Consider the following 230686-nt stretch of genomic DNA (forward strand, 5'->3'; position numbering starts at 1 on the left):
TTTTTATATTTTAGGTGCAAGTTACTTTATTATCATGCTCCTAGCTTCACAATTCATTAAGCGTCCAAATGAGCAAGAGCTTGCAATTTTATCTGCTTCAGGGAAAGAAAAAACAGCCTCTTTGACGCAAGGAATGGCTGCAAATCAGGCTCTGAAAAGCAATCGGTTTTATATACTTTGGATTATTTTCTTTATCAACATAGCTTGTGGTTTAGGCTTAATTTCAGCGGCATCGCCAATGGCACAGGAGATGGCTGGCTTGTCTACAAGTCATGCAGCAGTAATGGTGGGCGTTTTAGGGATTTTCAATGGATTTGGTCGCTTGCTCTGGGCGAGCTTATCTGACTATATCGGTCGCCCCCTAACCTTTAGTATATTACTGCTTGTCAATCTTTTCTTTTCTCTCTCACTTTGGCTCTTTACAGATTCCGTTTTATTTGTAGTCGCTATGTCTATTTTGATGACTTGCTATGGAGCTGGTTTTTCATTGATTCCAGCTTATCTCAGTGATATTTTTGGAACCAAGGAATTGGCCGCTCTGCATGGTTATATTTTAACAGCTTGGGCAATGGCTGGTTTAGCAGGACCTATTTTATTAGCAGAGACTTATAAAATGGCTCATTCTTACACACAAACCTTGTTCGTTTTTATCATTTTATATAGTATCGCCTTGGCTTTGTCTTATTATCTAGGTCGTTCCATCAAAAAGGAAAGCCAAAAACCGCTTACATGATTTTCTAGAGAAATTAGGCTATCTTTTGCTCTGGTCTTGTGTTATACTAGATGGGTTGCAAAGAAAACAGTACTTTTCTTTTGTGGAAAAGAAGCAACACGATTTTGTATCCAGTATATGAAAATACGTCATAAAAAGAAAAGTATACACTAAGCCCTATAGGGTGGCTTCGCACCACCTTTAGAAAGAAGAATAACGTGAAATTTAATGAATTAAACTTGTCTGCTGATTTGCTAGCAGAGATTGAAAAAGCTGGTTTTGTAGAAGCCAGTCCGATCCAAGAACAAACCATTCCTTTGGCCCTTGAAGGCAAGGACGTTATCGGTCAAGCTCAGACTGGTACAGGAAAAACTGCAGCTTTTGGCTTGCCTACTCTTGAAAAAATCCGTACAGAAGAAGCGACCATCCAAGCCTTGGTCATCGCTCCAACTCGTGAACTCGCTGTCCAAAGTCAAGAAGAACTATTCCGCTTTGGTCGTAGTAAGGGAGTCAAAGTTCGCTCAGTATATGGCGGATCAAGCATTGAAAAACAAATTAAGGCTCTTAAATCTGGTGCCCATATCGTGGTGGGAACACCTGGTCGTCTCTTGGACTTGATTAAACGCAAGGCCTTGAAATTACAAGATATTGAAACTCTCATCCTTGACGAAGCAGATGAAATGCTCAACATGGGCTTCCTTGAAGATATCGAAGCCATCATTTCTCGTGTTCCTGAAAACCGTCAAACCTTACTTTTCTCAGCAACTATGCCAGATGCTATCAAACGTATCGGTGTTCAGTTTATGAAAGAACCTGAGCATGTGAAGATTGCGGCTAAGGAATTGACAACAGAATTGGTTGACCAGTACTATATCCGAGTTAAGGAACAAGAAAAATTTGATACCATGACTCGTCTTATGGATGTGGAACAACCAGAACTTGCTATCGTATTTGGTCGTACTAAACGCCGTGTAGATGAATTGACTCGTGGTCTTAAAATCCGTGGTTTCCGTGCCGAAGGAATTCATGGTGACCTGGACCAAAACAAACGTCTTCGTGTCCTTCGTGACTTTAAAAATGGCAATCTTGATGTTTTGGTTGCGACAGACGTTGCAGCGCGTGGCTTGGATATTTCAGGTGTGACCCATGTCTATAACTACGATATTCCACAAGATCCTGAAAGTTATGTTCACCGTATCGGTCGTACAGGTCGTGCTGGTAAGTCAGGTCAGTCGATTACTTTTGTTGCTCCAAACGAAATGGGCTACCTTCAAATTATTGAAAACTTGACTAAGAAACGCATGAAAGGTCTCAAACCTGCAAGTGCAGAAGAAGCCTTCCAAGCTAAAAAACAAGTAGCTCTCAAGAAAATCGAACGTGATTTTGCAGATGAAACCATTCGTGCCAACTTTGAGAAATTTGGTAAGGACGCTCGTAAGCTAGCTGCCGAATTTACTCCAGAAGAATTGGCAATGTATATCTTGAGTCTGACAGTCCAAGATCCAGATAGCCTTCCAGAAGTGGAGATTGCGCGTGAAAAACCACTACCGTTTAAACCATCAGGTAATGGCTTCGGTGGTAAAGCTAAGGGAGGTCGTCGTGGAGATGACCGTCGTGATAATCGCCGTGGAGACAACCGTCGTGGTGGTCGCCGTGATGATTTCAAAAAAGGAAGTCGTGGCAACGATCGTTTTGATAAGGAAAAACGTTACCGTAAGGATAATAAAAAACCACGCAATACCTCAAGCGAAAAGAAAACAGGCTTTGTTATTCGTAACAAGGGAGATAAATAAGAAAAAGCGGTTCAAAATGAATCGCTTTTTTATATAAGGAGACCGAATGTGAAAAGATAATACTCTTCGAAAATCTCGTCAACGTCGCCTTGCCGTAGGTATATGTTACTGACTTCGTCAGTTCTATCTGCAACCTCAAAACAGTGTTTTGAGCTGACTTCGTCAGTTTTATCTGCAACCTCAAAGCTGTACTTTGAGCAGCTTACGGCTAGTTTCCTAGTTTGCTCTTTGATTTTCATTGAGTATAAATAAAATTGTTGTATTATCTTTTTATAATGTTATGATACACAAAAATAGACAGCTTGTCAATAGAAAAGGGAAAATTTAATTAAAAATATTCTGGTTTTTAAAAATTGCAAGTCAATAAGGAATTTTCAGATAATTATTGAAAAAGAGACGTTTTTATGTTATAATGATAGCGATTAAATTCGAGGTGAAAAATGGCACATTTATTAGAAAAAACAAGAAAAATTACATCAATTTTGAAGCGCTCAGAGGAGCAGTTGCAGGATGAGCTGCCTTACAACGCTATTACGCGTCAGTTAGCGGATATTATTCATTGCAATGCCTGCATTATCAATAGTAAGGGACGTCTGCTTGGCTATTTTATGCGTTATAAAACAAATACAGATCGCGTAGAGCAATTCTTCCAAACTAAGATCTTCCCAGATGACTACGTTCAAGGGGCTAATATGATTTACGAAACAGAAGCAAATTTGCCTGTTGAGCATGATATGAGTATTTTCCCTGTTGAGAGTAGAGATGATTTTCCAGATGGCTTGACAACCATTGCACCGATTCATGTATCAGGGATTCGACTTGGTTCTTTGATTATTTGGCGCAATGATAAAAAATTCGAAGATGAGGACTTGATCCTTGTTGAGATTGCCAGTACCGTCGTTGGGATTCAACTCCTTAATTTCCAACGTGAAGAAGATGAGAAAAATATTCGCCGCCGTACTGCTGTTACCATGGCGGTTAATACCCTTTCTTACTCCGAACTCCGTGCTGTTTCAGCAATTTTAGGGGAGTTAAATGGAAATGAAGGGCAGTTGACTGCGTCAGTGATTGCAGATCGTATCGGAATCACTCGTTCTGTGATTGTCAATGCTCTGCGTAAACTTGAATCTGCGGGGATTATTGAAAGTCGCTCTCTTGGAATGAAGGGAACCTATCTTAAGGTCTTGATTTCAGATATTTTTGAAGAAGTGAAGAAAAGAGATTACTAATGACTAAGGCTTTGATTTCGATTGATTATACAGAAGATTTTGTTGCTGATAGTGGTAAATTGACAGCAGGGGCTCCAGCTCAAGCTATTTCAGAAGCCATTAGCAAGGTGACTCGATTAGCTTTTGAACGTGGAGACTACGTCTTCTTTACCATTGATGCTCACGAAGAAAACGATTGTTTTCATCCAGAAAGTAAACTATTTCCTCCTCATAATCTGATTGGGACTAGTGGACGCAATTTATACGGAGACTTGGGGATCTTTTATCAAGAGCATGCTTCAGACAGTCGTGTCTTTTGGATGGATAAACGCCATTACTCAGCTTTTTCAGGGACTGACCTAGATATTCGTTTGAGAGAGCGTCGAATTTCTACCGTTATCTTAACAGGTGTCTTGACGGATATCTGTGTCCTACATACAGCTATAGATGCCTATAATCTAGGATATGACATCGAGATTGTTAAACCAGCTGTTGCTTCCATCTGGCCTGAAAATCATCAATTTGCCCTAGGTCATTTCAAAAACACACTCGGAGCTAAGTTAGTAGATGAAAATCTAAATGAAATTTCAGAGTAATTTGGTTGATGAAATGAAAAAATTTGAAAAAAAGTGTTGACAAGGATCCCAAAAGTTGATATACTAGTAAAGTAATCGACGCGGGGATGGCGGAATTGGCAGACGCGCAGGACTAAGGATCCTGTGACCGCTTTAGGTCGTGAGGGTTCAAGTCCCTCTCTCCGCATAGGATAAGAGTTAGCTTAGGCTAGCTCTTTTGTATTTCTCTAAAAAATTAGAATCCAGTCAAATGTAGTGGAGAATCAGTGAAAATATGGGAAAACTAATCCTTGTTTCTGCTTTTGTATAGAAGAATAATAAAGATTATCTTCTTCAAATTCTTCGATATTCTCTAAAGTTTTGTGCAAGTTGCACAGAACTTTTTTGTTTTTTTGGTCACCTTGCCATAGAAATGTAAAGCGTTTTCATATATAATGTAATTATCAAAAGACAAAAGGAGTTCACCTCATGGTAGAATTGAATCTTAAAAATATTTACAAAAAATATCCAAACAGCGAACACTATTCAGTTGAAGATTTCAACTTGAACATCAAAGATAAAGAATTTATCGTTTTCGTAGGTCCTTCAGGATGTGGTAAATCAACTACACTCCGTATGATTGCTGGTCTTGAAGACATCACAGAAGGAACTGCATCTATCGATGGCGTGGTTGTCAACGACGTAGCTCCAAAAGACCGCGACATCGCTATGGTATTCCAAAACTACGCTCTTTACCCACACATGACTGTTTATGACAACATGGCTTTCGGTTTGAAATTGCGTAAATACAGCAAGGAAGACATCGACAAACGTGTGCAAGAAGCAGCTGAAATCCTTGGATTGAAAGAATTCTTGGAACGTAAACCAGCTGACCTTTCAGGTGGTCAACGTCAACGTGTTGCCATGGGTCGTGCCATCGTCCGTGACGCAAAAGTATTCTTGATGGACGAACCTTTGTCAAACTTGGATGCAAAACTTCGTGTATCAATGCGTGCTGAAATCGCTAAAATCCACCGTCGTATTGGAGCTACAACTATCTACGTAACTCACGACCAAACAGAAGCGATGACACTTGCAGACCGTATCGTTATCATGTCAGCAACTAAGAACCCTGCTGGTACAGGTACTATCGGACGTGTAGAACAAATCGGTACTCCTCAAGAAGTTTACAAAAACCCAGTTAACAAATTCGTTGCAGGATTCATCGGAAGTCCAGCAATGAACTTCATCAATGTGAAATTGGTTGGTAGCGAAATTATTTCAGACGGTTTCCGTTTGAAAGTTCCAGAAGGCGCTTTGAAAGTACTTCGTGAAAAGGGCTATGAAGGTAAAGAATTGATCTTCGGTATCCGTCCAGAAGACGTGAATGCAGAACCTGCTTTCCTTGAAACATTCCCAGACTGTGTTGTAAAAGCGACTATCTCTGTATCAGAACTGCTTGGTTCAGAATCTCACCTATACTGCCAAGTTGGTAAAGACGAATTTGTTGCTAAAGTTGATGCTCGTGATTACTTGCAAACAGGCGCAACAGTTGAACTTGGATTTGACTTGAACAAAGCACACTTCTTTGATGTAGAAACTGAAAAAACAGTCTATTAAAATAAATAAAATTTAAAGCACTACAAGAAAAGATATCTCTTTATCAATTGTAGTGGAGAGATATCAGTTAATCTAGGGAGAGAAACGAAATGCTTCTCTCCTTTTTGCTAGGGAAGTCATATTATGCATCTATCTTGTGATACCCTTTGAATAAAAATGGTCATCTTATTTGACTTATAGGGTGACTAGCAGATGAAATATTGTTTTCTCTTTCTTCTTTACTAGAAAGTATGGTATAATAGAGAGTAAAAACTTTGAAAGAAAGAAAAAGATGAATTTAAAAGATTATATTGCAACAATTGAAAATTATCCAAAGGAAGGCATCATCTTCCGTGATATTAGTCCTTTGATGGCTGATGGGAATGCTTATAGCTACGCTGTTCGTGAAATTGTTCAGTATGCTACTGACAAGAAAATTGATATGATTGTAGGGCCTGAGGCTCGTGGATTTATCGTGGGCTGTCCAGTTGCCTTTGAGTTGGGAATTGGCTTTGCACCTGTTCGTAAGCCAGGAAAATTGCCACGCGAAGTCATTTCTGCTGACTATGAAAAAGAGTACGGTGTTGATACCTTGACTATGCACGCGGATGCCATCAAGCCAGGTCAACGTGTTCTAATCGTAGATGACCTCTTGGCAACAGGTGGAACTGTTAAGGCAACTATCGAAATGATTGAAAAACTTGGCGGTGTTGTAGCAGGTTGTGCCTTTCTTGTTGAATTGGATGAATTGAACGGCCGTGAAAAAATCGGTGACTACGATTACAAAGTTTTGATGCATTATTAATGAAAAACAGTCCCTAGGGCTGTTTTCTCTACATTGGGATATAAAAATAGACTATAGCTAGTTAGAGAAAAACTATAATTGAAAACTATATCTTCTTGCAGTATAATAAAAGGACTAGATGTTTGAGATTTAGTTTCATACTCAATGAAAATCAAAGAGCAAACTAGGAAACTAGCCGTAAGCTGCTCAAAGTACAGCTTTGAGGTTGCAGATAAAACTGACGAAGTCAGCTCAAAACACTGTTTTGAGGTTGCAGATAGAACTGACGAAGTCAGTAACATATACGTACGGCAAGGCACGTTGACGCGGTTTGAAGAGATTTTCGAAGAGTTCAAACACAAGCAATTATTCCTGAAAGAGTACAGTTAGGAGAGGGTTATGCCGATTCGAATTGATAAAAAATTACCAGCTGTTGAGATTTTACGGACAGAGAATATCTTTGTCATGGATGATCAACGTGCTGCCCACCAAGATATTCGCCCGTTGAAGATTTTAATTTTAAATCTCATGCCACAGAAAATGGTCACAGAGACCCAGTTGTTACGCCATTTGGCCAATACACCTCTACAACTGGATATTGATTTTCTCTATATGGAGAGCCATCGTTCTAAGACAACTCGTTCAGAGCACATGGAGACCTTTTATAAAACTTTTCCTGAAGTTAAGGACGAGTATTTTGATGGGATGATTATCACGGGTGCTCCAGTTGAGCATTTACCATTTGAGGAAGTGGACTATTGGGAGGAATTTAGCCAGGTGCTTGAGTGGTCTAAGACCCATGTCTATTCGACCCTTCATATCTGTTGGGGTGCTCAGGCTGGTCTTTATCTGCGCTATGGAGTGGAAAAATACCAGATGGACAGTAAGTTATCAGGTATTTATCCTCAGGATGCTTTAAAAGAAGGGCACCTTCTTTTTAGAGGCTTTGACGATAGCTATGTATCCCCTCATTCACGGCACACGGAGATTTCTAAGGAAGAAGTCTTAAACAAAACCAATCTCGAGATTTTATCAGAAGGACCTCAGGTTGGGGTTTCGATTTTGGCTAGTCGGGATTTGCGTGAAATTTATAGTTTTGGACATTTGGAATATGACCGTGATACCTTGGCAAAAGAGTATTTCAGAGATTGTGATGCAGGTTTAGATCCTCATATTCCAGAAAATTACTTTAAGGATGATGATGTCAATCAGACGCCTTGTCTTTGTTGGTCTTCATCGGCAGCCCTCTTTTTCAGTAACTGGGTGAACTATGCGGTCTATCAGGAAACTCCTTTTGACTGGAGAAAAATAGAAGATGATGCATCCGCATTTGGGTATTTATAAGAGGAATTATGACATATTTAGACGCTTTTAAATCAGGGAACTTGGTTTTACCGAGTGCCCTGCTCTTGCATTTTAAGGAACTCTTTCCTTCTAGCGACGATTTTCTGGTCTGGCAATTTTTCTATTTGCAAAATACGACAGGTTTGGAAGAAATGTCGCCAAGCCAGATTGCTGAAAGGATTGGCAAGGAAATTTCAGATGTCAACCAGTCCATTTCTAATCTTACGGAGAGGGGACTTCTCCAGTATCGAACGATTGAATTGAATGGTGAAATCGAATTGCTTTTTGATGCTAGTTTGGCTTTGGAACGTTTGGATGACTTGCTTGGAGCTCCTGCTTCGAGTTCAGACCAGTTGACACCTCAGAATCAGCTTAAGGATTTGGTGGAAACCTTCCAGCAGGAATTGGGACGCTTGTTGACACCTTTTGAGATTGAGGATTTGACCAAGACACTAAAGGAAGATGGAACCAGTGCTGACTTGATTAAGGAGGCTCTTCGTGAAGCTGTTTTAAATGGAAAAGCAAACTGGAAGTACATTCAGGCGATTTTGAGAAACTGGCGCCATGAAGGTATCAAAAGTGTGGCTCAAATTGAGGCTAAGCGGGCAGAGAGAGAAGCAAGCAATCCTCAGTTGACACAGGTATCTGCAGATTTTAGAAATGCTATGGATCTCTGGAAGGATTAATCCTTGTAAGCAGGCTTGAAATCCGAGTAAGATTTGCAAGCTGTGTCTAATTGTGATAAAATAAGTAGAAAATAAATTGAAAAAAGAGGTATGTGAAATGTCACGTAAACCATTTATCGCTGGTAACTGGAAAATGAACAAAAATCCAGAAGAGGCTAAAGCATTCGTTGAAGCAGTTGCATCAAAACTTCCTTCATCAGATCTTGTTGAAGCAGGTATCGCTGCTCCAGCTCTTGATTTGACAACTGTTCTTGCTGCTGCAAAAGGTTCAAACCTTAAAGTTGCTGCTCAAAACTGCTACTTTGAAAATGCAGGTGCTTTCACTGGTGAAACTAGCCCACAAGTTTTGAAAGAAATCGGTACTGACTACGTTGTTATCGGTCACTCAGAACGCCGTGACTACTTCCATGAAATTGACGAAGATATCAACAAAAAAGCAAAAGCAATCTTTGCAAACGGTATGCTTCCAATTATCTGTTGTGGTGAGTCACTTGAAACTTACGAAGCTGGTAAAGCTGCTGAATTCGTAGGTGCTCAAGTATCTGCTGCATTGGCTGGATTGACTGCTGAACAAGTTGCTGCATCAGTTATCGCTTATGAGCCAATCTGGGCTATCGGTACTGGTAAATCAGCTTCACAAGACGATGCACAAAAAATGTGTAAAGTTGTTCGTGACGTTGTAGCTGCTGACTTTGGTCAAGAAGTGGCAGACAAAGTTCGTGTTCAATACGGTGGTTCTGTTAAACCTGAGAACGTTGCTTCATACATGGCTTGTCCAGACGTTGACGGTGCCCTTGTAGGTGGTGCGTCACTTGAAGCTGAAAGCTTCTTGGCTTTGCTTGACTTTGTAAAATAATCAGTAAGTAGCAAAAGCTAGGTGGAACAGCATTCAGGTGCCTGTTCCATTTTTTATAGGAGAGGAAAGATTGAAAACAAAATTTGTATGTATAGGGCTAGCAAGTCTTTGCTTACTTGGCGCAAGAGTTTCAGGAATTGCGGCAGATGAAACAAGTGGAAGCACAGTTTCAGAAAAATCTAGTCTATCAACAGGAACTTCATCAACTAGTAGCAATGAACAGAGAAACAGTGTCTCTGCCCACTGGGATGGGGATTATTATGTAAAGGCTGATGGTTCTAAAGCTCAAAGTGAATGGATTTTTGACAACTACTATAAGGCTTGGTTTTATATTAATTCAGATGGTCGTTACGCGCAGAATGAATGGCATGGAAATTACTACCTGAAATCAGGTGGATATATGGCCCAAAACGAGTGGATCTATGACAGTAATTACAAGAGTTGGTTTTATCTCAAGTCAGATGGGGCTTATGCTCATCAAGAATGGCAATTGCTTGGAAATAAGTGGTATTACTTCAAGGAGTGGGGTTACATGGCTAAAAGCCAATGGCAAGGAAGTTATTTCTTGAATGGTCAAGGTGCCATGATGCAAAATGAATGGCTTTATGATCCGGCTTATTCTGCTTATTTTTATCTAAAATCCGATGGAACTTATGCCAACCAAGAGTGGCAAAAAGTGGGCGGTAAATGGTACTATTTTAAGAAGTGGGGTTATATGGCTCGGAATGAGTGGCAAGGAAACTACTATTTGACTGGAAGTGGTGCCATGGCGACTGACGAAGTGATTATGGATGGTGCTCGCTATATCTTTGCGGCCTCTGGTGAGCTCAAAGAAAAGAAAGATTTGAATGTCGGCTGGGTTCACAGAGATGGTAAACGCTATTTCTTTAATAATAGAGAAGAGCAAGTTGGAACCGAACATGCTAAGAAAGTTATTGATATTAGTGAGCACAATGGCCGTATCAATGATTGGAAAAAGGTTATTGATGAAAATGAAGTAGATGGTGTCATTGTTCGTCTAGGTTATAGCGGTAAAGAAGACAAGGAATTGGCGCATAACATTAAGGAGTTAAATCGTCTGGGAATTCCTTATGGTGTCTATCTCTATACCTATGCTGAAAATGAGACCGATGCTGAGAATGACGCTGAACAGACCATTGAACTTCTGAAGAAATACAATATGAACCTGTCTTACCCTATCTACTATGATGTTGAGAACTGGGAGTATGTGAATAAAAGTAAGCGTGCTCCGAGTGATACAGGTACTTGGGTTAAGATTATCAACAAGTACATGGAGACGATGAAGCAGGCGGGTTATCAAAATGTGTATGTCTATAGCTATCGTAGTTTATTACAGACGCGTTTAAAACACCCAGATATTTTAAAACATGTAAACTGGGTAGCGGCCTATACCAATGCTTTAGAATGGGAAAATCCTCATTATTCAGGAGAAAAGGGTTGGCAGTATATCTCTTCTGAATACATGAAAGGAATCCAAGGGCGCGTAGATGTCAGCGTTTGGTATTAAGCGATGATTTGAAAGAGGGATGTGATAGTAGCACCCTCTTTTTCTTTGTTTTATGATAATTTATCCTCGAGTAAATTCAAGATCTTGCTAGGAAATAAATATTATATGGTAGATTGAATATAGACCGGGACATTGCGGTTGCTAAAACATTTTTAGAAATTCATTTGTCTTTCCTAATCGACTTGGTTCCATCTTATTTCAATCTATTATAGTCTTGGGGAATTTCTTCAAGCCACATCAGCTTGGTCAGTTCTACCTGCGACCTCAAAACTTGTGCTTTGGTCAAGCTGGGTTTGGCTTCCTAGTTTGCTGATGGATTTCCATGGACTATAAGCATCCAGACCTCTTTTTCGTCTTCTAAAGATTCTTAAATTATCAGTCTATTGCAACTTTTCTCATGTGAGTCATTTGGCTTGCTATTGTCTTTCCTTAGTAGTATACTAAGGTAGTAATCATTAAGAAGTGGTTACATAAAAATAATGAATGAGGTAAAATAAAATGGTAGAATTGAAAAAAGAAGCAGCAAAAGATGTCGCAACATTAACAAAAGCAGCGCCAGTAGCATTGGCAAAAACAAAGGAAGTTTTGAATCAAGCTGTTGCTGATTTGTACGTAGCCCACGTTGCTTTGCACCAAGTACACTGGTATATGCGTGGACGCGGTTTTATGGTATGGCATCCAAAAATGGATGAGTACATGGATGCTCTTGATGGTCATTTAGATGAAATCAGCGAACGATTGATTACACTCGGTGGAAGCCCATTCTCTACATTGACAGAATTCCTTCAAAATAGTGAAATCGAAGAAGAAGTTGGAGAGTTTCGCAATGTAGAAGAAAGTTTGGAGCGTGTCCTTGATATTTATCGCTACCTCATCACTCTTTTCCAAAAAGCGTTGGATGTGACTGACGAAGAAGGCGATGATGTTACAAACGATATTTTTGTTGGTGCTAAGGCTGAACTTGAGAAAACAGTTTGGATGCTTGCCGCAGAACTTGGACAAGCACCTGGTTTGTAAGAAACAAGGCAACATAGATAAATCTGTAGGAAATTTCTTACAGATTTTTTCTATTTTGTAAGCTATTCCAAACCAGTCTTTTTTTTAGTTTTTTGATAAAATAGTACTATCAGTGAAAAGGATGGAAGCATGACTAAGAAAATCGTAGCTATTTGGGCTCAGGATGAAGAGGGTGTGATTGGGAAGGACAATCGTCTGCCTTGGCATTTGCCAGCAGAATTGCAGCACTTTAAAGAAACAACTCTGAATCATGCTATCTTGATGGGGCGGGTAACCTTTGATGGAATGGGGCGTCGCCTGCTTCCACAACGGGAAACCCTGATTTTGACGCGTAATCCGGAAGAAAAGATAGATGGGGTTGCTACTTTTCAGGACGTCCAGTCTGTTCTCGACTGGTATCAGGCTCAAGACAAGAATCTCTATATTATCGGTGGGAAGCAGATTTTTCAAGCTTTTGAACCCTACCTTGATGAAGTGATTGTGACTCAAATTCATGCTCGGGTGGAGGGAGATACCTATTTTCCTGAGGAGTTTGACCTGTCCCTTTTTGAGACAGTTTCAAGCAAATCCTATACCAAAGATGAGAAAAATTCTTATGATTTTACCATCCAATACCGCAAGAGAAAGGAAGTCTAATGGAACGGAGTTTATTTGGTTTATTCACGGCTTTTCTGTGTTTCATCTGCCTTTTGGCAGGAGCACAGGCTTTTCGTAAAAAGCGTTACGGGCTTTCTATCCTCCTTTGGTTAAATGCCTTTACCAATCTGGTCAATAGTATTCATGCTTTTTACATGACCTTATTTTAGATAGAATGATAGTATAGAATGGAAGGAAATCATGTCTACAAATAGAAAAAATGATATGATGGTTTATTGCTCATTTTGTGGCAAAAACCAAGAAGAAGTACAAAAAATAATCGCTGGCAACAATGCTTTTATTTGTAATGAATGCGTGGAGTTAGCTCAAGAAATCATTCGAGAAGAATTGGTTGAGGAAGTCTTGGCAGACTTGTCTGAGGTGCCAAAACCAATTGAACTCCTCCATATCTTGAACCACTATGTAATCGGTCAAGATCGTGCCAAGCGTGCCTTGGCAGTGGCAGTTTACAACCACTACAAACGCATCAATTTCCACGATACGCGTGAAGAGTCAGAAGATGTGGATTTGCAGAAGTCAAACATCTTGATGATTGGCCCGACTGGTTCAGGGAAAACTTTCCTTGCCCAGACCTTGGCTAAGAGCTTGAACGTGCCTTTTGCGATTGCGGATGCGACAGCTCTTACTGAGGCTGGTTATGTAGGTGAGGATGTGGAAAATATCCTCCTCAAACTCTTGCAGGCTGCTGACTTTAACATCGAACGTGCAGAGCGTGGCATTATCTACGTGGATGAAATTGACAAGATTGCTAAGAAGAGCGAGAACGTGTCTATCACACGTGATGTTTCTGGTGAAGGGGTGCAACAAGCCCTTCTTAAGATTATCGAGGGAACTGTTGCCAGCGTACCGCCTCAAGGTGGACGCAAACATCCGCAACAAGAAATGATTCAAGTGGATACCAAAAATATCCTCTTCATAGTGGGTGGTGCCTTTGATGGTATCGAAGAAATCGTCAAACAACGTCTGGGTGAAAAAGTTATCGGATTTGGTCAAAACAATAAGGCGATTGACGAAAATAGCTCTTACATGCAAGAAATCATCGCAGAAGATATTCAAAAATTCGGGATTATTCCTGAGTTGATTGGACGCTTGCCAGTCTTTGCAGCTCTTGAGCAATTGACGGTTGATGACTTGGTTCGTATCTTGAAAGAGCCAAGAAATGCCTTGGTCAAACAGTACCAAACCTTGCTTTCTTATGATGATGTCGAGTTGGAATTTGACGACGAAGCCCTTCAAGAGATTGCTAATAAAGCTATCGAACGCAAGACAGGGGCGCGTGGTCTTCGCTCAATTATCGAAGAGACCATGTTGGATGTCATGTTTGAAGTACCGAGTCAGGAAAATGTGAAATTGGTTCGCATTACAAAAGAAGCTGTCGATGGAACGGATAAACCAATCCTAGAAACAGCTTAGAGGTGACTATGGAACTTAATACACACAATGCTGAAATCTTGCTCAGTGCGGCGAATAAGTCCCACTATCCGCAGGATGAACTGCCAGAGATTGCCCTAGCAGGGCGTTCAAATGTTGGCAAGTCTAGTTTTATCAACACCATGCTGAACCGTAAGAATCTGGCTCGTACGTCAGGGAAACCTGGGAAAACTCAGTTGCTCAATTTCTTTAATATCGACGACAAGATGCGCTTTGTGGATGTGCCTGGCTATGGATATGCCCGTGTTTCTAAAAAGGAACGTGAAAAGTGGGGGCGCATGATTGAGGAGTATCTGACAACTCGAGAAAATCTCCGTGCGGTAGTCAGTTTAGTTGACCTTCGTCATGACCCGTCAGCAGATGATGTACAGATGTACGAATTTCTCAAGTATTATGAGATTCCGGTTATCATCGTTGCGACCAAGGCAGATAAGATTCCTCGTGGTAAATGGAACAAGCACGAATCAGCAATCAAAAAGAAATTAAACTTTGACCCAAGTGACGACTTTATCCTCTTTTCATCTGTCAGTAAGGCAGGGATGGATGAGGCTTGGGATGCAATCTTAGAAAAATTGTGAGGAAAAGAAAATGGCAAAAACAATTCATACAGACAAAGCTCCAAAGGCTATCGGACCCTATGTTCAAGGAAAAATCGTTGGCAACCTTTTGTTTGCTAGTGGTCAAGTTCCTCTCTCTCCTGAAACTGGGGAAATCATTGGAGAAACGATTCAAGAACAGACAGAGCAAGTCCTAAAAAACATCGGTGCTATTTTGGCAGAAGCAGGAACAGACTTTGACCATGTTGTCAAAACAACTTGCTTCTTGAGCGATATGAACGACTTCGTTCCTTTTAACGAGGTTTACCAAACGGCCTTTAAGGAGGAATTTCCAGCTCGTTCAGCTGTGGAGGTAGCTCGTCTTCCTCGTGATGTAAAAGTCGAAATTGAAGTCATCGCAGAGATTGGATAAGCTAGCTGAAGTTTGGTGTTGCCAAACTTCTTTTGATATAAGGAGAAAAAGATGACAAAGAAACAACTTCACTTGGTGATTGTGACAGGGATGAGTGGTGCAGGGAAAACAGTTGCCATTCAGTCCTTCGAAGATTTGGGTTATTTTACTATTGATAATATGCCTCCAGCTCTCTTGCCTAAGTTTTTGCAGTTGGTGGAAACAAAGGAAGACGACCATAAGTTGGCCTTGGTAGTGGATATGCGTAGCCGTTCTTTCTTCTCAGAGATTCAAGCTGTTTTGGATGAGTTGGAAAATCAAGATGATTTGGATTTTAAAATCCTCTTTTTGGACGCAGCAGATAAGGAATTGGTAGCCCGTTACAAGGAAACCAGACGGAGTCACCCACTAGCTGCAGATGGACGGATTTTGGATGGAATCAAGTTGGAACGTGAACTTTTGGCACCTTTAAAAAATATGAGCCAAAATGTGGTGGATACAACTGAACTTACTCCTCGTGAGCTGCGTAAAACCCTTGCAGAGCAGTTTTCAGATCAAGAGCAAGCCCAGTCTTTCCGTATTGAAGTCATGTCTTTCGGCTTTAAATATGGAATCCCAATTGATGCGGACTTGGTCTTTGATGTGCGCTTTTTGCCAAATCCATACTACCTACCAGAACTGCGAAACCAAACGGGTGTGGATGAACCTGTTTATGACTATGTCATGAATCATCCTGAGTCAGAAGACTTTTATCAACATTTGTTGGCCTTGATTGAGCCAATTTTGCCAAGTTACCAAAAGGAAGGAAAGTCTGTTTTGACTATTGCCATGGGATGTACGGGTGGACAACACCGTAGTGTGGCCTTTGCCAAACGCTTGGCGCAGGACTTATCCAAGACTTGGCCTGTCAATGAAGGACATCGTGACAAAGACCGAAGAAAGGAAACGGTAAACCGTTCATGAGAAAACCAAAGATAACGGTGATTGGTGGAGGGACTGGGATCCCCGTCATTCTTAAAAGTCTGCGGGAAAAAGATGTGGAAATCGCGGCTATCGTAACGGTGGCAGATGATGGTGGTTCTTCAGGTGAACTCCGAAAAAATATGCAGCAATTGACACCGCCAGGTGATCTTCGTAATGTCCTTGTGGCCATGTCGGATATGCCTAAGTTTTATGAAAAGGTCTTTCAGTATCGCTTTTCTGAAGATGCTGGAGCCTTTGCTGGCCATCCATTGGGAAATCTCATTATTGCAGGTCTGTCAGAAATGCAGGGTTCGACCTATAATGCCATGCAGTTGCTGAGCAAATTTTTCCATACCACTGGGAAGATTTATCCTTCCAGTGACCATCCTTTGACCCTGCATGCAGTCTTTCAGGATGGGACAGAAGTGGCTGGAGAGAGTCATATTGCAGACCATCCAGGCATGATTGACCATGTCTATGTGACCAATACCCTCAACGATGATACACCTCTGGCCAGTCGTCGAGTAGTGCAGACCATTCTTGAAAGTGACATGATTGTCCTCGGACCTGGTTCCCTCTTTACCTCGATTTTGCCCAATATCGTGATTAAGGAAATCGGGCAGGCGCTTTTGGAAACCAAGGCAGAAATCGCCTATGTCTGTAATATCATGACCCAACGTGGGGAGACAGAACACTTTACAGATAGTGACCACGTGGAGGTCCTGCATCGTCACCTTGGTCGCCCTTTTATCGATACTGTTTTGGTGAATATCGAAAAAGTGCCTCAGGAATACATGAATTCCAACCGTTTTGATGAATACTTGGTCCAGGTGGAACATGATTTTGCTGGTCTTTGTAAGCAGGTTCCGCGTGTGATTTCATCCAACTTCCTTCGTCTGGAAAATGGGGGTGCCTTCCACGATGGAGATTTGATTGTGGATGAGTTGATGCGGATTATACAGGTGAGAAAATGAGTTTCACAGTAGCAGTAAAAGAAGAAATCCTGGGTCAGCACCATCTGAGCCGGCATGAATTATCTGCCATTATCAAGATGTCTGGCAGTATCGGTCTCTCGACTTCGGGTTTGACCTTGTCAGTTGTGACAGAAAATGCCAAACTGGCTCGTCACCTCTATGAGTCCTTTCTCCATTTCTACGAAATCAAATCGGAAATCCGACACCACCAACGGAGCAATCTTCGTAAGAATCGGGTCTATACCGTTTTTACAGATGAAAAGGTGCAGGACCTTCTGAGTGATTTGCACTTAGCAGACTCCTTTTTTGGCCTAGAAACGGGTATTGATGAGGAGATTTTATCAGACGAGGAAGCAGGTCGTGCCTATCTTTGTGGCGCTTTCTTGGCGAATGGGAGCATTCGTGACCCTGAGTCAGGCAAGTATCAGTTGGAAATCAGTTCTGTTTATCTGGACCACGCGCAAGGGATTGCCTCTCTTCTCCAGCAATTTTTACTGGATGCCAAGGTTCTTGAACGCAAGAAGGGAGCTGTTACCTATCTCCAGCGAGCTGAAGACATTATGGACTTTTTGATAGTCATCGGAGCCATGCAGGCGCGTGATGATTTTGAGCGGGTTAAGATTTTGCGAGAAACTCGTAACGACCTCAATCGGGCCAATAATGCCGAGACAGCCAATATTGCTCGGACAGTTTCTGCCAGCATGAAGACTATCAACAATATCAGTAAAATCAAAGATATCATGGGCTTAGAAAATCTGCCAGTGGATTTGCAGGAGGTAGCGCAACTGCGTATTCAGCACCCAGACTACTCTATCCAGCAGTTAGCAGATAGCCTCAGCACCCCTCTGACCAAAAGTGGTGTCAACCACAGACTCAGAAAGATAAATAAATTAGCCGATGAACTATAAAACCAGGCTCTTGTTTTGCGAGGTTCTTTTTTGAAATAAAAAGAGGTTGGGCAAAAAGCAATGTCATTAAGTTAAGAAATTTGGCTCTTTAAAATCAAAAACGCATAATATCCGGTGTTGACTTGAACCGTAATACTATGCGTTTTATTGTGAGAAAATTTATTTCATTTTCTCCTGAAATTGAGTTTTTACCCAGTCTCTAATGAGTTATTTCCAAGTGACCAGTTCGCTCCAAACGCTAACATTCGATATAGTAGAGGTTTCACCAGCTGGAACCCATTTGTTGGTGCCTAAGTATCTAACTTCTAGTTTACGAACGTTTACTGTGTAAGATGCTTTTAGTCTAATATAACCATAAGTGTAGGGTGGTACGTTATGGGAGACTGAGTGATTTAAACTAAGTCCAGCTCCAGACTCCGGAGCAGAAAAGCTAACACCTGCACCTACAGTCAGAGTAGCTCCAGCTTTTCCACCATAGGCAGTTGAACTTACAGGACCTGATGTGGTGCTTTTCTTGTAAGAGTGAGAGTATTTAGTTCTATAGTCTGCAACACCAGTTGCATTAGAACGAGTCTGATACGTAGATTTAGACTCTAAATAGGCGTCTCTAAGTTCAGTCGTATAAAATGACAATAACTCTCCTGTGTTGATATCTTTTACAATACGATTAGATACAATTTCATAATTTGTACCAGGATAGACATCAGCAAAAACCGTAGATGTTGTGACTAAGAATAATAGACTTGATAGTAGAGAGAAAAACAATAGTTTCAGTTTAATCATAACAAATTTCCTTTCTTCATGAGTAAAAGATTATTTTTTCAATCCTTTGAAAGTTATAATGCAACCCGAAATAATACTGAGAGTTCCTACAGGTCTCCAATATAGTTGCCAAAAGAATAAATTTATTCTTTCTTTCAGTGTCGCATAGGGTTCGGCATAATAGGGGTTGATGTGAAATAATAAAAAACCAAAACATAAAACTATGATTCCAGTTAAGAATAAAATGTCCTTATTTACTTTCCTCATAAAACCTCCTTTTATTTTATTTAAAGCGCTTTCTATTATTAGTATACGTCAAAAAAAGAAAAAAACAAGTCTATTTATTTATTTTTTTATATGGTATAATAGAATAGTTGGAGAGTTTTTATATAGCTTTAAAAGGCTGATATGAATACTTTGTATAATCTAATGATTCTTCAAAAAATTTCTTATTCAAACAAGAGCAAAGAGAAGGTGGGCTGCATATCAGAAGTTAGATGTATTTCTGTCTAACTTTTGAGGTGTAGTTCATTTTAAAACCACGAATCCTATGTGACTCGTGGTTCTTTTTTATAAACTAGTAGAGTGTTTTGGTTGTACTTTTTGCTCAGGGTCGATGTAGTTGATAGCATTATTGACAGCAGTTGGAGCTTCTCCGAGACCTGTCGCAATCAAGTCAATTTTTCCGTCATAGTAGCAGCAGTCACCGATAGCATAGATACCTGCTTGGCTAGATTCTTGTTTGCTGTTGACGATAATCTTGTGGCGGTTGAGGTCGAGTCCCCAGTTTTTAAGATTACCGACCGAAGATTTGAAACCATAGTTGACAAAGAGGTGGTCTAGGTCAATCGTTTCGGTTTCATCAGATTTGACTTTTGTGATTTCAAGTTTATCGAGTGCTTTTCCATCTCCAAGGAGTTGGCTAGGAACGAATGGTGTCTTGATGGATACAGATGATTCTTGCAGGGCTTGAACACTGTGTTCCAAGGCACGGAAATTATCTCTGCGGTGAACAAGGGTGGTTGGTGCAATTTTTTCAAAAGCCAAAGCCCAATCCACTGCTGAGTCTCCCCCACCAAGAATCGTCACTTTCTTACCAGCGTATTGCTGGATGTTGGAAACGTGGTAATGGATATTTTCATAGCCCTCAACGCCTTCTAGTTCCAAAGGACGTGGTTTGAAGGCACCGCCACCCATAGCGATGATAACTGTTTTAGTCAGGTGACTTCCTTTAGAAGTCATGATGGTAAATCCTTCTTCTTGTTTTTCAATCTCAAGAACCGTTTCATTGAGATGAATAGGGGTATCAAATCCATTTAGCTGTTCAATCAAGCGATTAGTCAACTCTTCTCCAGTCAGGTTTGGGAAGCCTGGGACGTCTAGGATTTCTTTTTCAGGGTAGAGAATAGCAGGTTGTCCACCTAGCTGGGGAAGAGAGTCAATGATTTGAACCTTGGCTTGACGTAGGTGGGCATAAAAGGCTGCAAAAAGCCCAACAGGACCACCACCTACAATGGTAATATCATAGAGTTGAGACATGGTTTCTCCTTTGTTTTTTCTAGTCAGTTTATTGTATCATATTTTTGCTCAATGTAAAATGGACTAGGATAGGGAAAAAAATGCCAGAAAATGGTATAATAGGACGAAAGTGTTTTGATAGGGAGGATATCAGGGATGAATTTTCAACAATTATCCAATCTGCAATATTGGACCAGTTTGTTTGCAAGTCCATGGACGATAGCTATCAATCTGATTGATATTTTGATTGTTGCCTATATTTTATATCATTTTACAAAAGCTATTGCAGGAACCAAGATTATGATTTTGGTACGTGGAGTTTTGGTGTTTATTTTAGCTCAAATCCTTGCAAATATGATTGGCTTGACTACGATTTCTTGGTTAATCAATCAAATTATTACTTATGGGGTTATTGCGGCGGTTGTTATCTTCTCTCCAGAGATTCGGACTGGTTTGGAACGTTTGGGAAGAGCGACAGATTTCTTTTCCAATGCCCCTATTAGTGCTGAGGAACAGATGATTCGTGCCTTTGTTAAATCAGTTGAATACATGAGTCCTCGTAAAATCGGGGCCTTGGTTGCTATTCAGCGTGTACGTACCTTGCAGGAGTATATTTCGACAGGAATTCCCTTGGATGCTAAGATTTCTGCAGAACTTCTCATTAACATTTTTATTCCCAACACTCCCCTACATGATGGTGCAGTGATTATCCGAGAAGAACGTATCGCTGTGACGTCTGCCTATCTGCCCTTGACAGAAAGTACAGGGATTTCCAAGGAATTTGGGACCAGACACCGGGCGGCTATCGGTTTATCAGAAGTCTCAGATGCCTTGACTTTTGTCGTATCAGAGGAAACGGGAGGAATTTCGATAACCTATAATGGAAGCTTTAAGCACAACCTAACACTTGATGAATTTGAAACAGAATTACGTGAAATCTTACTTCCAAAAGAGGAAGCAGGTCTTAGTTTTAAAGAACGATTGCTAGGAGGATGGAAACATGAGAAAAAATAGTTTATACATCATATCCTCACTCTTTTTTGCTTGTGTCTTATTTGTCTATGCTACGGCGACGAATTTTCAAAACAGTACCAGTGCTAGGCAGGTAAAAACGGAAACCTATACGAATACAGTAACAAATGTCCCTATTGACATACGCTATAATAGTGATGAGTATTTTATTAGCGGTTTTGCTTCAGAAGTATCAGTGGTCTTGACTGGTGCAAATCGCCTATCGCTAGCTAGTGAAATGCAAGAAAGCACACGTAAATTCAAGGTTACTGCTGACCTAACAGATGCCAGTGTTGGAACGATTGAAGTTCCTTTGAGTATTGAAGATTTACCCAATGGGCTGACCGCTGTGGCGACTCCGCAAAAAATTACAGTCAAGATTGGTAAGAAGGCTCAGAAGGATAAGGTAAAGGTTGTACCAGAGATTGACCCTAGTCAAATTGATAGTCGGGTACAAATTGAAAATGTCACGGTGTCAGATGAAGAAGTGTCGATTACGAGTGACCAAGAGACATTGGATAGAATTGATAAGATTATCGCTGTCTTGCCAACTAGTGAACGCATAACAGGTAATTACAGTGGCTCAGTACCTTTGCAGGCAATCGATCGCAATGGGGTTGTCTTACCAGTAGTGATTACTCCGTTTGATACAACAATGAAGGTCACTACAAAACCAGTAGCACCAAGTTCAAGCACAAGCAGTTCGTCGGAGACATCTTCGTCAACGAAAGCAACTAGTTCAAAAACGAATTAAAAATAGAAAAAGGATTTTATAAAAATGGGTAAATATTTTGGGACTGATGGAGTCCGTGGAGAAGCTAACGTAGAACTAACGCCAGAATTGGCCTTTAAACTAGGACGTTTTGGAGGCTATGTTCTCAGTCAACATGAAACGGAAGCGCCGAAAGTTTTTGTGGGACGTGACACACGTATTTCCGGGGAAATGCTAGAATCTGCCTTGGTGGCAGGTCTGCTGTCTGTGGGGATTCACGTATACAAATTAGGCGTTCTGGCAACACCAGCAGTAGCTTACTTGGTTAAAACTGAAGGAGCAAGTGCCGGTGTCATGATTTCTGCTAGCCACAACCCAGCCCTTGATAACGGAATCAAGTTTTTTGGCGGTGATGGCTTCAAACTAGATGATGAAAAAGAAGCAGAAATTGAAGCCTTGCTAGATGCTGAGGAAGACACTCTTCCTCGTCCAAGTGCAGAAGGCTTAGGAACCTTGGTAGATTATCCAGAAGGCTTGCGTAAGTATGAAGGCTACCTTGTTTCAACTGGAACTCCTCTTGAAGGAATGAAGGTTGCCTTGGACACAGCAAACGGTGCAGCTTCTACAAGTGCCCGTCAAATCTTTGCAGACCTTGGTGCCCAATTGACGGTTATCGGGGAAACACCAGACGGTCTTAACATCAATCTTAATGTTGGTTCAACTCACCCAGAAGCTCTTCAAGAAGTGGTCAAAGAAAGCGGCTCAGCTATTGGTTTGGCCTTTGATGGAGACAGTGACCGTTTGATTGCTGTTGATGAGAATGGTGACATCGTTGATGGTGACAAGATCATGTACATCATCGGAAAATACCTTTCTGAAAAAGGACAATTGGCTCAAAATACAATTGTGACAACCGTGATGTCTAACCTTGGTTTCCACAAGGCCTTGGACCGTGAAGGTATTAACAAGGTAGTCACTGCAGTTGGCGACCGCTACGTTGTTGAAGAAATGAGAAAATCAGGCTACAACCTTGGTGGTGAACAGTCTGGTCACGTCATCTTGATGGACTACAATACAACAGGTGATGGCCAATTATCTGCTGTTCAATTAACAAAAATCATGAAGGAAACTGGTAAGAGCCTGTCAGAGTTGGCAGCAGAAGTAACCATTTATCCACAAAAATTAGTCAATATCCGAGTGGAAAATGCCATGAAGGAAAAGGCTATGGAAGTGCCAGCTATCAAGGATATCATCGAGAAGATGGAAGAAGAAATGGCGGGGAACGGACGTATCCTTGTTCGCCCAAGTGGAACAGAGCCCCTCTTGCGTGTTATGGCAGAAGCGCCTACAACAGAAGAAGTAGACTACTATGTTGATACCATCGCAGATGTAGTTCGAGCTGAAATCGGGATTGACTAAATCCTAGAAAACTAGATGAAAATAAAAAATTATGGTACAATAGCTTATAATATTGTAGCCGAGGGAGAAAGACATGAATCTTAAACGTGAACAAGAATTTGTTAGTCAGTATCATTTTGATGCGCGTAATTTTGAATGGGAAAATGAAAATGGAGCTCCTGAAACTAAGGTGGATGTGAATTTCCAATTGCTCCAACATGATCAAGAAAATCAAGTGACTTCCTTGATTGTCATCTTGACATTTATGATTGTATTTGATAAGTTTGTCATCAGTGGAACCATTTCACAGGTAAACCACATCGATGGCCGTATTGTCAATGAACCAAGTGAATTGAGCCAAGAAGAAGTGGAAACTTTGGCTCGCCCAAGTTTGAACATGCTCAACCGTTTGACTTACGAAGTAACTGAAATTGCATTAGACTTACCAGGAATCAATTTGGAGTTCTAATATGAAACTAGCTGTTATCACAGATTCTTCTGCCTATCTCAGTGCAGAGACCTTGCAAAGAGAAGATTTGTATGTCTTGGATATTCCTGTCAATATTGATGGTGAGGAGTATGTCGAAGGTATCAATCTGACTGCTGAGGAATTTTACCAAAAAATGGCTCAGGCTTCTGAATTGCCTAAGACTAGTCAACCAAGTATTGCCAAGTTAGATGAAATCTTAACTTCGCTCAAAGAACAAGGTTATACACATGCCTTGGGGCTTTTCCTATCTTCTGGAATTTCAGGTTTTTACCAAAATATCCAGTATATGATAGATGAATATGAGGGCTTAACTATTGCCTTTCCAGACACTTTGATTACAAGTGCTCCTCTGGGTATCATGGTTGAAAGCGTCTTTAATTGGCGTGACCAGGGCGATGATTTTGCCAGCATTCAGGATAAGCTAGCCATTCAAATCAGCCGTACGTCAGCTTTTATCATGGTAGATGATTTGGATCATTTGGTAAAAGGTGGGCGCCTTTCAAATGGGGCTGCCATTTTGGGCAATCTGCTAAGCATTAAGCCAATCCTTTATTTCAACGACCAAGGTGTGATTGAAGTTTACGAAAAAGTTCGTACTGAAAAGAAAGCAACCAAGCGCTTAATTGAAATTATCAAGGAAACAACGGCTTCAGGCCAATATCGGGTCATTGTCATTCATGGGAATGCTCCTGAAAAGGCTGAGGAATTGCGTCAACACTTGCTTGATTCTGGCTTGGGTTCGGATGTTTCACTTGCTACATTTGGTAGTGTCATTGGAACTCACCTAGGAGCAGGAAGTATTGCTCTAGGTTATATTCCAGTGATTTAGTTGGCGCTTCTAGGCTAGTTAAGATGCCTTGTATCTTAGAAATTGAACACGGACTATCTGCCTCATGAAAAAAGATGCCTGTCTGGCCTTTCGTGGAAAGTCAGCGCCATTCCCTATTTTTCATGGGTAGCTAATGTCCTTTGTATCTTGATAATTGAACACGCCTGGAACCCTGTGTGAAAAAGATAGTTTTTCCAAGGAGTAAACACTTCTTGATCAAAACTCCTATTTTCACTTTGTGTTCCTACAGGCTTTGTATCTTAGCAATTGAACACGGACTACCTGCCTCATGAAAAAAGATGCCTGTCTGGCCTTTCGTGGAAAGTCAGCGCCATTCCCTATTTTTCATGGGCAGCCAACGTCCTTTGTATCTTAGACAGGAGTAGAGATGAGTATTCGAGTAATTATTGCTGGTTTTAAGGGAAAGATGGGCCAAGCTGCTTGTCAGATGGTCTTGGCTGATCCAGACTTAGACTTGGTAGCAGTTTTGGATCCCTTTGAGTCTGAGTCAGAATGGCAGGGAATTCCTGTTTTCAAGGATAAGATTGATTTAGCAGGCTTTGAAGCGGATGTCTGGGTAGATTTTACTACTCCAACTGTTGCCTACGAAAATACACGCTTTGCTCTTGAAAATGGCTTTGCTCCAGTAGTTGGAACGACTGGTTTTACAAGTGAAGAAATTGCAGAGCTAAAAGCATTTTCTCGTACCCAAGATTTGGGGGGCTTGATCGCTCCTAACTTTGCCTTGGGTGCTGTCTTGCTTATGCAATTTGCAAGGCAGGCTGCTAAATATTTCCCAAATGTGGAGATTATCGAGCTCCATCATGACAAGAAAAAGGATGCTCCGAGTGGAACAGCTATTAAAACAGCTGAGTTGATGGCGGAAGTTCGAGAGTCTACCCAGCAAGGTGCAGTAGACGAGGAAGAGCTGATTGCAGGTGCCCGTGGTGCTGACTTTGATGGCATGCGCATCCACTCAGTTCGTTTACCAGGTTTGGTAGCCCATCAGGAAGTCATCTTTGGCAATCAGGGAGAAGGATTGACCCTCCGTCATGACTCCTATGATCGCAGCTCCTTCATGACAGGGGTCAATTTGGGAATTAAAGAAGTTGTCAAGCGTCATGAGCTTGTCTATGGATTAGAACACTTATTATGAGATTAACGCAAATGCCTTCTGAATTTCAGAAGGCTTTACCAGTATTAGAAAAAATTAAAGAAGCAGGTTTTGAAGCTTATTTTGTTGGGGGATCTGTTCGAGATGCCCTCCTCAATCGTCCTATCCATGATGTGGATATTGCGACGTCTTCCTATCCAGAGGAGACCAAGCAGATTTTTCCGCGAACAGCCGATATCGGAATCGAGCATGGAACCGTCTTGGTTTTAGATGGGGATGAGGAGTATGAGGTAACTACCTTTCGGACAGAAGATGTCTATGTGGACTATCGAAGACCCAGTGCGGTTTCCTTTGTGCGTTCGCTAGAAGAAGACCTCAAACGCCGTGATTTTACAGTCAACGCCTTTGCCTTGGATGAGACAGGAGAAATCATTGACTTGTTTCATGGTTTAGAAGATTTGGAAAAGCAAGTCTTACGAGCGGTTGGTGTAGCTAGTGAGCGTTTCAACGAAGATGCTCTACGGATTATGCGTGGTTTCCGTTTTCAGGCCAGTCTTGGCTTTGAACTTGAGCCAGAAACCTTTAAAGCTATGAAGACTTTGACGCCACTTTTGGAGAAAATTTCTGTGGAGCGTACCTTCGTCGAGTTTGATAAACTCTTGCTGGCTCCATTTTGGAGAAGAGGTTTGGCTTCCATGATTGAGAGTCAAGCTTATGACTATCTCCCTGATATGTCAGCTAGCCAAGACAAGCTTAACAGACTGTTTGATTTGGAGACTGATTTCATCTTTGCATCTTCAGAGCAAGCTTGGGCGGCTCTACTGTGGACTTTGGAGATTGAAAATGCGCAGCCATTTTTGAAGGCTTGGAAGACCTCACGCCAGTTTGCCAAGCAAGTTCAGGATTTACTGACTATTTTGGCCTTGCGTGAAAAGGGAGAATTGAGCAAGCGCGATTGTTATCGCTTTGACTTGGATTTACTTTTACAGGCTGAAAATCTTCGTCAGGCTCAAGGGAAACCAGTCAATCCGCAAGCTATTACAGAAACCTACCAGAGTTTGACTATTCATGACAAGAAAGAGATCCAAATCAACGGTGGTATTTTGATCAAGGAATATGGTTATCAGTCGGGCCCAGACTTGGGAGAGATCTTAACAGAGATTGAATATGCCATTGTCGATGGAGAATTGGAAAATGACCGTCAAGCCATCCATGCTTATCTGAGGGAGAAAAAATGAGTGATTTTATCGTTGAAAAACTAAGTAAATCCGTCGGTGACAAGACCGTTTTTAAGGATATTTCCTTTATCATCCATGACCTAGACAGAATCGGTCTGATTGGTGTCAATGGAACAGGGAAGACCACCCTTTTAGATGTCCTTTCTGGTGTTTCTGGCTTTGATGGGGATGTCAGTCCCTTTTCAGCTAAGAATGATTATCAGATTGGTTACTTGACCCAGGACCCTGATTTTGATGATAGCAAGACGGTCTTGGATACGGTCCTATCCAGCGACCTCAAGGAAATCCAGCTCATTCGTGAGTATGAACTCCTCATGCTCAACTATAGTGAGGACAAGCAGGCGCGTTTGGAACGGGTCATGGCTGAAATGGACTCTCTCCAAGCTTGGGAAATTGAGAGTCAGGTCAAGACGGTTCTTAGTAAGCTGGGTATTCAGGACTTATCCACTCCAGTTGGGGAATTGTCAGGTGGTCTGAGAAGACGAGTTCAGTTGGCGCAAGTCTTACTTGGCAACCACGACCTCTTGCTTCTGGATGAGCCGACCAACCATCTGGACATTGCGACTATTGAGTGGCTAACCCTCTTTTTGAAAAATTCCAAGAAGACCGTCCTTTTTATTACCCACGATCGTTATTTCCTAGACGCTTTGTCAACACGGATTTTCGAGTTGGACCGAGCAGGCTTGACCGAATATCAGGGAAATTATCAGGATTATGTTCGCCTTAAGGCGGAACAGGACGAGCGCGATGCGGCTCTTCTCCACAAAAAGGAACAACTTTATAAGCAAGAATTGGCCTGGATGCGCAGACAACCGCAGGCGCGTGCGACCAAGCAGCAGGCTCGTATCAATCGCTTCCATGACTTGAAAAAGGAAGTTTCAGGCAGTAGTGCTGAGACAGACTTGACCATGAACTTTGAAACCAGTCGGATTGGGAAGAAAGTCATCGAGTTTCAGGATGTTTCCTTTGCCTATGAAAACAAGCCCATTCTGCAAGATTTTAATCTCTTGGTGCAGGCCAAAGATCGTATTGGAATCGTTGGGGACAACGGTGTTGGAAAATCAACTCTCCTCAACTTGATTGCAGGAAGTCTTGAGCCGACAGCAGGAAAAGTTGTAATTGGGGAAACAGTTCACATTGCCTATTTCTCTCAGCAAATTGAGGGATTGGATGAAAGCAAGCGAGTGATCAATTACCTGCAAGAAGTGGCTGAAGAAGTCAAGACCAGCGGTGGTTCTACGACTTCCATCGCTGAGTTGTTGGAGCAGTTCCTCTTCCCACGTTCAACGCATGGAACCTTGATTGAGAAATTGTCTGGGGGAGAGAAAAAGCGTCTTTATCTCCTCAAATTGCTCTTGGAAAAACCAAATGTTCTTCTCTTGGACGAGCCTACAAATGATTTGGACATTGCGACCTTGACAGTCTTGGAGAATTTCTTGCAAGGCTTTGCAGGGCCTGTCTTGACAGTTAGCCACGATCGCTATTTCTTGGATAAGGTAGTGACCAAGATTCTCGCATTTGAAGATGGCAAGATTCGTCCTTTCTTTGGTCATTACACTGATTACCTAGATGAAAAAGCTTTTGAAACAGATATGTCCAATCAGGTGCAAAAGGCTGAAAAGGAAAAAGTGGTCAAGGTTCGAGAAGACAAGAAACGCATGACCTACCAAGAAAAGCAGGAGTGGGCAAGTATTGAAAGCGATATTGAAGCCTTGGAAAATCGTATCGCTGCTATTGAAGAGGAGATGCAGGCCAACGGCTCTGACTTTGGTAAGCTGGCTACTCTCCAAAAAGAACTGGATGAGAAAAACGAAGCACTTCTTGAAAAATACGAACGCTATGAATACCTAAGTGATTTTGATAGCTAGAAGAATAGAAAAATCCCGTCTCATGACAGGATTTCTCTATTCTTTTTTGGTTTCTTGATGAAAAATATTTTGCCAGGTTTCGTGGCGGCGCCAGATACTGGTATGGACGATACCATCTAACTTATAGCAGATGAGTTTGGTCTTTTGACTGATGGAAGTGATTTGAATATCCTTGATAGCAGAATTCAAGTCTTTTTCGGCTTTATAGGCCTCTTTATTCATCTGTTCTCCGTCTTGACGAATATAGACAAAATCATCAGCCAAGAGTTCTTCCAGTTGATTTCCTTGGTCAATCAATTGCTCGCGTATGAGTAATTTTTTATAGACATTGTCTAAAATTTCATCCTCAGGTATAGGCGCTGGTTCAATATGGACATCGATATCAAAAACCCCAAAACGTTCTTCCAGCATAGACTCGACCTGATCCGCGATTTCATGACTCTCATAAACAGACAAGTCAGGATTCATCTCCAGCGTAATATCCAGGTAGATGTTGCTACCGTAGGTACGACCTCTTTGCGATTTGACTTTGCTGATCTTGGGAATTTCCATGATAGCCTTTTGGTAGTCTTCAAGCAGACGGTCATCGAAGCCATCTGAAAGACTAAAGGAAGACTCGATGAAGATATCATAGGCAGTCTTCAAGATAAAGAAAGTGATGATAATGGCAACCAGTTTATCCACAATGGGATAATTGAAACTGCTAGCTAGGATAGCAATAGTAGTACCAAGTGAGGTGACAGCGTCAGAAAGATTGTCCTTGGCGGCAGCCTTTAGTGCCTTGGAATTGGATTTCTTACTGAGGCGAGTATTGTAGAGATAGACCACAAACATAATCGCTGCAGAAATGATTCCTAGAGTTGCACCAAGAGGATCAATGACCGTTTCTTCACGACTGAGAATCTTTTGAATGGTGTCCCTCAGCACATCAAAGCCAACATAAAACATAATGATGGAAGTGATTAAACTAGCCAAATCTTCAATTTTCCAGTGACCAAAACGATGGTCCCGGTCTGCAGGCTGGCGCGCCATCCGAATCCCAATTAAGAGGGCCACATTTCCAATGATATCCGATACGTTGTTAAAACCATCTGCCACCAAACTGGATGAATGAAGAAGATGACCAGTTGCTAATTTGGCTGCAGACAAGATTAAATAGGTTGAAATGCTGATAATGGCCCCACGCTCAGCTAACTTGAGATTTGAGATAGATTGCTTCATTCAACTTCCTTTCTAGTCACATAGCATTCTACCATTATACTGGTTTTCAAGGGAAAATTCAAATAGGACAGATAAAACTAAGAAAATACAAAGCAGAAAATGCTTTTTTTTTTTAGGAAATGTGATAGACTGATAAAGTGAAAAGTTGAGGTGAATAAAATTGAAAAAAATGAGTATTTTAGTGATGAGTATTTCTTTGCTCTTTACTGTTTTAGTCTGGTTCTCTATGGTAACAAATGTCAAACAAGGGATACCGTTTTCAGATGCTAGTATTTTTGAATATTTTGGGTATGCAATGAATCGAGGAGAATTGATGTATGCAAACCTATTTGATCATAAGGGGCCAGTCGTTTTTTTACTGAATTACCTAGGATATCTTATTGGTGGTGCGTTAGGAATTAAATTTTTATACCTATTTTGCACATTTCTATTCTTTATAGCTAGTTATAAGATTTCAAGGTTATTTACTGGAAATAAGCAAACAATTTTAACGTTAGCAATTATCTTTATAATTTATGAGTATTTTTTTGATGGCGGTTGGAGTTTAGAAGGTTTTATTTTACCTTTTTTGGCTTATTCATTATACATTTTTTTAAAACTGTTTATACAAAATGATTTCAGTAAAAATGACATCATAGCATCAGGTGCATTTTTCTCTATTGTATTTTTTACGAAAGCAAATATGATAGGGATTTGGCTTGTATTTTGTATTTATGTATTGATTGATTTCATACTTAAGAAAGCATATAGGGAATTGTTTTCTTTGATAGGATTATTTTTCCTTGGAGTATTAATACCAACTATCCCTTTGTGCCTATATCTGTTATCAAAGGGCATCTTTTTTGAAATGGTATACCAGTCGATTGGAATTAATTTTATTTATACTACAGAGTCTAATAACGTTTCGATGTATGAGATTATCAGATGGTACATTTCTCAAACAAATCTCTTAAGTCTTAATTTATTGATGTTATTTTCCTTGATACCACTATGGAAGAAATTTGGAATAAAATCAATCTTCTATCATTTTGTTTTTATTGTTTGTTTACTTCTGGCTCTTATCTCAAAAAGAAGCTATGGTCATTACATTTTAGTAATGCTCCCGATTTTGATTCCATATATTTCCTATTTATTTCATAGCATATCCAAGAAAATGTCTTTTCAAGTATTTTTTGTCTTATTATTAGGATTTATTATTGTATACCAGAATGATGTAAAATCCATCATGAAAAGTATGAATACAAGATATCTGAATAGATCTGAGAAACAGCAACGCGTTGCTAGCTATATAGAGAAAAATACGTCGATGGATGACCGAATTTATACACACCGTCAAAATGGAACAATTTATTTGTATAGTGAACGGCTAGCTAGTACAAAATTTTTCTTCATCCCAGCTGTGACAGATGATCGAGTTATTATTGATGAGTTTAGAAAATCTATACAAGAAAATCCTCCGATCTATATTGTATTTGATACTGAATGGGATTATGGTAAGAGAACTGACTCTTTTATAAAGGATTATATTAAAGTAAATTATCACTTAGAAAAACAGATTGATACGGCTATGATTTATAGAAAAGGAGGAGAATAGCATGAGCAGGAAAAAGCCAATTTTATATATTGTTGTTCCATGTTATAACGAAGAGCAAGTCCTACCACATACTAATCCAATGTTCGTTGAAAAAATTGAACAATTAGTGAAGAAAGAAGTAATCCATCCTCTTAGTAAAATCATGTATGTAAATGATGGTAGTAAGGATCAGACTTGGGAACTGATAGAAAGTTATGCTAAAACCATCCCTTCTGTAGTTGGCGTGTCACAAAGTCGTAACAGAGGTCATCAAAGTAGTGTCCTTGCAGGTATGTATGAGGCCATTCAGTTTGCTGATATTGTTATTACCATCGATGCTGATGGGCAAGATGATATCAATTGTATGGACAAAATGGTTGAAGAATATAAAAGTGGTTCTGAAATTGTCTATGGTGTCCGTGATAATCGTGATACGGACTCTGCTTTTAAACGAATTACAGCCGAAGGTTTTTATAAAGTGCTGCGCCTATTTGGGGCAGAAGTTGTTTTTAATCATGCAGACTATAGATTGGTATCAAAAAGATTTTTGCAGGAGTTAGAGAGGTTCCAAGAAGTTAATCTTTTTCTTCGTGGTTTAATGCCCTTAGTGGGCTTTAAATATTCTTATGTTTCATATAAACGCCATGAACGAATTGCTGGTGAGAGCCATTATCCACTGTCAAAAATGCTTGGTTTGGCTATGGATGGTATTACCAGTTTATCAATCAAACCGATTCGTTTGATTACAAGTCTTGGTGTTTTGACGTCACTCTTTAGTTTTCTATTGATTATTTGGGTTATATTGAGTAAGTTTGCTGGTACGGTTGTGGCTGGTTGGGCAAGCACCTATGCAATAGTTAGCCTACTTGGTGGAGTACAATTGATTAGTTTGGGAGTAATTGGTGAGTATATTGGAAAGATTTACCTAGAAACGAAACGTCGTCCTAGATATATTATCAGTGAACGTACTTTTGATAAGGATAGAATTTTATAGAATCTTTACTATTTGAAAACTTTTCAAAATTTGGTATAATAGTACTACTCAAGGGAGTAGCTGGCAGAAACCTGTGATAGTGTCGTCATTCCGAATTTTATACTGAAAAGTATGCTTTCCGGCACTATCTTAAACAGCGAGACTTGTTATGATTAACAGGTCTCTTTTTGTTTGTCGTGAAAAGATGCGATGAGGGAAAAGAGAGTCTGTTTTGCACACAATGTCAAGGAGGAGACACATGTCAAAAGAACAAAAACGCCAAGCGTTTTACACTCAGAGTCCTGAAGAGGTCTTGAAGGCTGTGGATGCGACCGAGCAAGGTTTGTCATCAAGTGAGGCGGAAAAGCGCCTTGCAGAATTTGGCCACAATGAACTCGAAGAAGGCGAGAAACGATCAATCCTGGTCAAATTCATCGAGCAATTTAAGGATTTGATGATTATCATCCTAGTTGCGGCAGCAATCTTGTCAGTCGTGACTTCTGGTGGGGAAGATATCGCAGATGCCATTATCATTTTAGCCGTAGTTATCATTAACGCTGCCTTTGGTGTTTACCAAGAAGGGAAAGCAGAAGAAGCGATCGAAGCCCTCAAATCCATGTCTAGTCCAGCTGCTCGCGTTCTTCGTGATGGTCATATGGCTGAGATTGATTCTAAAGAATTAGTACCAGGTGATATCGTCGCTCTCGAAGCTGGTGATGTTGTACCAGCAGACTTACGTTTGCTAGAAGCTAACTCTCTTAAAATCGAAGAAGCTGCCCTGACAGGTGAGTCTGTGCCAGTCGAAAAAGATTTGACAGTTGAACTTGCTGCAGATGCTGGTATTGGTGACCGTGTCAACATGGCCTTCCAAAACTCAAATGTGACTTATGGTCGTGGTCTTGGTGTTGTTGTCAATACAGGTATGTACACTGAAGTTGGTCATATCGCGGGTATGCTCCAAGATGCAGATGAGACGGATACACCACTCAAACAAAACTTGAACAACCTTTCTAAGGTCTTGACCTATGCTATCTTGGTCATTGCCCTTGTTACTTTTGTAGTGGGTGTCTTCATCCAAGGGAAAAGTCCACTTGGTGAGTTGTTGACTTCTGTTGCCCTTGCCGTTGCAGCCATTCCAGAAGGACTTCCTGCTATCGTTACCATCGTTCTTTCCCTTGGTACTCAAGTTTTAGCAAAACGAAACTCTATCGTTCGTAAGTTGCCAGCAGTAGAAACACTTGGTTCAACTGAAATCATCGCTTCTGATAAGACTGGTACGTTGACTATGAACAAGATGACCGTCGAAAAAGTCTTCTACGATGCGGTTCTACATGATTCAGCTGATGACATTGAACTAGGTCTTGAAATGCCCCTTCTTCGTTCAGTTGTCTTGGCTAATGATACGAAAATCGATGTGGAAGGCAACCTGATTGGTGACCCAACCGAAACAGCCTTTATCCAATATGCCTTGGACAAGGGCTACGATGTTAAAGGTTTCTTAGAGAAATATCCACGTGTGGCTGAGTTGCCATTTGATTCTGACCGTAAGCTCATGTCAACGGTTCACCCATTGTCAGACGGTCGTTTCCTTGTAGCAGTCAAGGGTGCGCCAGACCAACTTTTGAAACGTTGTGTTCTTCGTGATAAGGCTGGGGATATTGCTCCGATTGACGAGAAGGTTACAAACCTCATTCATACAAACAATTCTGAAATGGCCCACCAAGCCTTACGTGTCCTTGCAGGTGCGTATAAGATTATCGATAGCATTCCAGAAAACCTCACTTTTGAAGAGCTTGAAAATGATTTAATCTTTACTGGTTTGATTGGGATGATTGACCCTGAACGTCCTGAGGCAGCTGAGGCTGTTCGTGTGGCTAAGGAAGCTGGAATCCGTCCAATCATGATTACTGGTGACCATCAAGACACAGCAGAAGCTATTGCTAAACGTTTGGGAATCATTGACGCAAACGATACCGAAAGCCACGTTTTAACTGGTGCTGAGCTCAACGAACTATCTGATGAAGACTTTGAAAAAGTAGTTGGTCAATACTCTGTTTATGCCCGTGTGTCTCCAGAACACAAGGTTCGTATCGTCAAGGCTTGGCAAAAACAAGGTAAAGTCGTTGCCATGACAGGTGACGGTGTCAATGATGCTCCGGCTTTGAAAACAGCAGACATCGGTATCGGTATGGGAATCACTGGTACAGAGGTTTCTAAGGGTGCATCTGACATGATTCTTGCAGATGATAACTTTGCGACTATCATCGTTGCAGTGGAAGAAGGACGTAAGGTCTTCTCAAACATTCAAAAGACTATTCAGTACTTACTTTCTGCCAATACTGCTGAAGTATTGACCATCTTCCTATCAACCTTGTTTGGTTGGGATGTTTTGCAGCCAGTTCATCTTTTGTGGATCAACTTGGTAACGGATACCTTCCCAGCTATTGCTCTTGGTGTTGAACCTGCTGAGCCTGGTGTCATGAACCATAAACCACGTGGACGCAAGGCAAGCTTCTTCTCAGGTGGTGTTTTCAGTTCTATCATCTATCAAGGTGTACTCCAAGCAGCTATTGTTATGAGTGTTTATGGACTTGCCCTTCTTTACCCAGTTCATGTGGGTGACAATCATGCCATTCATGCAGATGCTCTAACGATGGCCTTTGCAACCCTTGGTTTGATTCAGCTCTTCCATGCATACAATGTGAAATCTGTTTATCAATCCATCTTGACAGTTGGCCCATTCAAGTCTAAGACCTTCAACTGGTCTATCTTGGTATCCTTCATCCTTCTCATGGCAACAATCGTCGTAGAACCGCTTGAAGGAATCTTCCACGTAACAAAACTAGACTTGTCACAATGGGGAATCGTTATGGGCGGAAGCTTCTCAATGATTATTATCGTCGAAATCGTTAAGTTCATCCAACGTAAACTCGGCTTTGATAAGAATGCGATTTAAGGGAGGTTTCTGATGTCAGCTTATCAATTACCGACCGTATGGCAAGATGAAGCTAGTAATCAAGGAGCCTTTACGGGCTTAAATAGACCAACAGCAGGTGCCCGTTTCGAACAAAACTTGCCAAAAGGAGAACAACCTTTTCAGCTTTATTCACTGGGAACACCAAATGGTGTGAAGGTCACTATCTTATTTGAAGAATTACTAGAAGCTGGTTTTGAGCAAGCAGCTTACGACTTGTATAAGATTGCTATCATGGATGGGGAACAATTCGGTTCAGACTTTGTAAAGCTCAATCCAAATTCCAAGATTCCAGCCTTGTTGGACCAGTCAGGGACTGAAAATGTAAGAGTTTTTGAGTCTGCTCATATTCTTTTATACCTTGCTGAGAAATTTGGAACCTTTTTACCAAGTAATCCTGTGGAAAAGGTAGAAGTTTTGAATTGGCTATTCTGGCAAGCAGGTGCAGCACCTTTTCTAGGTGGGGGATTTGGACATTTCTTCAATTATGCCCCTGAAAAATTGGAATATCCTATTAACCGTTTTACGATGGAAGTGAAACGCCAGTTGGATTTATTGGATAAGGAATTGGCTCAGAAACCTTATATTGCAGGCAATGACTATACGATTGCAGATATTGCTATCTGGTCTTGGTATGGACAGTTAGTCCAAGGAAACCTTTATCAAGGTTCTGCAAAATTCTTGGATGCCTCAAGTTACCAGAATTTAGTAAAATGGGCAGAAAAAATTGCCAATCGTCCAGCTGTTAATCGTGGCATGGAAGTAACTTATAAAGAAATTAAGTAGCAAAAAAGTCATCTTCGGATGGCTTTTTGCTACAGTTGAAGGAAAGGGCTTGCAGTTATTGGCTTTTGTGCTATAATTGCTATAATATAGTAAAAAGTAAGAGGAGTGTGAGGAAGTGGAAAAGAAAATTGTGAAGGATATTTTGTTTTTATCTCAGGTATCTCAGCCGGCAAGTCAGGATGATCTGTATCTTGCCAGAGATTTGCAGGATACACTCTTAGCAAATCGTGAGACCTGCGTTGGTCTGGCTGCCAATATGATTGGGGTGCAGAAGCGCGTGATTATCTTTAATCTTGGCTTGGTTCCTGTGGTTATGTTTAACCCAGTGCTCCTGTCCTTTGAAGGACCTTATGAGACAGAGGAAGGCTGTTTGTCCTTGACAGGTGTGAGACCTACTAAGCGTTATGAAACCATAAGGGTTGCTTATCGTGACAGCAAGTGGCAGGAACAGACCATTACCTTGACAGGCTTCCCAGCCCAGATTTGCCAGCATGAACTGGATCACTTGGAAGGACGAATCATTTAGGAGGAAAGCAAATGAAACGGATAATCTTTGAACTTATTTTTATCGCAACGACCTGGTATATCTTTTTACCGCCCCTTAACCTGACCAGCTGGGAATTTCTCTTCTTCCTCTGTGGGCATATGTTGCTTGTAGCAATCTTATTTGGCTTTGGCAAGGGGATAAACCTTGTCAAAACGGTTCATGTGCGCCACGGCAAGGCGGAAGCTGCCTTAAATCTTGAGGGTTTCAAAATCAATCGGTTAGGGAAAATTCTGTTAGCTTCGATTGGAGGAATTCTTCTCTTAGCAGCCTTGGTTTCCTTGGTGACTTCCAGCATTTTTCAGGCTAAAAATTATGCCAATGTAGTCACGGTGACGGAAAAAGACTTTACTGAATTTCCTAAGACTGACACCAGTAAGGTTCCAATCTTAGATAGAAGTACTGCTGAAAAAATTGGTGACCGTTATTTGGGGTCCCTAACAGATAAGGTGTCGCAGTACGTAGCGGCAGACACCTATACCCAATTGACAATTGATGGGAAGCCTTATCGAGTTACGCCACTAGAATACGCAGATCCTATCAAGTGGTTTAATAATCAAGCCAAGGGAATCGGCGAGTATATCAAGGTGGACATGGTAACCGGGAATGCGGACTTGGTGGACTTGAAGACACCAATCAAGTATTCGGACTCGGAGTATTTTAACCGCGATGTCAAGCGTCACCTGCGCTTGAAGTACCCAACCAAGATCTTCAAAACTCCATCTTTCGAGGTGGACGATGAGGGTAATCCTTTCTATGTAGCAACGGTTTACCAAAAGCAATTTGGACTGGCGGTTCCTCGTCCTGTTTCAGTTATTATCTTGGATGCCACAAATGGAGAAACCAAGGAATACAGCTTGGCAGATGTTCCAGAATGGGTGGACAGGGTCTATCCAGCTGAGGAAACCATCGAGCAAATCAACTACAACGGCAAGTACAAGGACGGTTTTTGGAATGCCATGATTTCCAAGAAAAACGTGACTCAGACTACCAAGGGCTATAACTACTTGTCTATCGGCAATGACATCTATCTCTACACAGGTGTGACGTCGGCTAATGCAGATGAAAGTAATCTTGGTTTCATCCTTGAAAATATGCGAACAGGAGAAATCACGAAGTATAGCTTGGCTTCTGCGACCGAAGAATCAGCCCGTGAATCAGCCGAAGGTGCTGTTCAGGAGAAATCCTACAAGGCGACCTTCCCAATCCTCATCAACCTCAATGATAAGCCTCTGTATATCATGGGCTTGAAGGACAATGCGGGCTTGGTCAAAGAGTACGCTTTGGTAGACGCAGTCGAGTACCAGAATGTCATCGTAGCTACTACAGTGGAAGAGATGCTCAGCAAGTATGCCAATAAAAACGACCTTGAAATTGACAATGCAACGACAGAGAGTATCAAGGGTGTGGTAGCAGACCTCAAATCAGCTGTTATCAAGGGAGACACCGTCTACTTCTTTAAAGTTGATGGCAAGATTTACAAGGTCAAGGCCTCTGTATCTGATGACCTTCCTTACCTTGAAAATGGTAAAATCTTCGAAGGTCAAGTAGGAAAAGACAACTATCTCAAGACCTTTAAAGTGCAGTAAAAAAGGTTTATTTAAGAAATATATGTTATAATAAAGTAAATTAAGCCTAATGGAGGACAAAGAAATGGGTTTTTATTTGATGGTTGCTTCAATGCTACTCGGACTGCTCGCTTTGAAGATAGGTTTTTCTCAGTTCAAGGAGAAAAAAGATAAATTCTTATCTATCTTAACAAGTTTAGCTGGGCTAGCCCTTGTTCTCGTGGCTGTCTGGTTAGGATGGCCCAAATAAATAGAAAAACCTCGGTTAAACCGAGGTTTTTCATACTCTTCGAAAATCTCTTCAAACCACGTCAGCTTTATCTGCAACCTCAAAGCTGTGCTTTGAGCAACCTGCGGCTAGTTTCCTAGTTTGTTCTTTGATTTTCATTGAGTATCAGATGAATTTCTTGGTTGTGGCTAAAAAATATGCTACACTATCAATATGAAAATTTTAATCCCAACAGCAAAAGAAATGAACACAGACTTGCCAAATATCCAAGCTGCCCCTTTAAAACCAGAAAGTCAGGCCGTGCTGGATGCCTTGGCCCTCTATTCTGCTAGTCAATTAGAGAGTTTTTACAAGGTATCAGCTGAGAAGGCGGCGGAAGAATTTCAACATATCCAAACTTTGAAAAGGCAAACTGCTCAACACTACCCAGCCTTGAAACTTTTTGATGGGCTCATGTATCGCCATATCAAGCGAGACAAATTGACCGAGGCGGAACAAGCCTATCTTGAAAATCATGTCTTTATTACTTCGGCTTTGTACGGTGTTGTTCCAGCCTTGTCACCTATGGCACCTCACCGTTTGGATTTTTTGATGAAGTTGAAAGTCGCTGGTAAGACTTTGAAGAGCCATTGGAAGGCAGCCTATGATGAGGCTATGAATGGTGAAGACCTAATTTTCTCCCTCTTGTCGTCCGAGTTTGAGACTGTGTTTTCTAAGGAAATCAGAGAAAAAATGGTGACCTTCAAATTTATGGAGGACAAGGGTGGTCAGCTGAAAATTCATTCAACTATTTCCAAGAAAGCGCGTGGTGCCTTCCTGACAGCCCTGATAGAAAATCAAGTACAGACAGTAGAGGAAGCTCGTCGCTTAAGCTTTGCGGGATTTAACTACCGAGAAGATTTGTCACAGCCACAGGAATTGGTTTTTGTTAAGGAAGTATAGAAATCAGATATTTTGTATTTGACAATATGTATCATCAGTTATTTTAGTTTATAAATGAGAAAAAAAGCGAACAAGCTAGTCTTCTGAGTGTCAGAAAAGTAGTCTTGCTCGCTTTTATTATGTTAGTTAGTTTAGTTATACTCAATGAAAATCAAAGAACAAACTAGGAAACTAGCCGCAGGTTGCTCAAAGCACAGCTTTGAGGTTGCAGATAAAGTTGACGTGGTTTGAATTTGATTTTCGAAGAGTATTACTTGATCGCATTGATCAAGTCTTCCGCTTGTTTTTCAAGTGAGTTTAGGACTGTTTCTTCGAGAACCAATTTTCCGTCTGCCCAGGCAGAGTCATTGACACGTGCAGCGGTGAAATCACCAAAGACTTGTGTACGGATAAATGGCAAGAGGTCTTTGTAGATAGCGAAGAGTTGATCGTGACCTGCATTGGCTACAGATGATACGGTGACAAACTTGTCTTGAAGGGCAGAAGCACCGCGTGTATCAGACAAGTCAAGGGCACGAGATAGCCAGTCAAGCAAGTTTTTCACTGTTCCAGGGATAGAGAAGTTGTAGACTGGAGAGAAGATCCAGATGGCATCTGCAGCGAGAACCGCTTCACGAGCAGCCGCTACAGCTGGGTGAGTTGGAACTTCCAAATCTTGGCTGAAGAGAGGAACAGCTGAATAATCAAGGTAGCTAACTTCTGCTTTACCAGCAAGTGCTTTCTCAGCTTCAAGAGCCATTTGGTGGTTGAAAGAACCTTGGCGTAGGGATCCGACGATAAATAATACTTTTTTAGACATGATGTGTCTCCTTTTTCTTAAATTTTCGAGAAGTCTCTCGTTGTTATAAAATATATTACAACAAAACAAAAGGACTTGCAAGAAATTTGCTCAGAGTTTATTTGAAAATTATAAAATTGCTGAAACTCTAGTCACTTGCGACTGGAATGCATTTGATTTTCGAAGAGTATTCTAACATTCTCTTGTAATATGATGACATAAGTGCTAAAATAAACAAGAAAACTCGCAATAGAAACCGCAGAACAGCTATTTTCCGGTATCATTTCATAAATCATTAAAGGAACAATAATGGCATTGAAGAATGCTTATAAAAGGGGTGGAGATCATGTAAGGCATAGATTAACAAGTGACGGACAAAAGAAATAATAATACACTTGTTAAGGAGAAAAGATGTTAATAAGAAATTATCGGAAAAATATTGGCCTGATGGCCGGAGTTGAGTTTTTTGCATTTCTAGGGATTACCAGTTTTTGGATTCTCTTTCTCAGTCAAAATGGTATGTCTCTTTGGCAGATTGGACTTCTGGAGAGTATCTTTCATGCGACCAGTCTTCTCTGTGAAATTCCATCTGGAATGTTGGCTGACCGCTATTCCTATAAGACCAACCTTTATTTAAGTCGAATAGCAGGGATTTTGTCTTCTATTCTCATGTTGGCTGGGCAGGGAAATTTTTGGATTTATGCCGTAGCGATGGCGGTAAGTGCCTTGTCTTATAATTTTGATTCAGGAACGAGTGCAGCAATGGTCTATGACTCAGCTGTAGAGGCTGGACTAAAGGAGCGTTACCTATCCATTTCAAGCTTCCTATCAGGAGTGGCAGAAGGGACTCGGTCTTTGGGGACAGTGTTGGCGGGATTTTTTGTCCATGGTCAATTGCACCTGACCTACTGTATCATGATTGCCACTTCTATCATAGTTCTTTTCCTGATTTGGATGCTGAAAGAACCTAGTGTCAAGCTAGAAAAAGCTGATAGTGTGAGCATGAAACAGATTATTTGGACTGTTAAGGAAGAGTTGGAGCGAAATCCCATGCTGTTCAACTGGATGATTTTGTCTCAGATTATCGGAACACTCATGTGCATGTTTTACTTTTACTATCAAAATCAGTTACCAGATTTAAGTGGTTGGCAAATTTCAGCAGTTATGCTACTTGGTAGTCTCTTGAATATCGTCGCAGTCTATCTAGCGAGTAGGATTGGAAAGAACTTTGCTGCCTTGAAGCTTTTCCCTATCCTCGTCCTGCTGACTGGCGTCACCTATATGTTGTCCTACTTTGGAACACCTCTAATCTATATTTTGATTTATTTGATTAGTAATGCTCTATATGCTCTTTTTCAGCCGATTTTTGACAATGATTTGCAAGAGCGCCTTCCAAGTGAAGTAAGGGCAACCATGCTGAGTGTCTACTCTATGATGTTTAGCTTGAGTATGATTGTGTTTTTCCCACTGACAGGCTGGTTGATTGACCATTTAGGCTTTGTGGTAACATTTCTTTATCTAGGATTCTTTTTAGTCTTGATTAGCCTTCTACTCCCTGTATTTTTAGGAAAAATGGCTAAAAGAATGGATGATAAAGTGATTCCATAAATTAAAAGAACTTTTAAAAACTTGAGTGCCAAGCTCAGGTTTTTTAATAGGTTGATTTTGGAGCTGTCTTTACTTTTCTTGCTCGGTTTTAAATAAGAAAAATCTGTTTTGTTTGAAGGAAGAAATAATATAGGTTTGTTCTTGCATTCACTTGTAATAAAGCCCAATAGATGGTAAAATAGACGAGTGAAAAAAAGACAAAATAAAGCAAAAAATAATCTACTGTGGCAGTATGGTCTAGGGATGACGATTTTGTTTGTGGTTATCAGTGCTTCCTTTCTGTATCTAGTGTTTCTGAGTATGAAACCTTATCAAACAGCTAAAAGTGAAGGAGAAAAATTAGCTCAGCAGTATGCAGGATTAGAGCAGGCTGATCAGGTTGACTTATACAATGGCTTGGAATCTTATTATAGCGTTCTTGGTCGTAATAAAAAACAAGAAGCACTTGCTGTCCTGATTGGAAAAGATGACCATAAGATTTACGTTTATCAGCTAAATCAGGGTGTTTCACAAGAAAAAGCAGAAGCGGTTTCTAAGGAAAAAGGAGCTGGCGAGATTGACAAGATTACCTTTGGCCGTTATCAAGAAAAGCCAATCTGGGAAGTCAAGTCAGGATCTGATTTTTATCTAGTAGATTTTGAAACAGGAGCATTGGTCAATAAGGAGGGCCTATGAAACTATCCAACCGTGTTTTAGAAATGGAAGAAAGTGTGACTCTGGCTAGTGATGCAAGAGCAAAGAAGTTAAAGGCTGAAGGAAAAGATGTACTTTTCTTAACTTTAGGTCAGCCCGATTTCCATACTCCCAAAAATATTCAAGATGCAGCTGTTGCAGCCATTCGAGATGGACGTGCTTCTTTCTATACAGTAGCTTCAGGTCTACCAGAATTAAAAGCTGCGGTGAACACCTACTTCGAGCGCTACTATGGCTATTCTGTCGCAAGTAATGAGGTTACCTTTGCTACCGGTGCTAAGTTCTCACTCTATACTTTCTTTATGGCTGTGGTCAATCCAGGTGATGAAGTCATCATCCCAACTCCATATTGGGTCAGCTATGGAGATCAGGTCAAGATGGCAGAAGGGATTCCAGTTTTTGTTCAAGCTAAAGAAGACAATGATTTTAAAGTTACGGTGGATCAACTAGAACTAGTTAGGACAGATAAGACAAAGGTTTTGGTTCTTAATTCACCATCTAATCCGACTGGTATGATTTATACTCGTGAAGAATTACTAGCTATCGGAAATTGGGCAGTTGAGCATGACATTCTGATTTTAGCTGATGATATATACGGTCGTTTGGTCTATAACGGGAATGAGTTCGTACCAATCTCTAGTCTATCAGAAGCCATTCGCAAGCAAACCATTGTCATTAACGGTGTATCAAAAGCTTATGCCATGACAGGTTGGCGGGTAGGTTATGCAGTGGGTGATCCAGAAATCATTGCTGCTATGAGCAAATTGACAGGTCAAACAACTTCTAACCTAACTGCTGTTTCTCAATATGCGGCTATTGAAGCCTTAACAGGACCACAGGATTCTGTTGACATCATGCGTCTGGCTTTTGAGGAGCGTCTCAATACCATTTATCCGCTATTATGTGAGGTGCCTGGATTTGAAGTAGTCAAACCGCAAGGAGCCTTCTATCTCTTTCCAAATGTTAAAAAAGCTATGGAGATGAAAGGTTATAGCGATGTAACAGCATTTACAACGGCTATTCTTGAAGAAGTTGGTCTGGCCTTGATTACAGGAGCAGGATTTGGAGCACCAGAAAATGTCCGCCTCAGCTATGCGACAGACCTAGACACGCTTAAAGAAGCAGTTAAACGCTTGAAAGCATTTATGGGTAGTGAGAATGATTGATCATTTTGAAATTAAGGTAAAGGATTTACAAATTTCAGAAGGATTTTATAGGAGTTTTCTTGCTCCTTTGGGCTATAAATTAGCTTTTAAGACTACTTCTCTAATCAGTTTTCTTGCCCCAAACAGCCCTCATCCTGGTGGTGATTTTTGGCTGGCTCAGGGGAAGCAAAATCCTATTCACTTTGCTTTTTTAGCAGAAAATAAGGAAGAGGTTCAAGCTTGTTATGAGGCTGGTTTAGAGGCAGGTGGGCGAGACAATGGAGCTCCTGGTTATCGCAGTGAGCAACCGATTTACTACGCTGCTTTTGTGATTGACCCAGATGGGAACAATATAGAAGTGGTTTGCCATAAAGAATAAAAAAGAAAAAGGAAAAATAATGACAAAACGTGTAACGATTATTGATGTAAAAGACTATGTTGGTCAAGAAGTGACGATTGGCGCTTGGGTTGCCAACAAATCAGGAAAAGGGAAAATCGCCTTCTTGCAATTGCGTGATGGAACAGCCTTCTTTCAAGGTGTAGCCTTTAAACCAAACTTTGTCGAAAAATTTGGTGAAGAAGTAGGACTTGAGAAGTTTGATGTTATCAAACGCTTGAGCCAAGAAACGTCTGTCTATGTGACAGGAATTGTCAAAGAAGATGAACGTTCTAAATTTGGTTATGAGTTGGACATTACAGACATCGAAGTGATCGGTGAATCTCAAGACTACCCAATCACACCAAAAGAACACGGAACAGACTTCTTGATGGACAACCGTCACTTGTGGCTTCGTTCTCGTAAGCAAGTGGCTGTGATGCAAATCCGTAACGCTATTATCTATGCAACTTATGAGTTCTTTGACAAGAACGGCTTCATGAAATTTGATAGCCCAATTCTTTCAGGAAATGCAGCAGAAGATTCAACTGAACTTTTTGAAACAGACTACTTCGGTACTCCAGCCTACTTGAGCCAGTCAGGTCAGCTTTACCTAGAAGCAGGAGCTATGGCTCTTGGTCGTGTCTTTGACTTTGGTCCAGTATTCCGTGCCGAAAAATCAAAAACGCGCCGTCACTTGACTGAGTTCTGGATGATGGACGCAGAGTACTCATACTTGACACACGATGAGTCACTCGACTTGCAAGAAGCTTATGTGAAAGCTCTTCTTCAAGGTGTTCTTGACCGTGCGCCTCAAGCCTTGGAAACCTTGGAACGTGATACAGAGCTCTTGAAACGCTACATTGCAGAGCCCTTCAAACGTATCACTTATGATCAAGCCATTGACCTTTTACAAGAGCATGAAAATGATGAAGATGCTGACTACGAGCATTTGGAACATGGTGATGACTTTGGTTCACCACATGAAACATGGATTTCAAACCACTTTGGTGTGCCAACATTTGTCATGAACTATCCAGCAGCCATCAAGGCCTTCTACATGAAACCAGTTCCTGGAAATCCAGAGCGCGTGCTTTGTGCAGACTTGCTTGCCCCAGAAGGCTATGGAGAAATTATCGGTGGGTCTATGCGTGAGGAAGACTACGATGCTCTTGTAGCTAAGATGGATGAACTTGGTATGGATCGTACAGAGTACGAATTCTACCTTGACCTTCGTAAATACGGTACAGTTCCACACGGTGGATTTGGTATCGGTATCGAGCGTATGGTAACCTTCGCGGCAGGAACAAAACACATCCGTGAAGCTATTCCATTCCCACGTATGTTGCACCGTATTAAACCGTAAGAACAGGAAAACGCCCATGTGGCGTTTTTTCGAATTTCAGAGTTTTTACTTGCGTAAAAAAATTTTTTCTAGTATAATAGTTTATTGTGAGCGAACCTCACTTACCCCTTGCAAAGTCTTGGGGTCATTAGACCAAAAGGAGGAACATATCAATGGCTAAATACGAAATTCTTTATATCATTCGTCCAAACATTGAAGAAGAAGCTAAAAACGCTTTGGTAGCACGTTTTGACTCTATTTTGACTGACAACGGTGCAACTGTTGTTGAATCAAAAACTTGGGAAAAACGTCGTCTTGCATACGAAATCCAAGATTTCCGTGAAGGACTTTACCACATCGTTAACGTTGAAGCAAACGACGATGCAGCTCTTAAAGAGTTTGACCGTCTTTCAAAAATCAACGCTGACATTCTTCGTCACATGATCGTCAAAATTGACGCGTAAGAAGGTAAACTATGATTAACAATGTTGTACTTGTAGGGCGTATGACACGTGACGCTGAGTTACGTTATACCCCATCAAATGTAGCAGTTGCGACTTTTACTCTTGCAGTAAACCGTACATTTAAGAGTCAAAATGGCGAACGTGAGGCTGATTTTATCAATGTCGTTATGTGGCGCCAACAGGCTGAGAACCTTGCTAATTGGGCTAAAAAAGGCTCACTTATCGGGGTGACAGGCCGTATCCAGACTCGTAGTTACGATAACCAGCAAGGACAACGTGTCTACGTGACAGAGGTCGTGGCTGAGAATTTCCAAATGTTGGAAAGCCGTAGTGTGCGTGAAGGTCATACAGGTGGAGCTTACTCTGCCCCAACTGCAAACTATTCAGCACCTACAAATTCAGTACCAGACTTTTCACGTGATGAAAATCCATTTGGAGCAACAAATCCTTTGGATATTTCAGATGATGATTTACCATTCTAATGGACAACTAAAATTATAAAGGAGAAAAAACATGGCTCAACAACGTCGTGGCGGATTCAAACGCCGTAAAAAAGTTGATTACATCGCAGCAAACAAAATTGAATATGTTGATTACAAAGATACTGAGCTTCTTAGCCGTTTCGTTTCAGAACGTGGGAAAATCCTTCCTCGTCGTGTAACAGGAACTTCAGCTAAAAACCAACGTAAAGTAACAACAGCTATCAAACGCGCTCGCGTAATGGCTTTGATGCCTTTCGTAAACGAAGATTAAAGAAAAGACCCGGTTGGGTCTTTTTTTCACGAGCTTTGAAATAAGAGAGCGAGTTTAGGTCCAGTTGGACCTCTTTTTCACGAAATAGTTTTTTTCTGACCTTGGCGTGCTATAATGGTAATAAAAAGAGTAAAGGTGGGTAAGTCAAAGATGAATTGTACGATTAGAAATATGATTAAGTCTGATATTGAATCCTTATCTCATGGATTTATCAATCAAGGTTGGCCTGGTAGAGAGGAAATTTTGGCTAGATATTTTCTGGAACAGGAAAGTGGGGAGAGAGAAGTCTTAGTTGCAGAGATTGATGGTGCTGTAGCGGGCTACGTTACCATTTTGCCCTCTGCTAAACATGGTCCTTTTGCAGAAGTCTATCCAGAATTATCAGATTTTAATGTGTTTGAACCTTTTCGAAATCAAGGGATTGGGAGTCAACTGCTAGAAGAAGCAGAAAATCGAGTTAAGTTTTTTTCAGACAGAGTGACGTTGGGTGTAGGTTTGCACTCAGGCTATGGACCTGCCCAGAGATTGTACATCAAACGAGGCTATATTCCAGATGGTTCAGGCGTTTGGTATCGAAATCAGCCGTTGGAAATGAATGCTACTATTCAAAATAATGATGATTTAGTTCTGTACTTATCCAAGAAGTTCGAATAAGAGATAGCGAATTTCTTTGAAAATAGGGGATTTAGCTACTTTATGGTATAATGGAAAGAGTTAGATTGAAAGAGGTAGTGAGATGGATGCGAAATTAAGATACAAGGCAAAGAAAATCAAGATTGTCTTTTTTGATATTGATGATACATTGCGAAATTCCAAGACGGGTTTTATTCCAACTTCAATCCCAGTTGTTTTTAAGCAATTACGTGAGAAAGGAATCTTGACAGGTATTGCTTCTGGACGAGGGATTTTTGGTGTCGTTCCGGAGATTCGTGAACTCAAGCCTGACTTTTTTGTGACCCTGAATGGGGCTTATATCGAAGATAAAAAAGGTCAGGTCATTTATCAGTATCAGATCGAGAAGTCAGATGTTGAGGAGTATATTTCTTGGGCCAAGCAAGAGGGAATTGAGTATGGTTTGGTTGGGAGTCATGATGCCAAGTTGTCGACTCGCACCGATATGATTAGTGAAGCTATCAATCCAATTTACCCTGATTTGGATGTAGATCCTGATTTCCATGAAAAAGTAGAGATTTATCAGATGTGGACTTTTGAAGATAAAGGAGATGACTTGCACTTGCCTGACAGTCTCTCAGACAAACTTCGCATGGTTCGTTGGCATGAGCATTCGTCTGATATTGTGCCGATTTCAGGCTCCAAAGCGACGGGTGTGGAAAAGGTTGTGGAACACCTTGGCTTGAAACCAGAGGACGTCATGGTTTTTGGAGATGGACTCAACGACTTGGAACTCTTTGATTATGCTGGAATCAGCGTTGCCATGGGAATTTCTCATGATAAAATCAAAGAAAAAGCAGATTATATTACAAAAACACTAGAAGAAGATGGCATTTTTGATGCCTTAGAAGGATTTGGTATGGTAGAAAAAGACTTGCATTTCCCACAAGTAGACATTGAAACAGCAGAAGGTCCTATCGCGACTATTAAGACCAATCACGGAGACTTGCGTATCAAGCTCTTCCCTGAACATGCTCCTAAAACTGTGGCTAACTTTGTTGCACTTTCAAAAGATGGCTACTATGATGGAGTCATTTTCCATCGTATTATCAAGGACTTTATGATTCAAGGTGGAGATCCAACTGGAACTGGTATGGGAGGCGAGTCAATCTACGGCGAATCATTTGAGGATGAATTCTCAGAAGAGCTTTACAATATCCGTGGAGCCCTTTCTATGGCCAATGCTGGTCCAAATACCAACGGTAGCCAGTTCTTTATCGTGCAAAATCAACATTTGCCTTATTCTAAGAAAGAAATTGCTCGTGGTGGTTGGCCAGAACCGATTGCGGAAATCTATGCCAACCAAGGAGGGACACCTCACCTAGACCGCCGTCACACGGTTTTTGGACAGTTAGCTGATGAAGCATCTTACGCTGTCTTGGATGCCATTGCTGCTGTTGAGACGGGGGCGATGGACAAGCCAGTTGAAGATGTTGTGATTGAAACAATTGAAATCGAGGACTAAGATGAAAATCGGTGATAAGCTAAAGGGTCGTATTACAGGGATTCAGCCCTACGGTGCCTTTGTTGAGCTAGAGACGGGTGATACGGGGCTGATTCACATTTCAGAGATTCGGACAGGCTTTATTGAAAATATTCATGAAGCCTTGAAAGTCGATGAAGAGGTTCAGGTTCAGGTAGTGGATTTAGATGAATTTACAGGGAAAGCTAGTCTTTCTATTCGCACTTTGGAGGAAGAAAAGCACCAGTTTCCGAGACGGAGACGCTTTTCAAGCGACCGCTTTAACTACGGCTTTGCGCCCTTTCGACGAATGCTACCAATCTGGACTAGAGAAGCCCTGCACCATTTAAAAAAGAAGAAGTAGTTTAGAGTTTTATATTTTTTGTAATGTTAATATAAATCTGCTATAATAGAACCATGGAAGAAGAACAATTATTAAAATCAGGGGAGCGCATTAACCAGCTCTTTTCGACAGATATTAAAATCATTCAAAATAGAGAGGTTTTTAGCTATTCGGTGGATAGTGTTCTCTTGTCACGTTTTCCACGTTTTCCTAAAAAGGGCTTGATAGTGGATTTCTGCGCTGGAAATGGAGCAGTTGGGCTATTTGCTAGCACTCGGACTCAGGCACAGATTTTGGCTGTTGAGATTCAGGAGCGTTTGGCAGATATGGCTGAACGCTCTGTCCGTTTGAATGGTTTGGAAGAGCAGATGCAGGTCATCTGTGATGATTTGAAAAATATGCCTGCTTACATCCAGGGAAGTAAGGTGGATATGATTTTGTGTAATCCGCCCTATTTCAAGGTGGATCCTCATTCCAACTTAAATGAGAGTGAACATTATCTCTTGGCGCGCCATGAAATCACGACCAATTTGCAGGAAATCTGTCGTAGTGCCCAGAGTATTCTCAAGTCTAATGGACGGTTGGCCATGGTTCATCGTCCTGACCGACTCTTGGACATTCTGGATATGTTGCAACGACATAATCTAGCACCTAAGCGCCTGCAGTTTGTTTATCCAAAGAGGGAAAAGGAAGCCAATATGCTTTTGATTGAGGCTATCAAGGATGGCTCGACAAGTGGCTTTAAGGTCTTGCCACCTCTCATTGTGCACAATGATGATGGTTCTTATACGCCTGAACTCGAAGAGATTTATTATGGATCATAAGGCTTATATGTATGTGCTGGAGTGCTGTGATGGCTCCTACTATACGGGTTATACTACTGACGTGAGAAAACGCCTCGCGGTCCACAATAGTGGGAAGGGAGCCAAATACACACGAGCCCGCTTGCCAGTCAAACTTATCTATGCTCAAGGTTTTGCCAGTAAGGAAGAAGCCATGTCAGCTGAAGCCCTTCTCAAGCGTAAGAAACGACCACAGAAGGAGCAATTTTTATCTGAAAATCAAGATAGAAATTTGCTCATACTCAATGAAAATCAAAGAGCAAACTAGGAAGCTAGCCGTAGGTTGCTCAAAGCACTGCTTTGAGGTTGTAGATAAGACTGACGAAGTCAGCTCAAAACACTGTTTTGAGGTTGTAGATAAGACTGACGAAGTCAGTCACATATATAATCCAAGGCGAAGCTGACGTGGTTTGAAGAGATTTTCGAAGAGTATCAGTTATTTTGAAGAATCGTGAGGAGCCCTTTGACTCCTCTTACTTTTGTCAAAAAGCGAAAAAAATGCTACAATAAAGAGAATAAACAAAATGAGGTATTATCATGTCTAAGATTCTAGTATTTGGTCACCAAAATCCAGACTCAGATGCCATCGGGTCATCTGTAGCCTTTGCCTACCTTGCCAAAGAAGCTTACGGTTTGGATACGGAAGCTGTTGCTCTTGGAACTCCAAATGAAGAAACAGCCTTTGTCTTGAACTATTTTGGTGTGGAAGCACCGCGTGTCATCACTTCTGCCAAAGCAGAAGGTGCAGAGCAAGTTATCTTGACTGACCACAATGAATTCCAACAATCTGTATCAGATATCGCTGAAGTAGAAGTTTATGGTGTTGTAGACCACCACCGTGTGGCTAACTTTGAAACTGCAAGCCCACTTTACATGCGTTTGGAGCCAGTTGGTTCAGCGTCTTCAATCGTTTACCGTATGTTCAAAGAACATGGTGTGGCTGTGCCTAAAGAGATTGCTGGTTTGATGCTTTCAGGTTTGATTTCAGATACCCTTCTTTTGAAATCACCAACAACACACTCAACAGATACAGTCATTGCTCCTGAATTGGCTGAATTAGCTGGTGTCAACTTGGAAGAATATGGTTTGGCTATGTTGAAAGCTGGTACAAACTTGGCTAGCAAATCTGCTGAAGAATTGATTGACATCGATGCTAAAACTTTTGAATTGAACGGAAATAATGTCCGTGTTGCCCAAGTGAACACAGTTGACATCGCTGAAGTCTTGGAACGTCAAGCAGAAATTGAAGCTGCAATGCAAGCTGCTAACGAAGCAAACGGCTACTCTGACTTTGTCTTGATGATTACAGATATCGTCAACTCAAACTCAGAAATCTTAGCTCTTGGTACCAATATGGGCAAAGTCGAAGCAGCTTTCAACTTCAAACTTGAAAACAATCATGCTTTTCTTGCTGGTGCTGTTTCACGTAAGAAACAAGTGGTACCTCAATTGACTGAAAGCTTTAATGCTTAAGATTTTGAGTGTTAATTCAAATTAGGAAAGGCTAGTTTGCCTTATATCGAAAGGAGTTTCGGCTCCTTTTTTTCTAGGAGTGAAGCATGTTAGAAAATGGCGATTTGATTTTTGTGAGAGATGAGTCAGATATGGGACAGGCCATCCAGACTTCCACAGGCAACTATAACCATGTTGCCATTTATTTGGATGGGATGATTTACCATTCTAGTGGACAGGCTGGTGTTGTCTGTCAAGAACCGGCAGACTTCTTTGAATCTGATAACTTGTACGACCTCTATGTCTACCCAGAAATGGATATTCAGTCGGTGAAGGAAAGAGCTTGCAAACATCTGGGAGCTTCTTATAATGCTTCTTTCTATCGAGATGGAGCTGGTTTTTACTGTTCCCAGTACATGGCAGAAATTCTCCCCATTTTTGAAAACATACCTATGAAATTTGGGGATGGGGAGCAGGAGATTAGTGATTTTTGGAGAGAATATTACAGAGAACTAGGTCTGCCTGTTCCTCTGAACCAAGCTGGGACCAATCCCAGTCAGTTGGCAGCATCGCCTCTGTTAAAATGTAAAGAAAGGAATCTTCATGATTCAGATTTTTAATCCATCTCGTTTGACGAGACAGCCATTTTTTGGAGAATTGATCCGCTATCTGGACCAGCATGAGGATGTGATTTTACGAGAAATTAAGGCTCAATTTCCAGATGTGGCAGTTGATAAACTCATGGAAGAGTATATAAAGGCTGGCTTGATTCGTCGGGAAAATAAGCGTTATTACCTCAATCTTCCTATGCTTGAATCACTCGATAGTCTCGAACTGGATCAAGAGATTTTTGTCAGCGAAGATAGTCCGTCCTATCAAGCCTTGTTAGAGCAAAGTTTTGAGACGGAATTGCGCAATCAAACCAATGAAGCTATTTTAGTTGAAAAAACAGATTTTGCGCGCACTAAAATGACCCTGTCTAATTATTTCTACAAGGTCAAACATCAGTATCCTTTGACAGAAAAACAGCAGGAACTCTATGCCATTTTAGGAGATGTTAATCCTGAGTATGCTCTTAAATATATGACGACTTTTTTGTTGAAATTTCTCAAAAAAGATCAACTTATGCAGAAACGCCGTGACATCTTTGTGGACAGTTTAGTTGTCCTAGGTTATATTGTCCAAAATGCAGATGGAAAGTATGAGTTGACTGTCGATTTTGACAAGGAGAGATTAACTTTCTATTTAGTGTGATTGCTTTTTCTGAGCACATTGTTTGACTTTATCTATCGATAAGTTTATACTAATGTAACCGATAACACATATCGGAATAAAACTAAAGGAGACAATCATATGTCACTTGAAAACAAATTAGAACAAGCAACAGGCGCTGTCAAAGAAGGTTTTGGTAAAGTTACTGGAGACAGCAAGACAGAACTTGAAGGAGCTGTTGAAAAAACAGTTGCTAAGGCAAAAGACGTTGTAGAAGATGCTAAAGGTGCTGTAGAAGGTGCCGTTGAAGGTTTGAAAAACGCTTTTAAATAAAGATAGAAAAAATCAAGGGTTTCGTTTCCCTTGATTTTTTACGATCCTTATAAATAATTTTCTGCTACGGCTGCATCTCCAGGATAGGCTTCTTTTTTTCCTTGGACGATTTGGTAGCAATCTGCTCCCTTACCAGCAATAATAACTGCATCTAATTCGTGATTTGTGATAGCCATAGCTGCCTTGATGGCTTCTTGGCGATCCGCAATTTTTTCAACAGGATGATTGATGTAGCTACTGATTTCATCTGCAATGGTCATTGGGTCTTCATAGTTGGGGTCATCAGCAGTCAGAAAGACTTGAATCTCAGGATGTTGATTGAGGAGGAGGCCAAAGTCTTTGCGACGGCTTTCACCTTTATTTCCTGTCGAACCTAGAACCAGAGCAATCTTTCCAGTTTGATGACTTTCTACAACCTTGATGAGTTTTTTCAGACTATCCCCATTGTGGGCATAGTCGATGAAGACCTTGGCTCTATTTTTCTGGGTGAGGACTTCCATACGACCAGGAACTCGGGTTGTAGCGATGCCTTTTTTGATGTCCTCAAGACTAGCTCCGAGACGGAGGCAAGCAAGTCCAGCAGCAACGGCATTTTCTTGGTTGAAGTGTCCAATGAGTTGAATATCATAATCACCAGCCAGTTTGCCCGTAGCTGAAAAGCTAAAGGCTTTGGAATTCTCGATTTGGTTGCTCGACTGACTACCGTAGAAATCATGGTCTTGATCTGCCACTTGTTCTTTCAAGACAGAAAAGTGGTCCATGTCACTGTTAATGACGACTGCTCGGCTATTTTCCATCAAGAGACGTTTGTGGTAGAAATAGTCTTCAAAGCTAGGGTGTTCAATCGGGCCGATATGGTCTGGGCTAATATTGAGGAAAACTCCCACATCAAAGGTTAGACCATAGACTCGATGGACTAGATAGGCTTGGCTAGAGACTTCCATGATGAGGTGGGTACGGTCATTTTGCACAGCTTGATGCATCATATCAAAGAGGTCAATGCTCTCAGGGGTTGTCAATGCAGACTTAAAGAAAGTCTTGCCATCTAAAGTTGTATTCATAGTCGAGAGCATAGCAGGTCGATGTCCTTGAGATAAAATGTTATAGGCGAAATAGGCTGCTGTTGTCTTACCCTTAGTTCCAGTAAAGGCAAGGAGTTTAAGTTTTTTCTGTGGATTGCCATAAAACTCCATGGCAATCAAACTCATGGCTTTCTTAATGTCGCTGACGATAATGGCAGGAATACCAACTTCATAGTCTTTTTCAGCCACATACCAACCGAGGCCTTGAGAGATGGCAGAGATCAGAAATTCCTTCTTAAAGGCAACACCCTTGACGAAAAAGAGGCTCTTTTCTTTGGCCTTGCGGCTGTCATAGCAGATGGTGTCAAATACGACGTGGCTGTAGTTGTAGTGGTAATGACCTTGGTCAATAATTTCGCGAAAAAGGCCATCTTTCTTTAAAATATCTAATACGGTTTCAATCTTTATCATACTTTCTATTGTAAACCGAAAGTCGCAAATTTACAAGTAACAAGGAAAAGTTTATAATGGAAGACAAGGAGTTTTTCCTAGTTATCAAAATTGAATGAGGAATCTATGTCGCACGAAAACAATCACCAGCAGGCCCAGATGTTACGGGGGACTGCTTGGTTAACGGCTAGTAACTTTATCAGTCGCCTACTTGGGGCTATTTACATTATTCCTTGGTATATCTGGATGGGGTCTTATGCAGCTACGGCCAATGGTCTTTTTACCATGGGTTACAATATCTATGCTTGGTTCTTGCTGGTTTCAACAGCAGGGATTCCAGTTGCGGTGGCCAAGCAAGTTGCCAAGTATAATACCATGCGAGAAGAGGAGCATAGCTTTGCCCTGATTCGGAGCTTTTTAGGATTTATGACAGGACTTGGCCTGGTTTTTGCTTTAGTTTTGTATGTCTTTGCTCCTTGGCTAGCAGACTTGTCTGGCGTGGGCAAAGACTTGATCCCAATCATGCAAAGCTTGGCTTGGGGAGTCTTGATTTTCCCGTCTATGAGTGTTATCCGAGGATTTTTCCAAGGGATGAATAACCTCAAACCCTATGCCATGAGTCAAATCGCTGAGCAGGTCATTCGTGTTATCTGGATGCTCTTAGCAACCTTTATCATTATGAAGCTCGGTTCAGGAGATTACCTAGTAGCGGTTACCCAATCAACCTTTGCGGCCTTTGTCGGCATGGTCGCCAGTTTTGCAGTTTTGATTTATTTCCTTGCTCAAGAAGGCTTACTCAAAAGAGTCCTTGAAACAGGAGATAAGATTAACAGCAAGCGTCTTTTGGTCGATACTATTAAGGAAGCCATTCCTTTTATCTTAACAGGGTCTGCCATCCAGCTTTTCCAGATTTTGGATCAGCTGACCTTTATCAATAGTATGAGCTGGTTTACCAACTACAGCAATGAGGACTTGGTTGTCATGTTTTCTTATTTCTCAGCCAATCCTAATAAAATCACTATGATTTTGATTTCTGTAGGGGTTTCTATTGGGAGTGTAGGCTTGCCACTTTTGACTGAAAACTATATCAAGGGAGACTTGAAGGCAGCTTCTCGTCTTGTTCAGGACAGTCTCACCCTACTCTTTATGTTTCTGCTACCAGCAACGGTTGGAGTGGTCATGGTCGGAGAACCTCTTTATACGGTCTTCTATGGTAAGCCAGATAGTTTGGCCATGGGCTTATTTGTCTTTGCAGTTTTGCAGTCTATTATTTTAGGCTTGTACATGGTCTTGTCTCCCATGCTTCAAGCCATGTTCCGCAACCGCAAGGCCGTTCTCTATTTTATCTATGGTTCTATTGCCAAGCTGGTCTTGCAACTACCTACCATCGCCCTCTTCCACAGTTATGGTCCGTTGATTTCCACAACAATCGCTCTCATTATTCCTAATGTCTTGATGTATCGGGATATTTGTAAGGTAACAGGTGTCAAGCGCAAGGTGATTGTGAAGCGAACCATTTTAATCAGTTTGCTGACCCTAGTCATGTTTCTGTTAATAGGAACCATCCAGTGGCTGTTAGGATTTGTTTTCCAACCAAGTGGACGTTTATGGAGTTTCCTATATATAGCCCTTGTCGGTGCCATGGGTGGGGGTGTTTATGGAGTCATGAGTCTTCGTACCCGTCTATTGGATAAGGTGATTGGAAAAGCCCAAGCAGACCGCCTGAGAGCAAAATTTAAGCTTTCGTAAGGTAGCATTTATAAATAAAAGGAATAAGTTGAACAATCTTTTAGGAGAAGTTGAAACTTATTCCTTTTTTAGCGTCAAAATAGCTAAAATTATCTTTTGAAAGTAGAAGATGAGGTCTTTTTCGATTTTTTTAGAAAAAACATTGACTAAACAAACTAAACGTTGTATAATAAAACAAATATTTAAATCAGGAGGTTCTGGAAATGAAAAAGTCTAAGGCCAAGTATGCAACACTTGCAGGTGTCATGTTAAGTGCAGGTATTTTGTTAAGCGCCTGTGGAAATTCTAGCACAGGGTCAAAAACCTATAACTATGTTTATTCAAGTGATCCATCTAGTTTGAACTATCTAGCAGAAAACCGTGCAACAACCAATGATATTGTGACCAATCTGGTAGATGGTCTCATGGAAAATGACCAGTATGGGAACTATGTGCCATCCTTGGCAGAGGATTGGAGTGTTTCTAAGGACGGTTTAACCTATACCTACAAACTTCGTAAGGATGCTAAGTGGTTTACTTCTGAGGGAGAAGAATATGCTCCTGTAACTGCTCAGGATTTTGTGACAGGTTTGAAATATGCAGCTGATAAAAAATCAGAAGCCTTGTATCTAGTGCAGGACTCTGTTGCAGGCTTGGATGACTATATTAACGGGAAAACAAGCGACTTTTCAACTGTCGGAGTCAAGGCTCTTGATGACCAAACCGTTCAATACACCTTGGCTCGACCAGAACCTTACTGGAACTCAAAAACGACATCAACCATTCTTTTCCCAGTCAATGCAGATTTCTTGAAATCAAAAGGGGATGATTTTGGCAAGGTAGACCCTGCTAATATTTTGTACAGTGGACCTTTCTTGATGAAAGCCTTTGTTTCAAAATCTGTCATCGAATACAAGAAAAACCCTAACTACTGGGATGCTAAGAATGTCTTTGTGGACGATGTGAAATTGACCTACTATGATGGTAGTGACCAAGATGCTCTTGTTCGTAACTTTACAGACGGAGCCTATAGCTATGCCCGTCTCTATCCAAATAGTTCAAGTTTTGAAGGGATTAAAGAAAAATACAAAGATGATATCATCTACAGTATGCAGGATGCCACTTCTTACTTCTTAAACTTTAATCTGGATAGAAAATCTTATAAATTCACTTCAAAAACAAGTGATGCTGAAAAGAAATCGACTCAAGAAGCAGTTCTTAATAAAAACTTCCGTCAAGCTATTAATTTTGCCTATGATCGGACAGCTTACGGGGCTCAATCTCAAGGAGAAGATGGTGCAACTAAGATTTTGCGTAACTTGGTTGTTCCTCCAACCTTTGTAAGTATCAAGGGAAAAGACTTTGGTGAAGTAGTAGCCTCTAAGATGGTCAATTATGGTAAGGAATGGCAAGGAATCAACTTCGCGGATGCCCAAGATCCATACTACAATCCAGAGAAAGCCAAGGCCAAATTTGCAGAAGCTAAGAAAGAATTAGAAGCTAAGGGTGTAACATTCCCTATCCACTTAGATAAAAATATAGAGTTGACCAATAAGGCTGAAATTCAAGGAATCAATTCCATGAAGCAATCAATTGAGTCTGTCTTAGGTGCAGAAAATGTTGTGATTGATGTCCACCTACTTTCTACAGAGGACTATGATAGTTCAGGTTATCTAGCTCAAACTGCAGCTCAGAAAGATTATGACCTCTACAATGGTGGCTGGAGCGCAGACTATCAAGATCCATCAAGCTACCTTGATATTTTTAATATTAATTCCGGTGGAGTGTTGCAAAATCTAGGTTTAGAGCCAGGTGAAGCCAATGACAAGGCCAAGGCTGTTGGACTAGATGTCTACACTCAAATGTTGGAAGAAGCTAACAAGGAACAAGATCTTGCGAAACGCTATGAAAAATATGCTGAGATCCAAGCTTGGTTGGTAGATAGTGCTTTAGCAATTCCAAATGTTTCTAAGGGTGGAACACCAACATTGAGAAAAACAGTTCCTTTCTCTTCACCGTATTCATTAGCTGGTAATAAAGGTATCGAATCATATAAATACCTCAAAGTACAAGATAAGACAGTCACAAAAGACGAATTTGAAAAAGCTAAAGAAAAATGGTTGAAAGAAAAAGAAGAATCCAATAAAAAAGCTCAAGAAGAATTGGCAAAACATGTCAAATAAGGATTTTTCAAGAAAAACGATGGTTTCTAAGGAAACTGTCGTTTTTATATAGAATGATGGAAAATTTGGAAGAAAAGCGCTTACATTTTTTCTTAGTTAATTGAATTTATGATATAATAAATATAAGAAACTACGTTCGAAAATTTACCTAATGTTGATTGAAGTATGCACACGCTAGGGTAATGTTATAGGAGGGGTGCCATCTACTGGAAAAGTAAGATAAAATGCAACAAATGATAAGTTCTTCTTTATGTGAAGAGTTCTTATTTGCCTATTTACTAATCGTTATGGAGGTAACATCATGGGCGCTATTATGGAGTTTGCAACAGAAAAACAGATTGCATCATTTCTCTCAACTTGTCATATTGAAGGGCAAAAGAATTTTCTGATGACTTTTAAGAAAAAGACATGGTTGAAATCCTTTATTGATTTCTTCATTGTAGGAGGAGCCTACTATGTTCAGTCGAGTGTGAAGCCTAAGATTCTGGCATTCACACCTAAGGGAATCTACTTGATGGACATCAGTGATGTAACTGAAAAGCGTTCTAATCACGTCGTAGGGATGCCTTGGAATCAAGTTAAAGATTTTACTTATAAGACAGTCTTGAATACAGTTAGGCTGAACTGGAACTATCAAAATGAAGACTATATTTTTTCCGTGGATGTCGGTCAGATTAGTCAGCATGTGGGCCAATATCAATTTAACAAAGACCATTATGACTATTTAGCCCAACAGGATTTCTTTCAGTCTAAGTAAGCCCTAGCAATCATTTTAACAAAAGAATCTGGAGTGTTTTCTGGATTCTTTTTAGCTTTACTCGATAAGTCTATAGTCTGAAACTATAACTAGCTCTTGAAAAGAAGAAAATGAGTTGATGAAAATAAGTGGTACAATAGTTACTATAGATTTGGAGGTATTGTATGAGCAAGGAATTACACATTAACACAATTTTGGCCCAGGCGGGTATTAAGTCAGATGAAGCGACAGGAGCTTTGGTGACACCGCTTCATTTTTCAACGACCTATCAGCATCCAGAGTTTGGTCAATCTACTGGATTTGACTATACGCGTACCAAAAACCCAACTCGCAGTAAGGCAGAAGAAGTCTTGGCGGCTATTGAGTCAGCAGACTATGCCCTAGCTACTAGCTCAGGGATGTCAGCTATTGTACTGGCCTTTAGCGTCTTTCCAGTAGGAAGTAAGGTCTTGGCTGTCCGTGACCTTTACGGTGGTTCTTTCCGCTGGTTCAACCAAGTGGAGCAAGAAGGCCGTTTCCATTTTACCTATGCCAATACAGAAGAAGAGTTGATTGCCGAGTTGGAGAAGGATGTGGATGTTCTCTATATTGAAACACCAACCAATCCCTTGATGTTGGAATTTGATATCGAAAAACTAGCAAAATTGGCTCATGCTAAGGGTGCTAAAGTGGTGGTGGACAATACCTTCTACAGCCCTATCTACCAACGTCCGATTGAAGATGGAGCAGATATCGTTCTCCACTCAGCAACCAAGTATCTAGCAGGCCACAATGATGTCTTGGCTGGAGTGGTTGTGACCAATAGTTTAGAACTATACGAGAAGCTCTTTTACAATCTCAATACGACAGGGGCAGTCTTGTCTCCATTTGACAGTTATCAATTGATTCGTGGTCTCAAGACCTTGTCTCTTCGTATGGAGCGCTCAACAGCTAACGCCCAAGAAGTGGTTGCCTTTTTGAAGGATTCTCCAGCAGTTAAGGAAGTTCTCTACACTGGTCGTGGGGGCATGATTTCCTTTAAAGTAGCAGATGAAACACGCATTCCTCATATTTTGAACAGTCTCAAGGTCTTCTCTTTTGCCGAAAGTTTGGGTGGAGTGGAAAGTCTTATTACTTATCCAACGACACAAACTCATGCTGATATTCCAGCAGAAGTGCGTCATTCTTATGGTTTGACAGATGACCTCTTGCGCTTGTCAATTGGGATTGAGGATGCTAGAGATTTGATTGCAGATTTGCGCCAAGCCTTGGAAGGATAAGACAAAGATGGGAAAATATGATTTTACAAGCCTGCCCAATCGTATAGGGCACCATACCTATAAATGGAAAGAGGCGGAAACGGATAGTGAAGTTCTACCAGCTTGGATAGCGGATATGGACTTTGTGGTCTTGCCTGAAATTCGCCAAGCCGTGCAAACTTACGCTGATCAACTGGTTTATGGCTATACCTATGCCAGTGATGATTTAATTAAGGAAGTTCAAAAGTGGGAAGCCACACAACACGGTTACCACTTTGACAAAGAGGATCTTGTCTTTATCGAGGGTGTGGTACCAGCCATCTCAACAGCTATTCAAGCTTTTACAAAAGAAGGCGAAGCGGTTCTGATTAACACACCTGTCTATCCCCCTTTTGCACGCAGTGTCAAATTGAACAATCGCAGATTGATTACCAATTCTTTGGTGGAAAAGGATGGTCTGTTTGAGATTGACTTTGACCGACTTGAAAAGGATTTGGTGGAAGAAGAAGTCAAACTCTATATTCTTTGCAACCCTCACAATCCTGGTGGACGTGTTTGGGAAAAAGAAGTGTTGGAGAAGATTGGCCAACTCTGCCAAAAACACGGTGTTTTCTTGGTTTCAGATGAGATTCACCAAGATTTGGCCCTCTTTGGTCACAAGCATCATTCCTTCAATACCATCAACCCTGACTTTAAAGAATTTGCGATCGTCTTGAGCAGTGCTACTAAAACCTTTAATATTGCTGGGACAAAAAATTCCTATGCAGTTATTGAAAATCCTAAGTTGAGACTGGCTTACCAGAAACGCCAATTGGCCAATAATCAGCATGAAATTTCAGGCTTGGGCTATTTGGCGACAGAAGCTGCTTATCGCTATGGGAAGGGTTGGCTAGAGGAACTCAAGCAAGTCTTTGAAGACCACATCAATTACGTGGTGGATTTATTTGGAAAAGAGACTAAAATCAAGGTTATGAAACCGCAAGGAACCTACTTGATTTGGCTTGATTTTTCAGCCTATGACCTGACTGATGAAACATTGCAAGAGCTGTTGAGAAATGAAGCCAAGGTCATCCTCAACCGTGGTTTGGATTTTGGAGAGGAAGGAAGTCTCCATGCCCGCCTCAATGTAGCCATGCCTAAGTCTCTGCTGCAAGAAGTTTGTCAGCGGATTGTGACGACTTTTGCCAAACGTTAAAAATCCAGCCTTCTAGGAGAAAAGTCTTCCTAGAAGGCTATTTTCATAGGGGAAAATATGGTATAATAAAAAGATAAGGTAAAGGTAAAAATATGGCTAAATTGATTCCGGGGAAAGTCCGTATCGAAGGCGTTGCCCTTTATGAAACTGGTAAGGTTGACATCATCAAGGAAAAGAACAATCGGCTCTATGCTCGCGTTGCAGAAGAAGAACTGCGCTATAGTTTAGAGGATGATTTGGTTTTTTGTGCCTGCGATTTTTTCCAAAAGAGGGGCTACTGTGTCCACTTGGCAGCGCTGGAGCATTTTCTGAAAAATGATGATTGTGGTCAGGAAATCTTGCAGAGTCTGGAAGAAGGTCATGAAGAAAAAGAGGCCGTTGAAACCAAGGTGACCTTGGGTGGCAAATTTTTGGATCGAATCTTGTCTCCAAAATCAGACCGAGCCTATGAATTATCGGCTGTGGGGCAGGTGGAAGCAGGAACCAATCATATCTTGTGGACTCTGAGAATCGGCCAAATCAATAGCCAAAAATACTATGTCATTCGAGATATTCCACTCTTTTTAAGGATTGTCGAGCAGAGAAAGTCTTATATGATTGGCAAAACTTATGAGGAATCCTTGTCTTGGGAAGCCTTTGATGAGGCTAGTCAAGAACTTCTGACTTTCTTGCGCGGACTAATGGAGGAAGGACAGGCTCCAGACCTCTTTTTCCAAAACCAAGGTCGGCACCTCTTTTTCCCCCTGACCTTTTTTGAGCAGGGTGTGAATTTACTGATGACCTTGCCGCATTTTCAATTTGACCATCAAGTGGATAGCTATCAGACTCTGCTTTTTCAGGATATGCATGCTGATGCCAATCTATTTGCCTTTACAGTAACAGAATACTCGGATTATTTTGAAATGGAAATCAGTGAGAGTCCAAGGGTCAATGTCTTTTATCAGGGAGCTGTGCTGTTCCATAAAGGACAGGTTTATTTTCTAACAGACCAGCAGATGCGTCTTCTCAAGGAAATTAAAGCGCTACCTGTGGATCAATATGGGAAAAAACACCTGCAATTTGATAGCAGTGACCGCGATAAGTTGGCCTCCTGTCTGACTCTTTTTAGCCAGATGGGGACCGTTTCAGCTCCAGAACGGTTACAAATCAAAACGTTTGCGCCATCGTTTTACTTTGACAGGGAAGAAGATAATCGGATTCGTTTAGAAATTCAGTTTGATTATGGAGACAGACAGGTATCTAGCCGACAAGAGCTAGAAGAATTACCATTTTCGAGTGATGCTGACTTAGAAAAAAGAATTTTCCAAGTCTGTTTGGTTACAGGTTTTGAAGCCGATTTTCAATCTTGGCGTCAGACCTTAAAAGCAGAGTCTGTCTATCATTTTTTCCATGATATCATTCCAGTCTTTGAAAAACTTGGTAATGTTGACCTATCAGATAAGCTAGCAGAGCTTTATAGCTTAGCGAGTCCTCAAGTGCAGATTGCCTCCAAGGGAGGTCTCTTGGAAATCCAGTTTGATTTTCAAGATATTGCCCAAGAGGAAATTGACCAAGCCATGCAGGCCTTGGTTGCCAATCAGGATTTTTACATTGATTCGTCTAACCAAGTCTACTTTTTTGATGAAGAAACCAAGAAAATTCGTCAAAATCTACAGGAGCTGGGGCAGTTTGAACTAAAAGATGGCTCCTTACAGGCTCGGAAATCCTTGGCCTACAGTTTAGCCCATCTCTTTGAAGGGCGAGATCGTGTTTCTTTTTCACAAGAATTCCAGAATCTGGCTCATGATTTGACGCATCCAGAGAACTTCCCTCGACAAGCAACTCAGGTTCAGGCTGATTTGCGAGATTATCAGGAAAAGGGAATCGGCTGGTTGCAGATGCTCCATCATTATGGTTTTGGTGGGATTTTGGCTGATGATATGGGCTTGGGGAAAACCCTTCAGACCATTGCTTTTTTGACCAGTCAAGTGACAAAAGAAAGTCGGGTCTTGATTTTAGCTCCGTCAGGTTTGATTTACAACTGGGCAGATGAGTTTCAGAAATTTGCCCCACAGTTGGATGTGGCTGTTGTTCATGGTTTGAAAGCTAGTCGTGAAGAGATTCTTGCTGAGAGCCATCAAATCTATGTGACGAGCTATGCTACCTTCCGTCAGGATAGTGAACTTTATCAGGGGATGGCCTTTGACTTCCTTTTCTTAGATGAAGCTCAGGTCATGAAAAACGCCCAGACCAAGATTGCTCAGACCTTGAGACAGTTTGTGGTGCCGTCAGTTTTTGCTCTATCAGGGACACCGATTGAAAATCATCTGGGTGAGTTGTGGTCTATTTTCCAAATCGTCATGCCAGGACTTTTGCCAAGCAAGAAAGAATTTATGAAATTGTCAGCTGAACGCGTAGCTCAGTTTATCAAACCTTTCGTGATGCGACGCAAGAAAGAAGAAGTTCTGACTGAATTGCCAGACTTGATTGAAGTGGTTTATAAGAATGAACTGGAAGACCAGCAAAAGGCTATTTACCTAGCCCAGTTGCAACAGATGCGGGACCGTCTGGCTCAAGTGTCAGACCAGGAATTTCAGCGAAGTCGTGTGGAAATCTTGTCTGGTCTGATGCGCTTGCGTCAAATCTGTGATACCCCTGCCCTCTTTATGGAAGATTATCGGGGAGCCAGTGGCAAGCTGGACAGTCTCCGAGACCTGCTGGTACAGGTGGCAGACGGCGGACACCGTGTCTTGATTTTTTCGCAGTTTAAGGGAATGTTGGAGAAAATTGAACAAGAACTGCCAGACTTGGGCATGACATCTTTTAAAATTACAGGTTCAACCCCAGCCAAGGAAAGACAAGACATGACCAAAGCCTTTAACCAAGGGGAAAGAGATGCCTTTCTGATTTCCCTCAAGGCGGGTGGGGTTGGTCTGAACCTGACAGGTGCTGATACGGTTATTTTGGTTGACCTTTGGTGGAATCCTGCGGTGGAGGCGCAAGCCATTGGCCGTGCCCATCGGATGGGTCAGGAAGAAACGGTTGAGGTCTATCGCTTGGTAACCCAGGGAACTATTGAAGAAAAAATTCAGGAACTCCAAGAACAGAAGAAACATCTGGTGTCACAAGTATTGGATGGCACAGAGTCACGTGGCAGTCTGACCCTAGCAGAAATTAGAGAAATTTTGGGAATTTCTGAAGCCAGTACTTGAAAAATCAAGACAATACGCTATAATGAAGTGTTGAAAGGAAATAGAAAATGAAACAAGAACGATTTCCATTGGTGTCAGATGACGAGGTCATGTTGACTGAAATGCCAGTCATGAACTTGTATGATGAGTCTGATCTGATCAGTAATATCAAGGGTGAGTATCGAGATAAAAATTATTTAGAATGGGCTCCTATTACTGAAGAGGCGCCAGTAAAACCGATTGAAAAGCAAGTAGAGAAACCTAAAAAGGCTCCTTTAGGGGTTAAAAAAGAAGGAAAGAGTTATGCTGAGGTGGCGCGTGAAGAAGCGCGTGCAGACTTGAAAAAGAAACGCTCTGCTAACTACCTAACTCAGGATTTCAGCCGTGCGAGACGTCATTCTAAATCAGGCCTTCTTAGACAGGGTAACCAACCGACAGCTCCTTTCCAAAAGGAAAATCCTGGTGAATTTGTCAAATATAGCCAAAAATTGACCCAGTCTCATTACATCTTGGCGGAAGAAGTCAAATCTATCTCTACCAAGAATGAAGAAGTGTCAGCACCTGCTCCAAAGAAAAACAACTATGATTTTCTAAAAAAGAGCCAAATCTACAATAAAAAAAGCAAACAAACAGAACAAGAACGTCGGGTTGCCCAAGAGTTGAATCTGACCAGAATTACAGAATAGGGGAGGAAACATGTCAAAGACATATCATTTTATCGGAATTAAGGGATCAGGGATGAGTGCCTTGGCCTTGATGTTGCACCAAATGGGGCACAAGGTTCAAGGATCAGATGTTGAAAAATACTACTTTACTCAACGTGGTCTTGAGCAGGCAGGAATTACTATTCTTCCTTTTGATGAAAAGAACTTAGACGGTGATATGGAAATTATCGCTGGAAATGCCTTCCGTCCAGATAACAACGTCGAAATTGCCTATGCGGACCAAAATGGTATCAGCTACAAACGTTACCATGAATTTCTAGGTAGCTTTATGCGTGACTTTGTTAGCATGGGAGTAGCTGGAGCGCATGGAAAAACTTCAACGACAGGTATGTTGTCTCATGTCTTGTCTCACATCACAGACACTAGCTTCTTGATTGGGGATGGGACAGGTCGTGGTTCGGCCAATGCCAAATATTTTGTCTTTGAATCTGACGAATATGAACGCCACTTTATGCCTTACCATCCAGAATACTCTATTATCACCAACATTGACTTTGACCATCCAGACTATTTCACAAGTCTCGAGGATGTTTTCAATGCCTTTAATGACTATGCCAAACAAATTACCAAGGGTCTTTTTGTCTATGGTGAAGATGCAGAATTGCGTAAAATTACGTCTGATGCACCAATTTATTATTATGGTTTTGAAGCAGAAGGTAATGACTTTGTAGCTAGTGAACTTCTTCGTTCAACAACTGGTTCAACCTTCACAGTTCATTTCCGTGGACAAGACTTGGGGCAATTCCACATTCCAACCTTTGGTCGTCACAATATCATGAATGCGACAGCCGTTATTGGTCTTCTTTACACAGCAGGATTTGATTTGAACTTGGTGCGTGAGCACTTGAAAACATTTGCCGGTGTTAAGCGTCGTTTCACTGAGAAAATTGTCAATGATACAGTTATTATCGATGACTTTGCCCACCATCCAACAGAAATTATTGCGACCTTGGATGCGGCTCGTCAGAAATACCCAAGCAAGGAAATTGTAGCAGTCTTCCAACCGCATACCTTTACAAGAACCATTGCCTTGTTGGACGAATTTGCTCACGCTTTGAACCAAGCAGATGCTGTTTACCTAGCGCAGATTTATGGATCAGCTCGTGAAGTAGATCATGGTGATGTTAAGGTGGAAGACCTAGCCAAAAAAATCAACAAGAAACACCAAGTGATCACTGTTGAAAATGTTTCTCCACTCCTAGACCATGACAATGCTGTTTATGTCTTTATGGGAGCAGGAGACATCCAAACCTATGAGTATTCATTCGAGCGTCTCTTGTCTAATTTGACAAGCAATGTTCAATAGGTTATTCTCATGGAGATTCCAATTAAGATCATTCAGGCAAGTAAGTCTGATTTGGCTGAGATAGAGGCGATTCAAACTTCGTCTTTTCCAGCTGAAAAGCAGCAACCTTCCCATATCTTAGAAGAAAGTATCCGTAAGTGTGCGGATACCTTTCTTCTAGCTAGGGATGAAAATCAACTTTTAGGCTATATTCTATCAAGTCCCCAGTCAGACAATCCGCAATGTCTAGAAATACATTCTTTAGTCATTGATACTGACCATCAGAGACAGGGCTTGGGAACACTTCTTCTTGCAGCCTTGAAAGAGGTGGCAGTTGAGCTGGATTACAAAGGGATTCGTTTGAAGAGTCCTGATGAGCTGCTTTCCTATTTTGAAATGAATGGTTTTATTGATGAAGAAACTTCTCTTTATGAAACTAGCCAGGGTTATAGTATGATTTGGTTTAATCCCTTTTATCTGGAGGCAAAATGAAAATCAGACAAGCAAAATTAGAAGATTTGGATCGTATCGTCGAGATTGAACTAGAGAATTTCTCGGTTGAAGAAGCCATTCCTCGATCTGTCTTTGAGGCACATTTGCGAGAAATTCAGACCTCTTTTCTGGTTGCGGAAAAAGAAGGAAGAATCATGGGTTATATTGAAGGGCCAGTTGGACCACACCGCCATCTGCAAGACCAGTCCTTTACAGAAGAAATAAAAGACTATAGTCATGAGCCTGGTGGTTATATCTCTGTGACCTGTCTTTCTATTGCCAAGGAGGCCCAGGGGATAGGACTGGGTCAGCAATTGCTGACAGCCTTGAAAGAAGTTGCTCTTGAAGATGAGAGGGATGGCATTAACCTAACCTGTCATGACTATCTCATCGCCTACTATGAAAAGCATGGATTTGTCAATGAAGGCTTGTCTCAGTCAACCTTTGCAGGGGAAACATGGTATGATATGGTCTGGGAAACGAAAAAATAAGCTAGGAAAAGTATCATAGGTTGCTTTTCTTGGACTTTTAAGATATAATATTATGGATTGTCAACAAGGAGGAAAAACTTTTGAGTGAAAAGTCAAGAGAAGAAGAGAAATTAAGCTTTAAAGAGCAGATTCTGAGAGATTTAGAAAAAGTAAAAGGCTATGATGAAGTTCTGAAAGAAGATAATGCAGTAGTTCGCACTCCTGCAAATGAAGCTTCAGCTGAAGAACTCATGGCTGATTCCTTGTCAACGGTAGAGGAGATTATGAGAAAAGCTCCTGCTACGCCTACTCACCCAAGTCAAGATGTACCAGCTTCTCCAGCAGATGAGATTCAAAGAGAAATTCCTGGTGTTCCAAGTCATCCAAGTCAAGATGTACCTTCTTCTTCAGCGGAAGAAAGTGGATCAAGACCAAGTCCAGGTCCTGTTAGACCTAAGAAATTTGAAAGAGAATACAATGAAACCCCAACAAGGGTAGCTGTTTCCTATAAGACGGCAGAGAAAAAAGCAGAACAAGCAGGTCCAGAAACACCTACGCCTGCTACAGAAACAGTGGATATCATTAGCGATACACCACGTCGTAGCCGTAGAGAAGGAGCAAAACCCGTTAAGCCTAAGAAAGAGAAGAAGTCACATGTGAAAGCTTTTGTGATTTCATTCCTTGTATTCCTTGCCTTGCTCTCAGCAGGTGGTTACTTTGGTTATCAGTACGTGCTAGATTCTTTGTTACCTATTGATGCTAATTCTAAGAAATATGTGACGGTTGGAATTCCAGAAGGTTCAAACGTTCAAGAAATCGGTACGACGCTTGAAAAAGCTGGTTTGGTAAAGCATGGTCTGATTTTTAGCTTTTATGCCAAGTATAAAAATTATACCGATTTGAAAGCAGGTTACTACAATTTGCAAAAGAGTATGAGTACAGAAGACTTACTCAAAGAGTTGCAAAAAGGTGGAACAGATGAACCACAAGAACCTGTCCTTGCGACTTTGACAATTCCAGAAGGTTATACTTTGGATCAGATTGCTCAAGCTGTGGGTCAATTGCAAGGTGACTTCAAAGAGCCTTTGACAGCGGATGCTTTCCTAGCAAAAGTTCAAGATGAGACGTTTATCAGTCAAGAAGTTGCCAAATATCCGAGTATACTTGAAAGCTTGCCTACAAAGGAAAGTGGCGTTCGTTATCGTTTGGAAGGATATCTTTTCCCAGCTACTTACTCTATCAAGGAAAGCACAACTGTTGAGAGCTTGATTGATGAGATGTTAGCTGCTATGGATAAGAACCTATCTCCTTACTATAGTACTATCAAATCTAAAAACTTGACTGTCAATGAGTTGTTGACCATTGCTTCCTTGGTCGAAAAAGAAGGTGCCAAGACAGAAGATCGTAAGCTCATTGCCGGTGTATTCTACAATCGTTTGAATCGTGATATGCCACTTCAAAGTAACATTGCAATTTTGTATGCCCAAGGAAAACTGGGGCAAAATATCAGCCTAGCTGAGGATGTTGCGATTGATACCAACATTGATTCACCTTATAATGTTTATAAAAATGTAGGTCTCATGCCTGGTCCAGTCGATAGTCCAAGTCTGGATGCGATTGAGTCAAGCATCAATCAAACTAAGAGCGATAACCTCTACTTTGTAGCAGATGTCACAGATGGCAAGGTCTACTATGCTAACAATCAAGAAGACCACGACCGCAATGTCGCTGAACATGTCAACAGCAAATTAAACCAAACAAACTAAAATTATGTGATACTTCACATAATTTTCTTTCGAAAATATCATCAGAAGAAAGTTGAGAAAAATGGCAGAAAAAACATATCCTATGACCCTTGAGGAAAAGGAAAAACTTGAAAAAGAATTAGAAGAATTGAAATTAGTTCGTCGACCAGAAGTGGTAGAACGCATTAAGATTGCCCGTTCATACGGTGACCTTTCAGAAAACAGTGAGTACGAAGCAGCGAAGGATGAACAAGCCTTTGTTGAAGGACAAATCTCTAGCTTGGAAACAAAAATCCGCTATGCTGAAATCGTCAATAGCGACGCAGTTGCCCAGGACGAAGTAGCGATTGGTAAAACAGTCACCATCCAAGAAATTGGTGAGGACGAAGAAGAAGTTTATATTATCGTAGGTTCAGCTGGTGCGGATGCCTTTGCAGGTAAAGTTTCAAATGAAAGCCCAATTGGACAAGCCTTGATTGGCAAGAAAACAGGTGACACAGCAACGATTGAAACACCTGTTGGTAGCTATGATGTAAAAATCTTGAAGGTTGAAAAAACAGCCTAAAAACAGAAAAAAGGAGTGGGGAGGCTATGCGCTTCACTCACTCCTTTTTCCATTTTAAATTGAATTGGAGACGATATGAGTTCAAAGAAGAAAAAAAATAAGATGGAGCGTGGTCTAACCAATCGTCACGTGCAGGTTATGGCCATTGCGGGAACAATCGGAACAGGACTCTTTCTGGGAGCAGGTCGCTCTATCAGCCTAACAGGTCCTTCCATTGTACTGATTTATATGATTACTGGGGCCTTCATGTTCCTCATGATGCGTGCGGTTGGGGAAATGCTCTACCAAGATCCTGAGCAACATACCTTTATCAACTTTATCACGCGTCATTTGGGTAAGGGCTGGGGCTATTTCTCGGTTTGGTCTTATTGGCTATCTGTTGTCTTTATCGGTATGGCGGAAATCACTGCTATCGCACATTATGTGCAATTTTGGTTTCCAACTTGGCCGAGTTGGATGATTGAGATTGGATTTTTGACTATTCTAGCCTTGGTCAATCTGATTGCGGTGAAGCTCTTTGGAGAAGTTGAGTTTTGGTTTGCGATGGTCAAGATTGTGGCTATTTTAGCCATGATTGCAACAGGGGTCTTTATGGTCTTGACAGGCTTTAAGACACCTCATGGAGTAGCAAGTTTGGCTAATATTGCCGACAATTTCTCCCTCTTCCCAAATGGTGGAGTGAACTTTGTCATGGCCTTCCAGATGGTTTTCTTTGCCTACCTCATGATTGAGTTTATTGGGGTAACGACTTCAGAAACAAAAAATCCACGCCAGGTCTTGCCAAAAGCCGTTAAGGAAATTCCTTTGCGTATCGCCTTTTTCTACGGTGGTGCCCTCTTAGCCATCATGGCTATCATTCCGTGGCGTGAACTTGCATCGGCTGATTCTCCCTTTGTTACAGTATTTGAGTTAGCAGGTATCAAGTGGGCGGCAGCCTTGATTAACTTCGTCGTTTTGACGTCAGCAGCATCTGCTCTTAACTCAACCCTTTATTCAACAGGACGTCATTTGTATCAGATTGCCCATGATTCACCAAATCCATTCTTAAAGGCTATTAAGGCAGATACTCTTTCCCGTCACAACGTACCACAAAATGCCATCATCGCCTCAGCAATTTTGATTGCCCTAGCAGCCTTTATCAACGTATTGCCAGGTGTTTCTGATGCCTTTGCCTTGATTACGGCATCGTCGTCTGGTGTCTATATTGCCATTTATATCTTAATCATGGTGGCTCACCTTAAATACCGCAAGTCACCAGACTTTATGGCGGATGGCTATCTCATGCCCCATTATCGTTTCCTAAATCCTTTAACCATGCTCTTCTTTGCCTTTGTCTTTGTAACCCTCTTTTTACAAGAGTCTACATTTGTAGGAGCAATCGGCTCAGCTATCTGGATTATCGGTTTCGGTATTTATAGCCAGTGGAAATTTAGAAAATAGATTAAAGACTCACCAACTCAGGTTGGTGGGTTTTTGCTAGTTTGACAGTCTATTGAAATAAGACTATAATCAAGTTGTAATAGTGTTTGAGGAGGTTTAGATGTACTTTAGATTGGAAAACAAGGAGTCTCAGAAAGCACAAGAAATTGGGAATTTGATTCGTGTTTATAACCGTTCAAAACGAGAAGATGCCGAAAGTGAGCCACTTAATCTTTATGTCGAAGATGAAAAGGGCAATCTCCTGGCAGGTTTGATAGCAGAGACTTTTGGAAATTGGCTAGAAATCGAGTATTTATTTGTAAAAGAGGAATTGAGAGGACAAGGAATCGGTTCAAAACTATTGCAGCAAGCAGAAACTGAAGCTAAGAATCGAGACTGTCGTTTTGCTTTTGTCAATACTTACCAGTTTCAAGCTCCAGATTTTTATAAAAGGCATGGCTACAAGGAAGTCTTTACCTTACAAGACTATCCCTACATTGGGCAAAGATATTATTACCAAAAGGATTTGTAAGGAGAATATGAAATCATAAAGTAAAGAGGGGGCTTGACATAAGTATGAAGGAGATTCTTGATAAATACCAGTTAAATCCTACAAATTGTGTCTTTCTGGGCAATATTGGGTACAATGCAATGACAGCTGAGAAATTGGTAATCAAGTCCTATCAGGTTAAGAAAAGAAGCGATGCCGTCGATATTTTGAAATCCTATATTTAAACTTAACACTCTCTATTTTTTTAAATTGACCTTAATCCGAGATTCCCCTCTCGGATTTTGTGTTGCTTTCATTAAATTTACAGGTAAGACTTGCTAGCTTCAGTAAATATACACAAGCTTTTCAGAATAGAGTGAAATACGAAAGAAAATGGAAGTAATTTTCATTAAACGCTTCCAATGTGCAAAAAAAGTTGACAAATTTAAATTTTAGGACTACACTAAGTAAGTAAATTTTATTTTAAAGGAGAATTCGTTATGAATTTAACATTTTTAGGCTTATGTATTGCCTGTATGGGCGTATCTGTCGGTGAAGGTTTATTGATGAATGGACTGTTTAAATCAGTAGCACGCCAACCAGATATGCTTTCTGAGTTTCGTAGTTTGATGTTTTTAGGTGTTGCCTTTATTGAAGGAACTTTCTTTGTAACTCTTGTCTTCTCATTTATTATCAAATAAATACATGGAACGAGAAGAAAAGGGAGGATTTTAGATGGAAGAAAGTATTAATCCAATCATCTCTATTGGTCCTGTTATCTTCAATCTGACTATGTTAGCCATGACCTTGTTGATTGTGGGAGTTATTTTTGTCTTTATTTATTGGGCAAGCCGCAATATGACCTTGAAACCCAAAGGAAAGCAAAATGTACTTGAGTATGTCTATGACTTTGTTATTGGATTTACAGAACCTAACATTGGTTCGCGCTACATGAAAGATTACTCACTCTTTTTCCTTTGTTTATTTCTTTTCATGGTGATTGCCAATAACCTTGGCTTAATGACAAAGCTTCAAACGATCGATGGGACTAACTGGTGGAGTTCGCCAACCGCTAATTTACAGTATGACTTAACCTTATCTTTTCTTGTCATTTTGTTGACACATATAGAAAGCGTTCGTCGTCGTGGATTTAAAAAAAGTATAAAATCTTTTATGAGTCCTGTTTTTGTCATACCGATGAATATCTTGGAAGAATTTACAAACTTCTTATCTTTGGCTTTGCGGATTTTTGGGAATATCTTTGCAGGAGAGGTCATGACGAGTTTGTTACTTCTTCTTTCCCACCAAGCTATTTATTGGTATCCAGTAGCCTTTGGAGCTAATTTGGCTTGGACTGCATTTTCTGTCTTTATTTCCTGCATCCAAGCTTATGTCTTTACTCTTTTGACATCTGTGTATTTAGGGAATAAGATTAATATTGAAGAGGAATAGAAAGGAGTAACTGATGCACGTAACAGTAGGTGAATTGATTGGTAATTTTATTTTAATCACTGGCTCTTTTATTCTTTTGCTAGTCTTGATTAAAAAATTTGCATGGTCTAATATTACAGGCATTTTCGAAGAAAGAGCTGAAAAAATTGCTACTGATATTGACAGTGCTGAAGAAGCCCGTCAAAAAGCAGAAGTATTGGCTCAAAAACGCGAAGATGAATTGGCTGGTAGCCGTAAAGAAGCCAAGGCAATCATTGAGAATGCGAAAGCAACAGCTGAGAAAAGTAAGGCTAGTATTTTAGTAGATGCTAAACTAGAAGCAGGACGCTTAAAAGAAAAAGCAAACCAAGAAATTGCTCAAAACAAAGCTGAAGCTTTACAAAGCGTTAAGGGTGAGGTAGCAGATTTGACCATCAGCCTAGCTGGTAAAATCATCTCACAAAACCTTGACGGTCATGCCCATAAAGAACTCATTGATCAGTATATCGATCAGCTAGGAGAAGCTTAATGGACAAGAAAACAGTAAAGGTAATTGAAAAATACAGCATGCCTTTTGTCCAATTGGTACTTGAAAAAGGAGAAGAAGCCCGTATCTTTTCAGACTTGACTCAAATCAAGCAAGTTGCTGAAGAAACAGGTTTACCTTCTTTTTTAAAAAAAGTGACAGTAGATGAGTCTGACAAGAAAAAAACGATTGCTTTTTTCCAAGACTCTGTGTCACCTTTATTACAAAACTTTATCCAGGTTCTGGCCTACAATCACAGAGTAAATCTTTTTTATGATGTGCTTGTAGATTGCTTGAACCGACTTGAAAAAGAAACAAATCGATTTGAAGTGACGATTACTTCAGCTCATCCTTTAACAGATGAACAAAAGAGTCGCTTGCTCCCTTTGATTGAGAAAAAAATGTCTCTGAAAGTAAGGAGTGTAAAAGAAGAAATCGATGAAAGTCTCATTGGTGGTTTTGTCATTTTTGCCAATCACAAGACAATTGATGTGAGTATTAAACAACAACTTAAAGTTGTTAAAGAAAATTTGAAATAGAAAGTGGTGTTCTTTTGGCAATTAACGCACAAGAAATCAGCGCTTTAATTAAGCAACAAATTGAAAATTTCAAACCCAATTTTGATGTGACTGAAACAGGTGTTGTAACCTATATCGGGGATGGTATCGCGCGTGCTCATGGCCTTGAAAATGCCATGAGTGGAGAGTTGTTGATTTTTGAAAACGGCTCTTATGGTATGGCTCAAAACTTGGAGTCAACAGACGTTGGTATTATCATCCTAGGTGACTTTACAGATATCCGTGAAGGCGATACAATCCGCCGTACAGGTAAAATCATGGAAGTCCCAGTAGGTGAAAGTCTGATTGGTCGTGTTGTGGATCCGCTTGGTCGTCCGGTTGACGGTCTTGGAGAAATCCACACTGATAAAACTCGTCCAGTAGAAGCGCCAGCTCCTGGTGTTATGCAACGTAAGTCTGTATCAGAACCATTGCAAACTGGTTTGAAAGCTATTGACGCCCTTGTACCGATTGGTCGTGGTCAACGTGAGTTGATTATCGGTGACCGTCAGACAGGGAAAACAACCATTGCGATTGATACAATCTTGAACCAAAAAGGTCAAGATATGATCTGTATCTACGTAGCGATTGGACAAAAAGAATCAACAGTTCGTACGCAAGTAGAAACACTACGTCAGTACGGTGCCTTGGATTACACAATCGTTGTGACAGCCTCTGCTTCACAACCATCTCCATTGCTTTTCCTAGCTCCTTATGCTGGGGTTGCCATGGCGGAAGAATTTATGTATCAAGGTAAGCATGTTTTGATCGTTTATGATGATCTTTCAAAACAAGCGGTAGCTTATCGTGAACTGTCACTCTTGCTTCGTCGTCCTCCAGGTCGTGAAGCCTTCCCAGGGGATGTTTTCTACCTTCACAGCCGTTTGCTTGAGCGCTCAGCTAAAGTTTCTGATGAACTTGGTGGTGGATCAATTACAGCCCTACCGTTTATCGAGACACAAGCAGGAGATATCTCTGCCTATATCGCAACCAACGTGATTTCTATCACTGACGGACAAATCTTCCTTGGTGATGGTCTCTTCAATGCAGGTATTCGTCCAGCCATCGATGCGGGTTCATCTGTATCACGTGTAGGTGGTTCTGCACAAATCAAAGCTATGAAGAAGGTTGCTGGTACACTTCGTATCGACCTTGCTTCATACCGTGAGTTGGAAGCCTTCACTAAGTTTGGTTCTGACTTGGATGCGGCAACACAGGCTAAGTTGAACCGTGGACGTCGCACAGTTGAGGTCTTGAAACAACCTGTTCACAAACCATTGCCTGTTGAGAAACAAGTAACCATTCTCTATGCTTTGACACATGGTTTCTTGGACACTGTTCCAGTAGATGATATTGTTCGTTTCGAGGAAGAGTTCCATGCCTTCTTTGATGCTCAACATCCAGAGATTTTGGAAACCATTCGTGATACAAAAGACTTGCCAGAAGAAGCAGTCTTGGATGCTGCGATTACAGAGTTTCTCAATCAATCTAGCTTCCAATAAGAATAGAGGTGTCAGATGGCAGTATCTCTAAATGATATTAAAACAAAAATCGCCTCAACAAAAAATACGAGTCAAATCACTAATGCCATGCAAATGGTTTCGGCTGCTAAGCTAGGTCGCTCTGAAGAAGCTGCTCGTAACTTCCAAGTTTACGCTCAGAAAGTTCGCAAGCTCTTGACAGATATCCTTCATGGTAATGGAGCTGGTGCTTCAACCAATCCCATGTTGATTAGCCGTCCTGTGAAGAAGACAGGCTATATCGTTATTACTTCAGACCGCGGTTTGGTTGGAGGTTATAATTCTTCTATTCTGAAAGCCGTTATGGAGTTGAAAGAAGAATACCATCCAGATGGTACAGGTTTTGAAATGATCTGTATTGGTGGAATGGGAGCAGATTTCTTTAAGGCTCGTGGTATTCAACCACTTTATGAATTACGTGGCTTGGCGGATCAGCCTAGCTTTGATCAAGTTCGTAAGATTATTTCAAAAACTGTTGAAATGTACCAAAATGAACTTTTTGATGAACTCTATGTCTGCTACAACCACCATGTCAATACGCTAACTAGTCAAATGCGTGTGGAACAAATGCTTCCGATTGTTGACTTGGATCCAAATGAAGCGGATGAAGAGTATAGCTTGACTTTTGAATTGGAAACCAGCCGAGAAGAAATTCTGGAGCAGTTGTTGCCTCAGTTTGCAGAAAGTATGATTTACGGTGCTATTATCGATGCTAAGACAGCTGAAAATGCTGCAGGTATGACCGCCATGCAAACAGCGACAGATAATGCTAAGAAAGTCATCAATGATTTGACAATTCAGTATAACCGTGCCAGACAGGCGGCGATTACACAAGAAATTACAGAAATTGTAGCAGGAGCTAGTGCCTTAGAATAGGCTCTAGTCCAGCTCGTATGAAAATGAACTTAGGACCTAGTTGAACTAGGAACCGACAGTATCTTATATAGAATAGGAGAAGGAGATGAGTTCAGGTAAAATTGCTCAGGTTATCGGTCCCGTTGTAGACGTCTTGTTTGCAGCAGGGGAAAAACTTCCTGAGATTAACAATGCACTTGTCGTCTACAAAAATGACGAAAGAAAAACAAAAATCGTCCTTGAAGTAGCCTTAGAGTTGGGAGATGGTATGGTCCGTACTATCGCCATGGAATCAACAGATGGGTTGACTCGTGGAATGGAAGTATTGGACACAGGTCGTCCAATCTCTGTACCAGTAGGTAAAGAAACTTTGGGACGTGTCTTCAATGTTTTGGGAGATACCATTGACTTGGAAGCTCCTTTTACAGAAGACGCAGAGCGTCAGCCAATTCATAAAAAAGCTCCAACTTTTGATGAGTTGTCTACCTCTTCTGAAATCCTTGAAACAGGGATCAAGGTTATCGACCTTCTTGCCCCTTACCTTAAAGGTGGTAAAGTTGGACTCTTCGGTGGTGCCGGAGTTGGTAAAACCGTCTTAATCCAAGAATTGATTCACAATATCGCCCAAGAACATGGTGGTATTTCAGTATTTACCGGTGTTGGGGAACGTACTCGTGAGGGGAATGACCTTTACTGGGAAATGAAAGAATCAGGCGTTATCGAGAAAACAGCCATGGTATTTGGTCAGATGAATGAGCCACCAGGAGCACGTATGCGTGTTGCCCTTACTGGTTTGACAATCGCTGAATACTTCCGTGATGTGGAAGGCCAAGATGTACTTCTCTTTATCGATAATATCTTCCGTTTCACTCAGGCTGGTTCAGAAGTATCTGCCCTTTTGGGTCGTATGCCATCAGCCGTTGGTTACCAACCAACCCTTGCTACGGAAATGGGTCAATTGCAAGAGCGTATTACATCAACTAAGAAGGGATCTGTAACTTCTATCCAAGCTATCTATGTGCCAGCGGATGACTATACTGACCCTGCGCCAGCAACAGCCTTTGCTCACTTAGATTCAACAACCAACTTGGAACGTAAGTTGGTACAATTGGGTATCTACCCAGCTGTTGACCCACTTGCTTCAAGCTCACGTGCCTTGGCACCTGAAATTGTTGGAGAAGAGCACTATGCAGTTGCTGCTGAAGTAAAACGCGTTCTTCAACGTTACCATGAATTGCAAGATATCATTGCTATCCTTGGTATGGATGAGCTTTCTGATGAAGAAAAGACCTTGGTTGCTCGCGCCCGTCGTATCCAGTTCTTCTTGTCACAAAACTTCAACGTTGCGGAACAATTTACTGGTCAGCCAGGTTCTTATGTTCCAGTTGCTGAAACTGTACGTGGCTTTAAGGAAATCCTTGATGGTAAATACGATCACTTGCCAGAAGATGCCTTCCGTGGTGTAGGTTCTATCGAAGATGTGATTGCAAAAGCTGAAAAAATGGGATTTTAAGAGGTGATCTATGGCTCAGTTAACTGTCCAGATCGTGACACCAGATGGCCTCGTCTATGATCACCATGCCAGCTATGTATCGGTTCGAACTCTGGATGGTGAGATGGGGATCTTGCCACGACATGAAAATATGATTGCGGTTTTAGCAGTTGATGAAGTAAAGGTAAAACGTATTGATGACGAAGATCATGTGAACTGGATTGCAGTAAATGGTGGCGTTATTGAAATTGCCAATGATATGATTACCATCGTCGCTGACTCTGCAGAGCGTGCTCGTGATATCGATATCAGTCGTGCAGAACGTGCCAAACTTCGTGCAGAACGTGCAATTGAAGAAGCACAAGACAAACACTTGATTGACCAAGAACGTCGTGCGAAGATTGCACTGCAACGTGCCATTAACCGTATTAATGTCGGAAATAGACTATAAGAAAAAATGAACTTGAAAATTCCAAGTTCATTTTTTATATGTTTTATTAAGGAGCAAAACGGATGCAGACTGCTTCGGGAACATGGAAGTCGTTGGAGAGTTCTGCTAGACGACCATTGTCACAATTACGTTTAAAGACAGTTGCATTGTCAGAGTCTTGGTGGACAGCAATGAGAAATTTTTGGTCAGGTGTCAAATCAAAATCACGTGGGGTCTGACCATGTGTTGGAACGATTTCTAGCAATTCTAAGCTACCGTCAGCAAGGATGGTATATACTGCGATAGAATCATGGCCACGGTTAGAAGCGTAGAGGTATTTACCGTCTTTTGAGAGACGAATAGCAGCGGTTCCATTAAAGCCTTCGTAAGTTTCTGGTAAAGTTGAAATCACTTGCATGCGTTCAAATTCACCAACGCCATCGTAGATTAAAACCTCGATAGTGCTATTGAGTTCACAAATGAGATAAGCGATTTTATAGTGGTTATGGAAAACGATATGGCGTGAGCCTGCTCCTGGCTGGCTGTGATAGGTGTAGAGCTTAGATAATTTTCCTTCTTGATCAAGGTCATAGGTGATGACTTGGTCAGTACCCAAATCACAGGTCACTAGATAGTTGTCAGGTGTTAAATCTGTAAAGTGAACATGGGGAGATGCTTGATTCTCATGTGGACCTTGGCCACTGTGTTGATCTACATCACTAAGTAAAAGACTCCCATCCTCCTGACGTTTATAAACAAGAACTTGTCCTTTGTGGTAGTTGGCTGCATAGACCAAATTACGCTTTTCATCAACAGCAACATAACAGTGGGGGGCTCCTTCTTCAACGACATGATTTAATAACGTCCCGTCAGTTTGATAGGCTGCAATTCCTCCCTTATCGTCTTGACTACCAACGGTGTATAAATGTTGGTGCTGGTCAAAGGCAAGGTAGGTTGGACTTGGCTCAGTAGCAAAAAGTTCTAGGTTTGAAAGCTGACCAGTTTCTGTATCAAAGTCAGCCTTGTAAATCCCTTGGGAAGTACGACGTGTATAAGTTCCAAAATAAACAGTTTCTTTCATAACGTTACCTCTACATAAAGATAAGACTATTATATCACAAAAACAAGCCAAATAAAGACATCCAATTAGATGTAAGCACTTTAAAAAAATAATTGATTGGTTTTTTGAAAAATATAATAATATTGAGATCGTTTTCCTTACTTTTCTTCTTAAAAGTGCTATAATGAATTCATAAAATGTTTAAAGGAGTCCTTACTATGAAAAAACGAGTTTTTCTAGCAGCTGGTGTAGCTATGCTCTCGGCGGCTATGCTAGCAGCGTGTTCAACAGGTGGTAAAGATGCTACTAAACCTGTTACCTATACCTATGTCTTCTCTACAGATCCTACGACTCTGGATTATACAGTTTCTGGAACTGCTAGCACTAAACAAATTACAGGTAATGTTATTGATGGTCTACTTGAAAATGACCAATATGGGAATCTGATTCCATCAGTTGCAGAAGATTGGACTGTTTCAAAAGATGGTTTGACCTATACCTATAAAATCCGTCAGGGTGTCAAATGGTATACTAATGAAGGCGAAGAATATGGTGAAGTCAAAGCTCAGGACTTTGTAACTGGTCTGAAGCACGCAGCTGATAAGAAATCACAGGCTCTTTATCTGGTTCAAGACTCAGTTCAAGGTTTGGACGATTATGTCAATGGGAAAACAACAGATTTCTCTACTGTTGGTGTAAAAGCGACAGATGATTATACGGTTGTTTACACTTTGAACCATCCAGAATCTTTCTGGAATTCCAAGACAACAATGGGTGTTCTTGCCCCAATTAGCGAGGACTTTTTGGCTTCTAAAGGAGATGACTTTGGGAAGGCGACTGATGTAACAAGCATTCTTTATAATGGTGCTTACCTCCTCAAGGGATTGACATCTAAATCTTCCATTGAGATGACCAAAAATCAAAACTATTGGGATAAGCAAAATGTCTTTATTGATGATATTAAATTGTCTTTCTTTGATGGTCAGGATGCCGATTCTCTTGGACGTGGCTTTGATGAAGGACATTATCCAGCGGCACCTCTCTTTAAAAATTCTGCCAACTATGAACGTCTAAAAGAAAAGTACAAGGATAATATTGTATATGGTCAACAAAGAGGTGGCGTATTCTATATGTCTACTAATATTGATCGTGTAGCTTATAACCATACTGCTAAAACAAGTGATTCGGAAAAATCATCCACTAAAAAGGCTTTGTTGAATAAAGATTTCCGTCAATCCTTGGCTTTCGCTGCAGATCGTACCGCTGCAGTATCTCAAGTATTTGGGGACGAAGTGGCACCTCGTAAATTACGTACAAGTTTTACCCCTCCAACATTTGTCCAAGTTGGAGAGCAGTCGTTTGGGCAAGTAGCTAAGGCAGAACTGGATAAGTTGGATAGTGCTTGGAAAGACGTGAGTCTTGATGATGCACAAGATTCACTTCATAATGTAGACAAGGCTAAAGCTAAATTTGAAGTTGCTAAGAAAACACTTCAAGCCGATGGAGTACAGTTCCCCGTTCATTTAGACCTTCCAGTTTCCTCTACTCAGACAGATTTTATTCGTCAAGCCCAATCTTATAAACAATCCATTGAGGAAGCCTTAGGCTCTGAAAATATAGTGATTGACATTCAACAAGTTTCTGATGATGAATTGGGAAATATGACAGTATTTGCAACATCAACTGACAATATTGATTGGGATATCAATGTAAATAGTGGTTGGAGTCCTGATTATGCAGATCCATCAACCTATTTAGATGTATTTGATCCAACATCTGGCCCAACTCTTCTAGGAGCACTTGGTGTAGCACCAGGTACAGATAATCCGGCAATCAAATCTGTTGGTTTAGATAAGTTTAAAGAGTTAATTACGGATGCTAGTGGTGAGAAAACAGATCTGCAAAAACGTTATTCTAAATATGCTAAAGCTCAAGCTTGGTTAACAGATAGTGCCTTGGTTATTCCTGTATACTCAGATGGTGCCCAAATGCTAATAACGAAGAAAGTTCCAGGTAGCGGTGCAGATGGTTGGGTAGGTGATAAGACAAGTGAACACAGCTACAAGTACCAAAAATTACAAGACAAGATTGTAACGTCTAAAGAAATGGATGACTTCCGTAAGAAATTTGCTGATGAAAAAGCCAAATCAAATGCTGATTATCAGAAGAACTTAGATCGTCATATTCAAGACTAATCGAATCTCCTCTTTTGAGGGGATTTTTTATGTCGCTGTCTCCATGTAATACTCAATGAAAATCAAAGAGCAAACTAGGAAGCTAGCCGCAGGCTGTACTTGAGTACGGCAAGGCGAAGCTGACGTGGTTTGAATTTGATTTTCGAAGAGTATAAGCACTTAAAAAAAGAGTTATTTTACTTCAAAAATGGTATAATGAAAGGACGACAGAAAGGAATTATATATGGAACAAAAAGAGAAACATTTTAGCCTATCTTGGTTTTTCAAGTGGTTTTTGGATAACAAGGCCATTACGGTATTTTTGGTAACCTTATTATTGGGACTCAATCTTTTTATTTTAAGTAAGATTAGTTTTTTATTTTCACCTGTTTTAGACTTTTTGGCAGTCGTGATGTTGCCAGTCATTCTGTCTGGTTTGTTATATTATTTGTTGAATCCTATTGTTGATTGGATGGAGAAGCATAAGGTTAATCGTGTTATAGCTATCACTATTGTCTTTGTTATCATCGCTCTCTTTATCATTTGGGGTTTGGCAGTCGCCATTCCAAATCTGCAACGCCAGGTTTTGACCTTTGCAAGAAACGTTCCTGTTTACTTAGAAGATATAGATAGGATTGTTAATGGATTGGTAGCCCAGCACCTGCCAGATGATTTCAGACCTCAGTTAGAACAAGTTTTGACCAATTTTTCTAGCCAGGCTACAGTTTGGGCAAGTAAGGTTTCATCTCAGGCAGTCAACTGGGTGAGTGCCTTTATTAGCGGAGCTTCTCAAGTGATTGTTGCCTTGATTATCGTTCCTTTCATGCTCTTTTATCTCTTGCGTGATGGGAAAGGCTTGCGTAACTATTTGACCCAATTTATGCCGACAAAATTGAAAGAACCTGTTGGACAAGTTTTATCAGATGTGAATCAACAGTTGTCCAACTATGTTCGAGGGCAAGTGACAGTGGCTATTATTGTAGCAGTAATGTTTATGATCTTCTTTAAGATCATTGGTCTCCGTTATGCGGTTACGCTTGGTGTTACTGCTGGTATTTTAAATCTGGTTCCTTATCTTGGTAGCTTTCTAGCCATGCTTCCTGCCTTAGTTCTGGGCTTGATTGCTGGGCCAGTTATGTTGTTGAAAGTAGTGATTGTCTTTGTCGTAGAACAAACTATTGAAGGCCGTTTTGTCTCTCCATTGATTTTGGGAAGTCAATTAAACATTCATCCCATTAATGTTCTCTTTGTTTTGTTAACTTCAGGTTCCATGTTTGGTATCTGGGGAGTCTTACTCGGTATTCCAGTTTATGCCTCTGCTAAGGTTGTCATTTCAGCCATTTTCGAATGGTATAAGGTAGTCAGTGGTCTATATGAAGTAGAGGGAGAGGAAGTCAAAAGTGAACAATAGTCAACAGATGTTACAGGCTTTGGAAGAGCAAGATTTAGCCAAGGCTGAGCACTATTTCGCCGAAGCTTTAGAAAATGATTCAAGTGACCTTCTGTATGAGTTGGCAACTTATCTTGAAGGAATTGGTTTTTATCCTCAGGCCAAGGAAATTTACCTGAAAATCGTAGAGGATTTCCCAGAGCTTCATCTTAATCTAGCATCAATCGCTAGCGAGGATGGTCAAATCGAAGAAGCCTTCGCTTATCTTGAGGAAATCCAAGCTGACAGTGACTGGTATGTTTCAGCTTTGCTTCTTAAGGCAGACCTCTACCAGCTGGAGGGTTTGACAGATGTAGCGCGTGAGAAATTGCTGGAGGCTTTGACCTACTCAGAGGATCCTCTCTTGATATTGGGCTTGGCAGAATTGGATAGTGAGTTGGAAAATTACCAAGAGGCCATTCAAGGCTATGCCCAGTTAGATAATCGTACTATTTATGAGCAAACAGGCATTTCGACCTATCAACGAATTGGCTTTGCCTATGCCCAGTTAGGGAAATTTGAAACGGCCACAGAGTTTTTAGAAAAAGCCCTGGAGTTAGAATACGATGACCTAACAGCTTTTGAGTTGGCCAGTCTTTACTTTGATCAAGAAGAATACCAAAAGGCCGTCCTCTACTTTAAGCAGATCGATACCATTTCTCCTGACTTTGAAGGTTATGAGTATGGATATAGCCAGGCCTTACATAAGGAACATCAAGTTCAAGAAGCCCTGCGTATCGCTAAGCAAGGCTTGGAGAAAAATCCCTTTGAAACTCGCCTCTTGCTAGCTGCTTCGCAATTCTCTTATGAATTGCATGATGCTAGTGGTGCAGAAAATTATCTTCTTGCTGCAAAAGAAGACGCTGAGGATACAGAAGAAATCTTGCTTCGTTTAGCCACTATTTATCTGGAGCAGGAGCGTTATGAGGATATTATAGACTTGCAGAGCGAAGAGCCAGAAAATCTCTTGACCAAGTGGATGATTGCTCGTTCCTATCAAGAAATGGACGATTTGGATACTGCCTATGGGCTTTACCAAGAGTTGGCAGGAGATTTAAAGGACAATCCAGAGTTTCTGGAACACTATATCTATCTCTTGCGTGAATTGGGCTACTTTGAGGAAGCAAAAGTCCATGCTCACGCTTACTTAAAACTGGTTCCAGATGATGTGCAAATGCAAGAACTGTTTGAAAGATTGTAAGAATGTTTAAACATATAGAACTGTAGTTTATCTCTTTTGATAGCTACGGTTTTTATTTGTATATGATAGAATTTTTTTACAAAAATGGTTGGTTATTTTGTTTATTCATGCTATAATAGGAACAATTACTTTTAGGAGGTGCAGTATGTCTTATTTATTTGAGATATTACCGAGTTTACTGAATGGTGCGAGCACGACTGTACAGGTCTTTGCACTGGTCTTGCTATTTTCGATTCCTTTGGGCGTTTTGATTGCCTTTACCTTGCAAGTCCATTGGAAGCCCCTCCATTATCTGATTAACATTTACATCTGGGTTATGCGTGGCACCCCCTTACTCTTGCAACTGATTTTTATTTATTATGTGCTCCCAAGTATTGGGATTCGTTTAGATCGCCTTCCTGCTGCCATTATTGCCTTTGTTCTCAACTATGCAGCTTACTTTGCAGAAATTTTCCGTGGGGGAATTGACACTATTCCAAGAGGCCAGTATGAGGCTGCCAAGGTCTTGAAGTTTAGTCCTTTTGACACAGTGCGCTATATTATCTTGCCCCAAGTGACCAAGATCGTGCTTCCTAGTGTCTTTAATGAAGTTATGAGTTTGGTCAAAGATACTTCTTTGGTCTATGCTCTCGGAATTTCAGACCTTATCTTGGCTAGTCGAACAGCTGCCAACCGTGACGCCAGTCTGGTTCCCATGTTCTTGGCAGGTGCCATTTACTTGATTTTGATTGGGATTGTGACAATTATTTCCAAAAAAGTTGAGAAGAAGTACAGTTATTATAGATAGGAGGCTGCCATGTTAGAATTACGAAATATCAATAAGAAATTTGGAGACAAACAAATCCTGTCTGATTTCAGTCTAAGTATTCATGAAAAGCAAATTCTGGCTATCGTTGGGCCTTCTGGTGGAGGTAAGACAACTCTCTTACGTATGCTTGCGGGTCTTGAAACCATTGATTCAGGGCAAATCTTTTATAATGGAGATTCCTTAGAGTTGGATGAATTACAGAAGCGAAACCTACTGGGATTTGTATTCCAAGATTTTCAACTGTTCCCTCATTTATCAGTTCTGGACAATTTGACTTTATCGCCTGTGAAGACCATGGGGATGAAGCAGGAAGAGGCTGAGAAGAAGGCGCGTGGTCTCTTGGAACAATTAGGACTAGGAGGACACGCAGATGCCTATCCATTTTCATTATCTGGTGGGCAAAAGCAGCGGGTGGCCTTGGCGCGTGCTATGATGATTGACCCAGAAATCATAGGATACGATGAACCAACTTCTGCTCTGGATCCAGAATTGCGCTTGGAAGTAGAAAAACTGATCTTGCAAAATAGGGAACTTGGGATGACCCAGATTGTGGTAACCCATGATTTGCAGTTCGCTGAAAATATCGCAGATCAGATTCTCAAGGTTGAGCCTAAGTAGGAGGTGTCGATGACTAATAAGAAAGTTGTTTTAGTATTGTTTTCTCTCCTGACTCTCTTTTTAACAGCTTGTACTCAGAAGGCTAGCGATCCAAAGCAGGATAACTGGGATAAGTATCAAGAGCAAGGCAGTATAACCATTGGTTTTGACAATACCTTTGTACCCATGGGATTTGAAGAAAAGAATGGCCAATATACAGGCTTTGATATTGACTTAGCACAAGCTGTCTCTAAAAAATTAGGTTTTAAGGTGCAATTTCAGCTAATTGACTGGGATATGAAGGAGACGGAACTGCAAAATGGAACTATAGATTCCATCTGGAATGGCTATTCTGCCACTGATGAACGCCGAGAAAAGGTTGCCTTTAGCATTCCATATATGGAAAATCAGCAAGTTCTGGTTGCGAAGAAAAGCCAGAAAATTCATTCAGTAGAGGATATGAAGGATAAGACTCTGGGAGCCCAAGCCGGTTCCTCTGGTTATTTAGACTTCGAAGCCCAGCCAGATTTACTGAAAAATCGTGTCAAAGACCAGAAGGCTAATCAGTACCAGAGTTTCAATGAAGCCTTAATTGATTTGAAAAATGATCGGATTGATGCTTTGTTGATTGACCGAGTGTATGCTAATTACTATCTTCAGTCTGAGGGGATATTAAATGACTATAATGTCTTTTCAGCAGGATTTGAAAGTGAATCTTTTGCGGTCGGAGTTAGACCAGCTGATAAAAGATTATTAACAGCATTAAACCAGGCCTTAATCGAACTATACCAAGAAGGCAAGTTCCAAGAAATCAGCCAAAAATGGTTTGGAGAAGATGTGGCAACCAAAGAAGTAAAAGAAGGACAGTAAGATAAAATAGTGGCTAAGACTGCGTTTTGATTAGCAAAACGCAGTTTTTTGTAATCTAGGAAAACGATAATAGCGATTGAATCTGCATAATTGAATATGGAATAGCCCACTGTGATTTCTAAACCATTGTTAAAAATTGATTTGACTTCCAAAATTAAAATGTTCTGTAATGAAATGCTGATGCAACTGTTTTAGGAACAATAAAACGCATAATATCAAGGTTTTTGCACCTTATATTATGCGTTTTTGTGATTTTAAAACTTGTTAGCTGATTTTTTACAATCCAGCAAAGTCTTTGATTTCTTGTGCTGACATTGAAGAGTCGCAACGGACATTGATTTGTCCATCTGCAATGTGAACGAAGCCTGGTACAGTTGGGATTCCGTAGCGTGAGCGGAATTCTTGCAACTCATTGAGTTGGCTTGGTTCTTCACTGTTGATGAAGTAGATGTGAGCTTTGGTTTCAGCTACGACACCTGCTAAAGTACCTGCAAATTTACGGCAGTAAGGGCAAGTTTTGCGACCGATAAAGAAGGTTGCAGTTTCTTTTTTATCAAGAGCTTCTTGCGCACGCGCAACTGTAGTGACTTCAAGGTCTTTGATGTTATCTAAAAATTGTTCCATGAGATTACCTCGCTTTCATTGAGAAGTCTAGTATGCCATAAAGTTTCTAAAATTGCTTAGATTTGATACGAAAAAAAGATGAGATTGGTTGGTCTCATCTTTTATAGGATTTTATTTTACAAAAGCATTGATTTCTGCTTCGATGTTAGCAATTTTAGCTTGTGATTCTTCGTTTGTTTCACCTACAACTGCAATGTAGAACTTGATTTTTGGTTCTGTACCTGAAGGGCGAACAGCAATCCATGATCCATCAGCAAGTGTGTATTTCAACACATCACTTGGAGGAGTTGTTAAGTTTGTAACAGTTCCGTCAGCAGCAGTAGCAGTTTGAGCCTTGAAGTCTTCTACGACAGTGATAGCTGTTGTGTTCCATTCTTTTGGAGCATTGTTACGGAACTTAGCCATAATCGCTTTGATTTGTTCAGCACCATCGACACCTGAAAGGGTAACAGAGATTGTCTTTTCTGCATAGTAGCCGTATTCTTTGTAGATTTCTTCGATACCGTCAGCAAGGGTCAAACCACGTGAACGGTAGTAGGCAGCAAGTTCAGCAACGACAAGAACGGCTTGGATAGCATCTTTATCACGTACGAATGGTTTAATCAAGTAACCGAAGCTTTCTTCAAATCCCATCATGTAAGTGTGATTGTGTTTTTCTTCGAATTCTTGGATTTTTTCAGCGATAAATTTGAAACCTGTCAAAACGTTGAACATGGTTGCGCCGTAACTTTCAGCAATCTTCGTTACCAAGTCAGTTGATACGATGGATTTGCAAAGGGCTGCATTTTCAGGAAGAGTTCCAGCGTTTTTGTGGGCTTCCAAGATGTATTTTGCCATGATAGCACCGATTTGGTTACCTGATAGGTTAAGGTAGCTACCATCTTTTTGAAGAACTTCAACACCAACACGGTCAGCATCAGGGTCAGTTGCGACAAGAACGTCTGCACCAACTTGACGACCAAGTTCTTCAGCAAGGGCAAAGGCTGCTTGGCTTTCAGGGTTTGGAGATTTTACAGTTGAGAAGTCTGGGTCAGCAGTTGCTTGCGCTTCAACGACTTGAACAGAGTCAAATCCTGCTTGGGCAAGAGCACGACGAGCCAACATTTCACCAGTACCATGAAGTGGTGTGTAGACAATCTTCATGTCTTTACCGAATTCTTCAATCAAGGCTGGGTTGATGTTTACGTCCTTAACCTCTTTAAGGTATTCTACGTCAACAGCTTCACCGATAACTTCAATCAAGCCAGAAGCTTTTTCAGTTTCCACATCAGCAACTTCAACTGCAAATGGATTTTCGATTGCACGGATATAAGTAGTCAAAGCGTCCGCGTCGTGTGGAGGCATTTGTCCACCGTCTTCACCGTAAACCTTGTAACCGTTAAATGGAGCAGGGTTGTGGCTGGCTGTGACCATGATACCTGCGAAACAGTTTAGATGACGAACTGCAAATGATAGTTCTGGAGTTGGACGAAGGCTTTCAAATACATAAGATTTGATGCCGTGTTTAGCAAGAACTGCCGCAGATTCAAAGGCAAACTCAGGTGAGAAGTGACGGCTATCGTAGGCGATTGCGACACCACGTTCTTTTTCATTTCCACCTTTTGACTCAATCAAACGAGCCAAACCTTCAGTAGCTTGGCGAACAACGTAGATGTTGATGCGGTTTGTACCAGCACCAATCAAGCCACGCATACCTGCAGTACCAAATTCAAGATTTGTATAGAAGGCATCTTCCTTCGTTTTTTCGTCCATATTTTCCAAATCTTGACGAAGGTAGTCAGGAAGCTCCGCAAAATCAACCCATTTCTGGTAATTTTCTTGGTAAGACATTAAAATTCTCCTTTATTTTTAAAACATTTAATCAGTTTGATTATATCATTTTTTTTAGTTTTAGTAAAACCTTATCTGCTTCGAAAATCTCTTCAAACCAGGTCAGATTGAATTTGGGGTTTATATGATGTTGAGGCTAGGAAAAATTCAATCTCAGTAAAAAAGTAAGTCTTCTCATAAAAAAACATTGATACCAAACGTTTTATTATGAGAAGACTTTTACCCAGCATCTTTAATCTGTGACTAGACGTTTAGTTCTAAGAATGCCATCTTGACTAGATGGTTTTCTTGACCGTTATTGGTGATAATCTTCCAGCAAGGCTTCAAACTCAGATACTGAGATACCTAACTGCTGGCTGGCAACCTCGGAAGTCAGAATACCTTGACGAACTAGATTTGTTAAACCTACTTTTAATCCCCGTTCGATGCCTTCAGCTCGTCCACGCTCAAGTCCTTGTTCAATCCCCTCTGCGCGACCACGTTCAAGACCACGCTCTAAACCTTTTTCAATCCCCTCTGCACGACCACGCTCTAAACCTTTTTCCTCAGCTTGTTCCAAGGCATAGTCATGAGCGAGTAAGGCTTGTTCTTCACGCCTGCGTTGTTCACTAAACATTTTCCTGTCCTCCTCGGACCAGCTCTTGTAGTCCAGCAGTTGGTCTGCTTGGCTGATGGCTCGCTCGGGTTGTTGAGTAAAGGGTTTATTACCAAAAAACTCCAACCACGGTTTACGAATCTTGTCCTTGCTGGTTTCTCTGTACTTTTTTAATTCCAAGAATGCCATCTTGACTAGATGGTTTTCTTGTCCATTGTTTGTGATGGTTAAAACATCACCCGTCGTATCCTCTCGCATGCTAAAACTATGAAAAGCCAAGTCATCTGAGAAGTAGTTACTATCCACAATTGCAATGGCATAAACGGGTGCGATGTGTTTGTAACTTTGATGAGTATTGCCTTCTCGCTGGCGAATTTTTTCTAGGTTTTGATTGACCTGACTACATAGATAAGCCCACAGGCGATTGATGAAAAAATTCTGATGATGTACTTGAATCTCAATAATAACTTGCGTACCATTGTCCAACTCAGCCAAAACATCTATACTTGTATAGAAGTCCTGCGCCGAGTACGGTATAGAAGGCAAGACGTGAATATTGCTCCCTTCCAAAATGGTTACATTTTTGGCTGGTAAATCCAGCATATCGCGAATAAATTGACAAGTGATTTCTGGATTGCTAAAAATCTTCTTAGCAACCAAATCATTGGTTGGGCTAATGCCCGGATGTCTGAGAATCATCCTCTTCCTCCTTTTATTATACCACAGTTTTAAATCTAAGTTTACTAGATTCTATGGCTCTATCTATTTATTCGGAAAAGAAAGGGAAAAGTTCAAATTTTCTTGAAAATAACAATACATTAAGTAAAAAAAGATAGCCAAACTCTTTACATCAAGAAATTTAGCTATCTTTTTTAGTTTGTTTTAAGACTGCATAACGCTTACAGATTTCTCACTTATGTTCTTTCAACAGTGCCTCAAATTCAGCGACAGTCATGCCTAATTGCTTACTGGCAACCTCAGAAGTCAGAATACCTTGACGAACTAGATTTGCTAACATCGCGAAACCACCTTCATCTCGACCACGCTCTTCCGCTTGTTCCAAGGCATAGTCCTGCGCTAACAAGGCTTGTTCTTCTCGCATACGTAGTTGACTAAACATTTTCCTGTCCTCCTCGGACCAGCTCTTATAGTCCAGCAGTTGATCTGCTTGGCTGATAGCTCGCTCGGGTTGCTGGGTAAAGGGCTTGTTGCCGAAAAACTCCAACCATGGTTTACGAACCTCGTCTTTGCTGGTTTCTCTGTATTTTTTTAATTCCAAGAACGCCATCTTAACCAGATGGTTTTCCTGACCGTTATTGGTGATAGTTAAGACCTCACCTGTCGTATCCTCTCGCATACTAAAACTGTGAAAGGCTAAATCGTCCGAGAAGTAGTTGCTATCCACAATTGCAATGGCGTAGACAGGAGCGATATGTTTGTAACTCTGGTGGGTATCACCTTCACGCTGGCGAATTTTTTCAAGATTTTGATTGACCTGACTGCACAGGTAAGCCCACAGGCGATTGATGAAAAAATTCTGATGATGTACCTGAATTTCAATAATAACCTGTGTCCCATTGTCCAACTCTGCCAAGACATCTATGCTAGTGTAGAAATCCTGCGCCGAGTAGGGCATGGAAGGCAAGACATGAATATTACTTCCCTCCAAAATGGTCACATTTTTAGCTGGCACGTCCAGCATATCGCGAATAAATTGACAAGTGATTTCTGGATTGCTAAAGATTTTCTTAGCAACCAAATCGTTAGTTGGGCTGATGCCCGGATGTCTGAGAATCATATTTCCTCTCCTTTCATTATAGCACATTTTTTAATCTAATTTGCTAGATTTGATGCTTCTATCTATTTATTTGGAAAAGAAAGTGAAAAGTTCAAACTTTCTTGAAAATAACAATACATTAAGTAAAAAAAGATAGCCAAACTCTTTACATCAAGAAATTTAGCTATCTTTTTTAGGTTGTTTTAAGATTGCATAACGCTTACAGATTTCTCACTTATGTTCTTTCAACAGCACTTCAAACTCAGCCACAGTCATGCCTAACTGCTGGCTGGCAATCTCAGGTGTTAAAAGATGCTGGTGAACGAGATTTACTAATCCTTTTTTCAGTCCTTTTTCCTCCGCTTGTTCCAAGGCATAGTCCTGTGCTAACAAGGCTTGTTCTTCTCGCATACGTAGTTGACTAAACATTTTCCTATCCTCCTTGGACCAGCTCTTGTAGTCCAGCAGTTGATCTGCTTGGCTGATGGCTCGCTCGGGTTCTTGGGTAAAGGGCTTGTTGCCGAAAAACTCCAACCAGGGCTTACGAGCCTTGTCTTTGCTGGTTTCCCTGTATTTTTTTAATTCCAAGAATGCCATCTTGACCAGATGGTTTTCTTGACCGTTATTGGTGATAAGCTTCCAGCAACGCTTCAAACTCCGCTACGGACATATCCAGTTGCTGGCTGGCAACCTCGGAAGTCAGAAGACTTTGACGGACCATATCTAGGAAGGCAAAAAGTTTTCCACGTTCAAGTCCTTGTTCTAAACCTTTTTCGATGCCTTGTTCAATCCCCTCTGCACGACCTCTCTCTAAACCTTTTTCCTCCGCTTGTTCCAAGGCATAGTCCTGAGCTAACAATGCCTGTTCTTCTCGCATACGTAGTTGACTAAACATTTTCCTGTCCTCCTCGGACCAGCTCTTATAGTCTAGCAGTTGGTCTGCTTGGCTGATGGCTCGCTCGGGGCGCTGGGTAAAGGGTTTATTCCCAAAAAACTCCAACCACGGCTTGCGAACCTCGTCTTTGCTGGTTTCTCTGTATTTTTTTAATTCCAAGAATGCCATCTTAACCAGATGGTTTTCTTGTCCATTATTGGTGATGGTTAAGACCTCACCTGTCGTGTCCTCTCGCATACTAAAGCTATGAAAAGCCAAATCATCTGAGAAGTAATTGCTGTCCACAATAGCGATTGCGTAAACAGGAGCGATATGTTTGTAACTCTGGTGTGTATCACCTTCTCGTTGGCGAATTTTTTCTAGGTTTTGATTAACCTGACTACACAGATAAGCCCACAGGCGATTGATGAAAAAATTCTGATGATGAACTTGGATTTCGATAATAACCTGCGTGCCATTATCTAGTTCAGCTAAAACATCTATACTGGTATAAAAATCCTGCGCCGAGTAGGGCAGGGAAGGTAAGACATGAATGTTACTTCCCTCTAAAATCGTCACATTTTTTGCTGGCAAGTCCAGCATGTCGCGGATAAATTGACAAGTGATTTCTGGATTGCTAAAGATTTTCTTAGCAACCAAGTCATTAGTTGGGCTGATTCCCGGATGACGTACAGTCATATTTCTTCTCCTTTCATTATAGCACATTTTTTAATCTAATTTGCTAGATTTGATGCTTCTATCTATTTATTCGGAAAAGAAAGTGAAAAGTTCAAACTTTCCTGAAAATAACAATATCTTAGATAAAAAAGATAGCCAAACTCTTTACATCAAGAAATTTAGCTATCCTTTTTAATTGTTTCTGTATCGTGTAATATTTACAGATTTCTCACTTATGTTCTTTCAACAGTGCCTCAAACTCAGCGACAGTCATTCCTAACTGCCGGCTGGCAACCTCAGGTGTTAGAAGACCTTGACGTACTAGATTTGCTAAACCTACTTTTAATCCCTGTTCGATGCCTTCAGCTCGTCCACGCTCCAGTCCCTGTTCAATGCCCTCTGCGCGACCACGTTCAAGACCACGCTCTAAACCTTTTTCAATGCCCTCTGCACGACCACGTTCCAACCCTTTTTCCTCCGCTTGTTCCAAAGCATAGTCCTGTGCTAACAAGGCTTGTTCTTCTCGCATACGTAGTTGACTAAACATCTTCCTGTCCTCCTCGGACCAGCTCTTGTAGTCCAGCAGTTGATCTGCTTGGCTGATGGCTCGCTCGGGTTGTTGAGTAAAGGGCTTATTACCAAAAAACTCCAACCAGGGCTTGCGAACCTTGTCTTTGCTGGTTTCCCTGTATTTTTTTAATTCCAAGAATGCCATCTTGACCAGATGGTTTTCTTGACCGTTATTGGTGATAAGCTTCCAGCAACGCTTCAAACTCCGCTACGGACATATCCAGTTGCTGGCTGGCAACCTCGGAAGTCAGAAGACCTTGACGGACCATATCTAGGAAGGCAAAAAGTTTTCCACGTTCAAGTCCTTGTTCTAAACCTTTTTCGATGCCTTGTTCAATCCCCTCTGCACGACCGCGTTCCAACCCCTGTTCAATACCTTCTTCCCTAGCTGTTTCCAAGGCATAATCCTGTGCTAACAAGGCTTGTTCTTCGCGCATACGTAGTTGACTAAACATTTTCCTGTCCTCCTCGGACCAGCTTTTATAGTCCAGCAGTTGGTCTGCTTGGCTGATGGCTCGCTCGGGTTCTTGGGTAAAGGGTTTGTTCCCGAAAAACTCCAACCACGGCTTGCGAACCTCGTCTTTGCTGGTTTCTCTGTATTTTTTTAATTCCAAGAATGCCATCTTGACCAGATGGTTTTCTTGTCCATTGTTTGTGATGGTTAATACCTCACCTGTCGTGTCCTCGCGCATGCTGAAACTGTGGAAAGCTAGATCATCTTGGAAATAATTACTATCCACAATTGCAATAGCGTAAACAGGTGCTATGTGTTTGTAGCTTTGGTGGGTATCACCTTCACGCTGGCGAATTTTTTCAAGATTTTGATTGACCTGACTGCACAGGTAAGCCCACAGGCGATTGATGAAAAAATTCTGATGATGTACCTGAATCTCAATGATAACTTGGGTTCCATTGTCCAACTCCGCCAAGACGTCTATACTGGTATAGAAATCCTGCGCCGAGTAGGGCAGGGAAGGCAAGACGTGAATATTACTTCCCTCCAAAATGGTCACATTTTTTGCTGGCAAGTCCAGCATATCGCGGATAAATTGACAAGTGATTTCTGGATTGCTAAAGATTTTCTTAGCAACCAAATCGTTAGTTGGGCTGATGCCCGGATGACGTACAGTCATATTTCTTCTCCTTTCATTATAGCACATTTTTTAATCTAGGCTCACTAGATTCACTGCTTCTATCTATTTATTCGGAAAAAGTAGAAAAAGAGTAGAAAAAATGTCAAATTGTCTCATTTTTTAAAGAAATAAGTGTAAAAGTTAATGGAAATCTAAAAGCAAGCTGGAAAGGTCTCAAAGCACGGCGCTGAGCTTGCTGATAGGAGGAAGTAAGTCCATAAGATGCACACGACAAGGCAAGGATGATGAGGCTTCATCTTTGGTGTTGGCTTACTGATGATGGACTTCTAACCTAGCTTTGGTCTTAGTAAAAAGAGTCGTCTTTCCATTCAAAAAATTTGAAGTTTCAAGCCGACTGGTGTATAATATATTCATGAATTGTATTCTATTATATAGGAAGTAATAGGTATATAGGAAGTAATAGGGCACAATATATATATATATATATGGAGTGTAAGAATGAATCATCCAGAAAAACAATTAAAATACAGTATACGGAAAGTGAGTGTCGGTGCAGCTAGTGTTGTCATTGGGGCGCTCTATCTTTTGATGGGAGCTGGGATTGCTCATGCTGAGGGCGTGGAATCAGCGAGGGAAACTGAGAGGGCAGCAAACCCGACAGATCCAGAACAGTCTGGAAATGGAGAGGCAGGAAACAAGCCTGACCTCAGCAATACAGATGCAGCAGCAAACACCTACAATGCTCCCGTAGCTGAAAATCCGCTAGTAGCTCCAGAAGCTGCCAAACCTCGTCGGACTAAAAGAGCATTACCTGATGGGGACGCAAGTAATCCATCGAATGGAGCTACAGGAACTGAATCAGGAGAGAACCAGCCAACAGGTGAAAAATCACCTGTACTGGATGCCAATCGTAAAGGTGAGACAGTAAAAACTGACCAACCGGGGGTACATGTACCTAAAGATGGAGAAGAGGGTTCGGATGATAAGAATGCCAACTTAACATTTGATACTCCTAGTGAGAATGCTACAGTTGAGTACATGTACAAAATCATCCAAAATATGCCGGATGACTTCCAAAACAACGAGCGTTCTTATCTAAGAAATATGAATACCCTTGGTGATGCTCTTAGATTTGATGGAAATGGTAATGTTACTAAGGATGAAAGCGGCAAACAACTACAAGATGGTGAAATTCGTGAAATTAACGAGTTCGGTGGTTGGAAAGCCATAGACGGTGGAACATTCGCCATCGGTAAGAAAAATGCTCAAGGGTATTTCACTGGTTGGTACTATAAAAAGGGTTCAAGCACAGAAAAAGAGCAAGGGGGGATGCTGGGTTCTGACGCCATGGACCGAGTCTACGTCCATGAGCAAGCCCTAGATCGTCGTTTTAATTACATGTTGATGCTTGCCAAAGGACGTACTATCGCCAATAAAACTGATAAAGCACAAGATGAATCTAAGTTTGAAATAAAGACAGAAAAAAGAACTGGGAATACTCTTGATAAATTACCTGTAAAAGAGAAGGAAGATATTCTCCAACATTCTCCAAATATTGAGGGATTCAATGGAATAGAAAAAACCTTCACTGCCTTCTCTACCAAATATGGAAGTCGTTTGAAAATCGACTTTGTAACAGGGTATATCTCAGACTATGAAGGGTCAAAAGGGACTTATCGTATCGTTGTTAAAGCGATTAAAAAGGATAAGAATGATACTTCAAAAGAAGTGGAAGAGACCATCTATGACCATACTATTAACAGAATTGACGGAGTAGTAGAGAATGAAGAACGCTATAGCCAAGGTGTAGATTTAAGTGGGTTTAATAAAGTAATTAAAAAATTATTGAAGCTTGAGTACGATAAAAAAGTTAATATTCTTGCAGAGGAACGATATAAGAAAGAAAATCCAGGAGTTACGAGAGTAAATGCACAACAAAGGAATGCTGTAAAACCTGCTATTGAAAAAGAGCTCGCTGAAAAGGGAGAAGCGATAGTTGAGTTACCGATAGATAAGGATAAATTGAATGAAACAAACTTCAAAAATGAGACTAATTTTAAAGAAAGTTTTTCTAGATATGCAAATGAATTCCGTAATGAATTGAATAACAAAATAAAGGATATGGAGGTGAAAAAAAACTCTCCAATCTGGGTAACTAGCAACGAAACAGATAAATCTAAAGACTCAGATCGTGTCTATAAATTATTAGATTTTGTATTGCCAACTGCTAAAAAAATTATCTATCATGGAGATACAGATCAATTAGAACTCCAAACAGACCCAGAAAAAGTGAGGAATCATCGTGCTAAGTTAAAAGAGAGCCTAGATGCAAAAGAAGCTCTTTTAAAGACTACTACGGATGACGATAAAAAAACTGAACTTAACAAAGAGATCTCAGCCTTAAAAGCAGCCCTTGGATCCACAAACGCCTACACTTACTTGGAAGCAAGAAACGGAAGTAAAGAAGCAAAAATCCTTGGCTCACACATGGAAGCAGCTAGAAAACCTGATAGTAGTGAAATAACAGATGCTAACTATGCAAAATATCATACTAATGAACTTGCTGCGCAACATGATTCGAAGAATGATGATGGTCTTAAAGCATTCACTGCCTACTTTGTTGAAAAAGGAAACGTTATACGTAATAATGTAATTTCTGATGAGAAATTATCAAAAGAGATTGAAAAAGAAATTGATGGTGATCAGGATAAACTAGGTAAAGGTGGATACTTCTCAACAGGAGATATTCCATTGGACAAAGATGTCGTAGCCTATAAAATACAAGTGTTTGCGGAAAATAAAAAGCGTGTCGGTGTTAATAAGCAAAGTCCAAGACTTCAATATAACCTACCTATCCTAGCCGATTTCTCAGTTATTCAAGATACGGTAGAGCCATCAAAAGAAGTAGCCAAACGGATCATTGATAAACAGGTGAAAGAGAAGAAAATTCCGCCAGAAGAAGGGAAAAAACTCAAAGGAAAAATCGATGAAAGTAAGAAAACATCGGAAGTTAGAAAAGCTATCTCTGGTAATGTAAAGGTTCGTTATGTCGATGAACAGGGACAAGATATACCACTATCTGAAGCAGACGCTAAAAAAGTCGGAGAAAAATCTGAGAATGGTACCTACTTCGTAGAAAAAGAAGCCCTTATTGGGTCAAGCTACGATGTAACAAGTAAGAAATTACGTGGGATTAACACAGGTGAGAAAAAATACCGCCTAAAAAGATCCCTAAATAATGGGCTATATAATAACTCAGCAGCTATCACAGGTGAAGTAACTTCATCTGATAAGATTGTAACCTTTGTCTACGAAGAAGGGGAGCCAGCCAAAGCAAAAGCAGTTGTTCATGTGAAGAAACAATCTGCTGATAATAGCGTGACAGAATTACCAGAACATAAGCTCAACCTTGAAACAGAAGTAGGCGAAGAATTCCCATCAGAATCTGTAAACAACAAAGTAAAAGAACTACAAAAGTTAGGATACGAAATCATCGGTAATACTTTTACAAATGGAACAGCTGAATCAAGAAAAGGTGATGACAAAGAGGATTTAGACGGACAAGAGCCAACGCAGTCTTATACGATTACAGTACAAGAGCGTACAAAAGAAGTAACAGAACCGCCAACTCCAGATACCCCGATTGACCCTAATATTCCAGATGGACCAAAATGGCCAGAAGAAGGACTAAAAGAGTCTAATCTCAAGGTAGAAGTAACACGAACCATCACCTATGTTAAGAAAGAAAGTCCAGATGGAGCTGAGAAGCCAAGTGGAGTAGAAAATAAGGTAGATAAAGTTCTATTCAAACGGAGTGCCACCTATAATCTAGTTACAAAAGCAGTTACATATGGAATCTGGACTACTGACAATCAGAATTTTCCAGAAGTCAAGACGCCATTATTAAAAGGCTACCTAGCAGATACGAAAGTGGTGACAGAGGAAACAGCGACAGAACCTACTAAGGCAGGGGCAGTCACGGACATCACAAGAAAAGTTGTATATACTAAAATAGGGTCTTGGGTACCAAAAGTTCCGGATCAAGAAGTACCGACACCGATTCCATATCCGAATGACCCAGACGATCCAACTAAACCTAAAACTCCAACTTATCCAGAAACACCTGAGACTCCAGGAGAGACACCAAACCCTCGGCCAGGAGATCCAGGGACACCTGAAACTCCAGCACCACCACCAGTTATTCCATATGTACCAGGCTATACACCAAAAGTACCGACGGATCCAACACAACCAGAAAATCCAGATACCAATCCTTTAAAACCATTAGAGCCATTGGATCCAAATGATCCTAAAAAGGGATACAAGGTGCCAGAAATACCTAGTGATCCTAAGAAGAATAAAGAGATAGAGTATGTGCCAAATCCACAAAAAATCCTGATAAAAGTTGTCAATATCACGACAGGGAAAGAAGTGGAAATGCCAAAAGAAAAGCTGGAATTTAGTGGCGTATCCGATCAAGTAGTTGGGAATGAGAATAAAACTAAAGTTGATAACAAGATAAAAGCCTTGAAACAACGTGGTTATACTGTGGAGAGCACCAATCCTATCATGGCAACTACCAAGTACGATAGAGTAGATGATGTTACTAAGGGAGAACCATCTCAGACTTATAAGCTAGTTGTTAAAGAACCGATCAGCATAGACACTGACAGTAAAACTGTAACACGTACGATCAAATACGTGAAAAAAGACCTTGTAGATGGTGTAGAAGTTCCATCTGAAGCACATGAGACAGTGACGGATAGAGCGACATTTAACCGTGAAGTCAAGTTCAACCTTGTTACAGGGGAAACAACCTATGGTAAATGGAGTGAAGCACAAACCTTAAATAAAGTCGCATCGCCAGTCCTATCAGGCTATATAGCAGATAGAGCGGAAGTTGGAGAACGTGAAGTAACAGCTACAACGGAAGATATTCAAGAAGAAGTGGTTTATACTAAGATTGGGACTTGGGTACCAAATCTCCCAGCAGGAGAAACTCCAATTGACCCAATCCCTTATCCAAATCATCCTACTGATCCAACCAAACCGGGTGATCCGACACCGGGAGTCATTCCGTATGTGCCAGGATATACACCGAAAATTGGGGAAACTCCATTACAACCAAAAGTACCAGGAGATCCAAGTCAAGGATATACACCGCCAAAACCAAGCGATCCTAAGTCTAACACAGCTGTCACCTATGAACCAGATCCACAAAAGGCATTGGTCAAAGTCGTCAATACCACAACTGGAGTGGAAGTGCGCTTACCAGCAGAAGATGTCAATCTTGAAGGTAGGACTGCAGAAAAGATTTCAACAGAAAAAGTGCTTGCCAAGATTGCGGACTTGGAAAAACGTGGCTTTGTTGTGGATAATAAGGATGAGGTAATCGCTGAGATTACCAAGTCAAGCTTTGATAAGCAAAAAGACGAAGAAGGGAAAGACCCTTCCCAAGTATTCACGCTAAAAGTACATGAAAAAGTGGTAGAAGTAACAGAACCACCAACACCAAACACACCAATTGACCCAGATACTCCAGATGATCCTAATGATCCAAGTATTCCAAGATGGACAGATGATTTAATCAAAAAACTGGATTTGAAGAAGAATGTTACACGTACCATTACTTATGTTAAGAAAGACACTCCAAATGGAGAAGAAATTCCAAACGCTAAACCAACTGTAACTCAAACAGCACACTTTAAACGTACTGTAAAAGTAAACGTAGCAACTAGAACAGTTGTAGAGTATACAGACTGGACAAGTACGGACAACAACTTAGCAGAAGTAACAACAGAAAAACTAGATGGATATGTAGCAGATAAGCTATCCGTAGCTAGTGTAACAGTTTCTGAAACTTCAAATAATTTAGTAGAAAAAGTTATTTATACCAAATTAGGCGCGTGGATTCCGAAAATACCAAAAGGTGTAGTGCCACCAGAAGGAACCGATACGGATCCAAAACCATACCCTAACCACCCAACCGATCCAACCAAACCAGGTAATCCAACCGATCCAAATGTTCCGGTGATTCCGTATATCCCAGGATATACACCGAAAATTGGGGAAACACCGTTGGAACCAAAAGTACCAGGAGACCCAACAAAAGGCTATATTCCACCAGCAGTACCGACAGAACCTAATACAAATACGGAGATAAGCTATCTTGCTGATCCACAAAGAGCTGTCGTTAAAGTCGTAAACGTTAAAGAAGGAAAAGAAATACCATTACCAAATGATACGGTAGCTATTGGTAACGGCTCAACAGATGCAGATATTCCGAAAGATGACGTTAACAAGAAGATTGCAGACTTGGAAAAACGTGGCTATGTCGTAGAAAATAAAGACTTATTAGATAATCAAAAATTTGATAATGTTAAGGATCCAGATGATGGAGACCCAACGCAAGTCTTTACACTGAAAGTTCATGAAAAAGTGGTGCCAGTAACACCGCCAACGCCAGATAAGCCAATCGAACCTGGAACGCCAATTGATCCAACGACCCCAGTTGATCCAGACAAACCAAATGATCCAACCATCCCACGATGGACAGAGGACTTAGTGAAACAGTTGGATACTAAGAAGGAAGTGACACGTACAATTACGTATGTGGACGAAGAGGGAGCTAAGGTCACCTATACAGCTAATGGTCAAGAAACGACAGATGCAGTGACAGATAAAGTAACCTTTACTAGAACAGCGTTCATCAATGTCGTGACCAAAACCATTACTTATGGAGAATGGATGGCTGTAGATAATGACACTACATTTGATGCGGTACTATCTCCGATGGTTAAAGGTTATGTCTTAAAGGCCAACCAAGATACACAAGGTGGTTTAGTAGAGGCAAGTGGAGCAAGTGTAGTAGCAAGTGAACATCTAAAAGCAGACTCTGCAAATCAAGAACTTAAGGTAGTTTATACGAAATTAGGTTCGTGGATTCCGAAAGTCCCAGGTCAAGAACCACCAACACCACTACCATATCCGAATCATCCTACTGATCCAACTAAACCAGGTGATCCAACAGATCCAAATACACCAAACGTCCCAGTAATTCCGTATGTACCAGGATACACACCGAAAATTGGGGAAACTCCATTACAACCAAAAGTTTCAGGAGACCCAACAAAAGGTTATATTCCGCCATCAATACCGACAGAACCAGGAACAGATAAAGAAATTAGCTATGTCCCTGATTCGCAACGAGCATTGGTCAAAGTGTACAATGTGAAAGATGGAGTGAAGATACCATTAGAAAACGATACTGTAGGTATCAATGATGGTAAAACGGATCAAGCTATCCCAACTAAATCTTTAGAAGATAAAATCAAAGAGTTGGAAAAACGTGGATACACTGTTGATAACAAGGACTTATTGAAAGGTAAAGTTTTTGATAACCAAAAAGATCCAGAAAATGGAGACCCAACACAGGTATATGATCTCCTCGTTAGAGAACGGATAAGTTTTGATACAGAGACAAAAGCAGTTACAAGAACGATTAAATACGTTAAAATTGAAGAACAAAATGGCGCAGAAGTAGAAGTTGAGAATGCACAACCAACCAATACTCAGACTGTAAACTTTAGTCGTGACATCAGTATAAACTTGGCTACAGGTCGGATTAGCAATGGAAAATGGAGTGAAAAACAAATACTAGGAGAAGTGAAGACTCCAGTGTTAGAAGGCTATCTAGCGGATAAAGTCAAGGTAGAATCTCGTGAAGTGACAGGAGATAGTGAATCATTCGTGGAAAAAGTGGTATACAGAAAAATCGGTTCATGGGTGCCAAAAGTACCAGGAAAAGAAGAACCAACACCAATTCCGTATCCAAATGATCCAGATGATCCAACTAAGCCTAAAACTCCAGATTATCCAACCACTCCGCCACAACCAGGTCAACCAGTACCGAAAGTGCCAGTGATTCCATACGTTCCAGGCTATACACCTAAGACACCAAACGGAACTCCATTAGTACCTATAGATCCAGAACATCCAGAAAAAGGATATAAGGTGCCACCAGTTCCAGAAACGCCAAATGATCCTAAGATGGATACACCAATCAAGTATACACCAGATGGACAAAGAGCTATTGTCAAATTTGTTGTCATAGGCGAAGACGGAAAAGAAACGGAGCTTGTTGCTTCAAGGATGTCGCTGACAGGTAAAACTGGAGAGAAAATCCCAACAGAAAACTTTAATGATACATTGAAGAAACTAACAGGTGACCCAGTTAATAATGGTGACTACGAGTTAGTAGACAATCCACTGAAAGATGGAGCAACATTTGATAACGTAAAAGATGAAGAAGGAAAAGATCCGTCTCAAGTCTTTGTTGTGAAGTTACGTCAAATCTATGTTATTCCACCGACACCGAGAATTGTCGAACGTCCAAGCGGTAATACTGTAGAAGTTGACGTGCCAAATAAAGATGCCGATACTTTATCTATTACATTTACAAAACGAAACAGTACTGAAAAAGAAACTATCGTTACGAAGAAAGATAAAGATGGTACGTGGAAAATTGAAAAATCTCCAGTTGGAGTGACTATCAATCCGACGAATGGTCGTGTTTATATTCCAAGTGAACAAGTTCAACCGAAGACATGGGTAGATACGCAAACAAAACATAAATACAAACAAAGTAAGATTGTTAGTGTTATGCCGAATATTCTTGATGTACCTAAATTTGAAGGAACAACAGAATGGATTGACGTAAATGGAAATGTCTTAAGACCAACTGAAAATGGTTTACATGAAAAAGGTCGAATTGCAAATCATGTTTGGTTGGAAAGTCGTTTGGAAGGAAATAAAGTCACACATATTTTCTTTGCAGGTTCTCCATCTGTAGATAAGCCAGAATATAAAATTACAGTCTGGTTTGATAAAGATGGTAATCCACTTAAACCAGATCAACCAGGTACTCATGAAGCTGGAAATATTCCAGGATACAGATATATTACAACTGTAACGGAGGATGGTATTACGATTCATAGATTTGAAAAGATACCGCCAGTTCTTCCTAACGAACCAATTCCAGATAGACCTGAGGAGCCGAGACCACAACCAAATCCAGAGCATCCAAGTGCTCCGACACCAAGCCCAGAACTACCAAATCAAGAGACTCCAATACCAGAGCCAACTCCAGAACCAGATACTCCAAGATCTGAAACTCCAGTGAGTCCAGATCCAGAAGCTCCGACTTATGAGACGGGTAAGAGAGAGGAGTTGCCAAACACAGGTACAGAAGCTAATGCTGGCTTAGCTGGGGCAGGATTGTTGACCTTGTTAGCTGGTTTGGGACTAGGATTCTTCAAGAAAAAAGAAGATGAATCCGAATAATATAAAAACGTTGCTTCCTGCCAAAAGTTGGATGAGTTATCTGGCTTTTGGCTCGGAGTCAACAACCTAGAAACTAAAATAAAAGTAAAATTGAGGAAAATATGTCAAGACAATCAACTAAGAATAAAAAATACGCTCTACGCAAAATTGGAAAAGTTTTCGGTTCCTGTGTAGTGGCTACTGTCATTACCCTAGGTGGTGTTGCAATCATGGCACCAAGTGTTACAGTTTATGCTTCAGGTAATGACTCGGTTCCCGGAGCTAATAAAATTGAAGATCTTTCGAGTTCGGATTCTGGTTATGAAGTTATTATTCCAAAAGGTAAGAAATACATTAGAAATGATGAAAGTGACAATCAGACACCAAAACTCATAGACCCAGGTTATAACGGGCGAAGTTTTATTTTACCTAAAGATGAAACTAGTTCCTATTCTTTTGACCATCCAATGTCAAAATTGTTTACGGAATTGTATGATAAAGATGGCGATGGTGATATTGATGAGAAATACAAAAATCCTAAATATCCTCATGTGGTTGACTCAGGGTTAACTGGTGATGAGTCGAATAAACCGGGCGTGTGGGAATACAAACCAGATGGAAATTATGCAGCTGGTGATGGGCAAATTGATGAGCAAGACACTATAGTTGTTGCTCGTAAACCTATTACGGTTGATGAGAATGCTGATGAAAACGTAGTTAAGGAAGACGGCTCAGTAGTATTATCGTCTGAATATAGAATCCATGTAAACAAAGGGGATCATATAGATAAAAAAGACGATGTTTACGAAGTCGGAACAAAGCCAAAGGAAGAAGTAGAAACAACTCCTAAAACAACTCGTTATGTAGGAGATCCTGATACTCCTTACAATACCAAAGTAACATCTGTTGATGGTCGTGATGGTTCAGTTACCAAAAAGACAACCTATGATTTAGATGAGCATACAGGTCAGGTGACACCACACGAAACGATTACAGAGCGTGTAGACAAGGTAGATACCATTATCAAAGTTGGGAATAAACAAGTAACTACATCAGAAATTCCAATGACGGTCACTTATAAAGAAGATCCTACCTTGGAAGGTGGTAAGACAGTTGTCGATGTTGAGGGTGCTCCGGGAGAAAAGGAAACTACGACTGTTTATGATGTGTCTGAGATGGATGGAAGTTTAAGCAATCCTCGGACTACAGAAAAGACAACGACGGTCATGAAGCCTAGAGTGGTTCGCGTTGGTACCAAACCAAAAGAAGTAGAGACACCTATTCCATCACCGATTACCTATGAAGCGAATCCAGACTTGAAGAAAGATGAAAAGAAAACGAAAACTCAAGGAACTCCAGGAAAAAGAATCCAAGAAATCACCTATAAGTGGATTCCTAACACGGATAAAGTTGAAGAAGTTCCAGGTGGTGATGGTGAAGAAGATCCAACTCCAACAGTTATAGAAGTCGGGAATGTTGAGAAAGAAGTGGTTGAGACTGAAATCACAACTCGTTATATTCCTGATGAAACTAAAACTCGTGATGAGAAAGAAGTGGTAACTCCAGGTTCAAAAGGGGTTCATACAAAAACTACGACTTATAGTGTGAATCCAAAAACTGGTGAGACACATACTCCTGTTGTAACAGAAGACGATAAACCAATGGAGCAAAAAGTAGTGAAAGTTGGTATCAAACCTGTAGAAAAAACAGAGATTATTGACATTACGACTAAGTATATCCAAGACCCAGACCTAGACTATGGACAAACGGTTATTGTCAATCCAGGTTCAGAAGGAAAAATTGTAACAAGGACAACTTATACTCTAAATGAACAAGATGGAACAACTACTGAAAATCAACCAACTGTTCAAAAAACAGAAATGGTTCAAAAAGTTGTTCGTGTTGGAGTGAAACCAAAAGTTGAAGAAACTCCAATTCCATATACAACACGTTATGTAGAAGATAATACAAAAGATAAAGATTACCGAGAAACTACACAAGCGGGTGTAAAAGGGAAAGAAACAACAACTACAACCTACACAATGGATCCAAACACAGGAACTGTGACAGAAAACAAGCCAACAACGGATACAGAACAACCAACAGAAGAAATTATAACAGTTGGAACAAAACCAAAAGTAGATGTAACTCCTGTCCCATCTCCTAAGAGATACGAAAAAGATCCAGAGCGCGAAAAAGGACAACCAAACCAAGAAATCCCAGGGAAACCAGGTACATCTACAACGACTACAACCTATGAAGTAGATCCAAAAACAGGTAAGGTTACAGAAAAAGTGGGCGACCCAGTTGTGGTAGAACCAACAGAAACTGTCGTCAAAGTCCCAGCGAAGGATAAAGTAGTAACAGAAGAAATCCCAGTTGTCACAGAGTATGAAGATGACCCAACTCTTGAACCAGGAAAAGAAAAAGAAGTAACACCAGGTCAACCAGGTGAAAAAACAACAACGACTACTTATACTGTAGATGGAAAAACAGGTGATATTACTGAAACGACTACAACTCAAACTACCAAAGAAATGGTAAAAAGAATGGTTAAGAGAGGACCAAAAGAAGGAACTCCAAGTCAACCAGACCAACCAACCGCTCCTGAGGAAGCACCAGCTCAACCAGGTCAACCATCTGAGCCTGAAGACCAACCAAATCTTAAGGTAGCTCCGCCGACTATCGCTATTGTGGAAGAAGCGAATAAATCAAGTATTGAAGTCAAAGCACCTAAGAAAGATGCGGATACAGTCAAAATTATCTATCCTAAGAGTGATGGCTCTGGTAATGAAGTTCTAACTCTTACCAAGCAACCTAGTGGCGAATGGACTTTAGACAAACAACCTGAAAATGTTACATTAGACAAGAAAACAGGTACTGTAACCATTCCACGAGAATCAGTTGTCAATAAACAAAAAGTCCAAGCTCGAGCCAAGCATAAAACGAGTGATTATACTCCGTTTGTATACGCTGCTTTATCAATCGAAGCAGCAAACCCAGAGCATCCAGTAACGCTATGGGTAGATACAGCAGGAACTGAGCTTAAGAAACCAGTAGTTGGTAAGAAAGAACTTGCTGGCGAAATTGCAGGCTACAAGTGGTTATCTAGTCGCTTAGAAGAAGGTATTTTAACGCATACATTTGAGAAAGTAGCGAATGGAACTCCAATTTTACCAGAAAGCTCAACTAGTCATCCAATGACTCCATCAAGTTCGCCATCAACTTCAACGCCAGAAAAACCAAACAAAGCTGAAACTCCAGCGGTTCGTACAGTATGGCGCGATGAAAACGGAAAAGACTTGAAAGTTCCATCAGTTGACAAGCAAGAAGCAGGTGAAGTTCCAGGCTATGAATTTGTTGAGAGTCACCGTGAGGGAGATAACTTGACAGTTCATGTGTTTAGAACCAAGCAAGCTCAAACTCCTGCTCCAAAAGACCAAACTCCAAGCCCAGCACCATCTAAAGTTTCAGAACAAAAAGGTGAAGCAGTGGCTACAGCTACATCAGAAAAGACAGTAGATAGTGTAACATCTACGAAAACATCTGATAAAGCAGAATTGCCAAACACAGGTACAGAAGCGAATGCTACCTTGGCTAGCGCTGGTATCATGACCTTGTTAGCAGGTCTAGGACTAGGATTCTTCAAGAAAAAAGAAGATGAAAAATAAAGCTCTTTATCAACTGTAGCAGGTTGAGAAAAGCTAAGATTAAGAAGAGGCTGAGAAAAAAGCCTCTCAAATCAGAAAAACGCATAGTATCAGGTATTGAAAAACTTGAGACTATGCGTTTTATTGTGGGAAGATTTACTTCATTTTCTCCGGAAGTTGAGTTTTGGTCCAGTCTCTTTAAATTATATGTTATCTTAAATTCAGAATAGAACATTATAACTTATAAAACATTGCTAGAAATTGATTCGACTTTACTATCCTATTTGTTCAGAGTTTATTTCATTTTGCTATAAAGTTTGAGATTTCTTTTATTTTTTCTACTCTTTTTCCGAATAAATAGATAGAAGCATCAAATCTAGTAAATTAGATTAAAAAATGTGCTATAATGAAAGGAGAGCAAACATGACTGTACGTCATCCGGGCATTAGCCCAACCAATGACTTGGTTGCTAAGAAAATCTTTAGCAATCCAGAAATCACTTGTCAATTTATTCGCGATATGTTGGACTTGCCAGCAAAAAATGTGACCATTTTGGAGGGAAGCAACATTCACGTCTTGCCTTCCATGCCTTACTCAGCGCAGGATTTCTACACCAGTATAGATGTTTTGGCGGAACTAGATAATGGAACCCAAGTTATCATTGAGATTCAAGTCCATCATCAGAATTTTTTCATCAATCGCCTGTGGGCTTATCTGTGTAGTCAGGTCAATCAAAATCTTGAAAAAATTCGCCAACGTGAAGGTGATACACACCAGAGCTATAAACACATCGCACCAGTATACGCAATAGCTATTGTGGATAGTAATTATTTCCAAGATGATCTAGCTTTCCACAGTTTCAGCATGCGCGAGGATATGACAGGTGAGGTTTTAACCATTACAAACAATGGACAAGAAAACCATCTAGTCAAGATGGCGTTCTTGGAATTAAAAAAATACAGAAAAACCAGCAAAGACGAGGTTCGCAAGCCGTGGTTGGAGTTTTTCGGGAACAAACCCTTTACCCAGCAACCCGAGCGAGCTATCAGTCAAGCAGACCAACTGCTGGACTATAAGAGCTGGTCCGAGGAGGACAGGAAGATGTTTAGTCAACTACGTATGCGTGAAGAACAAGCATTATTAGCACAGGACTATGCCTTGGAACAAGCTGAAGAAAAAGGTTTAGAGCGTGGGAAAATATCTACCTTTCTTGATTTAGTACATCAACATGTTTTAACTTCCGAATTTGCGAGTGAGCAATTAGGTATGTCAGTTGCTGAGTTTGAGTCACTATTGAAAGACCGTAATAAATAAGACCTAAAAATACAGAGAAACCAGCAAAGACGAGGTTCGCAAGCCGTGGTTGGAGTTTTTCGGGAATAAACCCTTTACCCAGGAACCCGAGCGAGCCATCAGCCAGGCAGATCAACTACTGGACTACAAAAGCTGGTCTGAGGAGGACAGGAAAATGTTTAGTCAACTACGTATGCGCGAAGAACAAGCCTTGTTAGCACAGGACTATGCTTTGGAACAAGCTAGGGCAGAAGGTATTGAACAGGGGTTGGAATGTGGTCTTGAACGTGGAAAACTTTTTGCCTTCTTAGACATGGTTCGTCAACATGTTTTAACTTCTGAATTTGCCAGCCAGCAGTTAGGAATGACTGTCGCTGAGTTTGAAGAATTATTGAAAGACATAAATAAGAATTAAAAAATACAGAGAAACCAGCAAAGATAGGATTCGCAAACCATGGTTAGAGTTTTTTGGGAATAAGCCCTTTACCCAACAACCCGAGCGAGCCATCAGCCAAGCAGACCAACTGCTGGACTATAAGAGCTGGTCCGAGGAGGACAGGAAAATGTTTAGTCAACTACGTATGCGAGAAGAACAAGCCTTGTTAGCACAGGACTATGCTTTGGAAACCGCTAGGGCTGAGGGGGTTGAACAAGGACTGGAGCGTGGTCTTGAACGTGGGCGAGCTGAGGGCATTGAACAGGGACTTGAACGTGGAAAACTCTTTGCCTTCCTAGACATGGTTCGTCAAGGTCTTCTGACTTCGGAGATAGCCAGTCAGCAGTTGGGTATGACTGTCTCTGAGTTTGAGTCACTCTTGTAAACGAGCGAAAATGTTTAGCTAGCTATCTTGCAAAAAAATAAGTAGAGTTTATAATCCAAATACTTTTTAATACCAAGAATAAGCAGAGCCGGTTTTTCTAGGATATTTGGGTTAAGACGATTGTCTTGAATGCCTTAGGGAAACATGCTATACTACTTGTATGATTATTTTACAAGCTAATAAAATTGAACGTTCTTTTGCAGGAGAGGTTCTTTTTGATAATATCAACCTGCAGGTTGATGAGCGAGATCGGATTGCCCTTGTTGGGAAAAATGGTGCAGGTAAGTCTACTCTTTTGAAGATTTTAGTTGGAGAAGAGGAGCCAACTAGCGGAGAAATCAATAAGAAAAAAGATATTTCTCTGTCTTACCTAGCCCAAGATAGCCGTTTTGAGGTTGCAGATAAGACTGACGAAGTCAGCTCAAAACACCGTTTTGAGGTTGCAGATAAGACTGACGAAGTCAGCTCAAAACACCGTTTTGAGGTTGCAGATAAGACTGACGAAGTCAGCTCAAAACACCGTTTTGAGGTTGCAGATAAGACTGACGAAGTCAGCTCAAAACACCGTTTTGAGGTTGCAGATAAGACTGACGAAGTCAGCTCAAAACACCGTTTTGAGGTTGTAGATAAGACTGACGAAGTCAGCTCAAAACACCGTTTTGAGGTTGTAGATAAGACTGACGAAGTCAGCTCAAAACACCGTTTTGAGGTTGTAGATAAGACTGACGAAGTCAGTTACATATATCTACGGCAAGGCGACGTTGACGTGGTTTGAAGAGATTTTCGAAGAGTATTATTTTTAAAAAATCTTTCCAGAAACTAGTTGCTAAATAGGGTAAAAATTGATAAAATAAGGAATATCTAAAAAATTTTAAGGAGAATCTAGCAAATGGATTTCACATGGGCACTGAAGTATGCCACTGAATTTTTGGGAACTGCCATTTTGATCATTCTTGGGAATGGTGCAGTTGCCAACGTTGAACTTAAAGGTACGAAAGGTCACCAAAGTGGCTGGATCGTCATCGCTGTTGGTTATGGTATGGGGGTTATGATCCCAGCCTTGATGTTTGGTAACGTATCTGGGAACCACATCAACCCTGCTTTCACTCTAGGACTTGCAGTTAGCGGTCTTTTCCCTTGGGCACAAGTGGTACCTTACATTATCGCGCAAGTCTTGGGGGCTATCTTTGGTCAAGCCTTGGTTGTGGCAACACATCGCCCATTCTACTTGAAAACTGAAAACTCAAATAACATCTTGGGAACTTTCTCAACTATTTCAAGTATTGACCATGGTACAAAAGAAAGTCGCTATGCAGCAACTGTTAATGGTTTTGTAAACGAGTTTGTTGGTTCATTTGTTTTGTTCTTTGCAGCTCTTGGTTTGACTAAAAACTTCTTTGGTGCTGAAGTGCTTCAATACATGAAACAAATGGCAACACAAGCAGGACAAACAGTTGATTTTTCTGACTTGGCTATTAAAGCACAGGTGGCTCCACACACTGCTTCAGGACTTTCTGTGGCTCACTTGGCACTTGGATTCCTCGTTATGGCTTTGGTAACATCACTTGGAGGACCTACAGGACCTGCCTTGAACCCAGCTCGTGACTTGGGACCACGTCTCCTTCATGCTTTCCTTCCAAAATCAGTTCTTGGTGAGCATAAAGGCGATTCAAAATGGTGGTATTCTTGGGTACCAGTAGTAGCACCTATCGCAGCAGCAATTGCGGCAGTAGCTGTATTCAAATTCCTTTATCTCTAAGAAATAGCTCCTTTAACATTTGAGTGAGCACCATCTATAAGTAAGAGAGGATCAGATTGGTTCTCTCTTTTTGATTTTTTAGGGAAATGAAAGAAAATCGAAATAAACTCTTCTCCAGCAGTGGTTTAGAAGTCTCAGTGGGCTATTCCAACTTCAATGGGCTATAGTAGGTTGCAGTTGAAATAATAGACCCTTGTTTCTAAAACATTGTGAGAAATTGGTTTGAATTCCCCAATCAAATTGTGTAGTTTTCATTCTACTATATATTATCGGAGATGGGTTCCCTATCTTGTAAGTCTGCTTTATAGCGGGTTGAAGTTGGAATAGTCCGCCCTTCTTTCTCAAACATTGTGAGGAATTGATTTGCCTTCTTCAACAAAATGTTTAGTTTTTATTTCATTTTGCCATAAAATAAGCGATTAGGGGGGCTATTCTTCGACCGACATTGGCTCTGCTGTGTCCTATGATGTTTATCGTTTTATCTGCAATCTTATACTCAATGAAAATCAAAGAGTAAACTAGGAAGCTAGCCGCAGGTTGCTCAAAGCACTGCTTTGAGGTTGTAGATAGAACTGACGAAGTCAGCTCAAAATAGTGTTTTGAGGTTGTAGATGAAGAGGTTGGGCAAAAACTCGACTTTAGGAGAAAATGAAGTAAATCTTCCCACAATAAAACGCATAGTACCAAGGTTTCTCAAGACCTGATACTATATGTTTTTCTGATTGCAAAGACTTTTTGACCAGTCTCAACTATACCTACGGTAAGGCGACGCTGACGTGGTTTGAAGAGATGTTCGAAGAGTATTAAACCGATGTTGTGAGTAACTTTTACCTAGCTTCCTAGTTTGCTTTTGTAGTATAAACCAGAGACTGTTTACATTTTCAGCAAGTGAGTGGATGGATAATGCTGAAAACTCCTTGAAGGATAAGTTTATTTAGTACTTTCTACTAGCTAGCTAAACTTTTACCAAGAATAATTCACAAAAACGTTGTAAAACACTTGCAATTTAGCTGAAATTTGATAAAATAGTAAGGAAAGTTAGACTGTATTGCCTACTGTCTATCTATAAAATATATTTTATTGGAGGCTTTTACTCAAATGGCAAAAGAAAAATACGATCGTAGTAAACCACACGTTAACATTGGTACTATCGGACACGTTGACCACGGTAAAACTACCCTAACTGCAGCTATCACAACTGTTTTGGCACGTCGCTTGCCTTCATCAGTTAACCAACCTAAAGACTATGCGTCTATCGATGCTGCTCCAGAAGAACGCGAACGCGGTATCACTATCAACACTGCGCACGTTGAGTACGAAACTGAAAAACGTCACTACGCTCACATCGACGCTCCAGGACACGCGGACTACGTTAAAAACATGATCACTGGTGCCGCTCAAATGGACGGAGCTATCCTTGTAGTAGCTTCAACTGACGGACCAATGCCACAAACTCGTGAACACATCCTTCTTTCACGTCAAGTTGGTGTTAAACACCTTATCGTCTTCATGAACAAAGTTGACTTGGTTGACGACGAAGAATTGCTTGAATTGGTTGAAATGGAAATCCGTGACCTATTGTCAGAATACGACTTCCCAGGTGACGATCTTCCAGTTATCCAAGGTTCAGCTCTTAAAGCCCTTGAAGGTGACTCTAAATACGAAGACATCGTTATGGAATTGATGAACACAGTTGATGAGTACATCCCAGAACCAGAACGTGACACTGACAAACCATTGCTTCTTCCAGTCGAAGACGTATTCTCAATCACTGGACGTGGTACAGTTGCTTCAGGACGTATCGACCGTGGTATCGTTAAAGTCAACGACGAAATCGAAATCGTTGGTATCAAAGAAGAAACTCAAAAAGCAGTTGTTACTGGTGTTGAAATGTTCCGTAAACAACTTGACGAAGGTCTTGCCGGAGATAACGTAGGTGTCCTTCTTCGTGGTGTTCAACGTGATGAAATCGAACGTGGACAAGTTATCGCTAAACCAGGTTCAATCAACCCACACACTAAATTCAAAGGTGAAGTCTACATCCTTACTAAAGAAGAAGGTGGACGTCACACTCCATTCTTCAATAACTACCGTCCACAATTCTACTTCCGTACTACTGACGTTACAGGTTCAATCGAACTTCCAGCAGGTACTGAAATGGTAATGCCTGGTGATAACGTGACAATCGACGTTGAGTTGATCCACCCAATCGCCGTAGAACAAGGTACTACATTCTCTATCCGTGAGGGTGGACGTACTGTTGGTTCAGGTATGGTTACAGAAATCGAAGCTTAATTCGATTTAGTTCCCAGAAGAACAATTATTTAAGTCAGACACTAAAAGAATCTTGCTTTGCAAGGTTCTTTTTTTCAGGGCTCTTTGTCAACTGTAGTGGGTTGAAGAAAAGCTAAGATCTAGAAAGGACGAAATTCGTCCTTTCTTTTTTGATGTTGAGAGCGATAAAAATCCTTTTTTTGAAGTTTTCAAAGTTCCGAAATCCAAAGGCATTTCGTTTGATAAGTTTGATGAGATTATTAGTTGCTTCTAATTTGGCATTAGAATAAGGTAGTTGAAGGGCATTGACAATCTTTTCTTTATCCTTGAGGAAGGTTTTAAAGACAGTCTGAAAAAGAGGATGAATCTGTTTAAGATTGTCCTCAATGAGTCCGAAAAATTTGTCTGGCTCCTTGTTCTGAAAGTGAAAGAGTAAGAGTTGATAGACATTGTAGTGGTGTTTCAAGTCTTCTGAATAGCTCAAAAGCTTATCTAGAATTTCTTTATTCGTCAAGTGCATACGAAAAGTAGGGCGATAAAATCGTTTATCACTCAATTTACGACTATCCTGTTGAATGAGTTTCCAGTAGCGTTTAATAGCCTTATATTCATGGGATTTTCGCTCAAATTGATTCATGATTTGAACACGGACACGACTTATAGCACGGCTTAAGTGTTGCACAATATGAAAACGATCTAGAACAATTTTAGCACATGGAAAAAGCTGTTTAGCCAAGTCATAATAAGGACTAAACATATCCATCGTAATGATTTTCACCTGACAACGAACGACTCTATCGTAGCGCAGAAAGTGATTTCGTATGATAGCCTGTGTTCTGCCTTCAAGAACAGTGATGATGTTGAGATTATCAAAATCTTGTGCAATGAAACTCATCTTTCCCTTAGTGAAGGCATACTCGTCCCAGGACATAATCTTAGGAAGACTAGAAAAATCAGGCTTAAAACGGAAGTCATTAAGCTTGCGAATGACAGTTGAAGTTGAAATAGCCAGTTGATGAGCGATATCGGTCATAGAAGTCTTTTCAATCAACTTTTGCGCAATTTTTTGGTTGATAATACGAGGGATTTGGTGATTCTTCTTGACGAGAGGGGTCTCTGAGACCATTATTTTAGAGCAATGATAGCACTTAAATCGACGCTTTTTAAGAAGTATTCTAGTAGGCATACCAGTCGTTTCGAGGTAAGGAATTTTAGACGGTTTTTGAAAGTCATATTTCTTCATTTGACTTTCGCAATCAGGACAAGAGGGGGCCTCATAATCCAGTTTAGCGATAATTTCCTTGTGTGTATCCCTATTGATGATATCCATAAATTGGATATTAGGGTCTTTGATATCGAGCAGTTTTGTGATAAAATGTAATTGTTCCATATGAATCTTTCTAATGAGTTGTTTGGTCGCTTTTCATTATAGATCTTATGGGACTTTTTTTCTATACAAAAATAGGCTCCATAATATCTATAGAGGATTTACCCACTACAAATATTATAGAGCCTTTTTCAGATATTGAACTAATACTCAATGAAAATCAAAGAGCAAACTAGGAAGCTAGCTGCAGGCTGCTCAAAACACTGTCTTGAGGTTGCAGATAAGACTGACGAAGTCAGCTCAAAATATGGTCTTGAGGTTGTAGATGAAACTGACGAGGTCAGCTCAAAACACCGTTTTGAGGTTGTAGATAAGACTGACGAAGTCAGCTCAAAACACCGTTTTGAGGTTGTAGATAAGACTGACGAAGTCAGCTCAAAACACCGTTTTGAGGTTGTAGATAGAACTGACGAAGTCAGCTCAAAACATGTTTTTGAGGTTGCAGATAAGACTGACGAAGTTAGCTCAAAACACTGTATTGAGGTTGCAGATAAGACTGACGAAGTCAGCTCAAAACATGGTCTTGAGGTTGCAGATAAGACTGACGAAGTCAACTTAAAACATGTTTTTGAGGTTGTAGATAAGACTGACGAAGTCAGCTCAAAATACTGTTTTGAGGTTGCAAATAGAACTGACGAAGTCAGCTCAAAATACTGTTTTGAGGTTGCAGATAGAACTGACGAAGTCAGCTCAAAACATGCTTTTGAGGTTGTAGATAAGACTGACGAAGTCAGCTCAAAACACTGTTTTGAGGTTGTAGATAGAACTGACGAAGTCGGTATCATATACATATGGCAAGGCGAAGCTGACGTGGTTTGAAGAGATTTTCGAAGAGTATAAAATTGAATTGCTTATAAAAAAGCTCCATACACTGGATGTGTATAGAGTAATGGGGGCTTTATTTAATATAGAGTTCTTGATTTTTCAAGACAATTTCACGTACGCTCGCAAATTTCTTGAGTTTTTTAAGTTCTTCTGGATGAGTGACGAGAGTGATAACATAACCTTCCTTGCCCATACGGCCAGTACGGCCAGCACGGTGGGTGTAGGTTTCGCTATCTCTGGGAATATCAAAGTTTACGACACATTCTAGGCTATCGATATCAATTCCACGTGCCAGAAGGTCTGTTGCAAGAAGCAGGGTTAGTGTCTTATCTTTAAACTTTTCTAAGATGACTTTTCTAAATTTAACATTAACATCACTAGCAAGAGAAACAGCCAATATATCACGATACTGTAATTTTTCTTCTGCGCTTCCAAGGTCTGATAGGCTGTTAAAGAAGACCAGACCGCGGAAATCCTCCACATGAACCAGTTTTCGTAGCATATCCACTCGGTGACGTTGGTCTACCTGCATGTAGAAATGTTGGATGTTGTCTAGTTTTTGGTCAGAGAGATCAATGGTACGTGTGTTTGGCGCAATCTTTTCTTGGTCAAACTTGGTTGTGGCACTCATGTAGACCAGTTGGTGATCACGAGGTGCGTAGTGAGTGATTTTCTCAACAAAGTGTATCTGAGAATCATCAAGCAATTGGTCGAATTCATCCAGGATGATGGTTTCCACATTCATCATCTTGATTTTTTTCAATTTAATGAGTTCAAAGATACGGCCAGGAGTTCCAATCAGAATTTCTGGTCCTTTTTTTAGGCGTTCAATCTGGCGTTTCTGGCTTGAACCTGATAGGAAGAGTTGGGCTGTCAAGCCGATGGCTTCTGACCACGTTTTACATACGTCAAAAATCTGTCCAGCAAGCTCGGTATTTGGTGCTAGAATCAAGAGTTGTTGGGCTTTTTTCTTTTGTAGTCTGAGAAGACTTGGTAGGAGGTAAGCTAGGGTCTTACCAGTTCCGGTTGGGCTCACTCCTAGGAGGTTTTCTCCAGCAAGAATAGGATCAAATAGTTGAGTTTGAATGGGGGTGAATTCCTGGAAACCGAGTTGGTCACTTAGTTCTTGCCATTCAGTCGGTAGTTTGCTTTTCATTTTTCTGCCTCAAATCTAATGCCAGCAGTCTGGCGCATGGTATATAGTAGCTCATGAACAGAGCCTGCATCATCCAGCCAAGTTTGGTAGAGATTCAGGTCTGGTTGCTGAATCATCTGTGCAAATGTAGCGATTTCCTCAGTCATTGTATGAGGAGCCTGTTGGATAGGGAGTTGGACTTGATTGCCTTGATGGTCGGTAAAAATAGCCGAGCGAACATGCTCAATCGTGTTGAGGGTCAAGGTTCCATCTGTCGTATAAATCTCGCAAGGAAGATTGGAAGTAATGTTTTTCCCAGCCTTAATATGAACTTGATAGTCAGGGTAGAATAGGATTCCATCTCCATTTAGGTCAATACTATTGTCAAGCTGTTGAGCCTGATAGGTTGCGTCCTGAACCTTTCCAAAGAGGCGAACGGCAGCGTAGAGAGGATAAATCCCCAAATCCATGAGAGCTCCACCGGCAAAACGGTCTGAAAAGACATTTGGTGTCTGTCCAGCCAACAAGTCAGGCATTTTGGAAGAATACTTGGCATAGTTGAGATCTGCTCCCAAAATCTGTTTGTCTGCTAAAAAGTTTTTGATGATAGTGAAAGCTTTTTCATGGTAATTGCGAGCTGCTTCGAATATCAAACAGTGATTTTTCTCAGCTGTTTGAAGCAAATTCAGCCATTCTTGTGGCTGAGTGACAGCTGGCTTTTCAAGAATGACATGTTTACCTGCAGACAAGGCAGCTTTTGCCTGAGCAAAATGCAAGGAGTTTGGACTGGCAATATAGACTACATCAAAAGAGCTCTTGAAGAAGTCCTCTAATTGATCGAATAGTTGGATATTCTCATAGTGAGAAGCAAAGGTTGCGGCAGTTTCAAGTTTCCTAGAATAGACTGCGACCAGCTGGTATTTTCCACTAGCATGGGCTGCTTCTATGAAGTGATGGCTGATAGCACCTGTTCCGATGACACCTAATTTAAGCATAGATACTCCTTTTCCGATTTTAAATCCTTCTTTCATTATAACATAGATAGACGGGACTATCCAACAGAGGGTAAAAAATTTCAAATAAGCGATTCGCTTTCTTCTGAAGAAAAGCTTTCTTTTACGAATAAATAGATAGAAGCATCAAATCTAGTAAATTAGATTAAAAAATGTGCTATAATAGAAGGAGGAAAAGGATGATTCTAAGACATCCGGGCATCAGCCCAACTAATGACTTGGTTGCTAAGAAAATTTTTAGCAATCCAGAAATCACTTGTCAATTTATTCGCGATATGTTGAACTTGCCAGCAAAAAATGTGACCATTTTGGAGGGGAGCAACATTCACGTCTTGCCTTCCCTGCCCTACTCAGCGCAGGATTTTTATACCAGTATAGACGTCTTGGCAGAGTTGGATAATGGGACACAGGTTATCATTGAGATTCAGGTACATCATCAGAATTTTTTCATCAATCGCCTGTGGGCTTACTTGTGCAGTCAGGTCAATCAAAACCTAGAAAAAATTCGCCAACGAGAAGGTGATACCCACCAGAGTTATAAACACATCGCCCCCGTTTATGCCATTGCAATCGTAGATAGCAATTATTTCTCAGATGATTTGGCTTTTCATAGCTTTAGCATGCGAGAGGATACGACAGGTGAGGTTTTAACCATTACCAATAACGGACAAGAAAACCATCTGGTTAAGATGGCATTCTTGGAATTAAAAAAATACAGAGAAACCAGCAAAGACGAGGTTCGCAAGCCGTGGTTGGAGTTTTTTGGGAATAAACCCTTTACCCAGCGCCCCGAGCGAGCCATCAGCCAAGCAGACCAACTGCTAGACTATAAGAGCTGGTCCGAGGAGGACAGGAAAATGTTTAGTCAACTACGTATGCGTGAAGAACAGGCCTTGTTAGCACAGGACTATGCCTTGGAACAAGCTGAAGAAAAAGGGTTAGAGCGTGGTCTTGAACGCGGTCGTGCAGAGGGGATTGAACGTGGACGAGCTGAAGGGATTGAACAAGGTCTAGAGCGTGGAAAACTTTTTGCCTTTCTGGATATGGTTCGCCAAGGACTTCTGACTTCCGAGGTTGCCAGTCAGCAGTTGGGTATGTCAGCATCTGAGTTTGAGGCGCTATTGAAGAACCACCATAAATAAGACCTAAAAAATACAGAGAAACCAGCAAAGACGAGGTTCGTAAACCCTGGTTGGAGTTTTTCGGGAATAAACCCTTTACCCAGCACCCCGAGCGAGCCATCAGTCAGGCGGACCAACTGCTGGATTAAAAATTAGGAAATATCGTGTAGAAAATAGTAACAGATTTTATCTCTTTGTGGGATGAAGTCTGTTTTTTTTTGTATGATGGGCAGGTCCTACATCTGAGTGGCAAGCTCTCCGTAGGTATCCGCTATCGGTTAATACATAGCATATATGAATGAAATAAGAACTGAACAAATCAGTCAGGAAAGTCAAAGTAATTTCTATCAATGTTTTAGAAGTACTAGTAAACTATTCCGAATTCAATATTCTATAAACGAAAATCAAAAAGCAAGCCAGGAGACTTATGTAGGATAGCTCAAAATACTAATCTTAGATTGAGGATAAGAGTAGAATGATAATCAATGGATTTAGAACAAATATAATGAGCTGAAGCTGGGATAGTACAAGGGGCTTTTAAAATATTGTTAGAAATTATTTTAAAAGCCCTTTATCAATTTGTTCATATTCTATTTCAATCTATTATATTTCCAAGCTTGACTATCATGAGGTAAGGGCTGACAGCGGTCTAGGGATAGGAGTGATTTTAGAGATGAGAATCGTCAAAGAAAGGAATAGGGAGATTGTGGCTCTAGGAATAGGGGATAGTGAGATGAAATAAAAGCTGAACAATTCAATTTCTAACCAGCTAACCATTTAATCTTGTTGCAAATAGGTATCGAACAAGTCTAGTATAAGTCTTAGACATTTTTCGGAAATTGATGATAAGCTCTTCCAATCCAAAAATAGGGAGGGTTTTTCAAACTAAAATCTGAATCCATACTTGGTTTCTAAATTAGATTTAATATATTCACACTACTAAAAACCATCCAATTATAACTATTATTATACTAAAATTTTCATAAATAAAGATATAGAAAAGTTATTAGTTTCTAGGAAATAAATCAAAAAAAGCGTATATCTATAATCAATATAATAATCATATACTAAAAAATTCTCTAAAAATCAAGATTTTTGGATGATTAGATGGTAAATTCGGGGGGGTATGGTATAATTATTACTAGACTGTACACTGGGTGCAGTGGGTTAAATAGTTCTATCAATACTATTTAATATCATGTGAGTTTGAAGATGATAAGGCTATTTTTGTTTTCAAAACAACTTACAAAAAAGGAGAAAAATTTCATGGACTTTGGAAAATATAACAAAGAAAAGGTTTTCCGATATTCGATTCGAAAATACCACTTTGGTGCTGCCAGTGTCGCGGTTGCGGCATTGATGTTCTTTGCTAACGGGGCAGTAGCAGCGCATGAACCCATCACTCCAGCCACGGCAAGTGATGTCGTTACGGCAGGTTCTGATGGAAAGGCAGACGGTGATTTAGGAAGCTCGGATGAGGGAGACTCGAACAAGGTTTCAACTGACCAGCCAGCTGAACTCAAAGCAGCTGATGAGGTGAAAACGCAGGAAGCACCAGCTGAGGGAACCAATCAAGGGCAAGCAGGAGCTGAGTCTAACTCTGCTCAGTCAGAGACAAATCCAGCTAACCAAGAACCTTCTCAAGCAGGAGAAGTAAAAGAGCAAGAACAGCCGACTGTCGCTGATACGACAGCAGCCAAATCGACTCAAGGGAATCTGCAAGCTTTGTTGGCAAAACTAACGCTTAGCTCAATGCAGGAACTCCATGCTGAAGTGGAAGCGGGTCTAGCAGCAGCTAATGCAGTTTTGAGCGACCCTAAAGCGACACAAGCGCAAGTTGACGAGCAAACAAGAGCTATGGAAGCCCTAATCAGCCGTGTCAACCAAGCCTTGACACCTGCCCTAGAAAATCCAACAATCTTGGAAAAAGCAGGTCTAGCATCTACAGACCTCACATCTACAGGTCTGACCTCTACCGGACTCGCCACTCCAGACGGAGCTGTAACTGAGCAACCAACCGGAGGGAACCGTCGTAGAAGAGGAGGCTTGAGCGCGGCAGCACCAGCTGCAAACTCAGTCAATCCATCTGCTGGAGGGAACGCAACTACTGCTGGGACAAACTCTCAAACGACTCCACAGACGCTCCCAACCTACACCAACACAGAAGGTAAAAATGGTGTTTATGGACTAAAAGATGAATTAGAGTTCATCACTGAGCAACTCCGAGCTAACGGAGCATCAGCAGATAAAATCCAAGCAGCCAAGGCAGCTGCTGATAAGTTCAATGAAGCCTTCTCTAAAGGCAACACCATCAGTCAAGAAGACTTTAGTGCTGCCTTAGCAGACCTGAAAAAATCGCGTGAACTGATCGAAGGAGTTCTTGCTGAAAATGAAGCAAATGCAGGAGTGGTAACAGGACCTGCAACCCCAAGCGAAAACAATGTAACTATCCAACCACGAACCAATGCTACAGGATGGTCAGGTTTCCGCTCGATGCCAGCAGGAGCTAGAACACGTGTGACACGTGCGGCTGAACGTGTAGCTCCAGGAAGCTACTTCATTGATAAGTACACCAGTTACTTTGATAAAGGTGATGACCCAACATCTCCATACGATAAATACACTTACGTTTACTACAATAGTAAACGACAAACTTCTGCAGGTAAAGATGATCCTGTATCAGATATTGTGAAGTATTTGAAGGAAACGGTCAAAAAAGTAACGGCGAATACAGCTGAGGGTGTTAAAAATGGAATTGATTGGGAAATTACAGTCAATCCAAGCCGTGAAAACCTTCAAAACATGAGCTTCTTCTTTACCCTTCCTAAGGGGCAAAGCTTGGTTAGAAATAGCTTTACCATTACTAGGGAAACGGCTACTGAGAGGCATTCGTTTTCATCTCCTGGAAACGGAAATGATGATGAAATAACTGCCAGCTTAAAAGCTGCAGGTCTGACTAGGGTAAGTAAAGGGACACCAGATAGAACAACTGCTCCAGCGCCAACTAAGTTTTTTGGAAACAATGTTTATAACTATGATGTATCAACCCTTTCTGGCTTAGCTAAACAAGGTGATTTCTTTATGAGGGGTAATGAATCCTCAGATGAAGTAACTCTTGGGAATAAGAAATTTGACCAAATTGAGAAAGATACGCAGACAGTCTACTATGCTCAGTTAGGGGTTATAGAAGACGGTGTTTATTCTTCAGATCCAAATGCTGCTTATCGAATTACTTTTAGAACGGAAGGTAGCAACAGAATTACTTCTCTAAGCTACCTATCTGGTATTAAAGGGGTGGATGTAAACAGTGGAGGTAACCCACGTAGAAAACTCATCCAACAATGGTATGCTCGCACACCAGGTGAAGTAGATTCTACGGACAAGTTTAAGTTTGATCTTGCTGGGAACAACTATTACCCTGTTAATCAAAATACAGTAAACTCCAAGTTTTACCGAGGAAACTACAATAATTATCAACAGACTAAAGATGGTATCACCTATAAAAATAGATATGATGAGTCTGACCAACCCTATAACTCACGAATTGACGGGGTAATATCTGCAGAAATAAGAAGCGGACAACCGATTGAAGAGTACAAATATTTTGACATTACTTCGTATGGAGATTATTTTAACGAATATGGCGTTAAGTTAGAAAAAGAGATAGAAGGGAAGGCTAAAGCTACCCAAAATGGTCAACAATGGCACTTGTACAAACTTGGTGAAAATAAGGAAATAAGTAAGGATGCGCTTACGCGAGATGCTATTTTGACTCCGGGTGTTCATAGCTATAAGTATGTCAGAACCTTTACCGATGGTTCTAGTGACTCTGACGTTTTCCACTTTGTGACCAAGCCGAAAACGCCAATCTTGGATACAGACTTAAGTCGCCAAGACGAGGGGGCAGCTAGGATTACTGCTAGCGGAGGTACAAAAGGATTTGACTTAGTGCTGTACAAAAAAGAGCCTAACGGCACCTTGACAAAGGTAGCAAGTGAAAAAGCTGATGATAACGGTCGTGCTACCTTTAATGTGCCAGACCTAAAACTAGGGGAGTACGTTGTTAAGACTGTTGTTGAAGGGAAATGGGCTGATTTTCGTGTAAAAGATAAACACGGACAACCTACTCACCATGATACGGTTGAGTCTGATGAGTCAAATGTAAGGAAAACACTTCCAGCTAAAATCGGACCTGCCAATACTAAAGATGGTGATCAACTTGATTTTGCGTCAGGTAACAAACAATATATCGGTTATCCTCAAAACCAGCATATAGGATCTAAAAGTATTCGTTTCTTGGTGAAAGGTGCAACCAATATCACCAAACTTGAGGTAGATAGTGGTGGTGGCTATGGAAAGCCTGGACGCTTCGCAACAAACTTCTGGAGAGTAGATGGACTAAATTCTCAAAAAGCAACAGTTAGAGCATGGGTATCCGACGGCATCAATAACGGTATCACAGATAATAGTAAATCTGGTATTACGAATCTAAAAATTAGAGCTACGCTAGCGGATGGAACTACAAAGGAGCTAACTACCAGTCTGATTATTCCACCAAACAAACAGAACTTAGCCGATAACCAAAATCCTGGTTTAGTAGAAAAAGCGAATGAAAAACCGACGATTCAAACCAAGAGTTTTGGAAATAATCTCAACGGAACCTATAAAGTTGGAGATGAAACATTGGTCTGGAAGGCTTTGTTAGTAAAAGGTGGAAGTGATGACTACGATGGAGTTCAACCGATTACAAAAGGTTATGATGTTGTAGCGGAAACTAGCTTGAATCCTGATGGAACTGCAACCTTTACAGCCGATAGCTATAAGAAAGATAAAATTGGAACGGATCCATTAAGAGTAACGCTTGCATTAGTAAACTCTAGGACAAATCAGGTTTTTGAAAACTTAGTCATTCGGAGAAGCGACAATAGTGTTCAAGCTACAGTTCCTAATACGAACTATACTCAAAAACAACCCCACCTAACCTTTATCCAAGGAGAAACCCCTACCTGGGGAGATCCTAAGGGCTACTTTACCTATGAGAATGGGGATCCTATCGGGACTAATAGAACCTTCCTATGGAAAAATTCTTCGAATCAGACAGCACCAAACAATCCTGACCTGTCTGTAGGAACTGGAAAAATCATAGAAGTTCTGGCTTCTAACCCTGGAGGAACCCCTAAGACGATAAATTTGACCTACGATGTAGTCGCACCTGTAACCCCTAACAACAACCTGTACACGGTCAAAGGGAAAGACTTTGTCAAACCAAACACTACGACTACGGCAGTGGCATCAGACTTCTATAACAACACCACTGGCAAGACTATCGCGTGGAAGACCAACTCAGCGCTAGATAAAAATGCAGCTGTAGGTCAAAACCATACAGCAACCGCTACTGTGACCTATCCAGGAGTGGACAAAGATGGAAATGCTATTACCCGTGACATTGCTGTCACCTATGGTATCGTTGATTCAAGCTTAACCAAGCATACATGGGCAGCTGACTACAATGGAAAACTAACAACAGGGACAGGAACTAATCCCGATGCTGATGCAAGAAACTACCTCAGCAAGGATAGCTATACAAATGGCAAGATTCAAACTGCCGAGTTTGTAGCAACGTCTAGGACAAACGCAGAGGCACCATCGACAACCAAACCAGGTAGTGTCAATAAAGAAATCAAGGTAACCTATGACAATGGTCAAACGCAAAACTTTGGTCTTCTTGTTCAAGTGAGACCGGATAAACCTCGTGTGACAGATGATTTGGGAGAAAAAGCAGGACTCAACAACCAAACTGTCACAGTCACCAATGTTCCAGCCAATGCTGGTACAGTCAATGTAACCCTCAAGGTAGATGGAAACGTGATAACAGGCACTCGAACAACTGTAAATGGCTCAACAGCAACCGTTACAGTTCCTGGCGTCCTACCAAAAGGAGCAATCACAGCGACTGTAGCATTGACAAATACTAGTCACGACTACCAAACAAATCGAGATAATAACTACACACTCAACTCAGACGATAGTGATCCAGTGAACAGTAGAGGTCGTAAACCGCAAAAACCAGAGATTCGTCAAGATAAGGAAGGTGATTTGGCGGTTACAGCGACAATTGGTCAAGATGGTGCCAATAAAGCGATTTTCAGCTACACCACTACAGGAAATCAAACGAAAGAGATTACCTTTGAAAAAGGAAGGGACGGTACTTGGAGCAAGGTCGGAGCTACTACAGATTCAACAGTTGCCATTCGTAATAACGCTAATGGAACGGCTGAAATTCACATGACGGGTGGAACTGCTACTGCAGGAACCTCTGTCTCTATCAAGCAACAAACAGCCTACTCAGACTTTACTGACCCAGCAACTCTGACTGCTTATGGTCGTATGACAATACCGAACCTCAATGCAAGAGAGGATACCAGTGTTACCATTACACCAGCCTCAGATGCCAATAAGTTGACCGTTACCTATACACCAAGCAACCAAACTGCAGCTACAACTGTCACATTGACTAAAAATAATGCAGGTCAGTGGCAAAACCAAACAGGATTTAGTGTGTCAGGCAATACGGTGACCTTGACAGCAGGAATCGCTAAAGCAGGGACAAGAGTTTCTGCTAAGGCTGAAAGTCCAAACACCATTAGTTTGGTAGGACAAGCTCAGGCTAAGCCTGCTGTACCGACAGTTAATGGCAGTGGCGCTTATGCAAATGCGCTAGACTCAACCAGTCGAACCATTACAGGTACAGGTTTGGTAGGTGCAACTATTAAGATTACCCTTCAAGATGGGTCGTCAGATAAAATAACAACTGTTGCATCTGATGGTAGCTGGAGCTACACACTTGCAGCTAACGAAACCTTGACTCAAAACAAACTGGCAGACAACACGAGCGGTTATAGTAATCAAGCTGTGCGTGTGAAACAGGTTGTCAATGGTGTAGAATCTGGTAGTGCCAGCAAAGATGTTTTGATTGGATTCCCTACCTTGGACAATCCTGTTGCTGCAGGTCGTGACATTACCTTCTCTTTACCGAAAGACGTTGGATTGAGCTATATTCAATTTGGCGGTAGTTATAATGAAGAAGTAACCGTTAAGAAGGATAATGGTGCTTGGAAGCTTGATGGACGTTTTGCAGATAAATTGAGTATAGAGACAGTGACTCAAGACAATCCATCCATCACTAAGCTTAAAATTAGCGTTAAAAATCCGACTACTGAAAGTGCTATTCCTTTCCGTCTGGTAGAGGGAGATCGAAAGATTCGTCTACGGATGCATAAAGCGAATGCTTCAGGAACTGCTACTTCTGGTACTTCTCAAATTACTGTAGGGGAAGGTACTGACCGTGGGGACTGGATTTACGCCAACGTAACAAATGAAAAACCAAGCATCACTGCTAAAGCTACTATTAAAGACACTTACGTTGCCAATGAGAAATTAACAAAAGCAAAACTGCTTGATCTTGTGAATGTCACAGATGCAGAGGACGATGCTGCTAAAACAGTTGGTCAAACTGCAAAACAAAAAGTAACAGTAGCGATTACTAAAGGTGGTCAAGCCTTTACATTAGCTGATGGTGATTATCTCAAAGAAGGTGACTACAATCTGGTGTATAGCACCAGTGACGCTGCTGGAAAGGCTGCGGACAATCTGACACGTACCATTCATGTTCAGTCTATCAAAGACGCTACAAACATCACCCTTACTCAAAAAGAAGAGTTCACATCAAGTGATGTTACAAACAATAGCTTTACAGATACAGCGAAAGATCGTTTTGTTGCCAAAATCAAACAACAAAATCCAAACTTACCAGCCAATACTCGAGTAGAGAAAGTGACAGATCCTGGATTAGGCAATGTTGCTAAAATCATTTTTGAAGATGGTTCTGAAAAGCTTGTAACTGGATCAGATATTGCTGTACCAGCAATGCCAACAGTAACACCAGAATCAGGATACGGACAAAACTTGAGTTCGACGACCCGTAGCATATCAGGTACAGGTATTCCGGGTGCAACGATTAAGATTACCTTACAAAATAACAAGGAAGTTTCAACAACAGTTGGAACGGATGGTACTTGGAACTATGACTTGAAAAATGGGGAACTGCTCTCGCAAAATGAAAAACAAGATGCGACAACTAAGGTAGCCAACCCTGTTTCATTCAAGCAAGAAATCGGTGGCATGATTTCTGCGCCAAAAAATGTTACTGTTAGCTTAGGACAAGCAAGATTTGAAGGGACGCCACTTCAAGCAGGACGTGATATCAGCGTTCGTATTCCGCATGATGCTAGTCGATTCTATGTAATGATTGCAAGTAAAGATGGAAGTAAGTATCAGTATGGAGTTAGTAAGACTGCTGCTGGAGGATGGCAGGTAGTAGAAGAACGTGCAACAAGTGGTGGAAGTTTCACAGCTACTGGAAGAAGCACAACTGACTTAACAGAGGAACAAAGCAGTAATCCATCAGAAAAACTACTGAAACTACACATTAAAGATGCCAATACGAAGGCAGATATTCCATTTACCATTCCTTCAGGGTCAAACAGTGTCATTGCACGGGTGCATTATGATAATCCAAATGTCAGTCCAGCTGGAGATTTTGCACGAGCAACTGCAACCAATACAGGTCCAAGCATTGCTGTAAACGAGCCAAATACGCACGATTACACAGCAGATGGTAGCTTGACGCTGGCAGGATTGAAATCTCTTGTCACAGTAACGGACGCAGAAGATGATGCCAACAAGACCGTAGGAAGTCCAGCGCGTGAGAATGTAAGTGTCGCCATTCAAAAAGATGGACAAGCAGTTACCTTAGCAACGAATGACTATCTCAAAAAGGGAGATTACACAGTAACCTACACCGTACGAGATGCGGCAGGTGCAACAGCAACTAAAACCCATACCTTAACGGTTTCTTCATTAGCAGAGTCTAAAGGTGGATCGATTGTTTATCCATCAGATGAACAAAAAGTAGTATACGGAAATGCTCAATTATCAAATAGTAACTTCACGCCGGACGCTAAGAAAGCTTTTGCTGATAAATTAGCAGAGGTAAACAAAAATAATACTAATTTACCAACAATCAATGGGCAAGGCGTGACATTTACAGCAGGCGCTACTGATGATAAAAACAAGGTTGTAACAGTTAGATTCCCAGATGGTTCAAGCTTGGATGTGCCAAGTGATAAGTTAGCTAAACGCCGACCAACTCAACCAGAGATAACGTCTGATAACAACGGAGATGTTACAGTAACTCCAGTGAATGAACCAAATGTTAATTCACTAAAAGTAACTTATACTCCAGCAGATAACCATCAGCTTCAAGAAGACGGTACTGTAACAACAACTCCTCAAACTGAGACGGAAGTAATCGCTACTAAAGGTGCTGATAACCAATGGACGATTACAAGGGGTCAAAAAGACGGAATTAGTATTGATGCAACTACTGGTGCAATCACACTGAAAGACGAAGTTGTTAAAGACCAAACAGATGTGAAAGCTAAGGATATTGCTCAAACTATTGAAGGTGATGAAGCTAGAGGTCGGGCAGCTAATGGAGATCAAACCAAGCCAGTTATTGATGCTAATTCTACGCTTATAGGAGTTCGAAAACAACTTAACATTCCTCTGACTCTATCAGATGGAAATGGAGTAGGTGTAGACGAAGGAAATATCAAAGTCACAAACTTGCCAAATGGTCTAACTTACGATTCAGCTAAAAAAACAATCACAGGAACACTAAGTTCAGTCACTAAACATGATATTACAGTAAGAGTCCTAGATAAGAACGGTAATAAAGCTGAGAAAATAATCTCTGTAATTGCTGTGAAGCCTAAACCGATTTATGCGATTAAAGACGGAAATATTCCAAATGTAGACACGGCAAGTAATTTTGTGGAAGTTCCTACAGGGGTAACAAGTCCAAGTGTTGCTTGGAAGGATGGTCAACCAACAACAACGACAGTAGGAAATTCGACTAAAACTGTAACGGTTAGTGCGCAAGGTTATACTTCGGCAGAAGTCGATGTTCCGGTGACGGTATATCCAGGAGTAACTTATCGTAAGGTTAATAATAAAGAAGTAACAGAGTACGATGAGATTGTTGGGCAACCATTGACGTCAAGATTAGTTTCAGGTGGAGGTAGATTTAACCCTGTAACTCCAGATTACTATATAGCCTTTGAAAATGGGACAAAACCCGCAGGAACAATGGTCGAATTTGAAGGCGGAACACCAGCAGAAACAAGTACAGCTGCAGGAGTAACGACTAAAACGATTAAAGTAACTTATCCAAATGGTGCAGGAACTGTTAAGAAAACAGTTACCTTCAAAACTTATGGTAATAAAGCGAAATTAGAAACTGGTAAAAATTATTCTGCAGAGACAACTGTAGGAACAGCATTTGCAAAAACAAATGCTGGAGACTATGTTGAACCAAGTAGTACTTTAGCTAATCCAGATGGTACTGCTATTGGATGGGGAAATGGGTATAGTTCTCCTAATCCAACAGATAAAGCACAGACAACTATCGGAGTACGAGAAGAAAACGTTAATGTTTGGTATGGTAATACTGTGAGGAATGATCGCGGAGATAATACGAATAATTACAATGATCAAAATATTAAAGTAACGTTAGCAGTAAATCCAAAAGCACCAACACTTCAAGGTCAAGCAGGTACTAAACCAGCTGTTACAGTATCAAACTTACCAGAAGCTTCGCAATTAGCAAAAGGAGCAACTGTAAAAGTTCAGCTTAAAGATGCTCAAGGCACTGTTGTAGCAGAAAAAGAAGTTACAGCAGGAGAGGCAACAGTAACATTCGCGGCAACTGACTATAAGAAAGAATTAACATTAGGAGAGCAATTAAACGCTACTGTCCTTGTCGCTGGAACATACAAGAAAACAGTAAAAACAGACAATAGAACTGAACAAATAGATACAGCTTATGCATTATCTTCAGCTAATAGTAATCAGGAAACTGTTAAAACGTATGCTGATTTCTATAGAAATCAAGTGAAATATCCAACTGATGCTGAAAAAGTGACTTATGGTGCTAGTGATATCGTTAATGGTAACTTTACAGATGCAGCGAAAGACCGCTTTGCAGCTAAACTTCAAGAAGTTAATGCAAGTAATAGCAAACTACCTACTGGAGTGACTTATACTAAGGGTACTACGGATGATAAGGAAAAAGTAGCTGTGATTAACTTCCCAGATCGTTCTACTATTGATATTTCACATGCGGTTGTAGCCAAACCAGAAGTTCCGACAGTGACGTTGACTCATGATGATAAAGTATCGGATGCGGATCGCACGATTTCTGGTACAGCGCTTCAAAACGCGACAAAAGTTACGATTCATTTCCAAGATGGACGAGGAACAGAAGGACATGTAGATGTTACACCTGTTAATGGTAAATGGACTTATACTCTTCCATCAGGACGTTACCTCCGCCAAACAGACCAATCAACTCTACCAGGTTCTTCAACTGTACCGGTAAGGGTAACTCAAACTGTCTTTGATGCGACGAGTGATGCAGCGTCTGTATATGTAGCGAAAGACCGTAACTTTGCAGGGAAGACAATTACGGGTGTGAGAGGTAGTGCAGAACTTGAACAGTTGAAGTCAAATCCGAAAGTTGGAATTTCTTATACCGAAAGAGGTACTGAACAGACGTTCCCAAGTGATTTTGACGCTGCGTGGAAAACGACGCCGGATGTGACAAGTATTGGTACCCGTACTTACATTGCAAATGTCTTTGAAAAAGATAGAACCGACAGAGTTAGCCAAGAGGTTCCGGTTAAAGTTGTTGTCAAACCAAGCACCCCAAGTCTAGTAACAGCAGTCGGTAAGAAAGATGCAGGCAGCGTTACAGTGAATGGCGTGAATAGTGGTACCACGGTAGCCCTCTATGACATGACCGATCCAACTAACCCAATCGAATTGGGACGCACAGATGTACCAAAAGATGGTGACTTTGCGCTCAAAGATGGAGTAGCGATTAACCTAGCACCAGGCAAGAAATTGACGAAGGATATGCCGATCGCGGTTCGCAGTATCTACAAACCAACCGTAGCGGCTGAACGAACAGCATCAGACTACGGCACAAGCTTGAAGGTAACAGAAGGTCTAAAAGCCAAAGACTACCACTTGATTAAGGGAGCAACCCCAACAGACGCATTGACAGATCGACTTCAATATAAGGATGATACAGCTCTTCCAGCAGGCTCAACAGTAGAATGGAAGGAAACTCCAGACTACAGCCGTGTGGGTGATGCGACTTACAAAGCGACTGTTACTATTCCAGGCTCAGGAAGCACAGAAGTGACGATTCCAGTGCATGTTTATCCAACGGTAGCTCTAGCTAGTCCGAACGGCTATAACAATAAACAAGGTACCTTGTCACATGGAGCTGACGCAGAGACATATGTCGTCTTCAAAGATGGCAACCAAACAGTGGCTAAACCAGCAGGCGTAACAGTTCGTTGGCAAGGTGGCACTGCACCAGGTATCGCAACAGCGTCCGCAAGCAATGTGGGACGTATCGAGGTAGAATACCCAGCAGACAATGCGGCAGGTAAGACGGTTCAAACGCTAGAAGTAGCCCTTCCAACTTATCATGCAGTAGCCAAGGAAACAGAAGTCGTGCGTACGATTGGTTCAACCTTTGCCTCAACAGAAGCTAGCGCTTATGTGAAGAAAGCAGAAAATGGACCAGACCTTCCACAAGGCACAGAGTACACATGGCAAACAGATGAGACAGCTAATAAGGCCTATGGTTCAGGCACTTGGGGTAAAGTCAACGATGACTGGCTTGGTAAGAAGACCAACAAGGTTAAAGTTTACTACCCACAAGTAGACGGTGGTAATACGAAAGATGAAAATCTGGCAGAAGAAACACAGGAAATCACCTTTGTGACCAAACCAGCGACTCCAAGTATTACGACTGACTTGACAGGAAGCGCCGGCACAAGAAAAACCATCCATATTGAGAATGCGACACCAGGAACCACTGTTGAGCTCTACAATGGCGATACGAAAATTGGTTCTGTAGATGTACCGAAAGCTGGTACGACTCGTTACAGTGATCTAACGACAGTTGATCTAACGATGACCCAGGACATCCCAACATCAACCAACATCACAGCCAAAGCGGTTTACAAACCAACCGAAGCAACTGAACGCGTTGAATCAGATGCAAGTACTGCCAAAGCCTCAACCTTCATCACTCTAAGTGCTAAAGGCAGCATCCAAACCATGAAGGGAACAGGCACTCTTACTGAGTTGGATAACTTGAACGAAGCCACTCTAGCTAAGTTACTCCGTCGTTCAGACGCAACTACGGACTTCACAGGCGCAACAGGCCGCTGGAAGAACCAAGATGCGACTAGAAAAACGGCAGAGGCAGGCACACGAACAGAAACCCTTCTAGTGCGCCTAGCAGGTCAAACGAATGAGCAAGAGGTCAACTTCACCTTCACTACTTTAGCGCAACCAAGCGCCAAAGCTGTCATAAGAACAAATGGTCAAGATATTACAAATGATGACTTGAGCAAGTATGTAACAGCAGACGGCAACAATGGTTTGAGTTGGGAAAACCAACCAGCTAAGGTAGAAGTCGGCAAAACTCTTCCACGTATCCAAGTCACTTACCCAAGTGATGGTGTAGCGGTATCAGACGTTACGACTCAATACGTGACACCAACAGTGTACGCAGTGGCAGAGAACCCAACTCCAGGTATTGATGCGCATAAAGGTAGCACGCTTTCAGAAGCCGCTTCTGACTATGTGAAACCAGCACCAAACACAGAAGGCTTCCCTAATGGTACGACTCATGCATGGAAGGATGGAGATAAACCAAGTACCGACCATGTAGGAGAAGTGACGAAGACAGTTGTGACCACTTATGGTAAGGGCGATGACGTACCGGCTGAGCTTCGAGGTAAGGAAGTAGAAACACCGGTGACGATTACAGTTGTCCCAGACAAACCAGTTGTGACTCCAAATACAGACGGAACAGTTGGTGTGACAATTCCAGAGGAAACAACGAAAGTTGAAGTGACATACACTCCAGAAGGACAAGACGCTCCAACAACCGTAGAGGTTACGAAGAACCAAGATGGAAGCTGGACAGCGCCAGCAGACAGTGGTATCACGATTAACCCAGACGGCAGCCAGATTACGGTGCCAGCGGACAAGGTGAAAGATGGCACAGGTGTCACAGCCAAAGGTATCACGACAATTGACGGTAAAGACTTTACAAGTCAGTCAAGTGATAGTGCAGATGCCAAAGCGCCACGCTTGGGTAAACCAACGATTAGTCAAAACGCAGACTACGGCATTGAAGTTGAATTGGATGACAAGGCAACTCATGCAGAAGTAGACTATGTGGATGCGGCTGGCAATACTCGTAAGTTAACCTTTGATAAGGCAACTAATGGGGATTGGACGAAGACAGATAATGTCGCTATCGGAACAGTCGTGACAACTGGTAACAAGATTGTGATGCAGGCCAATACAGCTCAGGCAGGTAGCATCGTAAAAGCTACTCAAAAATCAGCTTTATCAGATCCATCAGAAGCAGCTGACCACAAGGCAGTGGGCTTACTGAACAGTCCAGTTGTGACTCCGCAAATTGATAGTGGCGTCCAAATAGAAGCTCCAAGTGACGCGACAAGTCTTGAAGTAACCTACACGCCAGCAGGCAGTCAAGCGTCAACGAAAGTGACCCTTACTAAGACTGACCAAGGTTGGCAAGTTCCAGAAGGATTTGAAGTAGGCACAGATGGCAAACCAGTCTTGAAAGCCAAGACAGCTACAGCCGGAACTGAGGTAACGGTACAAGCCAAAGCACAAGACATGGAAAGTAAGCCATCCACTGGTAAAGTGAAGACAGCTCAACCATCAACCTTTACTCCAGAAAGTAAACAAAATGGGGATGTTGTGATTCCATTACCAGCTGATGCGGATAAAGTCGTGATCAACTACCCAGAAAGTGATACGGTTACGAAGACAGTAGAACTTACCAAGGGAGCAGATGGCAACTGGAGTGCACCAGCGGATAGCCCAATCACAGTTAAAGATGGCAAGGCAACTGTTAAACAAGGAACAGCAAGCAGTGGTAAGTCTATCACAGCTCAAGCAACAGCCGGAACTGGCACAGATGTCAGCGCGGCACGCGAAGCGACTATAACTGTTCCAAGTCATACGCAGCCAACTGTTAGCACCATTACGGTAGAAGCAGATAGCAAGCCAACAGCAGATTCTATTAGCAATGCCGTAACAGCAGAGCATAAGAAAACTGCGGTAGCTAAAGCAGCTCTTCCAACAGTAGCAGCAGGAACCAGTCAAACTGTGGGAGTGACCGTCACTTATGACGATGACTCTACAGAAGATGTAGAAGTTACAGTCCAAGCTAAAGAAGCAACACCGACAGCAGCCACAACCAAACAATGGCAAAATGGTGATGTTGAAATCGGCTTACCAGACACTGCGGATAAAGCACGCTTGACTTATACAGATAAGCAAGGTGCAAGTCAAACAGTTGATCTCAGCAAAGGAGCGACAGGCTGGACGGTAACAAGCGGTGATGCGAGTCTATTAGCTAACGGTACGTTACGCTTGAAACCATCAAGCTACACAGCTGGTCAAGCAGTAAGTGTCAGCGCAACCAAGGGAAGCGACGCTACAACCAGTCAGGCATCAAGTGCAAGTATCACTCCGACAGCACATACTGTGGACATCGCTTCAATCACCAAGGTGAAAGGTGAAGCCGTAGAGGCAACAGACCTCACAGGTGCTGTAACAGCGACAGGCAAAGATCACGTGGAAGCAGTAGGCACAGTCCCTACAGATTTAGGTAAACACCAAATCTCAGCTAAGCTTGTTTATGGTGATACGAGTGAAGAAACCATTCAGATTCCATATACTGTCAAACCAAGCACTCCAAGTCTTGTAAGTGCAGTCGGTAAGAAAGATGCGGGCAGCGTTACAGTGAATGGCGTGAATAGTGGTACCACGGTAGCCCTCTATGACATGACCGATCCAACTAACCCAATCGAATTGGGACGCACAGATGTGCCAAAAGATGGTGACTTTACGCTCAAAGATGGAGTAGCGATTAACCTAGCACCAGGTAAGAGCTTGACGAAGGACATGCCGATCGCGGTTCGCAGTATCTACAAACCAACCGTAGCGGCTGAACGAACAGCATCAGACTACGGCACAAGCTTGAAGGTAACAGAAGGTCTAAAAGCCAAAGACTACCACTTGATTAAGGGAGCAACCCCAACAGACGCATTGACAGATCGACTTCAATATAAGGATGATACAGCTCTTCCAGCAGGCTCAACAGTAGAATGGAAGGAAACTCCAGACTACAGCCGTGTGGGTGATGCGACTTACAAAGCGACTGTTACTATTCCAGGCTCAGGAAGCACAGAAGTGACGATTCCAGTGCATGTTTATCCAACGGTAGCTCTAGCTAGTCCGAACGGCTATAACAATAAACAAGGTACCTTGTCACATGGAGCTGACGCAGAGACATATGTCGTCTTCAAAGATGGCAACCAAACAGTGGCTAAACCAGCAGGCGTAACAGTTCGTTGGCAAGGTGGCACTGCACCAGGTATCGCAACAGCGTCCGCAAGCAATGTGGGACGTATCGAGGTAGAATACCCAGCAGACAATGCGGCAGGTAAGACGGTTCAAACGCTAGAAGTAGCCCTTCCAACTTATCATGCAGTAGCCAAGGAAACAGAAGTCGTGCGTACGATTGGTTCAACCTTTGCCTCAACAGAAGCTAGCGCTTATGTGAAGAAAGCAGAAAATGGACCAGACCTTCCACAAGGCACAGAGTACACATGGCAAACAGATGAGACAGCTAATAAGGCCTATGGTTCAGGCACTTGGGGTAAAGTCAACGATGACTGGCTTGGTAAGAAGACCAACAAGGTTAAAGTTTACTACCCACAAGTAGACGGTGGTAATACGAAAGATGAAAATCTGGCAGAAGAAACACAGGAAATCACCTTTGTGACCAAACCAGCGACTCCAAGTATTACGACTGACTTGACAGGAAGCGCCGGCACAAGAAAAACCATCCATATTGAGAATGCGACACCAGGAACCACTGTTGAGCTCTACAATGGCGATACGAAAATTGGTTCTGTAGATGTACCGAAAGCTGGTACGACTCGTTACAGTGATCTAACGACAGTTGATCTAACGATGACCCAGGACATCCCAACATCAACCAACATCACAGCCAAAGCGGTTTACAAACCAACCGAAGCAACTGAACGCGTTGAATCAGATGCAAGTACTGCCAAAGCCTCAACCTTCATCACTCTAAGTGCTAAAGGCAGCATCCAAACCATGAAGGGAACAGGCACTCTTACTGAGTTGGATAACTTGAACGAAGCCACTCTAGCTAAGTTACTCCGTCGTTCAGACGCAACTACGGACTTCACAGGCGCAACAGGCCGCTGGAAGAACCAAGATGCGACTAGAAAAACGGCAGAGGCAGGCACACGAACAGAAACCCTTCTAGTGCGCCTAGCAGGTCAAACGAATGAGCAAGAGGTCAACTTCACCTTCACTACTTTAGCGCAACCAAGCGCCAAAGCTGTCATAAGAACAAATGGTCAAGATATTACAAATGATGACTTGAGCAAGTATGTAACAGCAGACGGCAACAATGGTTTGAGTTGGGAAAACCAACCAGCTAAGGTAGAAGTCGGCAAAACTCTTCCACGTATCCAAGTCACTTACCCAAGTGATGGTGTAGCGGTATCAGACGTTACGACTCAATACGTGACACCAACAGTGTACGCAGTGGCAGAGAACCCAACTCCAGGTATTGATGCGCATAAAGGTAGCACGCTTTCAGAAGCCGCTTCTGACTATGTGAAACCAGCACCAAACACAGAAGGCTTCCCTAATGGTACGACTCATGCATGGAAGGATGGAGATAAACCAAGTACCGACCATGTAGGAGAAGTGACGAAGACAGTTGTGACCACTTATGGTAAGGGCGATGACGTACCGGCTGAGCTTCGAGGTAAGGAAGTAGAAACACCGGTGACGATTACAGTTGTCCCAGACAAACCAGTTGTGACTCCAAATACAGACGGAACAGTTGGTGTGACAATTCCAGAGGAAACAACGAAAGTTGAAGTGACATACACTCCAGAAGGACAAGACGCTCCAACAACCGTAGAGGTTACGAAGAACCAAGATGGAAGCTGGACAGCGCCAGCAGACAGTGGTATCACGATTAACCCAGACGGCAGCCAGATTACGGTGCCAGCGGACAAGGTGAAAGATGGCACAGGTGTCACAGCCAAAGGTATCACGACAATTGACGGTAAAGACTTTACAAGTCAGTCAAGTGATAGTGCAGATGCCAAAGCGCCACGCTTGGGTAAACCAACGATTAGTCAAAACGCAGACTACGGCATTGAAGTTGAATTGGATGACAAGGCAACTCATGCAGAAGTAGACTATGTGGATGCGGCTGGCAATACTCGTAAGTTAACCTTTGATAAGGCAACTAATGGGGATTGGACGAAGACAGATAATGTCGCTATCGGAACAGTCGTGACAACTGGTAACAAGATTGTGATGCAGGCCAATACAGCTCAGGCAGGTAGCATCGTAAAAGCTACTCAAAAATCAGCTTTATCAGATCCATCAGAAGCAGCTGACCACAAGGCAGTGGGCTTACTGAACAGTCCAGTTGTGACTCCGCAAATTGATAGTGGCGTCCAAATAGAAGCTCCAAGTGACGCGACAAGTCTTGAAGTAACCTACACGCCAGCAGGCAGTCAAGCGTCAACGAAAGTGACCCTTACTAAGACTGACCAAGGTTGGCAAGTTCCAGAAGGATTTGAAGTAGGCACAGATGGCAAACCAGTCTTGAAAGCCAAGACAGCTACAGCCGGAACTGAGGTAACGGTACAAGCCAAAGCACAAGACATGGAAAGTAAGCCATCCACTGGTAAAGTGAAGACAGCTCAACCATCAACCTTTACTCCAGAAAGTAAACAAAATGGGGATGTTGTGATTCCATTACCAGCTGATGCGGATAAAGTCGTGATCAACTACCCAGAAAGTGATACGGTTACGAAGACAGTAGAACTTACCAAGGGAGCAGATGGCAACTGGAGTGCACCAGCGGATAGCCCAATCACAGTTAAAGATGGCAAGGCAACTGTTAAACAAGGAACAGCAAGCAGTGGTAAGTCTATCACAGCTCAAGCAACAGCCGGAACTGGCACAGATGTCAGCGCGGCACGCGAAGCGACTATAACTGTTCCAAGTCATACGCAGCCAACTGTTAGCACCATTACGGTAGAAGCAGATAGCAAGCCAACAGCAGATTCTATTAGCAATGCCGTAACAGCAGAGCATAAGAAAACTGCGGTAGCTAAAGCAGCTCTTCCAACAGTAGCAGCAGGAACCAGTCAAACTGTGGGAGTGACCGTCACTTATGACGATGACTCTACAGAAGATGTAGAAGTTACAGTCCAAGCTAAAGAAGCAACACCGACAGCAGCCACAACCAAACAATGGCAAAATGGTGATGTTGAAATCGGCTTACCAGACACTGCGGATAAAGCACGCTTGACTTATACAGATAAGCAAGGTGCAAGTCAAACAGTTGATCTCAGCAAAGGAGCGACAGGCTGGACGGTAACAAGCGGTGATGCGAGTCTATTAGCTAACGGTACGTTACGCTTGAAACCATCAAGCTACACAGCTGGTCAAGCAGTAAGTGTCAGCGCAACCAAGGGAAGCGACGCTACAACCAGTCAGGCATCAAGTGCAAGTATCACTCCGACAGCACATACTGTGGACATCGCTTCAATCACCAAGGTGAAAGGTGAAGCCGTAGAGGCAACAGACCTCACAGGTGCTGTAACAGCGACAGGCAAAGATCACGTGGAAGCAGTAGGCACAGTCCCTACAGATTTAGGTAAACACCAAATCTCAGCTAAGCTTGTTTATGGTGATACGAGTGAAGAAACCATTCAGATTCCATATACTGTCAAACCAAGCACTCCAAGTCTTGTAAGTGCAGTCGGTAAGAAAGATGCGGGCAGCGTTACAGTGAATGGCGTGAATAGTGGTACCACGGTAGCCCTCTATGACATGACCGATCCAACTAACCCAATCGAATTGGGACGCACAGATGTGCCAAAAGATGGTGACTTTACGCTCAAAGATGGAGTAGCGATTAACCTAGCACCAGGTAAGAGCTTGACGAAGGACATGCCGATCGCGGTTCGCAGTATCTACAAACCAACCGTAGCGGCTGAACGAACAGCATCAGACTACGGCACAAGCTTGAAGGTAACAGAAGGTCTAAAAGCCAAAGACTACCACTTGATTAAGGGAGCAACCCCAACAGACGCATTGACAGATCGACTTCAATATAAGGATGATACAGCTCTTCCAGCAGGCTCAACAGTAGAATGGAAGGAAACTCCAGACTACAGCCGTGTGGGTGATGCGACTTACAAAGCGACTGTTACTATTCCAGGCTCAGGAAGCACAGAAGTGACGATTCCAGTGCATGTTTATCCAACGGTAGCTCTAGCTAGTCCGAACGGCTATAACAATAAACAAGGTACCTTGTCACATGGAGCTGACGCAGAGACATATGTCGTCTTCAAAGATGGCAACCAAACAGTGGCTAAACCAGCAGGCGTAACAGTTCGTTGGCAAGGTGGCACTGCACCAGGTATCGCAACAGCGTCCGCAAGCAATGTGGGACGTATCGAGGTAGAATACCCAGCAGACAATGCGGCAGGTAAGACGGTTCAAACGCTAGAAGTAGCCCTTCCAACTTATCATGCAGTAGCCAAGGAAACAGAAGTCGTGCGTACGATTGGTTCAACCTTTGCCTCAACAGAAGCTAGCGCTTATGTGAAGAAAGCAGAAAATGGACCAGACCTTCCACAAGGCACAGAGTACACATGGCAAACAGATGAGACAGCTAATAAGGCCTATGGTTCAGGCACTTGGGGTAAAGTCAACGATGACTGGCTTGGTAAGAAGACCAACAAGGTTAAAGTTTACTACCCACAAGTAGACGGTGGTAATACGAAAGATGAAAATCTGGCAGAAGAAACACAGGAAATCACCTTTGTGACCAAACCAGCGACTCCAAGTATTACGACTGACTTGACAGGAAGCGCCGGCACAAGAAAAACCATCCATATTGAGAATGCGACACCAGGAACCACTGTTGAGCTCTACAATGGCGATACGAAAATTGGTTCTGTAGATGTACCGAAAGCTGGTACGACTCGTTACAGTGATCTAACGACAGTTGATCTAACGATGACCCAGGACATCCCAACATCAACCAACATCACAGCCAAAGCGGTTTACAAACCAACCGAAGCAACTGAACGCGTTGAATCAGATGCAAGTACTGCCAAAGCCTCAACCTTCATCACTCTAAGTGCTAAAGGCAGCATCCAAACCATGAAGGGAACAGGCACTCTTACTGAGTTGGATAACTTGAACGAAGCCACTCTAGCTAAGTTACTCCGTCGTTCAGACGCAACTACGGACTTCACAGGCGCAACAGGCCGCTGGAAGAACCAAGATGCGACTAGAAAAACGGCAGAGGCAGGCACACGAACAGAAACCCTTCTAGTGCGCCTAGCAGGTCAAACGAATGAGCAAGAGGTCAACTTCACCTTCACTACTTTAGCGCAACCAAGCGCCAAAGCTGTCATAAGAACAAATGGTCAAGATATTACAAATGATGACTTGAGCAAGTATGTAACAGCAGACGGCAACAATGGTTTGAGTTGGGAAAACCAACCAGCTAAGGTAGAAGTCGGCAAAACTCTTCCACGTATCCAAGTCACTTACCCAAGTGATGGTGTAGCGGTATCAGACGTTACGACTCAATACGTGACACCAACAGTGTACGCAGTGGCAGAGAACCCAACTCCAGGTATTGATGCGCATAAAGGTAGCACGCTTTCAGAAGCCGCTTCTGACTATGTGAAACCAGCACCAAACACAGAAGGCTTCCCTAATGGTACGACTCATGCATGGAAGGATGGAGATAAACCAAGTACCGACCATGTAGGAGAAGTGACGAAGACAGTTGTGACCACTTATGGTAAGGGCGATGACGTACCGGCTGAGCTTCGAGGTAAGGAAGTAGAAACACCGGTGACGATTACAGTTGTCCCAGACAAACCAGTTGTGACTCCAAATACAGACGGAACAGTTGGTGTGACAATTCCAGAGGAAACAACGAAAGTTGAAGTGACATACACTCCAGAAGGACAAGACGCTCCAACAACCGTAGAGGTTACGAAGAACCAAGATGGAAGCTGGACAGCGCCAGCAGACAGTGGTATCACGATTAACCCAGACGGCAGCCAGATTACGGTGCCAGCGGACAAGGTGAAAGATGGCACAGGTGTCACAGCCAAAGGTATCACGACAATTGACGGTAAAGACTTTACAAGTCAGTCAAGTGATAGTGCAGATGCCAAAGCGCCACGCTTGGGTAAACCAACGATTAGTCAAAACGCAGACTACGGCATTGAAGTTGAATTGGATGACAAGGCAACTCATGCAGAAGTAGACTATGTGGATGCGGCTGGCAATACTCGTAAGTTAACCTTTGATAAGGCAACTAATGGGGATTGGACGAAGACAGATAATGTCGCTATCGGAACAGTCGTGACAACTGGTAACAAGATTGTGATGCAGGCCAATACAGCTCAGGCAGGTAGCATCGTAAAAGCTACTCAAAAATCAGCTTTATCAGATCCATCAGAAGCAGCTGACCACAAGGCAGTGGGCTTACTGAACAGTCCAGTTGTGACTCCGCAAATTGATAGTGGCGTCCAAATAGAAGCTCCAAGTGACGCGACAAGTCTTGAAGTAACCTACACGCCAGCAGGCAGTCAAGCGTCAACGAAAGTGACCCTTACTAAGACTGACCAAGGTTGGCAAGTTCCAGAAGGATTTGAAGTAGGCACAGATGGCAAACCAGTCTTGAAAGCCAAGACAGCTACAGCCGGAACTGAGGTAACGGTACAAGCCAAAGCACAAGACATGGAAAGTAAGCCATCCACTGGTAAAGTGAAGACAGCTCAACCATCAACCTTTACTCCAGAAAGTAAACAAAATGGGGATGTTGTGATTCCATTACCAGCTGATGCGGATAAAGTCGTGATCAACTACCCAGAAAGTGATACGGTTACGAAGACAGTAGAACTTACCAAGGGAGCAGATGGCAACTGGAGTGCACCAGCGGATAGCCCAATCACAGTTAAAGATGGCAAGGCAACTGTTAAACAAGGAACAGCAAGCAGTGGTAAGTCTATCACAGCTCAAGCAACAGCCGGAACTGGCACAGATGTCAGCGCGGCACGCGAAGCGACTATAACTGTTCCAAGTCATACGCAGCCAACTGTTAGCACCATTACGGTAGAAGCAGATAGCAAGCCAACAGCAGATTCTATTAGCAATGCCGTAACAGCAGAGCATAAGAAAACTGCGGTAGCTAAAGCAGCTCTTCCAACAGTAGCAGCAGGAACCAGTCAAACTGTGGGAGTGACCGTCACTTATGACGATGACTCTACAGAAGATGTAGAAGTTACAGTCCAAGCTAAAGAAGCAACACCGACAGCAGCCACAACCAAACAATGGCAAAATGGTGATGTTGAAATCGGCTTACCAGACACTGCGGATAAAGCACGCTTGACTTATACAGATAAGCAAGGTGCAAGTCAAACAGTTGATCTCAGCAAAGGAGCGACAGGCTGGACGGTAACAAGCGGTGATGCGAGTCTATTAGCTAACGGTACGTTACGCTTGAAACCATCAAGCTACACAGCTGGTCAAGCAGTAAGTGTCAGCGCAACCAAGGGAAGCGACGCTACAACCAGTCAGGCATCAAGTGCAAGTATCACTCCGACAGCACATACTGTGGACATCGCTTCAATCACCAAGGTGAAAGGTGAAGCCGTAGAGGCAACAGACCTCACAGGTGCTGTAACAGCGACAGGCAAAGATCACGTGGAAGCAGTAGGCACAGTCCCTACAGATTTAGGTAAACACCAAATCTCAGCTAAGCTTGTTTATGGTGATACGAGTGAAGAAACCATTCAGATTCCATATACTGTCAAACCAAGCACTCCAAGTCTTGTAAGTGCAGTCGGTAAGAAAGATGCGGGCAGCGTTACAGTGAATGGCGTGAATAGTGGTACCACGGTAGCCCTCTATGACATGACCGATCCAACTAACCCAATCGAATTGGGACGCACAGATGTGCCAAAAGATGGTGACTTTACGCTCAAAGATGGAGTAGCGATTAACCTAGCACCAGGTAAGAGCTTGACGAAGGACATGCCGATCGCGGTTCGCAGTATCTACAAACCAACCGTAGCGGCTGAACGAACAGCATCAGACTACGGCACAAGCTTGAAGGTAACAGAAGGTCTAAAAGCCAAAGACTACCACTTGATTAAGGGAGCAACCCCAACAGACGCATTGACAGATCGACTTCAATATAAGGATGATACAGCTCTTCCAGCAGGCTCAACAGTAGAATGGAAGGAAACTCCAGACTACAGCCGTGTGGGTGATGCGACTTACAAAGCGACTGTTACTATTCCAGGCTCAGGAAGCACAGAAGTGACGATTCCAGTGCATGTTTATCCAACGGTAGCTCTAGCTAGTCCGAACGGCTATAACAATAAACAAGGTACCTTGTCACATGGAGCTGACGCAGAGACATATGTCGTCTTCAAAGATGGCAACCAAACAGTGGCTAAACCAGCAGGCGTAACAGTTCGTTGGCAAGGTGGCACTGCACCAGGTATCGCAACAGCGTCCGCAAGCAATGTGGGACGTATCGAGGTAGAATACCCAGCAGACAATGCGGCAGGTAAGACGGTTCAAACGCTAGAAGTAGCCCTTCCAACTTATCATGCAGTAGCCAAGGAAACAGAAGTCGTGCGTACGATTGGTTCAACCTTTGCCTCAACAGAAGCTAGCGCTTATGTGAAGAAAGCAGAAAATGGACCAGACCTTCCACAAGGCACAGAGTACACATGGCAAACAGATGAGACAGCTAATAAGGCCTATGGTTCAGGCACTTGGGGTAAAGTCAACGATGACTGGCTTGGTAAGAAGACCAACAAGGTTAAAGTTTACTACCCACAAGTAGACGGTGGTAATACGAAAGATGAAAATCTGGCAGAAGAAACACAGGAAATCACCTTTGTGACCAAACCAGCGACTCCAAGTATTACGACTGACTTGACAGGAAGCGCCGGCACAAGAAAAACCATCCATATTGAGAATGCGACACCAGGAACCACTGTTGAGCTCTACAATGGCGATACGAAAATTGGTTCTGTAGATGTACCGAAAGCTGGTACGACTCGTTACAGTGATCTAACGACAGTTGATCTAACGATGACCCAGGACATCCCAACATCAACCAACATCACAGCCAAAGCGGTTTACAAACCAACCGAAGCAACTGAACGCGTTGAATCAGATGCAAGTACTGCCAAAGCCTCAACCTTCATCACTCTAAGTGCTAAAGGCAGCATCCAAACCATGAAGGGAACAGGCACTCTTACTGAGTTGGATAACTTGAACGAAGCCACTCTAGCTAAGTTACTCCGTCGTTCAGACGCAACTACGGACTTCACAGGCGCAACAGGCCGCTGGAAGAACCAAGATGCGACTAGAAAAACGGCAGAGGCAGGCACACGAACAGAAACCCTTCTAGTGCGCCTAGCAGGTCAAACGAATGAGCAAGAGGTCAACTTCACCTTCACTACTTTAGCGCAACCAAGCGCCAAAGCTGTCATAAGAACAAATGGTCAAGATATTACAAATGATGACTTGAGCAAGTATGTAACAGCAGACGGCAACAATGGTTTGAGTTGGGAAAACCAACCAGCTAAGGTAGAAGTCGGCAAAACTCTTCCACGTATCCAAGTCACTTACCCAAGTGATGGTGTAGCGGTATCAGACGTTACGACTCAATACGTGACACCAACAGTGTACGCAGTGGCAGAGAACCCAACTCCAGGTATTGATGCGCATAAAGGTAGCACGCTTTCAGAAGCCGCTTCTGACTATGTGAAACCAGCACCAAACACAGAAGGCTTCCCTAATGGTACGACTCATGCATGGAAGGATGGAGATAAACCAAGTACCGACCATGTAGGAGAAGTGACGAAGACAGTTGTGACCACTTATGGTAAGGGCGATGACGTACCGGCTGAGCTTCGAGGTAAGGAAGTAGAAACACCGGTGACGATTACAGTTGTCCCAGACAAACCAGTTGTGACTCCAAATACAGACGGAACAGTTGGTGTGACAATTCCAGAGGAAACAACGAAAGTTGAAGTGACATACACTCCAGAAGGACAAGACGCTCCAACAACCGTAGAGGTTACGAAGAACCAAGATGGAAGCTGGACAGCGCCAGCAGACAGTGGTATCACGATTAACCCAGACGGCAGCCAGATTACGGTGCCAGCGGACAAGGTGAAAGATGGCACAGGTGTCACAGCCAAAGGTATCACGACAATTGACGGTAAAGACTTTACAAGTCAGTCAAGTGATAGTGCAGATGCCAAAGCGCCACGCTTGGGTAAACCAACGATTAGTCAAAACGCAGACTACGGCATTGAAGTTGAATTGGATGACAAGGCAACTCATGCAGAAGTAGACTATGTGGATGCGGCTGGCAATACTCGTAAGTTAACCTTTGATAAGGCAACTAATGGGGATTGGACGAAGACAGATAATGTCGCTATCGGAACAGTCGTGACAACTGGTAACAAGATTGTGATGCAGGCCAATACAGCTCAGGCAGGTAGCATCGTAAAAGCTACTCAAAAATCAGCTTTATCAGATCCATCAGAAGCAGCTGACCACAAGGCAGTGGGCTTACTGAACAGTCCAGTTGTGACTCCGCAAATTGATAGTGGCGTCCAAATAGAAGCTCCAAGTGACGCGACAAGTCTTGAAGTAACCTACACGCCAGCAGGCAGTCAAGCGTCAACGAAAGTGACCCTTACTAAGACTGACCAAGGTTGGCAAGTTCCAGAAGGATTTGAAGTAGGCACAGATGGCAAACCAGTCTTGAAAGCCAAGACAGCTACAGCCGGAACTGAGGTAACGGTACAAGCCAAAGCACAAGACATGGAAAGTAAGCCATCCACTGGTAAAGTGAAGACAGCTCAACCATCAACCTTTACTCCAGAAAGTAAACAAAATGGGGATGTTGTGATTCCATTACCAGCTGATGCGGATAAAGTCGTGATCAACTACCCAGAAAGTGATACGGTTACGAAGACAGTAGAACTTACCAAGGGAGCAGATGGCAACTGGAGTGCACCAGCGGATAGCCCAATCACAGTTAAAGATGGCAAGGCAACTGTTAAACAAGGAACAGCAAGCAGTGGTAAGTCTATCACAGCTCAAGCAACAGCCGGAACTGGCACAGATGTCAGCGCGGCACGCGAAGCGACTATAACTGTTCCAAGTCATACGCAGCCAACTGTTAGCACCATTACGGTAGAAGCAGATAGCAAGCCAACAGCAGATTCTATTAGCAATGCCGTAACAGCAGAGCATAAGAAAACTGCGGTAGCTAAAGCAGCTCTTCCAACAGTAGCAGCAGGAACCAGTCAAACTGTGGGAGTGACCGTCACTTATGACGATGACTCTACAGAAGATGTAGAAGTTACAGTCCAAGCTAAAGAAGCAACACCGACAGCAGCCACAACCAAACAATGGCAAAATGGTGATGTTGAAATCGGCTTACCAGACACTGCGGATAAAGCACGCTTGACTTATACAGATAAGCAAGGTGCAAGTCAAACAGTTGATCTCAGCAAAGGAGCGACAGGCTGGACGGTAACAAGCGGTGATGCGAGTCTATTAGCTAACGGTACGTTACGCTTGAAACCATCAAGCTACACAGCTGGTCAAGCAGTAAGTGTCAGCGCAACCAAGGGAAGCGACGCTACAACCAGTCAGGCATCAAGTGCAAGTATCACTCCGACAGCACATACTGTGGACATCGCTTCAATCACCAAGGTGAAAGGTGAAGCCGTAGAGGCAACAGACCTCACAGGTGCTGTAACAGCGACAGGCAAAGATCACGTGGAAGCAGTAGGCACAGTCCCTACAGATTTAGGTAAACACCAAATCTCAGCTAAGCTTGTTTATGGTGATACGAGTGAAGAAACCATTCAGATTCCATATACTGTCAAACCAAGCACTCCAAGTCTTGTAAGTGCAGTCGGTAAGAAAGATGCGGGCAGCGTTACAGTGAATGGCGTGAATAGTGGTACCACGGTAGCCCTCTATGACATGACCGATCCAACTAACCCAATCGAATTGGGACGCACAGATGTGCCAAAAGATGGTGACTTTACGCTCAAAGATGGAGTAGCGATTAACCTAGCACCAGGTAAGAGCTTGACGAAGGACATGCCGATCGCGGTTCGCAGTATCTACAAACCAACCGTAGCGGCTGAACGAACAGCATCAGACTACGGCACAAGCTTGAAGGTAACAGAAGGTCTAAAAGCCAAAGACTACCACTTGATTAAGGGAGCAACCCCAACAGACGCATTGACAGATCGACTTCAATATAAGGATGATACAGCTCTTCCAGCAGGCTCAACAGTAGAATGGAAGGAAACTCCAGACTACAGCCGTGTGGGTGATGCGACTTACAAAGCGACTGTTACTATTCCAGGCTCAGGAAGCACAGAAGTGACGATTCCAGTGCATGTTTATCCAACGGTAGCTCTAGCTAGTCCGAACGGCTATAACAATAAACAAGGTACCTTGTCACATGGAGCTGACGCAGAGACATATGTCGTCTTCAAAGATGGCAACCAAACAGTGGCTAAACCAGCAGGCGTAACAGTTCGTTGGCAAGGTGGCACTGCACCAGGTATCGCAACAGCGTCCGCAAGCAATGTGGGACGTATCGAGGTAGAATACCCAGCAGACAATGCGGCAGGTAAGACGGTTCAAACGCTAGAAGTAGCCCTTCCAACTTATCATGCAGTAGCCAAGGAAACAGAAGTCGTGCGTACGATTGGTTCAACCTTTGCCTCAACAGAAGCTAGCGCTTATGTGAAGAAAGCAGAAAATGGACCAGACCTTCCACAAGGCACAGAGTACACATGGCAAACAGATGAGACAGCTAATAAGGCCTATGGTTCAGGCACTTGGGGTAAAGTCAACGATGACTGGCTTGGTAAGAAGACCAACAAGGTTAAAGTTTACTACCCACAAGTAGACGGTGGTAATACGAAAGATGAAAATCTGGCAGAAGAAACACAGGAAATCACCTTTGTGACCAAACCAGCGACTCCAAGTATTACGACTGACTTGACAGGAAGCGCCGGCACAAGAAAAACCATCCATATTGAGAATGCGACACCAGGAACCACTGTTGAGCTCTACAATGGCGATACGAAAATTGGTTCTGTAGATGTACCGAAAGCTGGTACGACTCGTTACAGTGATCTAACGACAGTTGATCTAACGATGACCCAGGACATCCCAACATCAACCAACATCACAGCCAAAGCGGTTTACAAACCAACCGAAGCAACTGAACGCGTTGAATCAGATGCAAGTACTGCCAAAGCCTCAACCTTCATCACTCTAAGTGCTAAAGGCAGCATCCAAACCATGAAGGGAACAGGCACTCTTACTGAGTTGGATAACTTGAACGAAGCCACTCTAGCTAAGTTACTCCGTCGTTCAGACGCAACTACGGACTTCACAGGCGCAACAGGCCGCTGGAAGAACCAAGATGCGACTAGAAAAACGGCAGAGGCAGGCACACGAACAGAAACCCTTCTAGTGCGCCTAGCAGGTCAAACGAATGAGCAAGAGGTCAACTTCACCTTCACTACTTTAGCGCAACCAAGCGCCAAAGCTGTCATAAGAACAAATGGTCAAGATATTACAAATGATGACTTGAGCAAGTATGTAACAGCAGACGGCAACAATGGTTTGAGTTGGGAAAACCAACCAGCTAAGGTAGAAGTCGGCAAAACTCTTCCACGTATCCAAGTCACTTACCCAAGTGATGGTGTAGCGGTATCAGACGTTACGACTCAATACGTGACACCAACAGTGTACGCAGTGGCAGAGAACCCAACTCCAGGTATTGATGCGCATAAAGGTAGCACGCTTTCAGAAGCCGCTTCTGACTATGTGAAACCAGCACCAAACACAGAAGGCTTCCCTAATGGTACGACTCATGCATGGAAGGATGGAGATAAACCAAGTACCGACCATGTAGGAGAAGTGACGAAGACAGTTGTGACCACTTATGGTAAGGGCGATGACGTACCGGCTGAGCTTCGAGGTAAGGAAGTAGAAACACCGGTGACGATTACAGTTGTCCCAGACAAACCAGTTGTGACTCCAAATACAGACGGAACAGTTGGTGTGACAATTCCAGAGGAAACAACGAAAGTTGAAGTGACATACACTCCAGAAGGACAAGACGCTCCAACAACCGTAGAGGTTACGAAGAACCAAGATGGAAGCTGGACAGCGCCAGCAGACAGTGGTATCACGATTAACCCAGACGGCAGCCAGATTACGGTGCCAGCGGACAAGGTGAAAGATGGCACAGGTGTCACAGCCAAAGGTATCACGACAATTGACGGTAAAGACTTTACAAGTCAGTCAAGTGATAGTGCAGATGCCAAAGCGCCACGCTTGGGTAAACCAACGATTAGTCAAAACGCAGACTACGGCATTGAAGTTGAATTGGATGACAAGGCAACTCATGCAGAAGTAGACTATGTGGATGCGGCTGGCAATACTCGTAAGTTAACCTTTGATAAGGCAACTAATGGGGATTGGACGAAGACAGATAATGTCGCTATCGGAACAGTCGTGACAACTGGTAACAAGATTGTGATGCAGGCCAATACAGCTCAGGCAGGTAGCATCGTAAAAGCTACTCAAAAATCAGCTTTATCAGATCCATCAGAAGCAGCTGACCACAAGGCAGTGGGCTTACTGAACAGTCCAGTTGTGACTCCGCAAATTGATAGTGGCGTCCAAATAGAAGCTCCAAGTGACGCGACAAGTCTTGAAGTAACCTACACGCCAGCAGGCAGTCAAGCGTCAACGAAAGTGACCCTTACTAAGACTGACCAAGGTTGGCAAGTTCCAGAAGGATTTGAAGTAGGCACAGATGGCAAACCAGTCTTGAAAGCCAAGACAGCTACAGCCGGAACTGAGGTAACGGTACAAGCCAAAGCACAAGACATGGAAAGTAAGCCATCCACTGGTAAAGTGAAGACAGCTCAACCATCAACCTTTACTCCAGAAAGTAAACAAAATGGGGATGTTGTGATTCCATTACCAGCTGATGCGGATAAAGTCGTGATCAACTACCCAGAAAGTGATACGGTTACGAAGACAGTAGAACTTACCAAGGGAGCAGATGGCAACTGGAGTGCACCAGCGGATAGCCCAATCACAGTTAAAGATGGCAAGGCAACTGTTAAACAAGGAACAGCAAGCAGTGGTAAGTCTATCACAGCTCAAGCAACAGCCGGAACTGGCACAGATGTCAGCGCGGCACGCGAAGCGACTATAACTGTTCCAAGTCATACGCAGCCAACTGTTAGCACCATTACGGTAGAAGCAGATAGCAAGCCAACAGCAGATTCTATTAGCAATGCCGTAACAGCAGAGCATAAGAAAACTGCGGTAGCTAAAGCAGCTCTTCCAACAGTAGCAGCAGGAACCAGTCAAACTGTGGGAGTGACCGTCACTTATGACGATGACTCTACAGAAGATGTAGAAGTTACAGTCCAAGCTAAAGAAGCAACACCGACAGCAGCCACAACCAAACAATGGCAAAATGGTGATGTTGAAATCGGCTTACCAGACACTGCGGATAAAGCACGCTTGACTTATACAGATAAGCAAGGTGCAAGTCAAACAGTTGATCTCAGCAAAGGAGCGACAGGCTGGACGGTAACAAGTGGTGATGCGAGTCTATTAGATAACGGTACGTTACGCTTGAAACCATCAAGCTACACAGCTGGTCAAGCTGTAAGTGTCAGCGCAACGAAGGGAAGCGACGCTACAACCAGTCAGGCATCAAGTGCAAGTATCACTCCGACAGAGCATACAGTGACTACAAATACACTAGTCAAACCATACAAACAAAATGTTACAGATAATGATTTGTTAAACGCTGTAAATGCTGAACACAAACAGACTGTTAATCTGAAAGATGGAACAAGTTATCCTACAACAGATGGTTTCCATGATATTGAACTTACAGTGACATATGAAGATGGTAGTACGGAAAATGTACCAGTGAAATATAAAGTCACAGATGCTTCTAAAGGGACTATCGACAAAGCGGCTGAGACTAAGAAAGCTGAGATTGATAAGCGTACCGACTTGACGAAAGAAGAGAAGGACAAAGCGAAATCTGATGTTGATACAGCAGCAAAAGACGCTAAGAAAGCTATTGACGACGCGACAACTAACGATAAGGTAGAAGAAGCGAAGAATAATGGCAATACAGCTATCGATAACATCAACCCAACTGGCGATAAGAAATCTGAAGCTAAGAAAGAAATCGACAAAGCGGCTGAGACTAAGAAAGCTGAGATTGATAAGCGTACCGACTTGACGAAAGAAGAGAAGGACAAAGCGAAATCTGATGTTGATACAGCAGCAAAAGACGCTAAGAAAGCTATTGACGACGCGACAACTAACGATAAGGTAGAAGAAGCGAAGAATAATGGCAATACAGCTATCGATAACATCAACCCAACTGGCGATAAGAAATCTGAAGCTAAGAAAGAAATCGACAAAGCGGCTGAGACTAAGAAAGCTGAGATTGATAAGCGTACCGACTTGACGAAAGAAGAGAAGGACAAAGCGAAATCTGATGTTGATACAGCAGCAAAAGACGCTAAGAAAGCTATTGACGACGCGACAACTAACGATAAGGTAGAAGAAGCGAAGAATAATGGCAATACAGCTATCGATAACATCAACCCAACTGGCGATAAGAAATCTGAAGCTAAGAAAGAAATCGACAAAGCGGCTGAGACTAAGAAAGCTGAGATTGATAAGCGTACCGACTTGACGAAAGAAGAGAAGGACAAAGCGAAATCTGATGTTGATACAGCAGCAAAAGACGCTAAGAAAGCTATTGACGACGCGACAACTAACGATAAGGTAGAAGAAGCGAAGAATAATGGCAATACAGCTATCGATAACATCAACCCACAGCCTGCTCCTCGTCCAAATCCAACTCCACGTCCTGACGACAGTGCTAACACCAACAGCGGTACTAATGCCGATAACGGTGCTAACACGAACAACGGCGGTACTACCACCCCTGCTGACAGCAATAGCAACAGTGTGACACCAGGTAACAGTGGCAACACTCCAGTCCCTAGTGTGACGACAGACGATAGTAGCAACACCACCCCTGCTACTCCATCATCTACTGTTGGGCAGGCTCAAGCAAGTACTCCAGCTCAAGAAACACCAGTTTCTACAAACACTCCAAACAATTCAGGCGATACAGCAACTCCTAGCGAGACTCGTCCTGTTGACAAGTCTGAACTTGCTCGATTGGTTGAAGAACTGGAAACTCGTTTGAAAGATTTGGATGGTATTGATCAATCTGTCATCGACGCTGCGAAGATTATTCTCGGAGAGGGTCAAGAAGCCCTTAGAAATGCTGACTTGACAGAGGCAGGCTTGAAAGAGATGACTGCTAAGGTCAAAGAAGCCCTCGAATCCTTGAAAGGCAAGCAAGCGACTAAGGATGAAGAAGAAACGAAAGAAACAAGGAAAGAGCAAGGTCATCTTCCATATGGTACGATGATTGGCAGCCTACTTGCCCTTCTTGGTCTCCTTCTCTTCCTCATCGCGCGTCGTAAGAAAGAGTCAGAACTCAAGAAGTTGACCAAGGAATTGACTAAGGTTCTGCAAGAAAGCGACCTTACAAGTGTAGATGCGAAAGTTCTCGACCAAGCACGAGAAGCTCTCGCTCAAGCGGTTGCCTTCCTAGCCAATGAGAAAGAGTCTGACCACACAGAAGATGAGTTGATTGAGAAACTCAAATCTATTCTTGCTCAGTTAAGATAAGCGACATGTGAAATATCGCAGGCGACCATAGAAGTTACTATATTGCTGGATAATAACTATAGGAAAAGTTAGTCGCAAACCTGTAGTGGGAAGTTGCCAGCTTCTAGCGGGGAAGTGGTTCTGGGAACAGGACACCATCTTTTGGATGGGAATGCTTCCTCCTTTAGTACAAGTAGAAGTCTTCGATGGCAGAGTAAGATAAAGAAGAAACACGAGACAAGTAAGATAGTTCATGAAATGGAACTGAAAATTGCTGGTGTGGACTCTTGAAGGAAGTAATGGATAGAAAGAAGTTGAGAAGCGTCTTTCTATCCATCTTTCTTTAGGAGTGTATGTAAGCGCTTTAAAAATAGAAAGGGTAATGGAATGGGGAAACATGAAAGTAGAAAAAACAAACCTATTTTATTAGTAGGGAATGGAATCAATAGATTATTTGCAAGCGAGCCAGAAAATGATGATTTCTTTAATGTCGACAAGTTTAGAGGTGAAAAAGAGGCGGAGAAACGTTCATTACATGCTGAGATAAGCGATTCTTTAAGTTTTCCGATGAGGATTTCAGTAAACTATGAGGGGAAAGAAGAAACTGTCGCAGAGGAACTAACTGATTTTTTGAAGGATAAGATGACGATTTCAAAAAGAAAGAAAGAGTTTCTTGAGGATTTATTGAACTTAGAAGTAGAGAATATTTTGACGACGAATTACAGCTTTGAGTTTGAAAAAACAATTTGTACTAATCCATCTATTGGAAAAATCTTAAATCTATATGGATATAGGAAAGAGGGTGAAATCAGTAAAAAGGAAAAGGAACTAGGAATCTATCAGTATATAAAATTAGGTGATCGAAAAAATTATGGCATATACATGGAATAGCAACCAGAAAAAATTCTATTATACTCGGACAATACCATTATGGCTATTTGCTTTCGCAGGTGATAGGATATACGTCTGAATTATTAAGAAGATGGAATTCTAAAAATGATTTTTATCATCATTCATGGATTGATTGTTTTGTAAGCAATGATGTGCATATCCTTGGTTTTGCTTTCGATTTAGCTGAAATCGATTTGTGGTGGCTACTCGCATACAAGAAGAAACATTTTGAATTTACAAAGGTGTATTTTTACTCGAAAGTTGGAGATTTAGATGATAATGTGAGAATACTCTTGTGTACATATGGCGTTATTATAAAAGAAATAAATACGGCTGATTATCATGATTTTTATAATCAAGCTATTACTGAAATAAGAAATGGGATAAAAAATGGATAGAGATTTTACATAAGAAATTGTAAGAGGTCTGTTCCCTCTTGATAAAATGACTCTCATTTGACTTTTTGCACCAAAAATAGCATCATATTCGGTGCAAAGGAGGTGTGATAGATGAACGATAAGCAGGAAATAGTGAACAGGATAGAAAACTTTGAATCGAATCAAGTTTTTATAGCAAATGATTTCTTTGATATTGCAGGATATGAAACTGTTCGTAGTACATTAAATCGTCTTGTAAAAGACAAAGAGATTACTCGCATTTTGAAAGGTATTTATTATAAACCAAAATATATAGAACTGATTGGAGAGTATGCAATGGCGTCTGTGGATGAAGTTGCGGATGCTATTGCTAGAAAATATAATTGGACCATTGCTCCATCGGGAAACACAGCCCTTAATTTACTTGGTTTATCTACGCAGGTACCAGCAAAATGGACCTATATATCAGATGGAAGATATGCCAGTTTTAATGTTGGTAAGGCAAGGATAGAATTTAAGCATAGAAATAATGGAGATATTTCAAATATGTCAACCTTAACTGCAATGGTGATACAATCTGTCAAGGCAATGGGGAAAGAGAACATTACTTCTCAGCAGATTGACTACTTACGGAAAAAATTATCTGAAGAAGAAAAGTCAACATTACTAGCTGAAGGTAAAACTACAAGTGTCTGGGTATATAGTATTATCAAGAAAATATCAGAGGTATAGGGATGTTTGAGGATAAATCGATTGGGAAAAATAAATCAATTTCTCAGAATGTTTTTAGAAGTGACGGTGTCTATTCTAGCTTCAATCCACTAGAAATTCCATAGATAGAAAACTACATAATCTCTACAGATAGGGCTGATCGAGTTGATGTGAGATGATTTGGCTTGCTGGAGGAATTCTGGATTGCCAAACTGTATCATTGAAATTATTGCTCAAATTTGTTATGATATAAATATGAATAAAAGTAGACTGGGACGTGGCAGACACGGGAAAAAGAGACATGTATTATTGGCTTTGATTGGTATTTTAGCAATTTCTATTTGCTTATTAGGCGGATTTATTGCTTTTAAAATGTATCAGCAAAAAAGTTTTGAGCAAAAGATTGAATCGCTCAAAAAAGAGAAAGATGATCAATTGAGTGAGGGAAATCAGAAGGAGCATTTTCGTAAGGGGCAAGCCGAAGTGATTGCCTATTATCCTCTCCAAGGGGAGCAAGTGATTTCGTCTGTTAAGGAGCTGATAAATCAAGATATTAAGGACAAGCTAGAAAGTAAGGACAATCTTGTTTTCTACTATACAGAGCAAGAAGAGTCAGGTTTAAAGGGAGTCGTCAATCGTAATGCGACCAAACAAATCTATGATTTAGTTGATTTTAAGGTTGAAGAGACTGAAAAGACCAGTCTAGGAAAGGTTCACTTAACAGAAGATGGGCAACCTTTTACACTTGACCAACTCTTTTCAGATGCTAGTAAGGCTAAGGAACAGCTGATAAAAGAAATCACCTCCTTTATAGAGGATAAAAAAATAGAGCAAAACCAGAGTGAGCAGACTGTAAAAAGCTTCTCTGACCAAGACTTGTCTGCATGGAATTTTGATTACAAGGATAGTCAGATTATCCTTTATCCAAGTCCTGTGGTTGAAAATTTAGAAGAGATAGCCTTGCCAGTATCTGCTTTCTTTGATGTTATCCAATCTTCGTACTTACTCGAAAAAGATGCGGCCTTGTACCAGTCTTACTTTGATAAGAAACATCAAAAAGTTGTCGCTCTAACCTTTGATGATGGTCCAAATCCAGCAACGACTCCGCAGGCATTAGAGACCCTAGCTAAATATGGTGTTAAAGCCACTTTCTTTGTGCTTGGGAAAAATGTTTCTGGGAATGAGGACTTGGTGAAAAGGATAAAATCTGAAGGTCATGTTGTTGGAAACCATAGTTGGAGCCATCCGATTCTCTCGCAACTTTCTCTTGATGAAGCTAAAAAGCAGATTACTGATACCGAAGAGATTTTGACAAAAGTTTTGGGAACGAGTTCTAAACTCATGCGTCCACCTTATGGAGCTATTACAGATGATATTCGCAATAGCTTGGATTTGAGCTTTATCATGTGGGATGTGGATAGTCTGGATTGGAAGAGTAAAAATGAAGCGGCTATTTTGACGGAAATTCAGCATCAAGTAGCTAACGGCTCTATCGTTTTGATGCATGATATTCACAGTCCGACAGTCAATGCCTTGCCAAGGGTCATTGAGTATTTGAAAAATCAGGGTTATACCTTTGTGACCATACCAGAGATGCTCAATACTCGCCTAAAACCTCATGAACTGTATTATAGTCGTGATGAATAAGCAACAAAAATAGGTCTGTCAGATATGTGATAGACTTATTTTTTACAGAAGATAGTACTAATTAGCAAAAAAATTATGCTATAAATGATAAAGAAAATAGAAGGAGAAGCATATGAATACCTATCAATTAAATAATGGAGTAGAAATTCCAGTATTGGGATTTGGAACTTTTAAGGCTAAGGATGGAGAAGAAGCCTATCGTGCAGTGTTAGAAGCCTTGAAGGCTGGTTATCGTCATATTGATACGGCAGCGATTTATCAGAATGAAGAAAGTGTTGGTCAAGCAATCAAAGATAGCGGAGTTCCACGTGAAGAAATGTTCGTAACTACGAAGTTGTGGAATAGTCAGCAAACCTATGAGCAAGCTCGTCAGGCTTTTGAAGAGTCTTTAGAGAAGCTGGGATTGGAATATTTGGATCTGTATTTGATTCATTGGCCGAACCCAAAACCACTTAGAGAAAATGACGCATGGAAAACTCGCAATGCGGAAGTTTGGAGAGCGATGGAAGACCTCTATCAAGAAGGGAAAATCCGTGCTATCGGCGTTAGCAATTTTCTTCCCCATCATTTGGATGCCTTGCTTGAAACTGCAACTATCCTTCCTGCGGTCAATCAAGTTCGCTTGGCACCAGGTGTGTATCAAGAGGAAGTCGTAGCTTACTGTAGAGAAAAAGGAATTTTATTGGAAGCTTGGGGCCCTTTTGGTCAGGGAGAACTTTTTGATAGCAAGGAAGTGCAAGAAATAGCAACAAATCACGGAAAGTCTGTTGCTCAGATAGCCTTGGCCTGGAGCTTGGCAGAAGGATTTTTACCACTTCCGAAATCTGTTACAGCATCTCGTATTCAGGCTAATCTTGATTGCTTTGGAATTGAATTAAGTAAAGAGGAACGAGAAACCTTAAAAACGATTGCTGTTCAATCTGGTGCTCCACGAGTTGATGATGTGGATTTTTAGAAAAGGTAAATTCCCAAACTAAGTTCCACCGCTAGTAGAAGTGGAAGTTAATCTGATAAAAATTGTAAAAACCAGTGGAAATCCATGTCAGGGTAAGTTCCACTGGTTTTACTAATGCTTGATTTTATTGCTTTTGTAGCCAAAATGAATCGAAAAAAAGAGCGCACAAAATCCTCTTATCTGAAAGCGTTTCAGATTAAGTTCCGCTATGGTGGAAGTTAGTGTGAGACGTTTGAATAGGGTTTTAGGTTAGTTTTTAGAACTTATGTTGGAGTAATTTAGAAGACTGACAGACGTCTTCTGCAGGTATTTTAGAAATACCGAGAAGCTTAGGAATTTCTTCTCCATAAGTAAAGGCAAAGAGTTCATAAGCTGACTTTCCATTCAAAGCAGCACGTTTGACGCTGTTGACATGAGAGCAGACGAGATTGATGTCCTCTTGAGTTAAATTGTCAAAAGAAGTTCCTTTAGGTAGAATGTCGCGAATCAGCGTGTGATTTTTCTCAATTCTCCCTTTCTGGTCAGAGCGATTAGGGTCACAAAAGAAGAGTTTACTCTCTCCTCGCACATCCATTTCGATGTCATCAACCCTGGCAAACTCTCCACCATTATCGGTAAGAATGACAGGGAAGAGTTGGAAGAAATCTTTGTCCGCTTGGTGAAGAGTGTTCTTGATGTCATAGAGATGTTTGGTAACCTCAAGGGCAGTTTTATTATCCAGAAGTCTAGCGAAGATAAAGTTACAGAAAGATAGATTGAAGGTGAGTAGGACTTTACCTCCCATTCTCCCCATAACTGTGTCCATTTCCAGCCAAGAGTCTAGTTGATTCAGTGCTAAATAGTTTTGGAAATCCTCATAGGAACGGCCTTTTTTAGCTTCTTTAGGGATGGAAGGTAGCTTACTTTTTCGTCTTTCTTTGAATTTAACGGCTCTGGCAAGATCAATCGGAGCGATAGATAGGTACCCTTTTCGGATGTGTCGATAGACAGTTGAGGAGCTGACATCAAGGTTATGAGTTTTGAGAATATGATAGATGTGTTGTCCTTTTTTAACCCCATCAGAAATGACTTTGTCCATGTCCCAGAAGGTCTTGGAATTGAGGGGAGTTCCTTCACGAGCTTCGCCAAGAGTTTGTTCGTATTGTTTTTGAGCTTGCTTAGCGAGGTAGAAGATCTTCTTATAGCCACAATTCTGTCTTCTTTTAGGGCAGCCGTTACAGACAAAGGGAGCTTTGTCGAGTAGAGGGCAAGGAAGGTTATGGCATGTAGACTCTCGGACTTGTCTGTTTCGTTTGACTTCTTTAGAAACAGTAGTCGGGTCTTTTAGAATGGATTGTCCAATAGCTTTGAAGGTTTCACTGCGCTCTAAACCTAATTGGATATCATTACGGTCTGAAAGGGTAAGGTGTTTATGTTTTGTCATAGTAGACCTCGTTTCTAACTCAAACGTCTCACACTTAATTCCACCATAAAAATCCGTTTTAGACTAATTTCCACTTTGGTCAGGCAAGTGGAAGTTACTTTGAGAAGTTACAGATTTTTAGAAAATCATAAAAAGAATTGTACATTGTTCTAATTTTTGATATAATAGTCAGCAGGAAAGAAAGTCTTATGGCGTTCTTCAAGCGAGCTTGGGATAGTGGGAGCCAAGTAGAGCAAAATAAAGTGCTGGCGCTTTCTGTAGTATTTTCAAAAACAATGAAGTAATAAATTAGGGTGGAACCGCGTTTCTGACGCCCCTAGGTTAAATCAACCTAGGCTTGTCGGATGCGGTTCTTTTGCTTATTCAGTCTATTGTATGAAAGAAAGGAGAGCCGTGGATAACCTTTATCTTGTTAAAGACGATAGCCAACTAGATGAATTTCGTGATTTTGTATTAAGAAATACTGAAAAGTTGGAGGGCTATCAATCTTTTTTAAAGAATGAACTTGCAGTCTATGATTTACCGCAAGCCGTTATTTGGTCAGATTTTAATGCTGCTACACAGATTATTAGGGAAAGTGCTGTTCCAGCCTATACAAATAATAGACGAATAGTTATGACGCCTGATTTAGCTGTTTGGAAAGAGTTGTATTTGTATCAGTTGATGGACTACGAGTGTTCTCAGCAAACTCAAGCAATAGAAAGTCACTATCATTCTTTATCTGAAAATTTCCTCTTACAGATTGTAGGACATGAGTTAGCTCATTGGTCGGAGTATTTTTTAGATGATTTTGATGGTTACGACTATTATATCTGGTTCGAAGAGGGGATGGTTGAATATATTAGTCGCAAGTATTTCTTGACAGAAGAGGAATTTCAAGCGGAAAAAATTTGTAATCAATCTCTCGTAGAACTTTTTCAGAAGAAGTATGGTTGGCACTCATTGAATGATTTTGGTTCCTCTACTTATGATAAAAATTATGCAAGTATTTTTTACGAATACTGGCGTAGTTTTTTGACAGTAGATAAGTTGGTAGAAAATCTAGGTAGTGTACAAGCTGTCTTTGATTCTTATCATCTATGGGCAAATACAGATAAAACTCTTCCCTTGTTAGATTGGTTTGTTCAGCAGAAATTAATTGAAAAAGAAATATAAAAACTAAAGGAGTAAATAATGTCTAAAAAATTGACTTTCCACTGCGTCAGTGGCAGAAACCTCCTTACAGTCGGGCTACCCCACGCTCAGCACTAGAGTGCCTGAGCTAGACGCAGTACTAACTCGTCTTGCCTCGTATGATCGACGAGGCAGACTCGTGTCGCAAGTAATTTATATAAAAAGGAGTAAACAATGTCTAAAAAATTGACTTTCCAGGAAATCATCCTTACTTTGCAACAATTTTGGAATGACCAAGGTTGTATGCTTATGCAGGCTTATGACAACGAAAAAGGTGCGGGAACCATGAGTCCTTACACTTTCCTTCGTGCTATCGGACCTGAGCCATGGAATGCGGCTTATGTAGAGCCATCACGTCGTCCTGCTGACGGTCGCTATGGGGAAAACCCTAATCGTCTTTACCAACACCACCAATTCCAAGTGGTCATGAAGCCTTCTCCATCAAATATCCAAGAACTTTACCTTGAATCTTTGGAAAAATTGGGAATCAATCCTTTGGAACACGATATTCGTTTCGTTGAGGATAACTGGGAAAACCCATCAACTGGTTCAGCTGGTCTTGGTTGGGAAGTTTGGCTTGATGGGATGGAAATCACTCAGTTCACTTACTTCCAACAAGTTGGTGGATTGGCAACTGGTCCTGTGACTGCAGAAGTTACCTATGGTTTGGAGCGTTTGGCTTCTTATATTCAGGAAGTAGATTCTGTCTATGATATCGAATGGGCTGATGGTGTAAAATACGGAGAAATCTTCATCCAGCCTGAGTTCGAGCATTCAAAATATTCATTTGAAATTTCGGACCAAGAAATGTTGCTTGAAAACTTTGATAAGTTTGAAAAAGAAGCTGGTCGTGCACTGGAAGAAGGCTTGGTACACCCTGCCTATGACTATGTTCTCAAATGTTCACACACCTTTAACCTGCTTGACGCGCGTGGTGCCGTATCTGTCACAGAGCGTGCAGGCTATATCGCTCGTATCCGTAACTTGGCCCGTGTCGTAGCCAAAACCTTTGTCGCAGAACGCAAACGCCTAGGCTACCCACTTTTGGATGAAGAAACACGAGCTAAACTCCTAGCAGAAGACGCAGAATAAAGAGAGTGACAAATTACGAAAATGGGCGAACAGTGTGAGCCCTGAGCCAGTTGCCGTAGTGATGAAGGTATCCTTAGTGAAGCTGAGGATACTAGGCAAAATTGGAGACTTTTGGTTCCAATTTTAGCAATGAAACAACGAAGTTGGTTGCTTGCGTGCCAATGACATAAGGCAAACTGGAAAATAAAAAGATACTTTTCGGAGAAAAAACATGACAAAAAACTTATTAGTAGAACTCGGTCTTGAAGAATTACCAGCCTATGTTGTCACACCAAGTGAAAAACAACTAGGCGAAAAAATGGCAGCCTTCCTCAAGGAAAACCGTCTGTCCTTTGAAGCTATTCAGACCTTCTCAACACCACGTCGTTTAGCTGTTCGTGTGACTGGTTTAGCAGACAAACAGTCTGATTTGATAGAAGATTTCAAGGGTCCAGCAAAAAAAATTGCCTTGGATAGTGAAGGGAACTTTACCAAAGCAGCTCAAGGATTTGTCCGTGGAAAAGGCTTGACTGTCGAAGATATCGAATTCCGTGAAATCAAGGGTGAAGAATATGTCTATGTCACTAAGGAAGAAATTGGTCAAGCAGTTGAAGCCATTATTCCAGGTGTTGTGGATGTCTTGAAGTCACTGACTTTCCCTGTCAGCATGCACTGGGCTGGTAATAGCTTTGAATACATCCGCCCTGTCCACACTTTAACCGTTCTTTTAGATGAAGAAGAGTTTGATTTGGATTTTCTTGATATTAAGGGAGGTCGTGTCAGCCGTGGACATCGTTTCTTGGGACAAGAAACCAAGATTCAGTCAGCATTGAGCTATGAAGAAGACCTTCGTAAGCAGTTTGTAATCGCAGATCCACGTGAACGTGAGCAAATGATTGTTGACCAAATCAAGGAAATTGAGGCAAAACATGGTGTCCGTATCGAAATTGATGCTGATTTGCTGAATGAAGTCTTGAACTTGGTTGAATACCCAACTGCCTTTATGGGAAGTTTTGACGCCAAATACCTTGACGTTCCAGAAGAAGTCTTGGTGACTTCGATGAAGGAACACCAACGTTACTTTGTTGTCCGTGATCAAGAAGGTAAACTCTTGCCAAACTTTATTTCTGTTCGTAACGGAAACGCAGAGTATTTGGAAAATGTCATCAAAGGAAATGAAAAAGTCTTGGTAGCCCGCTTGGAAGACGGAGAATTCTTCTGGCGTGAAGACCAAAAATTGGTGATCTCAGACCTTGTTGAAAAATTAAACAACGTCACCTTCCACGAGAAGATTGGTTCCCTCCGTGAACACATGATTCGAACGGGTCAAATAGCTGTACTTTTAGCAGAAAAAGCTGGTTTGTCAGTGGATGAAACTCTTGACCTTGCTCGTGCAGCAGCTATTTACAAGTTTGACTTGTTGACAGGTATGGTTGGTGAATTTGATGAGCTCCAAGGAATTATGGGTGAGAAATATGCCCTTCTTGCTGGTGAAACTCCAGCAGTGGCAGCTGCTATTCGTGAACATTACATGCCTACATCGGCTGAAGGAGAACTTCCAGAGAGCAAGGTCGGCGCAGTTCTAGCCATTGCAGACAAATTGGATACGATTTTGAGTTTCTTCTCAGTAGGTTTGATTCCATCAGGTTCTAATGACCCTTATGCTCTTCGTCGCGCGACGCAAGGTGTTGTTCGTATCTTGGATGCTTTTGGTTGGCACATTGCTATAGACGAGCTGATTGATAGCCTTTATGCTTTGAATTTCGATAGTTTGACTTATGAAAATAAAGCAGAAGTTATGGACTTTATTAAGGCCCGTGTTGATAAGATGATGGGTTCTACTCCAAAAGATATCAAGGAAGCCGTTCTTGCAGGATCAAACTTTGTTGTAGCGGATATGTTGGAAGCGGCAAGTGCTCTCGTAGAAGCAAGCAAGGAAGAAGACTTCAAATCATCTGTTGAATCACTTTCTCGTGCCTTTAACTTGGCTGATAAGGCAGAAGGAGTTGCTACAGTTGATCCAGCACTCTTTGAAAATGACCAAGAAAAAGCCTTGGCGGAAGCAATAGAAACACTTGTATTGTCAGGTTCTGCAAGTCAGCAATTGAAACAGCTCTTTGCGCTTAGTCCAGTCATTGATGCTTTCTTTGAAAATACTATGGTTATGGCCGAAGATCAGGCTGTTCGTCAAAATCGTTTGGCTATCTTGTCTCTTTTAACTCAAAAAGCAGCCAAGCTTGCTCGTTTTAACCAAATTAACACTAAATAAAATTTGATAAACAAACTTTATCTTATCACAAAGGAGAAGAAATGGATCCGAAAAAAATTGCTCGTATCAATGAGCTTGCGAAAAAGAAAAAAGCAGAAGGCTTGACACCGGAAGAAAAAGTGGAACAAGCCAAACTACGTGAGGAGTACATCGAAGGTTATCGTCGAACTGTTCGTCACCATATTGAGGGAATCAAAATTGTGGACGAAGAAGGAAACGACGTTACACCAGAAAAACTACGCCAAGCACAACGTGAAAAAGGATTACACGGCCGTAGTCTCGATGACCCAAATTCATAATAATATTCTTTCTTTTAACAAAGACAGATGAAAGAATAACCAAAAGACTAGCAGTTTGTGTCTGCTAGTCTTTTTATCACTAAAAAGGAACCATAACGGTTCCTAAAATTATTAGTTACTTGCGCCAGATGTAGCGTCTGCGCCACCACCGTGACCTCCAGCATCACCTGCATCAGAAGCTCCAGATGTGGCATCTGCTCCGCCATGACCTCCAGCAGGAGCTGCAGCATTTCCACCAACTAGACGTTGACCAGTTGTATTGAGGTACCAGTCAAGCCATGGTTGGAAATTAAAGATAATCTCATTAATTCCAGCATATGAACCGTCTGGATAGTACATTGCTTGGTAATTATGGGTATTAATAACACCTTCAGGTGTTCCCGGCACAATTGTACGGACATATTCTTGATCTCCGTTACGCAATACGCCGACAACCCATTCAACATTTTTCATTCTAGAATCTGGCAATGTACCGTGTACTGTTCCTAATCTGTTTCCTGATTGAGCACGTACACGTTTACCAAACATTGTATCTGGGTCTTGGTGTGCGTTATTAAAGTACAAGAATTGATTGTTATCATCTGCAAATGTCAATTCAAATGGCATTGCCTTCAAGAACATGTCAATTTGGTTTACTGTCAAGATACCGTGGTCTAATTTAACGTAAGTATCTCCAGAAACAGCTCCAACAAGTTCAGCAGCTTTTTCTACCCACTCAGGATCATCTGGATCAACACCTTGAATGGTAGTTGCAATTGAATTTGTACAATATAAATCTTCTGCTTCAATTGGTTTTGATTTTTTCAATTTTGAAACGACTCCCACATATTTTACAAAGTTGTCCAAGCATGTTTCAAGGAAATTAATAGTTCCTTCATTTGTGATATTTCCATTAACATCAAAAGCTTCTTTAGCTTTACCAAGAAGGAATTCATTTCCAGGAAGTGTATAGGCATTGACACCTGGAGCGTCAAGAATCTTACGAAGGTGAACTTGGGCACGAGAAGTACCTTGGTCGTAGTAAGATGCTCCCACAATCATGACTGGCTTGTTTTCAAATGGGTGAACTTCGTATGAAAGCCATTCAAGAACAGATTTTAGGGAAGCTGAGATTGTGTGGTTGTGTTCAGGAGTAGCGATGATAACACCATCAGCACGAGTAATTTTGTTATACAAATAACGTAATTGGAAACTTTCATCCCATTTTTCGTCTTGGTTAAACATTGGAACTTCGTCAATTTCAAGAACTTCTAATTCAAATTTAAGTTTGAAGTGACGACGGATAAATTCCAAGAGTTTACGGTTATATGATTGATCGTAGTTTGATCCTACAAGTCCAACAAATTTCATTCTTTTTGGTCTCCTATCTTACAAATTTTCCCAGTCAAAGTCTTCAGCATCTTTGCGAAGTAATTCTTGTGCATTGCGCAATTTTTCTGTGATTTTTACAAAGATACGGAAGTCGTCAAAAATGGCATCCAATTTTTTAATAACATCAAGATCCACTAGGTCTCCACTTGGGTTAAAGGCTTGAAGAGAATGTGAAAGCAAGAACTCATCTGGAAGGACACTTGCTTTAATTTCTGGAGCATTCAAGATTTGGCGAAGTTGTAATTGGGCACGTGATGAACCAAGCGTACCATAAGAAGCACCAGTAATCATGATTGGTTTGTTCAAGAGTGGGTAAATTCCATATGACAACCAAGCAAGAGCGCTCATCAAAACAGCTGGGATAGAGTGGTCATACTCAGGAGTACCGATAATAACGCCATCTGCCTCTTCAATTTTAGCAGCAATTTCTAGAATTTCAGCAGGTACTTGCTTGTCGGCTGGTTTATTGAAGACAGGGATGTCCTTGATTTCAACAAGTTCAATTTCAGCTTTTTCAGCAAAGTGTTTTTGCATGTATTGAAGCAATTGACGGTTTGTAGAACGTTTTGAATTTGTTCCAACAATAGCAATAAGTTTTAACATGAGATTTCCTTTCTCTTTTTACATAATACGATTTTAAAACTCCATTGAAACATCTATTTCTATAGAGTAGGAATTCCTGAAGAACAGCTTAGGTGACCTTCTTTATCGATGAGGATTGCTTCAATCCCCTCCAAACTTTCGACTTGCCAGAGGATAGAAGCAGGTCTTTCTCCAAATAAACGAGTTGTCCAGATTTCACCATCGACTGATTTATCAGAGATGATTGTCAGACTAGCTAGTTCCGTTTCAACAGGATATCCTGTTTGGCTGTCAAAAATATGATGGTAATCTTTTCCATCGACTGTCAGGTGACGTTCATAAATGCCTGAAGTCACGACAGATTTATTGACAACAGGGATAGTCATTAAGTGATTTCCCCTAGGATTGGCTGGGTCTTGAATCCCGATTTGCCAAGGTTGATTCCCTCTTGCCTGATTTTTTCCAATGGTCAGGATATTCCCTCCCAGATTGATCAAGGCAGATGTCACTCCCTCTTCTCTAAGAAATTGGGCAACCTTATCCGCACTATAACCCTTGGCTAAACAACCAAGATCAATCTTCATTCCTTTCTGTTTTAAAAACACAGTGGAAGTGGAAGAATCTAACTCGATATAATGAGAATTGATTAAAGGTAGCACTGATTCAATTTCTTGAGGCTGGGCCACTTTGGCATCTGAAAAACCGATACGCCAGGTTTGAATCAAGGGACCAATGCTGATATTGAGATGACTAGAGGGCGCTAGGCTATGTTTTAATCCAAGTGAAATCAGTTCAAACAGATCAGGATGAACTTTGACTGGAGCTATTCCAGCTTGATGATTGATTTTCATCAACTCAGATTCTTGGCTATTGGCATTGAAGCGGTATTCAAGCTCTCTGAGTAAATCAAAGGATTTTTGGAGCAAGGTATCAGCTCGCTCATCCACTAATGAAATAGTGATAGTGGTTCCCATTAGCCGTTCAGAATGTGAACTAAGAGGCAAGCTACCAACTCCTTTCTCTTATAGAAAATAAGTTGTAATATCAAGTAATTATATGAATTGAAGCCCTTACATTTTATTTTCATGTTATTAGAATACCATAAAGTTAGAATTTTCACAAATAAAATTTGGAAAAAGTCAAGAAATATGCTCAGGAAATAAAGAATAATTGTAAGAAAGACTGATAATACAATACAGATTATTTACATTGTTTACTATAGTGGATTGAATCTATAATAGTATATAATGGTTACTAAAACATTTTTAGACATTAATTTGCTGTTTTCTCTGTACTTTATATGGTAACTGTGTTACACTGATTATGAAGACTAGCAGGGAATCTCTAAGAACGGGCGCTTTTCTAAGATTCATGAGGCTGGGACAAAAGTCCGACCTCAAATATAAAAAGCGAACAAAACTAGTTTTCTGGTAATCAAAATTCTAATTTGTTCGCTTTTCGCATTTAATTATAGATTTGAAGGGCTTAATAATTAAGATTTTTAAAAATTGAAATCTTTTTGTCCCAAACTCATCCAGGTTTCCCTCTATCCTATTCTACTACTTTCTTGCGAGACAATGTAGTGGACACCTTCCAAAATAGTACAGACAATGTCGAAACTAAGGTGGTCGCTTATAAGAATGGAGAGTTGGTCTTGACAGCCAAGTCTGCCTCTTATCTTTTATATTATTTGACTGCATATCTTGAGACCTTGTTCCTATAATTCATCACAACACACACACACACATATATATATATATATATATATATATGTGTGTGTGTGTGTTGTGATGAATTCCTCGTGATAGCTTAAATACTGGATATTTCTAAAAACAGATACTCTAATGGAAATCAAAGAGCAAATTAGGAAGCTTTTTAGAAAGAGTTGTCGAGATTTATCGAAAGCAAGGGAAATTCTAACTGATAGCAGTTATCAAGGGCTAATGAGGATGTGTCCTCAGGTTAAAACGGCAGTCAAATCAAGAAGACTTTCTCCCTTGACAGAGGATGATAGGCCCTATAACCGTTCCTTATCATGACATCATATAAAAGGTAGAGAAGGTATTTGTCAAGGTAGGAGGTGCTCCCCAGAAGTTAGGTAGAAAAATCTAACTTTTGGGGGGCAGTAGGGTAAAGGTCTTTCAGATTTTGTCGAGGATCGATCGAAATCCAAGAAAAAGATTTAGATGTGAAAGAGGTGATGCTATTGACAGGTATGGGAAGGGAATCGCCTTCCGTTTAGAAGCTTGTGAAAGAAAGAGAGGTGAACGCAACATTCACGATCGAAGTGAATCGTAAGAGAATTTAAGGGATAATAGTGAGAGAAGGTTTCTCATTGAAGTTTATTTGTGTTTCAGAAAAAGCATCCAGCATCTATATGCTGGGTAGCAAAGTTTTATTTAGTTTATATAGTAAGGAGAATTGAAATTAAAATGAAACATCCATTTAGTGGTCGCCAGCGTTTTTCGATTAGAAAATTTGCATTTGGGGCGGCATCAGTATTATTAGGTACAGTATTATTAGGTACAGTCTTTCTAGCTCAGAGTCCAGTAGGAGCCCATGAGCAAATGCAGGAGCCTAATGTCAAGTTATCAGAGGACGGGCTTCCTCCCTCAACCAGCAGTTTATAGACAAGTCCCTATGAACTAGGAAAACAAGAGGAAGATCCGCAACCCATTAGTATAGGGACGGATAGAGCGGCGTCAGCCATCAACTCGAAGTATATATATTCTGTTGACCAACTACCAGTGCCAGATGAGAAGCTTTCTGCCCCAAGTTATTTGAGAAGTACTTGGCCTGAGGCTCTGTACAAATGGTTAGTCACAAATGCTAAACCGAATACATTTCGGATATATACAGATGAATTTGATGATAGAAAAATTGCCTTAATCAACCCAAAACCTAAAAAATTATCTACTAGATTATATAGGGAAGATGCTACGACTGATACAACTGTCTTAGATATTTTTTTCGTGAATAAAGATGTGAGTTACGTAGTTTTGGAGACAGTTCCTGGCGGAGATGGTAGAGCTCGTTTAAAACTGATTGGATATCAAGAACAGGAGTTAGAAGTTCTTCAAATTCCTATATCTCATTTATGGATTGGAGAAAGTGAATATAGAGAAAGAGAATTAGAAAGAAGACGTGAGTTAGAAAACAAGAAAGACGCAGCTAGACAAGTTCTTCAAAAGGCTCTAGACGAAACGCTTCAGAAAATTGATGAAACTAAAAGGCTTGGATAGCGACCAGAGGACTCATCTTAAAGATGCATTAAATAAGATCTTTGAGAAAACCAAGGATGAGATAGATAAAGCCAAGGATGAAGATTCTGTTTTAGCGTCTCTACAGAATGGAACGGGCTCTATGTCTATTCTCTTAGAAGGCGCAGGCCAAGGCGGCACAGATAACAATGGCGCAGGTCAAGGCGGTCCAACGAAGAATGCAGCTAAACAAGCTCTTCAACAAGCAGCAGAAGCTAAGAAACGTGAGATTGCGGCAAATAACCAGTTGACAGATACAGAAAAACAAGCAGCAAAAGACTTGGTAGACAACGAAGTTACAGAAGCAAATCGTAAGATAGATGAGGCAGGAAGCGTTCAAGCCTTAGAACAAGCGAAAACAGATGGAATAGATTATATTAATAGAATCCTAACTCAACCAGGCGGAGAAGGTAACACTACTAATACTCGTAACAAGAGATCACTTCCAAATACAGGAACTACTAGCTCAGCAACAATGCTTGCTGCTGCAGCAACAAGTGCCTTCTTGGGTCTTGGATTAGTAGGACGTCGCCGTCGCAAAAAAAATAAAGAGGCTTAAAGTGCCTAAGAATAACTCTTTATAACCTATAATGGTTGATGAAAAGAGTGGAAGAACGGCTCTTTGTCAACTGTAGTGGGTTGAAGAAAAGCTAAGCTCGAGAAAGGACAAATTTCGTCCTTTCTTTTTTGATATTCAGAGCGATAAAAATCCGTTTTTTGAAGTTTTCAAAGTTCCGAAAACCAAAAGCATTTCGCTTGATGAGTTTGATGAGATTATTAGTCGCTTCCAATTTTGCGTTGGAATAGGGTAACTGAAGTGCATTGACAATCTTCTCTTTATCTTTCAGAAATGTTTTAAAAACAGTCTGAAAAAGAGGATGAACCTGCTTTAGATTGTCCTCAATGAGTCCGAAAAATTTCTCTGGTTCCTTATTCTGAAAGTGGAAAAGCAAGAGCTGATAGAGATTATAGTGGTATTTCAAGTCTTCTGAATAGCTCAAAAGCTTGTCCAGGATTTCTTTATTGGTTAAGTGCATACGAAAAGTAGGGCGATAAAATCTCTTATCGCTAAGTTTACGACTATCCTGTTGAATGAGTTTCCAGTAGCGCTTGATAGCCTTGTATTCATGAGATTTTCTCTCAAATTGATTCATGATTTGAACACGCACACGACTCATAGCACGGCTTAAGTGTTGGAGTAAAACAGTCCAGTGGACTGTTTTAGCCTGAGTTTAGAAATAGAATAACGAAGGGTGAAAGCGATCAAGTACAATTTTTGCATTTGGGAGTGAAACAGTCTGGGAGACTGTTTCAGCCTGAGCCTAGAAATTCGAAAGCGAAGCTGTTTAGCCAAGTCATATTAAGGACTAAACATATCCATAGTAATGATTTTCACCTGACATCGAACGGCTCTATCGTAGCGAAGAAAGTGATCACGAATGAGAGCTTGCGTTCTACCCTCAAGAACAGTGATGATGTTGAGTTTGTCAAAATCTTGCGCAATGAAACTCATCTTTCCCTTTGTAAAGGCATACTCGTCCCAAGACATGTGAGTTGGTAGGTAGGATAAATCCATTTTGAATTTGAATTCTTTTTACTGTCTTTTTTCAAATAAAAATCGGGAAAATTAGCTAAACTCTTGTAAACGCTAACAGTAAATGTTATACTAGAAGAGTAAATTTAAAATTGAAGGTAGGAATTTTTCTATGAGTAAAATCGTTGTAGTTGGTGCTAACCACGCTGGTACAGCATGTATTAATACCATGTTGGATAATTTTGGAAATGAGAACGAAATCGTTGTATTTGACCAAAACTCTAACATCTCTTTCCTAGGATGTGGAATGGCTCTTTGGATTGGTGAACAAATTGACGGTGCTGAAGGCTTGTTCTATTCTGATAAAGAAAAATTGGAAGCTAAAGGTGCTAAGGTTTACATGAACTCACCAGTTCTTTCAATCGACTATGATAATAAAGTCGTTACAGCAGAAGTTGAAGGAAAAGAACACAAAGAATCATACGAAAAATTGATTTTCGCTACAGGTTCTACACCAATCTTGCCACCAATCGAAGGTGTTGAAATTGTTAAAGGAAACCGCGAATTTAAAGCAACTCTTGAAAATGTACAATTCGTTAAATTGTACCAAAACGCTGAAGAAGTGATTCACAAATTGGCTGACAAGAGCCAACACCTTGACCGTATCGCTGTTGTAGGTGGTGGTTATATCGGTGTTGAACTTGCTGAAGCCTTTGAACGTCTTGGAAAAGAAGTTGTTCTTGTTGATATTGTAGATACTGTCTTGAACGGCTACTATGACAAAGACTTCACACAAATGATGGCGAAGAACTTGGAAGACCACAACATCCGCTTGGCTCTTGGTCAAACTGTTAAAGCAATCGAAGGTGACGGTAAAGTTGAACGCTTGATTACTGATAAAGAAAGCTTTGACGTGGATATGGTTATCCTTGCAGTTGGTTTCCGTCCAAACACTGCCCTTGCTGATGGTAAGATTGAACTCTTCCGCAACGGTGCCTTCCTTGTAGACAAGAAACAAGAAACATCTATCCCAGGCGTTTACGCTGTAGGTGACTGTGCGACTGTTTATGACAATGCTCGTAAAGACACTAGCTACATTGCGCTTGCTTCAAATGCTGTTCGTACTGGTATCGTTGGTGCTTACAACGCTTGTGGTCATGAATTGGAAGGAATTGGTGTTCAAGGTTCAAATGGTATCTCTATCTATGGCCTTCACATGGTTTCAACTGGTTTGACACTTGAAAAAGCAAAAGCTGCAGGTTACAATGCAACTGAGACAGGATTTAACGATCTTCAAAAACCAGAATTTATGAAACATGACAACCATGAAGTAGCTATCAAGATTGTCTTTGACAAAGATAGCCGTGAAATTCTTGGTGCACAAATGGTATCAAACGATCATGGAATTGCGATGGGAATCCACATGTTCTCACTTGCTATCCAAGAGCATGTAACAATTGAAAAATTGGCCTTGACAGACCTATTCTTCTTGCCACACTTCAACAAACCATATAACTACATCACAATGGCTGCCCTTACAGCTGAAAAATAATATTTGATGAGCTATCTGGTCTTGCTTTAAGGTCAGATAGTTTTTTAGTTAATCTGTACCCACACAATTATGATTTTTCTATCTTGTGATTCATTCTAATCTAACTTAAAATGAAATGGTAGCTACCAATACAAATGATGAGGATAAAACAAATGACTGAAAATCGTTATGAACTAAATAAAAACTTGGCGCAGATGCTCAAGGGTGGGGTTATCATGGACGTTCAGAACCCTGAACAGGCCCGTATTGCAGAGGCTGCTGGTGCGGCTGCTGTTATGGCCTTGGAGCGGATTCCAGCTGATATTCGTGCTGCGGGTGGCGTTTCCCGTATGAGTGATCCAAAGATGATTAAGGAAATCCAAGAAGCGGTTAGCATTCCAGTAATGGCCAAGGTCAGAATCGGGCATTTTGTTGAAGCTCAGATTTTAGAGGCTATTGAAATTGACTATATCGATGAGAGTGAAGTACTATCTCCAGCTGATGACCGTTTCCATGTGGACAAGAAAGAATTTCAAGTTCCTTTTGTCTGTGGTGCTAAGGACTTGGGTGAAGCCTTGCGTCGTATCGCTGAAGGTGCTTCCATGATTCGCACAAAAGGAGAACCGGGTACGGGGGATATCGTCCAAGCTGTTCGTCATATGCGTATGATGAATCAGGAAATTCGCCGCATTCAAAATCTACGTGAGGACGAACTTTATGTTACTGCTAAGGACTTGCAAGTACCTGTAGAATTGGTTCAATACGTCCATGAACATGGAAAATTGCCAGTTGTAAACTTCGCGGCTGGAGGCGTTGCAACGCCAGCAGATGCTGCGTTGATGATGCAATTAGGGGCAGAGGGTGTCTTTGTCGGTTCAGGTATTTTCAAGTCAGGAGATCCTGTTAAACGAGCGAGTGCCATTGTTAAAGCTGTGACTAACTTCCGAAATCCTCAAATCCTAGCACAAATCTCAGAAGATTTAGGAGAAGCCATGGTTGGTATTAATGAAAATGAAATCCAAATTCTCATGGCTGAGCGAGGAAAATAGATGAAAATCGGAATATTGACCTTGCAAGGTGCCTTTGAAGAACATGCAAAAGTGCTAGATAAATTAGGCGTAGACAATGTTGAAATCAGAAATTTAGAGGATTTTCAGCAAGATCAGAGTGACTTGTCAGGTTTGATATTACCTGGTGGTGAGTCTACAACCATGGGCAAGCTTTTGCGAGACCAAGACATGCTGATTCCCATTCGAGAAGCCATTCTATCTGGCTTACCAGCCTTTGGAACCTGTGCGGGCTTAATTTTGCTGGCTAAGGAAATCACGTCTCAGAAAGAGAGTCATCTTGGAACTATGGATATGGTGATCGAGCGCAATGCCTATGGACGCCAACTAGGAAGTTTCTATACGGAAGCAGAATGTAAGGGAGTAGGTCAGATTCCAATGACCTTTATTCGCGGTCCGATTATCAGTAGTGTTGGAGAAAATGTAGAAATTCTAGCAAGAGTTGATAATCAAATCGTTGCAGCCCAAGAAAAAAATATGTTGGTAACTTCTTTTCATCCAGAATTGACTGATGATGTGCGCTTGCACCAGTACTTTATCAATATGTGTAAAGAAAAAAGTTGAGACTGAGTTTCTCAACTTTTTTACATGTAATAAACAATGGCAATGTATTGGAGGGTAGATGCTGCTAGGATAAAGAGATGCCAAATCATGTGGAAATAAGGTTTTTTCTTAGCATAAAATCCAGCTCCAACTGTATAACAGAGTCCGCCAGTTACCATGAGACTCCAGAAAATTGGTGTTGTTTGACTGATAATGGCAGGAATGATAGCTAGAACCAACCAGCCCATAATCAGGTAAAGAGCAAGGCTAAATTTCTCATTGACTTTTTTAGCAAAGATTTTATAGAGAATACCAAAGATGGTCGTTCCCCATTGAATGGCAATAATTAGATAGCCAAACCAGTTATTCATTAAGGTCAAGACGACGGGCGTGTAAGATCCAGCGATGGCAACATAAATCATAGAATGGTCAATGATTCGCAAGACATATTTGTGGGTCGAACCATAGGCCATAGAGTGATAAATGGTGGATGAGAGGAACATGAGAAAGAGACTAATAACGAAAATGGAAACGCCGATAGATGATAAAAATCCGTGTGCTTCATAACTATAGGTGGATGAAATAGGGAGTAAGATGAGCATGATGACGGCACCTACGGCATGGGTCACGCTATTAGCAATCTCCTCTCCAAAACTGAGTTGTTTGCTGAGTTTAAGACTAGTGTTCATCGGATTACCTCCTCTTCAGTATGATGGATTAAGTCTAGAGTTTGATGATAGAGTTTAACGGTTTGGCAGCTGGTTTGGATAATAGGGTTAGCTGGATTAATTCCTTGGTTCATGTAGTCCACAAAAGCATCGTAGAGTTGGTCTGAACTTGCTTGAGTTTGGAGAGTATTCAGTGTCTGGGCTATTTCTTGAATAGAAAAGACAGACTTGAGGGTTGTGATAGCAATCAGACGGGCAATTTGTTGGCGTTGGTATTTTTTCTTGTCAGGCTTTGTCAGGTAACCATGTTTGACATAGTTATTGACCATGGATGCTGTTAGACCCTTATCTTTATCTGGAGAGATAGGGGCGCAGACCTGATTGACATAGAGCAAAACCTGGTCCAGATAGAGGTCAATATTTGGAATTTCTGCCCATTTTGGGTAGGAAAAGGTAGTTTTCATTTCCAACTCCTTTTTATCTAGTTTTAATAACTAGATTATAAAATAATAAAAACAGAAAGTCAAGTTTTAACTGCTTGTGAAAAGGCTTAAATTATGCTATGATGGGAGAAACTAGTCAGAAATGAGGAGAAAAGATGGAGATTCGTTTAGCTTTTCCAAATGAAGTAGATGCCATCATGCAGGTGATGGAGGATGCTAAAAAATGTTTAGCGGATGCTGGTAGTGACCAGTGGCAAAATGGTTATCCAAATGCTGATATTATTATTGAGGATATTATCTCAGGTCAAGCCTATGTAGCCTTGGAAGAGGGAGAACTATTAGCCTATGCTGCTGTGACCAAGAGTCCAGAGGCAGCCTATGAAGCCATTTATGAAGGCAACTGGCAAGCTGGGGAGTCAGAGTACCTAGTCTTTCACCGTATTGCTGTGGCAGCAGATGTTCAGGGACAGGGGGTTGCTCAGACTTTCCTAGAGGGCTTGATTGAAGGTTTTGATTATCTAGATTTTCGCTCAGATACGCATGTTGCAAACAAGGCCATGCAGCATATTTTTGAAAAACTAGGTTTTAAACAGGTTGGTAAGGTTCCAGTTGATGGTGAACGCTTGGCCTATCAAAAATTAAAGAAATAATGCAAAAGAAGTACGCAAAAATGTTCTACTCTTCGCCAATTGGTATTCTATCACTGGTAGCTGATGAGCATTATTTGTATGGAATTTGGGTGCAGGAGCAGAAGCATTTTGAGAGGGGGATAGGAGATGAAACGATAGAAGCAGTTGTTAGTCATCCCATTTTAGACTCAGTTATTGCTTGCTTAGATGGTTACTTTAAAGGCAAGTCTCGGGATTTATCCGACTTGCCCTTGGCTCCAATCGGAACGGATTTTGAAAAGCGAGTTTGGTCCTATTTACAGGGAATTCCTTATGGTCAGACAGTGACCTATGGACAAATAGCCCAAGACCTGCAAGTGGCTTCTGCTCAAGCAATTGGTGGAGCAGTGGGACGCAATCCTTGGTCTATCCTAGTACCTTGTCACCGTGTGCTGGGAGCAGGCAAGCGTCTGACAGGTTATGCTGCAGGAGTGGAAAAGAAAGCCTGGCTCTTGGAGCATGAAGGCGTAGATTTTAAAGATAGAAACAATAGAAAGTGAAAGACATGTTAGAATTTATCGAATATCCAAAATGTTCAACTTGTAAAAAAGCAAAACAAGAATTAAACCAACTCGGTGTGGACTATAAAGCCGTCCATATCGTGGAAGAAACACCTAGCCAAGAAGTGATTTTAAACTGGCTAGAAACCTCAGGGTTCGAGTTGAAGCAATTTTTCAACACCAGTGGAATCAAATACCGTGAACTAGGGCTGAAAGATAAGGTAGGAAGTCTGTCGAACCAAGAAGCAGCCGAGTTGCTAGCAAGCGACGGTATGTTGTTAAAACGGCCGATTTTAGTAGAAAATGGAACTGTTAAGCAAATCGGTTATCGAAAACCTTATGAAGAATTGGGATTGAAATAGTTTTTATCTATCTCTTTGATAGATAAAATATATAACCTCTCTGTTTCAAAGTATGATAAACTAGTAGGTAGACAAAGTCTATACCTGACCGTAGCAAATAATTTCATTGACGGCAGAAGTATGGTAGAATGAATCATTATCAGGAGAGGATGTTTTTATGAATGTTACAACGATTTTAGCATCAGATTGGTACCAAAACTTGATGCAATTGATTCCGGATGGCAAGCTGTTTAGCCTGCGTTCGGTCTTTGATGGGATTCCAAGAATTGTCCAACAACTTCCAACAACGATTATGTTGACAATTGGTGGTGCCTTTTTTGGCTTGGTTTTGGCACTTCTTTTTGCCATTGTGAAGATCAATCGTGTCAAGATTTTATATCCCTTACAGGCCTTCTTTGTTAGTTTCTTAAAAGGGACACCGATTTTAGTGCAACTCATGTTGACCTACTACGGAATTCCTTTGGCTTTGAAAGCCCTCAATCAGCAATGGGGGACTGGTCTCAATATCAATGCCATTCCAGCAGCAGCTTTTGCGATTGTCGCCTTTGCCTTTAATGAGGCAGCTTATGCTAGTGAAACCATTCGTGCAGCCATTCTCTCAGTTAATCCTGGTGAGATTGAGGCGGCACGCAGTCTGGGTATGACGCGAGCACAAGTTTATCGACGAGTGATTATTCCAAATGCGGCAGTTGTGGCGACTCCAACCTTGATCAATTCCCTAATTGGCTTGACCAAGGGTACGTCCCTAGCCTTTAGTGCGGGTGTTGTGGAAGTCTTTGCCCAAGCTCAGATTTTAGGTGGTGCCGATTACCGCTATTTTGAACGCTTTATCTCCGTTGCCCTTGTTTATTGGGTAGTCAATATCGGAATTGAAAGCCTCGGTCGTTTCATCGAGAGAAAAATGGCTATCTCTGCACCCGATACAGTGCAAACAGATGTGAAAGGAGACCTTCGTTAATGATTAAGATTTCGAATTTAAGTAAATCCTTTTCAGGACAGACTGTCTTGGATCATCTGGACTTGGATATTCAAAAAGGGGAAGTTGTAGCCTTGATAGGTTCTTCAGGAGCTGGAAAATCAACTTTTCTTCGTAGTCTCAATTATCTTGAAACACCTGACAGTGGCTCGATTCAGATTGATGATTTTTCAGTTGATTTTTCTAAAATCACTCAAGAAGAAATCCTTGCCCTACGCCGTAAGCTGTCTATGGTTTTCCAACAGTTTAATTTGTTTGAACGCCGAACAGCACTTGATAATGTGAAAGAAGGCTTGGTTGTTGTCAAGAAATTATCTGACCAAGAAGCGACTAAGATTGCCAAGGAAGAGTTGGCTAAGGTTGGGCTTTCTGATCGTGAAAACCATTACCCTCGCCATTTATCAGGTGGACAAAAGCAACGGGTTGCTCTAGCGCGTGCGCTTGCTATGAAACCAGATGTCTTGCTCTTAGACGAACCAACTTCAGCCCTTGACCCAGAATTGGTCGGTGAAGTAGAGAAGTCTATTGCGGATGCTGCTAAGTCAGGACAGACTATGATTTTAGTCAGTCATGACATGTCCTTTGTAGCCCAAGTGGCTGATAAGATTCTCTTCTTAGATAAGGGGAAAATCATCGAGTCTGGAACACCGGATGAGATTATCCACCATCCTAAAGAAGAGCGGACAAAAGAATTCTTTGCTAGTTACAAACGGACTTATATTTGATATAATAGATAAAGGAAAACTCAGTTAGCTGGACTAGCTGAGTTTACTCTTTAAAAAAGAAAGAAATGAGAGAAATCATGCTACTGCAACTATTTTCTTTATATTTCGAGAGTTTGATCTTGACCACCATCCTTGTCCTGATTTTTTTAGGGATTTGGATTGGACTAAGAGCCATGTCGGGAGTTGATAAGACAGCTAAGGCTCGTCAAGCCCATCTCTATGATATGATTATGATTGGAGTCTTGGTCGTTCCAGTATTATCCTTTGCGGTTATGAGTTTAATTCTTGTTTTCAAGGCATAATCCTTGCTTGATTGACAAGAAAGAGTTAGAATAAAGATAGTTACAACAAGAAAGAAGGAAACTATATGTACGATACTATTATTATCGGTGCTGGACCTGCAGGGATGACTGCGGCCTTGTATGCTGCTCGAAGCAATTTGAAAGTAGCCTTGATTGAAGGTGGTCTGCCAGGTGGTCAGATGAATAATACATCTGATATTGAAAATTACCCCGGATACGCTAATATTAGTGGACCAGAATTGGCTGAAAAGATGTTTGAACCACTTGAAAATCTCGGTGTTGAGCACATTTATGGTTATGTTGGAAATGTCGAAGACCATGGTGATTTTAAGAAAGTGATTACTGATGACCAAACATATGAAACACGTACCGTTATCGTAGCAACTGGTTCTAAACACCGTCCTTTGGGAGTGCCTGGAGAAGAAGAACTAAACAGTCGTGGTGTTTCATACTGTGCCGTGTGTGATGGTGCTTTCTTTCGTGACCAAGATTTGTTGGTAGTTGGTGGCGGAGATTCAGCTGTCGAAGAAGCCCTCTTCTTGACTCGTTTTGCTAAGACTGTTACCATTGTTCACCGTCGTGACCAACTTCGTGCCCAAAAAGTTTTACAAGACCGCGCCTTTGCGAATGAGAAAATCAGCTTTATCTGGGATTCTGTAGTGAAGGAAATCAAGGGTGAAAACCGAGTAGAATCTGTCGTATTTGAAAATGTGAAAACAGGTCAAGTGACAGAACAAGCCTTCGGTGGCGTCTTTATCTATGTTGGATTGGACCCTCTTAGCGATTTTGTTAAAGAATTGAATATCCAAGATCAGGCAGGCTGGATTGTGACAGATAACCACATGAAAACTGCAGTTGACGGTATCTTTGCAGTTGGAGATGTTCGCCAGAAAGACCTTCGCCAAGTAACAACAGCGGTTGGAGATGGAGCTATCGCTGGTCAAGAAGCCTATAAATTTATCACAGAACATAGTTAATCATAAAAAAGTTTCCAATCAGATGACTGGAAACTTTTTTATAGTCTGTTTCGGAAAACTTCGTACATGAGAATGGCCGCAGCAACACTGGCATTAAGGCTTTGAACATGGCCATTCATGGGAATGGTAATCATTTCATCGACCTGTTTTTTAATGTTGCTAGAGATGCCTTTTCCTTCATTTCCGATGATGAGGGCGATTTTCCCTTTTGTATTCCACTTATGGCAAGGAGTACCGTTCATATCCGTTCCAAAGGTCCAGAAGCCTTCATCCTTGACTTTGTCCAGAGTTTGGCTCAGATTGGTCACTCGGGCGATGGGAACGTGCTCGATAGCACCTGTGGCCGTTTTGGCAACGACGGGGGTAACACCTACAGCACGGTGCTTGGGAATGATGACACCTGAAACATTGGTCGCATCGGCTGTTCTCAGGATGGATCCTAGGTTGTGAGGGTCAGTCAAACCATCCAGAATCAATAGCAAAGGATTTTCTTCTTGGCGTGTTTTGGAAAGGATGTGATCTAGCTCGCTATAGGCAAATTCGGACACTCGTAAAACAAAACCTTGGTGGACAGCACCTTCAGTCATCTCAGAGAGGGATTTTTTTGAGGTCCAAGAAATGGACACCTTCTTTTCTGTAGCCAGTTCCTTGACTTTCTCAAGATTCTTACCTCGGAGATTTTCTTGGAGGTAGAGTTTGTTTCCAGTATTTGCAAGGAGGGCTTCGGTAACGGCGTGGACGCCATAGACAATATCATTTGTTTTCATGCCTCTATTATAACACAAAACCCCGTCTTGCAACGGGATTTTCTTTATTCTAGAATCAGTAAACCATCTTTAACTGCAAATGGGTCTTTTTCATTGATACGATCGTAAAACATGATACCGTTAATGTGGTCAATTTCATGCTGAACAACGATGGAGTTGTAGCCTTTGAGTTTGATACGGTGTTTTTCTCCATCTTTGTCAAAGTAGTCAACAGTAACGCGGGCATGGCGAACAACATAGCCAGGCACGTTGCGGTCTACAGACAGGCAACCTTCTCCTTCACCAAGAGCAGCGTCTTGAACCGAGTGAGAGACGATTTTTGGATTGTACATAATGGCTTGTAAGTCGTAGGCGTCCTTTGGAGTTTCACCTTCTTCAACAATATTAGGTACCAACACAGCGATAATGCGTTTTGAGATATCCAACTGAGGAGCAGCCAGTCCAACACCACCGCGGAGTCCCATTTTTTCAGCCATGACGGGATCTTGGGAATGTTTAAGGAATTGCATCATCTTTTCGCCTAGGATGATTTCCTGGTCAGATAGGGGGAAAGTAACTTCCTCAGCAACCGCGCGTAGAGTTGGATTCCCCTCGCGGATAATATCATTCATATCAATTAAGTGAGCAGCTTTTGTAATACGTTCTATAGCAGACATTTTCTCTCCTTTCATTACCTCTACATGATAACACAAAATGACAAGGATTGAAAGTATTACAGCCTTGATTTATAGAAAATAGATAGGATGTTCAATTCATACTCAATGAAAATCAAAGAGCAAACTAGGAAGCTAGCCGCAGGTTGCTCAAAAAACTGTTTTGAGGTTGCAGATAGAACTGACGAAGTCAGTAACATATATACGGTAAGGCGACGCTGACGTGGTTTGAAGAGATTTTCGAAGAGTATCAATTGTGAAAGAATTACTTATCTGTGATATAATAAAAAGAAAAGGCTTGCATAAGAAAGTAGGGAGAATGAAGATGCAAAGAAGACAAGATAGAAATCAGGGTGGTTTAGCTTTTCGTTTTATGAAGGGCTTGGTAAACTTTTTTAGGAGTTATCGCAGGTGGAGCAATAAAGGATTTGTGGCGGTACTCTTGCTAGCAGTTGCTTTATCAATGGGCTTGGTCTTATTGTTTGAAAGTTTCCAAGGCATGCCTCTGACCAGTCAAAAACGAGATACTATTTCTCAAGAGGGGACCAAGCAAAAGTCTCAGGAGCAGGAAGAGGAAAAATCTGCTAGAATTATGGCCAACGGAGATTTGCTCTACCACGATGGACTTTTCTTTTCAGCTAAAAAAGAAGACGGTACCTATGACTTTCATGAGAATTTTGAGTATGTGACACCTTGGCTCAAGCAAGCAGATTTAGCTATTGGTGATTTTGAAGGAACCATCAATAAGGATCATTATTTAGCGGGTTATCCTCTCTTTAATGCTCCTGCTGAAGTTATGGATGCCATTAAGGATGCAGGTTATCATGTGCTGGATTTAGCTCATAATCATATTTTGGATTCGCAAATTGAGGGAGTTATTTCAACGACCGATATTATTGAGAAAGCTGGAATCACTCCAATCGGAGTTTATACGCATGAACCACGTGATCAGGCTCCGCTGGTCATTAAGGAAGTGAATGGTATCAAGGTTGCACTGTTAGCCTATTCCTATGGTTTCAATGGAATTGAGCAGTATATTTCTCAGGAAGACTATAATCGTTATCTTTCAGATTTAAACGAAGATAAGATGAAGGCTGAAATTGAACGGGCAGAGAAGGAAGCAGATATCACCATTATCATGCCTCAGATGGGTGTGGAGTATCGCTTGGAACCAACTGAAGAACAAAAGGCTCTTTATCACAAGATGATCGATTGGGGAGCAGATGTTATCTTTGGAGGGCACCCACATGTAGTTGAGCCATCTGAAATTGTTGAAAAAGATGAGGAGAAGAAACTCATTATCTATTCAATGGGGAACTTCATTTCCAATCAACGGATTGAATCTATGGGAGATGAAGAGAATGCTAAGTGGACTGAACGTGGCGTTCTCATGGACGTGACCATTAAGAAGAAGGATGGAAAAACAACTATCGGAACAGCTAAAGCTCATCCTACTTGGGTCAATCGAACACCAAAGGGAACTTTTTCACCAGAAGGATATCCCCTATATCATTATCAAACCTATATATTGGAAGATTTCATAGAGGGTGGCAGTCATCGTGATCAATTAGATGAAGCGACTAAGGAACGAATTGATACAGCCTATAAAGAAATGAACGAACATGTAGGATTGAAGTGGGATTAGTTTGAATACAGAGGGAAGTAAATGACGATTAAGGTAATTGCGACAGATATGGATGGAACCTTGCTGGATGCCAGAGGACAGCTTGATATTCCACGCTTGGAAAAGATTTTAGATCAGTTGGATCAAAGGGGTATTCGTTTTGTCATCGCGACGGGGAATGAAATTCACCGCATGAGGCAACTACTGGAGCACTTGGTCGATCGAGTGGTTCTGGTTGTTGCCAATGGTGCTCGTATTTTTGAAAACAATGAATTGATTCAGGCTCAGACTTGGGATGATGCCATTGTCGATAAGGCTTTGGCTCATTTCAAGGGTCGAGCGTGTCAGGATCAGTTTGTTGTAACGGGTATGAAGGGTGGTTTCGTCAAAGAAGGTACGATTTTTACAGATCTTGAAAGTTTTATGACTCCAGAAATGATTGAAAAATTCTACCAACGGATGCAGTTTGTGGATGAATTAACCTCTGACCTCTTTGGTGGTGTGCTCAAGATGAGTATGGTTGTTGGTGAGGAACGTTTGAGTTCGGTCTTGGAAGAAATCAATGACCTCTTTGATGGCCGTGTTCGGGCTGTATCGAGTGGCTATGGTTGCATCGATATCCTTCAAGCTGGGATTCATAAAGCATGGGGCTTAGAAGAATTACTCAAGCGCTGGGACTTGACCTCCCAACAAATCATGGCTTTTGGTGACAGTGAAAATGATGTTGAAATGCTTGAAATGGCTGGAATTGCCTATGCGATGGAAAATGCTGATGACAAAGCCAAAGCTGTTGCGACGGCTCTAGCGCCAGCCAACAGCCAAGGAGGAGTTTATCAAGTCTTGGAAAACTGGTTAGAAAAAGGAGAATGAAGTGGCAGTACAGTTATTAGAAAATTGGTTACTAAAGGAACAAGAAAAAATCCAAAACAAGTATCGTCACTTAAATCAGGTTTCTGTTGTAGAGCCAGACATTCTTTTTATTGGTGATTCCATTGTCGAATATTATCCTCTGCAGGAACTATTCGGGACTTCGAAGACAATTGTCAATCGAGGAATTCGTGGCTATCAGACAGGACTGTTATTAGAGAATCTAGATGCGCATCTGTACGGTGGGGCAGTAGATAAAATTGTCCTTTTGATTGGGACAAATGATGTCGGAAAAGATGTGCCTGTGAATGAGACTCTCAATAATCTCGAAGCTATCATACAGTCTATTGCTCGCGATTATCCATTGACAGAGATAAAATTGCTTTCCATTTTGCCAGTCAATGAGGGAGAGGAGTACCAGCAGACAGTCTATATCCGTACGAATGAAAAAATTCAGAAATGGAATCAAGTCTATAAAGAACTTTCTTCTGCCTATATGCAGGTGGAATTTTTGCCAGTTTTTGATAGTTTGACAGACCAAGAAAGCCAACTCAAAAAAGACTATACTACTGATGGATTGCACCTCAGTGTTGCTGGTTATCAGGTTTTGACAAAAACCTTGAAAGACTATCTTTACTAAATAGCGAAATAATGTTAAATTTGAGCATAATATCTTGTAAAAAATTCTAAAATCCTTTAAAATAAAAAGTGACGGAGGAATTTATGAATGTAAATCAGATTGTACGGATTATTCCTACTTTAAAAGTTAATAATAGAAAATTAAATGAAACATTTTATATTGAAACCCTTGGTATGAAGGCTTTGTTAGAAGAGTCAGCCTTTCTGTCACTAGGTGATCAAACAGGCCTTGAAAAACTTGTTTTAGAAGAAGCTCCAAGTATGCGCACTCGTAAGGTAGAGGGAAGAAAAAAACTAGCTAGATTGATTGTCAAGGTGGAAAATCCCTTGGAAATCGAAGGACTCTTATCTAAAACAGATTCGATTCATCAATTATATAAAGGTCAAAATGGCTACGCTTTTGAAATTTTTTCACCAGAAGATGATTTGATTTTGATTCATGCGGAAGATGATAGAGCAAGTCTAGTAGAAGTAGAAGAAAATCCTGAATTTCAAACAGATTTGGAATCAATTTCTTTAAGTAAATTTGAGATTTCCATGGAATTACACCTCCCAACGGATGTAGATAGTTTCTTGGAACTATCTGAAATTGGGGAAACCCTTGATTTTATCCCAGCTCAGGGTCAAGATTTGACTGTGGATAATGCCGTTACTTGGGACTTATCTATGCTCAAGTTCTTGGTCAATGAATTAGACATAGCAAGTCTGCGCCAGAAGTTTGAGTCTACTGAATATTTTATTCCTAAGTCTGAAAAATTCTTCCTTGGAAAAGATAGAAATAATGTTGAATTGTGGTTTGAAGAAGTATGAAGTGGACCAAGATTATTAAAAAAATAGAAGACCAAATCGAGGCAGGGATTTATCCCGGAGCCTCTTTTGCGTATTTTAAGGACCATCAATGGACGGAGTTCTATTTAGGCCAGAGTGACCTAGAGCATGGTTTACAGACTGAGGCAGGACTAGTTTATGACCTAGCTAGTGTCAGCAAGGTTGTTGGCGTTGGCACAGTTTTTACTTTTTTGTGGGAAAAAGGCAAATTAGATATTGACAGACCGGTAACAGATTTTTTAGCTGAGAGTGATTATCCAGACATCACTATTCGCCAGCTCTTAACCCACGCTACAGATCTTGATCCTTTTATTCCCAATCGAGACCTTTTAACAGCCTCAGAATTAAAGGAAGCGATGTTTCATCTCAATAGACGAAGTCAGCCAGCCTTTCTTTATTCGGATGTCCATTTTTTGCTGTTGGGTTTTATTTTGGAAAGAATCTTTAATCAAGACTTGGATGTGATTTTACAAGAACAAGTCTGGAATCTTTGGAGAATGACGGAAACCAAGTTTGGACCTGTTGAGCTTGCTGTTCCAACCGTCAGAGGTGTAGAGGCAGGTCTGGTACATGATCCCAAGGCTCGTCTCTTGGGCATACATGCTGGTAGTGCTGGTTTATTTTCGACTGTAAAGGATTTACAAATCTTTTTAGAACACTATTTAGCAGATGATTTTGCAAGAGATTTGAGTCAAAATTTTTCTCCTTTGGATGACAAGAAACGTTCTTTAGCATGGAATTTGGAGGGAGATTGGCTAGACCATACGGGCTATACAGGTACCTTTATCATGTGGAATCGTCAGAAGCAAGAAGCGGCCATTTTCCTATCGAATCGTACCTATGAAAAGGATGAGAGGGCTCAATGGATTGTAGACCGTAATCAAGTGATGGACTTGATTCGTAAAGAAGAGTAAGGAGAGACATGTCAAACAGTTTAAAAGGGACTTTATTAACAGTTGTGGCTGGGATTGCTTGGGGCTTGTCAGGAACGAGTGGCCAATACCTGATGGCACACGGAATTTCGGCTCTGGTTTTGACTAACTTGCGCCTTTTAATCGCTGGTGGGATTCTCGTGCTCTTGGCTTATGCTACTGCAAAGGATAAAATGCTGGCCTTTTTAACGGATAAGAAGAGTTTGCTGTCTCTTCTCATTTTTGCTCTAATTTGCCTCTTCCTCAATCAATTTGCCTATCTAACTGCTATTCAGGAAACCAATGCAGGAACTGCGACGGTGCTTCAGTATGTTTGTCCTGTCGGGATTTTGATTTATAGCTGTATCAAGGATAAGGTGGCGCCGACGCTGGGAGAGATAGTTTCCATCATATTAGCCATCGGAGGAACCTTCCTGATCGCCACTCATGGGCAGTTGGACCAGTTATCTATGACACCTTCTGGCCTGTTCTGGGGTCTATTTTCTGCTCTGACTTACGCCCTTTATATCATTTTGCCCATAGCCTTGATTAAGAAGTGGGGGAGTAGTTTGATCATTGGTGTGGGAATGGTCATAGCAGGTTTGGTTGCCCTTCCTTTTACAGGAGTTCTACAGACTACTATCCCAACAAGTCTTGATTTTCTCCTTGCTTTTGCAGGTATTATCCTTATCGGGACTGTCTTTGCCTATACAGCTTTCCTTAAAGGAGCCAGTCTGATAGGACCAGTTAAGTCAAGCTTGTTGGCTTCGATTGAGCCAATCTCAGCGGTTTTCTTTGCCTTCTTAATAATGAATGAACAATTTTATCCCATTGATTTTCTTGGTATGGCAATGATTTTAATTGCAGTAACTTTGATTTCGTTGAAAGATTTACTCTTAGAGAAATAAAAAGACTCTTTGTCCGTGACAGAGAGGTTTTATGTAGTATTTTATACTCAATGAAAATCAAAGAGCAAACTAGGAAACTAGCCGCAGGCTGTACTTGAGTACGGCAAGGCGACGTTGACGCGGTTTGAATTTGATTTTCGAAGAGTATTAATTGTTTTCAAGATAAAATTCAAATCGTTCACCTACATATTGACTTTTTACGTATTCAAAAGCAGTACCATCTTCTAGGTAGGAAACCTGAGTCAAACCAAGAATAGCATGTCCTTTTTCAACTTCTAAATAGTGGGCAATCTTTTCTTTAGCAAGACGAGCATAGATGGTCTGCTGTGATTTACCAATACGGTAGCCATGTTTTTGCAAGGTTTGGAAGAAATGACTGGTGATTTCTTCTTTTTTAAAGTCCTTAATGAATTTCTCAGGAATAGAAGCAACCTCATAAACCAGAGGAACTTGGTCGGCATAGCGAACCCGCTCCATTCGGATAATATTTTCGGTAGGAGAAATTCCTAGCTTGGCAACTTCCTGTTCATTGGGAATGGTTTTTCTGTAGGAAATGAGTTGGCTAGAGGGTACTTTACCTTGTGACTTAACAATTTCAGTAAAACTGGTTGTCCCTCGCATTTTTTCTTGTACACGTGTACTGGATACAAAGGTGCCGCTTCCTACACGACGCTCTAAAACGCCTTCTTCGACCAATAGAGATACGGCTTGGCGGAGGGTCATGCGACTAACCGCAAACTGCTCTGCTAAATCTCGTTCACTAGGGAGTCTTTCTCCAATAGCCCAACGGTGCTCGTCAATATCCTTTTTAATCTGATCGTGGATTTTCATATAAGCAGGTAGCATATTTTTCACTTCATTTCTATCTTTTCTCTATTGTACCCTAATAAACTAGAAAAAGTCAAACTTCGCCTTGTTTAGTTGGTAATTCACTAGTATTTGTGATAGAATATTGAAAAAAGATATTTCTTTTGAGAAAGGAAAAAGATGAGCAACATTTCAACTGATTTGCAAGATGTAGAAAAAATCATCGTATTGGACTATGGTAGCCAATACAACCAGCTGATTTCACGCCGTATCCGTGAGATTGGTGTTTTTTCAGAACTAAAAAGCCATAAAATTTCAGCTGCTGAAGTTCGTGAAATCAACCCTGTAGGAATCATCCTTTCAGGTGGTCCAAATTCTGTATACGAAGATGGTTCATTCGATATTGACCCAGAAATCTTCGAACTCGGAATTCCTATTTTGGGAATTTGTTACGGTATGCAGTTATTGACCCATAAACTTGGAGGAAAAGTTGTTCCTGCAGGTGATGCTGGGAATCGTGAATACGGTCAATCAACCCTAACTCACACACCATCAGCGCTTTTTGAATCAACACCTGATGAACAGACTGTTTTGATGAGCCATGGTGATGCGGTTACTGAGATTCCTGCTGACTTTGTTCGTACTGGAACATCAGCTGACTGCCCTTATGCAGCCATTGAAAACCCAGATAAACACATTTACGGTATCCAATTCCACCCAGAAGTTCGCCATTCTGTATACGGGAATGATATCCTTCGTAACTTTGCCCTTAACATTTGTAAGGCTAAAGGCGACTGGACAATGGATAACTTCATTGACATGCAGATCCAAAAAATCCGTGAGACCGTCGGTGATAAACGTGTTCTTCTTGGTCTATCAGGTGGTGTTGACTCATCTGTCGTTGGGGTTCTTCTCCAAAAGGCTATTGGCGATCAATTGATCTGTATCTTTGTAGACCACGGTCTTCTTCGTAAAGGGGAAGCAGACCAAGTTATGGACATGCTTGGTGGTAAGTTTGGTTTAAATATCGTCAAAGCAGACGCTGCAAAACGTTTCCTTGACAAACTTGCAGGTGTTTCTGACCCTGAGCAAAAACGTAAAATCATCGGTAACGAGTTTGTCTATGTATTCGATGACGAAGCAAGCAAGCTCAAAGATGTGAAATTCCTTGCTCAAGGTACCTTATATACAGACGTTATCGAGTCTGGTACAGATACAGCTCAAACTATTAAGTCACACCACAACGTGGGTGGTCTTCCAGAAGACATGCAGTTTGAACTCATCGAACCACTCAACACTCTTTATAAGGACGAAGTTCGTGCCCTAGGTACAGAGCTTGGTATGCCAGAACATATCGTATGGCGCCAACCATTCCCAGGACCAGGACTTGCTATCCGTGTCATGGGAGAAATCACTGAAGAGAAACTGGAAACAGTTCGTGAGTCAGACGCTATCCTGCGTGAGGAAATTGCTAAAGCTGGTCTTGACCGCGATATTTGGCAATATTTCACTGTCAACACAGGCGTTCGTTCAGTTGGTGTTATGGGTGACGGTCGTACGTATGACTACACAATTGCAATCCGTGCTATCACTTCTATCGATGGTATGACTGCTGACTTTGCCAAAATTCCTTGGGATGTCCTTCAAAAAATCTCTGTTCGTATCGTAAATGAAGTAGATCACGTTAACCGTATCGTCTACGATATTACAAGTAAACCACCTGCAACTGTTGAGTGGGAGTAAGAAAAATTACAATAAAAAGGCTTTGAAATCAATGTTTCAGAGCCTTTAATTAAATAATCGCAAACAATTCGCAAACAAAGGAGCTGAGTAAATGACACCTTATACAGATAAAATAATTGATACTATTGCTAAGTATTTACCAAAAAATGAAAATGAATGGGAACTCGTTGGTTTTATAAACAAAAAGAAGGAAATCTACACGTTTGGGAGTGATTCAAAGATTATAGGTAGATTGTTTGAAGTTATAGCTTTTGAAGCATTGCAACGTTCAGCCAATGAATTGGGCTATACTTTACATGAATCTGAAAAACAAACTGTATACCCTGATTTTTATTTTAAAAAGCAAGATGGGCGAAAAATTGCCATCGATATAAAAACTACTTACAGAAGAAGCGAAAATACGAAATTTGGCTTTACTGGAGGTAGTTTTACAAGTTTTATGAGAAATGGAACAAAGAATATTGTAGGTCATTACTCTGATTATGACGGTCATTATATTTTAGGTGTTGTCTATACTCGAGAGACGAAACCAACTACTGGAAAAGTTAATTTTGAGAAATTAGATTCTATAATTCCTGCATATAAAAATATAGAAATGTTTGTTCAAGAAAAGTATAGAATATGTGGTGATAAGAAAGGTAGTGGAAATACCGATAATATTGGAACAATTACTTCAACATCCATTAAGCCTTTTGTTTATGGTGCAGGCCCTTTCTCCGTTTTAGGAGATGATGTGTTTAAAGATTATTGGAAACATTACCCAAGATATACTGATACCCAAAAGGTAAAACAATCTTTATATAATAATCTTGAAGGATATTTTGATTGGCTTTCTAAAACAGATGAACCTAAATCGCTAGAATTAAAACAATTATATTCAGATTATCTATCTCAGTACGATGAAACATTTGATAAAAAATAGAGCAGTTCGCTCTATTTTTTATATTTCAAAAAGGCTAATTTGCTCTTGTTCAGGATGCACTTCATTTAGGTTTGAATTAGATTCACTTATTACTAGGGCTTCTATCATTTTATTTCGATTAGATTCCTTTGCTCCTAAGTGATAAAAATGTTCAGTAGTTAACAACTTTCCATCCGTCCATTTTTCCATGTGGGTATTTTTTCTATACTGATTTTCGTACCACATACTAAAGGCGTATCCTGCTTTTCCTTTTTGAGTAAGTTCTGCGAGTAATGTCGCGTATTCTTCACTCCAAGAATCATAATATCCATCATATCGATCAATGTACGGAGGGTCTAAATAAACAAAGTCATTTTCTCCCATCATCTCAAATGCTTTAGTGAAAGGAATACAGATAAATTCCCAATCTTTACCCTTCATTATTTTTTCAATCCATGAAACTTGATTTACAATTTTTGTAATCAATGCTTTTTGAAATCTCTCTGGTTTTCGTCCAAAAGGAACATTATAATTACCTTTATTATTAAAACGTATCATTCCATTAAAATTGGAACGTTGTAAAAATAAAAAATCTAAAGAGCTATGTTCTTTATTAAATCTATCTCTAACTTCATAGTAATAAGATGTCTTATCAGCCGGAGTACTAGATAATTTAGTTGCTTCATTTTCTAAAAAAGTTCTAACTGTTTGAGCAGTAATCTTCTTTGATTGAATATCTTTGTAAAATTGAATGATATAGGGATTGGTGTCACTAAAAATAGCCTTCTGTGGTTCTAAATTAAAACCTACTACACCAGATCCCATAAATGGTTCAAAGTATGTTCCTTTACCATCCCACTTTATTGATTCAGCAATAAATGGAACTAATTTAGTTTTTATTCCTTGGATTTTAATAGGTGGTACTTTAGGTGTGATAATTTTTTTAGGTAACAATTGTAATTCTCCTCCCCTACTATATGTATTCTATTATAGCATTTTTTATACTTTTTTCTTCAGAAACTGATTATAAACTTCTCCTATTCCTAAAATGTAAAGTTAAACGCATAAAATATTTAACACTACAAAAAATAGTCAAATAAATGTATTCTGCATTAAAAATTGATCTAAGCATTGTTGAACCTTCTTTATATAATTTCAGTGTTGTAATTATTTCACGCCACTGTTATAAAATAAGTGTCGTGTTTTGTCGACACATAAAATTGAAATAAAAAAAATAGGCTTGAAGCCTAAATTTTTCCGTGACGCACTAAAAGAGAACCCCTCACTATCATTCTGATAACAAAAGAAGTGGTTACATAATTTGTTTCTGTATATAGAGGTAAAATCTTTTTTAACTCAGCAATATCATCAATAGTAGTTTGATTTACTTGTAAATCAGTTCGAGTTTTTGGGGCACTTCGTTCTTCAACTTGAGACCCAAATTTTAATACTTTATCCCAGTTTTGTTCAGCAGTAATTTTTTTAGAATCTAAATAAGCTTGATTTACGACAAACCCATTAGTAAGATGAAGATTATCAAATTCTCCAGTTGCTTTTATTTCTTTTTTTAGAGCATCGATACTATTTCGTGTTTCTATTGCTAGTCTAACAGCTAATCTTACTATATCACCACCTTTTTATTACTAATACTATTATACAAAAAATGTTGTGTTTTTGTTACACATTAATTTCAACTCTGTAAACAATAGAAATTAATTCTAATAAATTCTTATAAAAATAACTAGTATAAATCCTTAATTTTAAACTATATCAAACCTTATCAATTTAGAAAACAATAGAATGGGAATAGTCATCTAAGGACTAATTTATGTAGTTTAATGAGCCAGTATCTTTGGGTACTGGTTTTTTACTATATATGGATTTTTGACGACTTGCTAAGACTAGGTTAATTTTCAACAAATTAACAGTTAGTTTGTAAGCCTTAAAAGATTAGAATTGTCAAAACAATCTGTCTAGGCTTGATTTTATCGCTTATTTACTATAAAATGAGAAGGAAAAACGTCAAACTTTTATATTGCAAATAGGAGAAATCATGACAAAAACATTAAAACGTCCTGAGGTTTTATCACCTGCAGGGACTTTAGAGAAGCTAAAAGTAGCTGTTCAGTATGGGGCAGATGCTGTCTTTATCGGTGGTCAGGCCTATGGTCTCCGTAGCCGTGCAGGAAACTTTACCTTTGAACAGATGGAGGAAGGAGTCCAGTTTGCGGCCAAGTACGGTGCCAAGGTCTATGTTGCTGCCAATATGGTTATGCACGAAGGAAATGAAGCTGGTGCTGGTGAGTGGTTCCGTAAACTGCGTGATATCGGGATTGCAGCAGTTATCGTATCTGACCCAGCCTTGATTATGATTGCAGCGACTGAAGCACCAGGTCTTGAAATCCACCTCTCTACTCAAGCCAGTGCCACTAACTATGAAACCCTTGAGTTCTGGAAAGAACTGGGCTTGACTCGTGTCGTTTTGGCGCGTGAGGTTTCGATGGAAGAATTAGCTGAAATCCGCAAACGTACAGATGTTGAGATTGAAGCCTTTGTTCACGGAGCCATGTGTATTTCTTACTCTGGTCGTTGTACTCTTTCAAACCACATGAGTATGCGTGATGCTAACCGTGGTGGTTGCTCTCAATCTTGCCGTTGGAAATACGACCTTTACGATATGCCATTTGGTCAAGAACGCAAGAGCTTGAAAGGTGAAATTCCAGAAGAATTTTCAATGTCAGCCGTTGACATGTCTATGATTGACCATATCCCAGATATGATTGAAAATGGTGTGGACAGTCTTAAGATTGAAGGGCGTATGAAGTCTATTCACTACGTATCAACAGTAACCAACTGCTACAAGGCGGCTGTGGATGCCTATCTTGAAAGTCCTGAAAAGTTTGAATCTATCAAACAAGACTTGGTGGACGAGATGTGGAAGGTTGCCCAACGTGAATTAGCAACAGGTTTCTACTATGGTACACCATCTGAAAATGAGCAGTTGTTTGGTGCGCGTCGTAAAATTCCTGAGTATAAGTTTGTCGCTGAAGTGGTTTCTTATGATGATGCGACTCAAACGGCAACCATTCGTCAACGGAATGTCATCAACGAAGGCGATCAAGTTGAGTTTTATGGACCAGGTTTCCGTCATTTTGAAACCTATATTGAGGATCTTCACGATGCCAAAGGCAATAAAATCGACCGTGCTCCAAATCCAATGGAACTATTGACTATTAAGGTGCCTCAACCTGTTCAAGCAGGAGACATGGTTCGTGCATTAAAAGAAGGACTCATCAATCTCTACAAAGAAGATGGAACTAGTGTCACAGTTCGAGCTTAATGTAGTTGTTTAGTTTTAAAAAATTATGCAAAGCTCCATATACAACACTTAAACGAGATTAAAGAATGGCGAAATCCCTTGATGTGCAAGGGATTAGCTGTCCTTTTTTATTTTTAAGTGATAAAGTCGGAGCTTAGGTATCAAAGCCTATCAAATTAAACAAAGAAGCGATGCCGTCGATATTTTGAAATCCTATATTTAAACGTAACACTCTCTATTTTTTTATGGTAGAGAGTTTTTTGTTAATAAAATTTCACAAAATGACATTTATATATTGCATTAAGTTAGATATATGATATAATGTTGTTAAAAAGAGGCGCAACTTTTTAAAATTAATGAGAATCAAAGAGAAAACTAAGAATATTAATGGAGGAATAAAAAATGGAAGTTATAAATGTAAGTAAGCATTATGGTCATTCAATCATTCTCAAAGATATAAATTTTGCACTTAACAAGGGTGAAATTGTTGGTCTAGTAGGGAGAAATGGAGTTGGTAAGAGTACGTTGATGAAAATTCTTGTTCAGAATAATCAACCGACTTCAGGGAATATTATAAGCAGTGATAATGTTGGCTATTTAATCGAAGAACCAAAATTATTTTTATCTAAAACAGGTTTAGAGAATTTAAAATATTTGTCAAATTTATATGGTGTTGACTACAATCAAGAAAGATTTAGAAGTTTGATCCAAGAGTTAGATTTGACTCAGTCTATTAATAAAAAAGTAAAGACCTATTCTTTGGGTACAAAACAAAAATTAGCTTTACTTCTAACTCTCGTTACGGAACCTGATATATTGATTTTAGATGAACCGACTAATGGTTTAGATATTGAATCATCACAAATAGTTTTAGCGGTTCTAAAAAATTTAGCTTTACATGAAAATGTGGGAATTTTAATATCGAGTCATAAATTAGAAGATATTGAAGAAATTTGTGAGAGGGTTCTTTTCTTGGAGAACGGGCTTTTGACATTTCAAAAAGTAGGAAAAGATAGTCATAATTGCTTGTTTGAGATAGCTTTTTCATCAGCTACAGATAGAGACATTTTCATTACCAAACAAGAATTTGGGGATATTGTTCAGGAAGAGGGATTGAGAATTACTATGTCTGGGAATATTCAAAGTAGTGAGCTTTTTAAATTTTTTAACGAAAACTCTATTAAAGTAGTTGATTTTGAAACTAAAAAAGAGACGCTTAAAGATATTTATCTAAATCGTTCAAAATAAAGGAAGGTTATAATCATGAAATTAAATAAATTGAATTTTCTTAAGGAAAATATAAGAGATTTATATTCATCAGGCGTAATATATCTAGGATTGGTTATCTCGTTTATACCGCCTATACTGGTTACATTCTTTATTCTAAATACTCAAGGGACATCACTTGGTATTAAGCATATTTCAAATTTTTATGCTATGCTCGGTATGTTAATGGCTGTTATACATGCTAACCGAATTATTAGCAGGGATTTTTCCCACAATACGATCAGTTTATTTTATAATCAACAGAAAAATCGGATGATTTACGTCTTGTCCAATTTTCTATATGCCATCTCAGTTTCCATTATCTATGCTTTGAATGGTATTGTGTTACTAGTCATCGTAAGTAAATTGGGTGTTCCAGGTGCTTTAGGATTAGATTTTATAGTAGCCATTGTAGTCAATACAATTTTGTTAGTCCTATTTTATTTTCTATTATCTTACATTTTCTATTTATACAAATTGAAAAGTGGCTTGGTATTTGGTATTTTAGTAGCTTTACTACTCTTTATCCCTAATATATTAAATACAATTATGATGAATACTAGTAATGATTTGTTTATCAAAGTAATTGAACTTCTTCCTTTTTATTCTTTACCTGTATTTGTGGCTTCAAATACGATGTCTATTAGTCAGTATCTTGTGGCAACCGCTACAATCATTTTATTGTACTTGTTCACCCTCAAGAAAAGCAAGGAGTATTCATTTTAGTTTTATTTAGTATTATTTTGCAGACTTAAAATCTAGTAAAAAAATCAGTCATCTTGGTATGCTCCTGCTCTTGTTGTGTACACGTTTTTGTCTTATGCTAGACTCATTTCCAAAAGCATTATATAATAGTGATATGAAACCAATTAAACTAAATAAGAAATAAAAACTCGTTTAAAAGATCCTACTAAAGCTAATACTAAACAAAAAATCAAATAGCAAACTAGGAAGTTTATTTCAAGCAATCCAACATACTGATTTTAGGCTGAAGATAATATTGGAGTGCTAATTAATGAGGTTATAATAAATAGCTGACAGCTTGTGTTGGTTTTGGATTTTTTAAGAGTAGATGAGTATTAAAACTATAAGGAGGACGCAGGTGGCTAAAAATTTAAAATTAAAATTAGCTCGTGTAGAGCTTGATTTAACACAAGGTCAACTGGCAGAGGCTGTGGGGGTGACGCGCCAGACTATTGGTTTGATAGAGGCGGGGAAATATAATCCCAGTCTCTCGCTCTGCCAGTCCATTTGCAGATGTTTAGGGAAAACCCTAGACCAACTATTTTGGGAGGAAGAAGATGGTAAATAAATTCATTCATTATCAATTACTTGATGAAAGAGAAGAACAACTAATCAATAAAGCTGGAGCGGAATCCTTTACCCTTTTCATTGGACTTGTGCTTCTAAGCTATTTGGTGGCTGTATTAGCTCCCTCTCTTTTTAATTCGAATTTTCTAGTCTATACTCTGATAGTAGGAATTTTCTTCTTTTTCAACCGTGCCCGTTATCTGGGAGTGACCTACTATAGTCGTTTTCATTTTACGACTTTGGGTTGTTTTTTCCTAACATTGGCTATTACGGCTCTTTTGATGTTACAGAATTATCAATTCAACATAGAAATTTATCAGCACAATCCTTTGAACGTTAAATACCTGTCTGCTTGGGCAATTACTTATGTCATTTACCTTCCTTGGGTTTTTATCGGCAATCTTGGTCTGAAGAGCTATGGTGAATGGGCTCAGAAAAAGTTTGAACAAGATATGGATGAACTAGAGAGTGGTGAATAGCTTGTTACTCTTTTCTCAATCCGGCTAAAATGTGATATAATAGTACTAATTTATTGGAATACATGAAAGTTCTTGAAAATTTTCATGTGTTTCTAGCTAAGGAAGTAGAAAAAGTATGTATCCAGATGATAGTTTGACATTGCACACGGACTTGTACCAGATCAACATGATGCAGGTTTACTTTGACCAAGAGATTCACAATAAGAAGGCGGTTTTTGAGGTGTATTTCCGCCAGCAGCCTTTTAAGAATGGCTATGCGGTTTTTGCAGGTTTGGAAAGAATTGTGAGCTATCTTGAAGATCTGTGTTTTTCAGATAGTGATATTGCCTATTTGGAGTCGCTAGGCTATCATGGGGCATTCTTGGACTATCTCCGCAATTTCAAGTTGGAGTTGACCGTTCGTTCTGCCCAAGAAGGGGACTTGGTCTTTGCTAATGAACCGATTGTGCAAGTTGAAGGCCCTCTAGCTCAATGTCAATTGGTCGAAACAGCTCTTTTGAACATCGTTAACTACCAGACCTTGGTGGCGACTAAGGCAGCTCGTATTCGTTCGGTTATCGAAGATGAACCCTTGATGGAGTTTGGGACACGTCGGGCTCAAGAGATGGATGCGGCTATCTGGGGAACACGCGCAGCGGTGATTGGTGGTGCCAATGGAACCAGCAACGTGCGTGCTGGTAAACTCTTTGACATTCCTGTCTTGGGGACCCATGCACATTCCTTGGTGCAGGTTTATGGCAATGATTATGAGGCTTTCAAGGCTTATGCTGCGACCCACAAAAACTGTGTCTTTCTTGTGGACACCTATGACACCCTTCGCATCGGTGTGCCAGCTGCCATTCAGGTGGCGCGTGAGCTGGGTGACCAGATTAACTTTATGGGTGTGCGGATTGACTCTGGGGATATTGCCTACATTTCCAAGAAAGTCCGTCAGCAACTGGACGAGGCTGGATTTACAGAGGCTAAGATTTATGCTTCTAATGATTTGGATGAAAATACCATCCTCAACCTCAAGATGCAAAAGGCCAAGATTGATGTCTGGGGTGTGGGAACCAAGCTGATTACAGCCTATGACCAGCCAGCTCTTGGGGCAGTTTATAAGATTGTTGCCATCGAAGATGAAAATGGTAACATGCGCAATACCATCAAGCTGTCTAATAATGCGGAAAAAGTGTCTACGCCAGGTAAGAAGCAGGTGTGGCGCATTACCAGTCGTGAAAAAGGCAAGTCAGAGGGTGACTACATCACTTATGATGGTGTGGATGTGAGCGACATGACAGAAATCAAGATGTTCCATCCGACTTATACCTACATCAAGAAGACTGTTCGTAATTTTGATGCCGTTCCTCTCTTGGTGGATATCTTTAAAGACGGAAAATTGATTTACAAGCTGCCTAGCTTGACTGAGATTCAGGACTATGCTCGTAAGGAATTTGACAAGCTTTGGGATGAGTACAAGCGCGTGCTCAATCCGCAACATTATCCAGTAGATTTGGCGCGTGATGTATGGCAAGACAAGATGGACTTGATTGATAAGATGCGCAAGGAAGCCCTCGGTGAAGGAGAAGAAGAATGAGTTTGCAAGAAACGATTATCCAAGAGCTGGGTGTCAAACCAGTGATTGATGCCCAGGAAGAAATCCGTCGTTCTATTGATTTCTTAAAAAGATATTTGAAAAAACATCCCTTCCTAAAAACCTTTGTACTAGGGATTTCTGGAGGGCAGGACTCGACTTTGGCAGGTCGTTTGGCTCAACTAGCTATGGAAGAACTGCGAGCAGAGACGGGCGATGATAGCTACAAATTTATCGCTGTCCGCCTGCCTTATGGAGTGCAAGCTGATGAAGCAGATGCTCAAAAAGCCCTAGCCTTCATTCAGCCAGATATCAGTTTAGTGGTGAATATCAAGGAGTCTGCAGATGCTATGACAGCTGCAGTTGAAGCGACAGGTAGTCCTGTTTCAGATTTCAACAAGGGAAATATCAAGGCACGTTGCCGTATGATTGCTCAGTATGCCCTTGCAGGTGCTCATAGTGGAGCGGTCATTGGAACAGACCATGCTGCGGAAAATATCACAGGTTTCTTTACCAAGTTTGGTGACGGAGGTGCAGATATTTTACCCCTTTTCCGCCTCAATAAACGTCAAGGAAAACAACTTTTGCAGGAACTTGGTGCAGACCCAGCCCTTTATGAAAAGATCCCAACAGCAGACCTAGAAGAAGACAAACCAGGCCTAGCTGATGAAGTTGCACTTGGAGTCACCTATGCAGAGATTGACGACTATCTGGAAGGCAAAACAATCAGCCCAGAAGCTCAAGCGACCATTGAAAACTGGTGGCACAAAGGCCAACACAAACGCCACCTACCCATCACTGTATTTGATGACTTTTGGGAGTAAAAAGGTCCGGGGGACCTTTTTAGCTTCTTGCCCTGAAATTAAAAAGCAAGAAAAACCTCCAGTGGAGGTTTTTACCCTGAGCACAGAAATAAGTAAGCGAAGAAGGTCCGGGGGATCTTTTTAGCCTCTTGCCTAGAAACTGGGGAGCAAGAATAGCCTCCAGTGGAGGTTTTCAGCCTCTCATCTTGAAATGAGAAAGCGAAGAAGGTCTGTGGGACCTTTTTAGCTTATAACCTTGAGATTCGGAATCAAAGCAAGTTTCAATGGAGATTGGACATCGAATCATCTATCAGAAAGCGAGGTAGTATCGTGAAATCTATCGGTACACAAACATTACAGACAGAACGTTTGATTTTAAGAAGATTTGTGGATAGTGATGCGGAAGCCATGTTTCAAAATTGGGCTTCGTCTGCTGAGAATCTGACCTATGTCACCTGGGATCCTCATCCTGATGTCGAGGTGACTCGAAACTCCATTCGTAATTGGGTTGGCTCCTATACAAATCCCAACTATTACAAATGGGCTATTTGTCTCAAAGAAAACCCTAAGCAAGTGATAGGAGATATTAGCATCGTTGAAATGAATGAGAATGATTCTTCTTGTGAAATTGGGTATATTTTAGGAAAAAACTATTGGGGTTGTGGCATGATGACGGAGGCCTTGAAAGCTGTGTTAGACTTTTGTTTTACTCAAGTAGAATTTCAAAAAGTCAAGGCACGTTATGCCAGTCTCAATCCAGCTTCAGGTCGTGTCATGGAAAAGGCTGGAATGTCCTATCTAAAAACTGTTGCAAATGGGGTGGAGAGAAAGTGCTATCTTGCGGACCTTATTTATTATCAGATAAGCAGGGAAGACAAGTGATTTTCTTTTCTGTTTTCATTGAAGTCAACTATTTATTGTAAATATAATAATTGACATCCCAAGTTTATTTGCAACTTTAAAATAGCATATTGATTAGTACAAGACAGATGTTCTAGTTCCTTCTTTAATCTTGTTTAGTATTAGTTAAAAAATCTCTTTGTAGTAACTTTTAGAAGGAGGATGTAATGGCAAAATCTAATACCAATAAGCGCTATGCATTACGTAAACTCGGAAAGATTTTTGGTTCTGTGATAGTCGGGCTAACTTTATTTTTAGGAGGAATCCTGAATACAAGTTTTGTTCATGCTGATGGAACAGGAGTGACATTTATTAAAGACGATACCCGCCGTAAAGGAGAGGAACCGGAGACTGATGTTGATGAAGTAGGAAATATTATTGTTAAGGTTCCGGCTAAGGATAGCGTTGAAACAAAAGTAATTCCAATCGAAACAGAATATCTCGATGACCCAACTCTTTATAAAGGTCAAGAAATAGAAGAATCAGGAGAAATTGGTGAAATTACGCTTACTACAATTTATACTGTAGATGAACGTGATGGAACAATTGAAGAAACTACTTCTCGTCAAATTACTAAAGAGATGGTAAAAAGACGTATAAGGAGAGGAACGAGAGAACCTGAAAAAGTTGTTGTTCCTAAGAAATCATCTATTCCTTCGTATCCTGTATCTGTTACATCTAATCAAGGAACAGTAGAACCAGCTAAACCAGTTGCTCCAACAACAGGCTGGAAACAAGAAAATGGTATGTGGTATTTTTATAATACTGATGGTTCCATGGCAACAGGCTGGAAACAAGAAAATGGTATGTGGTATTTTTATAATACTGATGGTTCCATGGCAACGGGTTGGGTACAAGTGAATGGTTCATGGTACTACCTCAACTCTAACGGTTCCATGGCAACAGGTTGGGCACAAGTGAATGGTTCATGGTACTATCTCAACTCTAACGGTTCCATGGAGACAGGTTGGCTACAAAATAATGGTTCATGGTATTACCTCAACAGCAACGGTTCTATGAAAGCCAATCAATGGTTCCAAGTTGGTGGTAAATGGTATTATGTAAATGCATCGGGTGAGCTAGCGGTCAATACAAGTATAGATGGTTATAGAGTCAATGATAATGGTGAATGGGTGCGTTAATAGATTCCTCCCTGCGACAAAATTGATAATAGTATGTCTGGATATATAATTATGTATAAAAAGCTATAGATAAGCTCATCTTATAGCGACTATAAAAAAGTGAACAAGCCTAGTCTTCTGTGCATTAGAATTCAGGTTTGTTCACTTTTTGTTTAATACTGAATGAAAATCAAAGAGCAAACTAGGAAACTAGCCGCAGGTTGCTCAAAGCCCTGCTTTGAGGTTGTAGATAGAACTGACGAAGTCAGCTCAAAACACTGTTTTGAGGTTGTGGATGACGTTGACGCGGTTTGAAGAGATTTTTGAAGAGTATAAGTCTTTATCCATTACAAAACGCATACTATCAAGGTTTTATAATGCCTGATAATATTCGCTTTTTGATTGTGAAAATTAGTAGATAAACATGGCATCACCGAAACTGAAGAAGCGGTAGTGTTCTTGGATGGCATGGTGGTAGGCATCTAAGACTAATTCACGGCCAGCAAAGGCAGAAACCAACATGACCAGAGTTGATTTTGGCAGATGGAAGTTGGTTGAAAAGGCATCCACGACCTTCCATTCATAGCCAGGTTTGATAAAGATATTGGTCCAGCCAGAATCTGCTTGGATTTGCCCATCAAACTTGGAACCAATAGTCTCCAAGGTGCGGATAGAAGTGGTTCCGACAGCGATGACGCGACCACCATTTTCCTTAACAGAGCGAAGGGTTGCAGCTGCTTCCTCAGAAAGTTGGTAGAATTCTGAGTGCATTTCGTGTTCGTCCAGATTGTCAACTGAAACAGGTCTAAAGGTTCCGAGTCCGACATGAAGAGTTAGATAGACTAGATGAACACCCTTAGCTTGGATTTCTGCCAGCAGTTCTTTGGTGAAGTGAAGACCAGCAGTCGGTGCTGCAGCAGAGCCACTTTCTTTAGCGTAGACCGTTTGATAGCGTTCACGGTCATCCAGTTTTTCGTGGATATAAGGTGGCAGAGGCATTTCTCCCAGACTTTCCAAGACCTCCAGGAAAATTCCTTGGTATTCGAAGCGGACAATGCGGCCTCCGTGGGTCAATTCTTCCGTAACAACAGCGCTGAGGCGACCATCACCAAATCTGACACGAGTACCAACCTTGAGGCGTTTGGCAGGTTTAGCCAGAACTTCCCACTCATCTCCAGCAGTATTTTTGAGCAGGAGAAGTTCCACATGACCTCCAGTTTCTTCCTTTTGACCATAGAGGCGGGCAGGGAGAACGCGGGTGTCGTTCATGACAAGGGCATCACCGGGTTCCAGCATATCAATAATAGAGTGGAAGTGTTTATCCTGCATTTCTCCCGTCTCACGGTTGACAATGAGGAGTTTAGAAGCATCCCGTTTTTCAAGGGGCGTTTGGGCAATCAATTCCTCGGGTAAGTGGAAATCAAAATCAGCTGTATTCATATATCTGTTCATTCTTTCTAAGTTCTAATCCTATCCATTATAACATGTTTCAAGTTTGGACGCTCTTTTTTTGAAAATTAAATCGTTTTCACTTGACAAAAATTGGTCTATACCATATAATAAATATAGATAGAAATGGAGGATGAAAAGATGAAAGTTATTAAAGTTGAAAACCAAATCGAAGGTGGAAAAGTTGCTTTTGAGATTTTGAAGGAAAAATTGGCCAATGGAGCTCAAACCCTAGGACTTGCGACAGGAAGTAGCCCACTTGAATTTTACAAGGAAATTGTTGAGAGTGACCTTGATTTTTCAAATCTAACAAGTGTCAACCTTGATGAGTATGTAGGCCTTGATGGCGACAATCCTCAGTCTTACCGTCACTTCATGCAAGAAAACTTGTTCAACCAAAAACCATTTAAAGAAAGTTTCTTGCCTCGTGGGGTTAAGGATCATGCTGAAGCTGAAGTTGAACGCTACAACCAAATTTTGGCTGACCATCCAGTTGATCTCCAAATCTTGGGAATCGGTCGCAATGGACATATCGGATTTAATGAGCCTGGTACTCCATTTGACAGTCAAACGCATCTAGTAGAACTTGACCAGTCTACTATCGAAGCCAATGCGCGCTTCTTTGACAAGATTGAAGACGTCCCAACCCAAGCCATTTCAATGGGGATTAAAAACATTTTGGATGCCAAGTCAATCCTTCTCTTTGCTTACGGTGAGTCGAAAGCAGAAGCCATTGCCGGAACAGTGTCTGGCCCAGTTACTGAGTCTCTACCAGCAAGTAGCTTGCAAAACCACCCTGATGTGACCATCATTGCAGATGCTGAAGCGCTCAGCTTACTTGAAAAATAAAAAGCAATGTTCTGTTGAACGCTTTCAACTCTTGTATAAATGTAAGAAAAAATCAAAATTAAACCGCATTTTTGCTTGACAATTATTCCTTTTACGTGTAGAATAAAATAGATATTGAACTTGAAGGGAGTGAAAAAAATGTCTAAAACAGTAGTACGTAAGAATGAATCTCTTGACGACGCACTTCGTCGTTTCAAACGTGCGGTTACTAAAGCTGGTACTCTTCAAGAAACACGCAAACGTGAATTCTATGAAAAACCTTCTGTAAAACGTAAACGTAAATCAGAAGCAGCTCGTAAACGTAAAAAATTCTAATTAGAAATGAAAGGCTAGAGAAATCTAGTCTTTTTCTTTTAAATAAATACTCCAAAGCCTGCAAAAATCTGAAACTTCCTCCTACAATTTGATATAATAGAGAGAAGAACTCATTTGAAGGAGGAAATGATGACGGTTTTAGTAAAAGAAGTGATTGAAAAGCTTAGACTAGACATTGTCTACGGCGAACCAGAATTGCTTGAAAAGGAAATCAATACAGCAGATATCACGCGACCTGGTCTTGAAATGACAGGTTATTTTGATTACTATACTCCAGAGCGGATTCAACTTTTGGGGATGAAGGAGTGGTCTTATCTGATCAGCATGCCTTCAAACAGCCGTTATGAAGTTTTGAAAAAAATGTTTCTACCTGAGACACCTGCGGTCATTGTTGCCCGTGGTTTGGTGGTCCCAGAGGAGATGTTAAAGGCTGCTAGAGAATGTAAGATTGCCATTTTAACCAGCCGTACAGCCACCAGTCGTTTATCTGGAGAATTATCTAGTTATCTGGACTCACGTTTGGCAGAACGGACCAGTGTTCATGGGGTTTTGATGGATATCTATGGGATGGGCGTCTTGATTCAGGGAGATAGTGGAATCGGTAAGAGTGAGACAGGTCTTGAGCTTGTCAAACGTGGCCACCGCTTGGTAGCTGATGACCGGGTCGATATTTTTGCTAAGGACGAGATTACTCTCTGGGGTGAACCAGCCGAAATTTTGAAACACTTGATTGAAATTCGTGGGGTTGGGATCATCGATGTCATGAGTCTCTACGGTGCCAGTGCTGTCAAGGATTCTTCACAGGTTCAGCTTGCTGTCTATTTGGAAAATTACGATACGCATAAGACCTTTGATCGTCTGGGAAACAATGCAGAGGAACTTGAAATTTCTGGCGTATCTATTCCTCGTATTCGTATTCCAGTTAAAACAGGTCGTAATATCTCTGTCGTGATTGAGGCTGCTGCCATGAATTATCGTGCAAAGGAAATGGGCTTTGATGCGACTCGTTTGTTCGAAGAACGCTTGACAAATCTCATCGCTCGAAATGAGGTGCAAAATGCTTGATCCAATTGCTATTCAACTAGGACCCCTAGCCATTCGTTGGTATGCCTTGTGTATTGTAACAGGCTTGATTCTTGCGGTTTATTTGACCATGAAAGAAGCGCCTAGAAAGAAGATCATCCCAGACGATATTTTAGATTTTATCTTAGTAGCCTTTCCTCTGGCTATTTTAGGAGCTCGTCTCTACTATGTTATTTTCCGTTTTGATTATTATAGTCAGAATCTGGGAGAGATTTTTGCCATTTGGAATGGTGGTTTGGCCATTTACGGTGGTTTGATTACCGGGGCTCTTGTGCTCTATATCTTTGCTGATCGTAAACTCATCAATACTTGGGATTTCCTAGATATTGCGGCGCCTAGCGTCATGATTGCCCAAAGTTTGGGACGCTGGGGCAATTTCTTTAACCAAGAAGCTTATGGTTCAGCAGTGGATAATCTGAATTATCTACCTGCCTTTATCCGTGACCAGATGTATATTGAGGGGAGCTACCGTCAACCGACCTTCCTTTATGAGTCTCTATGGAATCTGCTTGGCTTTGCTTTGATTTTGATATTCAGACGAAAATGGAAGAGTCTCAGACGAGGCCATATCACTGCTTTCTACTTGATTTGGTATGGTTTCGGTCGTATGGTTATTGAAGGCATGCGAACAGATAGTCTCATGTTTTTTGGTCTTCGAGTATCTCAATGGCTATCAGTTGTCCTTATCGGTCTCGGTATTTTTATCATTCTATATCAAAATCGAAAGAAGGCCCCTTACTATACTACAGAGGAGGAAAACTAAATGTTAGAAGTTGCATATATTCTTGTTGCCCTAGCTTTGATTGTCTTTTTAGTCTATCTAATCATTACTGTACAAAAGCTTGGGCGTGTTATCGATGAAACAGAGAAAACGATTAAAACCTTGACTTCAGATGTAGATGTGACCTTGCATCATACCAATGAATTGCTGGCTAAGGTTAATGTCTTGGCAGATGATATCAATGTCAAGGTGGCAACGATTGATCCACTTTTTAGTGCTGTTGCAGATTTATCTCTATCTGTTTCAGACCTCAATGACCATGCGCGTGTCTTGAGCAAGAAAGCTTCATCAGCTGGTTCAAAAACACTCAAGACTGGGGCAAGTTTGTCAGCTCTTCGTCTTGCAAGTAAATTTTTAAAAAAATAAAAAAGGAGAATCCTTATGGGTAAACTATCCTCAATCCTTTTAGGAACTGTTTCAGGTGCAGCTCTTGCCTTGTTTTTAACAAGCGATAAGGGTAAACAAGTTTGCAGTCGGGCTCAAGATTTTCTAGATGATTTGAGAGAAGATCCGGAGTATGCCAAGGAGCAGGTCTGTGAAAAACTGACAGAAGTTAAGGAGCAGGCTACAGATTTCGTTCTGAAAACCAAAGAACAGGTTGAGTCAGGTGAAATAACTGTGGACAGTGTCCTTGCTCAAGCTAAATCATGTGCCCGTCAAGCGACAGAAGCATCAAAAAATCAATTCAATAATCTCAAGGAACAATGGCAAGAAAAGGCCGAAACTCTTGATGAATCAGAAGAGATTGTGATTGACATAACAGAAGAATAAAAGAAATAGTAACTATTCTAGGTCCTATAAACTCTCTAGTGGATTATACCTCTATAGAGCTTATAGGTTTTTTTATGTGGATAAAACCTTAAATAAAAAGAAATTTAATGATTTTTGAAAATAGATAAGTATAATCTACTTTTTTGTGAACAGAGTTGTTTTTAAAAAAATATCAATATATTCACAATGTTATACTTAAATATACAATATTTTCGAATGTTAAAGAATATAAGGCCAAATATTTGATTAAGTATGTAGAAAATAGTATAATTGAGCTGTGATAGCTGTGATAGCTGTGATAGCTGTGATAGCTGTGATGTTATTTGCCTATAGCAATCATCATAGTGATTTTTGTAGCTTAACTCTTTTTAAGGAGTTGAAGTTATAAAGATTGCTTTTTTATTATATTTTCCTTAGGAGGAGAAATGGAACACAAATCGAATTCATATAAAGTAAATCGACAGCAAGGTGAAAAGGTACTGCGCTTTTCTATTCGTAAATATAGCTTTGGTGCGGCTTCAGTAGCTGTAGCAGCACTGATGTTTTTAGGTACGCATGTCGTTAGTGCGGATAGTCTAGTTGAAAACACTTCACATTCTACTGCAGGTGTAGTGAACCCTGAAAATAAGGTCGAGCCACCTGTGGGCGTTACGGAACCTACTGAAAACAAAGTAGAAGTTGCACAGAATCCTTCAGAAAAGGAAATGGCAACTAATAGTGAAAACATTGTTAAAGTAGTTGATAAAGCGAAATTAAGAAAAGTAGTTGAAGAGTTAAATACTACTCTTTCATCGAAATCAGATCTTGACAACTCAGTTCTTTCTCCGATTAAGGACAGAGTTCAAAAAGGGCAAGCCCTACTAGATAGTGATACTGCAGCGCAGAAGTATGTAGATGAACTACTTTCCCTTTTAGAAAGTGATTTAACTGCTTTATCAAATGCTGCTAAAGAATCAAGCAAGGTTCAAGAAAACGCAACTGAGAATAATACTGAAATCAAAGATAATAAAACCACTTCTGAACTAAGTGAAGCTGATAAAACTATTTCAGATAAGAAAGAATCGCTAAAATTGTCTGCTGAACAATTACAAGCAGCAGTTCTTGAGCTCCCTGAACATGAATCAACTAAAGAAGTACTTGGAAAAGCAAATGAAGTTCTCTCACTTGCTCAAGGATTATTGACAAATACTAGGGTAACATCTAATGAACTTGAGGATTTGAATAATCGTGTTAAAAGAACGTTTAATTCTGTCAAAATAGCGACTTTGCGTCTAACTTCAGGTAAGAATGATCCACGTAATGGAAAGAAGATTGAGAAGGGAACAAATGTAAGAGCAGCATCAATTTCTTCAACATGGGATTCAAGTGATAACTTATTAATTTATCAACGTTTCCGTGCAAGTGATGGAGATAGAGTTGTTAGAAATGAACTAAGAGAATATACAGAAAATAAAGTAGATATGTTCGCTAAAACGACAACAATTGGTGGGGAACGTTATGTAGTTTACGATGTCTTCTTCAACAATGATGGTACTGCAATGGCGCATCTAAGTAGATATCAAATCTATCGATTAATTTTACCACCTCAAATTTTAGATTTAAATAGCGATGGTACCTATAAAGGTAATACTTTAAGAGATTTAAAGTTTGAAACTTATACAAGAAATGGGAACTCTGGCACTCTTTCTCAAAATCCAGAAAGATTTACTATAACTGGTTCTTATGATGTTAATTTTTTAAGAGATTCTACGGATTATGGTCCCTATTGGAAAAAATTAACGTATTTCTATAGTTTAGATATTAGACATGGAAATAGTTATAATCAAGATATGCGTGATACATTTAAAGGGAATAGTAATGATCCACTTTTAATCCATGCGGTAACAAGAACGGAAAGCAAATTTAACAAATATTCATATGGGTTTGGGGTTAAAACAGAGGATAGAACATCTGCTGTACATATGCAGGTTAAAGCTAAGTTGAAAGCTGGAGTAACAGATGACCAAGTAAGAAATGCATACTCATTAGCAGTTGCTGGTACGTTTGGGGAAACTACTAACCAAGCATACACATTTGTTTCTGGACGAGATACAAATGAGCCAACATATACAGGGTATGATGACCAACCAGTACAACCAACATTAAGAGATAACCAAGCACCAACAGTTAAAATGACTAATCCGACAGATGGGAATAAATCAACGGTATTAACAGATAATGAGTCAACATCTCCGGTAACTCGTATTTATAGAGGCGCAACTTTAAACGTTCCATTATCAATGTATGATAATGATCCTAGAGGTAAAGTAAACTTAAAATATGAAGGTGGATTACCTAAAGGTGTTAATTTTAACAATGGAACTACACTTTCAAAAACAGGAGCAGTAGAAAAAACTCCAGGAACAACAAATGTTACGGGAACAGTTGCTGCTGATGCACCGTTAGGAAAACATACAGCTACTTTTAAAGTGTCAGATGACCAAAGCGGTAATGTTGATAAGGGCAATAAATCAACGGTGAAATTTAGAACAGAAGTCGTTGATTTAGAGTTTGAAGATGGTAAAGGTGAAATTAGACAAGATGGTACTTTAGTTGTTAAAGGAAATAAAGGAACTTCACTAAATGATGCCAACAATTATTTACGAACAACTGATGGAACAACTCACAATGATAGTTTCTTCCCTGGAGGAATGAAATTTAAATTTATTCAACCAGACAATACTGTTAAGAATAATGTTACTTTTAATACGCCAGGTAAACATGTTGTAAAAGCAGCAGCTTATTTCCCTGAAAATTATGCAGGTACAAATGGAATTCAAACAGTTCCTCGTACTGGAGTTCAAGGAGATAATGTTTCTGAAATTACAAATAGAGCGTATTTAACGAAAAATATTGAAGTTCAAATTAAGCCAACTGCACCGACAGTAACGCCAGAAACAAATGGGGATGTTACAGTGACGCCAGTGGCTGAAGAAAATGTTAATACATTCAATTTCACATATAAAGATCCTAATAATTCTCCAAAAACTGTTACAGCAACAAAAATAAACGATGGATGGACATTAAGTAATGCTCCAGCTGATGGTGTGACGATTGATAAAATTACAGGTAAAGTAACAATCAAAGATAGAGCTATCAAAGATTCTGATTCAATTACTGCAAAATCTAAAACAAATGATAATGTGGAAAGTGATCCAGTGACAAAAACTTCAAACGTTGGGGATAAAATACCACCAGTATTTACGTTTGCCCCTAATGGAAAAGAAAAAATAGTGGATGCTACTGGAAGACAAGTTGTTTATGTAACTCCAACAGAAGATACAAATCTTAATATTGGGGCTGTAACGGATAATTCAAATAAATTAGTGGAAGCTATATTTAAAGAAACAAATGGTAACGCTAGTGGCTTAGGTTTCCCAGGGTTAACACATAATGGCGTACTTCGTGTTAATAATGTCGAAGTAGCCGCACCAAGAGATATCATAGTAACAGGGAAAGTAAGTGAGTATAAAACAGGTACAACACGATGGGTTGATGATGAAGTATATACTCGTAACGTGAATGCAACAGACGCTTCAAACAATTCAATATCTAATACGCGCGAACATCCTACAGCTGTTACCTTTAAAGTTTTAACACAAGCAACGAAATATGATCCACAATTTACAACTCAAGCAATTAATAAGGATGTTACAGCAAGCGATGCGAAAGTTACTCAAGCAGAGTTTGATGCCATTAAATCTAATATTACGTTCACATCACAACGTGGTGAAGTGAAAATTAGCAATAGTCCTAATAATAGAACTGCTGGTTTAAATATCACGATGAATGATAATGGAAAAATTAAAAAGAATGCTACGAATGGTTCATACTATGTAAGTGCGACAATTACGTATCCAGACCACACAACAGAAAATATCGAAATTCCAGTAAGTAAGTCAGATACAACAGCACCAAAAGTGACTATAAATGGTAAAGAATTATCAGAAACGGCTACAGATTATTCATTTGTAGTATTTAAAGGGTCAACATTTAACCCAACGTTACGAGTTAGCGACGATAAAAATAATGTGAAAAGCGTAAGTGTATCAGGTTTACCGAGTGGGAATAATTTCTCAGCAACAGGAGACTGGTCTAAAAATGGAGCAGATGTTCAAGTAACAGACGATACTATTACTGCAACAAATAATGCTCAATTAGGAGATCATGAAGCAAGTATTGTTGTAAAAGATGCACTAAACAATGAGAAAACTTATAAATTCAAATATAAAGTTGTAGATGTTGCAATTAGAGAAACACCAAAAACAGTCCCATTAAATACTCAATTAGAAGATTCTCATAATTATGTAAAAGTAGTAGATGGTACAAATAATGATGGTAATGATAAGTACTATCCAGCTGGTATGTTGTTCAAATGGAAGAAGGGAACTGAAGAGGTTGCTAATGGAACTAGATTGAGTAGACCAGGAATCATTTCTGAATATAAACCAGAAGTGAAGTTTAGAAGTGGGGCTGGATATTATACAGAAACTATTGATGGTAAGAAAGTTAAAGTCTACACACCTGCTACAATCGAAAGAGAACAGATCTTCCATGTTAAACCGACAGCACCAACAATTACTCCTTTAGAAAAAGGAGATGTAACAGTAACGCCGGTAAGTGAAGAAAATGTTAATACGTTGGACTTTGAATATATACATCCAAATGGTAAGACTATACAAATTACAGCAACTAAGACTGGGAATAAATGGTCGTTATCGCCAAATACACCTGCGGATGGTGTAACCATTAATCCTGATACGGGTGTTGTTACAATCAAAGACCGTGCTATTAAGGACAAAACTGCAATAACAGCTAAATCTGTAACGGCTGATCGTGTAGAAAGTGATCCAACAACAGAGAATTCTAAAGTAGGGGATACAGAACCACCGAAATTTGAATTTACTCCGAATGGCGTAGAAACAAAAGTAGAATCTAATGGTGAACAAGTAGTTTATGTAACGCCAACAGAAGATACAAATCTAACAATTGGTAAAGTAACCGACGATTCTAATAAATTGACTGAAGTTAGAATAGCATTAGGTCAGACATTCAATATAGGTTTGGGTGAAGGCTTATCTTATAATGAGGCTGTTCGAAAAAGTAATGTTGAATTAGATGCTCCAAGAGATGTTACAATTTCAGGTAATTTAGGAGATTATAAAACTGGAACTACAAAGTGGACAGATAATGATGAAGTAACACGTTATGTTGTAGCTAAAGATGCTGCAACAAATGAGCTGAATAATCAAACAAACGATGTTACAAATAAATCGCGTATTAAGTTCAAAGTTCTAACTCAAGCAACAAAATATGAACCACAAATTACAACACAACCAATTAACGTAGATGTTACTGCTACAAATGCAAAAATTACTCCAGAAGATTTTGATTCAATGAAATCAAATCTGACATTTACATCTACACGTGGAACTGTAAAGATCAGTAATAATACAACTGGTTTAAGTCTTGCTATGAAAGAAGATGGTGCGATTAAGCCGAAAGATAATGGTACTTACTATGTTGGTGCAACTATCACATATCCTGACCATTCAACAGAGGATATTGAAATCCCTGTAACGAAAGCTGATGCGAATGTTCCTTCAGCTACAATGGATGGTATGTTGTTAACAAATGACGAAAATACTACTGCTAACTTTGTAGTATTTAAAGGAGCAAAATTCAATCCTACTTTCAATGTAAGAGATGATAAAAATAAAATTACTAATCTGAAAGTAACAGGACTTCCAAATGAAACTGAAATTGAAAAAACAGGAACTTGGAATAGTGGAACAAATGTTAAGATTGAAGAAGAAGCGAATACATCAACAGATACTTCTACTTTAGGAGAACATGTTGGAACTGTAGAAGTTACAGATTCTATAAACAATACTGGAACATACAAGTTCAAATATACAGTAGTAGATGTTGAAGTTAGAAATATTCCAGAAACAGTTGAGTTAGGAACTAAACTAGTTGATGCAGCAAATGCAGGTAACGGCAAAGACTCTCATAATTATGTGAAAGTAGTCGATGGTCAAAATAATAATGGTGATGATAAATATTATCCAGCAGGAATGAGTTTCAAATGGAGTAAGAATAATGCTGAAATCACGACTACTACTGAGTTTAACAAACCAGGTGTAGTAACTGATTACAAAGCATTAGTAAAATTCCCAAGTGGTGCAGGATACTATACAACAAATATAGACGGTAAAACTGTAAAAGTTTATACACCTGCTAGCATCGAAAAAGAGGTTACATTCCATGTAGCACCTCCAAAACCAACCTTTAATCAGGATGCAGTATCATCAACAACACGTACGATTAGTGGTACATTAGGTGGATTCACATTAGATAATAATAATGATAGAGTTGTAGAAGTACACTTAAATGATAAAGATAACACAGTTTTATCAAGTAAAAATGGACAAGTAACTATTAATGGCGATACTTGGACAGCGACATTACCAGATAATGTAAATCTTCGTCAAAGTGAAAATAAAAACGGAGAAGTAGTTCAACCAGCAGCGATTACAGTAGTAAACAAAGTTGGAAATACAGATGTTTCTAAAACGAGTGATCCTAAAGTAGTCAAAATGGGTAATTACTCACCTTCTGCTACAATTGCCGGTAGCAAGCATATCGATGTAACAGTTCCACATGATGCGAAACGAATCGAGTTACGATTCCATAACAGCACTGACACAGATAATACACCAAATAGTATTGTCCTTGTTCGTGATGAAAATGGTGGGGATTGGCAAGTAGATTCTTCTACGGCACCGGCGGACGTTACGAATGCAAACAACTTTGTAGAAGCTATTACAAATAGTGTTAATGATGTTAACAAATCAGAAAACAAAGTAAGTATTACTCTAAAAGAATCAGATAATAATAAAAAACTTCTTATTAAAGAAGAAACGGCTTCTGGAGATAATACAGCTAATTATACTAGTGGATTAGGATTACGAGTAGACTATAAACCTGAAACTGGACAAAATGCAACACCAGCAGGAAATTGGCAAGTAATTTCAGTGTCAAATGATGCTCCAGTAGTAACGTTGAAAGATGCAGGAGTAGGAACACAAGAAAATCCAAAAGTGTATGATGCAGGAACAGTATTAACAGCAGATAAACTAAAAGAATTAGTAACTGTATCTGATACTGAAGATGATCGTACTACGGATAAACCTTTCGGAACGGGTACTGTTAATGTCTCAGGACTTCCAGCAAATCCAACAGCAGGAGTTTACGCTGTAACGCTTCAACCAGTTGATAGCCAAGGAAAAGCAGGAAACCAAGTAACGGTTCATGTAGTTGTAAAAGAAGAAAAACCAGCAGCTCCAACCATTTCACAATGGCAAAATGGAAATGTTAAAGTAACGCCATCAACAAATAATGGTGGAGATAAAGTAACAATTCCATTAACAGATGGAACTGTAACATTAGTGAAGAAAGATTCTGGATGGGAACTTGAAACTCCAAAAGAAGGTCTAGTATTCCACAATGGTTCGCTAGAAATTCCTAAAGAGTTAGTTGGAAATAATGTCACAGCTAAAGCAACAAAAGGAACAAATGGTTCTGCAGTTGATTCTGATGATGCAACATATACACCTCAATCTCATACTGTAACTAAAAAAGATGTTGTTAAAGAAGCAGGCTCACCACTTTCAAGAGATGATTTATCAGGAACAACAGGGATTACTGGAGTAGTAGATGGAACTGAAACTAAAGATTTCACAGCAGCGAAGATTACAAGTGTAGTGGAAAAAACATCACCATTACCAAATGTAACTCCAGATAGTAAACATACAATTCCAGTGACAATTACTTATGAAGATGGTTCAACAGAAACAACTGATGTAATTGTTAAAGTGAAACCACAAGCTCCAACAGTTACACCAAAAGAAAACGGAACTGTAGAAATTACACCGATATTAACTGGAGAAGGAACTACAACTATCACATATACAGGTGAAGATAATACGCCGCAAACAGTAACAGTAACAAAAGGTGGAAATGGAACATGGACAAGTTCTGATCCAACAATTGCTGTTGATGCAAATGGTAAAGTGACTATTCCTGCAGATAAAGTAAAAGATGATTCACCAGTTACAGCGCAAGTGACAAGTAAGACAACAGACTTAACAAGTCAATCATCTACAGAAACTGCTGGAAAACCATTAACAGTTGAAGTAGGAACGCCGGTAGATGCGATTGAAAATAAAGCATATACAAGTGATAAAGTGGTAACACCTAACAAAGACAATAGTACAATTACTCCAACTCCTAAAAATGGATTAACTGTAACTCCTGATGGTAAAGTTACTGGAACACCAGATATTAAAGACTGGGGAGAAATCGAAGAACATCGTACTGTAACGATCAAAGTAACAGTAACACATGATGGTGATACACCAGTTGAAAAAGACGTTGTAGTCAATGTATTAAGAGATACAGATGGAGATGGAATACCAGATAAAGATGATTCAGACGATGATAATGATGGAATTCCAGATGATCAAGATAAAAATCCAAAAGTAGCAGATGAACTAACAGGAAATGTGACACCACCAGCTCCTGTGAGAGAAAAAGCTAAAATTCCACCTGTTACAGTTGTTACACCGAATAAAGCAGGTGCTACAATCACAACAGAAAATCCACCAGTAAATGGATTATCAGTTAACGGAAATGGTGAGTTAACAGGAACTCCAACAGTAGATAATTGGGGCAAAGATGAAGAAGAGCGTCAAATTAACATTCCTGTTAAAATTACAAAAGAAAAAGATGGAAAAACTGGAAAAGAAACTGAGGAAATTAAGGTAGAAGTTCCAGTAACGATTCTGAGAGATACAGATGGAGATGGAACTCCAGACAAAGAAGATGCAGATGATGATAACGATGGAATTCCAGATGATGAAGAGAAGAAAAATGGAACAGATCCAAAAACTCCTACGACTCAAACTCCAACTATAGGAATTACTCGTAAAGAGAATGGTGATGCAATTGTAACACCAACGAAACCAGGTGTAGGAACATATCCACCAGGAACCAAGGTAGTTATTCCAGGTGATAATAATACAACAATTGAGGTAGAGATTGGAAATGACGGTTCAGGAACAGTTCCAAATGATAAACTTCCAAAAACTGATAAACCAGGAACAGGAACAGTAACAGAACCGAATAAAGCACCATCTAATCCAGTTGATGTAACGACGCCAGCCCGTAAGACACCGACAGTAGAGTTACAACAAGATCCAGATACAGGAGAAGTAACAGTAACACCAACGAAACCAGATGGAACAACATACCCACCAGGAACTAAGGTAGAAATTCCAGGAAAAGATGGAAATCCAATCACTGTAACAATTGGACAAGACGGTAAAGGTAAAGTGCCAAATAAAGATTTACCAGATGGTAAAATCTCAGGTCCAGGAACAATCACTGAGCCTGGTCCAGATAAAACTCCTGAAAAAGTTACTGTTGAAACGCCAGCTCGTTTAACACCAGCAATAGTATTAGATCAAGATCCAAATACAGGAGACGTAACGGTAACACCAACGAAACCAGATGGAACAACATATCCACCAGGAACGAAGGTAGAAATTCCAGGTAAGAATGGCACACCAATTGTGGTAACAACAGGACCAGATGGAAAAGTAATTATTCCGAATAAAGACTTACCAGATGGGGAAATTACAGGAACAGGTAAAATTACACCGCCAGGAAAACCTTCTGTTGAAGTAAACGTAAAAACACCTAAGAAATTAGATCCAAATGCACCTCAAACAGAACAACCAGGTGAAATTGAAATTACAAGAAAACCAAATGGAGATGCTGTAGTAACACCTAAGAAAAAGGATAAAACACCATATCCACCAGGAACTAAGGTAGTTATCCCAGGTGATAATAACACTCCAATCGAAGTTATTATCGGTGAAGATGGCTCAGGAATAGTACCAAATGACAAACTTCCAAAAGGAAATGTACCAGGAAAAGGTATCGTAACAGAACCAAATAAAAAACCATCACAACCAGTTGCTGTAAAAACACCAGCTCGTAAGACACCAACAGTGGAAATGGAACAAAATCCAAATACTGGAGATGTAACGGTAACACCTAAGAAACCAGATGGAACACCATATCCTAAAGATACTAAGGTAGAAATTCCAGGCAAAGATGGAAAAACTATTGAAGTAACACTTGACAAAGATGGAAAAGGTACAGTTCCGAACAATGATTTACCGGATGAAGATACTCCAGGAAAAGGTAAGATTACAGAACCAGGAAAATCAGCAGAAGTTGTTAATGTTGAAACACCGAAAAAAATCAATCCAAATCATCCAGCGACGGAACAACCAACTGAAATTGACATCACAAGAAACCCAAATGGAGATGCGATTGTTACACCTAAGAAACCAGATGGAACACCATATCAAGCAGGAACGACTGTGAAAATTCCAGGAGAAAATGGAACACCTATTGTTGTGACAATCGGAAAAGATGGTTTTGGAATAGTTCCGAATGACAAACTTCCAAAAGATGAAGTGCCAGGAAAAGGAACAGTAACAGAGCCAGGAGCTAGACCATCACAACCAGTGGATGTGATAACACCTGCTCGTAAGCCGTCAACTATACGTTTGGATCAAGATCCAAAAACTGGAGATGTAACAGTGATTCCTATGAAGCCAGGTGGAGGAACATATCCATCAGGAACGAAGGTCGAAATACCAGGTAAAAATGGAAATCCAATCACTGTAACAACTGGAGAAGATGGAACAGGAAAAGTCTTAAATGGTGATTTACCAGATGGAAATGTACCAGGCACAGGTAAGATTACAGAACCAGGAAAACCAACTACGGAAGCTCAGGTGCTAACACCAAGTAAAATCAATCCACTTGCTCCTCAAACAGAGCAACTAGGTAAGATTGAAATTACAAGAAATCCAAATGGAGATGCCGTAGTTACTCCGAAGAAACCAGATGGCTCAACATATCCATCAGGAACTAAGGTTGTGATTCCAGGAGAGAATGGAACATCTATTATTGTAACGATTGGAGATAATGGTTCAGGAATAGTTCCAAATGATAAACTTCCAAAAGAAGATATTACAGGAAAAGGAATTGTAACAGAACCGAATAAGAAGCCATCACAACCAGTAGCTGTAACAACACCAGCTCGTAAGACTCCAACAGTAGAGTTAACACAAGATCCAAATACAGGAGATGTAACAGTCACACCTAAGAAACCAGATGGAACAACATACCCATCAGGAACTACGGTAGAAATTCCAGGGAAAGATGGCAAACCAATCGTTGTACCAATCGGAAATAATGGAACAGGAACAGTTCCAAATAATGATTTACCTGATGAAGATACTCCAGGAACAGGTAGGATTAAGGAACCAGGTAAGCCAACAGTTGAAGTGAAGGTAGAGACGCCTGGGAAAATTGATCCTACTGCGCCAGAAACGGCAGAATTAGGTACAATTGAAATCACAATAAAACCAAATGGAGATGCAGTCGTCACACCGAAGAAAACAGATAAAACAACGTATCCGGAAGGTACTATAGTGAAAATTCCAGGAGAAAATGGAACATCTATAGTAGTGACAATTGGAAAAGATGGCTCAGGAACAGTTCCAAATGACCAACTTCCAAAAGAAGTTAAATCAGGAAAAGGAACAGTAACAGAACCAGGTAGGAAACCATCTAATCCGGTGGATGTAACAACCCCAGCTCGTAAGACACCAACAGTAGAGTTGGATCAAAATCCAAATACAGGGGATGTGACGGTAACACCTAAGAAACCAGATGGAACACTATATCCAGAAAATACTAAGGTAGAAATACCAGGTAAGAATGGTAAACCTATCGTCGTAATAATTGGAAAAGACGGAAAAGGAACTATACCTAATAAAGATTTACCAGATGGAATAGAACCAGGAAAAGGCACGATTATGGAACCAGGAAAAGATCCTGTAGAAGTAATTGTAACAACACCAGCCCGTAAGACACCAACGGTTGAACTAGATCAAGATCCAAATACAGGTGACGTTACAGTAACGCCTAAGAAACCAGATGGTTCAACATATCCACCAGGAACGAAGGTAGAAATACCAGGTAAGAATGGCACACCAATTGTCGTAATAATTGGACAAGACGGAAAAGCTACAATACCAAACAGTGAATTACCAGACGGTAAAGTTCCAGGTACAGGTAAGATTACTGAACCAGGTCAACCAGCTGTAGAAGTTCCAGTAGAAACTCCAGCTAAGGTAACACCAGCAACACCAACAGATACAATTCCAGTTGCACCAGTGACACCTGATACGCCAGTAACACCAGATACTAATGGAGGTTCTGGTCAAGATACACCTGCACCAACAACTCCAATTCCAGATGCAGTTACTCCGAATGCAAATCATGAAGATACTACAGATGCTATTGATAGTGATAATGGAGCTAAGTCAAATGATTCTCAAAATGTATTGCCAAATACAGGAACAGAATCAAATGCGACTCTTGCCTCTCTAGGACTTCTTGGTATGCTAGGCGGTCTCGGACTTGCTCTTAGAAAGAAAAAAGAAGACTAAAATAAAAATTTAGTCAAATGAACATTCATTCTTTTGTGTTTTAACAACGAACTAGATTGATTCTGATAGTTGTGTTATCCATAAAGTACAAAGAATGTTTAGAGAAAGAAAGCGAACAATGCTAGGATTTTGTTAAAGGGAATTCTAAGTATTGTTCGCTTTTGTGGTATAATAAGTACTATGCAGAAAAAACCAACGTCAGCCTATGTGCACATCCCGTTTTGTACCCAGATTTGTTATTATTGTGATTTTTCAAAAGTTTTTATCAAGAATCAGCCGGTAGATAGTTATTTGGAACATCTGTTAGAAGAGTTTCAATCTTATGATATTCAAAAGTTGAGAACCCTCTATATCGGTGGTGGCACACCGACAGCTTTGTCAGCTTCTCAACTGGAGGTGTTATTGAAGGGCTTGACTAAAAACTTGGACTTGCCTGTCTTGGAGGAGTTGACCATTGAAGCCAATCCAGGTGACTTGGATGCGGATAAGATAGCTGTGTTGAAGAACTCGGCTGTCAATCGTGTTTCGCTAGGCGTGCAGACCTTTGATGATAAGATGCTGAAAAAGATTGGGCGCAGTCATTTGGAGAAGGATATTTATGAAAATATCGACCGTCTGAAACTGGCTGGTTTTGACAATATCTCTATTGATTTGATCTATGCACTGCCAGGTCAGACCATGGAGCAGGTCAAGGAAAATGTGGCTAAGGCCATTGGGCTGGATATTCCCCATATGAGTTTGTATAGTTTGATTTTAGAAAATCATACGGTCTTTATGAATCGTATGCGACGAGGGAAATTACCTCTGCCTAAGGAAGAACTGGAAGCTGAGATGTTTGAGTACATCATCGCAGCGCTGGAGCGAGCTGGTTTTGAACATTATGAGATTTCTAATTTCTCCAAACCTGGTTTTGAAAGTAGCCACAATCTTATGTACTGGGACAATTCTGAATATTATGGCATTGGTGCTGGGGCGTCTGGCTATGTCAATGGTGTTCGCTATAAAAACCATGGTCCCATTCGTCATTATCTCAGTGCAGTTGAGGAAGGCAACGCACGTATTACAGAAGAGCATCTGAGTCAAAAAGAGCAAATGGAAGAAGAACTGTTCCTGGGACTCCGCAAGAAATCAGGGGTCTCGATGGCGCGATTTGAGGAAAAATTTGGCCGGTCTTTTGATGGACTATATGGTGAAATCATCAGAGACTTGGTTCAACAAGGTCTCATGCAAATAGAGGGTGACCAAGTTCGCATGACAAAAAGAGGTCTCTTTTTAGGAGACACCGTAGCAGAACGATTTATTTTGGAGTAGAATGATGGGCTTAACTTATCAAATGAATATGAAAATTCCTTTTGATATGGCTGATATGAACGGTCATATCAAGCTTCCAGATGTGGTTTTGCTATCCCTACAAGTTTCAGGGATGCAGTCGATTGAACTAGGAGTTAGTGATAAAGCCATTTTGGAAAACTATAATCTGGTCTGGATTATCACAGACTATGATATTGAGGTGGTTCGTTTGCCTCGTTTTGCGGAAGAAATCACCATCGAAACGGAAGCTTTGAGCTACAATCGGCTCTTTTGCTACCGTCGCTTTACTATTTATGATGAAGCAGGGCAGGAACTCATCCACATGATGGTGACCTTTGTTCTCATGGATCGAGACAGTCGAAAAGTCCATGCTGTCGAACCTGAGATTGTAGCTCCGTATCAGTCTGATTTTGATAAAAAACTTATCCGCGGACCAAAGTATGAGCCTTTGGAAGAGCCAGTCAGCAAGGATTACCATGTCCGTTTTTATGACTTGGATATGAATGGTCATGTCAATAACAGTAAATACTTAGACTGGATTTTTGAAGTCATGGGAGCTGACTTTTTGACCCAATATATTCCCAAGAAAATCAACCTCAAGTATGTCAAGGAAGTTCGACCAGGTGGGGTGATTACATCGGCTGTTGAAAGGACTGGACTGGAAAGCAAGCATGAGATCACAAGCGACGGAGCTACCAATGCCCAAGCAATCATCACTTGGCAAGAAATAAAAAAGGATTAGGGATAAATAGATGAAATATAAAGGCTATTTAATTGATTTAGACGGAACCATTTATAAGGGGAAAGACAGAATCCCAGCAGGAGAGGCTTTTGTCCATGAATTGCAAAAGCGGGACATTCCTTATCTTTTTGTGACCAACAATACAACCCGTACTCCTGAGAGTGTTCAGGAGATGTTGGCTCAGAATTTTAATATCGATACGCCCCTATCGACTGTCTACACAGCGACTTTGGCAACCATCGACTATATGAATGACTTGGGACTGGAAAAGACCGTCTATGTCATCGGAGAAGCAGGGCTCAAGGAAGCCATCAAGGCGGCTGGTTATGTGGAAGATAAGGAAAATCCTGCCTATGTGGTAGTAGGCCTGGACTGGCAAGTAGACTATGAAAAATTTGCCACAGCAACTCTAGCTATTCAAAAGGGTGCCTACTTTATCGGAACCAACCCTGACCTCAACATCCCGACAGAGCGTGGTCTTTTGCCTGGTGCTGGTTCACTGATTACCCTTCTTGAAGTGGCAACACGAGTGAAGCCTGTTTATATCGGGAAACCAAATGCCATCATTATGGACAAGGCGGTTGAGCACTTATGTTTGGAACGTAAAGAGTTAATCATGGTCGGGGACAACTACCTGACTGATATTCGAGCTGGGATTGACAATGGTATTCCAACGCTCTTGGTGACGACAGGTTTTACCAAGGCAGAAGAAGTAGCAGACCTACCAATCGCACCGACACATGTGGTTTCTAGCCTTGCGGAGTGGGATTTTGATGAAAACTAAACTGACCTTTTGGGGCTCTATGCTCTTTCTTCTCTCCCTCTCAATCCTTCTGACCATTTATCTGGCTTGGATTTTTTATCCGCTGGAAATCAAGTGGCTAAACTTAACGAATCGAGTCTATCTAAAACCAGAAACCATTCAATACAATTTTCATATCTTGATGAATTATCTGACCAATCCTTTTAGTCAGGTCTTGCAGATGCCTGATTTTCGTTCGTCAGCAGCCGGTCTGCACCATTTTGCAGTGGTCAAGAACCTCTTCCACCTGGTACAGTTAGTTGCCCTAGTGACACTGCCAAGTTTCTATTTCTTTGTCAATAAGATTGTGAAAAAGGGCTTTTTGTCTCTTTATCGTAAAAGTCTCCTGGCTCTAGTGGTCTTGCCTTTACTGATTGGACTTGGGGGAGTTTTGATTGGTTTTGACCAATTCTTTACTCTTTTCCATCAAATTCTCTTTGTGGGAGATGATACTTGGCTTTTTGACCCAGCCAAGGATCCAGTGATTCTGATTTTACCAGAGACTTTCTTCCTTCATGCCTTCCTCCTCTTTTTTGCCCTTTATGAAAGCTTCTTTGCCTATCTTTATCTAAAAAGTCGTAGGAAGTGAAACGAAAGATGTTTTTATTTTACATGTATAAATTAGGTGTGTGATTCGAAACTATCGTTAATACTCAATGAAAATCAAAGAGCAAACTAGGAAACTAGCCGCAGGCTGTACTTGAGTACGGCAAGGCAACGTTGACGCGGTTTGAAGAGATTTTCGAAGAGTATAAGAGTGAATTAACTAAATCTACATTGCCTCAATCGTTCGCAAACAGTCTATTTTTCTTGAAAAATAGGCTTTTTTTTCTAAAAATCCCTAGTCAAGCGCTTTATTTTTTTGTATAATAGAATTAGCAAAGTATAGATAAGAAGAGAAAAGCATGATTACACTATTTCTATCACCGAGCTGTACATCATGTCGTAAGGCTAAGGCCTGGTTAGAAAAACATAAGGTTCCCTTTGTGGAACACAATATCATGACCAGTCCTTTAACAAGAAAAGAATTGCAACACATCCTTTCCTTGACCGAAAATGGTACTGATGACATCATTTCAACTCGTTCAAAAATTTTTCAAAAATTGAATATTGATGTAGAGAGTATTTCGGTATCGGAATTGCTTCATTTGATTGAGCAGTATCCTAGTCTTTTGCGTCGTCCAATTATTATCGATGCCAAACGCATGCAGATCGGTTTTAATGAAGATGAGATTCGTGCTTTTCTCCCTCGTAGTTACCGTAAGCAAGAACTAAAAGAAGCAAGAATGAGAGCTGGTATTAGTTAATGAACAAACAGTATAGTTACCCACTAGATTTGTCGTGGAGCACTGAAGAACTTGCTTCAGTGCTTTCTTTTTTTAATGATGTTGAAGCTGCCTATGAGGGCAAGGTAGAGGCTAAAAAGTTACTGGACTCCTATAAGGGATTCAAGGCGGTCGTGCCAAGCAAGAGTGAGGAGAAACGTTTGGGACGAGAATTTGAAACAGTTAGTGGCTATTCGCTTTACCGAGCAGTTCAGGCTGCCAAGGAAAAAGGGGAAGGAAAGATTTCTCTTGGAAAGTAAATTTGAATTTGCTAAAGAGCTAATTAAGAAAGCGGGCCAGTACATACTTGACCATATGCAGGAAGATTTGCAGGTTACGACTAAGTCCTCTCCAACAGATTTGGTGACCAGACTGGACAAGGAAGTTCAGGAGCTATTGGTTGGTGAGATTTTGTCCCGTTATCCTGAGGATAAAATTTGTGCTGAAGAAGGTTGTCTGCGAGCTTCAGTTCAAGAGGGCAAGGTTTGGGTCATTGATCCCATTGATGGGACCAATAATTTTGTGGCCCAGCAGGAAGATTTTGCTGTCATGATGGCTTATTTTGAAAATGGTCAGGGGCAGTTTGGGCTGATTTATGATGTGGTCAAAGGGGATTGTTATCACGGTGGTGGGGAATTTCCGGTTTGCCGAAACGATCAGCCCCTAGCTCCTTTTAAAACTAAACCACTTGGAGATTTTCTTATTGCAGGGAATAGTGGCATGCTGGAAACCAATGAATGGGGACTGGCTGATTTGAGTCGAGCCGTACTAGGTGTACGTGTCTATGGTAGTGCGGCCATTAGTTTTGCCAAGATTTTGTCAGGGCGTTTGTTGACCTATGTCACCTATCTGCAACCATGGGATTATGCTGCGGCTAGTATTTTAGGGGAAAGTCTGGGCTATGAGGTTGTGACTCTTTCTGGTGAAGCTCCTGATTTTCAAACCAGACAACCGGTCATGATGCTACCTCTTGAGATGCAGGAGGAAATTCAGTCCTATATTTACGAAAGGAAAAGAACTTAAATGCAATTTCCAGAAGGATTTGTTGAAAAATATGAAGAGATACTAGGAGATGAGGCAAGAGATTTTCTTGCCTCTTTTGAGGAGGAAGCGGTTTCGGCCTTTCGGGTCAATCCCTTAAAAGAAGAGCAACTTTCCTTTTCTGATGCCATTCCTCAAACCCCTTGGGGACACTATGGGAAGGTTTCAGGGAAATCGCCTGAGCATGCTACTGGCTTGGTTTATTCGCAAGAACCCGCTGCCCAGATGGTGGCTCAGGTAGCCCAACCCAGTCCTGGAATGAAGGTCTTGGATTTAGCCGCTGCTCCAGGTGGCAAATCAACCCAACTGGCAGCCTATCTAGCAGGAGAGGGTCTCCTTGTTTCCAATGAAATTTCAAGCAAACGGGCTAAGATCTTAGTAGAAAACATGGAGCGCTTTGGAGCGACAAATGTCGTGGTGACCAATGAATCTGCTGACCGCTTGGCCAAGGTTTTTAAGGGCTATTTTGACCTCATTGTCCTAGATGCCCCTTGCTCAGGGGAAGGGATGTTCCGTAAGCAACCAGATGCTATGGACTATTGGAGCCTTGATTATCCGAGCCAATGTGCAAGTTTGCAAAGAGAAATTCTAGCGGATGCGGTGACTATGCTAGCTGAAGGTGGTCGCTTGGTTTATTCAACCTGTACCTGGGCTCCTGAGGAAAACGAGGAGATTGTCAATTGGTTGCTGGAAGAGTATGATTTTGATTTGCTGCCAGTAGAGCATATCAATGGAATGGTAGCTGGTATTGACCTGCCAGAAACGGCTCGGATGTATCCTCATCATTTTAAGGGAGAGGGTCAGTTTGTAGCCCATCTACAGTTTAAGGGTGACAATCCAGCACCTAAATGTAAGGCAAGTAAGAGTAATCTCAGCCGTGAACAAGTTACTTTGTGGCAGGAATTTGCCCAAAAACATTTGAAGGTCAATCTAAGGGGTATCTTGCAGACTTTTGGAGACCAACTCTATCTCCTGCCAGAACTTTTGCCAGATTTAGGGAAACTCAAGATTGCTCGGAATGGACTGCATCTGGGTACCTTTAAGAAGAAACGCTTTGAGCCTAGTTTTGCTCTTGGTCTAGCCTTGAAACCGAGTCAGGTCAAGCAGTCGGTTGAAATTGACCAAGAAGCGTTTGTAAAGTATGTCGCTGGAGAAACCGTTCAGCTGGTGGAAAGTCTGCCAAATGGTTGGTACCAAGTTTTGGTTCAAGGCAATGGTTTGGGCTTTGCTAAGGTGACTGAAAATATTTTGAAAAATTATTTTCCAAAAGGCCTCAGATTCAAGTGAAAATGCTAGTCAAAGTAGCTTGTCTATGTTATAGTGGAAGTATGGATTTTTTTCAAATTATCTTTCATTTTAAGTCAAAATTGGCGGAGAAGGCAACTGAGCAAATTTCTAGTAAAACTAAGCTAGTAACTTCAGTTGGCTCCCTATTTTCAAAAGAAAAATATAAATAAATAGTTGAAAAAATTCACAGCATTCACCATTATTTTCAAGGAGAAAAACAGTGAAAAAAAGGAAAAAACTCGCTCTATCCCTTGCAGCTCTTTTGCTGGCAGGTTCTTTAGCGGGATGTGCTAGCTGGATTGATCGTGGAGAATCCATGACAGCTGTTGGCTCAACGGCTCTTCAGCCCTTGGTCGAAGCAGCAGCAGATGAATTTGGCTCTTTGCACGTTGGAAAAACAGTTAACGTTCAAGGTGGAGGATCTGGTACAGGTCTGTCTCAGGTTCAGTCTGGAGCCGTTGATGTAGGAAATTCAGACGTATTTGCCGAGGAAAAAGACGGTATCAACGCATCCGCTCTAGTGGACCACAAGGTTGCTGTAGCGGGCTTGGCAGTGATTGTAAACAAAGAAGTTGACGTTGAAAATCTGACAACTGAACAACTCCGTAGCATCTTCACAGGTCAAGTAACCAACTGGAAAGAAGTCGGTGGGAAAGACCTAGCCATTTCCATTATCAACCGTGCGGCAAGTTCTGGTTCGCGTGCAACCTTTGATAGTGTTATCATGGATGGCCAATCTGCCGTGCAGAGTCAAGAACAGGATTCAAATGGGATGGTCAAAAACATTGTTTCCCAGACACCAGGAGCCATTTCTTACCTAGCCTTTGCCTATGTGGATGACTCGGTGAAACGCATGAAGTTGAATGGCTATGAGCCGATTGCAGAAAATGTTACAAGCAATAACTGGCCTTTGTGGTCTTATGAACACATGTACACCCTAGGTCAACCAAATGAATTGGTGGCAGAATTCCTCAACTTTGTCCTCTCAGATGAAGCGCAAAGTGGAATCGTTAAGGGAATGGGCTATATTTCTGTTAAGGAAATGAAGGTTGAAAAAGATGCTGTAGGAACGGTGACAGCACTAGAAGGGAGTCAATAATGAATCAAGAAGAATTAGCTAAAAAATTACTTTCTCCCTCAAAGAACTCTCGTTTAGAGAAACTTGGAAAAGGCTTGACCTTTGCCTGTCTGTCTTTGATTGTTATCATTGTGGCCATGATTTTGATTTTCGTAGCCCAAAAAGGTTTGTCGACCTTCTTTGTAAATGGGGTTAATATCTTTGATTTCCTCTTTGGCCAAATTTGGAATCCTTCAGGTAAACAATTTGGTGCGCTTCCAATGATTTTGGGTTCCTTTATTGTCACAATCCTATCAGCCCTTATCGCAACTCCTTTTGCTATTGGTGCGGCAGTCTTTATGACGGAGGTCTCACCAAAAGGTGCAAAAATCTTGCAACCAGCCATTGAATTGCTTGTCGGGATTCCTTCCGTCGTGTATGGATTTATCGGTTTGCAGGTCGTAGTTCCTTTTGTCCGTAGTGTCTTTGGTGGAACTGGTTTTGGGATCTTGTCAGGGATTTTCGTTCTCTTTGTCATGATCTTACCGACGGTAACCTTTATGACAACCGATAGCTTGCGTGCGGTGCCTCGTCACTACCGCGAAGCTAGTTTGGCTATGGGAGCCACTCGTTGGCAAACTATCTGGCGCGTGACTTTGAAGGCGGCGCGTTCAGGGATTTTCACTGCAGTGGTCTTTGGGATGGCGCGTGCCTTTGGTGAGGCCTTGGCCATTCAGATGGTAGTCGGAAACTCAGCCGTTGTCCCAACTTCATTGACAACACCTGCTGCGACCTTGACCTCTGTGTTGACCATGGGTATCGGAAATACCGTTATGGGAACCGTTGACAATAACGTTCTCTGGTCACTGGCCTTAGTCTTGCTCTTGATGAGTTTGGCCTTCAACAGTGTGATTAAATTGATTACGAAAGAAAGAGGAAAGAAAAACTATGCACGCTAAGAAATTAGATAAAATTGCAACAGCTGTCCTCTACTCTATTGCAGGAATTATCGTAGCCATCTTGGCATCCTTGATTCTCTATATCTTGGTTCGTGGTTTACCCCACATCTCTTGGTCTTTCTTGACTGGCAAATCATCTTCTTACCAAGCAGGTGGAGGGATTGGAATTCAGCTCTATAATTCCTTCTTCCTTCTGGTCATTACCTTGATTATCTCTGTGCCCTTATCTATGGGGGCTGGGATTTTCCTAGCTGAATATGCCAAGAAAGGTCCTGTGACCAATTTTGTCAGAACCTGTATTGAAATATTGTCTTCACTGCCATCAGTGGTTGTGGGTCTCTTTGGTTACTTGATCTTTGTAGTTCAGTTTGAGTATGGATTTTCAATTATTTCAGGTGCCTTGGCCTTGACAGTCTTTAACTTGCCTCAGATGACTCGTAATGTCGAGGACAGTTTGAAACACGTTCACCATACGCAACGTGAGGCCGGCTTGGCCCTTGGAATTTCTCGTTGGGAGACAGTTGTCCATGTGGTCATTCCAGAAGCTTTTCCAGGTATTGTGACTGGGGTCGTCTTGGCCTCTGGTCGTATCTTTGGTGAGGCTGCGGCTCTTATCTATACAGCAGGACAATCCGCTCCAGCCCTTGACTGGTCTAATTGGAATATTCTCAGTGTGACAAGCCCAATCTCTATCTTCCGTCAAGCAGAAACCTTGGCTGTCCACATTTGGAAAGTTAATAGTGAAGGAACCATTCCTGATGGCACCATTGTATCAGCAGGTTCTGCAGCCGTGCTCCTCATCTTTATCCTCATCTTTAACTTTGGAGCCCGCAAACTCGGAAGCTACCTACATAAGAAATTAACTGCTGCCTAAAGGAGAAGCCATGTCAAAATATAATTGGGATGAAAAGCATATCATCACCTTTCCTGAAGAGAAAGTGGCCCTCTCTACTAAGGATTTACATGTTTACTACGGTAAAAATGAATCCATCAAGGGCATCGATATGCAATTTGAAAAAAATAAAATCACGGCCTTAATTGGTCCATCTGGTTCAGGGAAATCAACCTATCTCCGCAGTCTCAACCGTATGAATGATACCATTGATATTGCCAAGGTAACAGGTCAAATCCTCTACCAAGGGATTGATGTCAACCGTCCAGAAATCAATGTTTATGAAATGCGTAAGCACATAGGAATGGTCTTCCAACGCCCAAATCCCTTTGCCAAGTCTATCTACCGCAATATCACTTTTGCCCATGAACGTGCAGGTGTTAAGGACAAGCAAGTCTTGGATGAAATTGTGGAAACCTCTCTTCGTCAGGCTGCCCTTTGGGACCAGGTCAAAGACGATTTACACAAATCAGCCTTGACCCTATCAGGTGGTCAGCAACAGCGTCTTTGTATCGCTCGTGCTATCTCTGTTAAACCAGATATCCTCTTGATGGATGAGCCGGCATCAGCCTTGGATCCGATTGCGACAGCCCAGCTGGAAGAAACCATGCTAGAGTTGAAGAAGGACTTTACCATCATCATTGTGACCCACAGTATGCAGCAGGCTGCGCGTGCTAGTGACTACACAGGATTTTTCTACTTGGGCGATTTGATTGAGTACGATAAGACCTCTAATATTTTCCAAAATGCCAAACTACAGTCAACCAATGACTACGTAACAGGACACTTTGGATAGAAAGGAAACAGTATGACAGAAGCGATTTTACAGGTATCAGACCTGTCCGTTTACTACAATCAAAAAAAGGCCTTGAATAGTGTTTCCCTATCTTTCCAACCTAAGGAAATTACAGCCTTGATTGGTCCATCTGGATCAGGGAAATCAACCCTCCTCAAGGCTATCAACCGCATGGGGGATCTCAATCCAGAGGTAACCACAACTGGTTCGGTGGTTTACAACGGCCACAACATTTATAGCCCACGTACAGATACAGTTGAATTGCGGAAGGAAATTGGTATGGTTTTCCAACAACCAAACCCTTTCCCTATGTCTATCTACGAAAATGTTGTTTACGGGCTTCGTATCAATGGAGTGAAGGACAAGCAAGTTCTAGACGAAGCAGTGGAAAAAGCCCTACAACGAGCTTCTATCTGGGATGAGGTCAAGGATCGCCTGCATGATTCAGCTATCGGGCTTTCAGGTGGACAACAACAACGTGTCTGTGTTGCCCGTGTCTTGGCAACTAGTCCTAAAATCATTCTTTTGGATGAACCGACTTCAGCCTTGGACCCTATCTCGGCCGGTAAGATTGAGGAAACCTTGTATGGTCTAAAAGATAAATACACCATGCTCTTGGTTACGCGTTCCATGCAACAAGCCTCTCGTATCTCTGATAAGACAGGATTTTTCCTAGATGGAGATTTGATCGAGTTTAACGATACCAAGAAGATGTTCCTCAACCCACAACACAAGGAAACAGAAGATTATATTTCAGGAAAATTTGGATAAGGAGATAAATGATGTTACGTTCTCAATTTGAAGAAGATTTGGAGAAATTGCACAACCAGTTCTACGCTATGGGACAAGAAGTGCTATCCCAAATCAATCGTACGGTACGTGCCTTTGTTACGCACGACCGTGATTTGGCCAAGGAAGTCATCGAAGACGATGCAGAAGTAAATGAATACGA

The 230686-nt window shown here is 41.0% G+C and carries 182 protein-coding genes, 1 tRNA gene and 7 pseudogenes (2 of these 190 cut by a window edge); 158 read left to right on the forward strand and 32 right to left on the reverse strand.

Going from position 1 to position 230686, the window contains the following annotated elements:
• Window positions 1-733 carry the 3' portion of an L-lactate MFS transporter gene (locus AC6I9F_RS03395; protein WP_000841581.1) on the forward strand. It extends 494 nt beyond the left edge of the window, so only the last 733 of its 1227 coding nucleotides appear in the window; its start codon lies off the left edge, out of view; its stop codon occupies window positions 731-733.
• A gap of 197 nt (window positions 734-930) precedes the next feature.
• A complete protein-coding gene (cshA, locus tag AC6I9F_RS03400) occupies window positions 931-2505 on the forward strand; it encodes a degradosome RNA helicase CshA (protein WP_498022766.1) in 1575 nt (524 codons plus the stop codon).
• Between the two features lie 29 nt (window positions 2506-2534).
• Here the strand turns inward: cshA and AC6I9F_RS03405 are convergent, their stop codons facing one another.
• On the reverse strand, window positions 2535-2744 hold the full coding sequence (locus AC6I9F_RS03405; RefSeq protein ID WP_498022768.1) for a hypothetical protein: 210 nt from the start codon (window positions 2742-2744) through the stop codon (window positions 2535-2537).
• A 201-nt stretch (window positions 2745-2945) separates the two neighbouring features.
• Here AC6I9F_RS03405 and codY point away from each other — a divergent pair, with 201 nt between their 5' ends.
• The 19 genes from codY to whiA all read left to right on the forward strand — a co-directional run bounded on the left by codY (window position 2946) and on the right by whiA (window position 17962).
• Complete coding sequence (gene codY, locus AC6I9F_RS03410) at window positions 2946-3734, forward strand: GTP-sensing pleiotropic transcriptional regulator CodY (protein ID WP_000940732.1); 789 nt, start codon at window positions 2946-2948, stop codon at window positions 3732-3734.
• A complete protein-coding gene (locus tag AC6I9F_RS03415; RefSeq protein WP_498022770.1) occupies window positions 3734-4309 on the forward strand; it encodes a cysteine hydrolase family protein in 576 nt (191 codons plus the stop codon). Before codY ends, AC6I9F_RS03415 begins: the two co-directional genes overlap by 1 nt.
• 80 nt (window positions 4310-4389) lie before the next feature.
• Window positions 4390-4475 (forward strand) — tRNA-Leu (locus tag AC6I9F_RS03420).
• 281 nt (window positions 4476-4756) lie between these two features.
• The gene (locus AC6I9F_RS03425) at window positions 4757-5887 is read left to right on the forward strand and encodes an ABC transporter ATP-binding protein (RefSeq protein ID WP_000229957.1); all 1131 of its coding nucleotides are present in this window, start codon (window positions 4757-4759) and stop codon (window positions 5885-5887) included.
• A 271-nt stretch (window positions 5888-6158) separates the two neighbouring features.
• Window positions 6159-6671 (forward strand): adenine phosphoribosyltransferase, encoded by a 513-nt coding sequence (locus AC6I9F_RS03430; protein WP_498022773.1) that lies wholly within the window; start codon window positions 6159-6161, stop codon window positions 6669-6671.
• 144 nt (window positions 6672-6815) lie between these two features.
• Window positions 6816-7040, forward strand: a complete 225-nt coding sequence (locus tag AC6I9F_RS03435; protein ID WP_498022775.1) for a hypothetical protein — start codon at window positions 6816-6818, stop codon at window positions 7038-7040.
• 9 nt (window positions 7041-7049) lie between these two features.
• Window positions 7050-7994: a homoserine O-acetyltransferase MetA gene (gene metA, locus AC6I9F_RS03440; protein WP_498022777.1), complete on the forward strand. Its 945-nt coding sequence runs from the start codon at window positions 7050-7052 to the stop codon at window positions 7992-7994.
• A gap of 8 nt (window positions 7995-8002) precedes the next feature.
• Complete coding sequence (locus AC6I9F_RS03445; protein WP_498022779.1) at window positions 8003-8680, forward strand: DnaD domain-containing protein; 678 nt, start codon at window positions 8003-8005, stop codon at window positions 8678-8680.
• Window positions 8681-8777: 97 nt separating this feature from the next.
• Entirely contained in the window at window positions 8778-9536 is a 759-nt protein-coding gene (tpiA, locus tag AC6I9F_RS03450) for a triose-phosphate isomerase (RefSeq protein ID WP_498022781.1), read from the forward strand.
• Window positions 9537-9573: 37 nt separating this feature from the next.
• Window positions 9574-11064 carry a choline binding-anchored murein hydrolase LytC gene (gene lytC, locus AC6I9F_RS03455; protein WP_498022783.1) on the forward strand — a complete coding sequence of 497 codons (1491 nt, stop codon included), beginning with the start codon at window positions 9574-9576 and terminating at the stop codon, window positions 11062-11064.
• A gap of 498 nt (window positions 11065-11562) precedes the next feature.
• Window positions 11563-12081, forward strand: coding sequence for a Dps family protein (locus AC6I9F_RS03460; protein WP_049511924.1), 519 nt, complete (start codon window positions 11563-11565; stop codon window positions 12079-12081).
• A gap of 129 nt (window positions 12082-12210) precedes the next feature.
• A complete protein-coding gene (locus tag AC6I9F_RS03465; protein WP_173274641.1) occupies window positions 12211-12717 on the forward strand; it encodes a dihydrofolate reductase in 507 nt (168 codons plus the stop codon).
• On the forward strand, window positions 12717-12887 hold the full coding sequence (locus tag AC6I9F_RS03470) for a hypothetical protein (RefSeq protein ID WP_000442276.1): 171 nt from the start codon (window positions 12717-12719) through the stop codon (window positions 12885-12887). Before AC6I9F_RS03465 ends, AC6I9F_RS03470 begins: the two co-directional genes overlap by 1 nt.
• A gap of 31 nt (window positions 12888-12918) precedes the next feature.
• The gene (gene clpX, locus AC6I9F_RS03475; RefSeq protein ID WP_000106341.1) at window positions 12919-14151 is read left to right on the forward strand and encodes an ATP-dependent Clp protease ATP-binding subunit ClpX; all 1233 of its coding nucleotides are present in this window, start codon (window positions 12919-12921) and stop codon (window positions 14149-14151) included.
• A gap of 8 nt (window positions 14152-14159) precedes the next feature.
• Window positions 14160-14747, forward strand: coding sequence for a ribosome biogenesis GTP-binding protein YihA/YsxC (gene yihA / locus AC6I9F_RS03480; protein ID WP_000422605.1), 588 nt, complete (start codon window positions 14160-14162; stop codon window positions 14745-14747).
• Window positions 14748-14757: 10 nt separating this feature from the next.
• Window positions 14758-15138, forward strand: a complete 381-nt coding sequence (locus AC6I9F_RS03485; RefSeq protein WP_173274640.1) for a RidA family protein — start codon at window positions 14758-14760, stop codon at window positions 15136-15138.
• A gap of 51 nt (window positions 15139-15189) precedes the next feature.
• The gene (gene rapZ, locus AC6I9F_RS03490) at window positions 15190-16080 is read left to right on the forward strand and encodes an RNase adapter RapZ (RefSeq protein ID WP_498022789.1); all 891 of its coding nucleotides are present in this window, start codon (window positions 15190-15192) and stop codon (window positions 16078-16080) included.
• Window positions 16077-17054, forward strand: a complete 978-nt coding sequence (locus AC6I9F_RS03495; protein WP_001231075.1) for a YvcK family protein — start codon at window positions 16077-16079, stop codon at window positions 17052-17054. Before rapZ ends, AC6I9F_RS03495 begins: the two co-directional genes overlap by 4 nt.
• Window positions 17051-17962, forward strand: a complete 912-nt coding sequence (whiA, locus tag AC6I9F_RS03500) for a DNA-binding protein WhiA (RefSeq protein ID WP_033684109.1) — start codon at window positions 17051-17053, stop codon at window positions 17960-17962. The genes AC6I9F_RS03495 and whiA overlap by 4 nt, the downstream gene beginning before the upstream one ends.
• A 207-nt stretch (window positions 17963-18169) precedes the next feature.
• On the opposite strand, the gene AC6I9F_RS03505 is transcribed toward whiA, so the two are convergent.
• Together AC6I9F_RS03505 and AC6I9F_RS03510 are read right to left on the reverse strand one after the other, a co-directional pair.
• Entirely contained in the window at window positions 18170-18745 is a 576-nt protein-coding gene (locus tag AC6I9F_RS03505; RefSeq protein WP_000593540.1) for a hypothetical protein, read from the reverse strand.
• 549 nt (window positions 18746-19294) lie between these two features.
• On the reverse strand, window positions 19295-20263 hold the full coding sequence (locus AC6I9F_RS03510) for an NAD(P)/FAD-dependent oxidoreductase (protein ID WP_498022792.1): 969 nt from the start codon (window positions 20261-20263) through the stop codon (window positions 19295-19297).
• A 135-nt stretch (window positions 20264-20398) separates the two neighbouring features.
• Between AC6I9F_RS03510 and cdaA the strand changes: the two genes are divergently transcribed.
• The 8 genes from cdaA to AC6I9F_RS03550 all read left to right on the forward strand — a co-directional run bounded on the left by cdaA (window position 20399) and on the right by AC6I9F_RS03550 (window position 28902).
• Window positions 20399-21256 (forward strand): diadenylate cyclase CdaA, encoded by an 858-nt coding sequence (gene cdaA, locus AC6I9F_RS03515; protein WP_050089436.1) that lies wholly within the window; start codon window positions 20399-20401, stop codon window positions 21254-21256.
• Window positions 21243-22007 carry a CdaR family protein gene (locus tag AC6I9F_RS03520; protein WP_498022795.1) on the forward strand — a complete coding sequence of 255 codons (765 nt, stop codon included), beginning with the start codon at window positions 21243-21245 and terminating at the stop codon, window positions 22005-22007. Before cdaA ends, AC6I9F_RS03520 begins: the two co-directional genes overlap by 14 nt.
• Before the next feature lie 24 nt (window positions 22008-22031).
• Window positions 22032-23384: a phosphoglucosamine mutase gene (glmM, locus tag AC6I9F_RS03525; RefSeq protein WP_498022797.1), complete on the forward strand. Its 1353-nt coding sequence runs from the start codon at window positions 22032-22034 to the stop codon at window positions 23382-23384.
• Between the two features lie 73 nt (window positions 23385-23457).
• Window positions 23458-23832, forward strand: a complete 375-nt coding sequence (locus AC6I9F_RS03530; protein ID WP_001050088.1) for a DUF1149 family protein — start codon at window positions 23458-23460, stop codon at window positions 23830-23832.
• Window position 23833: 1 nt separating this feature from the next.
• Window positions 23834-24682 carry a DegV family protein gene (locus AC6I9F_RS03535; RefSeq protein ID WP_498022799.1) on the forward strand — a complete coding sequence of 283 codons (849 nt, stop codon included), beginning with the start codon at window positions 23834-23836 and terminating at the stop codon, window positions 24680-24682.
• A gap of 388 nt (window positions 24683-25070) precedes the next feature.
• Entirely contained in the window at window positions 25071-25838 is a 768-nt protein-coding gene (gene dapB / locus AC6I9F_RS03540; protein WP_498022801.1) for a 4-hydroxy-tetrahydrodipicolinate reductase, read from the forward strand.
• Window positions 25835-27034: a CCA tRNA nucleotidyltransferase gene (locus tag AC6I9F_RS03545; RefSeq protein WP_498022803.1), complete on the forward strand. Its 1200-nt coding sequence runs from the start codon at window positions 25835-25837 to the stop codon at window positions 27032-27034. Before dapB ends, AC6I9F_RS03545 begins: the two co-directional genes overlap by 4 nt.
• On the forward strand, window positions 27031-28902 hold the full coding sequence (locus tag AC6I9F_RS03550; protein WP_498022805.1) for an ABC-F family ATP-binding cassette domain-containing protein: 1872 nt from the start codon (window positions 27031-27033) through the stop codon (window positions 28900-28902). Before AC6I9F_RS03545 ends, AC6I9F_RS03550 begins: the two co-directional genes overlap by 4 nt.
• A 36-nt stretch (window positions 28903-28938) precedes the next feature.
• Here AC6I9F_RS03550 and mntE read toward each other — a convergent pair whose 3' ends face one another.
• On the reverse strand, window positions 28939-30123 hold the full coding sequence (gene mntE / locus AC6I9F_RS03555; protein ID WP_498022807.1) for a CDF family manganese efflux transporter MntE: 1185 nt from the start codon (window positions 30121-30123) through the stop codon (window positions 28939-28941).
• Window positions 30124-30292: 169 nt separating this feature from the next.
• On the opposite strand from mntE, the gene AC6I9F_RS03560 reads away from it, so the two are divergent.
• From AC6I9F_RS03560 to yaaA, 8 genes are all read left to right on the forward strand, one after another.
• Window positions 30293-31717, forward strand: coding sequence for a glycosyltransferase family protein (locus tag AC6I9F_RS03560; protein ID WP_498023172.1), 1425 nt, complete (start codon window positions 30293-30295; stop codon window positions 31715-31717).
• Between the two features lies 1 nt (window position 31718).
• Window positions 31719-32690 (forward strand): glycosyltransferase family 2 protein, encoded by a 972-nt coding sequence (locus AC6I9F_RS03565; RefSeq protein ID WP_498022809.1) that lies wholly within the window; start codon window positions 31719-31721, stop codon window positions 32688-32690.
• 238 nt (window positions 32691-32928) lie between these two features.
• On the forward strand, window positions 32929-35625 hold the full coding sequence (locus tag AC6I9F_RS03570; RefSeq protein ID WP_112445508.1) for a cation-translocating P-type ATPase: 2697 nt from the start codon (window positions 32929-32931) through the stop codon (window positions 35623-35625).
• Between the two features lie 12 nt (window positions 35626-35637).
• Window positions 35638-36429: a glutathione-dependent disulfide-bond oxidoreductase gene (yghU, locus tag AC6I9F_RS03575; protein ID WP_498022811.1), complete on the forward strand. Its 792-nt coding sequence runs from the start codon at window positions 35638-35640 to the stop codon at window positions 36427-36429.
• Window positions 36430-36544: 115 nt separating this feature from the next.
• Complete coding sequence (locus tag AC6I9F_RS03580; protein WP_020902508.1) at window positions 36545-36955, forward strand: peptide deformylase; 411 nt, start codon at window positions 36545-36547, stop codon at window positions 36953-36955.
• 11 nt (window positions 36956-36966) lie between these two features.
• Window positions 36967-38562, forward strand: coding sequence for a hypothetical protein (locus tag AC6I9F_RS03585; protein WP_498022813.1), 1596 nt, complete (start codon window positions 36967-36969; stop codon window positions 38560-38562).
• Window positions 38563-38626: 64 nt separating this feature from the next.
• On the forward strand, window positions 38627-38791 hold the full coding sequence (locus AC6I9F_RS03590) for a YczI family protein (RefSeq protein WP_138705830.1): 165 nt from the start codon (window positions 38627-38629) through the stop codon (window positions 38789-38791).
• 192 nt (window positions 38792-38983) lie between these two features.
• Window positions 38984-39712, forward strand: a complete 729-nt coding sequence (gene yaaA, locus AC6I9F_RS03595) for a peroxide stress protein YaaA (RefSeq protein ID WP_498022815.1) — start codon at window positions 38984-38986, stop codon at window positions 39710-39712.
• A 250-nt stretch (window positions 39713-39962) separates the two neighbouring features.
• Here yaaA and AC6I9F_RS03600 read toward each other — a convergent pair whose 3' ends face one another.
• Window positions 39963-40511, reverse strand: a complete 549-nt coding sequence (locus AC6I9F_RS03600) for an NADPH-dependent FMN reductase (RefSeq protein WP_498022817.1) — start codon at window positions 40509-40511, stop codon at window positions 39963-39965.
• 390 nt (window positions 40512-40901) lie between these two features.
• Between AC6I9F_RS03600 and AC6I9F_RS03605 the strand changes: the two genes are divergently transcribed.
• The 18 genes from AC6I9F_RS03605 to AC6I9F_RS03690 all read left to right on the forward strand — a co-directional run bounded on the left by AC6I9F_RS03605 (window position 40902) and on the right by AC6I9F_RS03690 (window position 53190).
• Window positions 40902-42098 (forward strand): MFS transporter, encoded by a 1197-nt coding sequence (locus AC6I9F_RS03605; RefSeq protein ID WP_498022819.1) that lies wholly within the window; start codon window positions 40902-40904, stop codon window positions 42096-42098.
• 186 nt (window positions 42099-42284) lie between these two features.
• Window positions 42285-42773 carry a cell wall elongation regulator TseB-like domain-containing protein gene (locus tag AC6I9F_RS03610; protein WP_424846025.1) on the forward strand — a complete coding sequence of 163 codons (489 nt, stop codon included), beginning with the start codon at window positions 42285-42287 and terminating at the stop codon, window positions 42771-42773.
• The gene (locus AC6I9F_RS03615) at window positions 42770-43957 is read left to right on the forward strand and encodes a pyridoxal phosphate-dependent aminotransferase (RefSeq protein WP_498022821.1); all 1188 of its coding nucleotides are present in this window, start codon (window positions 42770-42772) and stop codon (window positions 43955-43957) included. Before AC6I9F_RS03610 ends, AC6I9F_RS03615 begins: the two co-directional genes overlap by 4 nt.
• Window positions 43950-44315 carry a VOC family protein gene (locus tag AC6I9F_RS03620; protein ID WP_261055040.1) on the forward strand — a complete coding sequence of 122 codons (366 nt, stop codon included), beginning with the start codon at window positions 43950-43952 and terminating at the stop codon, window positions 44313-44315. The genes AC6I9F_RS03615 and AC6I9F_RS03620 overlap by 8 nt, the downstream gene beginning before the upstream one ends.
• Before the next feature lie 19 nt (window positions 44316-44334).
• Complete coding sequence (asnS, locus tag AC6I9F_RS03625; RefSeq protein WP_000167160.1) at window positions 44335-45678, forward strand: asparagine--tRNA ligase; 1344 nt, start codon at window positions 44335-44337, stop codon at window positions 45676-45678.
• A gap of 152 nt (window positions 45679-45830) precedes the next feature.
• Complete coding sequence (rpsF, locus tag AC6I9F_RS03630; RefSeq protein WP_001151785.1) at window positions 45831-46121, forward strand: 30S ribosomal protein S6; 291 nt, start codon at window positions 45831-45833, stop codon at window positions 46119-46121.
• 11 nt (window positions 46122-46132) lie between these two features.
• Complete coding sequence (gene ssbA / locus AC6I9F_RS03635) at window positions 46133-46603, forward strand: single-stranded DNA-binding protein SsbA (RefSeq protein WP_000609606.1); 471 nt, start codon at window positions 46133-46135, stop codon at window positions 46601-46603.
• 31 nt (window positions 46604-46634) lie between these two features.
• Complete coding sequence (rpsR, locus tag AC6I9F_RS03640; protein WP_000068664.1) at window positions 46635-46874, forward strand: 30S ribosomal protein S18; 240 nt, start codon at window positions 46635-46637, stop codon at window positions 46872-46874.
• A gap of 150 nt (window positions 46875-47024) precedes the next feature.
• Window positions 47025-47528 (forward strand): GNAT family N-acetyltransferase, encoded by a 504-nt coding sequence (locus AC6I9F_RS03645; protein WP_262082079.1) that lies wholly within the window; start codon window positions 47025-47027, stop codon window positions 47526-47528.
• Window positions 47529-47610: 82 nt separating this feature from the next.
• Entirely contained in the window at window positions 47611-49011 is a 1401-nt protein-coding gene (locus AC6I9F_RS03650; RefSeq protein ID WP_498022834.1) for a bifunctional Cof-type HAD-IIB family hydrolase/peptidylprolyl isomerase, read from the forward strand.
• A 1-nt stretch (window position 49012) separates the two neighbouring features.
• Window positions 49013-49372 carry a S1 RNA-binding domain-containing protein gene (locus tag AC6I9F_RS03655; protein WP_049525037.1) on the forward strand — a complete coding sequence of 120 codons (360 nt, stop codon included), beginning with the start codon at window positions 49013-49015 and terminating at the stop codon, window positions 49370-49372.
• 53 nt (window positions 49373-49425) lie between these two features.
• Window positions 49426-50175, forward strand: a complete 750-nt coding sequence (locus AC6I9F_RS03660; RefSeq protein ID WP_042901322.1) for a tRNA1(Val) (adenine(37)-N6)-methyltransferase — start codon at window positions 49426-49428, stop codon at window positions 50173-50175.
• A complete protein-coding gene (locus tag AC6I9F_RS03665) occupies window positions 50165-50461 on the forward strand; it encodes a GIY-YIG nuclease family protein (RefSeq protein WP_173282693.1) in 297 nt (98 codons plus the stop codon). The genes AC6I9F_RS03660 and AC6I9F_RS03665 overlap by 11 nt, the downstream gene beginning before the upstream one ends.
• Complete coding sequence (locus AC6I9F_RS03670; RefSeq protein ID WP_498022837.1) at window positions 50439-50597, forward strand: hypothetical protein; 159 nt, start codon at window positions 50439-50441, stop codon at window positions 50595-50597. The genes AC6I9F_RS03665 and AC6I9F_RS03670 overlap by 23 nt, the downstream gene beginning before the upstream one ends.
• A 133-nt stretch (window positions 50598-50730) precedes the next feature.
• Window positions 50731-51666, forward strand: a complete 936-nt coding sequence (locus AC6I9F_RS03675; RefSeq protein ID WP_173262132.1) for a manganese-dependent inorganic pyrophosphatase — start codon at window positions 50731-50733, stop codon at window positions 51664-51666.
• A gap of 86 nt (window positions 51667-51752) precedes the next feature.
• Complete coding sequence (locus AC6I9F_RS03680) at window positions 51753-52265, forward strand: YiiX/YebB-like N1pC/P60 family cysteine hydrolase (protein ID WP_173262135.1); 513 nt, start codon at window positions 51753-51755, stop codon at window positions 52263-52265.
• Window positions 52249-52899, forward strand: coding sequence for a DUF1803 domain-containing protein (locus AC6I9F_RS03685; protein WP_498022840.1), 651 nt, complete (start codon window positions 52249-52251; stop codon window positions 52897-52899). Before AC6I9F_RS03680 ends, AC6I9F_RS03685 begins: the two co-directional genes overlap by 17 nt.
• A 99-nt stretch (window positions 52900-52998) precedes the next feature.
• Window positions 52999-53190 (forward strand): CsbD family protein, encoded by a 192-nt coding sequence (locus AC6I9F_RS03690; RefSeq protein WP_000051193.1) that lies wholly within the window; start codon window positions 52999-53001, stop codon window positions 53188-53190.
• Between the two features lie 47 nt (window positions 53191-53237).
• Here AC6I9F_RS03690 and AC6I9F_RS03695 read toward each other — a convergent pair whose 3' ends face one another.
• On the reverse strand, window positions 53238-54683 hold the full coding sequence (locus tag AC6I9F_RS03695; protein WP_498022843.1) for a UDP-N-acetylmuramoyl-L-alanyl-D-glutamate--L-lysine ligase: 1446 nt from the start codon (window positions 54681-54683) through the stop codon (window positions 53238-53240).
• Window positions 54684-54788: 105 nt separating this feature from the next.
• Between AC6I9F_RS03695 and AC6I9F_RS03700 the strand changes: the two genes are divergently transcribed.
• The 23 genes from AC6I9F_RS03700 to AC6I9F_RS03810 all read left to right on the forward strand — a co-directional run bounded on the left by AC6I9F_RS03700 (window position 54789) and on the right by AC6I9F_RS03810 (window position 78956).
• Window positions 54789-56411: a putative polysaccharide biosynthesis protein gene (locus tag AC6I9F_RS03700; RefSeq protein WP_498022845.1), complete on the forward strand. Its 1623-nt coding sequence runs from the start codon at window positions 54789-54791 to the stop codon at window positions 56409-56411.
• A gap of 203 nt (window positions 56412-56614) precedes the next feature.
• Window positions 56615-58573, forward strand: a complete 1959-nt coding sequence (locus AC6I9F_RS03705; RefSeq protein ID WP_498022847.1) for a peptide ABC transporter substrate-binding protein — start codon at window positions 56615-56617, stop codon at window positions 58571-58573.
• Between the two features lie 301 nt (window positions 58574-58874).
• Window positions 58875-59330 carry a hypothetical protein gene (locus tag AC6I9F_RS03710; protein WP_498022849.1) on the forward strand — a complete coding sequence of 152 codons (456 nt, stop codon included), beginning with the start codon at window positions 58875-58877 and terminating at the stop codon, window positions 59328-59330.
• Window positions 59331-59494: 164 nt separating this feature from the next.
• Window positions 59495-60589: a cystathionine gamma-synthase gene (locus AC6I9F_RS03715; RefSeq protein WP_016399612.1), complete on the forward strand. Its 1095-nt coding sequence runs from the start codon at window positions 59495-59497 to the stop codon at window positions 60587-60589.
• Between the two features lie 7 nt (window positions 60590-60596).
• Complete coding sequence (locus AC6I9F_RS03720; RefSeq protein ID WP_338619972.1) at window positions 60597-61763, forward strand: MalY/PatB family protein; 1167 nt, start codon at window positions 60597-60599, stop codon at window positions 61761-61763.
• Window positions 61764-61855: 92 nt separating this feature from the next.
• The gene (locus AC6I9F_RS03725; protein WP_498022851.1) at window positions 61856-64954 is read left to right on the forward strand and encodes a pilus expression-regulating Snf2 family helicase; all 3099 of its coding nucleotides are present in this window, start codon (window positions 61856-61858) and stop codon (window positions 64952-64954) included.
• Between the two features lie 47 nt (window positions 64955-65001).
• Complete coding sequence (gene zapJ / locus AC6I9F_RS03730) at window positions 65002-65619, forward strand: divisome accessory protein ZapJ (protein WP_261202822.1); 618 nt, start codon at window positions 65002-65004, stop codon at window positions 65617-65619.
• A gap of 10 nt (window positions 65620-65629) precedes the next feature.
• Window positions 65630-66964 carry a UDP-N-acetylmuramate--L-alanine ligase gene (gene murC, locus AC6I9F_RS03735; protein WP_301351127.1) on the forward strand — a complete coding sequence of 445 codons (1335 nt, stop codon included), beginning with the start codon at window positions 65630-65632 and terminating at the stop codon, window positions 66962-66964.
• Window positions 66965-66973: 9 nt separating this feature from the next.
• Window positions 66974-67435 carry a GNAT family N-acetyltransferase gene (locus tag AC6I9F_RS03740; protein WP_338619976.1) on the forward strand — a complete coding sequence of 154 codons (462 nt, stop codon included), beginning with the start codon at window positions 66974-66976 and terminating at the stop codon, window positions 67433-67435.
• Window positions 67432-67926 (forward strand): GNAT family N-acetyltransferase, encoded by a 495-nt coding sequence (locus AC6I9F_RS03745; protein ID WP_498022854.1) that lies wholly within the window; start codon window positions 67432-67434, stop codon window positions 67924-67926. Before AC6I9F_RS03740 ends, AC6I9F_RS03745 begins: the two co-directional genes overlap by 4 nt.
• Before the next feature lie 80 nt (window positions 67927-68006).
• Window positions 68007-69671, forward strand: coding sequence for an endolytic transglycosylase MltG (gene mltG / locus AC6I9F_RS03750; protein ID WP_498022855.1), 1665 nt, complete (start codon window positions 68007-68009; stop codon window positions 69669-69671).
• A gap of 61 nt (window positions 69672-69732) precedes the next feature.
• Window positions 69733-70215, forward strand: a complete 483-nt coding sequence (greA, locus tag AC6I9F_RS03755; protein ID WP_000818760.1) for a transcription elongation factor GreA — start codon at window positions 69733-69735, stop codon at window positions 70213-70215.
• A 75-nt stretch (window positions 70216-70290) separates the two neighbouring features.
• Window positions 70291-71655, forward strand: a complete 1365-nt coding sequence (locus AC6I9F_RS03760) for an amino acid permease (RefSeq protein WP_173282867.1) — start codon at window positions 70291-70293, stop codon at window positions 71653-71655.
• Window positions 71656-71755: 100 nt separating this feature from the next.
• On the forward strand, window positions 71756-72166 hold the full coding sequence (locus AC6I9F_RS03765; RefSeq protein WP_173274610.1) for a GNAT family N-acetyltransferase: 411 nt from the start codon (window positions 71756-71758) through the stop codon (window positions 72164-72166).
• Between the two features lie 44 nt (window positions 72167-72210).
• The gene (locus AC6I9F_RS03770) at window positions 72211-72369 is read left to right on the forward strand and encodes a hypothetical protein (protein WP_173274609.1); all 159 of its coding nucleotides are present in this window, start codon (window positions 72211-72213) and stop codon (window positions 72367-72369) included.
• A gap of 255 nt (window positions 72370-72624) precedes the next feature.
• On the forward strand, window positions 72625-72825 hold the full coding sequence (locus AC6I9F_RS03775) for a F0F1 ATP synthase subunit C (protein WP_001054562.1): 201 nt from the start codon (window positions 72625-72627) through the stop codon (window positions 72823-72825).
• Between the two features lie 34 nt (window positions 72826-72859).
• Window positions 72860-73576, forward strand: a complete 717-nt coding sequence (gene atpB / locus AC6I9F_RS03780) for a F0F1 ATP synthase subunit A (protein ID WP_000392851.1) — start codon at window positions 72860-72862, stop codon at window positions 73574-73576.
• A gap of 13 nt (window positions 73577-73589) precedes the next feature.
• Window positions 73590-74084 (forward strand): F0F1 ATP synthase subunit B, encoded by a 495-nt coding sequence (atpF, locus tag AC6I9F_RS03785; RefSeq protein WP_112444247.1) that lies wholly within the window; start codon window positions 73590-73592, stop codon window positions 74082-74084.
• Complete coding sequence (locus tag AC6I9F_RS03790; protein ID WP_173274608.1) at window positions 74084-74620, forward strand: F0F1 ATP synthase subunit delta; 537 nt, start codon at window positions 74084-74086, stop codon at window positions 74618-74620. The genes atpF and AC6I9F_RS03790 overlap by 1 nt, the downstream gene beginning before the upstream one ends.
• Window positions 74621-74634: 14 nt before the next feature.
• Window positions 74635-76140: a F0F1 ATP synthase subunit alpha gene (atpA, locus tag AC6I9F_RS03795; RefSeq protein ID WP_023942963.1), complete on the forward strand. Its 1506-nt coding sequence runs from the start codon at window positions 74635-74637 to the stop codon at window positions 76138-76140.
• A 15-nt stretch (window positions 76141-76155) separates the two neighbouring features.
• On the forward strand, window positions 76156-77034 hold the full coding sequence (locus AC6I9F_RS03800) for a F0F1 ATP synthase subunit gamma (RefSeq protein ID WP_338619992.1): 879 nt from the start codon (window positions 76156-76158) through the stop codon (window positions 77032-77034).
• Between the two features lie 85 nt (window positions 77035-77119).
• Window positions 77120-78526, forward strand: coding sequence for a F0F1 ATP synthase subunit beta (gene atpD, locus AC6I9F_RS03805; protein WP_000094360.1), 1407 nt, complete (start codon window positions 77120-77122; stop codon window positions 78524-78526).
• A 10-nt stretch (window positions 78527-78536) separates the two neighbouring features.
• Window positions 78537-78956, forward strand: coding sequence for a F0F1 ATP synthase subunit epsilon (locus tag AC6I9F_RS03810; protein ID WP_000068041.1), 420 nt, complete (start codon window positions 78537-78539; stop codon window positions 78954-78956).
• Between the two features lie 46 nt (window positions 78957-79002).
• Here AC6I9F_RS03810 and AC6I9F_RS03815 read toward each other — a convergent pair whose 3' ends face one another.
• The gene (locus tag AC6I9F_RS03815; protein ID WP_498022889.1) at window positions 79003-80016 is read right to left on the reverse strand and encodes a lactonase family protein; all 1014 of its coding nucleotides are present in this window, start codon (window positions 80014-80016) and stop codon (window positions 79003-79005) included.
• A 197-nt stretch (window positions 80017-80213) separates the two neighbouring features.
• Between AC6I9F_RS03815 and AC6I9F_RS03820 the strand changes: the two genes are divergently transcribed.
• From AC6I9F_RS03820 to AC6I9F_RS03845, 6 genes are all read left to right on the forward strand, one after another.
• A complete protein-coding gene (locus AC6I9F_RS03820) occupies window positions 80214-82190 on the forward strand; it encodes a peptide ABC transporter substrate-binding protein (RefSeq protein ID WP_498022891.1) in 1977 nt (658 codons plus the stop codon).
• A 223-nt stretch (window positions 82191-82413) separates the two neighbouring features.
• Entirely contained in the window at window positions 82414-83580 is a 1167-nt protein-coding gene (locus AC6I9F_RS03825; protein ID WP_176138899.1) for an AI-2E family transporter, read from the forward strand.
• Window positions 83570-84799, forward strand: a complete 1230-nt coding sequence (locus AC6I9F_RS03830) for a tetratricopeptide repeat protein (protein WP_498022894.1) — start codon at window positions 83570-83572, stop codon at window positions 84797-84799. Before AC6I9F_RS03825 ends, AC6I9F_RS03830 begins: the two co-directional genes overlap by 11 nt.
• A 145-nt stretch (window positions 84800-84944) precedes the next feature.
• Window positions 84945-85586, forward strand: coding sequence for an amino acid ABC transporter permease (locus tag AC6I9F_RS03835; RefSeq protein WP_498022896.1), 642 nt, complete (start codon window positions 84945-84947; stop codon window positions 85584-85586).
• Between the two features lie 9 nt (window positions 85587-85595).
• On the forward strand, window positions 85596-86225 hold the full coding sequence (locus AC6I9F_RS03840; RefSeq protein WP_173269891.1) for an amino acid ABC transporter ATP-binding protein: 630 nt from the start codon (window positions 85596-85598) through the stop codon (window positions 86223-86225).
• A 9-nt stretch (window positions 86226-86234) separates the two neighbouring features.
• Window positions 86235-87074 (forward strand): amino acid ABC transporter substrate-binding protein, encoded by an 840-nt coding sequence (locus tag AC6I9F_RS03845; RefSeq protein ID WP_498022898.1) that lies wholly within the window; start codon window positions 86235-86237, stop codon window positions 87072-87074.
• 276 nt (window positions 87075-87350) lie between these two features.
• Here AC6I9F_RS03845 and AC6I9F_RS03850 read toward each other — a convergent pair whose 3' ends face one another.
• From AC6I9F_RS03850 to AC6I9F_RS03885, 8 genes and pseudogenes are all read right to left on the reverse strand, one after another.
• Entirely contained in the window at window positions 87351-87698 is a 348-nt protein-coding gene (locus AC6I9F_RS03850) for a thioredoxin (protein ID WP_023947468.1), read from the reverse strand.
• Window positions 87699-87809: 111 nt separating this feature from the next.
• Window positions 87810-89528 (reverse strand): phospho-sugar mutase, encoded by a 1719-nt coding sequence (locus tag AC6I9F_RS03855; protein WP_084929933.1) that lies wholly within the window; start codon window positions 89526-89528, stop codon window positions 87810-87812.
• 295 nt (window positions 89529-89823) lie between these two features.
• The gene (locus AC6I9F_RS03860; RefSeq protein ID WP_498022901.1) at window positions 89824-90822 is read right to left on the reverse strand and encodes an Rpn family recombination-promoting nuclease/putative transposase; all 999 of its coding nucleotides are present in this window, start codon (window positions 90820-90822) and stop codon (window positions 89824-89826) included.
• A 211-nt stretch (window positions 90823-91033) separates the two neighbouring features.
• Entirely contained in the window at window positions 91034-91921 is an 888-nt protein-coding gene (locus tag AC6I9F_RS03865) for an Rpn family recombination-promoting nuclease/putative transposase (protein WP_498022902.1), read from the reverse strand.
• A 210-nt stretch (window positions 91922-92131) separates the two neighbouring features.
• Window positions 92132-92533 (reverse strand): annotated as a pseudogene (locus tag AC6I9F_RS03870) (Rpn family recombination-promoting nuclease/putative transposase); the annotation flags it as partial.
• Window positions 92523-93473 carry an Rpn family recombination-promoting nuclease/putative transposase gene (locus AC6I9F_RS03875; RefSeq protein WP_164226892.1) on the reverse strand — a complete coding sequence of 317 codons (951 nt, stop codon included), beginning with the start codon at window positions 93471-93473 and terminating at the stop codon, window positions 92523-92525. The pseudogene AC6I9F_RS03870 and the gene AC6I9F_RS03875, both read right to left, overlap by 11 nt.
• Before the next feature lie 208 nt (window positions 93474-93681).
• A pseudogene (locus AC6I9F_RS03880) lies at window positions 93682-94203 on the reverse strand (Rpn family recombination-promoting nuclease/putative transposase); the annotation flags it as partial.
• Entirely contained in the window at window positions 94193-95155 is a 963-nt protein-coding gene (locus AC6I9F_RS03885) for an Rpn family recombination-promoting nuclease/putative transposase (RefSeq protein WP_498022904.1), read from the reverse strand. The pseudogene AC6I9F_RS03880 and the gene AC6I9F_RS03885, both read right to left, overlap by 11 nt.
• 459 nt (window positions 95156-95614) lie before the next feature.
• Between AC6I9F_RS03885 and AC6I9F_RS03890 the strand changes: the two genes are divergently transcribed.
• The 8 genes and pseudogenes from AC6I9F_RS03890 to tuf all read left to right on the forward strand — a co-directional run bounded on the left by AC6I9F_RS03890 (window position 95615) and on the right by tuf (window position 114255).
• Window positions 95615-104458 (forward strand): mucin-binding protein, encoded by an 8844-nt coding sequence (locus AC6I9F_RS03890; protein ID WP_498022906.1) that lies wholly within the window; start codon window positions 95615-95617, stop codon window positions 104456-104458.
• Window positions 104459-104559: 101 nt separating this feature from the next.
• Window positions 104560-108108: a G5 domain-containing protein gene (locus tag AC6I9F_RS03895; protein ID WP_498022908.1), complete on the forward strand. Its 3549-nt coding sequence runs from the start codon at window positions 104560-104562 to the stop codon at window positions 108106-108108.
• Between the two features lie 402 nt (window positions 108109-108510).
• Window positions 108511-109401 carry an Rpn family recombination-promoting nuclease/putative transposase gene (locus AC6I9F_RS03900; RefSeq protein ID WP_164226896.1) on the forward strand — a complete coding sequence of 297 codons (891 nt, stop codon included), beginning with the start codon at window positions 108511-108513 and terminating at the stop codon, window positions 109399-109401.
• 7 nt (window positions 109402-109408) lie between these two features.
• Window positions 109409-109795 (forward strand): annotated as a pseudogene (locus tag AC6I9F_RS03905) (Rpn family recombination-promoting nuclease/putative transposase); the annotation flags it as partial.
• Window positions 109785-110201 (forward strand): annotated as a pseudogene (locus AC6I9F_RS03910) (flagellar assembly protein H domain protein); the annotation flags it as partial. The pseudogenes AC6I9F_RS03905 and AC6I9F_RS03910, both read left to right, overlap by 11 nt.
• A gap of 160 nt (window positions 110202-110361) precedes the next feature.
• Entirely contained in the window at window positions 110362-110976 is a 615-nt protein-coding gene (locus AC6I9F_RS03915; RefSeq protein ID WP_498022910.1) for an ATP-binding cassette domain-containing protein, read from the forward strand.
• 114 nt (window positions 110977-111090) lie between these two features.
• On the forward strand, window positions 111091-111960 hold the full coding sequence (gene gla / locus AC6I9F_RS03920; protein WP_112444212.1) for an aquaglyceroporin Gla: 870 nt from the start codon (window positions 111091-111093) through the stop codon (window positions 111958-111960).
• Window positions 111961-113058: 1098 nt separating this feature from the next.
• Window positions 113059-114255, forward strand: coding sequence for an elongation factor Tu (gene tuf / locus AC6I9F_RS03925; RefSeq protein WP_001040724.1), 1197 nt, complete (start codon window positions 113059-113061; stop codon window positions 114253-114255).
• A 112-nt stretch (window positions 114256-114367) separates the two neighbouring features.
• Here tuf and AC6I9F_RS03930 read toward each other — a convergent pair whose 3' ends face one another.
• Window positions 114368-115624: an ISL3 family transposase gene (locus AC6I9F_RS03930; protein ID WP_050213065.1), complete on the reverse strand. Its 1257-nt coding sequence runs from the start codon at window positions 115622-115624 to the stop codon at window positions 114368-114370.
• A gap of 150 nt (window positions 115625-115774) precedes the next feature.
• Here AC6I9F_RS03930 and AC6I9F_RS03935 point away from each other — a divergent pair, with 150 nt between their 5' ends.
• Window positions 115775-116440, forward strand: coding sequence for a hypothetical protein (locus AC6I9F_RS03935; protein WP_234990552.1), 666 nt, complete (start codon window positions 115775-115777; stop codon window positions 116438-116440).
• A 79-nt stretch (window positions 116441-116519) separates the two neighbouring features.
• Here AC6I9F_RS03935 and AC6I9F_RS03940 read toward each other — a convergent pair whose 3' ends face one another.
• Window positions 116520-117602 carry a DEAD/DEAH box helicase gene (locus AC6I9F_RS03940; protein WP_112444210.1) on the reverse strand — a complete coding sequence of 361 codons (1083 nt, stop codon included), beginning with the start codon at window positions 117600-117602 and terminating at the stop codon, window positions 116520-116522.
• The gene (locus AC6I9F_RS03945; protein WP_112444209.1) at window positions 117599-118576 is read right to left on the reverse strand and encodes a Gfo/Idh/MocA family protein; all 978 of its coding nucleotides are present in this window, start codon (window positions 118574-118576) and stop codon (window positions 117599-117601) included. Before AC6I9F_RS03945 ends, AC6I9F_RS03940 begins: the two co-directional genes overlap by 4 nt.
• Before the next feature lie 197 nt (window positions 118577-118773).
• On the opposite strand from AC6I9F_RS03945, the gene AC6I9F_RS03950 reads away from it, so the two are divergent.
• From AC6I9F_RS03950 to AC6I9F_RS03960, 3 genes and pseudogenes are all read left to right on the forward strand, one after another.
• Window positions 118774-119736: an Rpn family recombination-promoting nuclease/putative transposase gene (locus tag AC6I9F_RS03950; RefSeq protein ID WP_164226797.1), complete on the forward strand. Its 963-nt coding sequence runs from the start codon at window positions 118774-118776 to the stop codon at window positions 119734-119736.
• 5 nt (window positions 119737-119741) lie between these two features.
• A pseudogene (locus AC6I9F_RS03955) lies at window positions 119742-119861 on the forward strand (Rpn family recombination-promoting nuclease/putative transposase); the annotation flags it as partial.
• A 1120-nt stretch (window positions 119862-120981) separates the two neighbouring features.
• Entirely contained in the window at window positions 120982-153912 is a 32931-nt protein-coding gene (locus tag AC6I9F_RS03960) for a DUF1542 domain-containing protein (protein WP_498022925.1), read from the forward strand.
• 163 nt (window positions 153913-154075) lie between these two features.
• On the opposite strand, the gene AC6I9F_RS03965 is transcribed toward AC6I9F_RS03960, so the two are convergent.
• Window positions 154076-154228, reverse strand: a complete 153-nt coding sequence (locus AC6I9F_RS03965; RefSeq protein WP_483675279.1) for a hypothetical protein — start codon at window positions 154226-154228, stop codon at window positions 154076-154078.
• 50 nt (window positions 154229-154278) lie between these two features.
• Here AC6I9F_RS03965 and AC6I9F_RS03970 point away from each other — a divergent pair, with 50 nt between their 5' ends.
• The 5 genes from AC6I9F_RS03970 (at window position 154279) to AC6I9F_RS03990 (ending at window position 158472) form a co-directional block, all read left to right on the forward strand.
• Complete coding sequence (locus tag AC6I9F_RS03970; protein ID WP_239499811.1) at window positions 154279-154782, forward strand: hypothetical protein; 504 nt, start codon at window positions 154279-154281, stop codon at window positions 154780-154782.
• 47 nt (window positions 154783-154829) lie between these two features.
• A complete protein-coding gene (locus AC6I9F_RS03975; protein WP_498022928.1) occupies window positions 154830-155180 on the forward strand; it encodes a hypothetical protein in 351 nt (116 codons plus the stop codon).
• Window positions 155181-155291: 111 nt separating this feature from the next.
• Window positions 155292-155891, forward strand: a complete 600-nt coding sequence (locus AC6I9F_RS03980) for a DUF6088 family protein (RefSeq protein ID WP_164226732.1) — start codon at window positions 155292-155294, stop codon at window positions 155889-155891.
• Between the two features lie 234 nt (window positions 155892-156125).
• Window positions 156126-157517, forward strand: a complete 1392-nt coding sequence (pgdA, locus tag AC6I9F_RS03985; RefSeq protein WP_204321844.1) for a peptidoglycan-N-acetylglucosamine deacetylase PgdA — start codon at window positions 156126-156128, stop codon at window positions 157515-157517.
• 112 nt (window positions 157518-157629) lie between these two features.
• Complete coding sequence (locus tag AC6I9F_RS03990; protein WP_112444199.1) at window positions 157630-158472, forward strand: aldo/keto reductase; 843 nt, start codon at window positions 157630-157632, stop codon at window positions 158470-158472.
• A gap of 256 nt (window positions 158473-158728) precedes the next feature.
• Here the strand turns inward: AC6I9F_RS03990 and AC6I9F_RS03995 are convergent, their stop codons facing one another.
• The gene (locus tag AC6I9F_RS03995; RefSeq protein WP_000160552.1) at window positions 158729-159895 is read right to left on the reverse strand and encodes an IS30 family transposase; all 1167 of its coding nucleotides are present in this window, start codon (window positions 159893-159895) and stop codon (window positions 158729-158731) included.
• Window positions 159896-160288: 393 nt separating this feature from the next.
• Here AC6I9F_RS03995 and AC6I9F_RS04000 point away from each other — a divergent pair, with 393 nt between their 5' ends.
• The 4 genes from AC6I9F_RS04000 (at window position 160289) to AC6I9F_RS04015 (ending at window position 164707) form a co-directional block, all read left to right on the forward strand.
• Window positions 160289-161050 carry an elongation factor Tu gene (locus AC6I9F_RS04000; protein WP_498023174.1) on the forward strand — a complete coding sequence of 254 codons (762 nt, stop codon included), beginning with the start codon at window positions 160289-160291 and terminating at the stop codon, window positions 161048-161050.
• Between the two features lie 192 nt (window positions 161051-161242).
• Window positions 161243-162160 (forward strand): glycine--tRNA ligase subunit alpha, encoded by a 918-nt coding sequence (glyQ, locus tag AC6I9F_RS04005; RefSeq protein ID WP_498022931.1) that lies wholly within the window; start codon window positions 161243-161245, stop codon window positions 162158-162160.
• A gap of 211 nt (window positions 162161-162371) precedes the next feature.
• Window positions 162372-164408, forward strand: coding sequence for a glycine--tRNA ligase subunit beta (glyS, locus tag AC6I9F_RS04010; RefSeq protein ID WP_498022933.1), 2037 nt, complete (start codon window positions 162372-162374; stop codon window positions 164406-164408).
• A 41-nt stretch (window positions 164409-164449) separates the two neighbouring features.
• Complete coding sequence (locus tag AC6I9F_RS04015) at window positions 164450-164707, forward strand: DUF896 family protein (protein ID WP_000371282.1); 258 nt, start codon at window positions 164450-164452, stop codon at window positions 164705-164707.
• A 111-nt stretch (window positions 164708-164818) separates the two neighbouring features.
• Here the strand turns inward: AC6I9F_RS04015 and AC6I9F_RS04020 are convergent, their stop codons facing one another.
• From AC6I9F_RS04020 to AC6I9F_RS04035, 4 genes are read right to left on the reverse strand one after another with little or no spacing between them, the layout of a single operon-like run.
• Window positions 164819-166057 carry an NAD(P)H-dependent oxidoreductase gene (locus AC6I9F_RS04020; RefSeq protein ID WP_498022935.1) on the reverse strand — a complete coding sequence of 413 codons (1239 nt, stop codon included), beginning with the start codon at window positions 166055-166057 and terminating at the stop codon, window positions 164819-164821.
• Between the two features lie 18 nt (window positions 166058-166075).
• The gene (locus tag AC6I9F_RS04025) at window positions 166076-166681 is read right to left on the reverse strand and encodes an NADPH-dependent FMN reductase (protein WP_498022937.1); all 606 of its coding nucleotides are present in this window, start codon (window positions 166679-166681) and stop codon (window positions 166076-166078) included.
• Window positions 166682-166740: 59 nt separating this feature from the next.
• Window positions 166741-167664 (reverse strand): FAD:protein FMN transferase, encoded by a 924-nt coding sequence (locus AC6I9F_RS04030; protein ID WP_498022939.1) that lies wholly within the window; start codon window positions 167662-167664, stop codon window positions 166741-166743.
• Window positions 167634-167816 carry a hypothetical protein gene (locus AC6I9F_RS04035; protein ID WP_498023176.1) on the reverse strand — a complete coding sequence of 61 codons (183 nt, stop codon included), beginning with the start codon at window positions 167814-167816 and terminating at the stop codon, window positions 167634-167636. The genes AC6I9F_RS04030 and AC6I9F_RS04035 overlap by 31 nt, the downstream gene beginning before the upstream one ends.
• A gap of 351 nt (window positions 167817-168167) precedes the next feature.
• On the opposite strand from AC6I9F_RS04035, the pseudogene AC6I9F_RS04040 reads away from it, so the two are divergent.
• The 4 genes and pseudogenes from AC6I9F_RS04040 to AC6I9F_RS04055 all read left to right on the forward strand — a co-directional run.
• A pseudogene (locus AC6I9F_RS04040) lies at window positions 168168-168356 on the forward strand (thiol-activated cytolysin family protein); the annotation flags it as partial.
• A gap of 736 nt (window positions 168357-169092) precedes the next feature.
• Complete coding sequence (locus AC6I9F_RS04045; RefSeq protein ID WP_498022940.1) at window positions 169093-169290, forward strand: YSIRK-type signal peptide-containing protein; 198 nt, start codon at window positions 169093-169095, stop codon at window positions 169288-169290.
• A gap of 117 nt (window positions 169291-169407) precedes the next feature.
• Entirely contained in the window at window positions 169408-169902 is a 495-nt protein-coding gene (locus AC6I9F_RS04050) for a hypothetical protein (protein WP_498022942.1), read from the forward strand.
• Window positions 169880-170479 (forward strand): DUF1542 domain-containing protein, encoded by a 600-nt coding sequence (locus AC6I9F_RS04055; RefSeq protein ID WP_498022944.1) that lies wholly within the window; start codon window positions 169880-169882, stop codon window positions 170477-170479. The genes AC6I9F_RS04050 and AC6I9F_RS04055 overlap by 23 nt, the downstream gene beginning before the upstream one ends.
• A 91-nt stretch (window positions 170480-170570) precedes the next feature.
• Here AC6I9F_RS04055 and AC6I9F_RS04060 read toward each other — a convergent pair.
• A pseudogene (locus tag AC6I9F_RS04060) lies at window positions 170571-171511 on the reverse strand (transposase); the annotation flags it as partial.
• 115 nt (window positions 171512-171626) lie between these two features.
• Here AC6I9F_RS04060 and nox point away from each other — a divergent pair.
• The 3 genes from nox (at window position 171627) to pdxT (ending at window position 174616) form a co-directional block, all read left to right on the forward strand.
• Window positions 171627-173006, forward strand: coding sequence for a H2O-forming NADH oxidase (nox, locus tag AC6I9F_RS04065; protein ID WP_498022946.1), 1380 nt, complete (start codon window positions 171627-171629; stop codon window positions 173004-173006).
• A 152-nt stretch (window positions 173007-173158) separates the two neighbouring features.
• Window positions 173159-174034, forward strand: a complete 876-nt coding sequence (pdxS, locus tag AC6I9F_RS04070) for a pyridoxal 5'-phosphate synthase lyase subunit PdxS (protein ID WP_498022948.1) — start codon at window positions 173159-173161, stop codon at window positions 174032-174034.
• The gene (pdxT, locus tag AC6I9F_RS04075) at window positions 174035-174616 is read left to right on the forward strand and encodes a pyridoxal 5'-phosphate synthase glutaminase subunit PdxT (RefSeq protein ID WP_498022949.1); all 582 of its coding nucleotides are present in this window, start codon (window positions 174035-174037) and stop codon (window positions 174614-174616) included.
• Window positions 174617-174636: 20 nt separating this feature from the next.
• Here the strand turns inward: pdxT and trhA are convergent, their stop codons facing one another.
• Window positions 174637-175284 (reverse strand): PAQR family membrane homeostasis protein TrhA, encoded by a 648-nt coding sequence (gene trhA, locus AC6I9F_RS04080; RefSeq protein ID WP_033681380.1) that lies wholly within the window; start codon window positions 175282-175284, stop codon window positions 174637-174639.
• The gene (locus tag AC6I9F_RS04085) at window positions 175281-175727 is read right to left on the reverse strand and encodes a DUF1836 domain-containing protein (RefSeq protein ID WP_498022951.1); all 447 of its coding nucleotides are present in this window, start codon (window positions 175725-175727) and stop codon (window positions 175281-175283) included. Before AC6I9F_RS04085 ends, trhA begins: the two co-directional genes overlap by 4 nt.
• Window positions 175728-175861: 134 nt before the next feature.
• On the opposite strand from AC6I9F_RS04085, the gene AC6I9F_RS04090 reads away from it, so the two are divergent.
• From AC6I9F_RS04090 to trxB, 7 genes are all read left to right on the forward strand, one after another.
• Window positions 175862-176356, forward strand: coding sequence for a GNAT family N-acetyltransferase (locus AC6I9F_RS04090; protein ID WP_000405828.1), 495 nt, complete (start codon window positions 175862-175864; stop codon window positions 176354-176356).
• Window positions 176356-176874: a methylated-DNA--[protein]-cysteine S-methyltransferase gene (locus tag AC6I9F_RS04095; protein ID WP_498022954.1), complete on the forward strand. Its 519-nt coding sequence runs from the start codon at window positions 176356-176358 to the stop codon at window positions 176872-176874. Before AC6I9F_RS04090 ends, AC6I9F_RS04095 begins: the two co-directional genes overlap by 1 nt.
• A 5-nt stretch (window positions 176875-176879) precedes the next feature.
• Window positions 176880-177236: an arsenate reductase family protein gene (locus AC6I9F_RS04100; protein ID WP_000889092.1), complete on the forward strand. Its 357-nt coding sequence runs from the start codon at window positions 176880-176882 to the stop codon at window positions 177234-177236.
• 157 nt (window positions 177237-177393) lie between these two features.
• Window positions 177394-178194, forward strand: a complete 801-nt coding sequence (locus tag AC6I9F_RS04105) for an amino acid ABC transporter permease (protein ID WP_001103446.1) — start codon at window positions 177394-177396, stop codon at window positions 178192-178194.
• Entirely contained in the window at window positions 178194-178937 is a 744-nt protein-coding gene (locus tag AC6I9F_RS04110) for an amino acid ABC transporter ATP-binding protein (RefSeq protein ID WP_000590965.1), read from the forward strand. The genes AC6I9F_RS04105 and AC6I9F_RS04110 overlap by 1 nt, the downstream gene beginning before the upstream one ends.
• A 77-nt stretch (window positions 178938-179014) precedes the next feature.
• Entirely contained in the window at window positions 179015-179239 is a 225-nt protein-coding gene (locus tag AC6I9F_RS04115) for a DUF4059 family protein (protein WP_000926599.1), read from the forward strand.
• Between the two features lie 65 nt (window positions 179240-179304).
• Entirely contained in the window at window positions 179305-180216 is a 912-nt protein-coding gene (gene trxB, locus AC6I9F_RS04120) for a thioredoxin-disulfide reductase (RefSeq protein WP_498022960.1), read from the forward strand.
• Window positions 180217-180254: 38 nt separating this feature from the next.
• On the opposite strand, the gene rlmB is transcribed toward trxB, so the two are convergent.
• Together rlmB and def are read right to left on the reverse strand one after the other, a co-directional pair.
• Entirely contained in the window at window positions 180255-180983 is a 729-nt protein-coding gene (gene rlmB / locus AC6I9F_RS04125; RefSeq protein ID WP_000855765.1) for a 23S rRNA (guanosine(2251)-2'-O)-methyltransferase RlmB, read from the reverse strand.
• Between the two features lie 44 nt (window positions 180984-181027).
• Window positions 181028-181639 (reverse strand): peptide deformylase, encoded by a 612-nt coding sequence (gene def, locus AC6I9F_RS04130; protein WP_498022962.1) that lies wholly within the window; start codon window positions 181637-181639, stop codon window positions 181028-181030.
• Between the two features lie 322 nt (window positions 181640-181961).
• Between def and AC6I9F_RS04135 the strand changes: the two genes are divergently transcribed.
• The 6 genes from AC6I9F_RS04135 to AC6I9F_RS04160 all read left to right on the forward strand — a co-directional run bounded on the left by AC6I9F_RS04135 (window position 181962) and on the right by AC6I9F_RS04160 (window position 187413).
• Window positions 181962-183281 (forward strand): CapA family protein, encoded by a 1320-nt coding sequence (locus AC6I9F_RS04135; RefSeq protein WP_498022964.1) that lies wholly within the window; start codon window positions 181962-181964, stop codon window positions 183279-183281.
• Window positions 183282-183302: 21 nt separating this feature from the next.
• A complete protein-coding gene (locus tag AC6I9F_RS04140) occupies window positions 183303-184130 on the forward strand; it encodes an HAD family hydrolase (protein WP_112444169.1) in 828 nt (275 codons plus the stop codon).
• Window position 184131: 1 nt separating this feature from the next.
• Window positions 184132-184767: an SGNH/GDSL hydrolase family protein gene (locus tag AC6I9F_RS04145; protein WP_112444167.1), complete on the forward strand. Its 636-nt coding sequence runs from the start codon at window positions 184132-184134 to the stop codon at window positions 184765-184767.
• 83 nt (window positions 184768-184850) lie between these two features.
• A complete protein-coding gene (locus AC6I9F_RS04150; RefSeq protein ID WP_112444165.1) occupies window positions 184851-185576 on the forward strand; it encodes a CppA family protein in 726 nt (241 codons plus the stop codon).
• Entirely contained in the window at window positions 185573-186508 is a 936-nt protein-coding gene (locus AC6I9F_RS04155; protein ID WP_112444163.1) for a serine hydrolase domain-containing protein, read from the forward strand. Before AC6I9F_RS04150 ends, AC6I9F_RS04155 begins: the two co-directional genes overlap by 4 nt.
• 8 nt (window positions 186509-186516) lie before the next feature.
• Complete coding sequence (locus tag AC6I9F_RS04160; RefSeq protein ID WP_112444161.1) at window positions 186517-187413, forward strand: DMT family transporter; 897 nt, start codon at window positions 186517-186519, stop codon at window positions 187411-187413.
• Between the two features lie 147 nt (window positions 187414-187560).
• Here AC6I9F_RS04160 and AC6I9F_RS04165 read toward each other — a convergent pair whose 3' ends face one another.
• Complete coding sequence (locus AC6I9F_RS04165; protein WP_000936191.1) at window positions 187561-188259, reverse strand: GntR family transcriptional regulator; 699 nt, start codon at window positions 188257-188259, stop codon at window positions 187561-187563.
• Between the two features lie 141 nt (window positions 188260-188400).
• Here AC6I9F_RS04165 and guaA point away from each other — a divergent pair, with 141 nt between their 5' ends.
• On the forward strand, window positions 188401-189963 hold the full coding sequence (guaA, locus tag AC6I9F_RS04170) for a glutamine-hydrolyzing GMP synthase (RefSeq protein ID WP_112444159.1): 1563 nt from the start codon (window positions 188401-188403) through the stop codon (window positions 189961-189963).
• Between the two features lie 91 nt (window positions 189964-190054).
• The gene (locus tag AC6I9F_RS04175) at window positions 190055-190885 is read left to right on the forward strand and encodes a type II restriction endonuclease (protein WP_112444157.1); all 831 of its coding nucleotides are present in this window, start codon (window positions 190055-190057) and stop codon (window positions 190883-190885) included.
• 18 nt (window positions 190886-190903) lie between these two features.
• Here the strand turns inward: AC6I9F_RS04175 and AC6I9F_RS04180 are convergent, their stop codons facing one another.
• A complete protein-coding gene (locus tag AC6I9F_RS04180; RefSeq protein WP_050242102.1) occupies window positions 190904-191818 on the reverse strand; it encodes a DNA adenine methylase in 915 nt (304 codons plus the stop codon).
• Between the two features lie 1099 nt (window positions 191819-192917).
• On the opposite strand from AC6I9F_RS04180, the gene AC6I9F_RS04185 reads away from it, so the two are divergent.
• The 10 genes from AC6I9F_RS04185 (at window position 192918) to AC6I9F_RS04230 (ending at window position 201951) form a co-directional block, all read left to right on the forward strand.
• Window positions 192918-194204, forward strand: a complete 1287-nt coding sequence (locus tag AC6I9F_RS04185) for a peptidase U32 family protein (RefSeq protein WP_000169104.1) — start codon at window positions 192918-192920, stop codon at window positions 194202-194204.
• A gap of 381 nt (window positions 194205-194585) precedes the next feature.
• Window positions 194586-195431, forward strand: a complete 846-nt coding sequence (locus AC6I9F_RS04190) for an ABC transporter ATP-binding protein (protein WP_164226873.1) — start codon at window positions 194586-194588, stop codon at window positions 195429-195431.
• A gap of 15 nt (window positions 195432-195446) precedes the next feature.
• Window positions 195447-196175, forward strand: coding sequence for a hypothetical protein (locus tag AC6I9F_RS04195; protein WP_164226872.1), 729 nt, complete (start codon window positions 195447-195449; stop codon window positions 196173-196175).
• A gap of 376 nt (window positions 196176-196551) precedes the next feature.
• Window positions 196552-196761: a helix-turn-helix transcriptional regulator gene (locus tag AC6I9F_RS04200; RefSeq protein ID WP_001107500.1), complete on the forward strand. Its 210-nt coding sequence runs from the start codon at window positions 196552-196554 to the stop codon at window positions 196759-196761.
• The gene (locus AC6I9F_RS04205) at window positions 196751-197239 is read left to right on the forward strand and encodes a DUF6773 family protein (RefSeq protein WP_164226871.1); all 489 of its coding nucleotides are present in this window, start codon (window positions 196751-196753) and stop codon (window positions 197237-197239) included. Before AC6I9F_RS04200 ends, AC6I9F_RS04205 begins: the two co-directional genes overlap by 11 nt.
• Window positions 197240-197354: 115 nt before the next feature.
• A complete protein-coding gene (locus AC6I9F_RS04210) occupies window positions 197355-198815 on the forward strand; it encodes a nicotinate phosphoribosyltransferase (RefSeq protein WP_498022970.1) in 1461 nt (486 codons plus the stop codon).
• The gene (nadE, locus tag AC6I9F_RS04215) at window positions 198812-199636 is read left to right on the forward strand and encodes an NAD(+) synthase (RefSeq protein WP_338620047.1); all 825 of its coding nucleotides are present in this window, start codon (window positions 198812-198814) and stop codon (window positions 199634-199636) included. Before AC6I9F_RS04210 ends, nadE begins: the two co-directional genes overlap by 4 nt.
• A 309-nt stretch (window positions 199637-199945) precedes the next feature.
• On the forward strand, window positions 199946-200497 hold the full coding sequence (locus AC6I9F_RS04220; protein WP_055387720.1) for a GNAT family N-acetyltransferase: 552 nt from the start codon (window positions 199946-199948) through the stop codon (window positions 200495-200497).
• 185 nt (window positions 200498-200682) lie between these two features.
• A complete protein-coding gene (locus AC6I9F_RS04225; protein ID WP_498022972.1) occupies window positions 200683-201657 on the forward strand; it encodes a G5 domain-containing protein in 975 nt (324 codons plus the stop codon).
• A 162-nt stretch (window positions 201658-201819) separates the two neighbouring features.
• Window positions 201820-201951, forward strand: a complete 132-nt coding sequence (locus AC6I9F_RS04230) for a hypothetical protein (RefSeq protein WP_498022974.1) — start codon at window positions 201820-201822, stop codon at window positions 201949-201951.
• A gap of 96 nt (window positions 201952-202047) precedes the next feature.
• On the opposite strand, the gene queA is transcribed toward AC6I9F_RS04230, so the two are convergent.
• Entirely contained in the window at window positions 202048-203076 is a 1029-nt protein-coding gene (gene queA / locus AC6I9F_RS04235) for a tRNA preQ1(34) S-adenosylmethionine ribosyltransferase-isomerase QueA (protein WP_261024952.1), read from the reverse strand.
• Between the two features lie 150 nt (window positions 203077-203226).
• Between queA and AC6I9F_RS04240 the strand changes: the two genes are divergently transcribed.
• From AC6I9F_RS04240 to phoU, 21 genes are all read left to right on the forward strand, one after another.
• Window positions 203227-203934 carry a glucosamine-6-phosphate deaminase gene (locus AC6I9F_RS04240; protein ID WP_138699895.1) on the forward strand — a complete coding sequence of 236 codons (708 nt, stop codon included), beginning with the start codon at window positions 203227-203229 and terminating at the stop codon, window positions 203932-203934.
• Window positions 203935-204072: 138 nt separating this feature from the next.
• A complete protein-coding gene (gene rpsU, locus AC6I9F_RS04245) occupies window positions 204073-204249 on the forward strand; it encodes a 30S ribosomal protein S21 (RefSeq protein ID WP_000048054.1) in 177 nt (58 codons plus the stop codon).
• Between the two features lie 129 nt (window positions 204250-204378).
• A complete protein-coding gene (hprK, locus tag AC6I9F_RS04250) occupies window positions 204379-205314 on the forward strand; it encodes an HPr(Ser) kinase/phosphatase (protein ID WP_164226751.1) in 936 nt (311 codons plus the stop codon).
• Window positions 205307-206095 carry a prolipoprotein diacylglyceryl transferase gene (lgt, locus tag AC6I9F_RS04255; protein ID WP_164226752.1) on the forward strand — a complete coding sequence of 263 codons (789 nt, stop codon included), beginning with the start codon at window positions 205307-205309 and terminating at the stop codon, window positions 206093-206095. The genes hprK and lgt overlap by 8 nt, the downstream gene beginning before the upstream one ends.
• On the forward strand, window positions 206096-206479 hold the full coding sequence (locus AC6I9F_RS04260) for a DUF948 domain-containing protein (protein WP_050242113.1): 384 nt from the start codon (window positions 206096-206098) through the stop codon (window positions 206477-206479). It begins immediately after the preceding gene.
• Between the two features lie 15 nt (window positions 206480-206494).
• Window positions 206495-206884: a YtxH domain-containing protein gene (locus AC6I9F_RS04265; RefSeq protein ID WP_164226753.1), complete on the forward strand. Its 390-nt coding sequence runs from the start codon at window positions 206495-206497 to the stop codon at window positions 206882-206884.
• Window positions 206885-207309: 425 nt separating this feature from the next.
• On the forward strand, window positions 207310-219522 hold the full coding sequence (locus tag AC6I9F_RS04270) for a YSIRK-type signal peptide-containing protein (protein ID WP_498022977.1): 12213 nt from the start codon (window positions 207310-207312) through the stop codon (window positions 219520-219522).
• 180 nt (window positions 219523-219702) lie between these two features.
• Complete coding sequence (gene hemW / locus AC6I9F_RS04275; RefSeq protein WP_498022979.1) at window positions 219703-220833, forward strand: radical SAM family heme chaperone HemW; 1131 nt, start codon at window positions 219703-219705, stop codon at window positions 220831-220833.
• A 4-nt stretch (window positions 220834-220837) separates the two neighbouring features.
• Window positions 220838-221575 carry an acyl-ACP thioesterase domain-containing protein gene (locus AC6I9F_RS04280; RefSeq protein WP_498022981.1) on the forward strand — a complete coding sequence of 246 codons (738 nt, stop codon included), beginning with the start codon at window positions 220838-220840 and terminating at the stop codon, window positions 221573-221575.
• A gap of 10 nt (window positions 221576-221585) precedes the next feature.
• Window positions 221586-222359, forward strand: coding sequence for a TIGR01457 family HAD-type hydrolase (locus AC6I9F_RS04285; protein ID WP_261148497.1), 774 nt, complete (start codon window positions 221586-221588; stop codon window positions 222357-222359).
• Window positions 222349-222966, forward strand: a complete 618-nt coding sequence (locus tag AC6I9F_RS04290) for a TIGR01906 family membrane protein (protein WP_261148496.1) — start codon at window positions 222349-222351, stop codon at window positions 222964-222966. The genes AC6I9F_RS04285 and AC6I9F_RS04290 overlap by 11 nt, the downstream gene beginning before the upstream one ends.
• 316 nt (window positions 222967-223282) lie before the next feature.
• Window positions 223283-223684: a Spx/MgsR family RNA polymerase-binding regulatory protein gene (locus AC6I9F_RS04295; RefSeq protein WP_000631259.1), complete on the forward strand. Its 402-nt coding sequence runs from the start codon at window positions 223283-223285 to the stop codon at window positions 223682-223684.
• Window positions 223684-223962 (forward strand): UPF0223 family protein, encoded by a 279-nt coding sequence (locus AC6I9F_RS04300; RefSeq protein WP_001041974.1) that lies wholly within the window; start codon window positions 223684-223686, stop codon window positions 223960-223962. Before AC6I9F_RS04295 ends, AC6I9F_RS04300 begins: the two co-directional genes overlap by 1 nt.
• On the forward strand, window positions 223952-224725 hold the full coding sequence (locus AC6I9F_RS04305; protein ID WP_173214077.1) for an inositol monophosphatase family protein: 774 nt from the start codon (window positions 223952-223954) through the stop codon (window positions 224723-224725). Before AC6I9F_RS04300 ends, AC6I9F_RS04305 begins: the two co-directional genes overlap by 11 nt.
• The gene (locus AC6I9F_RS04310; protein WP_498023005.1) at window positions 224726-226030 is read left to right on the forward strand and encodes an RsmF rRNA methyltransferase first C-terminal domain-containing protein; all 1305 of its coding nucleotides are present in this window, start codon (window positions 224726-224728) and stop codon (window positions 226028-226030) included.
• 220 nt (window positions 226031-226250) lie between these two features.
• On the forward strand, window positions 226251-227129 hold the full coding sequence (locus AC6I9F_RS04315) for a phosphate ABC transporter substrate-binding protein PstS family protein (protein WP_084923991.1): 879 nt from the start codon (window positions 226251-226253) through the stop codon (window positions 227127-227129).
• Window positions 227129-228046, forward strand: coding sequence for a phosphate ABC transporter permease subunit PstC (pstC, locus tag AC6I9F_RS04320; protein ID WP_498023007.1), 918 nt, complete (start codon window positions 227129-227131; stop codon window positions 228044-228046). The genes AC6I9F_RS04315 and pstC overlap by 1 nt, the downstream gene beginning before the upstream one ends.
• Window positions 228036-228920 (forward strand): phosphate ABC transporter permease PstA, encoded by an 885-nt coding sequence (gene pstA, locus AC6I9F_RS04325; RefSeq protein WP_173275875.1) that lies wholly within the window; start codon window positions 228036-228038, stop codon window positions 228918-228920. The genes pstC and pstA overlap by 11 nt, the downstream gene beginning before the upstream one ends.
• A gap of 10 nt (window positions 228921-228930) precedes the next feature.
• Complete coding sequence (gene pstB, locus AC6I9F_RS04330) at window positions 228931-229734, forward strand: phosphate ABC transporter ATP-binding protein PstB (protein WP_000049848.1); 804 nt, start codon at window positions 228931-228933, stop codon at window positions 229732-229734.
• A gap of 12 nt (window positions 229735-229746) precedes the next feature.
• On the forward strand, window positions 229747-230505 hold the full coding sequence (gene pstB, locus AC6I9F_RS04335) for a phosphate ABC transporter ATP-binding protein PstB (protein ID WP_000133484.1): 759 nt from the start codon (window positions 229747-229749) through the stop codon (window positions 230503-230505).
• An 11-nt stretch (window positions 230506-230516) separates the two neighbouring features.
• Window positions 230517-230686: the 5' end (the start) of a phosphate signaling complex protein PhoU gene (gene phoU, locus AC6I9F_RS04340; protein ID WP_176139548.1), read on the forward strand. Its footprint extends 484 nt past the window's final position; 170 of the gene's 654 nt are visible here — the first part of the coding sequence; its start codon is at window positions 230517-230519; its stop codon lies beyond the right edge, outside the window.

It is taken from the genome of Streptococcus nakanonensis (genome assembly GCF_059738785.1).

What these genes read in the sequence shown, in the direction of transcription:
- AC6I9F_RS04195 (WP_164226872.1), top strand. Translation starts at nt 195,447, where the DNA reads ATGAAATTAAATAAATTGAATTTTCTTAAGGAAAATATAAGAGATTTA.
- AC6I9F_RS03710 (WP_498022849.1), top strand. Translation starts at nt 58,875, where the DNA reads ATGGGCGCTATTATGGAGTTTGCAACAGAAAAACAGATTGCATCATTT.
- AC6I9F_RS03670 (WP_498022837.1), top strand. Translation starts at nt 50,439, where the DNA reads ATGAAAATCAAAGAGCAAACTAGGAAGCTAGCCGTAGGTTGCTCAAAG.
- AC6I9F_RS04270 (WP_498022977.1), top strand. Translation starts at nt 207,310, where the DNA reads ATGGAACACAAATCGAATTCATATAAAGTAAATCGACAGCAAGGTGAA.
- AC6I9F_RS03465 (WP_173274641.1), top strand. Translation starts at nt 12,211, where the DNA reads ATGACTAAGAAAATCGTAGCTATTTGGGCTCAGGATGAAGAGGGTGTG.
- AC6I9F_RS03770 (WP_173274609.1), top strand. Translation starts at nt 72,211, where the DNA reads ATGAAGGAGATTCTTGATAAATACCAGTTAAATCCTACAAATTGTGTC.
- AC6I9F_RS04135 (WP_498022964.1), top strand. Translation starts at nt 181,962, where the DNA reads ATGCAAAGAAGACAAGATAGAAATCAGGGTGGTTTAGCTTTTCGTTTT.
- pstC (WP_498023007.1), top strand. Translation starts at nt 227,129, where the DNA reads ATGAATCAAGAAGAATTAGCTAAAAAATTACTTTCTCCCTCAAAGAAC.
- AC6I9F_RS03570 (WP_112445508.1), top strand. Translation starts at nt 32,929, where the DNA reads ATGTCAAAAGAACAAAAACGCCAAGCGTTTTACACTCAGAGTCCTGAA.
- rapZ (WP_498022789.1), top strand. Translation starts at nt 15,190, where the DNA reads ATGACAAAGAAACAACTTCACTTGGTGATTGTGACAGGGATGAGTGGT.
- ssbA (WP_000609606.1), top strand. Translation starts at nt 46,133, where the DNA reads ATGATTAACAATGTTGTACTTGTAGGGCGTATGACACGTGACGCTGAG.
- AC6I9F_RS03645 (WP_262082079.1), top strand. Translation starts at nt 47,025, where the DNA reads ATGAATTGTACGATTAGAAATATGATTAAGTCTGATATTGAATCCTTA.
- AC6I9F_RS03535 (WP_498022799.1), top strand. Translation starts at nt 23,834, where the DNA reads ATGAAACTAGCTGTTATCACAGATTCTTCTGCCTATCTCAGTGCAGAG.
- asnS (WP_000167160.1), top strand. Translation starts at nt 44,335, where the DNA reads ATGACAAAACGTGTAACGATTATTGATGTAAAAGACTATGTTGGTCAA.
- AC6I9F_RS03990 (WP_112444199.1), top strand. Translation starts at nt 157,630, where the DNA reads ATGAATACCTATCAATTAAATAATGGAGTAGAAATTCCAGTATTGGGA.
- AC6I9F_RS03590 (WP_138705830.1), top strand. Translation starts at nt 38,627, where the DNA reads ATGGGTTTTTATTTGATGGTTGCTTCAATGCTACTCGGACTGCTCGCT.
- pdxS (WP_498022948.1), top strand. Translation starts at nt 173,159, where the DNA reads ATGACTGAAAATCGTTATGAACTAAATAAAAACTTGGCGCAGATGCTC.
- zapJ (WP_261202822.1), top strand. Translation starts at nt 65,002, where the DNA reads ATGAAACAAGAACGATTTCCATTGGTGTCAGATGACGAGGTCATGTTG.
- AC6I9F_RS03930 (WP_050213065.1), bottom strand. Translation starts at nt 115,624, where the DNA reads ATGGAACAATTACATTTTATCACAAAACTGCTCGATATCAAAGACCCT.
- AC6I9F_RS04090 (WP_000405828.1), top strand. Translation starts at nt 175,862, where the DNA reads ATGGAGATTCGTTTAGCTTTTCCAAATGAAGTAGATGCCATCATGCAG.
- AC6I9F_RS03605 (WP_498022819.1), top strand. Translation starts at nt 40,902, where the DNA reads ATGTTAATAAGAAATTATCGGAAAAATATTGGCCTGATGGCCGGAGTT.
- AC6I9F_RS04265 (WP_164226753.1), top strand. Translation starts at nt 206,495, where the DNA reads ATGGGTAAACTATCCTCAATCCTTTTAGGAACTGTTTCAGGTGCAGCT.
- AC6I9F_RS03965 (WP_483675279.1), bottom strand. Translation starts at nt 154,228, where the DNA reads ATGGATAGAAAGACGCTTCTCAACTTCTTTCTATCCATTACTTCCTTC.
- AC6I9F_RS03545 (WP_498022803.1), top strand. Translation starts at nt 25,835, where the DNA reads ATGAGATTAACGCAAATGCCTTCTGAATTTCAGAAGGCTTTACCAGTA.
- AC6I9F_RS04185 (WP_000169104.1), top strand. Translation starts at nt 192,918, where the DNA reads ATGACAAAAACATTAAAACGTCCTGAGGTTTTATCACCTGCAGGGACT.
- AC6I9F_RS03530 (WP_001050088.1), top strand. Translation starts at nt 23,458, where the DNA reads ATGAATCTTAAACGTGAACAAGAATTTGTTAGTCAGTATCATTTTGAT.
- greA (WP_000818760.1), top strand. Translation starts at nt 69,733, where the DNA reads ATGGCAGAAAAAACATATCCTATGACCCTTGAGGAAAAGGAAAAACTT.
- AC6I9F_RS03945 (WP_112444209.1), bottom strand. Translation starts at nt 118,576, where the DNA reads ATGCTTAAATTAGGTGTCATCGGAACAGGTGCTATCAGCCATCACTTC.
- AC6I9F_RS04240 (WP_138699895.1), top strand. Translation starts at nt 203,227, where the DNA reads ATGAAAGTTATTAAAGTTGAAAACCAAATCGAAGGTGGAAAAGTTGCT.
- AC6I9F_RS03740 (WP_338619976.1), top strand. Translation starts at nt 66,974, where the DNA reads ATGGAGATTCCAATTAAGATCATTCAGGCAAGTAAGTCTGATTTGGCT.
- AC6I9F_RS03660 (WP_042901322.1), top strand. Translation starts at nt 49,426, where the DNA reads ATGGAAGAAGAACAATTATTAAAATCAGGGGAGCGCATTAACCAGCTC.
- nox (WP_498022946.1), top strand. Translation starts at nt 171,627, where the DNA reads ATGAGTAAAATCGTTGTAGTTGGTGCTAACCACGCTGGTACAGCATGT.
- AC6I9F_RS03820 (WP_498022891.1), top strand. Translation starts at nt 80,214, where the DNA reads ATGAAAAAACGAGTTTTTCTAGCAGCTGGTGTAGCTATGCTCTCGGCG.
- AC6I9F_RS04115 (WP_000926599.1), top strand. Translation starts at nt 179,015, where the DNA reads ATGCTACTGCAACTATTTTCTTTATATTTCGAGAGTTTGATCTTGACC.
- AC6I9F_RS04085 (WP_498022951.1), bottom strand. Translation starts at nt 175,727, where the DNA reads ATGAAAACTACCTTTTCCTACCCAAAATGGGCAGAAATTCCAAATATT.
- AC6I9F_RS04175 (WP_112444157.1), top strand. Translation starts at nt 190,055, where the DNA reads ATGACACCTTATACAGATAAAATAATTGATACTATTGCTAAGTATTTA.
- AC6I9F_RS03495 (WP_001231075.1), top strand. Translation starts at nt 16,077, where the DNA reads ATGAGAAAACCAAAGATAACGGTGATTGGTGGAGGGACTGGGATCCCC.
- AC6I9F_RS03510 (WP_498022792.1), bottom strand. Translation starts at nt 20,263, where the DNA reads ATGTCTCAACTCTATGATATTACCATTGTAGGTGGTGGTCCTGTTGGG.
- rlmB (WP_000855765.1), bottom strand. Translation starts at nt 180,983, where the DNA reads ATGAAAACAAATGATATTGTCTATGGCGTCCACGCCGTTACCGAAGCC.
- dapB (WP_498022801.1), top strand. Translation starts at nt 25,071, where the DNA reads ATGAGTATTCGAGTAATTATTGCTGGTTTTAAGGGAAAGATGGGCCAA.
- AC6I9F_RS03685 (WP_498022840.1), top strand. Translation starts at nt 52,249, where the DNA reads ATGATTCAGATTTTTAATCCATCTCGTTTGACGAGACAGCCATTTTTT.
- AC6I9F_RS04225 (WP_498022972.1), top strand. Translation starts at nt 200,683, where the DNA reads ATGGCAAAATCTAATACCAATAAGCGCTATGCATTACGTAAACTCGGA.
- nadE (WP_338620047.1), top strand. Translation starts at nt 198,812, where the DNA reads ATGAGTTTGCAAGAAACGATTATCCAAGAGCTGGGTGTCAAACCAGTG.
- AC6I9F_RS04045 (WP_498022940.1), top strand. Translation starts at nt 169,093, where the DNA reads ATGAAACATCCATTTAGTGGTCGCCAGCGTTTTTCGATTAGAAAATTT.
- AC6I9F_RS03405 (WP_498022768.1), bottom strand. Translation starts at nt 2,744, where the DNA reads ATGAAAATCAAAGAGCAAACTAGGAAACTAGCCGTAAGCTGCTCAAAG.
- glmM (WP_498022797.1), top strand. Translation starts at nt 22,032, where the DNA reads ATGGGTAAATATTTTGGGACTGATGGAGTCCGTGGAGAAGCTAACGTA.
- AC6I9F_RS04260 (WP_050242113.1), top strand. Translation starts at nt 206,096, where the DNA reads ATGTTAGAAGTTGCATATATTCTTGTTGCCCTAGCTTTGATTGTCTTT.
- AC6I9F_RS03765 (WP_173274610.1), top strand. Translation starts at nt 71,756, where the DNA reads ATGTACTTTAGATTGGAAAACAAGGAGTCTCAGAAAGCACAAGAAATT.
- glyQ (WP_498022931.1), top strand. Translation starts at nt 161,243, where the DNA reads ATGTCTAAAAAATTGACTTTCCAGGAAATCATCCTTACTTTGCAACAA.
- AC6I9F_RS03415 (WP_498022770.1), top strand. Translation starts at nt 3,734, where the DNA reads ATGACTAAGGCTTTGATTTCGATTGATTATACAGAAGATTTTGTTGCT.
- AC6I9F_RS04095 (WP_498022954.1), top strand. Translation starts at nt 176,356, where the DNA reads ATGCAAAAGAAGTACGCAAAAATGTTCTACTCTTCGCCAATTGGTATT.
- AC6I9F_RS03675 (WP_173262132.1), top strand. Translation starts at nt 50,731, where the DNA reads ATGTCTAAGATTCTAGTATTTGGTCACCAAAATCCAGACTCAGATGCC.
- pstA (WP_173275875.1), top strand. Translation starts at nt 228,036, where the DNA reads ATGCACGCTAAGAAATTAGATAAAATTGCAACAGCTGTCCTCTACTCT.
- AC6I9F_RS03745 (WP_498022854.1), top strand. Translation starts at nt 67,432, where the DNA reads ATGAAAATCAGACAAGCAAAATTAGAAGATTTGGATCGTATCGTCGAG.
- AC6I9F_RS03835 (WP_498022896.1), top strand. Translation starts at nt 84,945, where the DNA reads ATGTCTTATTTATTTGAGATATTACCGAGTTTACTGAATGGTGCGAGC.
- AC6I9F_RS03705 (WP_498022847.1), top strand. Translation starts at nt 56,615, where the DNA reads ATGAAAAAGTCTAAGGCCAAGTATGCAACACTTGCAGGTGTCATGTTA.
- AC6I9F_RS03860 (WP_498022901.1), bottom strand. Translation starts at nt 90,822, where the DNA reads ATGATTCTCAGACATCCGGGCATTAGCCCAACCAATGATTTGGTTGCT.
- trhA (WP_033681380.1), bottom strand. Translation starts at nt 175,284, where the DNA reads ATGAACACTAGTCTTAAACTCAGCAAACAACTCAGTTTTGGAGAGGAG.
- AC6I9F_RS04020 (WP_498022935.1), bottom strand. Translation starts at nt 166,057, where the DNA reads ATGAAATTTGTTGGACTTGTAGGATCAAACTACGATCAATCATATAAC.
- AC6I9F_RS03565 (WP_498022809.1), top strand. Translation starts at nt 31,719, where the DNA reads ATGAGCAGGAAAAAGCCAATTTTATATATTGTTGTTCCATGTTATAAC.
- AC6I9F_RS03895 (WP_498022908.1), top strand. Translation starts at nt 104,560, where the DNA reads ATGTCAAGACAATCAACTAAGAATAAAAAATACGCTCTACGCAAAATT.
- AC6I9F_RS03900 (WP_164226896.1), top strand. Translation starts at nt 108,511, where the DNA reads ATGACTGTACGTCATCCGGGCATTAGCCCAACCAATGACTTGGTTGCT.
- AC6I9F_RS03760 (WP_173282867.1), top strand. Translation starts at nt 70,291, where the DNA reads ATGAGTTCAAAGAAGAAAAAAAATAAGATGGAGCGTGGTCTAACCAAT.
- AC6I9F_RS03950 (WP_164226797.1), top strand. Translation starts at nt 118,774, where the DNA reads ATGATTCTAAGACATCCGGGCATCAGCCCAACTAATGACTTGGTTGCT.
- AC6I9F_RS03775 (WP_001054562.1), top strand. Translation starts at nt 72,625, where the DNA reads ATGAATTTAACATTTTTAGGCTTATGTATTGCCTGTATGGGCGTATCT.
- AC6I9F_RS03560 (WP_498023172.1), top strand. Translation starts at nt 30,293, where the DNA reads ATGAGTATTTTAGTGATGAGTATTTCTTTGCTCTTTACTGTTTTAGTC.
- AC6I9F_RS03995 (WP_000160552.1), bottom strand. Translation starts at nt 159,895, where the DNA reads ATGACAAAACATAAACACCTTACCCTTTCAGACCGTAATGATATCCAA.
- AC6I9F_RS03855 (WP_084929933.1), bottom strand. Translation starts at nt 89,528, where the DNA reads ATGTCTTACCAAGAAAATTACCAGAAATGGGTTGATTTTGCGGAGCTT.
- clpX (WP_000106341.1), top strand. Translation starts at nt 12,919, where the DNA reads ATGTCTACAAATAGAAAAAATGATATGATGGTTTATTGCTCATTTTGT.
- def (WP_498022962.1), bottom strand. Translation starts at nt 181,639, where the DNA reads ATGTCTGCTATAGAACGTATTACAAAAGCTGCTCACTTAATTGATATG.
- AC6I9F_RS04280 (WP_498022981.1), top strand. Translation starts at nt 220,838, where the DNA reads ATGGGCTTAACTTATCAAATGAATATGAAAATTCCTTTTGATATGGCT.
- cdaA (WP_050089436.1), top strand. Translation starts at nt 20,399, where the DNA reads ATGAATTTTCAACAATTATCCAATCTGCAATATTGGACCAGTTTGTTT.
- rpsU (WP_000048054.1), top strand. Translation starts at nt 204,073, where the DNA reads ATGTCTAAAACAGTAGTACGTAAGAATGAATCTCTTGACGACGCACTT.
- AC6I9F_RS04110 (WP_000590965.1), top strand. Translation starts at nt 178,194, where the DNA reads ATGATTAAGATTTCGAATTTAAGTAAATCCTTTTCAGGACAGACTGTC.
- AC6I9F_RS03690 (WP_000051193.1), top strand. Translation starts at nt 52,999, where the DNA reads ATGTCACTTGAAAACAAATTAGAACAAGCAACAGGCGCTGTCAAAGAA.
- AC6I9F_RS03800 (WP_338619992.1), top strand. Translation starts at nt 76,156, where the DNA reads ATGGCAGTATCTCTAAATGATATTAAAACAAAAATCGCCTCAACAAAA.
- guaA (WP_112444159.1), top strand. Translation starts at nt 188,401, where the DNA reads ATGAGCAACATTTCAACTGATTTGCAAGATGTAGAAAAAATCATCGTA.
- AC6I9F_RS04210 (WP_498022970.1), top strand. Translation starts at nt 197,355, where the DNA reads ATGTATCCAGATGATAGTTTGACATTGCACACGGACTTGTACCAGATC.
- pgdA (WP_204321844.1), top strand. Translation starts at nt 156,126, where the DNA reads ATGAATAAAAGTAGACTGGGACGTGGCAGACACGGGAAAAAGAGACAT.
- AC6I9F_RS04230 (WP_498022974.1), top strand. Translation starts at nt 201,820, where the DNA reads ATGAAAATCAAAGAGCAAACTAGGAAACTAGCCGCAGGTTGCTCAAAG.
- AC6I9F_RS04190 (WP_164226873.1), top strand. Translation starts at nt 194,586, where the DNA reads ATGGAAGTTATAAATGTAAGTAAGCATTATGGTCATTCAATCATTCTC.
- hprK (WP_164226751.1), top strand. Translation starts at nt 204,379, where the DNA reads ATGACGGTTTTAGTAAAAGAAGTGATTGAAAAGCTTAGACTAGACATT.
- AC6I9F_RS03915 (WP_498022910.1), top strand. Translation starts at nt 110,362, where the DNA reads ATGATTATTTTACAAGCTAATAAAATTGAACGTTCTTTTGCAGGAGAG.
- AC6I9F_RS03720 (WP_338619972.1), top strand. Translation starts at nt 60,597, where the DNA reads ATGGGAAAATATGATTTTACAAGCCTGCCCAATCGTATAGGGCACCAT.
- tpiA (WP_498022781.1), top strand. Translation starts at nt 8,778, where the DNA reads ATGTCACGTAAACCATTTATCGCTGGTAACTGGAAAATGAACAAAAAT.
- atpF (WP_112444247.1), top strand. Translation starts at nt 73,590, where the DNA reads ATGCACGTAACAGTAGGTGAATTGATTGGTAATTTTATTTTAATCACT.
- AC6I9F_RS03600 (WP_498022817.1), bottom strand. Translation starts at nt 40,511, where the DNA reads ATGTCTAAAAAAGTATTATTTATCGTCGGATCCCTACGCCAAGGTTCT.
- AC6I9F_RS04100 (WP_000889092.1), top strand. Translation starts at nt 176,880, where the DNA reads ATGTTAGAATTTATCGAATATCCAAAATGTTCAACTTGTAAAAAAGCA.
- metA (WP_498022777.1), top strand. Translation starts at nt 7,050, where the DNA reads ATGCCGATTCGAATTGATAAAAAATTACCAGCTGTTGAGATTTTACGG.
- AC6I9F_RS03435 (WP_498022775.1), top strand. Translation starts at nt 6,816, where the DNA reads ATGAAAATCAAAGAGCAAACTAGGAAACTAGCCGTAAGCTGCTCAAAG.
- atpB (WP_000392851.1), top strand. Translation starts at nt 72,860, where the DNA reads ATGGAAGAAAGTATTAATCCAATCATCTCTATTGGTCCTGTTATCTTC.
- AC6I9F_RS04055 (WP_498022944.1), top strand. Translation starts at nt 169,880, where the DNA reads ATGAAACTAAAAGGCTTGGATAGCGACCAGAGGACTCATCTTAAAGAT.
- gla (WP_112444212.1), top strand. Translation starts at nt 111,091, where the DNA reads ATGGATTTCACATGGGCACTGAAGTATGCCACTGAATTTTTGGGAACT.
- AC6I9F_RS03425 (WP_000229957.1), top strand. Translation starts at nt 4,757, where the DNA reads ATGGTAGAATTGAATCTTAAAAATATTTACAAAAAATATCCAAACAGC.
- AC6I9F_RS03840 (WP_173269891.1), top strand. Translation starts at nt 85,596, where the DNA reads ATGTTAGAATTACGAAATATCAATAAGAAATTTGGAGACAAACAAATC.
- yghU (WP_498022811.1), top strand. Translation starts at nt 35,638, where the DNA reads ATGTCAGCTTATCAATTACCGACCGTATGGCAAGATGAAGCTAGTAAT.
- AC6I9F_RS03585 (WP_498022813.1), top strand. Translation starts at nt 36,967, where the DNA reads ATGAAACGGATAATCTTTGAACTTATTTTTATCGCAACGACCTGGTAT.
- AC6I9F_RS03980 (WP_164226732.1), top strand. Translation starts at nt 155,292, where the DNA reads ATGAACGATAAGCAGGAAATAGTGAACAGGATAGAAAACTTTGAATCG.
- AC6I9F_RS03520 (WP_498022795.1), top strand. Translation starts at nt 21,243, where the DNA reads ATGAGAAAAAATAGTTTATACATCATATCCTCACTCTTTTTTGCTTGT.
- murC (WP_301351127.1), top strand. Translation starts at nt 65,630, where the DNA reads ATGTCAAAGACATATCATTTTATCGGAATTAAGGGATCAGGGATGAGT.
- AC6I9F_RS03825 (WP_176138899.1), top strand. Translation starts at nt 82,414, where the DNA reads ATGGAACAAAAAGAGAAACATTTTAGCCTATCTTGGTTTTTCAAGTGG.
- AC6I9F_RS03505 (WP_000593540.1), bottom strand. Translation starts at nt 18,745, where the DNA reads ATGATTAAACTGAAACTATTGTTTTTCTCTCTACTATCAAGTCTATTA.
- AC6I9F_RS04165 (WP_000936191.1), bottom strand. Translation starts at nt 188,259, where the DNA reads ATGCTACCTGCTTATATGAAAATCCACGATCAGATTAAAAAGGATATT.
- rpsF (WP_001151785.1), top strand. Translation starts at nt 45,831, where the DNA reads ATGGCTAAATACGAAATTCTTTATATCATTCGTCCAAACATTGAAGAA.
- AC6I9F_RS03940 (WP_112444210.1), bottom strand. Translation starts at nt 117,602, where the DNA reads ATGAAAAGCAAACTACCGACTGAATGGCAAGAACTAAGTGACCAACTC.
- AC6I9F_RS03700 (WP_498022845.1), top strand. Translation starts at nt 54,789, where the DNA reads ATGTCGCACGAAAACAATCACCAGCAGGCCCAGATGTTACGGGGGACT.
- trxB (WP_498022960.1), top strand. Translation starts at nt 179,305, where the DNA reads ATGTACGATACTATTATTATCGGTGCTGGACCTGCAGGGATGACTGCG.
- AC6I9F_RS04160 (WP_112444161.1), top strand. Translation starts at nt 186,517, where the DNA reads ATGTCAAACAGTTTAAAAGGGACTTTATTAACAGTTGTGGCTGGGATT.
- AC6I9F_RS04300 (WP_001041974.1), top strand. Translation starts at nt 223,684, where the DNA reads ATGAACAAACAGTATAGTTACCCACTAGATTTGTCGTGGAGCACTGAA.
- AC6I9F_RS03470 (WP_000442276.1), top strand. Translation starts at nt 12,717, where the DNA reads ATGGAACGGAGTTTATTTGGTTTATTCACGGCTTTTCTGTGTTTCATC.
- glyS (WP_498022933.1), top strand. Translation starts at nt 162,372, where the DNA reads ATGACAAAAAACTTATTAGTAGAACTCGGTCTTGAAGAATTACCAGCC.
- AC6I9F_RS03650 (WP_498022834.1), top strand. Translation starts at nt 47,611, where the DNA reads ATGGATGCGAAATTAAGATACAAGGCAAAGAAAATCAAGATTGTCTTT.
- tuf (WP_001040724.1), top strand. Translation starts at nt 113,059, where the DNA reads ATGGCAAAAGAAAAATACGATCGTAGTAAACCACACGTTAACATTGGT.
- AC6I9F_RS03715 (WP_016399612.1), top strand. Translation starts at nt 59,495, where the DNA reads ATGAGCAAGGAATTACACATTAACACAATTTTGGCCCAGGCGGGTATT.
- rpsR (WP_000068664.1), top strand. Translation starts at nt 46,635, where the DNA reads ATGGCTCAACAACGTCGTGGCGGATTCAAACGCCGTAAAAAAGTTGAT.
- pdxT (WP_498022949.1), top strand. Translation starts at nt 174,035, where the DNA reads ATGAAAATCGGAATATTGACCTTGCAAGGTGCCTTTGAAGAACATGCA.
- AC6I9F_RS03485 (WP_173274640.1), top strand. Translation starts at nt 14,758, where the DNA reads ATGGCAAAAACAATTCATACAGACAAAGCTCCAAAGGCTATCGGACCC.
- AC6I9F_RS04105 (WP_001103446.1), top strand. Translation starts at nt 177,394, where the DNA reads ATGAATGTTACAACGATTTTAGCATCAGATTGGTACCAAAACTTGATG.
- AC6I9F_RS04150 (WP_112444165.1), top strand. Translation starts at nt 184,851, where the DNA reads ATGAATGTAAATCAGATTGTACGGATTATTCCTACTTTAAAAGTTAAT.
- AC6I9F_RS03695 (WP_498022843.1), bottom strand. Translation starts at nt 54,683, where the DNA reads ATGATAAAGATTGAAACCGTATTAGATATTTTAAAGAAAGATGGCCTT.
- pstB (WP_000049848.1), top strand. Translation starts at nt 228,931, where the DNA reads ATGTCAAAATATAATTGGGATGAAAAGCATATCATCACCTTTCCTGAA.
- codY (WP_000940732.1), top strand. Translation starts at nt 2,946, where the DNA reads ATGGCACATTTATTAGAAAAAACAAGAAAAATTACATCAATTTTGAAG.
- AC6I9F_RS03865 (WP_498022902.1), bottom strand. Translation starts at nt 91,921, where the DNA reads ATGATTCTCAGACATCCGGGCATCAGCCCAACTAACGATTTGGTTGCT.
- mntE (WP_498022807.1), bottom strand. Translation starts at nt 30,123, where the DNA reads ATGAAGCAATCTATCTCAAATCTCAAGTTAGCTGAGCGTGGGGCCATT.
- AC6I9F_RS03845 (WP_498022898.1), top strand. Translation starts at nt 86,235, where the DNA reads ATGACTAATAAGAAAGTTGTTTTAGTATTGTTTTCTCTCCTGACTCTC.
- whiA (WP_033684109.1), top strand. Translation starts at nt 17,051, where the DNA reads ATGAGTTTCACAGTAGCAGTAAAAGAAGAAATCCTGGGTCAGCACCAT.
- yihA (WP_000422605.1), top strand. Translation starts at nt 14,160, where the DNA reads ATGGAACTTAATACACACAATGCTGAAATCTTGCTCAGTGCGGCGAAT.
- AC6I9F_RS03680 (WP_173262135.1), top strand. Translation starts at nt 51,753, where the DNA reads ATGTTAGAAAATGGCGATTTGATTTTTGTGAGAGATGAGTCAGATATG.
- AC6I9F_RS03445 (WP_498022779.1), top strand. Translation starts at nt 8,003, where the DNA reads ATGACATATTTAGACGCTTTTAAATCAGGGAACTTGGTTTTACCGAGT.
- AC6I9F_RS03620 (WP_261055040.1), top strand. Translation starts at nt 43,950, where the DNA reads ATGATTGATCATTTTGAAATTAAGGTAAAGGATTTACAAATTTCAGAA.
- AC6I9F_RS03615 (WP_498022821.1), top strand. Translation starts at nt 42,770, where the DNA reads ATGAAACTATCCAACCGTGTTTTAGAAATGGAAGAAAGTGTGACTCTG.
- pstB (WP_000133484.1), top strand. Translation starts at nt 229,747, where the DNA reads ATGACAGAAGCGATTTTACAGGTATCAGACCTGTCCGTTTACTACAAT.
- lgt (WP_164226752.1), top strand. Translation starts at nt 205,307, where the DNA reads ATGCTTGATCCAATTGCTATTCAACTAGGACCCCTAGCCATTCGTTGG.
- AC6I9F_RS03550 (WP_498022805.1), top strand. Translation starts at nt 27,031, where the DNA reads ATGAGTGATTTTATCGTTGAAAAACTAAGTAAATCCGTCGGTGACAAG.
- AC6I9F_RS04290 (WP_261148496.1), top strand. Translation starts at nt 222,349, where the DNA reads ATGAAAACTAAACTGACCTTTTGGGGCTCTATGCTCTTTCTTCTCTCC.
- AC6I9F_RS03875 (WP_164226892.1), bottom strand. Translation starts at nt 93,473, where the DNA reads ATGACTGTACGTCATCCGGGAATCAGCCCAACTAATGACTTGGTTGCT.
- AC6I9F_RS03850 (WP_023947468.1), bottom strand. Translation starts at nt 87,698, where the DNA reads ATGGAACAATTTTTAGATAACATCAAAGACCTTGAAGTCACTACAGTT.
- AC6I9F_RS04140 (WP_112444169.1), top strand. Translation starts at nt 183,303, where the DNA reads ATGACGATTAAGGTAATTGCGACAGATATGGATGGAACCTTGCTGGAT.
- hemW (WP_498022979.1), top strand. Translation starts at nt 219,703, where the DNA reads ATGCAGAAAAAACCAACGTCAGCCTATGTGCACATCCCGTTTTGTACC.
- atpD (WP_000094360.1), top strand. Translation starts at nt 77,120, where the DNA reads ATGAGTTCAGGTAAAATTGCTCAGGTTATCGGTCCCGTTGTAGACGTC.
- AC6I9F_RS03725 (WP_498022851.1), top strand. Translation starts at nt 61,856, where the DNA reads ATGGCTAAATTGATTCCGGGGAAAGTCCGTATCGAAGGCGTTGCCCTT.
- AC6I9F_RS03665 (WP_173282693.1), top strand. Translation starts at nt 50,165, where the DNA reads ATGGATCATAAGGCTTATATGTATGTGCTGGAGTGCTGTGATGGCTCC.
- AC6I9F_RS04295 (WP_000631259.1), top strand. Translation starts at nt 223,283, where the DNA reads ATGATTACACTATTTCTATCACCGAGCTGTACATCATGTCGTAAGGCT.
- AC6I9F_RS03890 (WP_498022906.1), top strand. Translation starts at nt 95,615, where the DNA reads ATGAATCATCCAGAAAAACAATTAAAATACAGTATACGGAAAGTGAGT.
- AC6I9F_RS04025 (WP_498022937.1), bottom strand. Translation starts at nt 166,681, where the DNA reads ATGTTAAAACTTATTGCTATTGTTGGAACAAATTCAAAACGTTCTACA.
- AC6I9F_RS04155 (WP_112444163.1), top strand. Translation starts at nt 185,573, where the DNA reads ATGAAGTGGACCAAGATTATTAAAAAAATAGAAGACCAAATCGAGGCA.
- AC6I9F_RS04015 (WP_000371282.1), top strand. Translation starts at nt 164,450, where the DNA reads ATGGATCCGAAAAAAATTGCTCGTATCAATGAGCTTGCGAAAAAGAAA.
- yaaA (WP_498022815.1), top strand. Translation starts at nt 38,984, where the DNA reads ATGAAAATTTTAATCCCAACAGCAAAAGAAATGAACACAGACTTGCCA.
- AC6I9F_RS03430 (WP_498022773.1), top strand. Translation starts at nt 6,159, where the DNA reads ATGAATTTAAAAGATTATATTGCAACAATTGAAAATTATCCAAAGGAA.
- AC6I9F_RS03810 (WP_000068041.1), top strand. Translation starts at nt 78,537, where the DNA reads ATGGCTCAGTTAACTGTCCAGATCGTGACACCAGATGGCCTCGTCTAT.
- AC6I9F_RS03970 (WP_239499811.1), top strand. Translation starts at nt 154,279, where the DNA reads ATGGGGAAACATGAAAGTAGAAAAAACAAACCTATTTTATTAGTAGGG.
- AC6I9F_RS03790 (WP_173274608.1), top strand. Translation starts at nt 74,084, where the DNA reads ATGGACAAGAAAACAGTAAAGGTAATTGAAAAATACAGCATGCCTTTT.
- AC6I9F_RS03885 (WP_498022904.1), bottom strand. Translation starts at nt 95,155, where the DNA reads ATGACTGTACGTCATCCGGGCATCAGCCCAACTAACGATTTGGTTGCT.
- AC6I9F_RS03815 (WP_498022889.1), bottom strand. Translation starts at nt 80,016, where the DNA reads ATGAAAGAAACTGTTTATTTTGGAACTTATACACGTCGTACTTCCCAA.
- queA (WP_261024952.1), bottom strand. Translation starts at nt 203,076, where the DNA reads ATGAATACAGCTGATTTTGATTTCCACTTACCCGAGGAATTGATTGCC.
- AC6I9F_RS03960 (WP_498022925.1), top strand. Translation starts at nt 120,982, where the DNA reads ATGGACTTTGGAAAATATAACAAAGAAAAGGTTTTCCGATATTCGATT.
- AC6I9F_RS04310 (WP_498023005.1), top strand. Translation starts at nt 224,726, where the DNA reads ATGCAATTTCCAGAAGGATTTGTTGAAAAATATGAAGAGATACTAGGA.
- AC6I9F_RS04285 (WP_261148497.1), top strand. Translation starts at nt 221,586, where the DNA reads ATGAAATATAAAGGCTATTTAATTGATTTAGACGGAACCATTTATAAG.
- AC6I9F_RS03655 (WP_049525037.1), top strand. Translation starts at nt 49,013, where the DNA reads ATGAAAATCGGTGATAAGCTAAAGGGTCGTATTACAGGGATTCAGCCC.
- AC6I9F_RS03935 (WP_234990552.1), top strand. Translation starts at nt 115,775, where the DNA reads ATGAAAATCAAAGAGCAAACTAGGAAGCTAGCTGCAGGCTGCTCAAAA.
- AC6I9F_RS03460 (WP_049511924.1), top strand. Translation starts at nt 11,563, where the DNA reads ATGGTAGAATTGAAAAAAGAAGCAGCAAAAGATGTCGCAACATTAACA.
- AC6I9F_RS04205 (WP_164226871.1), top strand. Translation starts at nt 196,751, where the DNA reads ATGGTAAATAAATTCATTCATTATCAATTACTTGATGAAAGAGAAGAA.